Here is a 230,686-nt window from a genome sequence, read left to right as displayed (position 1 = left end):
TGAAGCCATTCGCCAACCCACTGTATTTGAAGATTTACTGTTAAAATTAGCAGTGAAATATAAAACAATGCTGGGGCAATTTAGTTTAAACCAAGTGTGTGAGAAATTTAAAATAGAACCATTTTTACTGCAAAAAGCTTTGTATAGCCTGATTGATAATGAAATGTTGGAACGATGTGACACCGATTTAACTACTACGCAGGTCAAAGATTTAGCAATAACTACACGAGGGCAAGAGTTATATTATAAAAATCAAATGCCAAGTGAAATTAAAAAAACTGAATTAAAAACTACATTTCATCCATTAATAAATCAGTTTATTAGTGATAAAGACTATAAATTGAAACCATATGATACCCAAGCACCTTATGTAATGCCTCAAATGCTTTTTGAAGCGAACATATCGCATATCGATCAAATGATTCGTGACATGCTTAATAAGGCAAGTGAGAAACAATTTGAATGGAAAAAGCCGAATACTAATATCAGTGACGTTAATAGTTTAGTGGCTAAAACAGTAGCACATCGCTTACCAATGCGTATTGCACTTACTATGCAAGGTCATCTTGGATTTGATGCTAAAGGTAATTCGGAAGTACAGCAAATATTTAGTATGTGGCTTGAGCAAACTAAGCATGAAGTGCTGTGGGAGCATCTTTTAGCCCCAACGTTCCAACAGATAGACAATGATTTACCCACTTTTGAATGGTCATCAGTATTAGATGTGACGCTGGCAGAAAATACTTTACTCGATGAGAACGCATTAATTCAGGTTTATGCTGAAAAAAGTCCAAACCAAGTCAGTAATAAACCAGAAATCGTTTTGTCGGAAAAGGCAAAATTAGCGAAATTACAAGGTAAAACACTAACTTTGCCATTCACTACGGCTTTACCACAAGGCTTTCAGGCATTGTACCTATATAAAGATCAAACAGCGACAATAGTATTAAAAGGTAATACCCATATCTTTTATGCCAAACAACCACGTTTAGTGGCTTTGAAAATTAAACTTCGTGATGAGCAAGTGTGGTCGACAATTAAAAATGAAGTGATGCATTGGAATACCACTAACACCTTAGATGTCTTAGCATTTTCACGTTACTTTTTATCAGAACATGAAGTGATTCAACAGGCACCGAATTTAACTATGAAAGAAGCCATGAATTTGCATGAAGCCATGAAAAAATTGAATAATACCGGTTTACGTGCTAGTGCATGGTTAGACAAAATTCAACAGATTGCAAATTTTAATGAATTAAAAGATTTTCGTAGTACCTTTTCACATTTAGAACTTGCACCACAATGGGCAGAACCTCTCTTTTTTGCAAAATTACTTGATGATGCTTTTGACAAAGGTCAAAAAGCTGGAACAACGCTCGATCAAGACTTTGTCAATATTGTACAGACACAAAAGTCATTAAAAAGTCAGATTAATCCAGATGTACTTAATCCAAATCAGCAGATTAATTCCAGCTCTTTAAGCAAGGTAAATATAAAGGCCCTAGCTTTAATCGACGATTGGCTAGATTGTTATGAGGAACTACAACTCAAGCATACTGAAATTTTGAATCTTTGCGAAAGGCTGAAAAAGCAACAACGACATTTAGTTGCATTAAAACAAGGGATAGCACAAAGCTTTGCACCTTTACGCACAGATGCTAAGCCTATTGCAGTATTAGATACTAGCTATTTGATGCGTCATAGTGATGATCTGACTAATTTAGAAAGAGATTATTTTGTAGTGATTCCGCAAGTTGTCTTACATGAACTAGACGGCCTTAAAAAGGGACAAGACGGGGATAACTTTAGCGAGCAAGCACAGCAAGCGAGACGTGCGATTCGTGCTATTGAGCATTTAACATCAGAACATATTGAACCGACTCACGATGAGTTTGTAACTATCATTGCAAAAAGTAAAACAGCACAAGAAATGACTGCAGATGAACAAATCCTTTCAGTGGCTTTATTTTATCGATTTAACAGTAGTGAACTTTTTAGTTTAGATAAAAATATGGGGAATTTGGCAAAAGCAGTCAATATTCGCACTATATCCGAATATCAGCCTAAGTTAATTAAAGAACATCAATAATTTACATTATTAAAAATTTTTAAATAGGATTTTAATATGAGCGCAATTCATGAACGACGCTACCGCCTACAACGTGAGCGTGAAATTGCTCAGGCACGAGTACGTGAAACAACTACACAATATCTTGAGCGTTATCAAAACACTTTAAATCAGCTAGAGGAACAAGGTTTAACTGCCTATGTAGAAGTTGAAGTTACGCAAATAAAAAAACAACTTACTCAAATGCAAAACTTATTGAGAACCGATGCTTTTGCTGCACGTGAGCTTAGTCTAAGTATCGGACAACGTATCTATGGCTTAAGGGCTCTTGCACGTGATAATCAGCAGATTGAAATTGAAAATCAGCGTCTTGAAGCCTTAGAAAAACAACGTCAATTGGTAGAAAAACGTCGACAAGAACATGCTGAATTAGAACAAACATGGCAACACAATTGGCAAAAATGGAGTGATAAACTTGCTCGTAATTTGGCTTTAAATGAGTTAGGTACTTTACGCCAAAAGATTTTTGCTGATGGAAGTCATTATGGTATTGCACAAATCAATCAAGAGATGGATAAAATCCAACAACATTATGAACAACTAGCAAAAAAGCAAAGAGAAAGCCAACAGCAAAAAATTGAACAGGTAGCAACACAAACCTTATTACAGCAACTTGCTGATGATGTTAAAGAAGGGCAACTACCTCTTGCGGAAACCCAGCAGTTGCAAACAGCTTTAGTAAAGCTTATGGATGATCCTGCTGTCAGTTTTGATCAAGTGAAAAGCATGGCGCAAAAAACAGATCAAGCCTTAGAAGATGAAAGTATTCGCCGTGAAATGGTAAAAGCAGTTTATCAGTCCTTACAAAATGCAGGGTTTAGCGTATTAAAACCAAAGCGGGTAAAAGAAAAGGATCAGGACATTGTGATTATCCAGGCACAACGTCCATCTGGTAATCAGGCAAAATTTAAAATTGAGCTAGATGGTAAAGTCCGTTACGAATTTGATAATTATCGTGGACAAACCTGTAAAGAAGATATGCAAAAAGTCTTGCCACGACTCTCGGAAGTCTATGGTGTAGAACTTAGTGATGAACGTGTTATTTGGTCAAACCCTGATGATGAAAGTGCAGAAATGAAACCTTTAGCCCCTCATCAACAGCAACGTGGTTAAGATTGATCACACACTTTAGAAAGATAAATTTATCATCACTTCTGCAAACAACAGGATAAAAATGAATACACAACATATTCAAACATGGTTAGAAAATTTTGAGCGTCAAAGCATGTTGCGCCGTGCACTGGTGGTATCTGGTAATATTATTGATCTCGCCTTCGCTAAAAATGGGCAATTACAGCCGATTAATCAAATCATTAGTGATAGTCTAAAAACAAAGGGCTTTCAGCATGTGGTGTTTTATTCGCGTGTTGGTGGGGTTTCAGGTGTAACACCACAGCAATGGAATGATTTACAAGCGACAGGTTTTCAGTCATCAGTATTTGATGATGCCGATGATTATGACATGGGTGAAGAAGATAACTCTTCAGCTCATGAAACTAATAGCAATGCAGGTCAAACAGAACTCACACCGAAAGACTTTTTTGCCGTTGCACAAAAGGTAATGTTTGAATCTCAGCAACGTGTTGCTTTTGTGGTGGATTGGTCCAACTATATGTTTGGTCAAATTAACAGTTTAAGTGATGCCGAGCGTGCATGGTTACAACAAATTTCTAAAAGTATCCGTGATGCTCAAGTCAATTTAAGTGCAAATGAAATTGATAAACCGCAAAGTTTATTAGTATTTTTATGCTCAGGATTAAGCAACTTGCCGCCAAGCTTATATTTAAATAATCCATTATTTGCGGAAATTAATATCGACTTGCCTAATATGCATGAACGTGAACGTGCTATTTCAGCATTAAAAATGGCGTTTCAAGTACAAGAAGATCTATTGCCACAATCACAAGCCATGACTGATTTTGTGACGCTGACCGATGGTTTTACCGTTCGAGATATCTATCATTTGGCACGCTTATCACGTCAGCAAAAAGAAACATTAAATTTACAAAACTTGGTGTCTTTATATCGTTTTGGCAAGCGTCAATCTCCTTGGGAGCAGTTAAATCATAGCAAGTTAAAAGGTACAAAAGAGACTCTTAAACTGAGGGTGAAAGGTCAGGATCAAGCTATTGAGGCAGTCAATAAAATTCTAATCCGAGCTTATACAGGCTTATCGGGTTTACAGCATTCAGCCAAAGCTCGAACTCCTAAAGGTGCTTTGTTCTTTGTGGGACCAACAGGGGTAGGTAAAACCGAATTGGCAAAGTCTTTAGCACAATTTTTATTTGGTGATGAAGATGCCTGCATCCGTTTTGATATGTCTGAATTTAACCATGAACATGCTGATCAGCGTTTAGTGGGTGCACCTCCAGGTTATGTCGGTTATGAACAAGGCGGACAGCTCACCAATGCCGTAAAAAATCGTCCATTTTCTTTATTGTTATTTGATGAAATTGAAAAGGCGCATCCGCGTATTTTGGATAAATTTTTACAAATTTTGGAAGATGGCCGTTTAACTGATGGTAAAGGTGAAACCATTTCTTTTGCGGATACTTTTATTGTATTTACCTCAAATATTGGCGCAAGCGAAATTGAACCAAGTACTCCTGAACAAGTCTCAGCACAATTTCAAGCTGCTGTACAACATCATTTTAAAACTGAGTTAAAACGACCTGAATTATTGGGTCGTATTGGTGAAGCCAATATTATTCCATTTAATTTTATGGACAATGATGAAATTTTAAAAAATATTGCGCGTTCAAAATTACAACCTCTTGAACAGCGTTTAAAAGACAAATGGCAAATTCAGTCATTTCGTTTTGAGGATGAAGATAAAGCTTTGCAAACCTTGATCAATCAAGTCAATAAACAACATGGCGGGCGTGGTGTCCTTAATGTTCTGACCAAGTATTTATTTGATCCATTGGCAGATTTCTTATTTGCCGAAGTACAGTATCCTGAACAATTGAAAAACCGAAATATTGAGGTAATTCAGGCAGGTAAAGTTTTTGATTTTAATATCGTGTAAGAATAGCAATCAATAAGGATTAGCACATGGCATGGTTGAATATTGCAAAAATAATTGATGTTACCCAAGCCGAAGGACCTGGCCTACGTACTGCCATTTGGGTGCAAGGGTGTTTAAAACGTTGTGTTGGTTGTTGTAATGGACAATTTTTAAAAATTCAACCAGCTGATGTGTGTGATTCAAAGATGATTATTGAACAGATTGCACAAAATCTACAACAGTACGGCATTGAGGGTGTGACTTTACTGGGAGGAGAACCATTTTTGCAGGCAGAAGGTTTGGCTGATGTAGCACAAGCATGCAAAAAAATGGGTTTATCAGTAATGGTGTTTAGTGGTTATCAGCTAGAAGAATTAGATGATGCTCGCTTTAAAGGAGCATCACAATTGCTTAACGCCACAGATGTTTTGGTTGATGGGGAGTATCAACAAGCTTTCACTGAAAATGTGCGTAATTGGGTGGGATCTACTAATCAGCGGTTTCATTATTTTACTAATTTTTATGACCCAAGCATTGAAACACGAACATTAACAGTAACCAATGAATGGCGTATCGATGCACAAGGTCAAATATTGGGTAATGGCTTGCCTTTTATCTTACGAGTTTAATTCGGCTTTGTTGCACAAACCTATCTGTAAAGTCTTTTTCATCGATATAATTTTCAAATGAAGAAGCCTACACACAAAATCTACCGCACAACCAATTGGCCCGCATATAACCGAGCACTCATGAGTCGCGGAAATATTGCCCTTTGGTTTGATACTGCTACGCAATGGTATGCGCCATCAAAAGGCAAACAAGGGCGAAATCAAACCTACTCCGACGCAGCCATCCAATGCTGCTTAATGATTAAATCCTTATTCCGTCTGTCTTTACGTATGGTTACTGGCTTTGTGCAAAGTCTGATTAAACTTTGCGGATTAAATCGGATAGCTCCAGATTACACCACGCTTTGTAGAAGACAAAAGCATATTGATATTGTAATCAGCTACCAAAAAAGTAGCGATGGGCTGCATCTACTCATGGACTCTACAGGCATGAAGTTTCTAGGTGAGGGCGAATGGAAGCGCAAGAAACATGGACCTGAATATCGTCGCCAATGGCGTAAACTTCATATTGGTATAGATGCTAAAACCCTACAAATACGAGCAGTTCAGCTTACAACCAATAATGTCAGTGATTCACAGGTGCTTGGTGATTTACTTAATCAGATTCCACAAGATGAGCGGATTGACTCTGTTTATACTGATGGAGCTTATGACACCAAGCAATGCCGTTAGGTCATTGCAGATCGGCAAGGGCATGCGGTGATTCCACCTAGAAAAAATGCGAAACCATGGAAAGATACAAAGAGTAGCTCACTAGAGCGAAATGAATTACTTCGACCAGTTACACGTTTAGGCAGGACACTATGGAAAAAATGGTCAGGCTATCATCGGCGAAGTTTGGTTGAAACTAAGATGCATTGCATCAAATTATTAGGAGATAAACTCAGTGCAAGGAGTTTTGATAGCCAAGTGAATGAGATCCATGCACGTGTAGCAGTCCTTAACAGATTTACGGAATTAGGTCGACCACTTACCCAAGTTACGCCTTAAATTTGGCTCAATTAGGGGCGCTTTGCATTTCAAATCTTTGTGCAACAAAGCCTTTTAAGAACAAAGTAAAAGGAACCTATAAGTTTTCTGGAAACGTAAGAATGCTAGTCAAATGGGGATATTTCAATTAATGCCATTTCGCACTTGTTGCAAAATCCAGTCCTCATATTCTTGCAGTGTTTCTCGTAGCATATCCATAGGTCGTACGATATAGTGTCTTTCAACTAATGCACTTGGTTTATGACCTGATATCTGGGCTAAAGATCCTTCATTGATTTTTGCCCATATAGCTAATGTTTTATATGACCTTCTCAATCCATGGGGTGTAAGTTCAATATTTAGTTTTTTACATATTTTCTCTAAGCTCTCGTAAGGATTGACAATATGACCACATTCAGCACCCTTACTGCTAAATATAAATTTAGAATCAGAATTTTTCCTTAGTTCTAATAATAGGCTTTCAACATATGCAGTCAGAGGAATTAGGCGACCTTCGTCTTCAATTTTATCTCTGACTTTTGCTGTTTTCCATCGAAAATCGACATCTGTCCATTTTAATGAAAGTAGCTCATTTTTTCTGCAACCAGTTATTAAACTACATATCAAAAAAATCGCAATTTTTCTACTAGTTAATTTATTTACCTCTTCAAACCATGGTTTTAGATGCTGTTTCATCAAACAATCATTTTTGGCTTTGGGAGAAGGGACTTTATCTTTAACTTTTTTTGAGTTATATGATTTTGGAGGCACTAAGTTTTCATAATCCTCGTGTTCATCACACCAATTCAGGAAAGCTCGTGTAAGTCTGTATGCTTTAGCTGATGTTGTAGGACGATAGTCATTTTGATCAAGCCAATCACAAAACACATCTGCAGTTAATTCAGAAAGCTTGTACTCAAACAGTTGATAAATGGGTTGATTAGTATAAATACTATTTTTTTCAGGATCGTAACCACCTCTAGATAATTCGATATGATCCTGATAGCTTCTTGGTCGCCAATTAGGTTGTCTTGCTTTTAAATATTCAAACCATACATCTTTAAATTTAATAGTTTTACGCTTTTCTTGTTTTAGCAGTTCTTTATTATCAGCTAAAGCTTTCTTACGCTCGATTAATGGGTCAATCCCTTTGTGGCACATAATCGCCAATTCTTGTGCATATTTACGAGCTTCATCTAATTTCCATACATCAACGTCACCAATTTTGATACGACGGTTTTGAAGACCAATACGGCCTTGGAAAATGTAACTTTTATTATTTTTAGGTGTAACTTTGACGCCGAATCCTGGTGTTTTCTCATCCCAAAAAAAAGTTGGTTTATTTTTGTCTGAGCAATCAATTTTATCAATAGCAGGTTTTGTTAACTTCATTCTAGTAAGCATCTGGTAAGCAAGTAGTAAGCAAAATCAATATATATTAATCAACAAAAAGAGTTAATAATAAATTATTAAAATTACATAAATACATGATAGTATTGACATTATATTTTTAATTTGTTGATTTTTAATTACTATGTTAACGGACTCATAATCCGTTGGTCGACAGTTCAAGTCTGTCTGGGCCCACCACATTCAACCTCGTAAGCCTTTGGTTTATGGGGTTTTTTGTTGTCTGAAAATTTCAGACCACCGGATTTTCATAGACCATATGTGGTCCATTTGTTCGATAATCCGATGGGCTAAACTCAAATATCAGAAAATACAGCGCCCATTTTCATTTCACTATATTCTCACTTTCGATGTGAGTATCGTAATTGATGAATAAAAAACGATCATAAAGATTGATCATCAAGTTTCGCTATGAGCAGAGAAATGAGTTTTAGTGTAGGGATGGGGAATTTATGCTTACCTGATCTTAGCCCGATGATATAGGGCTAAAACCAGTTTTGGTTGGGGAGTTTGCTTAGATATGTATATTGAGTAAGGGCCAATGGAAACTACAGCCCAGTGTAGAATTTATCGATGAATTGTCTGGTCTTGACCACTAGCGTATTCATGAGCGTTTTACGCTCTGAAATTTTGGGGCGAGTAATAGGTAGATCAGTCACATCTTCACGACTTGGCAGACGTTTGGTGTATTCATATTTACCGATCACTTGTTTGAACACTTCAGGCTTGATTGCTTCTTTTTGACAAAGCTCATCAATCGCTCGTTCCTTTTCTACATCCCAGAATTGTGCAAATGCTTCTTCTACACTTTGACCAGTGATCATGCGTGGAATATTTTCATCCAGAAACTTTTGGATCAGTTCCTGTTTGTCGTACAGCGTATGATTATTTGCTAGTAGATCTTGCACCTGTGCGCGATATTTTTGCTTTTGTTTCTGATCGGTGTTGTTGACTGCAGATTGCAGTAAATTCAGGATATAGCCGACATTGATTGTATCTTTGTGAATGAGTTCCAGTTGGAAGTTCACATCGTTCAGTACAGAAACTTTGTCTTTCGGTTGTACGACACGAGTATTGGTATAGAGGTACTTGTATTGTGAGGTATGCTTCTGAAATTCAGCTTTGTTCAAGTCAGTGTCATCCTGATCGTATTCAACAAAGTTTTCCAGCTGTGCATTGATCCGCATGACTTCACGGAAAGCCTTCACATACTGCAATTGCTGCTCTTCTGTGGGCAGTTCCAGTACCTTGTCTGGATCAGGGGCAATCTTAAGTAATTCAGCAACAGCAACGTTGTACTTTTCCTTGATGCTTTCAAAGCTTGGAATCAATACTATCTTTTCTGCTTCAGCCTTATTGGAAAACAGTGCTAGTGCTTTATCTGTAGCTTGTTTCAGATTGCGGAAGCAGACAATGTTGCCAAATGGCTTGTCTGCATTCAGGATGCGATTGGTGCGTGAAAATGCTTGAATCAAACCATGATATTTGAGGTTTTTATCCACATACAGGGTATTCAGCGTTTTTGAGTCAAAACCTGTCAGGAACATATTCACGACCAAGAGGATATCGATTTCTTTTTTGCGTACCCGATTGGCAATATCTCGGTAATAGGCATAAAACTCATCACCTGAGTTAAAATTCTGTCCAAATTGAGCATTATATTTCGCAATATAGCCATCGAGCTTGTCACGGTTGGACTGACTGATTCTTGTTGGGATATCAGCAGATTCTTCATCAATCAAACCATTACTATCTTCAACTTTGAGTTCTTCATTGGCTGCAAAGGAGAATATAGTTGCCACAGTGAGAGGCTTAAAGATTTGGCCTTGGTTTTCTGCCTCTTGTTGCTTCTGCTGCTGTACTTTTTCAAATAGCGCATAATATTGATTCAGTACATCGACTGAACTTACACAGAACATGGCAGTGAAGTTCTGGTTCTTGGTTTTTATGTGGTGATTGTCGACAATATAGCGAGTGATCATCTCCAGACGTTCTGGATTGTCAAACAGTTCTTTGGTATCTATACCTTCAACATCTTCTTCATAATTGTGACTGGTTTCGATACCGTTTGCAGTGTATTTACCTAGGTAGCTAATCTGGAAGGGTAATACATTGCCATCCCGGATTGCATCGGTAATCACATATTTATGCAGGCATTCATCAAATAGGGCATTGGTGGTCACAGCCTTTGAATCGATTTTAAGTTGGCTATTGGTTTCAAAAATAGGTGTACCGGTAAAGCCAAACATTTGTGCATGGTTGAAAAAGCGTTTGATATTACGATGCGTATCACCAAATTGACTACGATGACACTCATCAAAAATAATCACGACTTTCTTGTCTTTCAGATAGGCAATTTTATCTGCATAGCGATCCGAACTAATCGCAATATTGAGTTTTTGCAAGGTCGTTACAATGAGCTTGTCATGTTTCTGACCCAATTGATTGACCAGAGTATTGGTATTCTTGGTGGTATCAACACTATCCTTTTTGAAAGCATTGAACTCTCGTACTGTTTGCGTGTCCAGATCACTACGATCCACGACAAATAGCACTTTTTCTACTTCAGGCAAGCGCATGATCAATTGACTGGCTTTGAATGAAGTTAATGTTTTACCTGAACCTGTAGTATGCCAAATATAGCCATGAGTTTTGGCTGTTTGTACACGCTGAATAATTTGCTGTACTGCATAAATCTGGTAGGGGCGAAGTACCATTAAGCGCTTTTCTGCTTCCAGAATCACCATATATTCAGTCAGCATCTGAGTAATATGCGAGTGATTCAGAAAGGTATCAGCAAAAGCATCGATTTTGTGGACATGCTTGTTGTCAAAGTTTGCCCAAGGAAAGGTAAATTCGAAGTTATTTGTCCCTGTGGCATAGTAATGCGTATGGTCACGATTACTGATCACAAAAAGCTGAATATAGTTGAATAAACCTGTACCACTGCCATAGGCTGCTTTGGCATAGCGCTGCGTTTGATTGAATGCTTCAGGGAGTTCTACACCGGCACGTTTCAGTTCAATTTGAACCAATGGTAAGCCATTAATCAGCAGGGTAACGTCAAAGCGACTGGTATGCCCATTGATACTGGAATGATCAATCGCAATTTGATTTGTTACTTGGTAAATGTTCTTACTTGAGTCCGAGAACAGGAAGTCAATATGTCGTGTTGAGCCATCATCAAAGGTCACTGGAAAGCGATGACGTAGCACTTTGGCACAATTGAAGCTATTACCAGCTTTCAGATGATTGAGAATCTGTCCCCATTCATTTTCAGAAAGTACAGAAAGCCCATTGGCTTGTTCAATCTGGGTTTTGAGATTGAGCAGGAGTTGCTTTTCATCTTTTACATCAACTTGACGATAGCCTAAGGTCTTTAAGTGCTGAATCAATTCATTTTCAAGTTGTTCTTCGCTTTGTACTGACATTTACCGCTTTACCCTCACAATTTCATTTATTCTTGAATTACATGCTCAACTTGGTTTTGTTGCCATGTTTCATACGTCAGGTGATTAGCTGAATCTTTCCATTCTTTACGACCATTACATGCTCTTCCCAAGATGACTGCGCCTGCTGCTGATGGACTGGAAAATAAATAGTCTTGATTGAACGTATAGGTATTTGGATCAATGATGTTGTTTTCAAACAACTGTGGTCGAAGGTTCTTCATGTAGTTGTGTGTAGGTTGACTGACATCTCTACGTACTTGGGAACCTTTGAGTACATAGAATTCACCATCAATGATTTTTGCTTTGGCTTGAATGTCTCTAGCGGATAGGTAGAAATCTGCTTCAGTGTTGGAAGTATCCACTGAAGTAGGAGCAATACTATGCACTTTTGGCTGTTCACTTGGATATTTCATTTCCTTGAGGAATGTATATCCAAGGGCAGGAAGAACCACTTGTATTTGTTCCAGAAAGTATTCCATATCCGCTGTATCTGATTCAGGTAGGCGGTTGTAGAGGTGTGCTGTGCCATTTTTGAGTAGGCATTGTCCGCTACGCTTGGCAATATCAATCAAGCGACTCTCAAGGTACTTAATATGGGTCTTGGTGATGTTCTGGTCTTTACCTGTGACCAGACATACTTTTTCCCAGAAGTCCTTTCCACCTGCTTCTTCGGTACGGTTATGCTGTTTCAAACGGTTAGCGACATCATCCGATTCACCAATATAGACGCTTGGTAATGAGTCTTCGGGATCTTGACCCACAAGGAAATAGATACCTGTTCTGGCACATTCTTCTCGCTGGATGAGATCCAAGAGTTTAGTGCGTGGTGCTGAAAGAACATGACCAGTCCAGTTGATGATTTCAGCCGTCAGGATGCCATTAATCGAACCATCAACCAGAAACAGCTTGATACTTTTTCCGTGGGTCATTGTTTTCCCCTATACAAACATCTGTTGCAACAAGCCTTTTTTCCATTGTTTGGCCTGTTCAATTTGCTGTGCAGCTATTTCGATTTTTTGGTCAATCGCAGATAAGAAATTAGCGATTTTGGCTTGTTCATCTAAGCTGGGCATTTTTAGATTAACTTCAAAGAACTCTTGTAGGCTTATATTAAGAAGACCATGATTTCTTGCACCTTCTTGAGCAATTTTTTCAAGTTCAGGAACTAAGAGACCACTTTCAACAAACTGCTCAAAATAGTCTGAATTTATATACTCATTAAGTGAAAAACAAATATAAAGTGTTGAAACGACTCCTTTATCATAAAGTTTTAGTCGCTTAATCGCTCCCATTGGATAACCTGCCGAATAACTTTTGTTATAAGCATACTCACCTTTGTGTAATAAGTAGTATTTACTTAAATCGCGTGAAGCAATTTGTTTGCTGAAATATTCTTGTTGGTTTATTAAACCTAACTGGGCAGAAATAGTCAGAGCATTTTGATTCAGCTCTTTATTCTTTCTGGTAATACGATGGGAAATATCTTTGAGTTGTATATCATTCCACTCATCAAATTCACTACCGTCATCAGCTTTGAAGCGAAGCTGCTGACTAAACAGCTTTTGCATCATGCCTTGTTTGTATTGGCTCAGGAGTTGGTGTTTTTGTGTCAATTGAGTGATTTTTTCATCTACGGCAGAAAGAAAAGAGGCAATTTTTGTTTGTTCTACTTTAGAAGGAAAATTTAAATAAATTTCTTTTACTTCAGAAGCCAATACATGTTCAATTGTGTTACCAGTTTTAATTTGAGAAATAATTTTTTTCCCAATTGGAGTATAAAAATAATATTTAACAAAATGAGAATTGGTTTCTTGTTCTTTGTGAGGTGAAAGTACAATTAAAGCATGACAGTTTGCATTGTCATATTCTTTATCAATAACTGCACATTCCCCCACATGGCCGCTTTGAACCATCAAAATGTCGTCTATTGCTAGTTTTGAATTACTTTTTTTAGCGTGAAATTCTTCAGAAATATAGATCAAACCAGTTGGATCAATTCTTCCATCTTTTACATTCTTACCTTGTAAATATTTCACACCGTTAGCTACATAATACGGAGTAGCGATCCCAACAAATCCATTTCTAATTTTTGGAAAAAATTTTTTCAAAGGAGATGAGATCCAATCTCCATCAAATTCTGTGAATCTCAATGCTGGAGTAGTCATTATTTAATCTCCGAAAAAGGAGAGTCGATACCAAGTTCTTTGCAGAAATCAGCAATCACTTGATCTGTTTTCTTACTTGCTTGTTCAAGGTCTTTGAGTTGCTGTGCAATGGTATTCAGATCAATTTCATCTTCCACTTCAAAAGTATCAACATAGCGTGGAATATTCAGGTTGTAGTCATTGTCTTTGACTTCTTGCAGTGTCGCAACTTTGGCATATTTATCAATGTTCTGACGCTGTATAAAGGCATCAATAATCTTATCCAAATGTTCAGGCAGTAACTTATTTTGGTTCTTCTGCTTTTCAAAGTCATTACTAGCATCAATAAACAGAATATCACCTGTATGGGTACGATTTTTTTTGAGCACCAAGATACAGGTTGGAATAGTCGTACCATAGAAGATGTTGGCAGGTAAACCAATAATGGTATCTACCACGTTCATTTTCTCAATCAGGTACTGACGAATCACACCTTCACTTGAGCCACGAAACAATACACCGTGCGGAAGAACAACGGCCATCGTGCCTTGCTCATCCAATTGATGAAGCATGTGCTGAACAAAAGCCATATCAGCTTTTGAACTTGGGGCTAACTTACCATAACGGCTGAAACGCTCATCTTGTAAGTAAATAGGATCTGCTGACCATTTTGCTGAGAATGGAGGATTAGCCACTACAGCATCAAAGCGCATATCAATATGCTGAGGACGTGTCAGTGTATCTTCTTGCTTGATATCAAACTTGGCAAAATGTACATCATGCAAAATCATGTTCATACGTGCCAAGTTATAGGTGGTGCGGTTCATCTCCTGACCAAAGATCATATCTACGTCTTTGACTTCGCGTTTAACACGTAATAGCAAAGAACCTGAACCACAGGTCGGATCATATACAGAACGTAAGCGCTCTTTGCCTTGTGTGACAATTTTTGCAAGCAGGGTAGATACAGTTTGAGGAGTATAGAATTCACCTGCTTTTTTACCTGCACCAGAAGCAAACTCACCAATCAGGTATTCATAAGCATCACCCAAAACATCAGATTCTGAGTTACTCAAGTCAAAATCAATATTGTCCAGATGAGTGAGTACTTTGCTGATTAACTCATTACGGTCATTGGCGTTGTTACCCAACTTGGTTGAGTTGATATCAAGGTCTTCAAACAGGTTAGCAAAGTCATCTTCAGACTCAGCACCTAATGTACTACGTTCAATCGCTCTTAGTGTTTCGGCTAAGTCATCCAGAATAAATTGATTTTGACGGCCACGTTCTGCAAGGGTATGAAAAAGTTGACTAGGAGATAGGGCATAACCCACTTCATCTACCGAGTTTTCTTTGATGCCTTCGATCAATTCTGCATGGTCAGGATTGCTTTCATCCAATTCATTGTACTTTTCCGCCATGCCTTCATCTTTCAGAAGCTCATTGGCAAAGGTAATTGCTTTTTCAGACAGATATTTGAAGAAAATGAAACCGAGGATATAGTCACGAAACTCATCAGCACCCATTTTTCCACGTAAATCATTGGCAATATTCCAAAGCTGTCTTTGTAGTTGTTGCAATTGAACCTGTGACATCTTGAACCTTATTAAAATATGAAGCAAATTGTGGTTAGTTTACCGATAAATACTATTTTTATCATGTAATAAAAAGAGTATTACGACAGACTTTGGCGTATAGGTATAGCCTATTCAGCTTTTTATTCATAGCTGTAAGAAACCGTATTTCTTGAAGATATTATTTATGTGGTCTGAAGCCAAAGGAGTGACCATGAAAAAATATTATCCAGAACTTGAATCAGTGTCAGATGTATTGGAATGTATTCCGCATCATCAAACCCAATCCATAGCGAATGCTATTCGTGTCTGCAATGATATGGATAGTGATAACGTGACCAAAGTCTGTGCTGTATTGAAAGTCATCTTATAAGTAAACCATTTCCATTTTATCTATCCCAATATGCCATTCGGTGTATTGGGTTTTTTTACGTCTACAGGAATCAAAACCATGCAACCACGTATTCATGACAAAATAGGCTATAACCTGATTCATACTTTTACCTGCAATAAACTGTCTGATCGCGCTGAAGGTCAACTGCACTATCAATTATGGCAACACAGTGAAGATCAATCTTTTGGTATTGCATTAAGCAAGAATGAATCTACAGGAGGCTTTAGTGCAGAACTGATCAAAGTCGATGACATTATTCAACTGCTTGGTAAGTTATACCAAGAAGGCAAGCCTTTCCATGCTACCGCATTGAAATCACTGTTCATTGGTAAGTCAGTCAATAACTCAAGTTTTTTAGGGGCTGTACTGGTCGATCAGAACGTGATTCATACCCATCCACAAACTGCGCGTTTGCTGGAAGTCAATGAAGACTATGAACTCTGGTCAATTGGTCTGGAAAGCCATGTGAAAGCAGGGCAAGAAGATATCGATTCATCTCACGCTGATAAAACTACTGGACTGAAATCCACAAAAAAGCGTCAGCATAAAGCTGCTGAAAAAGTTGAATCTACTTCGATGGATGAGGGAAGTGAAGATGCAATTGATCAAGAGTAAATCAGATATCCAGAAAGTGCATGAACAGCCCATAGCTCATGCTATTCTTGAAACGATGCACATCCTTGAGCATCAGTATGAAGAACCTTATCAAGCCACCCTACATGGGTGGTTTGTTGTTTGTGAAGATGAGCAAGACCTGCTTCAGCCTTTTGAAAATCTTAGCTTCAGTCTTTCTGAAAAGCTGAACATGGGAGAGATTGAGTTTGTTGAAAAGAAGAAGGATTGGTTTGAGATCTACATCATGCTTAACGACAATGAAGGCATTTTGGTCTATGTTCCGAAAGCTATTTTTGAACAACATCAACTACAAGTGATGTAGACCTGTAACACCACTCCTGACGTAGCAACCCCACTATTAACTTTAATCTGAGCGAATTTTATGACCAAGCGAAACTTATTTGCTTTAGGCCAAGTCGTGTCTACACCGAATGCACTTCGCTTCGCTGAAGCTGAAAACATTGACTTACTGGCTTTACTTGCACGACATCATCAGGGAGATTGGGGTGATGTGTGTGAAGAAGATCGAGAATCCAATGAAGAGGCTTTGCTGATGCAATTACGCATCCTATCCAGCTACAACTTTTCCAAGGATAAAATCTGGATCATAACCGAAGCTGATCGATCAGTAACCACGATTTTACTGCCCAGTGACTATTGACCGTAGCACGTACCGTAAAATGAACCGTAAAGCTTTTCGGCTTTACGGTAGTTTCTCATTTTTCTTCTGTTGGTAAGGCTTGATAGGTGTACAGGATAAGCAGGTTAAGGGTCTACTAGTCCTTGGGGCTGCCCATTCTAAAAGCTGACAATAGCTATTTTAATCACACTTATTTGCTTCAGTGTAATAACCAGTCTTTGTACTTTTTGCTTTGATAATTTTGTATTTGAACTGAGATAACGATTTTTCATTTTTTCTAAAAAATTCAAGTAGATAACGATTAAATGTATTTCGGCTAATACGCTTCTTTACTTCTATTGAAATAGACTTTTCTATACTTCGATTTTTACTTTTATCCACTGAATATACCGGCTGATTGAAGTTGAAATTATTGATAAAGCGTTGGTATAGCTCACCAGAACTTTTGAATCCATCTGTATTCAAAATGTGACCCATAAAATGATAAAAATCATCCTCACTAGCTTTCCTCGGCTCACGAAAGTTTTGATCCAACGGTTTGATAAAGCCATGTTTATCATAATAGATGCTACGAAATTCATTTAAACGTTCAGCATCTACAGCATATTGAGCAACTCTGATGTAGGCGTAGTGTTTCTTAAATTGATCTAAGTAATAGTAAGCCTGTTTTTGAGTGATAGGAGATCCACAATAGGGATATGAGCATTTATAGAGCAAAGGAAGATCAGCACTATGAGCTGGGCATAGGGTTACGAGTTCGACCAAATGTTTTGGTTTAAATCTCTTACTAAGTACTAGGTCGAAATTGTTATTTAAAATATTGAAGACATTCTTGGGAATTGCCATAAGTCTACACCACAAAATGAACAATTCTAGATTATAGCCGTTATTCGTCAATCATCTACTAAAACGATAAAAATATAAAATAAGTTCTGCAGCCCAGATGCTAGTATTTTTTTATTCATATAAGCTTGTTTTTGTTCCGATCAACTATCAAGGAAATTGCAATGGACACATTAGACGTACAAGTAGCAAATCGAGATGCTGTGGATTTGACTGATGATCAAATAAATGAGCTTTTATATGAGTGCGGTTACTCAATGTCGCAAGACGATGATCCTCTAGCAAATGAACCTATTCTTATTTTTATGGATATAGGAGATTTTTCCCTCGAGGATGAGGATGAGGATATTGTTCTCAAATAGATTTATTGGCTGTAGGTAAATGGTGACTATCGCCTAGGCGATTCAAGTATGGCAGGTGGTTCTAAGGCTAAAAGCAGTAGTTCTACCATTTGAAGTAAGCAGTCAGCATATAACTGCTTATTTCTTTGTAAAACCACTCTATGGTAAATCTCACATTGTGAGAATGACAGGGTGGAATATTTATCAATTTAAGGTGTTTAAAATGCAAAAAGTTCAAATGAATTCAAATAAATATTCTCATATAGGGAAATCTATGGGGTGTATTTTTTTAACGAATTCTATTAAAGAAGTAGGTTTTATCCGTGTAATCGATCTGCTTGAGTACGTCGATAGATTACCGGAGGGGAAAGCTATTCCGTTAAACCTAGCTAAAACACTATCTAAACGGACTTTTATGTTAGATGATCAGATGTATAACCTCATAATGTTTTTACTCGCACAGCTTGAGGTGGTCAGATATGACATGGACGCTAGTATTAAGACTATAGAAAAGTTACCAGAAAGTAATGCATTGCCATATTACTTAAAATTTTTATTGGGGCCTCGTCGAACTATGAATTTAGTTTGGCTATTTTCTTCACCTAGTTCATCTAGCTATCCTTTGTATTTGAAATAGCTATGTAAAATTCGCGTTCATTGGCGCCAGAACACGAATTTTCTGTACTAGGCCTTAACATGATTTTGCACTTGATCAGGCAAGAGCATGTAACTGTTTAATCCATTCTATGTCGGTACTTTCACTTTATCGTGATTTATACCGTCAGCACTTTGACACAAATCTATTGGTTTTTTGATGAATAACGTTAACCCGTTAGGGGTTCGTATGTCTTGAAAAAAGTAGGTTGTACATTCTTATTTTTGTATGTAATTGATTAACTTGAATATATTATTTTTTTGATATGAGGAGTATGTTATATGTCACTTAAAAATATCGATTGGTCCCAATTTGAAAAGGGCAAAGAATATGATGTCAGCCAATTAACTTCTGGCTTCAAAGGTTTGAAGTTTATCAGTAATGCTGAAGGTGTTCGGTTCATTATTCGCTTGACTTACGAAGGTAAGAAAATATCCCGAAGCTTGGGTTCATGTTCTCATAGTAATATTATTATGAAACTTAAAGCTTTAAAGCCACAGGTAGAGAAATACCACCGCTTAATCAGTCAGAAATGTCATCCATTTGCGCAGCAACTGAAGCCACAGGTAGTTACCTTTGGTCAGTTTGCACAAACTGTTTATTTGGTTGAGGCCAAGAGTCGTAAGAAATCTTATGGTGATGATGAATCACGCCTAAGAATGCATATTGCGCCTGTACTGGGGAACTATACCTTTAAGGATATTACATCGGGACAATTAAGCCAGTTAATTGCGGATTTACGCCATCAGAAGAAGCTGAGTAATGCAACCATTAATCGTGTAAGAGCATTATTATCGTCAATCTTCAATATGGCAATCGATCATGAGCTAATTGAAACTAATCCAGTACTACGAGTGAAAAAATATAAGGAGAATAACCAAAAAGAACGTTATCTCAATGATGATGAGCTGAAAAAGTTGATGAATGTTCTCAGCCAGCCAACACGGTTTGGTATCAGTAATCTGGTCATTGTTGCTGTAATTAAATTCTTACTGCTGACTGGTGTGCGTAAGCGAGAAGCACTGGATATGCAATGGACTGACGTTGATCTTAAAACAGGCGTATGGCTGCTATCTGAAAACAAGTCAGGTAAGGCCAGACGCATACATTTGAATCAAGATGCTCTGTCTATTATTCATCAGATGTCTAAACAGCATCGTCATATATTCGCCAATCCACAAACAGGCTTGGCATTCAATGATATCCGTAAAACCTTTGACAAAGTAATGGCTATTGCAGGGATCGACAATATGCGTATTCATGACCTACGTCATAACTTTGCCAGCTTAGCCGTAAACAGTGGGCAAAGCTTATACGTGGTACAGCATTTACTTGGACATGCTTCACCACAAACGACTCAGCGATATGCCCATTTGCAATCTGACACTTTACTGGCTGCATCAGAACATGTAGCAAGCAAAATCCGTGAAGCGAAAGTCGCTTAACTCACCTTAATTCAAATCACTTTTTATCTGGGGTGCCATCAAAGGCACCTCATAGGAGAACTCGTGTCTAAATTACCTAAAAAACAGGTTATCCAATTGAATGCAGATGAAACCATTCAAGATAGAATTCAACTGCATTATGGCAATACGTTGATCCGAGCCAATACAGGGGCGGGCAAAACTACTTTTGTGCTTAAATCTTTAATGCGTGATCACAATGTGGTGTTATGTTGTCCAACCATTGCTCAAGTCAAGCAATGTGAAGAAGACTATGGGCATCAGGCAAATATCCATTTTATACATGGAGAAAAGTCAATTCCCAAAGAAAGGCTAAAGAACTTATGCAAATCCAGTGTAGTCATTACATATGACCAATATGACAAAATAAAAAATTATTTGGATCAAAAAACTGTAGTTGTGATTGATGAGTGCCAGAAGCTTTATTCTGCAGGAAATTATCGTGACAAAGCGATTTATCCCTTATTGTCATCTGTAAAAAATGATAAATATGACCAGACTGTCTTGTTGACAGCTACTTTAACTGAGCCGTTATTCGAACAGCTTGGCATTAATATCAGCCACTATTTTGATATTCACAAACCGGTAGACCTAAACCGCAGTATTCATATTCTAAGATACAAAGAGGCACACAAGTTAAATGGTTTGCGCCATATCTGTACTCGTCTTTCAGAAGCAAAGAAAGAAGGTAAGAAAAAAATTGTACTGGTTCGACTGAATGACATTGCACAATCTAAGCTCATTCAGAAATACCTAGAGAAACAAGGTTACTCAGTAATGCTTATCAATCGGGATGAAATGTCCCGTAAAAAATGTACTGAGATGTTGAGTGTTTCTAAACTAGATTCAAAATACCAAGTAGTTCTCTGCACTTCTATTATGGATGAAGCCATTAACTTGAATAATGTCGATGATGAAGTCGATAGCGTGCATATCATGGGTCAATACGCTCATCCTGAAGAAATTACCCAATTTATTGGGCGAATGCGTAAAGCAAACCCACCTATATTTATTCATCTTTCACAAGACATCGAGGTGAAAAAGATTGACTGTAACAAGGAACACCAAATACATGTGTCTACGATGGACGAACAATTTAAAAAGATGGAATATTATCTGGAATATGAAGTCCTGAAGCTAATAAACAAAGATAAGTTCGAGGGCTTTGAGGACTTGATTAACGACAAAATGGACAGGGTTAAGGCCTTCAATGCACTGACTGATGAAGTATTACAGTGTAAGGGGTTTATGCTGGATAATAAAAAAATATGTCTAAATACACCAAGTTTGGCAGGGAGACGATACCAACTCGACTTGCATAAATGTTACTTCAATAGTAGTTACCTAAAGTTTCGCCTATTAGGGTTGATGCCTCATGCTCAAGTGAAAGTAAATTTATCGCAGGATGTACTTGATAGTGAATTGCTTGCTAACCTAGAGCTATGTGCGGAAGAAATGAAGCAAATGAAGCAAAAGGTCATTCCTGAAGTGATTGCTGATGTCATCGATAGAGTTCATACGAATTCGTACACTGTCATTAGCTATTTACAAGAAAATGTAAAAAATGGAATTAACCTCTATGATAAAAGTGAGGAACCAGTTCATTATGAAATTTTTGAACAGATGGGGAAACTGAGTGATCGTCTGGGTAATATTGTAGATATAGCTGACGCCATCCAGAAGAATCGGATTAATAGTGTAATGGCTATTGGTTTTCAATATAAAATGCATCCCCTTGTAAAATCTGTCATGAAGGGGCTAGAGCAATGGTTACCCAAAAATGAATGGGGGAAAAATTGGTATGGGTATGCTGAGATTACGAAGTTAATGAACAGTTGGCTTAAGTTGCTTGCAAAAAACAGGTCTGTTGTTGCTCTCCTTGAAGAGCACCCCTTGAACGATGTATATGTAAATAATCAGAAACAGTTAGTTTTCACGGATGGCGGTTCAATTCGGTTTTTAAAAAGATATGCCAATGTCGAAGTGAGAAATGATAAAAAACCATATGCGATGAAGAAGGTTGCGTTCAACAGTTTATGCGCATATGGCTATGTGTTCAGTGATTTGGAAGGATCCTTTAGAACTAAGTACGTATCTGTAAACGATGTTGAATATGATGCAAAAACTGGTCGTAAAAAGCCAAAAAGAAAAAATTTAACTGAGATCTACGATGAAGTCTGATTGAGGGGTAAATTTGATCGTAGAAGAAGGTGGGCTTTGCTCACCTTTTTTAATATCAGAATAAAACTCATAGTACTGAATGCGGTGAAGTCCATGTGTTATTTGGATTTTATGATCGAGAGAAATTCTATGCTTCTTAGATAGTCTCATCGAGAGAAAAAAATCCAAATAAAGGGGAGTAAATATCCCATATTGCAAAACTGGCTAGGCCCTTATAAATAAGGACAAATACCAATTTGAAGGGGGAGGTTCGGTATTAAATAAAAAAAATAAAAATAGGCTACCCCCCCATCATAGGTCTACTGCAAAAAAAACTATACCCTGTACAGGGTGATTCAAGTTCAATTAGGATAGATTAAGGTCTTAGATGCTGCTGGAAAAAGAGTCATGGTCTTGTAGGGTCAATCAAATAATCATTATATTTCTGGAATCTATCTACTAGGGCCTAGCAGATTATTGCGGTCTTTTTAGGGTCTATTGCAAACCTATGTCAGAAAAATCAGCTTATTTACCTTATATTTACATCAGGTATAGAAATAGCTTAGAGAAGCTATTTTGAAGTCTGAAAACCTGTAACTTCTTACAAATCAAGAAGTTGTTTTTATTAGGTGAAGTCTCCTTGTTTTTATTGTATTTTGCATCAGGATTATTGGTTAACTTGTTGTATTTATTGTCTATTTTATGAATTATTGTTCTGACTCATAATCCGTTGGTCGACAGTTCAAGTCTGTCTGGGCCCACCAAATTTATCAAGCACTTAAGGGTAACTCTCTTAAGTGCTTTTTAATTCCAGATTCCATATAAGCACTATGTAATTAATTAAATAAAGTATAGAAGCAGAGCCAAGTTTATTATCAGTATATTTAGAAAATAGAATAACCCCATAAAAGGTAGGATTTTGGTAGGTAGGTTTCTCTACAGATTTATTCCATACTTCTATTACGGTAAAGGCCTTTGGTAATAAAACAGAAATGATAGAAGGAATCAAACCATAGCTTTTAGGAAATTACAGATTAAAAAAACGGTTTACTTATCCCTTATGTTTATTTTATAAGGCTAGGGATGCACAAGTAGTCAAAATTTTTAAACCGGCGCTGTAAGCCTCTATGTAAGTCAACTCTCCACTCGATGGACTTACATTTTTTTACGACCCTGCTCACGCTTTTTGAAAGCGGGCCAAGAAAACGTATCCCCATACTGTCATTTTGGCTTATCCTAAATCCTTGAGGGGATAAGGAGCAGGCATTGTTCTTTTTTCAAAAATTTAATTAGCTCAAAAACAGAAACTAAATACTTTTATTCTGAAGCAGGATAATAGACTGTAGGTTTGATAAGAATAGAATCATATATCTTGCTATAAGTGATTTCTGTCTGCAGTTTATTAAATGAAAAGCAATCAAAATTATAAATTTTAAAGTATGGAGTGATTTTTTAATTTTTAGCTCAATTGAAAATTTATTATAAGCATAAAAGTTAAAATTAAATAACTGCTAATATTTAAATATCCTGAAATTTAAGTAATGCCTGATGCACTGGCTGACTCTTTGGCATCAATTCAATCAAGCGTTTTACTGTATCAATTGCTTCGGGGAAACGAGCTACATGTTTAAGCAATACATCCGTTTCATTTGCTTTAAAAATGGCATCACTGAGTCTCAATTCCAGACAATTCCTCCAAACACATAAAACTGGACTCTCAGTCTTTGCCAAAAATACACCTGTATATAGTTTCAAAACAGAATCGATATAACCGGCATCCAGAGACTGTTCTGTTTGCAGGAAATCGGCTTCTACATGAGCGAGTAGACGATAAGGCCGTGAACCCAACATGCCACCTAAAAGATCTCTAAGTTGTGACATTTCTGCTTTTAAGGTACCCATACTCACTTTGCGTTCACCATAGAGCGCCTGATGCAGATTATCCAGACTTAAACCTTGCGGACATAAAGCTAAAATCGCAAGAATTTCAGTCTGACGTGGTGTAATTGTTAAAGCTTTACCATTAAAAATGACCTGTGGAACAGAAAAAGCACGAATATATAAACGCTGTCTTTGTGATTCCAGTAAAGCAGATTGAATAATTGAGTCACAGCGTTCTGCTGCCAGTAGAACCAAGCTATTATGCTTTTGCCATTCAGTGGATAAGGCAATTACACCCAGAATGTGTTTGGAATACGGATCAATAATGGGTGCAGCATAACAGGCCATATCTTGGACCGATGGCATGTAATGTTCGCTGGAAAACACGCAGCTAGACTGTTGGGTTTTGATCGACAGCGCGAATGCTCTGTTCTAGCTGTGCAGCATGAGATAGCGATAAACTACTGCTTTGGCGTAGCTGATCAATTTTTTGTCTGTGTAGTATCAGATTTTGCTCTGTTATCATTCCTTATTCTCACAATAATTCATGATTTACACCCATGGTAATTATTATTGTTTTTATGAAGAATCAAAAGAAATGTAAACCTGTCGCATTTCAAACCTTTTTCTAACTTTATGATGATTATATTAATCTAATAATGTGAAGAAGTACCTTATACCAAAACTGTAGATGCGACTTCGTCACATTAAAATAGGCAAAGGAAGTAGATATGCGTGATATCGATTCGAATTTGCTTGGTCTAAAAATTCATTATAAAAATCTTTTAGTAGGTAATAGATCATTCCAGGTAAAGGCGAAGAATATTTTGATCATTTCTTCTTAGTTGCCACTAAAGCAGATTCTGGTTCACTTTTTTATGATCTATTTCAAACTAAAAAGCAGCTTTCAAATTTCAATTTTATAGAGAAAATTTAAGGAATTTAAAAGCATTAAACTCTGGCTAGTAGTTAGCTACACTGTAATGATTCCGACAAAATTATTTGAACGAATTTATAGAAAGCCTGAATCTATCTTCAGTCTTTTTCGAATCTCTCTAAGCCTGATATTGACTGAATCAGGCGTTATATAGCCTATAGAATAGTTTAAAGCTCAATTTCTTGTCTTATAAAAACCTTATTGATGAAAGATAACTTCTATAAATCAGTAACCTATGAAATGATGATGTTTGAATCGAAAGAAAACTTTAAAAGCAGACGAAGTGTATTTAACAGAATGTAAAAATATGTTAATAAATATAATATGATTTTTAAACCAAAATCATGGATGTTTCAGGAAGAAAGATCAGGAAGCTGATAAAAAATAATTACAGGAGTTTTAGCAATGCTTCAATTATTAAAAAAAATATTTTGTCTGCACATTTATGAATACCAGCAAATGGAGGAAATTGGGGCAGATTGGGAATGCCGCAAATGTGGTACCCAAAGAGATTAAAAAAATACTGAAAGAAAAAGTGAGCAATATGCTCACTTTTTTATATCCATTATATTTAATCTAAACTCATATCCGTTAAAATCATTACCAGTACCACATGATGAGAAGGCTTAAATGAGCAAAGATTTCCATGCCAAAACCTATATTGTAGATGAAAATCTGGCTGACACTTTACACTGGTTAAGTCTGCATCAGGACTGTTATGACTCTTTTAGTTTTGATGCACTGACGCAGAAACTGGTCGTACATCATGCCAATGGAACAGACCAGATCCGGATCGGTGATTATCTCAATGCCAGTTATGGCATTTTAATTACTGCGCATAACTTTTCAGCATCTTGAATTATTTCAATTAACTTGCCATTGCATCAGTCGCCAATGCGCGGATGCTTGGCTTAGGTTGTTCTGCTACCAGTCCCAATTTTTCAAAGAGCTGTTGGTCACGACCTTTGGCTGTATTTGGAGTCGTTAGCAATTTTTCGCCTGAGAAAATTGAGTTGGCGCCTGCCATAAATGCCAATGCCTGATCTGAGTCAGTCAGTGATTCACGGCCTGCCGAAAGACGGATATAACTTTTGGGCATCAGAATGCGGGCCACTGCAATAGTTCGAATCCATTCAATCACATCCAGTTTTTCAACATCTGCCATCGGTGTGCCTTCAATTGGCACCAGCATATTGATAGGTACAGATTCTGGGTGAATCGGAAGTGTAGAAAGCTCAAACAATAAACCGATCCGATCATTGCGACTTTCACCTAAGCCGACAATGCCACCACTACACACTTTCAAGCCAGCTTGGCGCACATGATCCAGTGTATCCAATCGGTCATCAAAGCTGCGGGTACTGATAATATGTGAATAGTATTCACGTGACGTATCCAGATTGTGATTGTAATAATCCAGACCAGCATCTTTCAGGCGTTCTGCCTGTGAGGCATTCAGCATGCCTAAAGTCATACAGGTTTCGAGTCCAAGTGCTTTGACTTCACGTACCATGTCCAGCACATAGGGCATATCACGTTCATGCGGATTACGCCACGCTGCTCCCATACAGAAACGCGAACTGCCAGAAGCCAGTGCTTCTTTTGCTTCCTGAATTACTTTTTCTACTGCAATTCGTTTTTCCGCTTCGAGTTTGGAATCATAATGTGCGGACTGAGAACAGTATTTGCAATCTTCCGGGCATTTACCGGTTTTAATAGAAAGCAGGGTACTGACCTGAACGGTATTGGCATCAAAATATTGACGATGAACTTGTTGAGCCTGAAAGAGTAAGTCCATTAAAGGTTGTTGATACAGGGTCTCAATTTCTGTACGAGACCAATCATTACGTATTGGATCAATACTGTTCATCTGTCCATCCTTGTTCATATTTATTTATCAGGCTCCATCTTAAGTAAAAGTATCGCCGTCTTCATTAGCAAAATATGACCTTATAGAAAAAACAAAACCCACACAAGGTGGGCTTTGCTGTTGAACTCTTGATCGGGCTTTATTCACGATGATTTCCGTGAATATTCTGGTTTTGTAAATCACTACGATGTTGCTTGTTTAATACACGTTCATCTTGTTCGTGCTGGTTATTTTTTGGAGAGCCAAGCGGGCCATGTTGTGACTGCTGCTGTTGCTGTTGTTGCTGCTTCTGGTGTTGATGTTGCAACTCTTCAAGCTGTTCCTGATTTTGATGTTGTGTATCAGATGACTTTTGCATATCCACCTCCGGCTTTATTTCCATTCTTTTTCCTTTATGCCATAGCTTGCACAGTAACTGTGTAAGGCTTTGACGAGAAAATGTGAACCGAAGTAAAAATTGAAAATTACCGGGATTTTGCCAGTTGCTCCTGTATAGCCCAGTCAATATGAACTCGTACAATCTCATCATGTTGATTCTGCTGAGCTTGTAATGCCTGCACAATCTGTGGATCAAAAGGTGCATTACCCAAGCCGATCGCGATATTGCGCATAAAGCTTTGATAGCCAGTACGGCGTAATGGACTGCCTTCAGTGGAGCTCAAAAATGTAGCCTCATCCCATTGCCAGAGATCCAGTAAACTCACTTGATCCAATCCATATCGGGGGTGAAAATCTTCAATATTGGTTTTTTGAGCAAAACTGTTCCACGGACAAATCAACTGACAATCATCGCAGCCAAAGACCCGGTTACCAATCCCTCGACGTAACTCCTCTGGAATGATCCCTTTATACTCAATGGTTAAATAAGCAATACAGCGACGTGCATCTAGCATATAAGGTTCAACTATAGCCTGTGTCGGGCAAATATCAATACAGGCTGTGCATGAACCACAATGTTTGCTTGCAGGCTCATCAAAGGGCAGTTCCAGTAAGCTAAAAAGTTCTCCTAAAACAAAAAAAGATCCGGATTTTTTATGGATTAATAAAGTGTGTTTACCGGTCCAGCCCATGCCCGCACTTTCGGCCAGAGATTTTTCAAATACAGGTGCAGAGTCTGCAAAGGGGCGGGATTCAAATTCACCAACCTTTTCCCGAATTTTTGCAGCCAGCATTTTTAGGCGCCCGCGCATGGTTTTATGATAATCACGACCACGGGCATAACGGGCAATAATCGCAGAATTTGGTGCATAGGGCACTAGACGCGGTTCTGGAAGATCGACCAGATAGTCCATTCGTACACAGATCACGGATTTGGTATTGGGAATAAGCAGTGTGGGATTGGCACGTTTTTCCAGATTTTCTTCCAGAAACTTCATATCACCGTGATAACCGCGGTCTAAATATTCCTGCAAACGGACTAATTCTGCTTGAGCATCCGGTTTGGCAATGACACAATCAGAAAAACCCAGCTCTCGTGCCTGCGCTTTGATCCACGCCTTCAGTTCATTAGGATCTTGTTGATAAACTTGAATTTGCGCTTGGGAATCGGGTATTGTCATAAACCAGAAACAGGAAATAAGAAATGCAGCAGCAAGTTTATCATAGCCGCGATATACAAGCATGGGAGCAGCGCTGGTTTGGCAAGCAAAATAGTTCTTATGGTTTGATGCAACAGGTGGCATGGTCGATTGCGCAGCGACTCATCCCTTTATTGGAACAACAGCAATTGACTCAAATCGCTGTCTGTTGCGGTCAGGGTAATAATGCCGGTGATGGTTATCTGGTAGGAAAATATTTAAAACAGGCCGGTTTTGAAATAGATATTTATGCAGCAGAACCCGGTCCATCACAGGATCTGGCTCAAGCAATCGGGGAAGCTCAGCAAATCGGTATACCTACTTATTCAGGTTTTAATTTTCAGAAACAATATGAAGTTTATATTGATGCCTTATTTGGGATCGGTTTGAACCGTGATCTTAATGAAAATTGGCAACAGATTATTCAAAGCTTTAATGCCCAGCAAGGACTCAAAATTGCAGTAGATATTCCAAGTGGATTGCATGCCAATACAGGCCAGCCTTTGCCGGTTGCCATTAAGGCAGATCATAGTCTTACTGTTTTAGGTTTAAAGGCGGGCCTATTTACCGGACGAGGCAAAGAATATACCGGCAAGGTAGAGGTCATCTCGGTTATTCCTTCCGATGCTGAACTTGTGCCGATAGCTCAAATTTCCTCGACTCAAATTCATCTGCCTAAACGTGAAGCTTTTGGACATAAGGGCAGTTATGGGCATGTGCTCGTAATTGGGGGGCATGCCGATATGGGCGGTGCGGTCATTATGGCAGCTGAGGCAGCCTTTGCTGCCGGTGCAGGTAAGGTCACTGTGGCTTGTGATGCCAAACATCATACTGCCATTTTGTCACGTGCTCCGAATATCATGCTGCGTGATATTAATGCGCTAGATGCTGAGCAACGCCAAGCTTTAGTTCGTCATGTGGACGCTGTCTGTTTTGGTATGGGGCTAGGACGAGATACTTGGGCTGAGAAGCAATATAATTACTGGTTTAACCTGATTCAGCAATCAGAACTGGAGACAGTTCTTGATGCAGATGCCTTGTGGTTTCTGGCAAAAGCACCACAAAATTTGAATGCCCATACTTATGCAACACCGCATCCGGGTGAAGCGGCTACTTTGCTAGAAATGAAAGCATCAGGAGTCGAAGCAGATCGCATTCAGACAATTAAACAGCTCCAGCAAAAATATCAGGGACAATGGGTGCTCAAGGGTTCAGGTAGTCTGATTTTAGAGGATGATCTTTATATTTGTACCGCAGGCAATGCCGGTATGGGAACCGGAGGAATGGGAGATGTACTTGCTGGCATGATCGCCAGTTTGAAAGCCCAATTTAAAGATGATATCCATTTACACGAGATCGTAACTTTGCACGCACTTGCAGGTGATGTACTGGCGGAAAAGGGTGAACGCGGCTTACAGGCGCAAGATATGAAACATGCCATTTACCAGGTTGTGAACCACTAAGGAAAATAAAAATGCAGGCCATTCATTTAATCATTCAGGGCAAAGTGCAGGGCGTGGGCTACCGTCGCTGGTTTGAACAACAAGCAATTCAATTAGGTTTAAAGGGTTTTGTACGTAATCTGGAAACAGGCGAAGTTGAGGCTATCATTGTTGAGAAGGAAGCGATTGTTCGGAAAATGATCCAGCTCAGCAGAACTGGACCACAACGTGCAAAAGTCACTGCAATACATCAGCAGAGTTTGAATCTTCAAGACGCTGATTTTCAGGACTTTAAAGTATTAACCGAAGATTAACGGCGGCGAGTGCTGACCCGGCTGCGTCCGCGTGCCATGCCCCCCAATGCATTCAATACGGCCATTTTACTCATACTGCCTGAAGCATGGGCATGACAAATGGCAGCAGCGAGTGCATCAGCAGCATCCTGTTGCGGCTTGATTGTCAGGTTCAGAATACGCATAACCATCATCTGAACCTGTTCTTTGTCTGCAGCGCCATAGCCCACAACAGACTGTTTGATCTGCCGCGCCGTATATTCAGCAACTTTCAGATCCAGATTCACCAAGGCTGCGACTGCGGCACCACGTGCCTGACCCAATTTAAGAGCAGAATCCGGGTTCTGTGCCATAAACACTTGTTCCACCGCAGCCTCGGTCGGGCCGTAAAATTTGACAATCCGCTCTACACCGGCAAAGATTCGTTTTAAACGTTCAGGCATTTCCGCTGTTTCAGTTCTAATCGTTCCCGCATCAACAAAAGTAAGTTTTGAACCTTCTTTCTGGATGATACCGTAACCTGTTAGACGCGAACCGGGATCAATCCCAATAATTAATGACATGCCTGCACTTTAAAAATAAAATAATGCCCATATTGTTACATAAGCGTATCAAAAAAGCTTGATCCTGATGAAGCAGTTGATTACAGCATCCTAATATTTATTTTACTGAGATTAGATTAATTTTCATGAAATTATTTCTTATTATCCTGGCCGGCTTAGTCCTCGAAGTATTTGTATGGATTGGCGTGGGTGACCTTGTCGGGAGCATGTGGTACGTATTTTTCTGGTTCGTGGCGGCCTTCTTTATCGGTATGAACCTAATCCGGAAATATTCGGCCGGCGTTATGCCGCAAATGCAGCAAATGCAGATGGGACAAATGAGTGCAGATCCGGCATTATCGAATAATTTACCTAAGATCTTGGCTGGCTTTTTCCTGCTGATTCCTGGTTTGATTAGTGATGTACTTGCGGTATTAATGCTGATTCCACCTGTACAACGTGCTTTCCAGGCAGCTATGATGAAAATGATGATGAAACGTCAGCAAGCCATGATAGAAAAAATGATGGGTGGCATGATGGGCGATGTCGGTGGCGGTGCAGGTCAAAACCCGTTTGCGGAAATGATGCGTCAAATGCAGGATATGCAGAACCAGCAGGGTGGTCATAGAGATTCAACCATTATTGATGGGGAAGCCCGTGAAGTGACCCCGGAAGCCAAGAAAATTGAAATGAAAGATGTGAACAAGAAATAAAATCAAGCTTCCAATAAAAAAGCCGAATCTCATGATTCGGCTTTTTTATTGGAACTTTCTAATTTCATTAAACAAAAGTTATAATAGTTTTTTACCATTTGATCTTTTTTTAAATGTCTTTGCTTTTTACCATCTGTTTTCTACATTTTGTAGCTCAATTAAGCCCCGGTCCTGACATTTTACTTATCGCAAAAAGTGCAGCCTCTACGACACGTATGAATGCCTTAAAGGTGATTGCTGGAATTTCAGCGGGGATCGTAGTTTGGGTGGTATTGACGCTAGCAGGCTTTACCGTATTGATCGACCAGTTTTCCTGGATTCAGCAGGTATTGATGGTCATCGGTGGGTTATTTTTGGCCAAAATGGGCTGGGCCATGCTAAAAGGCGGATGGCAAAGTTTTCAGAACAGACATCAAACTCAAGATGATTTAAATACGGTAGAAGCACCAAAAAGTTATTTTATGCAGGGTTTATTGACTAATCTGTCGAATCCTAAAACTCTGATCTATTTCAGTAGCGTATTTTCACTTGCACTGAGTTCATCAGCTTCTGATTATTTAAAAGCGCAACTGGCAGTGATTATTCCGCTGCAAACATTTATTACTTTTACTTTACTAATGCTATTAATTTCCCATCCTAAAATTAAAGAGGCTTACCAGCGATCAGGAAGTTATATCGATATGATTTCAGGCGGGTTATTCCTAATTTTTGCAGTCTGGTTATGGTATGACGCGCTGGTTCTAATGAACTAAAAATCTTAATTCGATGGGGTAACAGAGGAGTTTTCGTTAGAAAGCTGCTGTGCAGCGGAAGCATCAGAAACTGGATGATCCTGTTTCTGCACTGGAGACTGATAACGATTCGGTTTAAGGGTGGCCTCAGTATTTTCCGAACCCTGATAACTGCGACTGCGATTGGCACGCTCACGTAAGCCGCCTTTTTTAATTAACTGAACCATTTTCATTTCTCACTGCAAGATGACTTATTGTAATTCAAATTTTCTATTCTGGCAGCGTTTCATATTCAAGTTAAAATTGCATAAAAAAGACCTGATCCAAGTCAGGTCTTGCTGGAGGATAAGAAAATTAGCGCGGACGTTTATTATCTTGTTGTAGCACATCAAATAATGATGACTGAGCTGGCACTTCCTGCTGCTGTGACTGGATATAAACATGCATTACCTTGAAAGCGATTGCAGTAACCAGACAGGCCACCAGACATAAAATCCAAAAACCATAAGGGCTGCGAATATTATGTGAGCCACAAGCATGACATTCTTTTTGGCCAGCTTCCACAACTTTATCGCAGCACGCACAGTGATATTGATAGTACATTGCTAAGCTCCATTACATTTCTGATATTTTTTTTGTTATCTTTCACGGACTTTTATTTTAGGCCTACATGTCATATTAATGATGCAATTAGACGCTGACAAGTCATATAACAAAAAGTTACCCAAGTCTCAGTGAGGAAAATAAATAATAATTGGCTAAGTACATAACATTATTAAGTTATTTCGAGAAATTTCTCTGGAATAATTAACTATGCTATCTATCAATTCATAAGCAATTTTTGAACCAGTTCGAGTGGAGCTTAAGAACAACAAGTATAAAATGGGAAATAGACAGGGCAAGAACTTAGATGAATTGATCTGCTCCACAAAATAGAATGATATGGAATATATTTTACTGAGTTACTTAATGAATATGTATTTAAAAAGTATGAGATGAAAAATAGCTATACCTCGCCTGATCAAGCAGCTAAGCAACTTGTGCCTGCATTTGATGCCCAATGAAAAGAAATCACCACCTGGACATTTGATACCTTTTTCACCCGCGGGCGGTGTACTCTCTACAGCTTCAGATTTAACCAGATTTGCACAAGCTCAGCTCGATGCAAAAAATGCGGCAGTACAATTAACTCAGCAAGCAACTACAGAAAAAGCAGGTAGCTACTAATTGGGATTGGGCTGGTTTGTGCGAGAACAGGACAATGACACCAAAATCATTTGGCATGGGGGAAATACCGCAGGGCATTCTGCTATTTTGATGATTGATTTAAACAAGAGAAAGGCAGTTACGATTTTAGCTAATGTTGCTGCTGTACATCCTGAAATGGGAAATATTGAAAAACTGGCTGCTCAATTACTACAGGAATAAATCAGCTTTAAGATAGTAAAAAGCCCGCACAATGCGGGCTTTTTTTAATTCATGAATTTTAAGGATTACTGACCAGAACGGATGATGTAGTCGAAGGCAGATAATGATGCTTTGGCACCTTCACCAGTGGCGATGATGATCTGTTTGTAAGGAACAGTGGTACAGTCACCTGCAGCAAACACACCTTTGACATTGGTTTCATTGCGCTCGTTAATCATGATCTCACCACGGTTAGTTAGCTCAACATCGGTTCCTTTCAGGAAGTCGGTGTTTGGCAACAAACCGATCTGAACGAAGATCCCTGCCAGTTCAACTGTATGCTCTTCATCAGTTGCACGGTCTTTGTATTTCAACGCTGTGACTTGTGAACCATCACCGATCACTTCGGTAGAAAGCGCATTTTTGATTACAGTGGTGTTTGGCAAGCTGTTCAATTTATCTTGAAGTACCTGATCCGCACGCAGTTTTGTATCAAACTCAACTAGCGTTACATGCTCAACAATACCCGCAAGGTCGATCGCAGCTTCTACACCCGAGTTACCACCACCGATGACTGCAACACGTTTACCTTTAAACAATGGACCATCACAGTGTGGGCAGTACGCTACACCACGAGTTTTGTATTCTGCCTCACCTGGAACATTCATTTCTCTCCAGCGTGCACCAGTAGACAGAATCACGGTTTTAGATTCAAGTTTCGCACCATTTTCTAAAGTGACTTCTACCAGACCATTCGCTGTACTATCTGCACCTTTGATATCTGAGACACGTTGCAGATTCATGATGTCAACACCGTATTCACGAACGTGTGCTTCCATTTCAGCGGCAAATTTCGGACCTTGGGTTTTTTGCACTGATGTGTAGTTTTCGATGTCCATGGTATCCATCACCTGACCGCCCATACGTTCAGCCACGATCCCAGTTTTGATGCCTTTACGTGCTGCATAGATCGCTGCAGTATTCCCTGCAGGTCCACCACCAATCACCAACACATCAAATGCATCTTTGGCATTCAGTTTTTCCGCGTCTTTGGCTGCGGCATTGGTATCCAGTTTGGCAATGATTTCTTCCAGTGTCATACGACCCTGACCGATATGTTCATTGTCCTGGAACACCATCGGTACGGCCATGATTTTGCGTTCTTCCACTTCGTCCTGGAAGAAGGTACCATCGATCATGGTTGCAGTCGTACCTGGGTTATAGATGGCAATCAGGTTCAATGCCTGAACGACATCCGGACAGTTATGACAGCTGAGTGATACGAATACATCAAAGTCAGATTTGATCCCCAAACCTTTGATGGATTCCAGAACTTCGGCAGAGACTTTTGGTGCATAGCCTGAAGTTTGCAGCAATGCCAGAATCAGCGACGTAAACTCATGGCCCATCGGCAAGCCTGCGAAGAACACACGAGGCTGTTCACCGGCTTTTGCCACACCAAAGCTTGGTGCACGTTTGTTGGTACCGTCAAAACGGGCAGTGACTAGATCAGAAAGCTGAGCGATTTCCTCAACCAGTTCTTTGATTTTGGCTGACTTGTCAGAGCCATCCAGAGTTGCCACTAATTCAATCGGGCCTTCCAAACGTTCAAGTAGTGTTTTTAATTGAGCTGAAGTATTTTGATCTAACATTGCTAACGTCTCCAAAGGAGTAAGAATTCATTCGATAAGTAGATACTAAGCCAAATCGATAAATAGATAAAACAGTTTGTTCTTATAAATTTGATCGGTTTTGCAAATGTATTGAAAAATTCATGATTAATTTCAAGCTTATATATGGGTGCTTAGCATGAATTTTCAAGTAGTTTAAAGTGTGATTGGTCTTTTTCAGTTAAGATTGGAATTCTGCATTTGAGAGTTGAACGATGGAATTACAACGCGGTATTTATCAACATTATAAGGGTAAACTTTATCAGGTCCTGCATGTGGCAACACATAGTGAAACGGAGGAAAAGCTGGTGGTTTATCAATGTCTTTATGGTGACTATTCGATTTGGGTTCGACCGCTATCCATGTTTACAGAAAGTATTAATACCAGTGATGATCGTGAAGTAGAACGCTTTAAATTGGTTCAGGCACTTTAATCAATCCATAAAAAATTTATTTAGATAACCTCAGGGAAGAGCAATGAATCAATTACAACATTTTGAAAGTTTCATGCAGGAACTGTATAAGACCTTTCATGCGCATGATCTTCAGCAAACTGAACGTCTGCAACGCTATCGAAATATTGAGCCTGAATCAGGCCGATTTTTATCATTACTCATTCGTGCCCAGCAGTCCAAACGTATTCTGGAAATTGGGACTTCTACAGGCTATTCCACTTTATGGCTGGCCGAAGCTGCCCGGCAGACTCAAGCGATGATTACAACATTAGAAATAGATGCAGAAAGAGTTACGCAGGCCGAGCAGTATGCAAATCAGCTAGACTTAAAGGATTTGATTGATTTTAAAGTGACAGATGCCTTGTATTATCTGCAAGCTGAGCAGGACGTATTTGATTTTATATTGTTAGATGCGGAACGTGATGCTTATGTGGATTATTGGACCCATTTGGCCCGATTGCTCAAGCCAAAAGGTGGAGTATTGCTGGTGGATAATGTGATTTCACATGCTGCGGAAGTAGAAGAATTTATTCAGCTGATCCAGCAGGATTCACGTTTCATCATGAGTACATTGCCGATTGGAGCTGGCTTACTCATGGTGACTTATCGTTAAGTAGAAATTAGTTAAATTAAAATAGGCAAACCCGGTCAAAATGTAAGTTGTATTCAAGATACTTCTGTACAAAGGCCATTTTATCTTGTCGTCTTAACAGGTTGTCATAAACAAATTCGGGAACAGGATGGTAGAGCTCTATATCGCCATTGCTATAAATGATTTTCAGGTGGCGGCTAGAAGGACTATAAGCCCATGAGATCACGGTTAGCAGTTTTTGCATACGTTTTCCTCCACTGAATATTATTATCTTATGTCTTGAACTTATGCCAACTGACATTGAAGATGTATAACTGAATTGTAAGCATAAGTAGGGGATTGTTATTAAGAGGATGCAATATGCATGCCTGATTTTTATATGATCTTTAAAGTGAAAAATAAAGATTTGGCAGGATGGCTTTAGATAGAAGGAAAAGGAAAATAAAACGGTTGGCCAATAGAGCAATCAAATAAATGTTCAAATAAAAAACCACGCTAAAAGCGTGGTTTTTTTGAATCAGTTCAATCTAATACAGATTAGATTTTACCAACTAGGTCGATTGAAGGAGCAAGAGTTGCGTCGCCTTCTTTCCATTTAGCTGGGCAAACTTCGCCTGGGTGAGCGTGTACGTATTGAGCTGCTTTAACTTTACGAAGAAGTTCTTGAGCATCACGACCGATACCGCCAGCGTTGATTTCAACGATTTGGATTTTACCTTCTGGATCGATCACGAAAGTACCACGGTCAGCAAGGCCGTCAGCTTCGATTAGTACGTCGAAGTTTTTAGCAAGAGTCCAAGTAGGATCGCCAACCATTACGTATTGGATTTTTTTGATTTCTTCAGAAGAATCGTGCCAAGCTTTGTGAGTGAAGTGAGTGTCAGTAGAAACTGAGTAGATTTCAACGCCTAATTTTTTGAATTCTTCGTAGTTGTCAGCAAGGTCGCCAAGTTCAGTTGGGCAAACGAAAGTGAAGTCAGCTGGGTAGAAGAATACTACAGACCATTTACCTTTAAGGTCAGCTTCTGTTACTTCGATAAATTTACCATTTTGGAACGCAGTTGTTTTGAACGGTTTAACTTCAGTATTAATTAAGCTCATCATTGTCTCCATGATTGAGGTTTGTATTTAATTTCCAATAGGGTACAGAAATTATTTTTCTTGCTGAAACAGTATTTTTACATAACATACATCGGAAAAACCGAATTAAGCTAAAAATAAAACACCATCAGCGCAAACAGCATTGCTCATGATATAAATGATTCAACCGTAGAATGGTGAATACATCATGACAAGACTCACCCCGGTTTAATGCCTCTTCAGACATGATGCCGCAAGCAGTAAAATTCAAGGGCAAAAATTAAAAAATTATAAAAATATTCAAAATGGCCGTTCTTTCGCTTAGGGGCAATACAGCGTAAAATAGCTGCCTATTGTCTTTTTTTATATCAGGTGTTTTCTCAGTGCAGAGTCCTTTAAATGTAGATCAGCTCGTTATGGCGCGTGACCGTCATCGTTTAAATCGACTCCAAAAAGGTAAAGATGCCAACCAAAAGCAATATCAAGAATTATTTGAAAAATCGCATGCCAAAGTCATGCAGCGTATCGAACGCATTCCCAATATCAAGCTGAATCAGGATCTGCCTGTTACCCAGTATGCAGACAAGCTGATTGAAGCGATTCAGCAGCATCAGGTTATTATTGTGGCTGGTGAAACCGGTTCCGGTAAAACCACGCAATTACCACAAATCGCCATGCTGGCAGGTCGCGGCCTGACTGGTCTGATTGGCCATACCCAGCCACGTCGTCTGGCTGCGCGTAGCGTATCACAGCGTATTGCGGAAGAAGTTGGCGAGAAACTGGGTGAATCAATTTCCTTTAAGGTTCGTTTTAATGAACAGGGCTCGCAGGATTCGATTGTCCGTTTGATGACGGATGGTATTTTATTGGCAGAGCTGGCCAATGACCGGTTCCTGACCAAATACGACACCATTATTATCGATGAAGCGCATGAACGCTCGCTGAATATCGATTTCATCATGGGTTATCTCAAGCAGCTGTTGCCGCGTCGTAAAGATCTAAAAGTCATCATTACTTCGGCAACGCTGGACGTAAACCGTTTCAGTAACTACTTTAATGGCGCGCCGATCTATGAAGTGGAAGGGCGTAGCTATCCGGTAGAAGTGCGTTATCGTCCAATTTCTGAAATGAGCATTGTCGGCAGTGATGACGACGAATTTGATGATTTTGAAGAAAATCTGCCACGTGCAGTGGTTGCAGCTGTAGAAGAATGTTTTCAGGATGCACAGGAAAAAGGTCATCCAGAACATGCCGATATCCTGATTTTTGCCAGTACCGAACAGGAGATTCGTGAACTGCAGGAAACTCTGATCAAGCATGGTCCACGTCATACTGAGGTACTTCCTTTATATGCGCGTCTAGCGCTGGCTGAACAGCAAAAGATCTTTAATCCATCGGGCGGCGGCCGACGCATTATTATCGCCACGAACGTAGCAGAAACTGCACTGACTGTACCTAATATCCGTTATGTGATTGATAGCGGTTTTGCCCGTATTTCCCGTTATAACTATCGTTCACGGGTGCAGCGCTTACCGATCGAAGCGGTTTCTCAAGCTGCTGCCAATCAGCGTAAAGGCCGTTGTGGTCGTATTGCGCCAGGCGTCTGTATTCGTCTGTATAGTGAAGAGGACTTTTTAAGTCGTCCTGAATTTACCGAACCAGAGATTAAACGGACCAATCTGGCATCCGTTATTTTACAGATGCAAAGTCTGGGCCTAGGTTCACTGGAAGATTTCGATTTCATTGAGCCGCCAGATCATCGTCTGGTCAATGATGGTCGCAAGCTCTTGATTGAGCTTGGGGCGATGGTGGAGAAAAGTAAAGCCCCTCTTTCTGAAAGAGGGGTGGGGGGAGATTCTACTAATCCTCCTAAATCCTCCTTTACGAGAGGAGGACTTCAAGGCAAGGGAGATTCTCTAACCAAAATCGGTCAGCAAATGGCAAAAATGCCAATTGATCCACGTCTGGCGCGAATGATTCTTGGCGGTGCTCATTTTGGTGCGCTGAATGAAGCTTTGGTGATTGTTGCAGCTCTGGCAGTACAAGACCCACGTGAACGTCCTGCGGATAAGCAGATGCAGGCTGATCAGAAACATGCCTTGTTCCGTGAAGCAGATTCAGATTTCCTGTTTTATATCAAGCTCTGGGATACCTTGCATAACAACAGTGAAAGTATGAGCGAAAACAAACGTCGTACTTTTGCACGTAATCATTTCCTGAGCTGGTTACGTCTGCGTGAATGGAAGAAAACTCATGAGCAGCTGGTGGATCTGGCTAAAGGCTTAAAGCTGTCCTTTAATGAAAAGAAAGCCAGTTATGAAAATCTGCATCGCGCTTTATTGACCGGCTTACTGTCTTTTATTGGCAACAAGACTGATGAACGTAATGTATTTATGGCAGTCCGTCAGCAGAAAGCACGAATTTTCCCGGCATCAACGCTGCACAAAACCAATACCCCATGGGTAATGGCTTTTGAAATGGTTGAAACCTCGCAGGTGTATTTACGAACTCTAGCGAAAATTGAGCCGGAATGGATTTTGCTGGCTGCGCGTGACTTACTGAAACATCATTATTTCGAACCACACTGGTCGAAAAAGGCGGGTGTGGTCAATGCGTATGATCAGATTTCTCTGTTTGGTCTAATCATCGAGCCGAAACGTCCGGTCAATTATGAGAAAGTGGATCAGCCGGCTGCGCATGAAATCTTCCTGCGTGATGCACTGACTACTGGTAATCTCGGCATTAATCCACCCTTCTTGAAGCATAATTTGCTGAAACTGGAAGAAGTGGAGCGGGTAGAAGACAAGCTACGCCGTCGTGACTTGGTCGTGGATGAAGAAACCATTTACCAGTTTTATGCCTCCAAAGTGCCACCAGAAGTAGCCAGTCGCCGCAGTTTTGAGGACTGGCGTGCGACAGTAGAGCCACATGATCCACGTTATCTGTTTATTGATGATGATGCGCTTTGGCTGAATGATCGTCCGACCACACAGCAGTTTCCGGATTATTTACGTAATGGTGAATTGCGTCTGGCGACCAGTTACCGTTTTGACCCAAGTCATGATGAAGATGGTGCAACGGTTAAAATCCCGCTGCAGGCTTTGCCGCAGGTCGATGAAAATATTTGGTCATGGGGGATTCCGGGCTGGCGTCTGGAGCTGATCGAAGCTTTATTAAAGAGTTTACCTAAAGATAAACGCCGTAGTCTGGTGCCGATTCCAGATACTGCGAAAAAGCTGGCAGCCCGTATTGATGCAGTCAATCTACGTGAGCATATTTTCAGTTTTCTAGCTTTCCAATTGCGTGGCGAGCAGATTACAGAAAAAGATTTTAGCCTGGATCGGGTTGAGCAATATCTCTTGCCTTTGATCAAGGTGATTGATGAAAAAGGTCGTGTGATTGAACAAGGCCGTGATCTTGCCGAACTGAAAGCCCGTTGCCGTACTGAAACTCATAGTCCGGTGAAACAGTTAAAAGGTGAATTTAAAACTTTCCCAGAAAACTTTGTCTTTGAAGCGTCGCAAAAAGTGACGGGTGTAGTGGTCAAGCAATATCAGGCACTGGTTCCGACCAAAGACTTCGCTGCACTGGAACAGAAAGATGAATCTGGTGTCGTGATTCAGACCTTTAATGATCAGGCTGAAGCGGTCAAACAGCACCGTGAAGGGATTATTCGACTGGTGCATATGCAGCTCGGAGATCTGGTGCGTCAGCTGAAAAAACAGATTTCCAAACCGCTGGCACTGGCATATTCACCGCTTGGCGATAAGGCCCAACTGGAGCAAATGTTAGTTTATGCCACACTGCACCTGTCAATTAATGAGCTGCCTGTCAATATGCAAGAGTTCCAAAAGTTGGTGGAGGATGTAAAAAAATCTTTCCTGACTCATGGCCAGACTGCACTGAAAGAAATCACGGATATTTATATCCAGTGGCAGGAAATCCGTCGTAAATTACTGGTTTTAGACCCATCTATATTTGGAAAAAATATTGATGATATTGAGGATCAGCTTGATTTGATGAGTCTTTCTGACTTCGTTTATCGGAAACCTTCCGACGTATGGTCAGAATTTCCACGTTATTTGAAAGCCCTGATCTTGCGTTTAGAGCGCTTGCCAAATAACCTACAGAGGGATGATTCCGCCATTGACCAAATTGATCCGTGGATGGAAAAATTATTTCAGTTTAAAAATGACGCTCGCCTTAAAGAATTGTATTTTATGGTTGAGGAGTTAAGGATCTCATTGTTTTCTCAACCGATGAAAACGAAAACACCCGTTTCTCCAACTCGCCTGCAAAAAGTATGGGAACGTCTTGGAATCAGTTAAGATATAGGTCATTTTGAGAAGGAGTTTTACATGGGCATCCGTATTACGGGTACTGGCTTGTTCCATCCGGAAGATGTCATTACCAATGAAGAGTTAGTTGAAAGTTTAAATGCTTATGTGGAACTGTATAATCACGAAAATGCAGATAAAATCGCTGCAGGCGAATTAGATGCGCGTCGTGGTTCTAGCGCAGAATTTATTGAAAAAGCGTCAGGCGTACAACGCCGTTATGTGTCAGAAAAAACTGGCATCCTCGATCCAAAACGTTTACGTCCAAATCTACGTGAACGTTCAGATGATGAAATTTCCCTTCAGGCAGAATGGGGCGTGATCGCAGCAAAACAGGCGATGGAAAATGCCGGTGTCACTGCTGAAGATATCGATGTCGTGATCCTGTCATGTTCAAACCTGCAACGTGCTTATCCTGCGGTTGCGATTGAAATCCAGACTGCTCTGGGTATTCAAGGTTATGCTTATGACATGAACGTTGCATGTTCAGCAGCCACTTTCGGTTTAAAACAGGCTGCTGATGCCATCAAGGCAGGTGCACGTCGCGTATTGCTGGTGAATGTTGAAATCACCTCTGCACATACCGATTTCCGTTCACGTGACTGTCACTTTATTTTCGGTGATGTCGCAACTGCATCGATCATTGAAGATACTGAAACTAAAACCGGTTTCGAGATTCTTGATACTTCATTATTTACCCAGTTCTCAAACAATATCCGCAATAACTTCGGTTTCCTGAATACGTCAGAAAATGCGGATATCGACGACAAACGTTTCCGTCAGGATGGTCGTAAGGTATTTAAAGAAGTGTGTCCACTGGTTGCCAAGATGATTACTGCTCAACTTGAGAAAAATCATATTGCCCCTACAGATGTGAAACGCTTCTGGTTGCACCAAGCTAATGCCAGCATGAATGAATTAATTCTGAAACTGGTAGTGGGTAAAGAAAATGCCAAACCAGGTCTGGTACCTATCATTCTGAATGAGTTTGCCAATACTTCTTCCGCAGGTGTCATCATTGCCTTACACCGTACTGCAAATGAAGTTGAAGACGGCGAATATGGCGTACTGTGTTCATTTGGTGCAGGCTACTCAGTGGGTTCAATCCTGGTACAAAAACGCGTGGCATAAGCCGGGAGCATATTTTGCAGGTCAAGCATGACGGAGCATGGATCAGGCGCTTAAGTGCCTTATCCAAACTGTATTTCACGCCTACTTTTTTAGGGGCTGAAAATATTGATGCCAGTCGACCTGCAATGTATGTGGGTAATCATTCCATGTATGGCATCTTTGATGCGCCAATGCTGATTGATTACCTGTACAACGAACATCAAGTGGCTGTAGTCAGTATTGCTGATCATAGCCATTTTTATGTGCCGCTATGGCGTGAAGCAGTGAAGAAATTTGGTGCTATTGATGGTGTACAGGACTATGTCCGCTCGGCCATGCAGCAAGGCTACTCGATTCTGGTCTTTCCGGGTGGTGACCGTGAAGTGCTGAAACGGGAAGGTGAGCAGTATCAGCTGATCTGGAAAGAGCGTTACGGTTTTCTGAAATTAGCTCAAGAGTTTCAATATGATATTGTCCCTTTTGCTGCACTTGGCGGTGATGAAATCTATGAGATTGGATTTGATGCAAATAAAATCATTCAACATAAGTATTTTCAAAAATTATTAAAAATCCCCCAACTCAATAAATTATTACGTCATGGTGATGTAATTCCTTCTTTGCCTAAAAACCTTTTTCCCAAACGCTTACCTTTTTACTTTCAGTTTATGCCGCGGCAGCCGATTCATCATGTGCAGCACGAGAATGATCTGATTGATTTTCGTGAGTATTTACAAAACAAGATCTATCAGGGGCTAGAACTGTTGGCTGACAGACGTCGGCAAGATGAAGTCTAGGTCTTTTCATCATTCCTGCTTTGCTTTACATTGAGATCGAATTGTCTAAAAAATCACCATGTATCAATTTCTGTAATAGAAAGGAAAAAGCGATTTTAAAGGATTGAAATTCAGTAGGTCTGTAACTCAATAGGGTTAAAACGAAGGGGGAAATATGGAACAGGAGGGTTTGCTACTGCCATTCAGACAGCTCGCTCAACAATGCCTCAGTATTTTTCCTGAGTTAAATCAGCTGTATCTGGATCAAATGGCTTTTGTTGGTCATATGAATGCCCAGAATTTGTTCAAGATACATCAAGATGAGCATCGAATTGATCTGCTTAATGGCTTATTAAATATCCAGCTATATACACCTCAAGATTTAAATCCGGAAAGTCCTCATGCCTTAGCAGAAATGCACATTGATTCCAGTCTGGCTAAAGCAGAGGCTTTGGAAGAGTTTTTCTTTCAGGATATTTACTTTCTGACTGGCGATTTAAAGCCCCAGCATTCCCTGTTTTTACGTGATAAAGCCAAACAGCTCCGTCAGCTCATTATTGATCAAGTCTATATATGGGTTAATGCGCCTGACCGAGTTGCTAATTGCTTAAAACAGATGTCGCTTGTGCAGGCTGAAATCATTGACTCCTTTATGATTAAAGCCGAAGTTTATACTCAGCCTTGTATCAGTAATTGGATTCAAAGTGGGCATGAGATTCCTGCGAATGTCTTAAAACAGCTACAGTCAATCTTTTCCTTGCAATATTTGCAGCCAGATGAGTTTCTATCGATTCAGTCAGTTATGGATAGTCTGGATGCATTTTGTTTTAGTGCACCTGAGTTTCTGCACCCAGCAACCTTCCGGATTATTTCTTTATCCTTTGAAAACCGGTTCAATCTGCACGAACTGAATGACCATATTGACGATATTCGTTTGTTGTATCGGCATGCAGAAGAGCAAAGTCATCTACTGGGCTTTGTCCGGTTGATGAATCGTGATAGCTGGCATCGGAGTGATCTGCTATCCAAACGCAATTTTCTGGAAAATAATCCTTATTTATGGCAAAAAAAAGTCGCCAAACTTCCTTTATTTGACTGTCATCGCGTAGTGAACTGGCTATTTAAACAGCCTGCGGAAATCTTGGATTGGCTGAGCAGCAATATTCAACATAGCAGTCTGCGGGTAGCAGCAACAGCTTTAAGCTTTATCGATACGCATCATATTCATCCGCAGATTGTTTTAGCTACCTTGCAATATTTTCAATATATCGCAGCACGTCTGTTTATTGATGATGTTCATCAATATGCCATTCAGCATCACTGGTTTGAGCATGAGCTAAATCGAACAGTTGTTCTCAAAGGGACGCGTCAGGCTATTGAGGATCATCGTATTGCCATTAGTCCATCGATTCTATATCTGGATGAATGGATCGGATTATTGCGGGATGTAGTGGCAATGGGTGATCAGATGACTAAAAGAGTTTACGCCAACTTAAGTCGGGTGATGCAGGCTTATATGCAGCATCTGTATAAGGTCACCCGTGATTTGCCTGAGGATGTGCTGGCTTATATTCGGCCCCAAACTCAGCAAGACCGTGATTTTTATAACGTGCTACAACGTAACCAGATTCCATTTGTAGAGTTCAGGAAGCGCTTTTATTTACATGCAAGGCATGTGCGGGAATCCTGTTTTGATGGTTATATTCGTGATTATCTGCCGGAGTATTTTTCTACTCAAACAGAAGTGCCTAAAAATTTAAGCTGGACCAGTTTATTTACGCAGGCAGTTGTCTGGCATGAGCAAATTCAGAAGCAAGAGATTATTGCCAAGCTCAAAAAAGACTTTGCTCTAGCCAGCTGGAGGCCGCTCACACAAGCACATTTTCTACTGTATTTTAATTGGCGGTTTGAGGAATTGAAAACACTAGAGCGGATTATTGAAGAGGCTAGAATATTCCGGAACTGTCTGGCTGCAAGTTATGCACAGCGTATAGTCGAAGGTGAATATGTGGCCTTTCGCATGTCACATCCTGCCATTAAATTACCTTTGATTTTAGGCTGTCAGTTGCAGAATGACCAAGTCATTTTTGACCAGCTTGAGTATCCAAATAATCAAAAAGCGGAAGTTGAATATATCAATATTGCCCAGCATTTTATTAACTGGTTAAACCTGCAGGCTTGACCTGATTCAGTGCTTTTCTGTCCGTGAAGCTTAACTTTTCCGGCAAAAATCGTTAGGCTATAGCCGTTCTTTTACGGTATCTCTTTTATGAAACAGGAAACTGCACTTAAGCTCTTAAAAGCAGGGGAAAATGTCTTTTTAACCGGTTCTGCAGGTGCAGGGAAAACTTATACGCTTAATCAATATATCAATTATCTGAAAGCCCGTAAGGTGTCGGTTGCCATTACTGCATCGACTGGTATTGCGGCAACGCATATGAATGGCATGACCATTCATACCTGGGCAGGAATCGGGATCAAAGACTTTTTGTCTGAAGAAGACCTGAAGCGGATGAAAGAGCGTAAATACCTGAAAGAACACTTGGAAAATGCGCAAGTCCTGATCATTGATGAAATTTCCATGCTGCATGCCAAGCAGCTCAATCTGGTCAATCAGGTGCTGAAATATTTCAAGGAAAGTGATGAAGCTTTTGGTGGGATTCAGGTCATTGTAGCAGGGGACTTTTTCCAGTTGCCGCCCGTTGGGAAAAATGATGAGCGTAACCGCGATAAATTCTGCTTTATGTCGGATGCCTGGGTTGAAGCCAAGTTTCGTGTTTGTTACTTGACTGAACAGCACCGTCAGGGCAATGACTATCTGAATGATATTCTGAATGCCATTCGTGCACAGGCCATTTCACCTGAACATCGTTTAGCGCTACAGGGTACACGTCAGCAGGACATTGGCGATACCTATACACGTCTCTATACCCACAATATGGATGTCGACAGCATTAACTTTAAGCATCTTAATGAAATTGATCAGGATCCCCGCCAGTTTGATGCGCAATGTGATGGTAATGAAAAACTGATAGAAACCTTAAAGTCTTCAGTCCGAGCACCAGAAGCTTTAACTCTGAAAAAACATGCCAAGGTCATGTTCGTGAAAAATAACTTTGATATGGGTTATATCAACGGCAGCTTGGGTGAAGTGATCGGCTTTGAAGATGATGATGAGCATGGCATTCTGCCAAAAGTTAAACTGACAGATGGAACTACATTAATTGTAGAGCCTGAAACCTGGTCGGTAGATAATGAAGCAGGTAAAACCATTGCCAGTTTCCAGCAGATTCCACTACGTTTGGCTTGGGCGATTACCATTCATAAGTCTCAAGGCATGACGCTAGAAGCTGCTGAGATTGACTTGAGCCATACCTTTGAAAAAGGTCAGGGCTATGTAGCATTATCCCGTTTAAAAAGCTTAAATGGTCTACGCTTGAAAGGCTTTAATGAACAGGCTCTGGAACTTGATAGTCTTGCTATTAAGGCTGATCGCCGTTTTCAGGAACTGTCAGATGAAGCAGAAGCGAATTTTGAAAACGTGGATTTGACTGTACAGCATAAGGCCTTTATCCGCCATTGTGGTGGCACTTTGAACGAAGTTGAGATCCAGCGTAATGAGAAGAAAATTGCCAAAAATGGTGGTAAGCAAAACTACGCGACTGCAACCTTGGATGAAACCCGTGAACTGTTTGAAGAAGGGTATGAGATTTCCGATATTGCAACTGAACGTGGCTTGACACCAGCAACCATCATTAACCATCTCGGACGTTTGCATAAAGAGCAAGGTCTTGATATCTCAGTAGCTCATCCGGGTGAGGAAGTTGTTGAACAAGTCCGTAAGATTTATAAACGTCTAACCAAACGTCAAAATTCAGATCATTTTAATGATGATGGCAGTATTAAATTACGTCCGATCGTGGAACTGACCAGTCTGCGTATGGGTTATGATCAGGTGCGTTTGGCTTTGCTGTTTGTGGAATAAAATTTGGGTTTTTAAATTTTAGTATTTAACCTGAGCTTTTACTTTTGAAAGATCAAAAGTAACAAAAATCTTTTGTTGGATTGAAGGTACATCCTGTACCTCAATCCAACGAGCGACATCCATGTCGCTGATCATGTGATTTAATACTATGCAGTTTTTAATTTTAGAATGTTAATTTTTAAGAATATTGCACAATCATGGTTAAAGGCTTATTGCGTTCCAATCAATAACGATAAAATCCCAGCCGCAATTAATGGCCCGACTGGGACACCACGAAGTACCGCGACGCCTGCCACCGTACCAATTAATAGACCTGCAACGACATCAGGCTGACTTGACATCAGTTTCACCCCGCGTCCACCAAGCCAGGCAACAAATAGACCGATTGCAATTGCCAGTAAAGATTTCCAGCTAAGAAAAGATTTCAGAATACTGTCACCGGGAATTTTTCCGCTAGCAATCGGAGCCAATACACCAATGGTTAAAATAATAATCCCGATATTTAGGCCATGTTGCTGTACATAAGGTAAGAGTTCATTGAGAGGCGTGATTTTTAATACGATCAACACGGCCGCAGCAATGGTCACAGCAGTATTATGACTAAAAATACCGCAAGCCAGTAGAACCAGAAGAACAAGCAGATTCAGATCAAATTGGGACATAAGGAGATAGGAAAAATGAAAAGTCACAGGATTATAGGCTTTTTAGCCATTTAAAGGGAGAAAGCCTTATAAGAACTGAATCTAGTTAGTTTTCGGTATAGAATGCGCCTATTGTTCGTTTAAACAGGTTCAGACAGATGCTATTGGAAAAAATGTTGCAATCACAAGGTTTCGGCTCACGAAAACATTGTCAGCAACTGATTAAAAATGGTGCTGTTTCGATTCAAGGCGAACTCATCGATAACCCCAAGCATAAGCTGAATCTGCAAGATCTGACTTTTAGCGTCTATGGTCATGAGTATCGCTATCGGGAAAAAGTATATATTGCGCTCAACAAGCCACAAGATTATGAGTGCTCACATCAGGCCACACATCATTTCAGTGTATTTGATCTGTTTGATGACATCCTGTTAAACCGTGGAATTCAATGTGTAGGTCGTCTCGATCAGGACACCACCGGACTGTTATTGCTGACGGATGATGGTCAGTTTTTACAAGCGTTGACCCATCCTAAGAAACATGTAGCGAAAGTCTATCAGATGACTACTGCCGATCCCGTGACAGATGAGCAGATTCAACAGCTTGAACAGGGTGTGGAATTGAGAAATGAAAAAGGCACCTTTGCTGCTACAGATATTGTTCGTCTGGATGACAATCGTCTGCAAATGACTATTCATCAAGGGGTTTATCATCAGGTGAAACGTATGCTGGCAGCTGTGGGCAATAAAGTAGAACAGCTGCATCGTGCTCAAATTGGTGCATTGGCCTTGAATGAACTGGCAATAGGGGAATGGACCTATCTGGACGCAGAACAAGTGGCACAGGCAAAATTCCGTACCGAATAAAGCTTAGGATTTATTTCAGGAAACAATGGAAAGTCACGAATTCATTATCCTGAATAAATCCAAGTGACTCATAAAGTTTATGCGATTGATAATTGGTTTTTTGCGTTTCCAGGCTGATTCGAAGCGCATTTTCATGTCGGGCAAATAAAATAGCAGTATCAATCAGTTGTTTGGCTGCACCATGCCGACGATAAGGCGGGCTAATATAGACATCGTCTAGCACATAATAAGTAGAACATGCGACTGAGGAAAATCTTAAATACAACAGAATAAATCCGGTAAAAATCTCATCCTTGGTATTGATGAAAATGACAGTTTGACCATCCTCAAAACGCTGTTTCAGAAACTCGTAAGATAAATCCAGATTGGAAGAAGTACCATAAAATTGACGGTACTCATCAAATAAAACGGCCAGGTTAGGTAGATCTTCTGACTGGGCACGTCGCACGATCATCGGCTTACTCCATGTTAATTTTATTATTTATCATTAACATCAAGCATAGCGAAGTTTGAAAGGAGAGAAACTTAAGAATTGTTCGTAAATGCAACAATGTTAAATTTTGTCGCTCTCACCTAAAATGGCATTCAGTTCTTCAAATAAATCAAAATGATCATCATCCAGATTCATCTCCTGATGATCTGCTGGAAACGCTGTAGTACTTGGACTTGAGGTTTGTTCTGCCTTAAGTTCATTCTGTTTCTGCTTGCGTAACTTGATCAGCTGTTCCAGATTAATATTCTGATTTTCAATCGAGAAGGGGATTGATTTGGTCAGAACCACCTGTTTAAAAAAAAGACGAACTGCCTGAGCCGGCGTAATCCCCAATTGTTTAAATACTGCAAATGCCTGTTTCTTTTCTTGGGAATCCAGGCGAATTTGATAAACTTCAGTTTTTCTCATAATATTTTCAAAGCTTTAAATTACTTAACTTTTCGCCTTATTCTAATAGATAACTTCGGGATTTCAATCCTCAAGTTGCCGTTTTTAGAAAATAATCTGTAATGACAAGAGATTTACAGTGTCAATTCAAGTTCAGAGCTAAATTGCATCTGCTTTTGGGTAACTGGGTCCGTAAACTGAATGTGTTTGGCCAGTAGCTGTAACGGTGTAGAAAAATCATCCCCCGCCTTATGGCAAACCTGCGGATAAAAAGGGTCATTCTGGATCGGAATTCCCAAATGACTTAAATGTACCCTTAACTGATGTTGCTTTCCTGTATGCGGTTTTAGCTCATATTTGCCCCATTGTTGATCATGTTGTAGCAGTTGAATTTCGGTTTCGCTATTAGGTTCTCCTTCTACCACCTGCATGGTATAAAAGGGCTGGCCTTTTTCCATTTTCAGCTTTGTGATGAGAGGAAAACTTAAATCATCACGATAAGCCGCAATCGCATGATAAGTTTTCTGTACTTGCCGAGTCGCAAACATTTGCTGATAAACCCCACGCGATTGCACACATTTTGAAATCAGCACCACACCTGCCGTTTCACGATCCAATCGATGAATCGGAGTAAGATGTTCATTTCCAGTTTGCTGTTTTAGGCGTACCAGCAAGGTTTCCTGTACATATTGTCCAGTAGGACTCATGGTCAGAAAATGAGGTTTATCTACGACCAGCAGATGCTCATTCTCAAACAGAATCTGATGCTGAAAAGGAACATGCACTTCGTGTGCCAAAAAACGATAATAAAAACAATGAGTATTCGCTTGAAAAGAACTTTCGATGCTTAAGGTATTACCCTGAGCATCATAAACCAGACCATTATTGAAACGGGATTGCCATTCGCTTGACTCAATATGTGGAAATTGTGCACAGAGATAGGCATAGAGTGTCTTGGATGAATCTGAGGTCGCTTGCAGGAATACTTTACTTGCCGTAACCCCATTTAGCATGGGTGGGTTAAATTCAACAGTCGAAGTCATCACAACGTGGATCTATCTCTGGTCTGGAACGGATGCTGTGAAAAAATACAGTTTCTCACAGAGGTGAATAGGCTTTTAAAGCGTTGCGATGCTATCATAATTATTCTTTTTCATCATGTCGTGAGTAATATGCCTTATTCATTTAATGTCACTTTAAAGCATGAAGATGACACCCAAAATCTGGCCAAAGTTCTGGCAAATAATTTTTCTGCGGGCGTTATATATCTGATTGGTGACTTGGGTGCGGGGAAAACCACGCTGACGCGTTATTACTTACAACAACTCGGTCATAAAGGCTCAGTAAAAAGTCCGACTTATACACTGGTGGAGCCCTATCGGGTGAATGATCAGGATATCTTTCATTTTGATTTATATCGTCTCAATGATCCTTATGAACTTGAATTGATGGGAATCCGGGACTATTTAGAAACTCCCAATGCGCTATTTTTATTTGAATGGCCTTCTAAGGGTGGCGATGAAATCCCGCAAGCCGATTTAATTATTGAAATTTTAAAATCAGAAGATGAGCTGACTCGTACCGCAAGTTTGATTTCTTCTAATCTGGGCTTACAGCAAGCTTTGGAGCGTGAATTCCCAAATGGTTGATGATCTAAGCATACGCCGTATCCGTGCACTTGATCCTGCGCTGGCGAACCAGATTGCCGCAGGTGAGGTGATTGAACGTCCTGCATCTGTGGTCAAGGAGTTACTGGAAAACTCGATTGATGCAGGTGCGACCGAGCTGATCATCCGGGTGGAACAGGGCGGCAGTACGCTGATTGAAATCATTGATAATGGCCGAGGCATTCATTATGAGGATTTGCCATTGGCCGTAATGCGTCATGCGACCAGTAAGATTCAAACGGCTGAAGAGCTGCATGCGATTACCAGCTTGGGCTTTCGTGGTGAAGCATTGGCCTCAATTGCTGCAGTGTCTCGTTTGACTCTAACGAGTAGCCAGAATGAAGATGGTATTGGCTATCAGGTCGAAGTGAACGGTACGGCTTTTGATCATCAGGACATTCAACCGGTCGCAGCATCCAAAGGTACCCAGATCCGGGTGCAGGATTTATTCTTCAATGTTCCGGCGCGGCGCAAATTTCTAAAAAAGCCCGGCACTGAATTTGGACATATCGAAGAAATTGTCCGCCGTATGGCTTTAACGCATTTCGATATTCGCTTTGTATTGGAACATAACCAAACCATCAAGCTGAATTTGCCGGTCGCAGATAGTGGTGCTTTGCGTTTTCAACGTGTGCAACAATTACTTGGCCGTCAGTTTACTGAAAATGCTTACTGGATTGATGCAGACAGTATCAATATGCGTTTATCAGGCTGGCTCGGACATCCTTCAGATGCACGGGCTCAAGCCGATCTGCAATATGTCTATGTGAATGGCCGGATCGTTAAAGACAAGACCATTTCTCATGCCTTGCGCATGGCCTATGATGGTATCCTGCATGGCCATCAGCATGCCGCTTATTTACTGTTTCTGGAAATCGATCCAGAAAGTATTGATGTCAATGTGCATCCAACCAAACATGAAATTCGTTTTCTGAATCAGCGTGAAGTACATGAATTTGTACGTCACTATGCCAAGGAAACCCTGGCACAATTCCAGACTGCGACCGCTGATCTGGCTGAGGCCATGAAAACTGAGTCTGAAGCTGTTGCGATTACACCTCAGCCACGCTATCAGGAGCAGTTTAGCCTGCATCAGTCCGTAGCCACTCAACCAGTTATTCCCGCCACATATCCATATCATCAGCGTGAAGAAGAAGCTTCTGATGTGTTAACGGATTTTGAATCATCTGGTCCACAAACTGTGCATTATGCGCAGGATTACAATAAGTCATATTCGGGTTCACAGCAGCTGAATAATGCCTTGAAAAGTTATCTCGCGCCTTTGAGAGAAACTGAACCGGAAACCAATACTTCAGCATCGGATGCATTTCAGTCACATTTACAAAGTAAAGTGGATGAGCATCCTTTGGGGATTGCGATCGCCCAGCTGCATGGGATTTATATTCTGGCGCAAAATACCGAAGGCTTAATCATCGTAGATATGCATGCGGCGCATGAGCGTATTCTGCTGCAACAGATGAAAATGGCTTGGGATAAACCGGAATTCTGGATATCCCAGCAATTGCTGATTCCTAAAGTGGTGAGCATTAGTCGAATGCAAGCTATGCGTGTTGACGAACTCAAAGATCAACTTGCTCGTTTAGGTCTGGAAATTGACCAGTATGGTCATGAACAGGTCATTGTACGAGGCGTACCGGCCATTTTACATAAGGCTGATTTTGATGCCTTGATCCCTGAATTATTGAATGATCTGGATCCTAATGATCAGGGACAGGGGTTAATGCAAAAACGTGACCAGATTCTTGCAGGTATGGCCTGTCATGGTGCGGTACGTGCGCATCGAATGTTAAGTCTATCTGAAATGAATGCTTTGCTGCGTCAGATGGAACAAACTGAATTTGCGAGCCAATGTAATCATGGTCGTCCAACCTGGCGAGCATTTCCATTGTCTCAACTTGATAAACTTTTTGCTCGGGGAGAGTAACCTTACATGTCCAATCAACTGCCGGTCATCAATTTAATGGGACCAACTGCAAGCGGTAAAACTGCTTTGGCATGTGAACTATACGAGCAAGGTCATTTTGAGCTGATTTCTGTCGATTCTGCGCTGGTCTATCGGGAAATGGACATTGGTACAGCGAAACCTTCTAAAGACGAGTTAGAGCGCTATCCGCATCATTTAATCGATATTATTAGCCCGCTCGAAGTCTATTCTGCAGCAAACTTTGTCGAAGATGCTTGCCGTCTGATTTATGATATTCATGCACGTGGTAAAACTCCAATTCTGGTGGGTGGCACCATGCTGTATTTTAAGGCCTTACTTGAAGGCTTGTCTGATAATTTACCAAGCGCAGATTACGCGGTGCGTGCCCAGATTGAAGAGGAAGCAGCTCGTGAAGGGTGGGAAGCGGTGTATGCTAAATTATGTCAGGTAGATCCCTTGGCGGGTCAGAAATTTAAAGTGAGTGATAAACAGAGAATTATCCGCGCATTAGAGGTTTTTAAGCTAACAGGTGAGCCGATTACAAAACTACAAGCAGAACAACCAAAAAATTTACCATATCGTTACAGTTTCCATAATTATGCCTTAATGCCTGATCGGTTAGAATTGCATAAACGTATTGAAAAACGTCTTGAAATTATGTGGAAAAACGGATTTTTAAATGAAGTTAAAGGATTAATGGGAAAATACGATTTTGACGAAAATTTACCCTCAATGCGTTCAGTAGGTTACCGCCAAGCCATAGAATTCTTAAAAAAAGGTGACCTAAGTCATGAAAAACAACGGGAAATGGAGGATAAGGCTTTATTTGCGACACGACAACTTGCCAAACGTCAATATACCTGGTTGAGATCTTTGCAAGAAAAGCATAAATTTACAACATATTTTACGCTCGAGCAGGCCCAAGAAGACTTGCGAAACTGTCACGGATAAAGCAAAATTTGAGTACTATCTTTTTTATAATTTTTAATTGAAAAATAGAGATAGTTTTTTGCGCTGATTTTTAAATTTTTGGAGTTATAACATGTCTAAAGGTCAAACTTTACAAGATCCATTCTTGAATTCTCTCCGTAAGGAACGTATTCCAGTTTCTATCTTCCTGGTAAACGGTATCAAATTACAAGGTCACATCGAGTCTTTTGACCAATACGTTGTATTATTAAAAAATACAGTAAGCCAAATGGTTTACAAACACGCGATTTCTACAGTAGTACCTGCACGTAATCCTCGTCCAGCTGGTGCTCCTGCTGGTCCACAAGGTGCTGGCTTCGGTGGTCAAGGTGGCGCGGGTGGCTTCGGTAGTCAAGGCGCTGCTGGTGGCTTTGGCGGTCAAGGTGGCTTCGGCGGTCAAGGTGGCTTCGGTGGTCAAGGTGGCTTCGGTGGTCAAGGCGGCTTCGGTGGTCAAGGCGCTGCTGGCGGCTTCGGTGGTCAAGGTGGCTTCGGTGGTCAAGGTGCTGGCTTTGGTGGTCAAGGCGCTGGTTTCGGTGGTCAAGGCGCTGGTTTTGACAACGATTCAAAATTTGAAGATTCTTCTGACGACGAAAACAATCGTTAATCGGATCTGAAATAAAAAGCCTCTTAATAAGAGGCTTTTTATTATTTAAAGAATTAAGTCATTAAAAAAGCCAGTATAATGCTGGCTTTTCTTCTCTTAAATTAACGAGCGCGTTTAGGATCTAGCTGTGGATCTTTAATTTCTACATAGGCATTGCTACGGGTTTCACGTAACCAGCTATCTAGCTCAGCATCAAACTGGCGTTCACCCAGAATCTGGCGGGCCATACGTTCCTGATATTCCTGAGTCATATCCTGTTGACGTGTATCGGTCACTTGCAGGATATGCCAGCCAAATTGTGACTGGAACGGTTCACTAATCTGACCTACTGCCGTACTTTTCATACGCTGTTCAAATTCAGGTACCATGACACCTGGGCTGACCCAGCCTAAACTGCCGCCATCACGCGCTGAACCTGTGTCATTAGAGAAAGTAGACGCCAATACTGCAAAATCTTCACCTTGCTTAAGACGCGCATACAAGCTATCGATCATCTGTTTGGCATTTTCTGGGCTAACCACTTCTGATGTTTGAATCAGAATATGACGGGTCTGGTACTGAGGAACCAGTGCTTTCTGCTCACCACCTTTACGCTCTAAAAGTTTCAGGACATGCACGCCATCTGCCGCAGGAATCAGTTCAGATGTTTGACCCGCTTGCAAAGTAGAAACACGTGCAGCGAGTTCGCCTGGGATCTCTGATAAATTTCGCACGCCCATATCAGACGCATCTACTTTAATATCGCCAGTTGAATATTTTTTGCTGATCGCCTGAATATCATTGCTGCTGCTTAAATCATTTCTTACTTGCGCAGCAATCTGTTGAGCATTTTCTCCGGTTATACGTAAATGCAGAACATGTACCTGGCTACCTAACAAAGCTTGACCTTGTGGTGTATTCAGGAAGTTTTTAACATCTTGATCACTGATTTGAATACGTGAATTTACGGCTTGCTGACGTAAACGGCTAAGTGCTAGATCTTCTGCAATACGGTTACGTAAAGAGGCATACGTATTCGGCGCGATAGCATCCAATTTTTGCTGGAAAGCTTCCAAGCTAGGGGAGCCTGAATCACGTGCTACTTTAAGCACTGCTTCATTTAAAGATTTTTCATCTGGACGAAGATTGTAGCGTTTAACCTGTTCCAGTTGAGCCTGACGTACAATTAGCTGTTCAAGTGCTTGTTGTTCAAGATAAGGTTGCGGTGGAACAGGCTTGTTTTGCTTTTGCAACTGGTGAGAAATTTCAGCAACGCTTTGTGCCAGATCACTACGCAGAATAGCGCTATTGTCGACAACAGCTACAACTTCATCTTTAGGTTGGGCAACAGCAAAAGTCGTCATCGCTGAAGAAAGACATAGCGCAAGTGCGGTCGCTTTAAAAATTTGTTTTAACTGTTTTGTCTTCATTAACGTTCTGTCCAAGTTTGATTGATATTGTTAAAACCTAGAATACGATTTTCTAGTAATGAGGTTAGCTTGTTGCTTAACCCGCCAAGACCTTTAAGCGTTACTTCAGCCATCACTGCACGTTTCGCTTTCACATCCGGGTCATTGATATCGTCTAGGTCATTGTAGTATGAGCGGCCATAGACAGATACTCCCCAACAGCATGACTCATAGTTTACGCCAAGTAAATATTCACGTGCGACACTATTGTCCAGGTCAAATTGTGCATGGCCGACCAGACGCCAGTTATTGGCAATTGGCTGGATAAATGAGCCAACCACCTGATCATAACTTTCCTGGCGGTTTGGAATATCTTTACGATAGAAATAGCCTACGTTATATAGATTGCCCTGATCGCCCGTATAATAAACCTGTACATCACGCTGGGCATTGGAGCCATTCGACATCCAGCTAGAATTTAGGTTGACATGCACGTTTTTGTTTAACTGACTTCTAAGCTGAATAACTGGACCAGTATGGCTTTCACGATCAAATTTATCTGCTTCACGATCTAATGTGACACGGCGATCTTCAAAGAAGAAACTTTGTCCCACACTGGCGCGTAATCGCTCTAAACCTTCTTCATTAAATAAACTGTAACTAAGACCTAAAGAAGCAAAGTTATTGTCTTCTAAGCGGTCATTACCATAGAAGCGGCGTGCACTAAATAATTGATCATAATTAATTGAGGCTACGACAGAGTCAAAGTTTGGCTGATTGCGCTGATTTTCATATGGTGAATAAGCGTAAAACAGGCGAGGCGTCAAGGTCTGTAAATAGCGACCATCTTTTTCAAAAATTAAACCGGTGTCCAGCGTAAATTGTGGCACTACGATAGAATGATTTTCACTTGATGAGCTGGTTTGATTATTATTAATACGATCAATAGTATCTTGATCATAGAAAGTATTGATATTGCGTAATGTCGCCTGAGGAATGAAGAATGACCAAGGGGTAAAGTGATTATAGCGTACCGAGAAATCATTATAGATGCGTGTACCACTTGGTTGATAGATGGCTTCATCACCGGTATCAATATTTTCAGTATTTCTGATGTCTTTCTGGAAATAAGCCGTATCGTTATTAAATTCGTATTGTAAACCCAGTGGGTTACCGGTCTTATAATTCACCAAAAGCTGCGGCAAACGCGCATAAGGGCGGTCCTCATCCAGAACGGCAGGATCAAGCGTCTGGAAATCTTCAACTTTAAATTGAGCTTTTAAGCCGGGGATACCATTTTTATAATTAACTTCCCAAGCACGGCGCAAGTTCAGGTCTGTTTTTGAATCTGGGTTATTATCCAGATCGGCAAAAAAGTCCTTGTCTGATGCGTAATTATATTCAAGATTTGTTGAGAACTGATCGTTGATTTGCCAGTTATGCAGGAAGTGCAGGTCTTTACGGTCTTTATTGCTATAACTTTCATCAGATGGCAGGTAGCCACCCCAAATCCGGCCTTCACCATAGTTTTCTGTTAGATAACGAAACTCGCCATCCAGCATCGCACCACGGTCACTAATATAACGTGGCGTAATGGTCGCATCATATTGTGGTGCCAAATTGAGATAAACCGGTACACCCAATTCCAGGCCGCCATCATTGGTAAATCCGAAAGTTGGCGTCAGAATCCCAGTGGTACGGCGATCATCGATTGGGAAGTTAAAATAAGGAACAGCCAGTACCGGAACATCTTTCACATAGAGCTTGGTATTTCGGGTTTCACCACGACCGGTTTCCTGATTCAGCTTGATTTGATCTGCCTGAATTTTCCAGGCCGGTTTCTGTTCAGGTGGACAGGTAGAATAGGTGGCATTTTCTAGTTCAAGCGTATCGTCAGAAGTTTTGGCAATCTTTTCAGCACGGCCATGCGCATGTTGTTCTTCGGCAATGAAGAAACTGTTGTTTAAGTCACCTTGCTGGGTTTTCAGGTTGTAATTGATATCATCGCTTTGCGAAATCAAGCCACCTTGGGCCAATTGGACTTGACCTTCTGCCTTAGCATAGGTTTGAGTCTGATCAATCGTCACGCGTTCCGCACGAATCTGGCGACCTTCCTGATCAATGACCACATTGCCTTCTAAGTAGGAATCACCGGCCGGATTATAATGACCATAGTCTGCAGTAATGGTTGAAGTTGCCTGTTCAGGGTCAATCGTCGGTGCATCAGGTGCAATTGGAGTGACCCAGGCGCCTTCACAATAGGCTGAACTGAGGTATTTACCTTGACGCTGCTGTGCTTCCGGTGAAGATTTATCTACATAATATTGTGAGAAGAATGCTTCACCGGGATAGGTCTCATTAATGCGCTGTTTAAGTTGTTCCGCATTTACATTGGATGAGTCATTTGATGCAGCATAGCTTGAGACCGAGCTACTACATAAAAGGGTTAAGATCGCAGTCGCTAGAGGGTTTATTTTAAAGTGATGCTTCATTTGTCTCATTAACCAATCATGCTTTTATCGCAATTAATTATTGTCGCATCATAGAGAAAAAGTTGATAAGTAGCTACACTTAGCACTTTAAAAACTCAGCCTGTACTAGAATTTATTGCAAATGAATACTCAACGCGAACAATTGATACAATCTTGGATTGCTTCTGTACTCGGTTCAGATCAATTTGAAACACATTTTTTAGCAGGCGATGCAAGTTTTCGTCGTTATGCACGAATCAAACTGAATAATAAAACATTTATGCTCATGGATGCACCACCAGAAAAAGAAGATTGTGTGCCTTTTGTGACGATTGATGAATTTTTTGATGCCCATGGCGTACGTATTCCACACATCGTGGCCAAAGACCTGGAAAATGGTTTTTTGCTGCTCGAAGATTTTGGTGATGTGCTGTTGTCAAATCTGCTGAATGATCAGACGGTTGATGCCTATTATCAGCAAAGTTTTAAACAGCTGATTCAGCTGCAGTCCATTCCTGGAGAAGGTCAGTTTCCTGCTTATTCTTATGAGAAGCTTATTTCTGAAATGGAGTTGCTGACTGACTGGATGCTACCTGCTCTAAAAATCCAGCCTACTGAAGCGGAATCTGCTTTGATCAAGCGCACATTTGCGATACTGGCGAATGCTGCTTTGGCACAACCTCAAGTCATTGTGCATCGTGATTTTCATAGCCGTAACCTGATGAAAATCGAAAATGAAACCGAACTGGGTGTGATTGATTTTCAGGATGCAGTGATTGGTGCTGATACCTATGACCTGATCTCTATTACCCGTGATGCTTATGTACAGTGGAATGCAGATCGCGTGTATCGCTGGTTTAAAGTGTTCTATGACCTGTTACCAGCAGCGGCAAAACAGGACCGTGATTTCGAACAGTTTAAAAAAGATGCGGATATGATGGCGATTCAGCGTCATATCAAGATTTTAGGTATTTTCGTACGTCTATTTGAGCGAGATGGGAAATCTGGCTATCTAAAAGACCTGCCACGTGTGATGTGGTATCTGCTCGAAGAAACCAAAGACTATCCAGAATTACAGCCATTTATGCAGTTTATTCATGAAAAAGTGATGCCAGCTTTTGAAGCAAAATATGGTTCATACGAGGTAGCGGCCTAAATGAAAGCGATGATTCTCGCGGCTGGCTTGGGCAACCGCATGCGTCCTTTAACTTTGTATACGCCAAAACCTTTGCTGGAAGTGGGTGGTAAGCCGCTAATTGTCTGGCATATTGAAAAACTGGCTGCGATGGGCGTGAATGAAATTGTCATCAATACGGCTTGGTTGGGTGAAAAACTAGCTCAGGCCTTGGGTGACGGTTCACAGTTCGGTATCAAGATTTTATGGTCACATGAAGGTGAAGGGCTGGAAACAGCCGGTGGCATTATTAATGCTTTACCACTCCTGGGTGATGAGCCTTTTATTCTGGTCAATGGTGATGTCTGGACAACCATGGACTTTGCACCTTTATTGAATGTTGAGCTGGGTGAAAATCTGGCACATCTGGTTTTGGTACAAAACCCGGAGCAGCACCCTAACGGTGATTTTACACTTGCAGACGGCAAGGCTTATACCTTTGATCAGCAGGTGGCGGGTGAAAACCTGACTTTTAGTGGTGTATCGGTGATTCATCCGAAAATGTTTGCAGGCTTAGAGGCTGGAAAACGTCCTTTAGCACCACTATTAAAAGCAGCAATGCTGGAAAACAAGATTGCTTCTTCTAAATTGACAGGTATTTGGGTGGATGTGGGAACACCTGAGCGTTTGAATGCATTGGATTTAATGATCCGAGAAGGGAAGTCTGCTTAAGTGAATATTCACTAAGCACTCCCTACTGTGCCAATATAGAGAAAACGGTATACTTCCACTTAACTTTTTCGAGCGTTGATTGTTTATGCACACGTTTTTTCAAGAACTAAAGCAGGGTAGCCAGGCTTTAGGTTTAGAGCTGTCTGATGAAGCTTTAAATTTATTACTCAAGTACCAGGACGCTTTGGTGCTGTGGAATAAAGCATACAATTTGACTGCAATTCGTGATCCTAAGGAAATGCTAGTTAAGCATCTGCTTGACAGTTTGAGTATTCTAAAGGATTTGCCTGCAGGTCGTTTGCTCGACATCGGGACTGGTGGTGGTATGCCGGGCATGATCATTGCTTTATGTCAGCCTGAGCGTGAATGTGTACTACTGGATTCAAACGGTAAAAAAATTCGTTTCCTGAAGCAGTTTATTGCAGACCTAAAATTAAAAAATGTCATTGCAGTACAAACCCGTGTGGAAAATGAAGACAGTATCAATGAGCTGGGTCAGTTTGATGTGATTACCAGTCGTGCATTTGCTTCATTGACAGATTTTGTGAATGCATCTAAACCGTATATACATGAGCAGAGTATTATTGCTTCCATGAAAGGTTTGATTCCTGAAGAGGAAGTGGCAGCGTTAAAAGATGAATTTAGCTGTCAGATTATTGAACTGAAGGTTCCGCGCTTGGACGAACAACGTCATTTACTTCTATTAAAACGTATTTAAAATTTTTGAAGGATCGGGGTCAACATGGCACAAATTATTGCGATTGCCAACCAGAAAGGTGGTGTCGGTAAAACCACAACCGCAGTAAATTTGGCGGCATCTCTCGCTGTGTTAAAAAAACGCGTTTTGCTTGTGGATATGGATTCTCAAGGTAACGCGACCATGGGATCGGGGATTCAGAAAAATGACCTGCTGTATTCAGTGACTGATGTATTGCTAGGTGAAGTGCCGATTGAAACTGCGATTACTAAAGCTGAAGTCGGATATAAGGTTTTAGGGGCAAACCGTGATCTGGCTGGTGTGGAGCTGGCGATTGCCGAGCAAAAAGGCCGTGAATTCATTTTGCGTGAAGCTTTGCAGGAAATTGAATCCTCATTCGACTATATCATTGTTGATTGTGCACCAAGCTTAAGCCTGATCACCGTGAATGCATTGGCAGCGGTGGATGGTGTCATCATCCCGATGCAATGCGAATATTATGCATTGGAAGGTCTGGCTGATCTGACACAAACCATTGACCGCATTCAGCAGGCACTTAATCCAGACCTACAGATCGTGGGTGTATTGCGTACCATGTATGATGCTCGAAATGCCTTGACCCGTGATGTCTCGGAAGAGTTGGAACAATATTTTGGTAAAAAACTTTATGAAACCGTGATTCCACGTAATATCCGTCTGGCTGAAGCGCCGGCACATGGTCTACCAGTGATTTATTTTGAAAAAAGTTCAAAGGGTGCAGTTGCTTACTTAAATCTGGCAGCTGAAGTATTAAAGAAAAGTAAAGTGAAAAAAGGAAGTAAAGCATGACCGTCAAGAAACGTGGACTCGCCAAAGGTCGTGGTTTAGATGCCTTGCTGGGATCAATTCAAAAAGAAAAATTACAACTCGAAGCACAAGGTCTTGATCATGGTCAGTTGAAACAGATTGATGTCAATCTGCTGAAACGTGGTGAATATCAGCCACGTCGCTATATCAATGAGCAGGATCTGCAGGAATTGGCAGCATCGATTGAAAAGCATGGCATCATGCAACCGATCGTGATCCGTCCGGTCGATGATGAACGCTATCCATACGAGATTATTGCGGGTGAGCGTCGCTGGCGTGCGGCACAACTGGCAGGCCTGACTGAAGTTCCTGCGATTGTGCGTGAGCTGAATGATCAGGTCGCAATTGCATTAGCTTTAATCGAAAACATTCAGCGCCAGGACCTGAACCCGATTGATCAGGCGATGGCTTTGCAGCGTTTCCATGACGAGTTTGGTTTAAGCCATCAGGAAATTGCCGATACTGTCGGTAAGGCGCGTACCACAGTGAGCAATCTGCTGCGTCTGCTAACTCTGGCTGAAGAAGTAAAAGACTTTATGCAGCAGGGCTTGCTGGATATGGGACATGCACGTGCCATCCTGACTTTGAAGGCTAAAGATCAGCTTAGAGTTGCTGAGATGGTCATTGAAAAAAGCCTATCAGTACGCCAAACCGAACAGTTGGTACGCGACTACAATGCACCGAAAACAGAAAAACCAAAAGCAGCGATTGCGCCAGACATTCAGCAGCTGACTCAGCGTCTGTCTGAGCGCTTTAGTGCGGATGTTAAAATTGACTACAACAAGCAAGGAAAAGGCAAGCTGGTCATTAGCTATCATTCTTTAGAAGAGCTGGACGGGATTCTTTCGATCCTGGGCGAAGAATAATTAATTTAAAATTTGTTTTTATTGGGGAATAAATCAGATGTGGGAATTGGTTAAAGCAGGCGGCTGGTTGATGCTGCCGCTAGTATTGTGTTCGATATTTATGCTGGCGATTTCAGTTGAGCGCTTCATTCGTTTAAAAAAGAGTCTGGTACTGCCCAACTCACTTCTGATAGGTCCTGCACAAAATGCAGACCAAGCCATGCAAAAGCTGCAACAGAGTTCAGCTTTGAAAAACAGTACTTTGGGTCGTGTATTTACTGCTGGTTTTGAAGCGCGTCACCATTCTGAGCAATATGCTCGTGCCCAGATGGAAGTGATAGCTTCACAGGAAATTGGCTATCTGGAAAAAAATATTAATTTTCTGGGTACTTTGAGCGCAGTAGCGCCTTTACTCGGTTTGCTGGGTACAGTCATTGGGATTATCGAATCATTTTTAATGATTGATGTCGGTACTAATAGTGACCCGGTGTTAATGATGCCCGGTATTTCCAAAGCACTGATCACAACAGCAGCGGGTATGTTGATTGCTATTCCTGCTTTATTTGCACATCGTTATTTCCAGCGGCTGGTTCAGGAATATGTGGCGGAACTTGAACAGCAGGCAACCTTATTTCATGCCAATCTGTTCTATTTGAATGCTTCAGATGATGTAGAAGAACGCATCAAGAAAGCAAGCTAGGAGCAGGGGCATGAAATTTAAACGTAACCAGGTGGAAGATGTACATATCAATCTGACGCCCATGATTGATTGCCTGCTATTTATTTTGGTCTTTCTGCTGCTTTCAACCACATTTAACCAGATGAGCCGGATGAACCTGACGCTTCCAGATGCGCAAGGTGTGCCGCCCAAGAATTTTGACCAGAAAATTGAAGTGATTGTGGATGCCAATGGCCACTATGCCGTGAATGGTCAATCTATTGCCAGTAAAGATGCAGCAGATTTAAATACGGCAATTAAACAGATTTCGAATGAACGTCGTGATTTAATGTTTGTCATTGCCGCTGATGCAAAAGCGACACATCAGGATGTTATTCGTGTCATGGACGTTGCAGGGCAACTTGGCTTTGTTAATGTCAACATCAGTACGAAAGTACCAACTCGAGGTTATTAGTGAAGCACGATTTTAAGGTCTATCTTCGCCTTTTAAACTATTTAAAACCATTTTGGGGCACAGCCTTAATTGTCCTGCTTGGTTTCTCTATGAATGCGGCGACAGAAGTTTCTGTAGCCAAATTACTGGAATATATCATTGAGGCGATACAAAACAGAGACCAGGGTTTCACCTTACTTTTCCCATTCTTAGTGGTAGTACTGATGTTCTTCCGGGGCTTAGGCCTATTCCTCGGTGGGTATTATACGGCGGTCATCTCCCGTAATCTGGTATTTAATATTCGTCAGGAAGTCTTTGCCAAAATATTGCGTTTGCCTGCGCAATATTTTCTGGACAATACCAGTGGTCATATTACGGCCAAAATTATGTATAACGTTGAGCAGCTCACCGCAGCCTCAACTGAAGCACTTAGAACGATCATTCAGCAAGGTCTGATCACAATTGCCTTATTGGGATATCTTTTATATACCAACTGGCGTTTAACCATGTGTATTCTGATCTTTGGACCTGTGATTGGTTTTGTGATCAGTAAAGCCTCAAAAAGGATGCGCAAGCTATCACAACAGGTTCAGGACACCATGGGTGATGTGAACCATGTGGTTCAGGAAACGGTAAATGCCAATCTGATTGTCAAGGGTTTTGGTGGTCAGATTTATGAGCAGGAACGTTTTAAACAGAATTCTTTGGAAAACCTGCGCCGTGGCTTAAAGATGGTGGCAGTACAGCAGCTGAACAGTCCAGTGGTGCAGCTGATCATGTCAGTTTCACTTAGTATCGTGATGTATATTGCATTGCGCCCACAAATTCTGGGAGATACTACTGCGGGTGAATTTGTTGCTTATATTACAGCTGCAGGCATGTTGGCGCGACCAATCAAGACATTAACTGATGTGAATGAAAAAATTCAGCGTGGTATGGCGGCCGCACATTCTGTGTTTGAATTGCTAGATATGCCTGAAGAGCATAATACTGGCAAACTCAATGATACCTTAAAAGGCAATATTCAATTTAAAGATGTCAATCTGGTTTATGGCGATGGTCACCATGCGATTCATGACTTTAACCTGGAAGTGAGAGCGGGCGAGACTGTCGCATTGGTTGGACGTTCAGGAGCAGGCAAAACCTCTCTAGTGAATCTATTGGTACGTTATCAGGAAGCTACATCCGGGCAAATTTTACTGGATCAAAAACCGATTACTGATTATGAGTTGACTGCTTTACGTACCCAGATCGCGATGGTAAACCAGCAGGTAGTGCTGTTTAACCGTACTGTCCGTGAAAATATTGCTTATGGCCAGCTAGAAAGTGCGAGTGATGAAGAAATCATTGTAGCAGCAAAAGCCGCCTATGCGCATGATTTCATTATGGCCTTGCCACAAGGTTATGATACGCCACTAGGTGCTCAAGGTCTGAATCTGTCAGGTGGTCAGCGTCAGCGTATTGCGATCGCCCGTGCTATTCTGAAAAATGCACCGATCCTGATTCTGGATGAAGCGACTAGTGCGCTGGATAACGAATCTGAATACTTTATTCAGCGTGCCTTTGATCAGGCGATGCAAGATCGGACTACGATTGTGATTGCGCATCGTCTATCAACAATTGAAAATGCCGATCGCATTGTCGTGATGGATCAAGGTCGTATTATTGAGCAGGGTAATCATGCTGAGCTGATTGCACGCCAAGGTGCTTATTATCAGCTGCACCAACGTAATTTCGAGGAACATTAAGTCATGGCTTTGGCACAGATCATTCAGGATGCTTGGAATACACAGGCAAAGTGGCTGGTTGTGCTGCGTCCTTTGTCCTGGCTTTACCGCTTGGGTTTTGTCAGCAATCACTGGCTTTACCGTAAAGGGATCAAGAAAAGTTATACCGCACCTATTCCAGTAATGGTGATTGGGAATATTACCGTAGGTGGGAGTGGTAAAACACCTTTGCTGATTCATCTGGTGGATTACCTTAATGAAAAAGGCTTACGGATTGGTGTGATCAGCCGAGGTTATGGTGGTAAAGGTCCTTTTCCTGCTTATGTCGATTTAAATACCTTGCCTGAAGTGGTAGGGGATGAACCAGCCTTAATTGTCCAAGCGACTGGTGTGCCGATGGCTGTGGGGCCAAATCGCCAGAAGAGCATTGAGCTTTTGCTAGAAAAGCATGCACTGGATTTAATTATTTGTGATGACGGTTTGCAGCACTGGGCTTTAAATCGGCAGATTGAATGGATTGTGCTGGATAATAACCGAGGCTTGGGTAACCAGAAACTTTTACCTGAAGGTTATCTGCGTGAACCCGTTACCCGCTTAGAAGAGGGTACCGTAATTGAACATGCAGTAAATCCAGTTTTGCCTTTGCATATGCATCTTGCAGCCTCTCAGCCCTATCTATTAAATCAGGATGTCATCAAAAGCTTTGATCCAACTGCGGCTTTTTATGCAGTAGTCGGCATCGGTTTTCCGCAGCGTTTTTATCAAACGCTAGAACATCTGGGGCTGCAGCAATTTCAGTGTCACGAATTTCCAGACCATCATGATTATGAAATTGAAGACCTGCAATTCGATGACAATAGTCCGATTATTACTACTGAAAAAGATGCAGTTAAAATTATGGCATTACTCAAACAGTATCCAGATTATCAGCGGGATATCTGGGTGGTGCCGGTCGATGCAGTCTTGTCACCTGCCTGTTATACAATATTGCAGCAGCAATTAGAGCAACAGGGTATTTCTATTTCTTAAGGTTTATTTACGATGAAACATATAGTTATTCCTGCACGCTTCTCCAGTTCACGTTTGCCGGGTAAACCTTTGCTGGAAATCCATGGTCGTCGAATGATTCTGCGTGTCGTGGATCAGGCTAAAAAAGTGCAGGGCTTTGATGACCTGTGTGTGGCGACAGATGATGAACGTATTGCAGAAGTTTGCCGTGTTGAAGGCGTTGATGTGGTCCTGACTTCAGCAGATCATCCATCAGGTACAGATCGTCTAAGCGAGGTAGCTCGAATCAAGGGGTGGGCGAGTGATGACATTATCGTAAATGTGCAGGGTGATGAACCTTTATTGCCAGCCCAGTTAGTTAAACAGGTCGCGCAACTCTTAGAAGATCAACCAGCTTGCTCAATGTCGACTCTGTGTGAGCCAATTCATCATTTAGAGGAATTTAAGCGTGACAGCATTGTTAAGGTTGTGATGTCTAAGCACAATCAGGCCCTGTATTTTAGTCGTGCTACGATTCCTTATGACCGTGATGGTGCCAAACTGGCTAAACAAAAACTGCATGATTGGGCTTATCGTCATTTGGGTTTATATGCTTACCGAGTAAAACTGCTACAGGAATATGTAACCTGGGAAATAGGTGTGCTGGAAAAACTGGAATCTTTAGAACAGTTACGTGTACTGGAAAATGGTCACCGTATTGCCATTGCTGTGGCAGAAGCCAATTTACCGCCAGGTGTCGATACGCAGGAAGATCTGGACCGCCTGAACCAGATGGATCCATCTTCTTTTGCTTAATTTGAGAATTCTCCATGCCGCTTGATGTCAATGCACAGATTTATCCATGGCAGCAACAGGTTTGGGAAACGCTAACCGGGCGTTTTCCTAAGCTTGGACATGGTTTGTTATTCTATGGAAAAAAAGGCTGTGGTAAAGAAGCCTTTGCCCAGCAGTTTCTGGCCTGGGTTTTATGCCTGAACCGTCAGCCTGATGGGCCATGCGGTGAGTGTGGTAGCTGTCAGTGGTTAAAAGCGGATACCCATCCGAATTACGTCTATATCAGTACTGATGAAGACAATAAAAAACAGAATGCCAAAATTAAAATTGAAAAAATCCGTGATCTTCTGCCTTTTGTACAGCAGACCGTGGATGGCTGGCGCGTCGTTGTCATTGAACCCGCTGAAGCATTAAATATTGCCTCTTCTAATGCCTTGCTGAAAACTCTGGAAGAACCGGGTGAAAATATTGTCATCATTTTACTTGCGGATCATTATCTGAAATTGCCTGCAACTATTCGCAGCCGTTTACAGCATTTTGCTTTGGACCGGATTTCATCAGTGCAATTCGGTGAATATGTAGAAGTGCAATTACCTGAAGCAGGTTCGAGCCAGCAGCAGTTATTGATGAATTTATCCAATCAGATGCCTTTGCAAGCGGTTGAGGTTGCACAAAGTTCATGGCTGCCACTACGTCAGGAATTCATAGAAGACTGGAAAAAACTGGCTATTCAAAAAAATATGCCCATGGCAATTGCGACCAAATGGAATAAAAGCCTGAGTTTTGGTGAATTTGGTCAAATGTTTGAATACTTGTTGTCCGATTTAATTTGTGTCAAGCTAAATCAGGCCGTAAAAAACATTGATCTGGACTTTAATGTATTGGCCGAACAATATTCATTGGAAACACTTTTTGAAATTTATGAGGATTTTCAGCGAGCCAAACAATATCTTGAGCAGAATGTACAAAGTAATCTGGTGCTCGATGAATTGTGTATCAAGCTGATGAATCTTTAGCTTAAGGGGAAAACAAGATGCAACCACGTATGGGCGGTATTATTCAGGCCAATATTCCGGATATTGAAACGTTATTTGCCAGTTATATGCCATATGTTGTAGGTGGTGGACTTTTTATTCCTTCCAAGCAACCAGTCAAGCTGGGTGAAGAAGTATTTGTTTTGACGACTTTACCTGAACAGACGCAGAAAATTCCATTAACCGGAAAAGTAATCTGGATATCTCAAAAGCAGAATGGCATCAAGCCACAAGGTTTTGGGATTCAGCTCACCGGTGAAAAAGGCGTTTTCTTCAAAAATGAAGCAGATCGTCTGGTTGCAGGTCTTAAATCTGATGGACGTAAAAGTTACACTATGTAGTTAATTTACCTTCGGTAGGAACTCATTGTGTTTGTAGATACTCATTGTCATTTAACACTGCTCGATTTAACACCTTATAATGGTGATCTGGATCAGGCGCTTGTTCAGGCCCGTGAAGCAGGCGTATCCAAGTTTATGAGTATCTCGGTGGATCTGGATGATCATATCGAGCTGGCTAAAATCGCTGCCCGTCATCCTGATGTCGGTTATACCGTCGGTGTACATCCTTGCGAAGATGCGGCAACGATGGCGCGTGCGACTACTGAATATCTGGTTGAACTGGCACAGCCAGAAAAAGTCTGGGCGTTGGGTGAAACGGGGCTCGATTATTATCACAGCACCGATTTTATTGCCGAGCAAAAAGACTGTTTTGCCCGTCATATTCATGCCTCACAAATTGTGAAAAAACCTGTCGTTGTGCATACCCGTTCTGCCAAGCATGACACGGTTGATATTATTCGTGCAGAGAAATCTACCCATGGCATTTTGCACTGTTTTACCGAAGACTGGGAAACCGCTAAAGCTGTTTTAGACTGCGGTTACTATGTGTCTTTCTCCGGTATTGTTTCTTTTAAAAATGCCCAGGATTTGCGTGACGTTGCCAAACAGGTTCCACTTGATCGTGTTTTAATCGAAACGGATAGTCCTTACCTTGCTCCAATGCCATATCGTGGCAAATCTAATGAACCAAAATACGTTCCTTATGTAGCCAAAGCCCTTTGCGATGTATATGATAAGTCGCTAGAAGAAATGGCTTATATCACAAAGCAGAACTTTGAGAATCTTCTGAATTCGAAGTAAATAAAGTTAGATAAGAGTACAAGAGAGTTATAGGGTGAAGATGGATCGTCAGGCTCAGTTTCGAGCAAGAGAAACCTTGATTTTTCAAGTCGCAGAACAGTTACTGCTAGAAAATGGTGAAGCCGGGATGACCCTGGATGCACTGGCAGCAGAACTGGATCTGGCCAAAGGCACTCTTTACAAGCATTTTCAGAGTAAAGATGAATTGTACATACTGCTGATTATCCGTAATGAGCGCATGTTGCTGGAAATGATTCAGGATAGTGACAAGGCTTTTCCTGAACATCTGGCTTTCTTTATGTTGCACCATCTGCATCACCCTGAACGTACTGTCCTTTTTCATCAGATTGAAGAACGTCTTTCTACAACAGGTGTTGGAATTCAGCATCTGTTTAGCGAACTTTATCAGGTGCGCAAACAGCGCTTACGTCTGATTATCCGTATGACTGAAAGCTATCTGGCTTCAATCAATAGCAGCATGTCGGTGCGTGATTATCTGGCCTCAATCTGGTCATTGACCCATGGTGCAGCTGCTATTCTTAACTCCAGTTTCTACCAGCGCTATCTTGGTTCACGCGATACCTTGCGCGTTGCCCTTATTGATCAAGCTTTAGCTTTACCGAAACAGGTTCATCCTGCCGAGTAGTTCGCCTAAGAGTTGCCTATGATCAGATCACATCACGCCTCCATTCGTGGATTCACTCTAATCGAAGTGATGGTGGTGATTGTGATTATGAGTATTATGGCATCACTAGTTGTATTGAATATTGGTGGGGTAGATCAGCGCAAGGCAATGCAGACGCGGGAAGTCCTGTTACTGGATTTGCAGCGGATCTTGCGGGAAGCTAATGATCAATCCCGTATTCTTGCGCTTGATGTTCAGGCTGCCACTGATATTTCACCATTTCGCTACGGGGTCGTGGAATATCGTTCACCTAATCAGGCAGAACCGACTTTAAATCAGCAGAAATGGCAAAGTTATGCGGAGTTTAATCTGCGCAATTTACCAGAACAGGTCTCTTTCCGGATTCAGCCTTTAGAGCAACGTTATAATAATGCCCAAAATCGGGATCTTACTGAAGCCAATGCACCCAAGCTGATCTGGTTAGGCAATGGTGAAGTTAAACCGGTCAGAATCCAGTTTTATCTGGAAGATCGTGAAGTAGGCAATCCGATTGAAATTGATCACTTGGGTAAAGTCCATGAAAGCTAGGGTTTTCAAGCAGAGTGCCGGAGCTGATGTAATCAAGCCATTTAAGTCAAATGCTGATCGTGCGCACTCCGGGCATAGCTCTTCGTCTTGCGCAGCGGTGAAACAGCATTTCACTCATCGCGGCTCCTCAAGCACAGCTTTTGGACTTTCTTGCGCGACAATGCCGCTCAGGTCGAGTATTACTCGACTTAATCGTGCCTCAGGATTTACCTTGCTGGAAGTGATGGTTGCGCTGGCGATTTTTGCCACAGCAGCCATGACCCTGACTAAAGTTGCCATGCAATATACCCAATCGACTTCGAATGCCATTTTGAGAACCCAAGCCCAGTTTGTTGCCTTGAATGAAGCGGCACTGATGGAAATCAATCAGCAGTGGCTCACTGGTACTGAATCTAAACAACTCACCCAGCAGGGCGAAACCTGGCAAATTGATAAGCGCAGTGAGCCTACTGTAAGTCCTAATGTACAACGTATTGAATTACAGGTGAGTCTGGTCAACACTGAAACCGGTCAGGCAGAAAATGGAATTAGCAGCTTGATGTTCTTTAATCACCGGATGAATGAAGCGCCATGAAGTCAAAGGGATTTACGCTGGTCGAACTACTGGTTGCTATTGCTATTTTCGCCGTACTGTCTGCTCTAAGCTGGAAAGTATTTGATTATATTATACAAACCAAAGACCGTAATGCGGTGCATGAACAGCGCTTAAGTCAGTTGCAAGATACTTATCAGCAGATCTTGCGTGATACGGTACAGGCGGTGCCTTTAACGGCCAATATTAATGGTGATATTCAGCCGGCACTGGTTTTGCAAAACGGGCGTTTTAACTTTAGTAAGACTGGAGTTACCGATCCTCTGGAAGAGGGGATTTCTCCAGATGAACGGGTTGAATATCAGTACCGGGCAGATGAACAAAAACTATATCGCTTGAAATACCGGAATTTAAACCAGACCGGTCGTGATCAACCTGAATCCAGTGTGTTGTTGTCCGATGTTGAGCAGTTTCAGATCGTAGTGCTTAATCCGAATGAAATGACCCAATGGCCAGACTCATCATTTGATTTAAATCAGGTTGAGCAAAAACAGCGCTTGCCCAAAGGCATTAAAATCAACTTAATGGTTAATGGGGTCAGTTATGAGTGGATTTTCAGTTTATTGAATACAGATTTCCTGCTTGAAACCCAAAAGTTAACCTGACAAAGAATAATAAAATGCAGATGAACAAAGCAATGATGATCAAACAGCAGAAGGGGATTGCTCTGATTACCATTCTAGTGATGGTGGCTCTTGCAACTATTTTGGCTGCGACTATTGCTAAACGTCAGGCTGCAACTGCTGAAAGTACCGCTTATTTAATGCGACAAAACCAGTCTTTGATGTATGCCAAAAGTGCTGAAGCGTTTTTTTCTGAATTACTTGTGGATGACGCAGAGAATGCTGCTGAAGTTGATCATTTAAATGAAACCTGGGCGCAGCCGATGCCAGCTTTTCCGGTTGAAGATGGTTATGTTTCGGGAATACTGCAAGATGAATCAGGTAAGTTTAATTTAAATAGCCTGATTACAGCTGAAGGTACGGTAAATGAAAATGCTAAAGCTTGGTTCGAGCTGATATTAAAACGTGCTGGATTGCCAGAGCAGTTGAGTGAAGCTGTGATCGACTGGCAGGATGAAGATGAAATGCCAAGTGGCCCAATGGGTGCAGAATCTAATTATTATCAGGGCTTGCCGAATGGTTCTCTGCCTCCAAATACCAAATTTCATAGCGTTGAAGAGCTGAAACTGGTACGAGGCTTTGAAGAAAACAAGTACAAACTAATCGCACCTTATCTCAGTGCTGCGCCTGTAGAAGACAGTACAGTCAATATTAATACCGCATCTGCATTTCTTTTGGCGAGCATGGATGAAAAGCTGGATGTGAATGCTGTGCAGCAATTGCTGGATCACCGTCAGGCGAATCTGGAATATTTTTCCAATGTGGCTGATCTCTGGACACTAGAACCCTTTGCTCAGGTGGATGCAGCCAAACATAACCTGTTTAATAACCTGCTTGGAGTGCAATCCAATCACTTTAAAGCACGTATCGAAGTGATGCTGAGTGAACGTAAACGTCAGTTTAGTAGTGATCTGGTGCGGCAGGACAAGAAGGTTTATGTTGCCTATCGAAGCATGGCGCCTTTTTAAAATATCATCATTTTAGAATGCTCTCATTTCTTGAATTTGATTCGCGTAGCCTTAATCCCTTTTCCCTATCATGATGAACTGCAAAATTAATCCTCATAGGTTTACTTTTGCTTTATAATTGAAATTAATTCACCTATTTTTTGACGACATTACGGCATATGTTAATTCGTAAGTTATTTAAGTTTGAAAATGCTCATATTGTGCGTAACTGCACCTCGGATCGCTGTAAACGTTCGATCCACGGTCACAGTTATAAAGTTGAGTTATTGCTGAAAGCGTCGAAGTTGGATCATGGCCAGATGGTATATGATTTTGGTCTGCTCAAAGGGGTGATTAAGGATTTCTTTGATTCTTTTGACCATGCGATCTGCTTCTGGCAAAAAGATGATCCTGAATATATTCAGGCATGTAAAAACTTTAGTGCACGCTGGGTATCTTTGCCAGTTTCACCGTCTGCAGAACAGTTTTCACGTATTTTCTTCTTCTTGGCTCAGCAGGTATTGACATCCACCATTACTCAGAATGGTGAAGGGGATGTTGAAGTTTACTCTGTGATTGTCCATGAAACTGATACAGGCTATGCGCAAAGCTTCCTGGAAGATATCCAGAATGAACAGATGGGTCCACTTAGCCTGGAACAGATTGAATTCTCGGAGCAGGTCCGGGCAGAATGGACAGATTCAGAGATGTTTGCGAAACTGAAACAGGGTCTTCCATTTCATAATCCGGCTGTGGATTTGCAAGTCCAGCCTTAAAAATTCGAATATAAACGCAGACTGACATAGATTTAGGATTGAAGCATGTCTTTAAATGAACAGCAAATTGCCAAACTGAATAAAGTTCAGTTAGATGACAGCTGGAAATATGGACTCAGTGATTTTTTACTGAGCCCGAAAATGGATGCGTTAAAAACGTTTTTAATTGAAGAAAAAAAAGCAGACAAGGTAATTTACCCACCAAATCACCTGATTTTTAATGCTTTGAATACAACGCCATTAGACCGGGTCAAAGTGGTCATCATTGGTCAGGACCCTTATCATGGCCCGAATCAGGCGCATGGTTTAAGCTTCTCGGTGCAAAAAGGGGTTGCATTACCTCCATCTTTACGTAATATTTTTCATGAGTTACATAATGATTTAGGCGTAAAAATCCCTAAACATGGTGATTTAACTCATTGGGCGGAACAGGGTGTACTTCTGCTCAACGCTGTACTGACTGTAGAGGCAGCACAGCCAACTTCACATCAGAAACGTGGCTGGGAGGAATTCACAGATCACGTCATTGATGTATTGAATGAACAACGTGAACATATCGTTTTTATTCTTTGGGGCGCATACGCACAGCGTAAAGGACAGCGCATTGATCAAAATAAACACCTGGTCTTAAAGGCAGCACATCCTTCGCCTTTGTCAGCAAACCGGGGTGGTTTTTTTGGTTGTAAAGTTTTTTCGAAAACAAATAATTATCTCAAACAACATGGCATTGAGCCTATAGATTGGCAGCTGGACGCATGACTTATTCTCCTGTAACTACACCTTACCATCCGGACCTGATTGTTGAACAAGCCAATAATGGCTGGCGCATTGTTCGTCTGAATCGTCCAAAATCATTACACGCTTTAGATGAATCTCTGGTTTCAGCATTGCTAGAAGTCTTTCAGGACTTTCATACAGATGACAGCGTAAAAGCGATCTGGCTGGATTCAACTACCCCGAAAGCATTTTGTGCCGGTGGCGATGTACGTAAGCTGCGTCAGTTAGTAATTAATGATGAAGTGGCAACCGCCAATAAGTTTTTTGAACAGGAATATGCGCTAGATTTATTACTGCATAACTATGCCAAGCCGGTATTGGTGTGGGGTGAAGGTTATGTTATGGGTGGTGGTTTAGGCCTGTTTATGGCGGCTCCATTCCGTTTGGTGACGCCGTATTCACGTCTGGCCATGCCTGAGATTAATATTGGTTTATATCCAGATGTGGGTGCGACCCGCTTCCTAGCAGACCGTGGAGCGATTGGCCTGTTTACAGGTTTAACAGGTTCCATTATGACTGCTGCGGGTGCTTACGGTATTGGCTGGGCGACTCATATCTGTGATGCACAACGTGATTCAGTGTTAGATAAGGTCGTGAATATAGACTGGGAACATTATCCAGCTGGGGATTTCCGTGCGATTGATGACACCTTGAATAGCATGCACCGTCCGGTAGGCCCGGGTCCTTTGCAAAACTCACTGGATGTAATCCACAGTGTATGTCGTGGCGTAAACTTCGAGCACGATTATGAATCGATTATTGGTTTAAGTGATGCGCGCAGTGACTGGTTGCGTCAGGCCAGCGAAAACCTGCAAAAAGGTTCACCTGCAACCGCTGCTCTAAGCTGGTTATTATGGCAATGGGGTAAACAGGTTCATTCCTGGAATGAAATTTTCGAACTGGAAACCCAGATTTCAGACTGGAAAATCCGTCATCCTGACTTTGTTGAAGGCGTGCGTGCACGTCTGGTCGATAAAGATCTGTCTCCAGAATGGCAAAAGGGTAGTGATTTAAGCCTGAAAGGCATTTTGTCTCAGAATCCACCAGTAACCACCATTGAAAGCTGGAATGAGTTACTCAAACACTATGGTGTGATTTAAGTCTGAATGTCCGAAACACAATTTACCGATGAATACTGGATGCAGCTTGCTTATGAGCAGGCTGCACTTGCTGCTGAGCAGGGTGAAATTCCTGTAGGTGCTGTGATTGTCAGCCAAAATCAGGTCATTGGCCGTGGCTACAATGCGCCAATTTCTTTAAATGATCCGACTGCCCATGCTGAAATCGTAGCATTACGTGAAGCCTGTCAGAACCTGAAAAACTACCGCCTGCCTGAAGATGCTGTCCTCTATGTAACTCTGGAACCGTGCACCATGTGTGTAGGTGCATTGGTGCATTCGCGTATTTCAAGGGTCGTTTTTGGTACAAATGAGCCCAAAGCAGGTTCTTTGGTGAGTGCACGCAAGCTTTTTGAAACTGGCTACTATAATCATGTATTTCTATTTGACTCGGGCTGTATGCAGCAGCAGTGTGCTGAGCAGTTGAGTGCATTTTTCAAGTTGCGTCGTGAACAAAAACGCCAGCTGAAATTGCAAGAAAAATTACTGAATGCTCATAAATAAATCGAATCTAATTCGTTAAACTTTGCTCACTTTAAAATCATTTATTTTCAGGAAAAAGAAAAATGAAAAATGCGATTCAGGTAAAAAAAGAATTCCCAGCAGCGATTGATAAGGTTTTTGAATTGCTGTCTAAACACGATGCTTATAACGTGGCTTTTGCACCAATGCAGGTGGAACGGATTAAGGATTCAGCAGACCCTGAGCGCCCAGATGGTGTGGGTTCTGTGCGTAGCATGGGTTTAGGTCCAGTCAAGCCGCTAAAAGAGCAAATTACCTTGCTAGAGCCGAACTCCCGTATTGAATACAAGATCGTAAAGAATCCTTTGATTAAACATCATTTGGGTATTATTGAGTTTGAAGCATTGGACGATAACAAAAGTCTGGTGACTTATACGATAGAATTGCAGGCACGTCTTCCATTTGTCAGTAAATTAATTCTTGCACAGCTCAAGACAGGGATTAAACTAGGCCTCGCAAAACTTGCAAAATCTGTATAAATAACGGGAAAGTAATGACAGTTCAAATTATTACCATTGATGGTCCAAGTGGATCTGGCAAAGGCACACTGGCTGCAAAACTTGCAGCACATTACCATTTTCATTTATTGGATTCAGGGGCTTTGTATCGTTTATTAGGACTGTCATTGCATCACCATAATTTACTCGATGAACTGGATACTCAACTGGCTGAATGCGTACAAATTGCAACAAATTTGGATATCCAATTTGTCAGCACTGAATCAGGTGTTCAGATATGGCTGAATGGTGAAGATGTCTCCCAAACTATCCGTACCGAACGGGTGGGTGAGTATGCTTCAAAAGTTGCTGCAATTCCTGAACTTAGAACTGCTATGGTGGCCCGTCAACATGCTTTTGCTCAAGCTCCTGGTCTAGTGGCAGATGGCCGCGATATGGCGACCAGTATTTTCCCAGACGCACAAGCCAAGATTTATTTGACAGCTTCGGCTGAATCCCGTGCGCAAAGACGTGTAAAGCAGTTGCAGGGTATGGGGCTGGATGTTAAAATAAACGACATTTTAGCTAATATCGAAGCGCGGGATAAACGAGATATGGAACGCACTGTCGCTCCGCTCAAACCTGCTGCTGATGCGTACATCATCGACAGTTCAGATTTGAATATCGATGAAGTATTTAAGCTGATGACCACGTATGTGGATCAGCAATTAGCTCAATAACCCTATTATTTCAGCAGATGCATAGCTTGATCAGTTTTATATGGACTATGTAGACGCTTAATTAAACCGGCCTTGTCTGATCCAAGACCGCTGACTTTATCGGATATATCATGACCGAATCTTTTGCAGCCCTCTTTGAAGAAAGCGAATTAAACCTCAACGTTGAAAAGGGTGCAGTCATCCAAGGCGTTGTAGTAAGCATCGACTCTGATTGGGTAACTGTTGACACTGGCCTTAAATCTGAAGGCGTTGTTGACCGTGCTGAGTTCTTAAATGAACAGCGCGAACTTGAAGTTCAAGTTGGCGACACTGTAGACGTAGTTGTTGAAGCACTTGACAATGGTATGGGTCAAACAGTTCTTTCTCGCGAAAAAGCTAAACGCGCTGAGACTTGGACTAAACTTGAAAAAATCTTTGAAGACGGCGAAATCGTTACTGGTGTTATCTCTGGTAAAGTTAAAGGCGGTTTCACTGTTGACATCGGTCCAGTTCGTGCGTTCCTTCCAGGTTCTTTAGTTGATACTCGTCCTATTCGTGATACTACTCACTTGGAAGGCAAAGAGTTAGAATTTAAAGTAATCAAACTTGACGCTAAACGTAACAACGTTGTTGTTTCACGTCGTGCTGTTATGGAAGCTGAATCTTCAGCTGACCGTGAAGCTCTTCTTGCTCAGCTTGAAGAAGGTCAAACAGTTACTGGTACTATTAAGAACCTTACTGATTACGGCGCGTTCGTTGACCTTGGCGGTATCGACGGTCTTCTTCACATCACTGACATGGCTTGGAAACGTATCAAGCACCCATCAGAAGTTGTTGAAGTGGGTCAAGAAGTTACTGTTAAAGTACTTAAATTCGACCGCGAACGTAACCGCGTATCTTTAGGCCTTAAACAATTAGGTGAAGATCCATGGTTAGCGATCATGAGCCGTTATCCTAAAGGTTCTATCGTTAAAGCTCGCGTAACTAACCTGACTGACTACGGCTGTTTCGCAGAAATCGCTGAAGGCGTTGAAGGTCTAGTACATGTTTCAGAAATGGACCACACTAACAAAAACATCCACCCATCTAAAGTTGTTCAGATCGGTGACGAAGTTGACGTTATGGTTCTTGAAGTGGACGAAGAACGTCGTCGTATTTCTCTTGGTATCAAACAAACTCGTGCTAACCCATGGGAAGAGTTTGCTAAGAACCACGATAAAGGTGAAAAAGTATCTGGTACTATCAAGTCAATCACTGACTTCGGTATCTTCATCGGATTACCAGGTGGTATCGATGGTCTAGTTCACTTGTCTGACATCTCTTGGAACGAACAAGGCGAAGAAGCTATCCGTCGTTACAAGAAAGGTGACACTGTTGAAGCAGTTATCCTGTCTGTAGATGCTGAAGGCAACCGTATCAGCCTTGGCATCAAACAATTGAACAGCGATCCGTTCAACGATTTCTTAGCTGCTAACGAACGCGGTGCGCTTGTTAAAGGTACTGTAACTGCAGTTGACGCTAAAGGCGCTACTGTTAAGTTAGCTGATGAAGTTGAAGCAACTCTTAAAGCATCTGAAATCAACCGCGACCGCGTTGAAGATGCGACTAAATTCCTTGAAGTTGGTCAAGAAGTTGAAGCTAAGATCATTAATGTAGATCGTAAATCTCGCTCTATCAACTTGTCTATCAAAGCGAAAGACGAAGCTGAAGAGAAAGAAGCTGTTGCAAATCTGAAAACAGCTGCTGCTGGTCAAGACAATGGTCCTAAAACTATTGGTGACTTGATCAAAGCGCAAATGAATCACTAAGAGTAGATGGTGAATTGTATTGTTAATGTAAATTAAGTAATACTTTTTACACAAATACTGTAAACGGTAGCGTAGTATTTAATTATTGCGCTACCGTTTTGTATTTAAACAGGTTATTATCGGAAAATAGATCCCGAGTAGCTTGATAATTAAAGAGGTCGCAGATGACTACTGAAGCACTTAATAAGTCTGACTTAATAGAGCGCATCGCGCTAAAGAATCCGCATTTGGCTGAACCTTTAGTGGAAGAAGCAGTTAAAATTATGATTGATCAAATGATTGAAGCTTTATCATCTGATAACCGTATTGAGATTCGCGGGTTTGGCAGCTTTGCATTACATCATCGTGAGCCTCGCGTGGGTCGTAATCCTAAAACTGGTAAATCTGTTGAAGTTGCAGCAAAAGCTGTTCCACACTTTAAGCCAGGTAAAGCACTTCGTGATGCAGTAAACGAATCTGCAAACAAATAAACAAGATATTTACGGGGTGTTCATGCGTTACGTTCTGGTCATTCTTTTATTGCTCGTCTTTGGCTATTCATTAGCTTTGGTGTTGCAAAACGGGACTGAGGTCTCAGTGGACTTGTTATTTACTCAAGTTCCTGCAATGCGTTTAGGGTTATTGCTCCTTTTGACTCTTTCCTTAGGAATAGTGGTTGGCTTGTTACTCGGTGTGCAGGTTTTCCGCGTTTTTCAGAGCAATTGGGAAATTAAACGACTACGTAAAGATATTGAGCATCTACGTAAGGAACAGTTGAATACTGCCAAGATGATGGCAGCAGAAGCGGCGGCTCATACACGACATGAGAAAACAGTATTAGATATTAATTCTAATGACAGGCCATCGGCACCGCTTTAAACGAAAATGACAAGTAGAAGTAATCTACCGAATCTTTACTTCGCCTGTTTTGATCGAACGCCTTTTAGCTTAGCTTCTAAGGCGTTTTTTATTGTTTAATGGTATTTAGAAAAATATATAAAAATTATATAAATAAATGACTTAATTTGAATTAAAAAATCATTTTTGCGAAAATATTCTTGGTTGTTATGGGGCTAATCCGTATAATGGTTTAATTTTGTCAATTTGAAGGGTCTTCTCATGAGTATCATCGTTGCACTGGATGCTAAAAGTCAATTTGATGCCTTAAGGATTGCAGAGCAGCTCGATCCTGCCTTATGCCGAGTAAAAGTGGGCAAAGAGTTATTTACTCATGAAGGTCCTATCATTGTAAAAGCACTTCAGGATAAAGGTTTTGATGTATTTCTAGATCTGAAGTTCCATGATATTCCAAATACCACTGCACAAGCGGTATGTGCCGCGGCAGACTTGGGTGTGTGGATGGTCAACGTCCACGCTTCAGGTGGTCGTAAAATGATGGAGACCTGTGTTGAGCGTTTAAAAGCAGGTAACTATAAGACTCAACTTATTGCAGTAACTGTATTAACGTCTATGGGACGTGAAGACCTGAAAGACATTGGCTTGGATATTGAACCTAATGAACATGTAAAACGTCTGGCTCAACTGACTAAAGACAGTGGCTTAGATGGAGTGGTATGTTCCGCACAAGAAGCGAAAATGCTGCGTGAAAGCATTGGACAAGACTTTGCACTGGTCACTCCTGGGATTCGTCCTGAAGGTTCAAATGCAGACGATCAAAAACGTATTGTGACACCAAAACAGGCAATGCTGGATGGCTCAACACATCTGGTCATTGGTCGACCAATTACCAAGTCGGAAAATCCTCGTCAGACTCTAAAAGATATTTTGGCAACATTGTAATTCCGGTTACCCGATGAAAAGCCTTTCATATGAAAGGCTTTTTTTATACATTGAGAAAAGCTGTATAAAAATAAAAAGGAATTTCAAATGAGAATAATAAAGACACCAGAACAAAAAATGCTAGAACAAAGGCTGGAGATGGAAAAAATAGCAGATCAGTTCGAACAGCAGGAAAAATATAAACAACAGGCACAGTCGGGTTCATGGGACTGGATGTCAGGCCTTGATAGCATAGATATTGTAGAACTCGCTTCAGAGATGATGGAGACAGTAGGAGATTCATTGAGTAGGGTTGATTTGAATTTTTAATATTCCGTAGTTTATTTTATTTCTAATTGAATCCCCCTAAATCTCCCTTTATGAAAGGGAGGTCGGGAGGGATTTTTAAATTACCGCCAACACACTTACCGCTACTGGCGCCAATACAGATAAAATAAAACCGCTCACCATGGCATGTGGAATAAAATCATTGCCACAGGCCTGTTTGACCATGGGTAAAGTCACATCCATCGCAGTCGCACCTGCAGCAGAAATTGCTGATCTTGGGTAACGCCAGCCGGCACAATACATCAGTAAAATCGCAAAAATTTCCCGAAACAGGTCATTCATCAGGGCAATACTGCCCAGTTCCGCATTTCTTAGTTCTGTAACGACAACACCTGACATTGAATAAAAACCATAACCTTGTGACAGCATAATCAGGTCTTTTAAATGAATATCCGGATTCCAGAAAGAATAGATAATTGCAGCCACGCATGAACCAGCAATACAACCTGTTGGGACCAGCAGGATTTTCCAGTTCAACCATGAGCGATCAAGTGGTGAGTAGGCAAGATCCAGTCCAATCAGAAACATAAAGACCAGTAATAAATGCCAAGTGCTGATTTGAACAGAAAGCCCCATTTGAGTGAAACTATAATGCAGCAAGTACCCAGCAGCTAAGGCGAAGAATGCATAACTGATATTAATCAGTGATTTAATCACTAGCTCAGTGGAGACTCGTCCAGAAGAAGGTTGAAAATCTGCCCATTTAAATAGCAGATAACAACAGCTAAATGCCCCAATAGAGGTGAGAAAAGCAATTGTAATAGAGGTATTTAGAATCTGGTCAGGGTGAGGTAATTCCGTCAGAAGCCCAGAAAACTCAAAAGCAATAGCGACCAGTAAGATATAACTAAAATATGGTAGAACCTTAAAGCATATTTTCGTGAGTGAAGCAGGAAGCTGTTTTGCAAAAACAAAACCAAGCGCTAAACAGACCAGAAGCTGGGAGACTAACCAAAGCGATTGCATAATAAAAAAGTATGATAAATCAGTCTTTATTATGCCATCGCTAGCACTATGAATGTGAAGGACTTTTAACTGGCTTTATTTAAAAAATAATAATCTGCTGCATTAAGGGTTTTGGTTTTGAGCCAGTATTTCCAGGTATAGGTGGGCCATAAGGCAAAATTTTTCCCACCTTCTTGTTGATACCAGCTGACACAGCCAGATTGCCAGACCGTATTGTCCAGCATATGTTGGACATCCTGATTGAATTTTTCCTGTACCTGATCTTTGACCACAATCGCATCACTATGTGATTGATCTACTAGGGCGATCATTTGCAGGATATAACTTACTTGCGCTTCAATCATAAAAAGCACTGAGTTATGTGCCAGCACAGTATTCGGTCCTAATAGCTGAAACAGATTCGGAAAACCTTTCACACAGATCCCATAATAGCTTTCGGCACCATCTTTCCAGACATCATTCAAGTGAATGTCATTCAGGCCAGTGCAATCGAAATTTTTCAGATAAATTCTTGGATCGGTAATAAATCCGGTACCGTAGATCAGGCACTCAATCGGACGTACTTTACCATCTACAGTAATAGTACTGTTTTCGGTCACTTCACGAATACCTTCAGTCACTAGTTCCACATTTTTACGGTTAAAGGTAGGGAAGTATTGGTTAGACACCAGAATCCGTTTGCAGCCCATGATGTAATCTAGGGTCAATTTCTTGGCAGTTTCCTTGTCCTTGACCTGATAGCGAATATAAGCTTCTGCGAGTTTCTGAGCATATTTCATGACAGTTGGTTTAACGATAGGCACTACACGCGACTCATTAGACCAGTACAGACGAATCCGGTGTAACTTGCGGAACCATTCATATTTGGAAAACAGCTTTTTTTCCAGGTCATGATATAGGCGCTCATCCCGTGGAATAACCCAAGCCGCAGTACGTTGAAAGACATAGAGCTGTTTGCATTTGGGTGCAATTTTAGGGATATATTGAATTGCACTGCCAACAGCCCCAATCGATGCAACATTTTTTCCCTTGAGATCATAATGATGATCCCAGTGAGAAGAGTGAAAGATTTTACCCTTAAATTTTTCAATGCCCGTAATATGGGGAATTTGAGGAACATGTAAAGGACCAGAGGCAAATACTACAAACTGAGCTTCCAGAATGCTTTGATCCTGCAGATGGATTTGCCATAAGCATCGGTCTTACTGGTAATGAACCCCAAGTACTTCGGTATTCAGCCGAGCAAAAGCCCGAAGATTATAATGACTGACTAAATCTTGAATATAGCTGAAAATTTCCGGTGCTTCGGCATAGCGTTTTGACCAGTCAGTTTTGGGTGCAAAGGAAAGGGAATACATATGTGATTGCACATCACAGGCCGCTCCCAGATACTGATTATCGCGCCAGGTTCCCCCAAAATCGCTATCTTTTTCTAAAATAATAAAATCATGGATGCCTTACTGTTGTAAACGTATTGCCATCGCTATCCCGCCAAAACCGGCACCGATAATGGCCACTTTGGTATAAGGATGAGTGTGGGTAAGGCGTGTATTGTCCAGCATCTTCGCATTCCTTGCTTATTTTAATAATGGATAATTATCTTGATTTATTAACTGGCTATTAGATATAAAATTGATCTAAACGGCAATAGCCGACGGTTTATTTTTATAGTACAACTAGAGCTATCACATTGTATTCGTATGGTTATGAAACGTTCTGTTCTCAGTCTGATGTATCTGATCCAGGGCATGCGCAAGGCTGGTATAGAGGTCGATCAAAAACTGCAAAATATCGGCTTGCGTGTTGATGCGCTTGATCCGACTTCAATCATTCACCCAAGCGTGGAATATGATGTGCTCAAAGTGGTGGGTCAGGATATCCAACCAGAACAGGGTTTATCGATCGGCCAGCATTATGCATTGGCAGGTTATGGGCCTTTGCTGATGTTGCTGGTGACCAGTCCAACCGTACGGGATGCGATGCATCAGGTAATTCGTTTTCAGCAATTGACGCATCTTACCGGCCAGTTGGGACTGGAGCAAAGTGAGTACCGCAGTGCGCTTTGCTATTATCCCAAGAAAACGGAAGACCATCTGGGAATGCTGGTCGCGCAAGCTGAGATTTCAGGTACATTCAAGTTCATTCGCGATATTTACAAGATGATGGGCCTGTCCAAACCTGACTTGCAGATTGAACTGCCTTTCGCCGCACCGGAACAATCTGCTACCCAGAAAATCTATCATGATTATTATGGAACACAGGTACAGTTTGGTGCTGCAAGAGCTGCATTCTGGTTTGATGAGGCCATTTTGGATATCCGGATTCCTTCAGCAGATGCGGAGACTTTTGCAATCTATGAAGCAAAGTGTTTGGCTGAACTGGAACGTCTGACGGAAGATGTGGATGTCCCGACTGTGGTACAGCGAGTACAGGATTATCTGGAGTTGCAAACCGGTTTGATGCCGAGTATGGCTGAAACGGCTCAGGCTCTGAATATTCCAGAACGTACTTTACGCCATCAATTACAGCAGTTCGATACCAGTTATAAACAGATTCGCGAAGAGATTATTAAAGATAAAGCTTTGCGACTCATTGAATATAAACAGTATTCGATTGAAATGATTGCAGAGTTATTGGGTTATTCCGAACCGGCTGCTTTTAACCATGCCTTTAAGCGCTGGTTTGGGCAAAGTCCTCGGCAATATATAAAATAGCCTAAGTTAGTTAATGCCAAAGTGTTATAGTGTGCGTTCTAAACTCCGCTATAATTAAACAGATCCTGAATAGTACGAAACCTATGTCCGATTTTAATTCACAGCACAGCACCGCTTTTAGTCCGATCTCTCCTGCAGAACGTTATGCACAGGCTTTGTCTTCAGGACAGTTTATGCCCGATGATGCACAGGCCATGGCCGTACATGAGCTGAATCGTACCTGGCTGGAATTAATTCAGCGTTTTAAAGCTTCTAAGAAGGCCTTTCGCCGTTTCCGTCGTCAGACTTCGCCAAAAGGTGTATACATGTGGGGTGGAGTAGGTCGTGGAAAGACCTGGCTCATGGATCAGTTCTATGAGTCGATTCCATTTCGCCGTAAAACCCGTATGCACTTTCACCATTTCATGCAGCATGTGCATCGTGAGTTAAACAAGCTTTCAGGTCAGCGCAATCCGCTAGATCTGGTAGCGGATCAGATTTATAAAGATGCTGTGGTGATCTGCTTTGATGAATTTTTTGTATCTAATGTGACAGATGCCATGATCCTGAGTGATCTGTTCCAGAAGCTGTTTGAGCGTGGCATTACGCTGGTGGCGACTTCGAATATTGCGCCAGATGGTTTATATAAAAATGGGATTCACCGTGACCGTTTTCTGCCAACCATTGAAATGGTCAAGAAAAACTGTGTCATTCTGAATGTAGATGCCGGTGTAGATTACCGTTTACGTGTCTTAAAACAGGCACAATTATTCAAATATCCACTAACGCATGACAATAAAAACTGGTTGGCGCATCGCTATACCGCACTGACTCAAACCCAAACCTCTTCTCAAGACCCAATCATCATCAATAACCGTATCGTGGAAACTGTGGCACATACTGAAGATGTCTTGTGGTGTGAGTTCTCTGAACTGTGTCTAAAACCGCGTAGCCCAGCTGACTTCATTGAAATTGCGAATATTTACAATACGGTATTAGTCAGCAATGTGCCGCATTTAACCGATTTCCTGAATGATGCCACACGCCGTTTCATTTATCTGGTCGATGAATTTTATGATCGTGGAGTCAAATTACTATTGACCTCAGAAGATAATATCGTTGATCTTTATAAAGGTGAGCGACTGGCTTTTGAAATTGAACGGACCCGTTCACGTTTGCTAGAGATGCAATCAGATGAATATCTGCATTCTGAACATCGCCAGATTGAGAAAATAGCTTCGAGCGAGCCTGAATAAATACAACAAGCGCTGGTCATGACCGGCGCTTTTTTATGCATTTCATTGCATCAAAGATCGACAAGTTCAGCCAAACATGGCTTAATCTTGATCTAAATATGACCTTGTATAAAAAGAACGGACAACTTTTATTCAAAATTCTGAACTTAAGTCTAATTTCTACATTTCAAAAACTTTATACACTGTCATGAGGGTATTTAGCAGGATGATATTGCATCGTGTGAGACATCATTTAATAAGGATATGAGGGTATTCTTATTGGAAAAATGCTCATTATTTTGCGGTGTGATAGTACTATTCAGCTAGATTTTAATCGGTATACTAGAATCTCTTGTATAAAAAGTAGCAATATCAGGAAAGACAATGACTGCACGTATTCAAAAAGGCAAGTTAGCGATTGCTAAAGAACTTTACGATTTTATCGAAAATGAAGCACTACCAGGTTCTGGTTTGGACAGCGAAACATACTGGAAAAACTTTGAACAAGTCGTTGTTGATCTTAGCCCTAAAAACAAAGCACTTTTGGCTAAGCGTGATGATATTCAAGCTAAAATTGATGAATGGCATCGCAATAACACATTTGAATTACAAGCTTACAAAGCTTTCTTGACTGAAATTGGCTACTTATTACCAGAAGTAGAAGATTTCCAGATCAGCACTGAAAATGTAGACGAAGAGATTGCACTATTGGCTGGCCCACAGTTGGTAGTTCCAGTACGTAATGCGCGTTACTGCCTGAACGCAGCGAATGCACGCTGGGGTTCTTTATACGACGCTTTATACGGCTTCGACGTGATCTCTGAAGAAGATGGTGCTGAAAAAGGTAAAGGCTATAACCCGAAACGTGGTGAGAAAGTTATCGCATTCGCAAAAAACTTCTTAGATGAAACATTCCCGCTGGCACAAGGTTCACATGCTGATGCAACCAAATATGCAGTTGAAGGTAATGCACTGGTTGTAACGCTGAAAGACGGTTCTACCACAACTGTTGCGGATGGCTCTAAATTCGTTGGTTATAATGGCGAAGCTTCTGCACCAACTGAAATCGTATTGAAAAATAACGGCCTGCACGCAATCATCCAGATTGATGCAAACAGCCCAATTGGCCAAACAGATGCAGCAGGCGTAAAAGACGTTGTGCTTGAAGCAGCTGTGACAACAATCCAAGACTTGGAAGACTCTGTTGCAGCAGTTGATGCTGAAGAAAAAGTTGAAGGCTACCGTAACTGGTTAGGCTTGATGAAAGGTACGCTTGAAGAGTCTATCGAAAAAAATGGCAAGACCATTACCCGTAAACTCAATGCTGACCGTACTTTCAAAAATGTTGAAGGCGGTGAGACCAAGGTTCATGGTCGTTCATTGATGCTGCTTCGTAACGTTGGTCACTTGATGACAAACCCGGCGATCCTTGTAGATGGCGAAGAAATTTATGAAGGCATCATGGATGCATTGGTAACTCCATTGCTTTCTGTGGCTGATATCCGTGGTGAGAACACGATCAAGAACTCACGTACCGGTTCTATGTATATCGTTAAGCCAAAAATGCACGGTCCAGAAGAAGTTGCATTTGCGGTTGAGCTGTTTGAACGTGCTGAACAGGCGCTTGGCTTACCTGCGAAAACCCTGAAAATCGGTATTATGGATGAAGAACGCCGTACTTCGGTTAACCTGAAAAACTGTATTGCTCAGGCGAAAGACCGTACCATCTTTATTAACACCGGTTTCATGGATCGTACAGGTGATGAAATCCATACCTTCATGGAAGCAGGTCCATTTGTTCGTAAAGGCGAAATTAAAGGCCAAAAATGGTTCCCAGCTTACGAAAACCGTAACGTCATGGTAGGTCTACAAACAGGTCTACGTGGTAAAGCACAGATTGGTAAAGGCATGTGGCCAAAACCAGACATGCTGTTAGACATGTACAAAACGAAGACTGAACATCCTGAAGCAGGCGCAAGCTGTGCATGGGTTCCGTCTCCAACAGGTGCAGTGATTCACGCGATTCACTACCATCAAATTAATGTAGCAAACCGTCAGCAAGAATTGCTTGCAACTGAAGCATTGCCTTTAGATGATTTGTTAACTCCACCTCTTGCAACTGATACCAACTGGTCTGAAGAAGAGAAACTAAAAGAACTGGAAAATAACTGCCAAGGTATCTTGGGTTATGTCGTTCGTTGGGTTGATCTGGGTGTAGGTTGTTCTAAAGTTCCAGACATCAATGATGTGGGCTTGATGGAAGACCGTGCAACTTTACGTATTTCTTCTCAGCACGTTGCTAACTGGTTACGTCATGGAATTGTAACGCGTGAACAGGTTGAAGAAGTAATGCAACGCATGGCGAAAATTGTGGATGAGCAAAATGCGAATGATCCACTGTATAAGCCAATGGCTGCTGACTTTGACAACAGCATTGCATTCCAGGCTGCTTCTGACCTGATTTTCAAAGGTGGTGAACAGCCATCAGGTTATACAGAGCCGCTTCTACACGCAGCGCGTTTAAAACTTAAAGGTTATACAGGTGACTAATCCTGTAACTTGAAAAAGCCTCTTCGGAGGCTTTTTTATTGCTCTTAAAAAAGATCTAAGGATAAAAATGTATTTCTGGAATGTAAATTAACTGACGGAACACCTAAAACAGAACAATGTCATAGAACAAAATTTTAATAATAATTATTTGTTAAACAGTAGCTTTATATTTGCCAATCGCTATTCGTATGAGCGTTTACAGCTCCTCATGCTGGATAGCTGTAGAGCTTTGGATAATGACGTTGAAGACTCAATTTAATTCTCAATTTTTAACTTCTAAGAATCGTATTTGGGCTGACGTACTGGAAGATTTATACAGCAAAGAATGAGATTCATGGATCAATAATTTTCATTCACTTAGAAAGCTCAAGATAAAAGCGTAACAATTCGTCGCTGTCACTTCCATCCTGAAATGGCTCTGCTAAAGTAAAAGCAAATCAATAAATTGCAGGGAAGAACAGCATGGCATATCAAAATTTGGATCAGCAGTTTATTGCGGGTCAGTGGCAACCCGGCCGTTCTCAGAAAATGATTCAGAATTTGAATCCCTACACCCAAGATACGATCTTTACTTTACAGGCGGCTAGTACTGCAGATGTTGATGCGGCTTATGCGGCAGCTGATAAAGCTTTCCAGCAGGGTATCATTAAATCAGTTGAGTTAAGACAGCAAATCTTGCAAAAACTACAACAGGTAATTCAGGCACGTCAGGATAAAATTATTGAATGGTTGATTCTTGAGTCTGGAAGTACCCGTTTTAAAGCTGGTCTGGAAGTTGGCGCTGCTCTATCTATTATTCAGGAAAGCCAGAAATTTCCAGAGCAGATCAAGACTGAACAGCTGGAGAGCAAAGATCCACAACGTAAAAGTCTGGTACTACGAAAACCCTTGGGTGTGATTGGCATCATTAGTCCATGGAATTTTCCATTTCATTTATCCATGCGTTCTGTAGCAACAGCGATTGCCTGTGGAAATAGTGTGGTACTCAAGCCAGCAAGTGATACGCCGGTAACAGGTGGAACCCTATTAGGAAAGCTGTTTGAAGAAGCTGGCTTACCTGCAGGTGTGCTCAATGTGGTTTCAGGGGCAGGCAGTGAAATTGGTGATTATTTTGTCGAGCACCCAATTCCAAAAATGATCTCATTCACGGGTTCTACAGAAGTCGGACAGAAAGTAGGAAGCAAAGCCTTAGCCAGCCCTCGAATTAAACGTCTGGCGCTGGAACTGGGCGGAAATGCGCCACTGGTGATTCTGGATGATGCAGACCTTGATCTGGCAGTAGAGTTGACAATTATGGGACGCTTTATGCATCAGGGGCAAATCTGTATGAGCACTAATCGCGTCATTGTCGATGCGTCCATCCATGATGCCTATGTGGAAAAGCTTTTAGAACGGGTGAAAACTGTTGCTGTGGGTGATCCAAATCTGGAAGAGACCATTATTGGTCCGATCATCAATCAGAGTCAGGTCAAAAAACATCAGCAGATTATTCAAAGTGCAAAAGAGCAGGGTGCAGAGCTAGTATATGAAGGGGGTATAGAAGGTAATCTGGTCTATCCACATATCTTTACTGGGGTAGCACCTGAATCTCCACTGGCTCAGGAAGAAAGTTTTGGACCGATTCTACCAATACTGAAAGCTCGTGATGAAACACATGCCTTAAAGCTGGCCAATGATACCCGTTTTGGCTTATCCAGTGCGGTTTGTACCTCGAATATTGAACGTGGTATTAATTTTACGGAACAGCTTGATATCGGTATGACCCATATCAATAGTATTAGTGTGGCAGATCAGGCTAATGCACCGTTTGGGGGCGAGAAAAACTCTGGACTTGGACGTTTTAATGGACGCTGGATTTTTGAGGAATTCACCCGTACTCACTGGCTGACTGTACCCAATGAATAATATTAAATGATAGAAACTTATCCATAATACATACAGGTTTAAGCTTGGCATCAAGCTATAATCAGAATATCAAGTGATCTGTCTGATTAAGCATGTGTGCCAACTTTAAGCCTTTAACTTCGCAGCAAATACATGATCTGGGCTTGCCGGAAATTCCCTTTGAATATCCGGAAGAAGTCTATCCGAATTATGCTACACCCTTGTTATTTCAATCTGATCAAGGTCTGGAATGGCGCTCGGTTAACTTTGGCTTTATTCCCAAATGGGCAGAGGATAAAACGATTGGGACAAAAACCTACAATGCCAGAAATGAAACTTTGCTGCAAAAACCAACCTTTGCAGAGGCGACAGCCAAATGCAAGTTTGGGGTGATTCCCGTCTCGGAATTTTATGAGTCAAAGTATTTTGATAATAAACCACAGCGCTGGGGCGTCAGACGTAAAGATGGAAAGGCGACCTTTATTGCGGCACTGTATGAAATTGCACGGGTGCAGGATGAAATCGTACGTTCAGCCAGTATGATTACGATGGATGCAATAGACCATCTCATGATGAAAGAGTTTCATGAGCCGGGAAATATTAAACGTTCAGTCATTGTGATTCCACATGAACGTTTACATGAATGGCTGAATCTCACGCAACCGGATATTCGCAGCTTTGTACAGGGATTTCCAGTAGAGGAGTTCGAATGTTCACATGTACCAAAAGAAAGAATCAAAAAAGCCAGTCCACAGCTGAACTTTTTTGATTCCTAAAACCTAGAAAGCAATGGCGGATCGTTAATTATTATAAAAGGTGTTATTGATCTCGCCAGCTAAATTCAAAATTGAAAAATACTTAACGAGCCAAATTTTTAAAGATATGGCGTAAGCTTTCCATAGTTTTTTCAATTTGTAATGGGGTTAGCCCTTCAAATGACTGTTCCAGTACAACATTGGTCAGGTCATTAATTTTATGTGTCATTTCCATTCCTTTTTCAGTCAGCACGACACGGGTAATACGAGCATCGTCTTCACAGGAATAGGTTTCAACCAGACCTTCATCTTTTAAGCGATAAACGATCTTGGTGGTTGTCGACATTTTAGATACGACCATTTCTGACAGGTCAGAAACGCTGGCATGTGGTTTGGCTTTAAGAGCAAGCAAAATACGGCGACGTGAATTATCGACACCATACTTTTTAAGTGCATGATCTACATTTAGGACATATTGGGCATGAACTTGAGTCACCCAGTAGTATGGAAAGTTTTCTAAATTAAAGTGTTCTGCACAAGGTAAAAATTTTGCATATTTTTTAGTCATGAAATGTTCCTTTTATTTATTTTTCTAGGGCACTGACATTTTATGTAAAAGTTTATACATGTTTCAACCTTTATTTTTAAAATGTTAACGAGATTGCATTTGTTAGATCTTCTTAACATCAAAAAAATCAGGTGATTTATGTGTTGTAGATCAATCGGGGCAAATTGTAACTGTCTTTATCCAGATGAATGGCATTGATATGACATGCAAATCTTAAGACTCCAGGTTAAATTTAGAGTCTGAATAAGAACTAGATTGGCAAACCATATGGATAAATGGCCGACCTGCGCATATCTTACTTTTGGTGAGTATGCGGAAATAAAATTCAAAATCGATGCTGTTTAAATGAATGTTCTGATACATTTTTTAATCTGTAGCACGATGCAGATCCAGATTTTTCAGATCTGATCGAAAGCTAGAGCGAGTACATTTAAGTTGGTCACTCATCGAATAAAACCGTTTTGGATGAGAAACTTATGCATCTTTTTGATCCTACGACTAACTATTCATAACGTGTATGAACTATTTTAATAAAAAAATCCATATTTAAAATATGTCTTTAGATAAGTGGATTTAAGGGACGTAGCAGGATAGTGGATCATTCAATATTTTATGATGTATGAAGAGATATGAATATTAAGAGAAACAGTAATTTATATCTCAGGCTTCTATCAGATAGATTTAATGGGCTTAGGGTCAAAAAGAAGCCTAAATTTTCTTTAATTTGTAATGAGTTATGTAGAACATAACAGATTCAGGCCAATGATTTGAAAATTAAAAGATTTTAGAATGAGGAGAGGCAAAGCGGTGTAACAGTTTTTCATAAATTTTATTGTTCAAAAATCATAAGTTTATGCATAATAGATACATCTTAAGTCGAAAAGGTTAAATTAAATGGATCCCTCGCCGTGCGTTGATCTTCCATATTCGTTGCTTACATACTCAAACGGGATGGTGTTCTAATGGAATTTTTATTAGATCCCGGAATTTGGGTTGGTTTAATTACTCTTATTATTCTCGAAATCGTTTTAGGTATTGATAACCTAGTCTTTATTGCCATTCTGGCTGAGAAACTTCCCCCTGAACAGCGTGATAAGGCCCGTGTGATTGGTCTATCCTTAGCCTTGTTGATGCGTTTAGGTCTACTGTTCGCAATCTCTTGGTTAGTCACCTTGACTCAACCGCTTATTCAATTATTTAACTGGACCTTCTCCGGACGGGATTTGATTCTGCTCTTTGGTGGTTTATTCCTGCTCTATAAAGCCGTTACCGAACTTCATGAAAAAATTGAAGGCAAGCCTGAAATACAGGTCACGACCAAGGTGGCATATGCGGGCTTTACAGCCGTTGTGGTTCAGATTGTCATTTTGGATGCTGTATTCTCATTAGACTCAGTGATTACCGCCGTAGGTATGGTCGATAATATCTATGTCATGATGGCAGCCATGATTATCGCGATGGCCGTGATGTTACTGGCGTCTAAACCATTGACCAACTTTGTGAATCGTCATCCGACAGTTGTGATTCTATGTTTGAGCTTCCTGTTACTGATCGGGATCAGCCTGATGGCAGAAGGTTTCGGTTTCCATATTCCGAAAGGCTATATCTACTCTGGTATTGGTGTTGCAATTGCAGTTGAAGCCTTTAACCAGTTTAGTCAGCGCAATGCTGCGAAACATGAAGCCAAGATTCCGCTGCGTCATCGTACCGCTAACAGTATTCTTCAACTGATGGGTGCTAAGCTTGAAACCACCAGTACCACTCAGCATGAAGCACAGGAAACCTTTGCGGATGAAGAACGCTATATGATTGGCGGAGTATTGACCCTGGCAGAGCGTTCTGTAGCATCGATCATGACCCCACGAAGCCAGATTTCCTGGGTCGATCTGGAGGATGGTGCGGAACAGATCCGTGAAAAAATCCTTTCTGTACCCCACAGCCTGTTTCCGGTTTGCCGGGGCAGTTTGGATAAGGTGATTACCATCGTTCGTGCCAAAGAACTGTTAGATGTACTGGATGAACCGCAAGAATTAAAAGCTTTAATCAAGCATCACCGCCCTATCTATATCTTTGAAAGAATGAAGGTGATTGACGCGATTAATACCTTGCGCACATCAAAAGGCTCTCTGGTACTGGTCAGTGATGAATTTGGTCATGTACAAGGTCTGATTTCACCGCTAGACGTGTTTGAGGCAATTGCCGGTGAATTCCCAGATGCCGATGAGCAGCTGGATCTGGTCAAAGTTGATGATACACACTGGATTGCGTCCGGTATGCTGGATCTGTACCAGTTAGAACTTGAGCTCGGTATGCTGGATCTGATTGATGAAGATGCAGGCTATATCAGTGTTGCTGGTCTGATTCTGGATAAAACCAATAGTGTGGTCGAGGTAGGTACTGAACTGAACTACCAAGGTGTTCAATTCAAGGTGATGGAAATCGAAAATAACCGGATTAAATCGGTGAGTATCCATTATCAGGGTTAATCGCCTGTCTTTATTATTTTTTTGAGTCAGTTGCTTAAGGGCAACTGACTTTTTTATTGAATATTCTTTATGACTTAGATATTAATGCTCACCTAAGCTTATTCTTGAGGCTAAATGGAGTATTGAATATTTTGAAAGCCAAGAATGAGTAATAGGTTTTACTGGCTTAGAAGTAAGAAATCTTAATGAAGTATTAAATTGCAGACATGCTTTATTTAGAATTATTAAATAAATTTAAATAAAGTTTAAAAATAAGTGTGAATTTGACTAGGGTCTGTTGACATTTACTGTTCATAATTAAACCTATAAAGGTAGCCATAAAAATATACAGGCTAAGGCAACAGCACTTTGATGATTTCTTTTGAGCTTGTCATATCGAGTAGCTATTCCTCTAAATTGCTTTAATCTACAAAACATATTTTCAACTAAATGCCTGATTTTATATAAATACCAGTCCATATGATCATTGTTCGATTGGCTATTTATTTTCTTTGGTATATTCGCTTTTGTCCCTGTTTTTCTGATCTGTTCACGCAGTGGTTCTGAATCATAGCCTTTATCTGCGCATACCACTTTTGTCTCTTTTAAGTCTAATGTTGATATTAAATCAGGTGCAACTTTGACATCATGTGTGGTTCCATCGGTAATCATGAAATCAACAGGATTGCCATTTGCATCAACAATCAAATGTATTTTTGAGGAGTTTCCTCCTACACTTTTAGAAATGGATTGATTCGCTATACCGGCAGAATGTTGATGAGCACGTACGTGAGAGCCATCAATAAAAATCCACTCCATATCGGGGCATGATGCTAATAATTTGAATAATCTAAGCAACTTACCACTGCTTGACCAACGATTAAAACGTTTGAAAATAGAGTTTGATTGACCGAAATAGGAAGGAATATCTCGCCACGGACAGCCTGTTCTAATTCTATAGAGAATAGCTTCAATAAAATTACGTAAGTTTGAGTTGTGATGAATAGATAAATTACGCAAAATAGTTTTCAACTTTTGCCAGTGTTGATCTGTCAGCATGGTACGAGGCATAGCGAATAGTAAAATTGGGTTTGGCGATTTGATTTTACTACTTCGCTATTTTTTAAGCTAAAAGTGTCAACACACCCTAATTGGTAAAATATGTATTTCACGTAATCTTGAAAGATATTAGTCAAGTTCGAGATACAAAAGCTCATCCAAAGCTTACACAATACTGAGCTTGAGCGCTTGAAAAATTATTTTTGCCAGATTAAGGCTGAATTTAATTATCTAAAAAATAAGTTGAATAGTGTAATAGGGTGTTCCATGTGTTCATTATAAAACACCCGACTGATGCTTAATCTGCCAAAATCCGAAAGTCTGCATATTGACGGATCGTTTCTATGTTCAATTGATGAATCTCATCGATAAATGCAGCATTAAAATGACCTAAGGTTGCTGCTTTGGCAAAAGCCAATTGACCGGCGATTGCAAAATGTACATGAGCAGAGAGTGCTGCGATCGCAGAAGAACTGACTGCACTATAAGCTGCAATCAGTGCGCCTAGGGCACATCCAGTTGCTGTGACGCGCGGCTGTAAATATGAACCGCCTAAAACCTGAATCACCGGATAATCTCTGGAAATGATGTAATCAGACTCACCTGAAATAGCAATACATTCACATTGTTCAAGTAAGGACTGCGCCTGTAGATAAACTTCTGAGCTATCAACAGTGCTATTGACGCCTTTAGACTCGATATTCTTTCCAGCCAAAGCACCAATTTCTGAAGCATTCCCCCGTAAAATTGTGGGTTGATAGGTCATGAGCTGATCAACAACACCTGAACGCCAATGCAGTACATTTCCATAACCAACAGGATCTAGTACCCATGACTTTTGGATACTGTGTGCTGTTTTAGCAGCGATCTGCATCGCCTCGACCTGTTCGGTAGTCGGCGTTCCCAAATTTAAACTGAGTGCTCCAGCAATTTTGACAAAGCTCTCTGCTTCAAAAGGATTATCAATCATAGCGGGCGAAGCATTCGCAGCCAGCAAGATATTGGCCACATAGTTGCTGGCCACCGCATTGGTCATCACATGCACCAATGGTTGCTGCTCTTGAAGCAATGACCAGGCTTCACAGATCTGATCGAGAAGAGTATTTTGTAATTGTTGCACGGAAGTATTCATCATCCTGATCTTTCAAATATGAATAGAGCTGCTAAATTCTTAGCGGGTAAAATAATGGTCTTGATGTTTGCAGTTACGGCATAACAGGCTGACATAATCGCTGGCATCATATTCAACAGTAAGCTCTTGTGAGCCGCAATGCATACAGCGTTTTTGTGAATAAAATTTCAGGCGTGGTTCAATCTTCTGCCATGAACGCCAGATCGGCTGGAAGAAAATATTTTCATCATAACCAAGAAAGCGGAAAAACAGAATGCTGCTCATTTTGCTCAAAGGCAATTGTGGTGGACGAGGCAGAATTGAGGTTTCCCATTTTTCATTCACTGAACGTTCCCGATATTGCTGTAGGGTCTTTTTCAGTAAATTGGTATTAATGAAATTTTCATTTCGTGGTTTTAAAGCTTTCTGCTGATACAGATATTCGAGGGCCGATTGCACGAGATAATAAATCTGTCCCACAGCCAAAACATCGAGCAGGCGATAGCAGAAAGCCTGAAAACTTTGATTGCCCGCAATCTGGATACCCCAGCTACGGCAATAGAACTGTGCGAATTGAATGACTTCCTGATACAGTAGACAATACAATGCATCTTTGACTTCATCCGCACTTTTAAAAGGCACGCCTTTACTCAGATTTTCATAGAACCAGAAACGCAACTGCTGGGTAATACTGAACAGGCTTGGCTCAGAATAGCCATCCAGACGTACATTAATATAGTACTGCTGATTCTCTTGTTGAATATCTCTAGGAATTAGAATCTGATCTTTCAGCAGATTTTTGACCAGACCATGCTGATACAGGTAATTCGGGCTGATGGAATAATATTTAATGGCATGCCAGTCAATATATTCCTGATGCTGGCTATGTTCCTGAACCTGTTCATCCAGAATCGAGAGCAGAAACAGTTTGCTAATAAAGCTGAGCTGATTAAGCTCATATTCATGCCGATCCTGCTTTTTATAAATTTTCCGGTTTTCCTGTAAACGGACTTCTTTCAGCATACGTTTACGCTGAGCCAGACACTGATCGCAATAACAGTTATGTTTCTGGTCGGTATAGAGCTGATGCTGGCAGTGGCTGCATTCATGATAAGTAATGTCCTGATCATACTGTTCTGCCTCGATCCAGTACATGGAGGCCTTACATAGCGGGCACTGCGTACTTTCATCAAGCTGTTTTTGCAGAACGTTGAATACCATGATTGCGCACAACTCCAGAATAAAGAGAAACTGCGATTATACACAGCTCATCAAAGTCACGCGTCATTTGAGAATATTTTAATGCAGCAGATTTCAGGAGGAGAGAGCCTTTCAACAAACAGAGCTACCGAAGTAGCCCTGTATTCAAGAAAACTGGATCATCGTTTTTTAAACGGGGCAGGGTAATGTTTCGTCTTCCTCTCCTTGATGTTTCGCTTGAATCAACGCCTGCACTTTTTTGGATGGAACCTTTTTGCCACCGAGTGCATCATAAGTATTCAGAATCGCACTGACCTCATGCGCTTGTAGCTGAACGCCTTCAGAACTCATAAACAGGGCAATGACTTTATGATCAATATTGGCCTGATCCAGAACCTGAAGTGTTTTAAGATTTTCAATCCGTACCACATGCTGTTTTAAATACATAGCTCACCTCAATTTCTTTGTTGTCGTTATTCTTGGAGTCTTTGCGCTTGGAGAAAACACACTTAAACTGTAGCAAAAACCATGCTCATTTTTTAATCAGTATTTCGGAATTGCTATTAATCCTAAATTATATATTTTTAAATCAAATAGATAAGAAAATGTGAAAAAATATGATATTGGCTGAAAACTTGGCATATATCTTTCTTTAAATCCTGCCGTTGCTGTTGGGTGAGACAAAATGCATTCAAACTGGTGCATGTCATTTGTGCATTTAAAGTGAAATTCGGAACGCAGATTAACCAGAACCTAATCTTTTAGAAGCCAGATTTTGCAGTGCCCAGCATCTAAATTGGATAAGGTTGTTCTTAACTCAGGCAGTAAATTTTAATATTGGAATAATACTTTGCATATGCAGGAAACATGCATAGAGGAATCATATAGTGCAGATGAGGGCTTTTTTTATTCTATCTTTAAGTTGTTTTAGAGAGGGGGATTTTAGATATCGGGCAAATATAAGGCGATTGTCGTATATTTTGATGTAGCTCAATTGAAAAGATTAGTAATTATTCCCATATACAATACAAATGAAACGCACAGACAGGTTCAAGATCAAGGCGTATGATCAATACATTGACAATCTTTTGCCTTAGAAGCTGTGCAATAAAGGATCAGGACATTATATGAATATCGCGGCGAATCCGGTGATCGAAGCAGATCAAACCATTTATTTAAAAGACTATCAAAAACCTTCTTTTGTTGTAGATTCAATCGACCTGAATATTCAAGTCTATGACGATCATACGCTGGTCAGCAGCAAACTGGAGATGCAGCGTCAAACAGCAGGTGATCTGGTATTGCTTGGTCGTGACCTCGAACTGCAATCGATCCAGTTAAATGGTCAGCCACTAAATGCATCAGATTATATTCTGGATACTGAGCAACTGGTGATTAGCAATGCTCCAGATCAGGCGACCATTGAAACAGTCGTCAAGATTCATCCAGAAAGCAATACCATGCTGGAAGGTCTGTATCAGGCCAGTTCAGATCTGTTCGTAACTCAGAACGAACCGGAAGGTTTCCGTAAAATTACGTTCTATCCAGACCGCCCAGATGTATTGTCTGTATTTACCACTCGTGTCGAAGCTGACAAAAAGTATCCAGTTCTACTGGCTAACGGTAACCTGATTGAGACGGGTGAAGTGGATGAAAACCGTCACTATGCACTTTGGCAAGATCCAACCAAAAAGCCGAGCTATTTATTTGCCTGCGTCATTGGGGATCTGGCAGTAATGAAAGATCGCTATACCACATCAGAGGGTCGTGATGTGGCACTGGAAATCTATGCCGAGGAAAAAGATATTCCAAAATGCAAAATTGCGATGGAAGCGTTGAAACATTCCATGCGTTGGGATGAAGAGCATTATGGTCTGCCATACGACCTCGATAATTACATGATCGTAGCAACTAGCGCATTTAACATGGGTGCGATGGAAAACAAAGGTCTGAATATCTTCAATACCTCATGCGTATTGGCTGATGAAGAATATACAACAGATGCTGCCATCATGCGTGTACAGTCCGTAATTGCCCATGAATATTTCCATAACTGGACGGGTAACCGGATTACTTGTCGTGACTGGTTCCAGCTGTGTCTGAAAGAAGGTTTGACTGTATTCCGTGATCAGTCTTTCTCGGAAGATCTACAGTCTGCTGCGGTACAGCGTATTGATGATGTTGCAGTCCTGAAAGCGCATCAGTTCCCGGAAGATTCTGGCCCTTTATCGCATCCACCGCGTCCGGATCATTTTGTAGAAATTAATAACTTCTATACTGCGACCGTGTATGAAAAAGGTGCGGAAATTAACCGTATGATGGCGACTTTACTCGGTAAAGAAAAATTCCGTCAAGGTACAGATGAGTATTTCCGCCGTCATGATGGTCAGGCCGTAACCGTTGAAGACTGGGTAGCTGCATTGACCGCCGGTTCTGGTGTGGATCTATCAAACTTCCTGACTTGGTATAACCAGCCAGGTACACCGAAACTGGTCGCAAAAGGTGAGTATGATGCAGATGCACAAACTTATCGTCTTAGCTTTAAGCAAAGCCTGAAAGCTCATCCGAAATATCCGAATCTGAAAGCTGTTTCGATTCCAGTGGCTTTGGCCTTGTTTGATGCGAATACCGGTGAGCAGCTGAGCCTGAACTCTGACGCCTTATTTGAAAATGGCGTCAAAGATGGGGTGTATCTGTTTGATCAGGATGAAGCGACCATCGAGTTTAGCGGTGTAACCAGCAAGCCGGTGGTTTCTTTATTGCGTAACTTCTCTGCACCCGTTGATCTTCATTTTGATTACTCTGAACAAGAACTGGCGTTCCTGTTGCAATATGAAACCAATGGTTTTAACCAGTGGCAGGCGACCCAGACTTTATTAGAACGCATTCTGCTGGATGATCAACCTTCTGAAATTTATATCGAGGCAATGCTAAATACCTTGCCTGATCTGATTCAGAAAGATCCGCTATTGGCTTCCCGTCTGTTTGATGTACCGGCTGAAGGTTACCTGGGTAGCCGTATTGATACAGACTACAATCCGGCCATGATCCAGGAAAAACGTGATGCCTTGCTGCATAAATTGGCACGTGCCTTTGGAGCAACAGCTAAAGAAATCTATCTGAGTCTGGATCCTGAGCTACAGTCAGATTTCTCTCAGGCGATGGGTGTGCGTGCACTGAAAAATATCATGTTGATGCTGATTGCACGTCAAGGTGATGAAAGTGCATTTGCTCTGGCAGAGCAGCAATACCAAAACACAGGCAATATGTCTGAACGTTTAGGTGCCTTGCGTGTATTGGTATGGAATGATGCACCTCAAGCCAAAGCATTCCTGGATGATTTCTATAACCGCTTTAAAGATGAAGCACTGGCACTGGATCAATGGTTCATGCTGCAAGCAGCTCATCCAAAAGCGACTGCAGAAACAATTAAAGCACTCACTGAGCATGCGGATTATGACTTGAAAGTGCCAAACCGTATCCGTGCGGTGAGTGGCGGTTTGAATGCCAATCCGGTCAATACCTGGAGCTTTGGTGTACAGCATTATATCGAGCTGGCGAAATATCTGGATCAGAAAAACCCGATTGTCGGTTCACGTCTGCTTCAGGTGCTTTCACGCTGGTATACACTGATTGAACCACAACGCAGTGAAGTTAAAGCACAACTTGAAGCTTTAAAACCACAGGTGAAATCGAAAAATGTCTCTGAGACATTGAACAGCATGTTAAGCGTATAAGATCATTATGTAAAAAGCCGGATCATCTGATCCGGCTTTTTATTATTTACTTATTTTAAATGGTGAATTTAAACACATTTAAAATCCTATAATGCGAAATCAGCCACATAAAAGGTTTACAGTAAGAGGCTAGACAGGAAAGTAAAACTATACTTTTCTATTAAACATGAAGAAATCTTCAAATTGATATACTAGAGGTCTTATTCAAGATGTTGGTGAAAATCGAAGATGGTTTTTATTTAAATACTCGGCATATTATTGCGGTCCATGTCAGCAGAAATGCTGCGACTGGTCTGTTTGAAATTTCCCTTCAATATACACCGTATTCTATTCAGCAAGCTGGAGAATACAAAAAAGTATTTAATAGCCAGCTGGATGCTGAACTCTTCCTGAACGAACTGAATCAAAAAGTTCGCTAAAAAAAGCCTGCATAGCAGGCTTTTTTGTTGTCTGTCTTACGATCTCACAATCAATACCGGAATCTCGGACTGGGAAAGGACATTCTGTGCCACGCTGCCCAGCATCAGTTTTTGCAAACCTTTGCGGCCATGTGATCCCATGATAATCAGATCGGTCGGAACTTCCTGCGCTGCCTGAAGAATTCCTTCAGAAGGTGCCATACCATGAATGATTTTGGTCGTGACTTGTGTACCATCATGCACAAAATTTTCCTTGATCTCATTTAAAAGATCCAGTGCATGTTGTTCTGCCTGCATGAAATAGTCAGTGACTGCGGGAGCAACCTTATAAAAGTCCACGCCTTTAAATGGATCTACGGCAATAATACTGACCAATGTCACCTTACTACTAAAAGCTTTGGCCAGCTCACGGGCATGTTCAGCTGCAGCATAGGACATCGAGGATTCATCGAGTGCGACAAGAATATGTTCATAGTTTTGCATGGTGCCTCCTCATTTTTAGAATATGCAGTGAAATGGTCATTTAGAAAATGGAGGTTCACTGTAGAAGGGTTCAGACAGAAACACTGCCTGAAAAAATTGCGCACCTTGAAGATGCGCAAATCAGGTTATTTTTTAACGATTAACACCGGAATTTGACTGGCGCCCAAAACATCTTGTGCAAAGCTGCCCAGAATCATTTTCTGGAAGCCTTTACGACCGTGTGAACCCATGACGATCAGATCGGCTTGGGTTTCCTCTGCAGTCTCAGCAATATGTTCGGCATTCACCAGACCAGTCACAATGCGGGAATCTGCTTCTATACCTTCACTGTCTGCAATTGCAGTGGCTTCTTTTAGGGCATTTTTTGCATTGGCATGAGCCTGAGCAAAATACTCTTTCATGATGGTTGAACTGTAGTAGAAGTCAGCTTCGGTAAAAGGGTCTTCTGCAATCAGGCTGATTAGGGAAAGTTTACTGCCAAATGCCTTGGCAATTTTGGCTGCATGTCGAACTGCAGAAAAGGAAATATCTGAACCGTCTACTGGGACTAAAATATGTTGGTAAGCCATGATTTTTCTCCGCATGTTGTGTGTCTTTTACGCTCTGATTTATTGATAGCACAGTGCAACCAAGGGTGCAATTGCAAAAAGCTGAAAAATGGAAAAAATCTTTAAATTACAGATATTTTTCACATGAAAGCAGAGATTTGATTAAAGAAAAAACAGAGCGAAAAACTAGGAATTCAGGTTTTATTGATCAAAAATAACAGAATAAATGACGCTGTTTTTCTGGGGATGGTTTAAACTGCCTAGGCTTATTTTTGGGCTGATCTATGGGGAAGGTTTTGAGGTTTTTTGCCATTCATTTATTGCTGCTCTGTTCAATCATTTTGGCAGGCTGTCAAAATACTGTACAGAATAGCCGGGTCATTGCGAGTGCTTTTAATTTGACCACAGGGATGCAGCAAAAGGTGATGGATCGCTATTCACCAGGTTCGGTCATCGTGCATCAGAATATTGTCTATGAACCGCAGCAAAAACTATCTCTGGATCTGTATCAACCACAAAATATCGAAAATATCGGCCCTCAACCAACTATTGTGTGGATTCATGGTGGTGGCTGGATTTCCGGTTCCAAAGAACATGCTCGGGGTTATTTTAAACTTCTGGCTGCGCAAGGTTATAACGTGGTATCGGTTCAATATCAGTTTGCACCTCAAGCGATTTATCCAAGTCAGTTACATCAGATTGATCAGGCTTTAGAGTTTATTACTCAACATGCAGCCGAATACCAGATTGATGCCCAGAATTTATATCTGGCCGGAGATTCTGCCGGGGCGAATATGGCCAGCCATTATGCTGCGCTTCTAACAAATCCTGACTTCGCCAAACAATCTGATTTTCAGCCTTATCTGCAACCCTCTCAGCTTAAAGGTCTGATTCTGCACTGTGGTATTTATGACCTGGAGTCATTTGCCAGTACTGCACCTGATGAAATGAAGATCGTAGAGTGGGGGGTATATAGCCTGATTCAGGCCTATACAGGGGATCGTAAAAATGATGCCGAGTTTCTCAAACGTATTTCTCCAATCCAGTATATTACGCCGTCGTATCCGCCAGTATTCATTAGCGGGGGCAACAAGGACTTTCTGACTGATACCCAATCCTTGCCTTTTATCAAAGCTCTAAAAGCGCAGCAGGTTCCAGTAACAGAAGTTTTTTATCCCGAATCTAAAGCCTGGCTGATTCATGAATATCAGTTCTTTATGGGTAAGAAAGAAAGTCAGCAGACTTTTATCAAGACGCTGGATTTTTTACATCAGCTTTCGCCCCTCAATATATAGTTATAAATAATTTATTTCTTAAGACTATAACTAGGGTGTGTTGACACTTTTAGCTTAAAAAATAGCAAAGTAGTAAAATCAAATCGCCAAACCCAATTTTACTATTCGCTATGCCTCGTACCATGCTGACAGATCAACACTGGCAAAAGTTGAAAACTATTTTGCGTAATTTATCCATTCATCACAACTCAAATTTACGTAATTTTATTGAAGCTATTCTCTATAGAATTAGAACAGGCTGTCCGGGGCGAGATATTCCTTCCTATTTCGGTCAATCAAACTCTATTTTCAAACGTTTTAATCGTTGGTCAAGCAGTGGTAAGTTGCTTAGATTATTCAAATTATTAGCATCATGCCCCGATATGGAGTGGATTTTTATTGATGGCTCTCACGTACGTGCTCATCAACATTCTGCCGGTATAGCGAATCAATCCATTTCTAAAAGTGTAGGAGGAAACTCCTCAAAAATACATTTGATTGTTGATGCAAATGGCAATCCTGTTGATTTCATGATTACCGATGGAACCACACATGACGTCAAAGTTGCACCTGATTTAATATCAACATTAGACTTAAAAGAGACAAAAGTGGTCTGCGCAGATAAAGACTATGATTCAGAACCACTGCGTGAACAGATCAGAAAAACAGGGACAAAAGCGAATATACCAAAAAAAATAAATAGCCAATCGAACAATGATCATATGGACTGGTATTTATATAAAATCAGGCATTTAGTTGAAAATATGTTTTGTAGATTAAAGCAATTTAGAGGAATAGCTACCCGATATGACAAGCTCAAAAGAAATTATCAAAGTGCTGTTGCCTTAGCCTGTATATTTTTATGGCTACCTTTATAGGTTTAATTATGAACAGTAAATGTCAACAAACCCTAAGCTTTGGTTTAGGAAAGACAGATTTGGAGGATGAATAAATGAACCCTGCAACTTGGGCATATCTTTTGTTGGGTTTGGCTATAATTGCCGAAGTCACTGGCTCTACATTTCTGGTGAAATCTGAAGGCTTTACCCGTTTGTGGCCTTCTTTAGCGGTGGTCGTTTTATTTTGTATCGCCTTTTATTTGCTGTCTCAGGTGATCAAGGTGATTCCTTTAGGCATTGCTTATGCGATCTGGGCCGGAGTCGGGATCATTCTCACGGCCATTGTCGGTTATATTGTATTTAAGCAGGCGTTGGATCTTCCTGCTTTTATTGGTATTGCCCTGATTATTTCCGGTGTGGTGGTCATTAATCTGTTTTCTCAAGCAGCGGGGCATTAAAACCGATAGCTATAAGTTATCTCTATTTTCATGAATTTAAGCCAGCTGAGGTTTAAGCTTAAATAGTAAATAAACCATCAAGCCAAGCAGTAGGCCCCAGAAAGCAGAACCAATGCCGAAAAACTGGATATTGGATGCACTGAACAGAAAGGTCATCAGTGCGGCTTCCCGGTCATGAGTGTCCTGAAAAGCCACTGCAATGTTGTGGCTAATGGTGCCAAACAGGGCAATGCCGGCCAGAACCGTAATGAGAATACCCGGAAAAGCCATCAATAAGCTGGTCAGGGTCGCAGCGAAGAAACCCATCAGAATATAAAACAGACCACAGCTCATACCTGCGATATAACGCTTAGCTGGATCAGGATGTGCCTGTGCATCCAGACTGACTGCTGCACTAATTGCAGCAAGATTAACACTGAAACAGCCAAAGGGAGCGAGTAGTGCCTGAGTGAGGCCCGTCCAGCCTAAAATCGAATTTACCTTGGGTGGATAGTCATAACTTTTAATTACAGCCAGGCCTGGTAAATATTGCGATGCCAGATTAATCACCATCAGCGGAAGAGCCAGTCCTAAAATAGCTTGCAGGCTAAATTCTGGTGTGGTCCATACAGGCTGGGCGATGCTCCAGTTCAAATGTGGAAGCGTAAAATCGATAAAGAACGGACAGAGCGTAATTGCCATTAAGACGGTAATGACAATGCTATAACGGGTACTGAGCTTTTTGGAAATGAGATAGATGGCCAGTACTGTAAGCACAAAGCCCCAAGATTGTTGCAGGCTGCCAAATACCGAAATACCAAATTTCAGCAAGACACCAGCCAGCATGGCGCTGGTCAGACTTTGCGGAATAAACTGAAAAATCCGGTCAAATATTCCGAAAAATCCCAGACAGGCAATCAGGATGCCACAAATCAGAAAAGCGCCAATCGCTTCGGCCAGACTGTAATGGCCTGCGGAGGCAATAATTAATGCCAGACCGGCTGTCGACCAGGCGGTGGAAATCGGATAACGATATTTCCAGGAAAGCAGCAAGCCGGAAACTCCAATACCTATACCGAGTGCCCATAACCAGGAACTGATTTGCGCTGCATTTGCACCCAGGCTTTGCGCTGCTTCAATGACCAGTACGGCGGATACGCTGATCCCAATCATGCAGGTAATAAAACCCGCCATGATGGCAGGAAAGGAGAGATCTTGTAAAAGTTTATGCATCATCCATGACACTATTTTTAAATGCGTTTAAATCATACGCTTTTCATATATAAACACAATGTTTTTAACAATTTTAGAAAGAGCTGCTCTTGCCAGAAAGCTACTAATTTTTAGAAGGTTGAAGTCGCCAGTTTGATTCCGAACCCGCAGAATAGAATTCCTACTGAAGCAACTCCGCCAGCGGTCAATTTATAATTCTGGTTGAAATAGCTCGCGAGTTTGACCCCGGAAAAGATCAGGATTGAAAGGTAGGTCATGCTGATCAGTTGCAGGATTAAAGCCAAGAGTGCAAAAGTCAGTGCCGGATAAGGGTAAACAGGATCGACAAACTGCACAAAAAAAGACAAGTAAAATAGAATTGCTAGGATTTATAACACTGATCGTCAATGCTGTGCGAAAGGGCTGAATCGACTCGACAGTTTCAGAAGTAGCCTTTTTAATCTGAACACGTTGTGACGACTGTTTCGGAAAAAAAGTCTGATAGGCGGCAATAATCAGTTTGATCCCAAGATAACTGAGATAGACAGCACCAATAATTTTCAGGGCAATAAATAGCACGGGAAATGCATGAAGTAGAGAGGCTGCGCCTAACGCCGTACATAGAATCAGAATCAGGTCACCGGTATAAACCCCTAAGGCGCCCATATAACCGGTCTTGACACCAAAGCGGGAGGCAATCGACATGACATAGAGGGAATTCGGCCCTGGCAGTAACACAATTAACGTTGTCCCAATGATAAAGGTCGTTAGATCTGTGATACCAAACACGAAGAACTCGCAAAAATGAAAAAAGCCGATGCGGCATTATAGCAACATCGGCCTGCAGAAATTCTATAAATTCGCTGTGAAATTAGGTGGTGCTCAAAAAACTTTCCTTTAATAAAGCCGCCAGTTGCTCACGGGCTTTGATAAAGCCATCGATACCACCTTGCAGTAGTTCACTGGCCATCTGGTCCTGTTTCAGTTGTGCATCAAAATCGGCATGACTGATTGGACTCAGTTCACCTTGAGATTGAATATCTTTGGCTGAAAGTTGAGCCTGTACTTCACGCTGATCATTTTCCAGTTGTTCCAGCAAGTTTGGTGCGACAGTGAGCAGATCACAACCGCTGAGGCCCAGAACCTGCTCAATACTACGGAAGCTTGCACCCATGATTTCAGTTTTAATCCCATGCGTTTTATAGAACTCATAAATGCGCTTCACTGAGAGTACGCCCGGATCTTTTTCGATCGGATACGACTCAACACCTTCCGCTTTTTTGTACCAGTCTAGAATGCGGCCGACAAAAGGTGAGATTAAAGTCACTTTGGCATCAGCGCAGGCATGGGCCTGATGCTGGCCAAACAATAAGGTCAGGTTGGTATGGAGACCTTCTTCTTCCAATGCTTTTGCTGCCTGAATGCCTTCCCAAGTCGATGCGATCTTAATCAGGATGCGGTCAGAATTAATCCCATATTGATCATACAGCGCGAGTAATTCTTTAGCCTTGGCGATGGTCGCTTCAGTATCAAAAGACAGGGAGGCATCCACCTCAGTCGAAACACGACCTTCAATCAGTTTTAAAATTTCAACACCGAATTTGACGGTCAAAATATCAATGGTGCGTTCTATCAGAGCATTATTAACATAGCCTTCTTGCTGGGCTTGTTGAAAAGCAGCTTCAATCAATGCCTGATTTTCAGGCTGTTTCGCTGCAGCAGTAATCAGAGATGGATTTGTGGTTGCATCCAGAGGGCGAAATTTCTCAATTGCGCTTAAATCACTGCTATCTGCCACAATAGTCGTCAAGTTTTTTAATTGGTTTAATGCAGTTAATGTCATTACGATCTAGTTCTATGGTTATTACTTATGCATTCTTATATATCATAAATCATCCTCTTACCAAGTAGACTGTCGTTGAATTTCTGTGATTAATGGTCGGTTTTTCGCTGCTGACGCAAGTGATTAATCAAAAAATGAGCAGCTGTACCCAGTCGAGTTTCCCGACTCCAGACCAGATCGACAAAATATTCAAATTTTGGGGTGAAATCGAGCAGCTGCAAGATCTGTAGTTGCTCCTGCAAGTGTGGCTGTTCATTGATCATTTCCAGAGGAAGTACCCCCCAGCCTAAACCTTGCAGGATCATGTTACAGGCAGATTGATGATTGTCAGTGCGCCAGTAATTTCGGGAAAAGAGCAGTTCTGGCTTAATGCTACGATCACGACTGGCAACAACAATCTGTCGACTTTGTAAAATCTGCTCATAACTGACCTGTTGAAATTGACTTAATGGATGCTGTTTGGCCGCAACGGCGACCAGTACCTCACGCTTTAATTCTATAAACTGTTCACGGGTTTCCAACTGTTCTCGTTCAAACATCAGCGCTAACTGCGCTGAACCTTCAAACAGCATGCGATGAGCATCCTCTTGGGGTGCGCTAAATACATTAACTTGCAGCGCTGGAAATTCCCGTTCCAGCAAAACGATATAATCGGTCCAGCGGGTATGGAGTAATTCAGACACCACCACAATATTTAATTCAGATTCCAGGCCTGAACTGAGCGCAAGCGCATGTTGCTTCCATTGATTGATTTCAACCAAAAGCTGTTCAGTTTTTTCATATAGCACTTTCGCCTGCGCGGTGGGTTTCGGTTCACGGCCAATGCGTTCAAATAGCACCAGATTAAGATCAATTTCCAGATTGGCAATGGACATGCTCACTGCAGAAGGAACTTTACCAAGTTTACGTGCAGCAGCAGAGAAGGAGCCGGTTTCCATGACCAGTTTAAACATCAGCAGCTGTTCTTGATTAGTATTCATGAATTCTATCTTTCATTTTTATTGATAGATTCTAACTCGAATAATCAAATTTAAAGAAATAAAATTCTTTTATCTCCTGACTTGATGAACTGAAATGTTAATTTCGAAAAGAAGACTGATTCATGCCACCTTATATGAAGGTATTTTATTGGTGGTGATTGCCATTTTACTGAGTACGCTCATGCATATGCCGCTTGAGGTCACAGGCGCTCTCGGAATTGCGATGGCTGTGACTTCAATGTTCTGGAATATGTTGTTTAATCATTATTTTGAAAAGTTTGAAGCCAAACATCGTTTGAAAAGAACCATCAAAGTGCGGATTGCTCATGCGATTGGATTTGAGGGTGGTTTGATGCTGGCGACGATTCCGATGGTGGCTTATGCATTACAGATCAGTCTGGCGCAGGCTTTTCTTTTGGATCTGGCGATGACATTATGTATTCTGGTGTATACTTTTATTTTCCAGTGGTGCTATGACCAGCTTGAGGCCAAAATGGGTCTGGAACCAGACTACCGAAAAGCTTAACTTGAGTCTTTACTAGAGTAATCTTCAGTGCTCTATTAAAATTACTGCAATAAAAAACCGCTCTTTATGAGCGGTTTTTTATATGAGGCTTGGATTATTTTTCAATAATTGCTGTTACGCCTTGACCACCAGCTGCACAGATCGAAACAAGCACACGACCTGAACCTTTCTGGTTAATCAGTTTTGCCGCAGTCGCGATAATACGACCGCCAGTCGCTGCAAATGGGTGACCTGCAGCAAGAGAAGAACCTTTTACGTTCAGTTTGGCACGGTCAATTGAACCTAGTGGAGCATCCAGACCTAAACGCTCTTTACAGAATTTTGGATCTTCCCAAGCTTTCAATGTTGAAAGTACTTGCGATGCAAATGCTTCGTGAATTTCATAGTAGTCAAAATCTTGCAGTTTCAGACCAGCACGTTCCAGCATACGAGGGACTGCATAAGCAGGTGCCATCAACAGGCCTTCTTTCTTCTCTACAAAATCAACGGCAGCAGTTTCCTGGAAAGTCAGGTAAGCCAGTACTTCATGACCATTTGCTTTAGCCCATTCTTCAGAAGCCAGTAGCACACAAGAAGCACCATCGGTCAGTGGAGTAGAGTTACCCGCAGTCATGGTACGTGCATCACCTTTACCAAAAGCAGGTTTTAGTTTCGCCAGTTTTTCAACTGAAGAATCAGGACGCAAGTTGTTGTCACGTTCAAGACCCAGGAATGGAGTCACCAGGTCATCAAAGAAACCTTCTTCATAGGCTGCTGCCATTTTCTGGTGTGAAGAAGCGGCTAATTCATCTTGCGCTTCACGAGAAATACCCCATTCCAGTGTAGTAATTGCTTGATGGTCACCCATAGACAGGCCAGTACGTGGCTCACCATTTTTTGGTGCATCCATCAGGTCTTTCACATTGATTTTAGTCAGTGCTTTTAAACGGTCTTTCGCCGTTTTCGCAATATTCAGCTCAAGTAATGCTTTACGTAAGCCATCACCAAAAGCGATTGGTGCATCAGAAGTCGTATCTACACCACCTGCAATTCCCACTTCTATCTGACCTAGAGCAATCTTGTTTGCGACTAGGAATGCCGCTTGAAGGCCAGTACCACATGCTTGCTGGATGTCATAAGCAGGGGTTTCCGGTGCAAGAGCAGTATTCAGTACACATTCGCGAGTCATGTTGAAGTCGCGGCTATGTTTCAGTACAGCACCTGCAACCACTTCACCTAAGCGTTGACCTTGAAGATTAAAACGTTCAACCAGACCATTCAGGGCTGCTGTGAACATATCAGTATTGGATGCCGTAAAGTAAGCACCGTTAGAACGTGCAAATGGAATGCGGTTACCACCGATAATAGCAACGCGGCGAACTGTATTTTGGCTCATGTTTGGTTCCTGTTGAACAGAAGTCTGTGTTATAGATGTTGAATCTTGTTGGCTTGAAGTCGTTTTTTTGGTACGTGCAGATGTACTGCGTGTACGTGTGGTTTTAGCCGGACTTTTTTCTGCGGCATTGGCTGTATCAGGATTTTTAGTGCTACGCTTGCTACGCGTTGATGGTTTTGACACAGTTTCTGTCGCAGAGTTCTCGACTGCTGGATTATCTTGAGTTGTTTTGCTCATAAGGCTTTACCAGGCAAATAGATCGTCTTCTTGGTGGTTACATTAGCATAGAAGAAGATAGGCTGTATTGACTACAATGACATTACAGACTGCGCTTAGGTCAAGTCATCTGCCTGTTATCTCAAGTATGATTGGGCGGAATCTGGTAGATCTATTGAAATATAAGTGTCTGGCATCATACTGAAGTTTAAGGATAACTTTAGATCAACCAAAAATTAATTTGTATGAGAGATAATAAACATGACTGATCAGTACCAAACTTTCGCAAAATCTCCTATTGGTAAATTTGTCATTAAAAATTTGGGTCTGCCATCCCCAACTTCTTTAGACCGTTTTGAGTCTGCTACACCTGTAGTTAAAGGCGCGGTATTGTTTGGAGCAGCACCGGCAAGTACATTGACCGGTGCTATTGCTCAGGTTCTGGCAAATATTCATGCTAATAGCTATGCAGGTAACAATGCTGAACTGCAACAGGCTGCTGCATCAGCTGGACTGAATCTGGGTGCGTTTAATCCGGGCGATAAAGAATCAAAATTCAAAGTTGTCATTTTTGATGCTTCAGGAATCGAAAATTCAGAACAATTAAAATCACTTTATGATTTCTTTAACCCGATTGCACGTCAAATTCAAAGTTCTGGCCGTATCGTGATTGTGGGGACTACGCCTGAAACTGCTAAATCAGTCAGTCAGTCAATTGCTCAACGCGCACTGGAAGGTTTTGTAAAATCTGTGGGTAAAGAGTTTAAAAAGGGTATTGCAGCGAACCTGATCTATGTAGATGCCGGTGCTGAAGCAAATCTTGAGTCTGCTTTACGTTTTGCAGTTTCTCCACGTTCTGCCTATGTTTCTGGTCAGGTGATCCGTGTTTCACCTGCTGAAAAAGTGGATGTGGACTGGACTAAACCATTAGCAGGAAAAACCGCTGTAGTGACTGGTGCGAGCCGTGGTATTGGTGAAGCGATTGCTCATGTATTGGCACGTGATGGCGCACATGTCATCTGTCTGGATGTTCCACAGCAGCAAGCGGACCTTGACCGTGTAGCTGGTGAAATTGGGGGTTCAACTTTAGCCATCGATATTACTGCTGCAGATGCAGGCGAAAAAATCAAAGCAGCAGCAGCTGAGCAGGGTGGTCTGGACATTATTGTGCATAATGCTGGTATTACCCGTGACAAGACTTTGGCTAATATGAAACCTGAGCTATGGGATCTGGTGATTAACATCAACCTGTCTGCCATTGAACGTGTAAATGACTATTTAATCTCCAACGATGGTCTAAATGCTAATGGCCGTATTATCTGTGTATCCTCAATTTCAGGCATTGCAGGTAACCTGGGTCAAACCAACTATGCAGCGTCTAAAGCGGGTGTGATTGGTGTGGTAAAATTCACAGCACCAACCTTAAAAAATGGTATAACGATTAATGCTGTTGCACCGGGCTTTATCGAAACACAAATGACGGCTGCGATTCCATTTGCAATCCGTGAAGCAGGCCGCCGTATGAACTCAATGAGCCAAGGTGGTCTACCTGTAGATGTTGCAGAAACAATTGCCATGTTTGCTTCTACGACTTCAACAGGTTTAAATGGCAACGTGGTTCGTGTCTGTGGTCAAAGCCTGTTAGGGGCTTAATAGATCCCTCCCGATCTCTCTTTATAAAAGAGAGGAGAAGTCCCCCTTTGATAAAGGGGGTTCAGGGGGATTAAAATTCTAAAGAGAAAATTCCAAGAACTCTCAAAACCTCTCTAGTGCTTCACTTTCATACAATGATTGAAGTATGCTCAGGAGAGGTCACTTTATAAAGATAATATTTCCAAAGGTTCAGTATGAATACGCGCCATTTTAGTCAACTTCCAAAACCTTATTTAGCCTATCCAAAAGTGATTCAAGGCTTGATTTTTAAAAAGCCGAAAGCTGAAAAAGTTCTACCGCAAGTTGAATATGTGGTGGATTCATTCAAGGTCGATCAGAAACATTTAAAAGCTTATAATGAAGTATGTGGCTTTAAAAATAATGGTTATATTCCAGCTATTTATTTGACCGTGCTGTCTCAAAGCCTGCAAATGCACATGATGACCTCGGAAGCATTTCCGTTCCCGATTTTAGGACTGGTACATATCCGTAATCAGGTCAAGCAATACCGTAAAGTCGGTGTAAATGAGACTTTAACCTTGTCATGCAAGTTTGGTGAATTACATCCACATGACAAAGGAGTTCAGTTTGATTTTATTACCACAGTCAAAGTAGGCAATGAAGTCGTCGTTGAGGCATTAACGACTTATCTTTCACGTCAAAAGACTGATGCTAAAGCTGCTGCAAAATCGGCAGAAAGTAAAGCGCCGGACTATAAGCTGAATACTGAATGGAAAATTTCAGAAAATACCGGCCGCCGTTATGCCATGACCTCAGGGGATTTTAACCTGATTCATATTCATGCTGTTACAGCGAAGGCTTTTGGTTTTAAACAGGCGATTGCACATGGTATGTGGAGCAAAGCCAAAGCACTGGCTAATCTATCCTTGCCGGATGCCTATGAAGCCGATGTCTGGTTCAAGTTGCCGATGTATTTACCCTCTAAAGTTGAGTTCCTGACTGCTCAAGCAGCGAATGATACAGATTTCCTGATCCGAAACAGCAAGAACCAGAAGCCGCATGTGACCGGCCATGTAAAAGCAATTTAAATCTGAATTAAAAGCCTAAACTCGATTTAGGCTTTTTCATTTTAAGGGATCAAAATTCTATGGATAGAATGATGCAGCCAATTAAAGATTATCTGTTTGCTGATCAGCATAATTATCAGGGCAATGTAGATGCGCGTTTTCGCGACCTTGCTCGTCAGTTTAGCCGCCTACAGGATGCACGTACTGAACAGGGTGGTGCAGCACTTGTCGTATATTTTCAGCGACAAAAAGTTGTCGATATTTATACCGGAAAGAAGTCTGCCACAGAAAACTGGCAGCCCGATACCATGTCACTATGCTATTCCACTGGCAAAGGTGTACTAGCAACCCTAGCGCATATTCTGGTCAGTAAAGGTTATCTGGACTATGACAGATCAGTTGCAGAATACTGGCCTGAATTTGCCCAGAAAGGTAAACGGTCGATTACTTTGGCACATATGCTGAGCCATCAAAGTGGCTTGTTTGATATCCGTAATATCATTGATGATGCCACTGAAATGGCTGACTGGTCACACATGCTGGAGCGGATCGCGGCAGCTGAACCACGTTTTCAGACCACGACAGATGCCGCTTATCAACCTTTGACTTTTGGATGGCAAGTGGGTGGAGTATTGGAAAAGGCAACCGGTAAATCATTAAACCAATTAATGCAGGAATATCTGGTTCAGCCTCTGCAATTAAATGGTGCCTATTTTAGTGTGCCGCTGGATGAACTGCCTCGAGTTGCACGACCGATCTTTAAAGCAAAGTCTGCATCTCAATCTTCTAAAGGCAAAAAAGTAGCCGCACGCAAACCCGGTTTAATAGAGCGCGCCCTGATCTGGAGTGGTCAGAGTCCACAAGATTTTCAAGATGGCATGATTCCTAAAGGCATGAAGAATTTTAACTTCTTTAGTGATGAAGGTTTACAGGCAATTATTCCTTCGGCTAATGGCGTCTTTACTGCAGAGAGTCTGGCAAAAATCTATGTGATGTTGGCCAATCACGGTGCCTGGCAAGGCCAGCAGTTGATTTCACCTCCAGTATTGCAGCGACTAAACCAGGTGCAATATACCCATCGTGATCGGGTGATGCCTGTACCCATGCACTGGCGTCTGGGTTATCACCGTATTTTGACCTTGGGTAAAGCCTCTACAGGTTTCGGTCATATGGGCTTTAACGGTTCTGGTGCCTGGTGCGATCCGGAACGCAGTTTAAGTTTTGCCTATACCCATAACTTCCCCACAGGTTCATTAACTGGAGATTACCGTCTTTGGGGGCTGACGCAGGAAACTTTGCGCTGTGCTGATGCGGTATTGACAGGAAGAAAAGGCTGGCGCTAACTGAATATCCTTGATTTGGGAGTTTAGTCAGTCATTTAAAATATGCTATTTTGTGGCAAATTCCAGCGCTGCGAAATGAAATCATGAAAAAAGTAATACTGATTCCCTTAGTGGCAACCGGTGCTTTATTCGGTTGTCAGGATCAATCCCAGTCAGCTAAAAATACTATTGTTGAAGCCAAGGCGCAGATTCCAGCATGGGCGGGAGAGTATCAGGGTACAACTCCTTGTATGGGCTGCTTGTCGCGTTGTGATGATTGCCCAGGTATGGCTGTCATGCTAACTCTGTATGAAGATCAGACTTATACTTTGCAGCGTGAAAGCCTGAGTGGTCATAATGGGGTGGAAACCTTTAGTGGTCCAATTCGTTTTCAGGATGATTCTTATCAGAAAATTGAGCTGGTGAATGTAGCAACTCGTAATTTACTGTATGTTGATCTGGAAGAGCATGTGCTGGAAATCCGTGAAGACAAAAGCGGTAAACGTTACCAGATGCAGAGTGATTTTATTTTAGGGCGATTCGCTTAAGCAGATTCAACTCAATTCTTTACCTTCGATCAGAAATTTTTATTTTTAAGATTGTATTCATCTACTCAAATAGATGGAAGATCAATAGATATTTTATCTTTCAAATATACAAAAACTATTCTGATATTTCACTCAGGCATAAAAATGGAGCAAACAGCTTCGAGATAGTTGATTTAAATCAGTTTGATAGGCCTATCTCTCCAGATCATAACTGATTAATTCATTCACTATTTTATAAAAAAACAGTATGCTTAGACCTGTAAAAAGGAGCATACATGTATCAAGTACTTGCGCGAAAATACCGTCCCCGCAATTTCAACGAATTGGTCGGTCAAAACCATGTTTCACGTGCTTTAACTAGTGCACTGGAGCGTGGCCGTTTGCACCATGCCTATTTGTTTACGGGAACGCGTGGTGTTGGTAAAACCACGATTGCACGTATTTTGGCGAAGTGCTTGAACTGTGAAACCGGTATTACATCAACTCCTTGTGAGGTATGTCCGACCTGTACCGCCGTCAATGAAGGCCGTTTTATTGACCTGATCGAGATCGATGCGGCATCACGTACCAAAGTCGAAGATACCCGTGAGCTGCTGGACAATGTCCCTTATGCGCCAACTCAGGGTCGTTTCAAGGTTTATCTGATCGATGAAGTACATATGCTGTCCACGCATTCTTTCAATGCTCTATTAAAGACACTGGAAGAACCACCGGAGCATGTCAAATTCCTGTTCGCTACCACAGATCCACAAAAGCTGCCGATTACCGTTATTTCTCGCTGCCTGCAATTTACTTTGCGTCCATTGGCTGTTGATGAAATTACCGAACATCTGGGCAATATCCTGACGAAAGAAAGCATTCAGGCTGATCAGGATGCGATCTGGCAGATTGCTGAATCTGCTCAGGGCTCGCTTCGTGATGCCTTATCCTTAACCGATCAGGCGATTGCCTATGGTCAGGGGGCGATCCAGCATCAGGATGTCAAAGACATGCTGGGCTTGATCGACCGAACAATTATTTATGATCTGATTCTGGCGATTCATCAAAACCAGAAAGCACGTGTCAGCGAATTGTTATTGCAGTTCCGTCAGCAGGCGCTGGATGTATCACTGGTTTTAGATCAGCTGATTTCTACCTTGCATGAACTGGCTTTATTACAATATCTGCCAGATTTAAGCCTGAAATACAGTGCCGAGATCAATCAAAAGATCATGCAGTTATCGGCTTTAATTTCAGCACAAGATTTGCAGCTGTATTATCAGATTGCCTGTAAAGGCCGGGCTGACCTACAGCTTGCGGTTACGCAGGAGCAAGGCTTTGAGATGACGGTGCTGCGTTTGCTAGCCTTCCGTCCGCTACAGCCCAATGAAATTCCAACTAATACAGCTCAGATACAACAAGCTGTACCTGCTGCTTCAGCTTCACAACAAAATCAGATAACGCAGCAGGAAAGTGCTCCGGTTGCTCAAGCTGTAGAAGATTTTTCCTTAGATGATGACTATGAAGACGATCAGGATGATAATCCAGTCACTGCACAGTCTGAACTATCTTCGGATGACTTTCTGGATGAAGACGAGCCAGAAACCAATTCTGAGCCTCAAGTTATACAAGCTGAATCAACTAGAGTAGAACAATCTGAGTCTGAACAAATTGTATTTGATCCAAACCTGGAAGATGGTCTGTTTGGTTTTGACGATGTTCCTGCAGAACCTGTTCCATCCAGCCCTGAAGCCAGCAGTGATGATTTCCTCTTAGAAGAATTCATTCCTGAAAATGATACTGCTGCACTAGTAGAACAAGAACCGGAGTTTAATCTGGATGCCTCGACTCCTGGATCAGAACAAGTGATTCATAAAGCAGATGAAAGCCGGCCAGAAATTTCTACTCAGACAGAGGCTGCATCAACTCAAATCGCAAATACAAATATTTCTACAGACCGTAATCTGATGCCTCAGGATATTCTGCAAATTCCGGTACAGAATATGCAAGGTGAATGGACGGTAGAAAAATGGGAATTCTGGTTTCGTAACAGCCAGTTATCTCCAGCAGTTCAGGAACTGGCTCAGTATGGCATCATGACCGGCCAGATTAATGCAGCATCGGTATTTCATATTCCAGAGCGTTATCAGCCGCTTTTGTCGCAGCTACAACATCATCTGGAAGCAGCTTTGCGGGAACAATGGCCGCAGACCATTTTCCAGGTGAAGTTTGAAGATGTAGAGCAGTTAACGCCATATACCATGCAGCAAGAACGTAAAGTACGTGCTTTTAAACGTGCAGAAGAGCTGTTGCAGGCTGAACCGGCTGTACGTGACTTGCTAGAACAGTTTGATGGTGAATTGCACAATATTCAGCTGAAATAAAATAATCTTATACTGAGACAAAACGCGCTAAAGCATCCCGCATTTCAGCTGGAATCGGGGTGCTTTTTCGTGTGTAGCGATCGACAAACACATGCACGAAACTGCCTTGAGCTGCTGCCGTATCAGAGTTCATTTTGAAGATTGCCAGATCATAGCTGAGAGAACTATTACCCATTTTTTCTATGGCGACACCTACCTCTATAATTTCCGGATAAGACAGCTCCTGATTGAACTGGCATTGCGAGCTGACCACCAGTCCAATTATTGGAGAATATTTGGGATCAAATGCGGCTTCCTGAATCAAGAGGGCATTCGCGACCGTATCAAAATAGCTGTAATAAGTGACATTATTGACATGGCCATACAGATCATTGTCTGCCCAACGAGTCTGTATCGGCAGAAAAAATGAATAATGTTCACGTTGTTTAAGAGCTGCTTTCATATTTTAAAATAACTTGTAGTGACTAGGTCTGCTGAGTTAAAAAATAAACCTAAATTTAATAAATCGACTGATAGATGTTGTAAGCATCTTCCAGAGTAAGTTCACGTGGATTGTTCTGTAACAGGCGGCCCTGTTTCATGGCATCTTCGGCCATGATCATCAGCATATGTTCAGGAATTCCTAACTGTTTGAGTTTCAGGGTTAAGCCACTTTTCACCAGATGGTTATTAAAATGATCAATAAACAGGTCAGTCAGGCCATCATGGCAGCCTTTGCTTTGCGGATCTAACCAGCACATCAGTTCGGCATAGAGGGCTTTGGCATCCGGTGTATTAAATTTCATCACTTCAGTTAATACCAGTGCATTACTATGTCCATGCGAAATATGGAAATGTCCACCTAGCGGATAAGCCAACGCATGTACAGCACCCACTGGTGCATTGGCAAAGGCTTGACCTGCCAACATCGAGCCAACCAGCATGTTTTGACGTGCTTCCAGATCCTGACCATCGTCCAGCACACGTTGAAGATTGGCATTTAACAGTTTCAAAGCATGCTTGGCCAGCATATCGGAATAAGGATTTTTTTTGATTTTAGAAGTATAAGCTTCAATAGCATGAACCATGGCATCAATGCCGGTCGCAGCAGTAATTAAAGGTGGCAGATTTTGGGTAAATGTTGCATCCAGAATGGCAGTATCCGCAAACAGGATCGGTGCCACAATGCCGGTTTTTGTGGTTTCACCGGTAGTGACAATTGAAATTGGGGTGACTTCAGATCCTGTACCTGCAGTGGTAGGAACTAAAATCAAGGGCAAACGAGGGCCAGTGGCCTGATTTACGCCATACAAATCGGATAAAGATTGGTGCTGTGCTGGATGACTCAAGATTGCAATCAGCTTGGCGACATCCATAGAGCTGCCACCACCAAAGCCAATTACGATATCGACATTTTCCTGTTTGGCAAAATCTGCGGCTTCAAGCACTACATGCTCAGGTGGATCGACCTGTACATCGGAATAAATTGCATAATCTAGTCCCGCATCTTCAATAATTTCCAGAATAGGCAGGTGTAATTGATGCTGTAGCATACCTGGGTCAGTGACCAGTAAAACACGCTGATAACGGCCCTGTTTGAGAATAGAGGATAATTCCTGAATCGTACCGAGGCCGGCGATGATGTTGGGAACGGTTTGAAACTGAAATCGATTCATGTCTTTATCCTTTAATTTTTATCGCAAATACAAAATTATTATGGGGCGGTGATATAGGATTCATCAGTTAAATAACTTAACATAAGTATCTTGAAAATGATTAACTCTGAGGTTGTTTATGTCATCCAGAACGCCATATAAGGTGTTATGTGTTTGTTTGGGAAATATTTGTCGTTCTCCCACGGCAGAAGTGGTACTCAGACATTATTGTGATGAACAGAAACTCGATATTGTGGTCGACTCAGCAGGAACCAGTAATTACCATCCGGGGAAAGCACCTGATTTGCGTAGCCAGCAGCATGCCTTAAAGCGAGGTTATGATCTTTCCGGTCTGCGTGCACGTCAACTTAAAACCCATGATTTTATTGACTATGATCTGATTCTGGCGATGGATCTGGAAAATCTGGCGGATATTCACGCGCTTCAGCATCAGGCAGAGGCAGAATTCGGACACCTGCGTGCCCAGGTTGCTTTAATGAGTGAACATGATCAGCACTATCCAAAACAGGCTTTGCCAGACCCATATTATGGCGGGGCAGATGGTTTTGAGCGTGTCCTGAACCAATGTGAGTCCAGCAGTCGGGCTTGGGTAGAAATTTTTAAACAACATCAAACAGAAAAGGTTTAAGTCATGCAGATTCAGACTCAGGTTCAACTTAAACCTTTTAACACGCTAAATCTTGAAGCGATTGCCGCTTATTACAGCCAGATCCAATCAACTGATGATCTGATTGCCGCACTGGAGTTTGCTGAGCAGCAACAACTGAATGTGTTAATTCTTTCTGGCGGTAGCAATATGTTATTGCCGGAACAGATTGATGCACTCGTCCTGCATATGGATATTCAGGGCATTGAAATGCTGGAAGGAAATGAGCAGCATCAATGTCTGCGGGTAGGCGGGGGCCAAGTTTGGCATGACTTCGTACTCTGGACGACAGAACAGAAATTCTATGGTTTGCAGAATCTGGCCCTGATTCCCGGGCTAGTCGGCGCATCTCCAGTGCAGAATATTGGGGCATACGGTGTCGAGGTCGGCGAATTTATTCATGCGGTAGAGGTCTATGACCGTAAGCTGAAAAAATTTGATTCCATTCCTGCCGCAGACTGTCATTTTTCCTATCGTCATAGTATTTTTAAAGATGATCCAACACGTTATGTGATTACACACGTTACTTTTAAATTACTAAAACAGGTAAATCTGAAACTGAATTATGGTGATCTTAAAGCAGCGGTGGGTGATAATCTCACAGCAGAAAACTTGCAGCGGCAGGTGATCCGGATTCGTCAGAGCAAACTGCCTGATCCTAAAGAATTTCCAAACGTGGGAAGTTTCTTTAAAAATCCTATCGTAAATCAACAGGTTTTTTACCAAATTGCTGTGCATTTTCCTGATTTGCCCCATTATCCGCAGGCCAATGATCAGGTTAAAATGGCGGCAGGCTGGCTGATTGATCAGGCAGGCTGGAAGGGGAAACAGCTTGGGCCAGTAGGCATGTTCCATAAACAGGCACTGGTTCTGGTGAACTATGGTCATGCTTCTCTGAAGGATGTCCGTCAAACCTATGGCGCAGTACAGCAGGCTGTCTGGGACAAATTCAAGATTATGCTCGAACCTGAACCGGTATTATTTGATTGTAAAGGCTTAATTCGATCTCATCAGGATAAATAACGTATATGAAAAACACCCATTGGATGGTCCGTTTAGTACAAATCGTCGCAGGACTGTTTGTATTTTTCGGCTGTCTGGTGATGTTAATCTATTCGCCATTTTATTCGCAGCTTGTGGTTAAGGGACTCAATCGATTTGTGTCCTTTGAAATTAACGAAGTTGCAGCACAAAGCCAGAAAATGGCTTCCCTGAGTGAAGATGATACGCTCGAACCAGGTTCTGATCAGTGGATTGCCCGTCAGGCTTATTTACATGTGATGGAACAGGATATCCAGAAAAATCATTCTGCCAATCTGATGCTGATTCAGGCACGCTACAAGATACTGCAACAGATGATTGAAGAACATCAGCGTGAACAGCAGGAAGAAAAAGCAGAACAGAATCAGCCTGCACAAGTGCCTTTATTGTCCCAGCAAGAACCTGTTGAAGCCGTTGACCCAACTCAGAAGGTCCGCGAACTGCTGGAGTGGGACAGTAATGAAAACAAAGAACGCGTTGAGCAATATATTGAATTCTTGACAACTCATCCTTTAGAAGATGAAGAAGCGAGTGCCGTTCAGGTCACAGCGAAAGAGGAAATCAAGGAAGATCTGGCTTTACTGCAAGAACAACAGCAACAAAAACCGGTCAATCAATCTAAGCCTTATGCCATTGTGGTCTTAGGTGGTGGTCTAACCTTGCATGAAAATGGTAAGGATATTGTGGTCAATGACTATACCCGTTTGCGTCTGGAAACCACACTCGCAGTTGAAAAACAGTATCAGTTACCGATCGTATTGAGTGGTGTGGAAGCGCCGTATATGCAGCGCTGGTTACAAAATTACAATGTCGATGCCAAATTGCTTGAAGACCGTAGCATGAATACCTGTGAAAATACCCGTTTCAGCTCATTATTATTGCAAAAAAAAGGTGGAGCACCGACTGTGATTCTGATTACCGACCGTTATCATATGCCACGTACCCGTCGTCTGTTTGCATTAAATGGCATTCAAACTATTCCAGTGGAAGCACCGATGCCGAAGTCCTTGACCCGTTGGCGTCCAAGTCGACAAAATTATGATCATAGTCGCCGTGCCAATTATGAAATGCTGGCCACTATCCGCGATATGTGGTTTGGCTCCAGTGACTGTCGGGAGGTGCCTTAATGTCTGATATTCCGTTTTTAAACCCGACCATCCTGAAACAGCTGGATTTACCTGTTCCAAGCAGGGAAACAACGCCACAGCTTTTACAGCCCTTAAACCTGAACAGGGATGACCAGCCCACTATTGATCTGCTGTCTTATCGCAGACTGTATGGTTTCGATTTGCTGGATTGCAAGCATTGGCAGGGTTATGTACAGATGCCGCTGTTTAAACTGCATGTGCAGGTATTTACACCCAATCTGGAAAATACCCGTTTTGACAAGATTCAGGGAACGGCCTTTCTATTACATGGATATCTGGAACATAGCGGAATTTATCAGCCGATTGTACGTGAGTTGCTGGAACAGGGCTTTAGCGTCCTGACCTATGACCTGCCGGGGCATGGTCTCAGCGATGGTTCATCTGCCAGTATCCAGAATTTTGATCATTACCAGCAGGTTTTGCATGCGGTATATCGTTATGTGAAGCATGCCGAGCAGTTACCTAAACCTTGGGTTGGCATTGGACAAAGTACCGGTGGTGCGATCTGGATGCATCATTTGCTCGAATTTGCAGAACGACGCGAAAATCCGTTTGTAGATCGCGTGCTGTTATTGTCACCATTGATTCGTCCAGCTAAAACTGCCTGGTGGCACAATCCGCTCGGTCTCGGCATTATCAGCCGGATCAAGCGTGAAGTACCACGTCATTTCCGCCGTAATAACCATAATCCTGAATTTCTGCGCTTTATCCGACTTAAAGATCCTTTGCAACCCCGCATGATGGGCATGGATTGGATTCTGGCGATGTCACGCTGGATGCTGGAAATGGAAGCACGTCCAGCCTGCCGAATCCCTGTCTGGTTAGCTCAAGGTGCTCAGGATCAGACAGTGGACTGGCGTTATAACATTGAATTTATCCGTCGCAAGTTCCGCCTGCAAACTTTGTTAATGCTGGAAGAAGGTTCACATCAATTGATTAATGAACGCGCGGATATCCGTGCAGCACTCACAGGTTTAATTCCAGCCTTTTTACATGCGCATGGCAGTAAGACCTATTATTAGACTGTGACACTCTCAATTAAAAAAAGGCGTTTTAGTAAACGCCCTTTTTTTGTCTAATTTGACTAATTTTTGATTCTTATAGGCTCAAAAACTTTCCAGTTTGGCCATATTCCACATACGGAAATAAAAGTTTTCCTCATCTTTATTTTCGCAATGTAATAATTCGCCTTCTTTAAGCCAGAAATGAATCTGGGCAAAGTTCTTGATTTCATGATTGCTGATTCGCTGTGCCAAATGATGCGGCTTAATGGCAGAAGGATGTTTTAAACCTGCTGAAGCGATGAGCTCAGACAGGGCATGCATTGTATTTTTATGGAAATAAAACACTCGCTCTGCCTTAGTCGGGACATGTAGTGCTTTTTGACGCTCTTTATCCTGAGTAGTCACTCCTACTGGGCATTGATTGGTATGACAACTTTGTGCCTGAATACATCCGACTGCAAACATGAATCCGCGCGCTGAATTGACCCAATCTGCGCCAAGCGCCATGGTACTGGCAATATCAAAAGCACTGATAATTTTCCCGCTTGCACCAATTTTAATCTTGTCTCTCAATCCTGCACCGACCAAGGTATTGTGCACAAACAAAAGGCCTTCTCTTAAAGGAGTACCCATATAGTCAATCAATTCAATTGGTGCAGCACCGGTACCGCCCTCAGATCCATCTACCACAATAAAATCAGGATAAATTTTGGTATGTAGCATGGCTTTCACCATACTCATAAATTGCCAAGGTTGACCCAGACAAAGTTTGAATCCGACTGGCTTACCTTCAGAAAGCTCGCGCAGTTGTTGAATGAAATTCATCATTTCAATGGGAGTTTTAAACGCTGGATGACCAGAAGGTGAGACACAATCATGTTCACGGCTAATCCCGCGAATCTGAGCAATTTCTTCTGAAATCTTGGCTTTAGGTAAAATCCCGCCATGTCCAGGCTTTGCGCCTTGTGAAAGCTTGATTTCAATCATCTTTACTTGAGGTAGCTTGGCTTTTTCTGCAAATTTCACCGGATCAAACTGACCCTCTAAGGTCCGACAACCAAAATATCCGCTACCAATTTCCCAGACAATGTCACCGCCATGTTCCAGATGATAAGGGCTGATACTACCTTCCCCGGTATCATGAAAGAATTTGCCTTTTTGCGCACCAAGATTCAAAGCCCGAACCGCATTGGCACTTAAACTTCCGAAACTCATAGCCGAGATATTCAAAATGGAAGCAGAATAAGGCTGGGTACATTGCTCATTGCCGATTAGAATACGAAAGGTTTCTGGATCGGCAGGTCTGCAAGGGGTAAGGGAATGGCTAATAAACTTATAATTTTCTTCATAGACATTTATGATCGAGCCGAAGGGCTTATCTGAATTTTCATTTTTAGCCCGTTGATACACCAGACTGCGCTGCATACGTGAAAATGGCAGGGCATCCCGATCCGCTTCAATAAAATACTGACGAATTTCAGGACGGAATTCTTCAAAGATAAAGCGGAAATGACCCATAATCGGGTAATTTTTTAAGATTGAATGTCTGTTCTGCAAGACATCATATAGGCCTAGCAGGCTCAGCAGAATACTGACGATCCATAAGGTATTCACCAAAGTTGCCGGCATAAAATAATAGATATAGCGCGGTTCATAACCGATATGAAAAATCGTAAAAATAACGGCGATGGTGATGCAGGCAAACCAGACCGAGTGCCGTGAAAAGAAAGTATTAAGTAATTTGTGTCGTACTAATTGCGCAGGGTTAGCCATTATGAAATTAAATTCCTATTTCCACTACGATAGCGTTTAATAATGTGCAGAGCTGCCTGGCTTATACAAGCATAGAATTGTTTTTTAATTTTATAAACTTGCTGAAAGTCTTTTAATGGCCGCCATACTTATCTTCTAGATAGATAATAAATTTTCCAAATAATCTTCTATGAAAAAATTGTGCAAAAGGCATGCATTCTTTTTATTTCAAAAACAGGCTTAAGCGCTCTATAGTGATTTTTATCCCCACAGCAGGAGTGTAAATTATGACAAAAAAATCGATCCGTTTTAATAATGCAGAGCTGGCTTGCTCATGTTATCAGACTCTTTAATTTCTAATGTGACACATCCGGTCTGTTTTCTGGGGCAAGAGGAAAGCAGACCGGCTCAGTAACAGATCACCAGAGCAATAATAAAAATAAAATAATAAATTGATCAGGTCCCCAAAATGGGGACTTTTTTATTCTTTGGAAGAGACTGAATCAGTTTCATTCACTTGGTAAACAGCATCTGCCACTATTTTTGGTTCGATGTTTTTGATTTTATTACCAAAACTGCGTAACCACCAGACCAGTTGCGAGGTAAAAGGCACAGTCGCACTAATCAGAGCCATGCCATTTTCAATTTTTTCAATGTTTTGATCTTTGCTGAGCTGACTTTCCTCAAAATAGTGTGCATCAGATTCAGGCATGCTCAGTTGAAGTAATACATTTTCTGTTGGCTGGTTAAAATCGACCCGGAATCCTAAAGCGCCAGATTCGATGTATTCATCAATATCAAAATTTACCGGATGCAGGGCACGAGAATTCAGCACCACCGCTGATTTAAAACGGTGCAGGGCAAAGGTTTGAATATCCGATTTATCATGACGGGTACAGACCAGATAGATAATTGAACCTTTTTGTACTAATGCCAGCGGATTTAAAATATAGGTTTTCTCTTCGCCATTATGACCACGACCCTGATAAACACATTCCAGCTGTTTGTCCTGTAACAGGCCTTCGTAAATCGCCTGTTGGGCCGTTTTATCGACTACAGGCGGAATAAGTGGCTGAGTGGCAGGCACGATTCTGACCCGGTTAATCCATTGCCGTACATTATTTTGTGATGACAGGCTGCGTCGAGCCAGATCAAACCAGGGGTTCATTTCTTCAATCAGACTAGGTGGCAGTAGGTGTTTGAGATGTTCTTCCACCATCATAAAAGTCACCGCCTGTGAACTGGTCATATGCGGCAAGCTTTGAATGGGCGCATCTGAACGCCAGCGCCAGCCTTGTGGCGTGGTTTTACTGCTCTCAATCGGAAAACGCTGGGCAATCTGGTTCAGGTCACGCTGAATAGTACGCAAACTGATCTCGATCCCTTCACGATTCAAGATTTCCTGGAGTTCACGGGTTCCCATCCATTTTCCGGTAGAAAGACGCGACAAGATTTGCCATTGGCGGTAAAGGCTATTGGAGGTTTCTTTTTCTTGTGCTGACATAATGTATTTTTACTGGCAATCAATGGAAACAAATTAAATATGAGCTTACCACAATAAAAAATCTGGCTTTTTTTCGCAAGTTATTCTGCGCAACAATTGACCTACAATCCGTAAACATCTTGGCGAAAAATGATATTGAGTGAATAGGCACTTTACTGGGTTAATGCATACTTCGAAACGGATGTCATGGCATGGATATTGCTCTGATTTTATTATAATAGATTACAATGAAGAGGTTTGTATGCTAAAAGAAAGCCAGGATACAAATACTATTACAACAGTAGAAAATCATACTGCAGCAGATTTAAGCAAAAATTTTACAGATACTACAGCACTCAATATTTCAATCAAACATAGTCCGCATTTTTTATACCAAGAGATTTCTTCGAAATTTTTCAATGAAATGCGTGATCATCAGGTGATGAACAGTCAGGCAGGTCAACGACTTGAAGAATGGCTGTCACAGCATACACTGGATGAACTGAATCAGCTAAATGAAGTAGCAAAAGAACATTTTCTTTCTGATGGTATTACGTTTACCGTATACGGCGATGAGCAAGGCACTGAGCGGACTATTCCGTTTGATGTAATCCCACGGGTGATTGCCCGTAAACAGTGGAATATGGTGGCACTCGGTTCAGCACAGCGTGTTCGTGCCTTAAACCTGTTTCTGCATGATATTTATCATCAGCAGGATATTCTCAAAGCCAATATTGTTCCTGAACTTCAGGTACTGACCCATGAAGCGTATCAGCCGCATATGTATCAGCATCATTTGAAAGGCAGTATCTATAGCCAGATTAGCGGGATTGATATTATCCGGGATTCCAAAGGCGAATTTTATGTACTGGAAGATAACCTGAGAACGCCGTCTGGTGTGTCCTATATGCTGGAATGCCGCAAGATCAGCCAGAAGTTAATGCCAAAAGTGTTTGAGCAATCCAATATTGCCGGTATTGAGCAATATCCAAAACTCTTAAGAGAAATTCTGGCGGAAAATGCCTATACCGATAATCCATTCATTGTGGTTTTGACTCCGGGTCGTTTCAATAGTGCTTACTATGAACATGCTTGCCTTGCAAGGGACATGGATGTACCTTTAGTGACATCACGTGATCTTTTTGTTGAGAACTCTAAGGTTTATGTAAAAACGATACGTGGGCGTCAACAGGTTGATGTTATTTATAGAAGGGTCGACGACGCCTATCTTGATCCACTGTGCTTTAAACCAGATAGTACTTTGGGTGTTCCGGGCTTAATGTCCGCATATTTACAACATAATGTTGTAATTACAAATGCACCGGGTACAGGTGTGGCAGATGATAAATCGATTTATCCTTATGTCGATAAAATGATTCATTTTTATTTAGGTGAAAAACCAATTTTAAATAATGTTCCAACCTACCAATGCCGTAATCCGGAAGATCTGGACTATGTGTTGGCAAATTTGGATCAGCTGGTCGTCAAGGAAGCACAAGGTTCTGGCGGTTACGGCATGCTGATTGGGCCACAAGCCTCTCAACAGCATATTGATATTTTCAGAGATAAGATTTTAGCTGCGCCGCATTTATATATTGCGCAGCCAACTTTGGATTTGTCGGTCAGTCCGACTTTAAGCAATTTTGGTATTGCTGAACGACATATTGATCTACGTCCTTTTGTCTTGAGCTCACCTTACCGCACTGAAATTGTGCCAGGTGGTCTGACCCGGGTAGCCATGCAGGCAGGCTCACTGGTGGTCAACTCATCGCAAGGTGGCGGGATCAAAGATACCTGGGTAGTCGACAACTTACATTCATAACATTCCAAAGAAGGATAACGTCATGGTTTTGTTAAATACCAATGCGCAACATATTTTTTGGTTAGGCCGTTATTTATCTCGTACCCAGTTTTTATGTTCGCATTTTCCATTTTTAGATGATGAAGCCGCTGTGGCTTATGCACATGCTTTCTGTTTGCCTGCGTTTGATGCCAGTTCCTTAAATGAGCTGGTTCTAGATAGCACCCAGCCGACTTCATTTACCCAACAGTTTCAAGTGGCAAAAGACAATATTCAGGAATTGCGCGGTGTATTGTCAGGCAAAGCCTATTCCGAACTACTGAAACTGATTAAAACTGCGGATCAGAATGCCGGTTATATCTGCGATGTCGTGACAGATTGTGCCGAAATTCTGGAAGCAGAATCATCAGATGTATTTCTGTTTTTCAGTCTGGGCCAATGTCTAGAACAGCTAGATCAGCAATTACGTCTCGGTGAAGATACGACCCGTACCTTATGTAAAATCGATTATATCGTGGATACACTCTGTGAAATTGGCTGGGGCAGTGTAAAGCAATACTGGACACAGTTACGTGCCGCACCTGATCTGAAGCAGTTTTACCAGTTTAGTGATCATATTCATCGCTTGTTCGAGGCTGATGTATGAAATTGATGGTGAATCACCAAACGCAATATACGTACACAGCTGAGGTGAGGAACAGTATTCAGTACATCAAAATGATGCCTTCCACCAATGAACACCAGAAAGTGCACTATTGGGATGTCAGTGTACCGGGTCAGAAAGTAATCCGGCATGATGCCTTTCAGAATCTCTGGATGACCAGTACACAGCGTGAATCCTATCATAGCCTGATGATCATGGCACAAGGCATCGTTGAGTTAAAACTCGCGCATGAGCAGGGCTTAAATGATTCATTAAATCCCTATCTGTTTTTACAACCGACTGAAGCCACAAAATGCAATGCAGAGATGAAGGATTTTGCAGAGCGGCATGTTCCAGCATTAACTCGTAAACATTTAATCGGCTTGGCCCAAGCCGTACTCGAACACGTTCCTTATATATCAAATAGTACTACGGTACAAGGTTCTGCGATTGATGCCTTTGAAGTACGTCAGGGTGTCTGTCAGGATCACAGTCATATTTTTATCGCCATGTGTAAACATTTAGGTTTACCATCACGTTATATATCAGGTTATCTTTATGCACAGAATGCCTCACATTTGGCAAGCCACGCTTGGGCTGAGGTATTTGTTGAACAAGCATGGTACTGTTTTGATGTGAGTAATCTGTTATTTACGCCAAGTGCGCATGTCTATGTTGCGGTGGGACGCGACTATTGGGATGTTGCACCAGTACGTGGTGTAAGAGAAGAAGGCGGTGTGGAATCCATGTATTCCATCGTCCAGGTACTAGGATGTTAATTCATTAATAAGGACAAAAAATGACGTATTGTTGTGCCCTTCGTTTAGAGCAAGGTATGCTATTTATCAGTGATACACGCACCAATGCTGGTGTGGATCACATTTCGGTATTCCGAAAATTATATACCTTTGGGGCAGATGGGGAGCGCGTTATCGTACTCCAGGCCTCCGGAAACCTGGCAACAACACAGGCGGTGATCGGACATATCAGAAATCAGCTGGAACTCAGGCAGGAACCGAATATCCTGAGTTTACCCACCATGTTTGATGTTGCGGAACTGGTGGGCAATACGCTCAAAAAAGTAATTGCCAATGTGACTGATGATAGTTTAGAACAAAGTACTTACTATTGTAATTTCCTGGTCGGCGGCCAGATTAAAAATCAGGAAATGCAGCTCTATCATATTTATCCGCAAGGCAATTTTATTTGCGCGACACGGGATACGCCATATTTCCAGATTGGTGAAAGTAAATATGGTAAGCCGATTCTGGATCGTGCTCTGACCTATGATATGCCACTCGATGAGGCATTACGCTGTTCTCTAATTTCTTTTGCTTCTACCTTACGTTCAAATGTATCTGTCGGTATGCCGCTGGATGTACTTGTCTATAAAAAAGACAGCTTGATGATGCCGAAAGGTAAACGTATTGCTGAAGACGATGAATATTTTACGGATATCAGTCGGCAATGGTCAGAAACTTTAAAGAAAGGTTTGGCAGAGCTGCCTACACCATCGAATGATTATTTCTTATAATATTTATAGAAATAAAAATAAGTTTTTCTTATAAGAATTAGTAAAAATTGACTGCTTAGTGTACAGTGCTAACTTCTATACGATATTGCATAGATAAGAATAGAGGTTAGCCGCATGTACCAATTTTGTTATGCCAGTGAAAGTACCTCGTCCAAAGCCGACTTACTTCAAGATTTAACGGATATCCTTAAAAAAGCACGTGATTTTAATCATCCTAATCAAATAACAGGGGTGCTTTATTTTGCTGATGGACATTTTTTCCAGTGCTTGGAAGGTGAATGTCTGGTTTTAAAAGCTTTACTGACAGAGAGACTATCTAAAGATTCACGCCATAAAAATATTAAACTATTTGAAACTAAAGAGATTGAGCAGCGTACTTTTGGCGACTGGTCGATGAAATACATTTCTAAACGCAGTTCCATTCAACAATTCTGCCAAGAGATGGGGCTTGAAGTTTTTACGCCTAATGATTTTAACCAGGAACAAGTAGATGCTTTATTACTTGAACTGTCATTAATCGAAAATGAAGAGCAAAAATTAGCTTAAATACTGACCGTATAAAAAAGCCCAATTTATATTGGGCTTCATTATTTTTGGCTAGTTTTTCTTTAAACCAGTTTGCGTACCGGGCGGGCAGACATACGGCAAAGTAATTCATAACCAATCGTACCATTGGCTTCAGCTACATCATCAACCAGACGGGATTTGCCCCATAGTTCGACTTCAGTACCTAATTCCAGATTGAGACCAGTTGCATCAATGGCAATCATGTCCATTGCCACACGGCCAATCACACGGGTTTGCTGATCATTAATCGCTACATAGTTCTGTTTCGGGAAAGCACGTGGATAACCATCACCATAACCGATAGAAACAATGGCTAAAGTCATATCTTGATCAGCAGTGAAAGTAGAACCATAGCCGACATGTTCACCCGCTTTGATATTGTTTAGTGCAATCACTTCCGCAGTAAAAGTCATGACTGGTTTTAGATCCAGATCATGTACAGTTTTGTCTGCAAATGGAGTCGCGCCGTAAAGCATGATACCTGGACGCACAAAGTCAAAATGCAATTCTGGATATTTATAGATCGCAGCTGAATTACAACAAGAACCCATTAAAGGTGCGCAGTCATTTTTCACTTCAAGGAACTGCTGGATTTGCTGTTCATTGAGTGGATGTTCCGCATCAGCATTGGCAAAGTGCATCGCCAGCACGCAGGTAAAACCTTCTGCTTTTAGTTGATTGATCACATCTTTAATCACATCAATTTTAAAACCAAGACGGTTCATACCGCTGTTGAGTTTCACCCAGACTTTCAAGCCTTTCGCAATATAGGCTTCTTTATTTGCCAGTAACCAGTCCAGTTGTGGCTGATGATGCACAATGACTTCAATATTCTGATCGATCACAACCTGCATTTCATCTGCAGAGAAAATGCCTTCGATCAGGGTAATGGGTTGCTGGTAGCCGAGTTCACGAATTTCCAGGGCTTCTTCCAGACAGGCGACCCCAAAGGTATCACTATCTTTTAAGGCTGCTAAGCAGTCTTTAACTCCATGTCCGTAAGCATTGGCTTTGACCATGCTGACGATTTTAGCGGTTGGGGCAAGTTGTTTGACACGGTTTAAATTATATTGCAGTGCTTCACTGTCAATATAAACTGTAGCTTGGCGCACCCTAGATACTCCTGCGGGATGACAAAAATAATATCGTGTGGAACACACAAAAGAGGGAGAGAAATAACAGGATTGTGAAAACAAAAGCGGTCATTTCAAAATTGCAAATATTGTAGACCTATCTGCCATAAATGGACATGCTCATTTATATAATTTCATGCACAGCAGGCATTCTAAATAAAAAAGAGACCATTTCGGCCTCTTTTTTGGAATCAAATTAACCTTGAGTGCTTATTCTTCATCATCATATTGGGCATAGAATTCAGGAGAGAGGTTACTGAAACGGGTATATTGACCTTCAAATGCCAGACGAACTGTACCAATTGGACCATTACGCTGTTTTCCAATAATAATCTCGGCAGTACCAGCTTCTTTGGATTCCTTGTTATAAACCTCGTCACGGTAAATAAACATGATCAAATCGGCATCCTGCTCGATCGCACCAGATTCACGAAGGTCAGACATTACCGGGCGTTTGTTTGGACGGTTCTCCAGAGAACGGTTCAACTGTGATAAGGCAATCACAGGACATTGCATTTCTTTAGCCAAGGCTTTTAAGCTGCGAGAAATCTCCGAGATCTCGCCTACACGGTTATCACCCATACCCGGCACTTTCATCAACTGAAGATAATCGACCATGATACAACCGAGTTTACCACCATGCATTTTGGCAATACGACGCGCACGCGCACGAACCTCAGTCGGTGGTAGTGCAGAGGAGTCATCGATATAAAGATGCTTTTCCTGTAAATGTACAATGGTACTGGTCACCTTAGACCATTCATCACTGTCCATTTTACCGGCACGTAAATGCCCTTGATGCACGCGGCCGAAAGATGAAATCAAACGCATCGCAATCGAATCCGCTGGCATTTCCATCGAATAGACCAGCGCAGGGAGGTTGTTGTTAAACAGCACACTTTCGACCAAATTCATGGCAAAGGTGGTTTTACCCATAGAAGGACGAGCTGCGACAATAATCAAGTCACCGGCCTGCATACCAGAAGTTTTATTGTCCAGTTCTACGAATCCCGTAGTTAAACCGGTAATTGAACCTTCTAATTGGGACAGTTCATTCAACTTGTCGAATACGTCAGCTACAACAGTATTGATGGCTTTGGGGCCTTGAGCCTTGGCATTGTTATTATGTTGTTCGGCAATCGAGAAAATATTGGTTTCAGCCAGATCCAGAATTTCACTCACTGGACGGCCTTTAGTGTCATAGGCATTCTGTAAAATTTCAGAGCTGACTTTGATCATGCTACGTAAAGTAGAGAACTCTTTAATTTTACCCGCATAGGTTTCCAGGTTATAGAAACTTGAAGGGGAGTCAGCCATCAGCTGCATTAAATATTCTTCACCACCGACAGCATCGAGTAAGTTCTGTTTGATCAGCCAGTCATGTACCAGTACTGCATCATAAGGCGAGTTTTCCTTAGAAAGCTGTTCAATGGCACGGAAAATATATTTATGCCGGGTCGCATAAAAATCATTTTCAGTCAGCACATCGCCGACTTGTTCAAAAGATTCAGCCACAGTCATAAGGGCAGCAAGTACAGCCTGTTCAATCGCTAAATTGTGCGGGGGAGTACGGAACTCCTTAAGTTGGGTATCAGCAACAATTTCTGGTTTAGCGGTAGGTGCCTTTTTGCTGGCATTCGCCTGTGACATATAAATCCCTGATTTTAAATACAATGGTTAAATATTGTCGGAGATGAATAAGGTTTATTCACTACGAGATGAAATGATACGCGGTCTAATCCAAAATGCGAAGTGCAATTTTTTGTGAACGCGAAGAATAAATTGAATTTTTTACTGTTGAGCAGATTATATTTTTTACAGATAAAAAAAGAGCATGCCAAAGCATGCCCTTTTTTCGGTGAGAAATTACTCAGCTACGATAGTAACCAGAACTTCTGCAGCAACATCATGGTGCAATTGAATTGCGATGTTGAATTCACCAGTGTTGCGAAGCGCGCCATTTGGAAGACGAACTTCAGCACGGTCAACTGTAAGACCAGCATTTGTCAACGCGTCAGCGATGTCACGAGTACCGATTGAACCGAACAGTTTACCTTCATCACCAGCTTTCGCAGTGATTACGATGTTAACTTCGTTCAATTGGTCAGCACGTGCTTGAGCAGCAGCTAATACTTCAGCTTCTTGTTTCTCAAGTTCAGCACGACGAGCTTCAAAAGCAGCAGTGTTAGCTTCAGTAGCTGCAACTGCTTTACCTTGAGGGATCAAGTAGTTACGACCGTAACCAGCTTTAACTGAAACTTTATCACCAAGTTTACCAAGGTTTTTAATGCGTTGTAATAAGATAATATCCACAGCTCAACCTCACTTATGATTGTCAGTGTAAGGGATCAAAGACAAGTAGCGAGCTTGTTTGATAGCAAGTGCTAGCTGACGTTGGTAACGAGCTTTAGTACCTGTAATACGGCTAGGAACAATCTTGCCGTTTTCAGTGATGTACTGTTTTAAAGTGTCGATATCTTTGTAGTCGATGTACGTAACGTTCTCAGCTGTAAAGCGGCAGAACTTGCGACGACGGTAAAAACGTGCCATGTTAGGTTCTCCTTATGCTTCAGCAGAGTCTTGAGCTTGTTGTGCTTCTTCACGTTGAGCTTTACGCGCACGTTTTTCTTCAGCACTCTTAGCCAATAGTGACTCTTCAGTGATAGCGTTTTCACGACGGATGATAAGGCTACGAATGATTGCATCGTTATAACGGAACAATTCTTCTAGCTCATCAAGAGTAGTTTGACCACACTCAACATTCATAAGAATGTAGTGAGCTTTGTGGATCTTGTTGATTGGGTAAGCCAATTGACGACGGCCCCAGTCTTCAAGACGGTGGATTTGACCTTCAGCTTCTTTGATGTGAGTCAGGTAACGTTCTACCATACCCACAACTTGATCGCTTTGGTCTGGATGTACCAATAGTACGATTTCGTAGTGACGCATTGTCAGCTCCTTACGGTTTAAACAGCCCCAATTTAAGTGAAATTGAAGCAAGGAGTCACAACCTTGGTTGTGTCGCATAATATGCGAAGCGTGAAGTTTAGTGGTTTTGGGGCTGAAATACAAGCAAATCTTGCCAGATGATGAATGTTTAAGCAGATAAGGAAGTTAATGAAAAAATTTACAAGAAGGAAATTTCTGGAAGAAACACAGTTACTTTAAATTGGCTTTAAGGGAATTATTTATTTAGCAGAAGAAATAAAAAAGATAGAGTAAAACTCTATCTTTTTAAAAAAATATGATTGGATTCTGCGGGGCAGTAGAAGTAAAACTGAAAATAATACTGATCACGGTAATCAGTTTGACCGAGAACATGAAATACTGTTTTGCCCATGCCTGATCATCTTCAGCTTTAAAGCCCTGAATACTGAGATAGATCCAGTAAAGCGTCATCAGATTCAATACCACCAGATAAATCCAGTTTGCATAACCATAAACAAATAGAGCATTCATGGTGATTCCGAACAATATCACGTAGATCAAAGATTCGATCTTGGTACGTCGAATTGAACGGGCGACAGGCAGAATTGGAATGCCTGCATTTTTGTAATCTTCAAAACGGTAAACTGCAATTCCCCATGAATGAGGCATTTGCCAGAGTGCATACCCTAGAAAAATTAAAAGGGCACCTAAGTCAAACTGACTTGCAACTGCGGTATAACCGATCACAGGCGGTGCTGCGCCAGAAATACTGCCTACCAGTGTTTGGTGAATAGTTGTTCGTTTTGTCCATAAGCTGTAAAAACCAACGTATACGACAAAACCAATAACTGCGAATAGGAAAGCGTATGCATTTACCCAGAACCATAAAATGCCAAAACCGATTACACCCAGTACAAAAGCAAAGGCGAGAGCAACAGGTACAGAAATGGTTTTTTTGACAAGTGCGCGATTTTGCGTGCGCTGCATTTTTTGGTCGATGTCCTGATCAATAACGTTATTGACCACGCATCCTGATGCTACTACGAGAGTAGTACCAATAAGAGTAAGAAGCAGGAGAAGGAAATCTACAGAACCTTGAGTGGCTACGAAGTAGCCACCCAAAGTGGTAACAAAGTTACCGAAGAGAATTCCTGGCTTAGTCAGGAATAAATACTTTTTCAGCATGACAACCAGTTTAGATCATCATATTGTAGTGTAGGTAGTTCATGATCCATACAGAACCCACTAAAAGAATAGCGATGGTTAAGATGGTATACACAAATGCAATTACGTTCCAGCGTTGCTCTGAAGAAGAGTTCATGTGCAAGAAGTAAATTAATTGCACAAGAATCTGAGCGACTGCAGTAATTGCAATAGCAGTAATCAAGATACCGCGGCTAAAACCACCTGTCATGACCATACCGAATGGAATTACAGTAAGGACAACAGACAGGATGAAGCCAACAGTATATTGCTTCATGTTACCGTGTGATTCGCCAGCAGCGTTATGATCATGACTCATTATAGAACTCCCATCAAGTAAACTACGCTGAATACACAGATCCATACGATGTCAAGGAAGTGCCAGAACAAGCTTAGGCACGCAAGACGACGAGTGTTAGGTAGAGTCAAACCATATTTCTTGATTTGAATCATTAACACGATCATCCATACCAAACCTGAAGTCACGTGGATACCGTGCGTACCTACCAACGTAAAGAACGAAGACAGGAACGCAGAAGTGCTAGGGCCATGACCAGCATGAACTAAATGATTGAACTCATAAAGTTCCATACCGATAAAGGCAGCACCGAATAACCAAGTGATCGCTAACCAGGTAAGAACCTGACCAACGTTTTTCTTGTAGGCAGCTAGAACGGCAAAACCAAAAGTTACGGAAGAGATCAAGAGGGCAAACGTTTCAGTTAAAACGAAGCCTAATGAATCACCAAACAGATCACGCGCGCTTGGAGTGCCTAATGGAACGTGGCTACTTAAAACAGCGAATGCAATGAAGAGTGTACCGAAAAGGATAAGGTCACTCATCAAGTAAGTCCAGAAACCAAAGACAGTGATGTCAGTATCATCGTGATGATGATGCTCATCGTGCCCGTGGTTATCGTGATGAAGTACTTCAGCCATGGTCTTAGTCCTTCTTCAAGTGTTTTTCAAGGATCGCATAACGTTCACCTTCAATACGCTCAACTTCAGCAGCAGGAACATAGTAATCCACTTTCTTGGTGAAAGAAGACACGATGAAGCTGATGATAGCTGCTACGAAAGTAACCGCTACTAGCCACCAGATGTGCCAGATTAACGCGAAGCCCATAACAGTGATGAACATTGCGATAATGAAACCAGCAGCACGGTTAGTCGGCATATGGATATCTTCGTACTTCGTAGGTTTTGCATAAGCAACACCGTTTTCTTTCTCGATCCAGAAAGTATCAATACCATTGATCTTTGGAAGATGAGCAAAGTTATAGAACGGAGCAGGAGAAGATGTAGCCCATTCAAGCGTACGACCATCCCATGGATCGCCAGTCAAATCTAGACGTTGATCGCGTTGTAGGAAACCAACAACGATTTGCATGATGAAACATACAATACCAAGTGCAACAAGAACTGCACCGAACATTGCGATGTTTACATACGGATCCCAGTCTGGGTTATCAAATGTATTCAGACGACGAGTCATACCCATGAAACCAAGGATATAAAGTGGCATGAATGCAAAGTAGAAACCGAAGAACCAGAACCAGAATGCTGCTTTACCCCAAGTCTCATTCAGTCTCCAACCGAACATTTTCGGCCAGTAGAAAATGATACCCGCGAACATAGCGAATACTACACCACCAATAATTACGTTATGGAAGTGAGCGATCAGGAATAAAGAGTTGTGTACCAGGAAGTCCGCTGGTGGAACCGCCATCAATACACCTGTTAAACCACCGATACCAAAGGTCACAAGGAAGCCAAGTGTCCATAGCATTGGGGTAGTGTAAACGATACGACCCTTGTACATGGTGAACAACCAAGAGAAGATTTTCACACCAGTAGGAATCGCAATAATCATGGTCATGATACCGAAGAACGCGTTAACGTTGGCACCTGCACCCATGGTAAAGAAGTGGTGAACCCATACAACGAATGACAATACTGTAATTGCAACTGTTGCATACACCATTGATTTGTAACCGAACAATGCTTTACGAGCGAAAGTCGATACAACTTCAGAGTAAATACCAAATGCTGGCAATACCAGAATGTATACTTCTGGGTGACCCCAAGTCCAAATCAAGTTCACATAAAGCATTGGGCTACCGCCTAGCTCATTTGTGAAGAAGTGGAAGCCGAAGTAACGGTCAAGAGACAGCATTGCAATAGTAGCAGTCAACACTGGGAATGCTGCGATAATCAATACTGCTGTACATAAAGATGTCCAGGTAAAGATTGGCATTTCCATCAGTTTCATGCCAGGCGCACGCATTTTGATGATGGTAACGAAGAAGTTAACACCCGTTAATAGCGTACCCAGACCTGAAATCTGCAGTGCCCAGATATAGTAATCCACACCGACGCCAGGAGAGTATTCAATGCCTGATAGTGGAGGATAAGCCATCCAACCAGTCGCAGCGAATTCACCTAGAGCAAGTGAAGCCATCATCAAACCTGCAGCACCAGCAAACAACCAGAAGCTTAGAGAGTTCAATAATGGGAATGCAACGTCACGTGCACCGATTTGAAGCGGTACAGAGATGTTCATTAAACCAACAACAAGACCCATTGCCACGAAGAAGATCATGATCACACCGTGTGCGGTGAAGATCTGGTCATAGTGTTCTGGGTGCAAGTAGCCTTCGCCGCCACCTTTTGCAAGGAACTGCTGAAGACGCATCATGATCGCATCGGCGAAACCACGTACCAGCATGACCACTGATACAAAGATATACATGATACCAATTTTTTTATGGTCTACAGATGTGAACCATTCGTTCCACAGGTAGCCCCATTTTTTGAAGTAGGTAATACCCGCAACAACTGCGATACCACCTAAGATCATCATTGCAACAGTTACCAGTACGATTGGATCGTACGGAATTGCATCTGGACCTAACTTACCTAAGAAGCTCATGAATTATTCTCCTTGAGAAGCAGTCGCATGTTCAACATCTACATGTGCTTCAGAAGCAGCTGCTTCCTGGTGAGCAACAGAAGACGCTGAGTGATCAGCACCGTGATAGTTACTCATGTAGTTATTGATCACAGATTCAAACAAACCTTGCTCAACAGAAGAGTAGTAAGTCACTGGATGTGGCTTAGTTGGGTAAGGCTTCATTGCTTCAGCAGCAGCCTTCTCTTCAGGAGTTGTAGCTTTTGCAATAATCGCTTCGATTTGGTGTTTACCACGGTTACCGTCACGCAAGCTTGCAAATTCAGCTTGGTCTAAAACAGTTTTTTGAACTGCTTCTGGATTTACTGAAGTACCGTTACCTGCTTTAACTGCAGCTACCCATTCAGCAAACTGAGCATCAGTCACAGCATGTGCACGGAAGCGCATTTGTGAGAAGCCATAGCCTGAATAGTTAGAAGAAAAACCGCGGTAGCCTTCAGCTGGGCTAGTTTCGTCTGCCATTAAGTTCAGGTGAGTTTGCATACCCGCCATTGCATAGATCTGACCACTTAACGCAGGGATGAAGAATGAGTTCATCGTGAAGTTAGAAGTCAAACGAAGACTTACCGGAGTTTTCTCTGGGAAGCGAATTTCGTTTACAGTCGCAATGTTTTGTTCTGGGTAGATGAAGATCCATTTGAACTGTTCAGCAATAACCTGAACGGTTAATGGTGCTTTATCTGCCTCAAGTGGGCGGTATGGGTCGTACTTGTGGGAACCCCACCAAGTTAACCAAGCTAAAATACCAATAATAATGACAGGGATACCCCAAACTACAATTTCAATCGCAGTAGAGTGTGCCCATGTAGGTTTATAGTCTGCGTCTTTATTCGATGCGCGATATTTCCAACCGAACCATAATGCCATGATAATTGATGGAATTACCACCAACAGCATTAAGTAAATCGCAGTCATCATCAGGCTACTTTGGCCTTCAGCAACTGGACCCTTAGAGTTCAGAAGTACTAGATCACCACCACACCCTGTTAAAAGTGCAGCCATCGTTGATAAAGACAATACAGCTAAAATCGTTTGTCTCATTTTACAACCTCGGTGAAGAGTCCCATTCCCTAATTTAATATGGGATAGCGATTAAAGTGTCGCATGATAAAAAAGGCCGTTTTTTTACAAAACACCCTTCTAATCATAATACACCGCTACGTTGTAGGGCATTATGCCTGATATTGCCAAACTAAGCTATATATAAAGGTGCTTTAAATGACTGTAATAAAAACCGATTTTGTCGGTCGGATTTCAAGAATATTTATAGGAATTTTATTGTAATTTCAAAGTTATGTAGGAAAATGGGATGCCAAAACATCCCATTTTATGGCAGGACTAATTATTGTTTAACGACTTGGGTTTTTGCCAGTTTATCGTGCACGGTTTGACGTTTTTTCCCTAAACCGAACGCCCAGTCAATGATTGTGCTGAGTGGCATGAAGATAATATTCAGGAAAATAAAGAACACACTGCGAATAGTGAAAGCACGCATCAAGCTGGTTTTTTCACCAGTCTCTGCATCTACAATCTTAATTTTAGTCAGTTTTTTACCGATACTTTGACCCGATTTGGCAATCAGAAAAGCCTGAATAGCGAGCATGATCACCAGGTAAATTGCAGTCGCAATCCATGCCTGCTGTGAAAACATGTCAAACATCTGAGTCTGTAGCTGCTGTGCCAAAGCAGGGTCAGCATCACTACTTAACATCACATTCATGAACTCCTGATTCAGTTGTGCGAACTGAGTTTCCTGTTCAGGAGTAAAAAATGCGGTCAAAATAAACGTCGCAGGCAGCCATAAAAGCAGGTCAACGATCTTGGCTAAAATACGGCTTGGAATACTCGCCAGTTCTTTTTTTGCTACAACATTTTGAGAACTGCGGGCACGAAGATTGTCTGTACTTGACTCATTTGCGTTCTGTGGAACCTGATAGGTCGGTGTTGCTGGCGTTTCTGGTGCTACATAGCCTTCAGGTTGATAAATCAGTTTCCCTTGGGTGAGTTCACCTAAAGCCTTCCATTCGGTCATACCTTGATGCCAAGCCAAATCAGTCAGAAGTACTTGTTGGTTGGCAAGCATCTGATTTAATTGCTCGAGCGTATATGGGCCAGCTTGTTGATTATTTCGTGCCAAGTAAATCTGCATATAAACTGAATCTCAAAAATATAAATTTAGACAAAAATTGAACTCGGAGTTTAAGTATTTTCAGGCTGAAAACAAATAAAAGAATATAAGTGTAATATATGGATAAGTTTAGGATTTTCAAGAATGTTCATCACCAAATTCCTCCATAATTGAGACAGTGTAGCAAGGATTGATGATTTTGCTATCAAGATGTGAAAATTCACTTAAATTTAATTATGCAATTTTTTATCATGCTGTTTGTTGGTATTTGTTTGTCATTGCACTAAGAAGCTTATACTTATATAAATAATTTGATTTCTGTTAAATCAAAAAACATATGATTAATCACTTAACTATAAATATAATTAAGATAATAGACCTCTTGCGTTGGTCAAAATTTAATCAGTGATAAACGTTGATTTTTAAATAAATATCAAAGTCTAAAATAGTCGAAAATAATACTTTCGCAAGAGGTTTAATATCTAGGTAATATTGAGAACATAAAAAAAAGACCCTATGAAAGGGTCTTTTTTTAAAGAGTTAATTAAGCTTTTTGAGCTTTCTCTTCAGACAGGAAGAACCAGGTATCCAATACTGAGTCTGGGTTAAGAGATACAGATTCAATACCTTGTTCCATCAGCCATTGTGCAAGATCTGGGTGGTCAGAAGGACCTTGGCCACAGATACCTACATATTTACCGGCTTTACGGCAAGCATGGATGGCCATAGAAAGAAGCGCTTTTACTGCTGGATCACGTTCATCAAATAGGTGAGAAACGATACCTGAGTCACGGTCCAGACCAAGCGTTAACTGAGTTAAGTCATTTGAACCGATAGAGAAACCATCGAAGTGTTCAAGGAACTGTTCAGCTAACAAAGCGTTAGTTGGCAATTCACACATCATGATCACTTTAAGACCATTTTCACCACGTTTCAGACCGTTTTGACCTAATAGCTCAATAACACGTTTAGCTTCAGCAACAGTACGTACAAACGGGATCATGATTTGAACGTTAGTTAGACCCATTTCGTCACGAACTTTTTTTAGTGCGCGGCATTCAAGTTCGAAGCAGTCACGGAAGTTGTCAGATACATAACGGCTTGCACCACGGAAGCCCAACATTGGGTTTTCTTCTTCAGGTTCGTACAGTTTACCGCCGATCAGGTTAGCGTATTCGTTTGACTTGAAGTCAGACATACGTACGATCACTGGTTTGTCAGCGAACGCAGCAGCAAGAGTAGAGATACCTTCAACCAGTTTTTCTATATAGAATTCGATTGGAGATGCATAACCTGCAGTACGAGCAAGTACAGCAGCACGAGTTTCACGTGGCAGACTGTCGATGTTCAATAATGCTTTAGGATGCACACCGATCATACGGTTGATGATGAACTCTAGACGAGCAAGACCAATACCTTCGTTCGGAATTTGCGCGAAGTCAAATGCACGATCCGGGTTACCTACGTTCATCATGATTTTGAACGGAAGTTTTGGCATAGATTCGATAGAATTGGTTTGGATTTCGAAATCAAGCGCACCTTCGTAGATGAAACCAGTATCACCTTCAGCACAAGATACAGTTACTTCCTGACCGTCAACCAGGACTTCGGTTGCATTACCACAACCTACGATAGCTGGAACCCCAAGTTCACGTGCGATGATCGCAGCGTGACAAGTACGACCACCACGGTTAGTTACAATCGCAGCAGCACGTTTCATCACTGGTTCCCAATCCGGGTCAGTCATGTCAGATACAAGTACATCACCGTCTTGTACTTTGTCCATTTCTTTAATTGAAGTTACGATGCGGACTTTACCAGAACCGATACGTTGACCGATGGAACGGCCTTCACAGATTACAGTACCACGTTGTTTTAGCAGGTAGCGTTCCATCGTGCCAACATTTTCACGGCTCTTCACAGTTTCAGGGCGCGCCTGAACGATGTAGATTTTACCGTCATCACCGTCTTTAGCCCACTCGATGTCCATTGGAGAACCGTAGTGGTTTTCAATGATCAGTGCTTGTTTAGCCAATTCTTGCAGTTCGTGATCGTTCAATGCAAATTGTTGACGATCTGCTTTCTCTACATCCACCACAACAACTGATTTACCTGCAGCTGCTTCTTCACCATAAATCATTTTCTGGTGTTTAGAACCTAAGTTGCGGCGCAGTACAGCATGTTTGCCTGCGTTTAGAAGCGGTTTTGAAATATAGAATTCATCCGGGTTTACTGCACCTTGAACCACCATTTCACCCAAGCCATAAGAAGCTGTAATGAATACTGCATCACGGAAGCCTGATTCAGTATCTAAAGTGAACATTACACCAGCAGCACCAGTTTCTGAGCGAACCATACGTTGTATGCCAGCAGAAAGAGCAACCACGTCATGCGCAAAGTTTTGGTGTACACGGTAAGAGATCGCGCGGTCGTTGTACAAAGATGCAAACACTTCTTTGATCGCGATCAGAACGTTGTCGATACCACGAATATTCAGGAAGGTTTCTTGCTGACCTGCGAAAGAAGCATCAGGTAAGTCTTCTGCAGTCGCAGATGAACGAACGGCAACCGCGATATCAGGGTTGCCGTTTGAAAGTTCTGCAAAAGCTGCACGAATTTCCTTTTCCAGTTCAGCAGTAAGTGGAGTTTCCACAATCCATTGACGAATCTTTGCACCAGTTTCAGCAAGTGCATTGACGTCATCAACGTTAAGTGCAGCAAGCTCTGCATTGATTTTAGCGTTTAGGCCACTTTGCTCGAGAAATTCACGATAAGCAGCAGCTGTTGTTGCGAAGCCACCTGGTACTGATACACCAGCATTAGATAAGTGGCTGATCATTTCGCCCAGAGATGAGTTTTTCCCACCTACAAGCTCAACATCGTGCTTCCCTAATTTTTCTAGACCAATTACGCGCGCTTCCAAAGTTGTTACTCCACTTTTGCAGTATTAATCACTATCTTGGCATGAGAGTATAGCAAATCTTCTAGGTTTTTGATTTTACTAAGCGACAGTCATGTAAGATCGGTTTACTATAAAGATTATATAGTACTAAGACAAATGTTTGAGGAGAATTTTAATGTCAGAAGGTAAACAAATTCAGCGGAGTGTGTTTTTTATTTCCGATGGTACTGCCATTACTGCTGAAACCCTTGGCCACTCGCTGTTAGCACAGTTTCCGCATGTGGATTTTGACATTCATATTATCCCTTATATTAGCTCTGAAGAAGCGGCCATGAATGTGGTCACAGAGATCAATGAACGTGCCCAAAAAGATGGTCAAAAACCTTTGGTTTTCGATACGTTGGTGGATCCCTATGTAAGAGACATTATTAATACTGCAAATGCAGTAAATCTTGATGTTTTTGAAGGGCTTATAAGCAAATTATCAGAAGAGCTTGGTACTGAACCTACGACTTTAGTCGGTCAGACCCATGCGGTGACCGATTCCGAGTCCTATAAGGCACGTATTGATGCCGTACATTTTGCGCTCGACAATGATGATGGTGCGCGTACGCGTCACTATGATAAGGCTGATCTGATCCTGATTGGCGTATCGCGTTCCGGTAAAACTCCGACCTCAATTTATTTATCTTTGCAATTTGGAATTCGTGTAGCGAACTATCCGCTAACTGAAGAAGATCTGGACGATAACCGCCTGCCAGCAGTGCTAAGACCGCATAAAAACAAGCTTTTTGGTCTGATGATTGATGCAGAGCGTCTGGTTGCAATCCGTACGGAACGTAAGGCCAACAGCCGTTATGCCAGCTTTAGCCAGTGCCAGATGGAACTGCGTGCAATTGAAGGCATCTATATTTCGGAAGGGATTAAGTATCTAAATGTCTCGGAAATGTCGATTGAAGAAATCTCAACTCGTGTCTTACAGATGACAGGACTAAAACGTCGAATTGGCTAAAAACAATTCAGAGCCAGACTTCGTTTGGCTCTGATTTATAGATAAAAATTAATAAAAATATTACTTTCATAGAAATAAAATATGAATAGTATAAGTGATTGAAATATTCATTATTTTAATAAAAAATGCAGTAGTTGGTTTTTAAGCTTATTTGCTCTTCAATGAGCTAAACAATTCAATCTTTCAGCGTCAAATTTTCCCAAATACACTCCGAATTTCTAATCTCATGAGCTAAAAACACATTAACTTGCTGATTAAAAAGTATACACAATTAGCTCAACCTGATGTTCATCTCCATTAATACAATGAATACTATTTTCGGAAATTTTTGCAATAGGCCAGGTAATCAGCTGGCAATTTTCACGTTGCAGAGCAGCATAATAGTGGTCTGATTTAAGATAAACTTTGGATGTGGTCGCAAGATTTGGCATAAGCTGGCGTCTGAGCCATAAATTCTGTACCTGATTTTCCAGATAACGTAATGACAAAATGCTTTTAATCCGGTTATTAAACAGGCGTCGATTTTTAATGATTAAGGGGTGATTTAATAACCGCTGCAAACCACGTTCAGTACCTGGCAATACAAATTGCGGATTAATCTGAAAAACTTTTACTGAGTGAGCTTGCTGGCTAATCTTGTTGAGCTGGCTTACGGTAAATTGATCCGTACCAATAATCGCAATATCTTTTCCAGTACAGTCAAGTTCAGCGAGCTGGGAAGAGGGCACTTTAATGCCAGTAAAATGCTGGAAATTCTCGGGACGATTCTCAAATATACCCGCGTGTGCATCCTGCTTGGTGGACATTGTTTTTCCTTAAAATTATTTAATAATTGGTCTTATTTGCTTTGTTATAGATATTAACAAAAGCCCTAGAGCGGTAAAGTTCAAAATTTAACTTAGACAGTCATTCTTTTTTCTATTGTATTTTTAATGGGAGATAGATGTAGTAAAGAGCAGGAGATCTATCTTAGATATGAATTTATCCAGTTAGAAAGTTAAAATCTTCAAACACAATTTAAAAAAATATACCCATTCCGAAGAATAGGTATATAGATAAGAATAAATTAGGCAAAGTAAGACAGCATTATTGCCCGTTTTTGATCTGCATCAGCAATTCAAAATTATGCAGACGTTTCTCTGTGTCATAGATATCACAGGTGAAGATAAACTCATCTACATCATATTTTGCTAGGAGTGCTTCCAGACCGGCTTTAACAGTTTCTTTAGAACCCACCTGTGCCATGGCAAAGAAATTATCGACAGACATTTTTTCAGGTGGTGACCAGAGTCCTTCCATAGAATCGATCGGTGCTTTCAATTTCAGGCTTTGACCGCGAATCAGGGCAAGGACACGTTGGTAAGCACTTGTTGCCAGATATTCAGCTTCTTCATCTGTATCTGCCACACAAGTTGGTACGCCCATAGAAACATAAGGACGATCCAGATATTCAGACGGTTCGAAATTGTCCCGATACAGCTGAATCGCTTGACCAAGCATACGCGGAGCAAAGTGAGAGGCAAAAGAATAAGGTAGACCAAGTTTTGCTGCCAGTTGTGCGCTAAACAGGCTCGAACCTAATAACCACACAGGTACATGTGTGCTTTGGCCTGGAGTTGCCACAATGCGTTGGCCTAGAATCGGATCTTTAAAGTATTGCAGAATTTCTAAAACATCCTGCGGGAACTGATCTTCAGTTTCCTGGCGGCCACGACGCAAAGCACGCATGGTCATTTGATCGGTACCCGGAGCACGACCCAGCCCCAGTTCAATACGATCTGGATATAGAGTTGCTAATGTGCCGAACTGTTCTGCTACTACTAGTGGAGCGTGGTTTGGCAGCATAATGCCACCAGAGCCAAGTTTGATGCTATTGGTATTTGCCAGTAAATAGCCTAAGAGCACGGCGGTCGCTGAGCTGGCAATACCATCCATATTATGATGCTCGGCCAGCCACATCCGGCTATAACCTAGACGTTCTGCGGTCTGAGCCAGTTCCAGCGCATGTTGCAGGGAGAATTGAATGGTCTTATCGTCACGAACTGGAACCAGTTCGAGAATAGAGAACTGGGTATCGGTAAGCGTACGCATAATATTACTCTTGAATAAACATGACTAAGAGCATACGACTTTGCATTGTATTTGTATATCGAAAAAAATCGATATATATGTAAATCGAAATAACAGGCAAAAAAATAAGCATCCGAAGATGCTTATTCAAGGAGGAAAAGTAATTAGAGGAAATCTTAGCGACGGTGGTTATAACGGTAATTGCTAGTACGATAGTTTTTTGAACTATAGCGACGGTCATAACGGTCATCATAACGACGGTCTTCGCTGACTTTTTTACCAAGGGCAGAACCACCTGCAGAACCTAATGCAGCACCAATTAAGCCGCCATTAGAACCCGCCATATTTTTACCTACGGCATAACCGGCACCACCACCTAAAGCACCACCGATAATCGCGCCATTACGGTCACGTTTATTCGCTGCTACTGCGGCACCAGCACCACCGCCAATCGCAGAACCGATTGTTGCGCCAGTTGTACCACCCATTTTATTGCCCACTGCGGCACCAACGACACCACCCAAAGCAGAAGCTAAAGCCGTATTCGTTGTATTTCCGGCATTGGCGGCTGTCATACCCATGGCTGAGGTTGCTACAACAGCGATCATTAGAGATTTGTAATTCATGAGTACACCTTTTATATATCTAGCTGTATTTGTTGATGAGATAAATTTAATCTAGCAACCGTCAAATAGCATGGAGGCAGTGTTGGCGAATTGTGATTTTTATCTCCTTAATTTATTCATGATCTTGTTCGAATAAGTTGATGTATTACATGAATTTGGATGTGTTGAATGTACAATAAAAAAAGCACCCAAACAGGTGCTTTTAATGTTAAATGTAGCGTCGAATTTAAAGAGCCTGAGGGCAGGAAATTAACGGTGACGTTTTTTCCAGTGTTTAGCACGATTCGCTTTGGCACGATCGGCTGCTTTATCTTTAGAAACTTTATTACCTAATGCTGCACCACCCGCAGCACCAAGTGCTGAACCGATATAGCCGCCATTAGAACCGCCCATGTTTTTACCTACGGTATAACCAGCACCGCCACCTAAAGCACCACCAATGGCAGATTCAGTACGGTTTTTCTTGTTACTTGCAACAGCAGCACCACCTAAAGCGGCACCAATTGTTGCGCCGGTGTTGCCCCCCATGTTTTTGCCCAGTGCAGTACCAGCAACGCTACCTAAAGCACTTGCTGCTGCCACACGTGCAGTACTGTCTGCATGCGCACTCACTGTCATCATTGAGCCTGCAGCCATTGCAGCGCTCAGTAAAATTGCATTGAGTTTCATGTTGTAACTCCGTGTCCCTGATAGGACTTTCATATGTTAGTGTATTTCGACGCAGAAAATGTAACAAATTATGCCCAAAAGAATGTGAAGATCTACCTCCATATTTAATGTGTTTATTTGCCAATTTGTAAAATGAGAAATAAATAAGGATCAAATTGAGCAGAAAAAATCCAAAACTGAAGATTTTATTTATATTTATTAACAAACAGCGGTGACATCGCTGCATCTAAGCACTGACTTACTGAATAATGATGTTCATTGACCCAGAGAATCGTTAAACTAGGCGCAATTTTTTGATTTCGCTGTGCTAAATCACTGTTTAGTCACAGCCTTATGTTTGAGATTTTTTAGAAAATGAAAGAATCGTTACGTTTACGATTAGACCAACTCTCTGACCGTCATGAAGAATTGACTGCGTTATTGGCAGATGTTGAAGTGATTTCGGACAACAAGCGTTTTCGCCAGTTATCACGTGAGCATAATGATTTAACCGAGATTACCAGCGTTTGGACCAAGTACAAACAGGCTGAAGAAGATATTGAAACTGCGCAAGCCATGCTGTCTGATCCTGACTTTAAGGAAATGGCGCAGGAAGAGATCAAGGAAAATAAAGCTCTGATCGAACAGCTTGAAGCTGAACTAAATATCCTGATGATCCCAAAAGATCCGAATGATGCTAACTCTGCTTATTTGGAAATCCGTGCCGGAACTGGTGGTGATGAAGCGGCAATCTTCTCAGGTGATTTATTCCGTATGTATAGCAAGTATGCGGAATCTCAAGGCTGGCGTATTGAAATCCTGTCTGAAAATGAAGGTGAGCATGGTGGCTATAAAGAAGTCATCTGCCTGGTGAATGGTGAAGGCGTTTATGGTCGCCTGAAATTTGAAAGTGGGGTGCATCGTGTACAACGTGTACCTGCGACAGAGTCGCAAGGTCGTGTACATACCTCAGCGTGTACGGTAGCGATTCTTCCAGAAGTGGATGTAGATACATCAGTCGACATTAATCCGGCTGACTTGCGTATCGACACTTACCGCGCATCAGGTGCCGGTGGTCAGCACATTAACAAAACTGACTCTGCGGTGCGTATTACGCACATTCCAACCGGTACGGTGGTGGAATGTCAGGATGAACGTTCACAGCATAAAAACAAAGCCAAAGCGATGGCCTTGTTGGTTTCACGTCTGGAAAATGCCAAACGTGCCGCAGCAGATGCAGCGACTTCTGAAATGCGCCGTGACCTAGTCGGTTCGGGTGACCGTTCAGAACGTATTCGCACTTATAACTATCCACAAGGCCGTATGACTGATCACCGTATTAACCTGACTTTATATAAGCTGGATGCTGTGATGGAAGGTGATCTGACTGAGCTATTAGACAGTCTGCATCGTGAATATCAGGCTGATCAGCTGGCCATGCTTGCACAGCAGAATGGTGGCTAATGAACATTCAAGAAGCACTGGCTTTACGTGGTGAACCTGAAAGTTATGAACGTCAGGAAAATGCCTGGCTGTTGGAACACATTACCAAGATCGATGCTTTTGATCTGGTAATGAAAAAAGACCAGCAGTTAACGCCTGAACAGGAACAGGCCTATGTCGAAAGCCTGGCAAGGATTGCTGCCGGTGAGCCATTGGCCTATGTCACAGGCTCACAACCATTCTGGACACTGGATCTTAAAGTCACCAAAGATACTTTAGTGCCACGCCCGGATACCGAAGTGCTGGTCGAAACAGTCCTGAAATTAGACTTGCCGGAAGATGCGCGAATTGTTGACTTGGGGACTGGTACAGGCGCCATTGCCTTGTCACTGGCGTCTGAGCGCCCGAACTGGTCTGTAACAGCTTCGGATATTTATGAACCTACACTGGAAGTTGCCAAATATAATGCAGAACAGCATGATTTGGATCAGGTGCAATTTATCCTTGGTTCATGGCTTAAACCATTTGGTCGGCAGTTCTTTGATGCGATTGTATCTAATCCACCGTATATTGATGCAGACGATGAGCATATGCCAGATCTGGCAACTGAGCCGGAACGTGCGCTGGTTTCAGACAAAAATGGTCTGGCTGATATTGAGATGATTATTCAGCAAGCCAAAAAACATCTGACCGTAAATGGCTGGGTTGTGCTTGAGCACGGCTATGATCAGGGCGATGCGGTTCGTCATCTGTTTACTCAAGCTGGTTATAAACAGGTCCGTACAGTGAAAGACTATGGCGGCAATGATCGGGTAACTTTAGGTCAGTGGCCGCATTAATTTCTAAAGCTTGATTTAATAAAAAAGCGGCCTAGATAGGTCGCTTTTCTAATACTTTTATTAAATAAATTATGACTTTTTAATCACATCCCGCCAACGCAGTAAGCGATTTTCAAACAACTTCATAATGCTATCGGTGATTTTGCCTAGGACTGCTAACAGGATAATCGCAATAATCACAATATCCGGACGTGAAGTTTCACGACCATCACTGAGCAGATAGCCAATCCCTTGAGTGGCAGCAATCAATTCAGCCGCAATCATAAACATCCAGGACAAACTCAGACTATTCCTTAAGCCAGTCAATATTCCTGGTGAGGCAGCAGGCAATACAATCTGCTGAACCTGTTGCCAGTATTTCAGGCGATAGACTTTTGCGACTTCAATCAGTTTACGATCCACACCCTGAATTGCAGCCACAGTATTGGTATAGGTCGGGAAGAAGCCACCAATTGCGATCAAGGTGATTTTTGAAGATTCATCAATCCCTAACCAAAGCAGGAGTAAAGGAATCCAGGCTAGACTTGGAATAGATTTAATCGCAGAAAACGTTGGTTCCAGAAAATCTTCTGCATGTCTATTTAGCCCCACTAGGATTGCAAAAATCAGCCCTAATCCACTACCAATCCCAAAGCCAAGAAAAACTCGCCAGCTACTGGTCCAAATGTGTTGCCATAAATTGCCCTCAGCCAGTTCAGTAAAGGACTGAAACAGGCTACTCGGTGCAGGCAATAAATAAGGTTCGATCACGCCATTACGGACCAGTATTTCTACCAATACAATAAAAATTACAGGCAGGGTGAGGGCCTTGATTAGCGAAATACTGCGTGGTAGCACAGTGGATTTTGGCTGTTCTTCCACGCTAAACTGGTCCGAGATGCTTTTCCGTATAGCCATTACTTAGTTACAACCTTTTTTGCATAGCGGGCATCAAATAATTGAGTCACGACCTGATTGACATTGGTTCCTTTACGAACCAGTTCTTCTTCCGTCAGGATACGACCGGCTTTTTGTAATGCACCCGTATGTTTGGTGGTTGGAATATTCTGATCTAGATTGGTACGGCTGAGTTGAAGTTTAGCGACTTCAATCGGAAGCTTGGCTTCACGTGCCAGAAGTTCAGCCAGTTTGTCGGGATTGGCTTTAGCCCATTTACGTGCCTGTTCATAAGCTCTAATCACAGCTTCAATCGCTTCCGGACTGGATTTGGCAAACTGGTCTTTTACGCTGAGTACACTATAAGAATTAAAACTGACATTGCGATACAGCAATTTGGCACCTGACTGCGCCTGCGCAGATGCCATTAAAGGATCAAGACCTGCCCAGGCATCGACCTGTTTACGCTCCAACGCAGTCTTACCATCCGGATGCTGTAAATGAACGAGCTCTACATCGCGCTTGCCCAAACCAATCGTATCTAAGGCTTGTAGGATAAATAAGAAAGGATCTGTACCTTTTGTGGCAGCAATCTTTTTACCTTTCAGATCTTTCAGTGATTTGATATTCGAATCTTTATTAACCACCAGTGCTGTCCATTCAGGCTGGCTCTGGATATAAACTGTTTTAATCGGGCTACGATTGGCACGGCTAAGCACTGCTGCTAAACCTGCAGTAGAAGCAAAATCTGTGCTACCGCTATTGAGATATTCGAGTGAACGGTTACTGCCTTGGCTAAATACCCATTTAATCTTGGTTTTTGGTAAAGCTTTTTCTAGCAGTTTCTGTTCTTTGACCACCAGACTGGTCGGTGCGTAATAGGCATAGTCCAATTTTAATTCAGATGGAATCGCTGCGTTAGCCAAGCCAGTAAAAAGAGAAATAGAAAGACCGAGTAAGGTCAGACCTGAAGTTTTTAATGTTTTTTTCATGAAAATCTCAATCTTGAATTAAATTTTTGACATTCATAGCGGTAAATTGATAAGCACACAAAAAAGAAAAAAAGATAATCAAATCAAAAAATGAAATAATTAACAGTTTTAAATATAGGTATTTGTTTTTATTTAACTTTATTAAATAAAGAATAGAAAGGTTTTGCTTAGATAAAATTTTAAAAATGGTATGGCGTAAATTGATAAGCTGTTTTTCTAATTACTCATCTTTGCAGTAGGAGGTTTTATAAATAACGAGTGCTATAAAAAAGCGATGCATCAGCATCGCTTTTTGAGTCACTATTTTATCAATCTGGATAGCTTACATTGGGTAGTCTTGCAAGCAGTCATAAACTTCGACTTGATCCAGGCTACCAGTTTCCATTGCCAGGCAAAGAGCCACGACTTTGGCGGTATCAGCAAGATATTGTTCATCTTTCAGTGCAATACCTTGTTGTAATGCAACGATGCGCTCAGCCGGAATTTCAAGCGATTTCGCAGCTTCAATGGCATCAATCTGGTTAAAGAAGTGCACAATAGCATCTTTGAGGGCAGAATCAGACGCATTCAAGATGCCTTGATTCAATTGCTCTGCATTAAGATCGGTCGAAGAAACTAAAGCCTGGGCGAAGTTTTGAACAAGATTTTGTCTAAGAACATCAGTCATCTTTAACATGGGAATACCTTCAACAAGGAAAGAGGGAAAGGGAATACAGCCAAAAGTGAAACACTAAAGATTGATTGAAAAATAAACTATATTAATAGGAAATGCAAAGCATTATGGATGACCGTTCAGTCCTCTATTTTTGGGCTGTAAGCCTTGAAAAATATAACTGTTGGGAAAATATGGATTTAAATTTATACGCTGAATTTTAATCGTTTTTAAGTCTTATTAAATATAAATTATCTAGTAGTATTTTGTCTATAGGCACCTGGACTAACCCCTGTCCATTTTTTAAAGGCGCGATGAAAAGCACTGACTTCCTGAAAGTTAAGCTGATCACTGATGTCCTGCAAACTTTGATCCGTACGGGTTAACAGTTCAATGGCTGTATCACGACGAATTTCATTTTTGAGCTGTTGATAAGTTACACCTTCATTTTTAAGACGCCGTTGCATGGTGGCTTCAGACATATTCATTTTCAAAGCAAGCTCATTTAGTTCCAGCCATTCAACCGGAGGTACTTTTAAAAGCTGTTTGCGGATCTGTGTACTTAGCGCATAAGGATTTTTAAAGCGAACTAGCAGGTTATGTGGAGTCTGCTGAATAAACTGATACCAGGAGGTCTGATCCTGTTTTACCGGGAGCTGCAAATAAGCGGCATCAAACTGGATATAGTTTTCACTGGCCTGATATTCAATCTGTTCACAAAAACGGACTTTATAATCAAAATCATCGAGTGGCGCGGCACATTTCAGTTGGATCTGATTGAGTAAAATCCGCTGTCCGCTTAACCAGCATAGCAGGGTATGAGTCAGCATTAGATAGGTTGCATAACTAAACATGCGCTTGGTCTGTTTCTGGTCATAGATCACGATATAGGCAAAGTTTTCCTCGACCATCAGTGTGCTGTGCAGATCATCCAGAATCAGATTAAAAAATTGCAGGATTTGCTGCAGAGCTTTTTCCAGCGTATCGGTCTGTAACAGCATTTTAGATAGTAATTTGAAACTGCCAAGGCGCATTGGATGGCTGTCCATGCCAAAAAATTCGTCATTCATATTATCGGCAAGTGCAGTCCATAGCGCGGCATATTGCGCCACTGACACCCGTGCTTTAGAGGAGTGAAGAATTTCTAAAGGAATGGCAGCCTTAGTTAGAATCGCAGCAATATCATAATGCTGTGCTTTGGCATTCAGCAGTGCTTCATGAACCAGATCAATTGAAATGGTTCCCTTACTATATTCCAAGGCTGGTAATTGCATAGCCAGTCAGATATCCCTTTTTTATTGTCCAAATGCATCAATCAAGATGCAACATTTGGAAATTGTACAGAATAAAATCTCTGTTTACTCTGCCTATTAAGTCGTAGCTTGTCATAAAAATAGGAACAGGACATTAACATGAAAATTCAGGGAAAAGTGATTGTGGTAACTGGTGGTGCATCAGGTCTGGGTGCAGCCACAGCGACTCATCTGGTAGAACAGGGTGTAAAAGTGATTCTGGTCGATATGAACCAGGAACAGGGCAATGCTTTACAACAGCAACTAGGTGAGCAGGCTGAATTTGTTCAACTGGATGTAACGGATGAGCAGGCGGTTGAAGCTTTCTTTAATCATGTTGAAAACAAGTATGGCCAACTCAATGGCTTGGTGAACTGTGCTGGTATTGCACCTTCTGCCAAGGTATTGGGCCGTAATGGAATTCATGAACTGGCAATGTTCCAGAAAGTGTTGAATATCAATGTAAGTGGCACATTCAATATGCTGCGTTTTGCGGCGGCTTTAATCGCTAAGTATGAGCTGCAAACCGATGAAGAAGAGCGTGGCGTGATTGTGAATACGGCTTCAGTTGCAGCCTTTGATGGTCAGATTGGTCAGACAGCTTATTCTGCGTCTAAAGGTGCGGTCGTTGCGATGACGCTGCCATTAGCACGTGAGCTGGCGCGTGAAGCGATTCGTGTCATGACCATTGCACCGGGCATTATGGAAACCCCCATGCTGAAAGGCATGCCGCAAAATGTACAAGATGCTCTGGGGCAGATGGTTCCATTTCCGCCGCGTCTGGCCAAACCTCAGGAATTTGCCCAGTTAGTGGGTCATATCTTCGAAAATAGCTATTTAAATGGTGAAGTGATTCGTCTGGATGGTGCCATCCGTATGGCTCCAAAATAAGTTCGAGTCAACGAAGCAAAATACAAAAGTCAGAGTGGGTATATTTATTCACTCTATATGGAAAATTAAAAGATAAGTAAGGGATATACGCAGTGCTTTTAAATGACGAACAGAAAATGATTCAGGAGATGATGCGGAACTATTCGCAACAAAAACTGAAACCCACTGCTGGTTTAAGGGATAAAACGGCACAATTTCCAGCACAGGAATTGAAAGAACTCGGTGAACTCGGTGCACTTGGCATGACCGTGTCTGAACAATGGGGTGGAGCAGGTCTGGACTATGTGTCGTTGGTACTGGCCCTTGAGGAAATCGCGGCTGGAGATGGAGCCATCTCGACCATTGTCAGTGTGCAGAATTCACTACCTTGCGGGATTACCCAGCGTTATGGTACAGAGGAACAAAAGCAGAAATACCTGACTAAACTGGCGACCGGTGAATGGTTAGGGTGTTTCTGCCTGACTGAACCTCAAGCCGGTTCCGATGCCAGCGCACTGGAATGTAAGGCAGAACGAGATAGTGATGAATGGGTATTAAATGGCACCAAGCAGTTTATCACCACCGGTAAGCATGCCCAGATTGCACTGGTATTTGCAGTGACAGATAAATCTGCAGGCAAAAAAGGAATCTCATGTTTCTTGGTACCTACCGATAGTCCAGGATATCGTCTCGAATCTGGAAGAAAAAATGGGGCAGCATTGTTCCGATACCGCGACCATTATTTTTGATCAATGCCGGATTCCGGCTGAGAACCTGTTAGGTCAAGAAGGTGAAGGCTACAAGATTGCCTTGTCTAATCTGGAATCTGGCCGGATCGGGATTGCGGCACAATCTGTAGGTATGGCACGAGCTGCACTGGATGCTGCCGTTGAATATGCCAATGAACGTAAATCCTTTGGTGTAGAGCTGGTACAGCATCAGGCGGTAGCGTTCCGTCTCGCAGATATGGCCACCCAGATTGAGGCTGCAAGACAACTGGTCTTACATGCAGCAACGCTTAAAGATGCAGGATTACCATGCTTAAAAGAGGCGTCCATGGCTAAACTGTTTGCTTCGACGATTGCAGAGCGAGTCTGCTCGGATGCGATTCAGATTCATGGCGGTTATGGTTATGTCTCAGATTTCCCGGTCGAACGTATTTACCGTGATGTCAGAGTGAGCCAGATTTATGAAGGTGCATCTGATATTCAGCGTTTGGTCATTGCCCGGGAAGTGAGCAAAGTTTAAAAGTCATGAAATAGCCGACTGTTCAAATCTTGCAGCTCATTTGAGGGATATGGGAATTGTGATGGTCTATAAAACATGGTCAATTATTGATTAAGCGAAAAGTGACTCAGCAGAGTGACACCTAACATGTCCTAGCAATAGGGCATGTTATATAAAACCGGCATTGCAATGGAATTCGCAGGCAGTAGACAGAACAACAAATACAACGGACACAGACATAAAGTCTGTTTATAAACGGAATAGAGGTTGTCGTGATGAAGACACTAGAACAAGCGTATCGTGAATTTAATTTTGACACTATGGTTCAACAACATCTGGCAGGAACGCCAGATGCACTCAATGCCTATACAGAATGCTGTGGACGTTTTCTGGGACAAAACCGGATCGCGTTAATCTGGGAAGGTAAAAATGGCAAGACCCAATATTGGACTTTTGAACAATTGGCCGAGGCTTCAGGACAACTGGCTCATTATATGACCTCACTGGGTTTAGAAGCAGGTGACTGTATCGCTGGTTTGCTCCCACGAACCCCAGAATTATTAATTACCATTCTAGCTACCTGGCGTATTGGTGCAATTTATCAGCCTTTATTTACCGCTTTTGAAAGCAAGGCAATCGAGCATCGTATTAATACCGCACATACCCGACTGATTATTACCAACCAGGAACAGCGTGCAAAACTAGATAATCTCGATATTCCACATATTTTAACCGTACATCAAACTCCTGAAAGTACCAATCAGGATGCTGATTTCTGGACAGAGCTCAAGAAATGTTCAACTGAATTTGAGCCGGTTCAAGGTCGTTTTAGTGACATTTTCCTGATGATGTTTACTTCAGGTACAACAGGACTGGCAAAATCAGTGCCTGTTCCGCTTAAAGCTTTACTGGCATTTAAAGGCTATATGCTGCACGCCGTAGATTTACGTGACGAAGATACTTTCTGGAATCTGGCAGATCCGGGTTGGGCTTATGGTCTGTATTATGGGATTGCAGGTCCATTAGGTTTGGGACATAGCATCATTATGGATGAACGTGCTTTTAGCGTAGACAATGCTGTTGAAATCATTAAAAAATATCGGGTAAATAACCTGACCGGTTCTCCAACCGCATTCCGGATGTTCTATGGCTTTAAGGAAAAATTTGATGCTGAGATTAGCTCGTGTTTACGTGTGGTCAGTAGTGCAGGTGAGCCATTAACGCCTGAAGTCATTCAATGGTTTAATCATGAAATGGACGTCAATATCTACGACCAGTATGGACAGACGGAACTGGGAATGGTGATTGCCAATCATCATGCGCTGGAGCATCACAAGAAAATCGGTTCCGCTGGCTTTGCCATTCCAGGACATCGTTTTGCAGTTTTAAATAAAGAGCATGAGGAAGTCGAAAAAGGCGGCATTGGGACCTTGGCTATGGACTGCTCAGCCTCACCTTTGATGTGGTTCGAAGGCTATGGCGGCAATAATCGTAAAGCCTTTGTGGGACAGTACTATTTAACGGGTGATACCGTAAAACTGAATGAGCATGGTGGAATAGATTTCATTGGTCGTGCGGATGATGTCATTACGACTTCGGGTTATCGAGTTGGACCTTTTGATGTAGAAAGTACCTTGCTGGAGTGTGAAGAGGTGTTGGAGTCCGCTGTGGTTGGAAAGCCAGATCCGGAACGTACCGAAATTGTGAAAGCCTTTGTAGTGCTTAAAGCACAATATGCCGCTAGTGAAGAACTGATGCTGAAATTGCAAAACTATGTGCGTTCCCGTTTATCTAAACATGCCTATCCGAAAGAGATCGAGTTTGTAAGTGATTTGCCTAAAACCTCTAGCGGTAAAATTCAGCGTAATCTGCTTAAACAGCAGGAAATTGTCAAGATTCAGGGTATTAAACAGGTCAGTTAATATATTCATTTAAATATAGTGAAAAGGTCGCAATTGTGGCTTTTTTATACGATTAATTTGTTTATGTTTGAATTTATCAGAGAGAATGACTGTCATTACAATGTAATACCATTCATCTTTTAAATAGAATAAATCAAAAATTTAGCCTCTTATTAAGAGGCTAAATTGAAAGTGGAATTCTTATTTACTTATAGATCAACTTTTTTGTGCTCAGCATCCGGTTCCCCAGCTTCGCCAGTTACGCCACCTTTTAGTGCCTTAAATAGCTGAGTTACTTTATTATCAGTGACATTCCAGTATTCTGCACTTTCAGCTTCAGCAATCAGTACACGTACGCTAGGATCATCTTTACCTTCAAACCAGTTTTCTGCCCATGGATTCCATAATTTTTCAATCAAAATACGGTCAGTACTGATCTGTGCATTTGCGCTGATCGATACATAAATACCATCAGAAGGTTTAGCGAAAGACAGGCCAATCTGAGTGCGACCAGTAGTGGCAGCTTTCACCAGATCATTGGTATCACGCATGATGAAATACAAGTTTTGATCTTCATTCATTTGCTCAGAATTGAGCATGGTCATCGGCTGAGAATGAATTTCCTGACTTTAGGTTACATGGCTGATCATGGTGTAACGCACATCTTTGATTAGTTCCCATAATTTTTCACGATTATTATGCTGATTTTGTTCGTTCATCTATATGCTCCATACTATTTATTGAAAGCGAGGATAATTGCTATTCCTTAAGCAGCTTAATCATATTTGATAATGGATACAGAGGGTCTCACTGAACTGATACATTTTCCTACTGAATTGCAGGCAGCAGCTACAGAAGTGCTAAACAAGCGGAAGACAGTTACAGGGTGATAAAGGAATAGAAGAACGAGATTAGCCAGAAGATGTAATACGTGAATAAATTAAGTGGCATATAGATCAAGTTAAGTGCATTCATAATATGACCATTACATATTTATCAGGACATTATCAGCTTGATACGGAGCATTTAACTGATATGCTATTTGGCGCTAGTATTGCCAAGCCATTTATTGATTTGCTGTTTATGCGCAGAGAAGTTAATTTGCTTGAGATTTATCAACATATTGAAATTTCGGTAAATGCACTTTTTGTGGCACATGCTTCTTAAAAATCTTCGAAACAAGGAACGACGTTGTCTATATCGACTATGGATGCCATATCCCCAGAGTTTGAACTCACCGATGCTGAATTGCATTTATATAGCCGCCAGATTCTCTTAGACGGTTGGGATATTGAAGCCCAGGAAAAATTGAAATTTTCCAATGTCTGTATCGTGGGATGTGGCGGGATTGGTTGTGCCTTGGCAGAACTTCTGGCTAGAGCAGGTGTAGGCAAAATTACTCTGATTGATCCTGATACCATCGAGATGAGTAATCTGCAACGACAACTGGCATTTACGCCAAATGATTTAGGCTTTTATAAGGCAGAAATACTCGCAAAAAGGCTGGCTCAGATTAATCCGAATATTCAGATTGAATATATTAATCAAGCTTTAATGACTGAAAATGCAGAAAGTATTATTGAACATCAAGATCTGGTGCTGGATGGATGTGATCAGTTCGAGACACGTTATCTGGTCAATCAGAGCTGTGTAAAACTGAATATACCTTTAATCAGTGCTTCTGCGATTGGTTTGCAAGGACAACTGTTCATGATGGATGGGGATTCAGCTTGCTATGCCTGCCTGTTTCCACCTGAACATCAGGCTGATACCAGTTTGCGTTGCGCAGACTCAGGTGTCTTGGCGACTACGCCAAATGTGATGGCGAGTTTGCAAGCTCATCATGCTTTGCTTTATTTAGGCCTAGGTAAAATGCCACTTAGACAGAAACTTCTACTTTGGGATGGTCTGAGTTTTAAACAGCGCATTTTAAGTTTCGAAAAAGATACAGATTGCCCGGTCTGTCAGGCAAGATAGGCCTGCAAAATTTAATTTTTTTGCTACACTGCATGTAATTAATTTTTCCTAAGACATTATGAAAAAAAATATCTGGTTAGATGGAATACGTTCGGTTGCCCGTATGGGTGAAACCGCGGTAGTTGCGGCGAAGGCCGGCATTAAATATGCCACTGAAAAGCCAAGTAATGCCAAACTCATGCGTGAAACATTTGAGTCTTTAGGCTCAACCTATATCAAGCTCGGTCAGTTTATTGCCAGTACGCCGTCGCTGTTTCCACGTGAATATGTGGAAGAGTTTCAGGGTTGTCTGGATCAAACACCGACCTTGCCATTCAGCTATATTCAGGAAGTATTGGCATCAGAGTTTTCTGGTCGCAATCTGGATGAAATCTTTGCCTCAATTGAAGAAGCACCACTGGCTTCTGCTTCCATTGCACAGGTACATGCGGCTAAGCTGGTTTCTGGTGAAGATGTAGTTATTAAAGTACAAAAGCCGGGTGTGGAAACAATTCTATATACCGATTTAAATGTATTGCATTGGGCGACCAAACTGCTGGAAAAAGCAGTGCCGAAAGTAAAATTTGCCTCATTGGCCGATATTGTCGAAGAAATCAAAACCCGAATGGTGCGTGAAGTCGATTTCATCGAGGAAGCACAAAATCTGGATGATTTCGTCAATTATCTGAATATCACCAATAATAAAGCAGCAACTGCTCCTAAGGTTTATCATCAATATTCAACACGTCGTGTACTGACCATGCAACGTTTATATGGCGTGCCACTGACTGATTTTGAAGTTGTGAAAAAGGTCGCTAAAGACCCATCACAGGTTCTCATCACTGCAATGAACACCTGGTTTGGCAGTCTAATGATGTGTAACAGTTTCCATGCTGATTTACACGCGGGTAATCTGATGCTGCTTGAAGATGGTCGTGTGGGCTTTATTGATTTTGGTATTGTCGGCCAGCTTAAACCAGAAGTCTGGACAGCGTGTATGGCCTTTATGGATGCCTTGCAGCATACCAATTATACCCTGATGGCAGAAAACATGCTGAAAATGGGTATGACTGCAGTTGAGATTGATACCAAAGTGCTTGCGGCTGATCTTGAACGTTTATTTAGTGGTGTGATGTTAGCTGATCCTCAGGAATTGCTGACTTCAAGCCCAGCCGATCTTAACGATATCATGATGGATATGGTAGCAGTCGGTGAACGTCATGGCATTCGCTTCCCACGTGACTTTGCTTTATTGTTCAAGCAAATGCTGTATTTTGACCGTTTTATGCGAATTCTGGCGCCGTATACAGACATCTATGCAGATCAGCGTTTGCAGATGGTCCAGACCATGGACCCAAATTTACTGTTAAAGCATTAATTTAATCCCTCCCGACCTCCCTTTAATAAAGGGAGGCTTTCATTACAAAATAATTAGAAGTGATGAAAGTCCCTCTTTATTAAGAGGGATTTAGGGAGATTATTGGTAAATATTAAATTCCGAGTTTTAAAATGGACGCAATTATTATTGAAGGCTTAAAGGTCGATACAGTAGTCGGCTGCTTTACTTGGGAGCGTCAAATCATTCAGCCTTTAATGCTGGATCTCACTATTCGTACCAAATTAGAACAAGCGGCACAGTCAGATGAACTGGAAGATACTTTGAATTATGCCGAAATCTGTGAGATTTCAGCGCGGGTGATTCAGGTCGCCCAGCCAAAATTGATCGAACATGCAGCAAAACTGGTACTAGACGCGCTTTTTGCTACCTTTGAAAGTGTAGAATCGATTATGATTACGATCCGTAAGCCTGCCATTATCGCGCAAGCTAATTCTGTAGGGATACGTCTTGAACGCCACCGCAACGATATTCGCCCTAGCACTGGCGAGTAATTGTCATCCACAGCAACATTTTCAGGCTGCCCAGCAGCGGATCAGCGAGTTGGGGAAAGTTTGGTTTTCTCCAATTTACCTCATTCCATGTCGGGATAGTATCGGGGCAGATTACTGGAATGCGGCCTGTCTCCTATACAGTGAAGTTCCTGTTCAAGATATGACAGATTTATTAAAGCAAATGGAAACGGATTCGGGGCGGGTTCGGCCATCTCATCAGATTAGCCTGGATGTCGACCTGATTGCATGGGGAAATGATTTAAGTCAGATGGAATTTAATCCCAAAAAATTACCGCTTGCACTAGACGTAAAAATCCCGATGCATGACATCTGGTCTCATTCTGCATTTGAATATGATCGCCGTCTTCAATATCCACAAGTTAAAATTTAATCTGTATCTGAAATTAATCTAATGAATTTTTCAGTTTTATGTAAGTAGGGGATCTGTATTTGCCAAAAAACTGTTATTTACTTTTTCTTTTTATAAAAAATAACTAACAACACAATAATTGCGAATAGAATGCCAAGAATAATACCTGTTTCCATAAATTACCTCTAAATAATCATTTTTACTGCTAATTTTAAAAAAATAAAGAACAATAAATATATTTTAAATTTTAATTAATTTCCCATGAAGGTAATTATATTTTAACTTGGTTTTAAATAAAATTGGCTTTGTTGCACAAAGATTTGAAATGCAAAGCGCCCCTAATTGAGCCAAATTTAAGGCGTAACTTGGGTAAGTGGTCGACCTAATTCCGTAAATCTGTTAAGGACTGCTACACGTGCATGGATCTCATTCACTTGGCTATCAAAACTCCTTGCACTGAGTTTATCTCCTAATAATTTGATGCAATGCATCTTAGTTTCAACCAAACTTCGCCGATGATAGCCTGACCATTTTTTCCATAGTGTCCTGCCTAAACGTTTAATTGTTCGAAGTAATTCATTTCGCTCTAGCGAGCTACTCTTTGTATCTTTCCATGGTTTCGCATTTTTTCTAGGTGGAATCACCGCATGCGCTTGCCGATCTGCAATGACCTGACGGCATTGCTTGGTGTCATAAGCTCCATCGGTATAAACAGAGTCAATCCGCTCATCTTGTGGAATCTGATTAAGTAAATCACCAAGCACCTGTGAATCACTGACATTATTGGTTGTAAGCTGAACTGCTCGTATTTGTAGGGTTTTAGCATCTATACCAATATGAAGTTTACGCCATTGGCGACGATATTCAGGTCCATGTTTCTTGCGTTTCCATTCGCCCTCACCTAGAAACTTCATGCCTGTAGAGTCCATGAGTAGATGCAGCCCATCGCTACTTTTTTGGTAGCTGATTACAATATCAATATGCTTTTGTCTTCTACAAAGCGTGGTGTAATCTGGAGCTATCCAATTTAATCCGCAAAGTTTAATCAGACTTTGCACAAAGCCAGTAACCATACGTAAAGACAGACGGAATAAGGATTTAATCATTAAGCAGCATTGGATGGCTGCGTCGGAGTAGGTTTGATTTCGCCCTTGTTTGCCTTTTGATGGCGCATACCATTGCGTAGCAGGATCAAACCAAATGGCAATATTTCCGCGACTCATGAGTGCTCGGTTATATGCGGGCCAATTGGTTGTGCGGTAGATTTTGTGTGCAGGCTTCTTCATTTGAAAATTATATCGCTGAAAAAGCCTTTACAGATAGGTTTGTGCAACAAAGCCCAGATAAAATAATGATAAATAAAAAATTTAAAAAAAGAGTTCTTAAAATATTTTTTCCTTAATTATTTTGATCACAATAAAGCCCTCAAAAATGAGGGCTTTATTTGATACTTAAATATAATAACTGGTTTTGGTCATTAACTTGGAAATGCCGGTCATGGCAATCTTGACGGGAAGCGGTAAATCTACGCCGCCCGCAGCCAAAGCTGTATCACGGTGATGCAGTTCATCTTCATTCATCTGTTCTAGAATGCGACGTGAGCGTTCATCCTGTGCTGGCAGCTGATTAATATGATGCTGTAAATGCATACTCACTTGGCGTTCGGTTTCTGCAACAAATCCAAGACTGTATCTGTCACCCGCAATGCCGGCAATTGCACCCATCCCAAAGGAAAGGCCGTACCAGACCGGATTGAGTAAACTGGTATGGCTATCCAGTTCTTGTAAGCGGTCTTCACACCAGGCCAGATGATCTTGCTCCTCAATTGCCGCCTGTTCCATTTCCCGACGTACATTTGGTAATTTCGCGGTTAATGCCTGTCCATGATAAAGCGCCTGTGCACAAACCTCACCACTATGATTCACACGCATTAAACCAGCCACATGACGGGCATCACTCACGGTAAGCTGGGTTTCAACCGGTTTGGCTGGATTTTCCCGTTGTGAGGAAGTCGTTCCTGGAACAAGACTGCGTAATGCCTGGTCAAAAGAATGAATAAGCTTATCGACACCTGTATATTGACGCATGAATTAATCCTCCAAAGGGGCTTTTGCGGTTTTGATCATCGGTTTCAATCTATAAAGCAGCCATAAAGTAAACAGGCCACTCAACACTGCAGTAATACAGAAAAGTATTTTAAGATCAAACTCTAGAACGCTTAAAATAATAATCGAGAATATAGCAGAAGATACCATGAAAACGGCATTCAGGATGTTATTTGCTGCAACTACACGTGCACGATGTGAGCGGGGAGAATGCGCTTGCATCATGGCATACAGCGGCACGATATAAAAACCGCCACTGATGCCCAGTAAAGTTACCGCCAGCATCACATGATAATAGCTCCAGCCTTGCTGGAATACATCTGCCAAGCCGAGTAACGTACCGGTACGTTCCGGAACAAAGGCAAGACTTGCTGCTAGATATAAGGCAAAAACCACGAGACCAATAGCACCAATCGGTACCATTTTAATATTGACCTCAGTACCGCCTAATCTGCGGCATAAATAAGAACCTAAACCGATCCCGACAGAGAAAAAGGTCAGTAGCAAACTGGCGACATTTTCAGAAGCATGTAGGTTTTGTAAGGTAAGCTGTGGAATCTGAGTAAGATAGGTTGCCCCATAAAACCAGTACCAGGAGTTACCCAGCAGAATTAAAAAAACCAGCGGTAAACTTTTGGCATATTTAATGGTCTGAAAGCTGGTCCGGAAAAAATTCCAGTCAATGTTGATTTCAGGCGCTGGAATGCTCTGCTTCAGAATATAACGACTGGAGAGATAGCCAATCACGGCGATACTTAACACCGTCAGGCTGATCCAGATCAGATTGCCTGTAGAAGCAGCAATGACTGCACCACCCAGAATCATACCGAATAAAATTGCTAATGAAGTGCCTGACTGGAACAGCGCGTTACCTGACATCAGTTCATCTGGTTTTAATACTTCAGGCAAAATGGCATATTTAATCGGGCCGAAAAAAGTGGATTGAGTGCCCATTAAAAACAGGGCGAACAATAGCATCCATAAATGACCGAGCAGGAAGCCAATGGTGCCCAGAATCATGATCACAATTTCAAAAATCTTTAAATAGCGAATCAGCTGGGAACGTTCATATTTATCTGCAATCTGGCCTGCCGTCGCAGAGAAAATAAAATAAGGCAAAATGAACAATAGTGCAGCAAGGTTATTTAAGGTGCTAATACTGGCTGATTGTTGCTGAATCCAGCCATAGGTAATCACCAATAATAATGCCTGTTTAAAAACATTATCATTCAGTGCACCAAAAAACTGGGTTAGGAACATGGGTAAAAAGCGGCGGCTCGCTAACAAATGTTCATTGTTGTTCATATAAGACGTGCTACATTAAGATTTATTAAGAAATGTGAGATATACGTAAACATTGAGAAAAATCATGTAAGATACTTTCGTCCATGTAAAGGCAAAACCCAATAATTTAAGTTCTTTAGCTTATCTTTTTCGGTCAAATAATCAATTAAAGAATGTATTCGTTTAGAGTTTGCTATGCCCGCAAAGAGAAAATTTAAACAAACGATGCTAAATCGTAGTATGGGGTCTCTCGTACCGTATCATGGCCGAGCCAGGCTATGTATGAGTATATTTTTCATGATGTTATCGCATCAGGGCATGGCACAAACCGAGCAGACGGAAACTCCGGTAGCACTATCTCAGGCAGAAATGATCGAAGAGTTATCCCAGGAAGCCGTACGACAAGGGGTAGCTACGACCGAAGCTGAAGCAACAGAAAAAGTTGAAGAAGCTTTAGAACTTGAAACTTCGACTGTAGATAGTATGCAAATGCTGAAAGAACAGCAGACTATGGGAACGTCTCTGGGTGAATTTCAGCCAATTGAGTTTGATGATTTAGAAAGTCTGCCGGTGCAAACGATTGACCAGAGTATGGCCAATGAGATTTATCAGGTTGCGGAAGAAGCGAAACGCGAGGCGCAAGCCTATCGCCAGACCGCGCAAACTGAAACAGTAGTCAATGATATGAGTCAGCAGGAACTAGTTGAAATCAATCAGGCACCTGTGAATGTTGATCAGCTTATGCAGTCCATTCAGGCCGATAGCCAGATTATTGTCCAAAGAAATGAGTCGGGTGCGACCTTATCCGAGTTGCCTGCACCAACGACGCCTGAAAATGATAAACGCCCTAATATTTTCAAGCGACTGTTTTATAAAATACGTCCACCTCGCCAGATTATGACCGCCAGTTTGCCTCGGATCAGTGCAGATGTGGTCATTGTGAATGGAAATGGCACTGCACAAAGCAATGGCGGATTGAATCGTAAAGCTCAGTCAGAAGGTTATACGAATCTCAGAAATAATGTAAAAGCTAAACTTTCTAGCTTTACCCAGGAATCCTTTGAAGATTTTTCATCTGCATTACCGCAACTCCGTAATCTGTCCAATCAGGCTGCCCAAGCTGTAGGTTATTACAATGCCCAGTTCAGATTTGAAAAATTATCAGATAGCCGGGTCAGAGTTTATGTAACCCCGAATGAGCCGGTCATTATCAATACCCATAATATTGAGTTTAGTGGGCCAGGTGGTGAACAGCCGCAGTTCCAGGTTATTAGTCTTCTACCTGAACAGGAAGAAGGTGATATCTTTAACCATGGGGATTATGAAAAAAACAAGGACCGGATTAATACCGCAGCCAGCAACAATGGTTATTTTGATGCTTACTGGCGCTTGCATGATGTGCGCATTGCCCAACCCGAAAATACAGCCGATGTGAATCTGCGCTTTGAAACAGGTGAGCGTTATAAACTGGGTAATGTAGAGTTCAGGATGAGTGATCCTGAAAAAGAATTTCCACTGAATCGTGATGTACTGGAAAGTCTGGTCACCTGGGAAGATGGTGCTGACTACACCTTCTGGCGTGTGAATAGCTTGGCCAACAACCTGACGAACTCACGTTATTTTAACTATACGCTGGTGGATACAATTCGTCCTGATCCTATTGATCGAGAGCTGGAACTGGCACCGGATATTCAGAGTCTGATAGAAGAACAGAAGTTTTCAGAAGATGAAATAGGTGTGGCCAAGAAAGCTGCACCGGCATCCAATCAGGAAGTTACACAGGATGTGGTGGATGAAGATCAGTTCGCCGGTAGTCGTGATGCAGAAAATCCAAACTTAAGAACTTTGCGGGTTCAGCAGCAGACCAAAGAAGACGAAGAAGAACGTTTAAAGGCTCAGGCTCGTGAAGAGAAAAAAATTCCGGTGATTGTGACACTGAATGCAGACCGTCTTAACAGTGCCGAAGTCGGTCTGGGTTATGGTACGGATACCGGAACACGCTTACGTGGACAATATCGCCGTGCGATCGTAAACAAACGTGGTCACTCATTTGATGCCAACCTTGAATTGTCACAAATCCGTCAGTCAATTGATGGCCGTTATAATATTCCATACAACCATCCACTTAATGACTATATCAGTATCGTGGGTGGTTATGAACGTGAAGAACGTGATGGTGTGGCCCAAGGTGATGGCCTGTTAATTGAATCCGCGGTACTTGGTGCTGACCGGATTATTAAAAATCCGCGTGCTAATTGGCAACAAACTTACGGTCTACGTTACCGTCTGGATCGTCTGACGCAGGATGGTTCGGTTGATTTTAGCCAGATTCCGGAAGCATTCAGATTCAATACTGAAGATGAACAGCAGTCTTTACTGGTGGGTTATGAAGTTTCCCGTACTGATAGTGATCGCCGCGTGAACCCGACCAAGGGCTTTAAGCAAACCTATAAAGTCGAATTGGGCAGTGAAGCTCTATTGTCTGATGCCGATATGGCGATTGTGAATGCAGGCTGGCGTTTTATCTATTCACTGGGTGAAAATGCCGATCATCAGTTTGTTGGACGCGCGGATCTGGGTTATATCTTTACTGAAGATTTTGCCAAAGTACCTTATAACCTGCGCTATTTTAGTGGCGGTGATCAAAGTATCCGTGGTTTTGACTATAAGAGTCTTTCTCCAGAAATTGAAGGCTTTAAAGTGGGCGGACAGGCTTTGGGTGTGGCTTCACTGGAGTATAATTATCAGTTCAGGGAGGGCTGGCGCGCTGCAGTATTTGCGGATGCCGGAAATGCCTATAATGAGGATTTTAGTAATCCGACAGAATATGGTGCGGGGTTGGGGATTCGTTGGGCTTCACCGATTGGCCCAATTCGTTTAGATGTGGCGACCGGACTGTCGGATGACAATTATCCGATTCGTTTGCACTTCTTTATTGGCTCGCAGTTATAAAACATTTATTAATTAAAAAATAGTTATTTGGGTAGATCATGGTCGAAAACCAACCACAGCCAGAACAAGAGCAACAACCTGAAGTTGTGCCGAAAAAGCGCCGTATATTTAGAAGTATTCTATTGTCGGCCCTTTTTTCTCTTATTTTTCTGCTGTCTGTACTGGCGATCCTGTTTTCTACCGATAAAGGCAGTAAATTCCTGCTCGATCAGGTGATGCAGCGCCAGGAAATCATTCATTATGAATATGAAGGTGGGAACCTGTGGCGCGGGATTATCCTGAAAAATGTTCTGGTTACCCTGAAACCGGTCGATGTCAAAATTGACCGTGCTGATGTCAAGCTGGGTTGGCGGGCGATTATCAAAAAAGAAATTCATCTGACTGAAGCAGATGTACTGAATTTACAGATTATTAATAAAAATCCGCCAAGTGATGAGCCATTCAAGTTCAATGCAATTCGTTTACCGTTTGTATTGCGGGTTGATCATTTACTTCTCGATCACTTGGTGATTAAGACTCAGACCAATGCAGTTGATTTTTATAATATTGAACTGAATGAAGCATTATGGTCAGGTACCGAGCTGAATTTCGAAGATTCCCGCATGGACATGGGCTATCTGTCGGTACGTGAAGCTACTGGGAAAATGCAGTTTGAAGGTAAATATCCACTAGATGCACGCGGTATTCTAAATCTGCCTTCACTCAGAGAAAGCTTGAATATTCATGATATTCAAGTACGTGCTAGAGGCACACTGGATACCATTCAGGCCGGGGTCGCGACCAACACGCCAGATTTGCTGACAGGCTGGGCAGTTCTGCACCCGATGCGTCCTAATGTACCCATGCGTGGTGAACTCCAGTTCAAGCAATATCACTGGCCAATCCTGACAGAGCAAAAACTGTTTACGAAAGATGGTGTGGCTGAGTTTAATGGGAATACCAAGCGCCTGGATCTGAATGTCCGCACTGATATTGAAGGTGAAAATATCCCGGATGGGCAATATACCGCAGTGATGTACACCGATCTGGTCAATCAGCTCAATATTACTGATCTAAATGGTCAGCTGATGAAAGGTTCGGTAAGCCTGGCAGGTACTGTAGGCTGGGCTGATCAGGTGGATTGGGATCTGACAGGTCGCATGAATGGGATTGATCCGAAACATCAGCGAATTCCACAGGTGGTGCAGGACTTTCTGCCACCAAGTCTGGACGGTAATATTGCCTCTACCGGTAATCTGGAAAATGGCCTACATTTAACAGGACTGGTGGATTTTGACCGCTATGAAACCTGGAATATCAAGCTGGATCAGAAGCCGGTTAAAGACAATAAAGCTCAACCGATGTTACTGGATGTAGCCTGGAAAAATATTGACCGTGCTGTGCCTTATATCGGCTGGTTAAAAAGTGAATCAGGAGATGTCGATCTGGTACTGGTCGAAGGCCAGCAAAATATCCATGTCGCTACCCAGGTTGCTCAGCATGAAGAAGGACTGTTACCTACAGGAATGTATCAGGCACAACTAAACCTGAAAAATAATATTCTGAATGTTCCAAGTTTTAAATATAGTGGAAATGGACAGGCCGGCAGTCTAACAGGTAATGCACGGGTTGAACTGCCAGAAGAAAAACGTCAGCTCAAATGGTCCGCAGTATTAAATGCCCAGAACCTGAATACTCAAACTCTGGCTGCAGCTTCACCAATTGACCGCTTGAATGGTCGGGTAAAAGCCAGTGGTTATGCACGCCCGAATCAGCAAATTATTAATCTTAGCGGTGTAGATCTGACCGGACGACTGGCTGCGCAAAATGAAACCGTTCATCTGACAGGTAATAGTAATATTGCCTTGTTGTTCCATGATGAAAAAGTAGGTGGCGGATTCAAAAGTTATGCGGTCAATTATGATGGTGCATTAAGTGCCAGCCAGATTAAGGCCAGTCAGGGATTGTTGAAACTGCGCTTGTCAGGTACGCCTGATATGCTCAATATCAAGGAACTGCGTCATGATGGAGTCGCTGGAAAAATTAATGCCAATGGTCAGGTGAACTTGGCAAATGGTATTGGCTGGAATGTAAATGCCTCTCTGGTGCGTTTCAAACCTCAGTATTTTAATGCCAAGCTTAAAGGTGAATTGTCTGGCAATCTGCAAACCCAAGGTGTCTGGTCGGATGCAGTGAAGCGTGTCCAGATTCAACGCTTAAATCTGGCCGGTATATTGAATAATAAACCGGTACGCGGTAAGGGTAATCTGGCTGTATTGATTGACTCCAAGCAGCGTGGTTTTGTACCGCAGCAGTTTGAAGCCAATAACCTGTTCCTGTCTTATGCCAGCAACCAGATACAGGCCACAGGTAATGCACAAAATCTGCAACTTAAAGTGAATGCGCCGGCATTATATGAGCTTTATCCGGGATTAAGAGGCCGGGTACAAGGCTATATTAATATGCAGGCACAACCGCGTTTACAAGCGACTGCGAATCTGGCAGTGGACAATTTTGCCTTCAAGAACCTGTTTAGCGTAGACAAGATTCGGGTACGTGGCCAGTTACCGACTTCACAAACCACACCGACTTTATTGACTGCGACCATGGATCAGTTGCGTAGTGGCAATAGACAGATTGTACGCGGTGAAGTGTCACTTGCTGGAACGCGCGCCGCGCATGTGCTACAAGTTCAGGCTGAAAATAAGCTGTCTAAATTCTTTGTTCAGCTCGCAGGTGGTTTTAATGCACAAAATAACTGGTTAGGCCAGATCCAGCGCGGTGATTTCGACTCACTGCGTACTCATCTGGTGCAGCGTCAAAATGCAGCTGTAATTTATAACACTGCACAGTCGGATCTGTTTGTTGGCGCTCATTGCTGGATGAGTCAGCAAAGTCAACTTTGCTTTGACCAGCCAATTCGAGTCAATAAAACTCGAGGTAGTGCTTCATTTATTACCCGTAACCTGGATTTGGCTGACTTTAGTGCCTTCCTGCCAGAAGGCATAGCATTAACCGGTAAAGTGAATGGTTATGCCAAGGCAGCTTGGGCACAAGGTGCTAAACCGAAAATTGATGCTCGTCTGGTAACCCGCAATGGGGTGATCGGCTTATCTTCTGATGATCCGGAATATTTAGGCTCGACTTTAAAATATGATGAAGTGGGGCTAGTCGCAAAAAGCGTGGCCGCTGGATTACAGATTCGTCTGGATGTGAAAACGCCGGATATTGGTACAGGCTATGCCAATGTAATTATTGATCCATATCGTGACAATAAACCAATGCGTGGCGAGATTGCCTTTAACCAGGTTCAGCTGAAGGTCTTTAAGCCATTCATTCAGGATGTGCGTAATCTGGATGGTACCCTGTCGTATGCAGGTAAAATTAGCGGAACGTTAACCGATCCATTACTTGAAGGTGAAATTCGGGTTAAGGACGGGGCGATCAGCATGATTTCATTACCAGTCAATCTAACCAATGTGCAGCTCTATTCATCAGTCCGTCAAAATACCGCGACTATTAATGGTGCATTTAATAGTGGTCGTGGTGCTGGTAAATTAACTGGTTCTGTAGACTGGAAAGGTGATCCTCGCGTACAGCTTAAACTTCAGGGCGAAAATCTGCTGATTCGCCAGGCACCGCTGATTACTGCGGTGGTTACGCCTGATCTGACCCTGGATATGTATCCGTTCAATAAAAAATTGAGCTTGAGTGGTAAGGTCGATGTTCCTCGTGCATTGATTTCTATGCCTGAAGCGTCTGAACCTGTTGTGGGCTTGTCTTCTGACGTACGCGTAGTACGTGAGGGAGATGACCAGCTCGCCATTCTGAAAGCGGCACGTCCATGGGATATTCGCGCAGATGTTGCAGTGTCGTTAGGAAATCAGGTGATCTTCCAGGGCTTTGACAGCCGTATTCCACTCTTAGGTCGTGTCAATCTGACACAACGTGGTCTGGAATCTGCGATGCGTGCCAATGGTGCGATCGGGGTATCACAACGGGTGAAAATTGAAGCTTATGGACAAAGTCTGGATCTGAACCGTGCAATTGCACGTTTCAATGGCCCGTTGTCGAATCCAACCCTGGATATTGATGCCAATAAATCCATTCAAGGTAGCACGGTGGGTGTACGTGTCACTGGTACAGCCTCAAGTCCTGCCATTCAAATTTATAATGATGCTGGCCTGTCTGAACAAGAAGCGTTGAATGCTCTGATTACTGGTCGTATTAATGAAGGGGCTTCAGGCTTGAGTCAGGCAGAAGGTTTCAGATCTGATGTAAATAACACCATTGCAGCCGCAGGGATCAGTCTGGGCTTAGGCGGTACGCGTGCCTTGACCAACCAGATTGGCCGCAGCTTTGGCTTGAGCGGTCTGGCACTGGATGCACAGGGAACCGGGGATGATACTCAGGTGTCTGTAACCGGTTATATTACGCCAGACTTATATATCCGTTATGGGGTTGGCGTATTTACCCCAGTAAACAAGTTGACTTTACGTTATCAAATGAATCAGCGTTTATATCTGGAAGCCAGTCAGTCTTTAGAACGTGCAATTGACTTATTCTATAACTGGCGGTTCTAAGCTAATAAAAAGCCCTCTAAATGAGGGCTTTTTTATAGGCAAGAGATTTTAAAATAGCCTAAGCATTTAAATCATCAAGCTATACTGATTTAAGGTATTCAATAAAATTAATCCTTAAAGGTCTCGTTCAGTGCATTCTGAACGGCTTCCACTCGGGATTTACAGGCTTTATACGCCTGCATAGACTCTTCGACGATTTTCATCAAATTATCAATATCTGGTTCTTGCTGAGATTCAAGTAATTCAGCATTCTTTTTCAAGATGTCATAGCCTTCCTGAAAGCTCAAAGTATCATGACTCATGGGGAGTTACCTGCGTAAGTTGTGCTGAAAATAGGCCATCGTGTAATTCAACTTGAACGGGTTGTTGCACATCAATTTGATGAATTGAACGAACTACGTGTTCTTGCTGGCGCACAATGGCATAGCCTTTGGACAAAACATGTTTGGGATTTTGCAGTAGTGTTTCCCGCATCAGGGCATCTAGCTGCTGATTAATTAGTTGGGTCTGTTGCTGGGCAAGGTTAGAAGTATTGGACTTGAGCTGCTCTAAACGTTGCAAGGCATTCACAATCTGGTGATTGGCCAGATTTTGGATTAGTTTTAAATATTGCTCATTCTGGTTTTGATAAGCCTGAATTTGCTGTTGAGAAAGTCGCTGGATGCTTTGCAGGTTATTTATAACTTCTTGCGTCAGCTCGACGACATGACTGCGAATTCCAGCAATCACCTTGCTCGGTGTGTCGAAAGAACGATGAGCGATTTCATCCAGAATCGTCCGATCTTTTTCATGACCAATACCAACCCAAACGGGAACTGAACGTTTGCAGAGCAGGGCAGCCAGCGCATAGTCATTCAAATACGCCAGATCATTGACTGCACCACCGCCACGAATGATCACGATCAGATCAGGCGCGTGATGATACGCTTGTGCCCACTGCTTTAAAGCTTGTGCCAAGCTTTGCATGATGCTTTGCGGTGCCGTATTTCCCTGAAAGGTCGCACTGTGATAGATAAATTCGCATACCTGAGCTTTTTGTAAAGCATCAGCATCTTTCTTGAAATCGCCCAGACCGGCAGCCTTTTCTGGAGCAATCACCAGAATCCGGTTTAGGTCAAAAGGTGTAGGGAGATTTTTATTGCGATTAATCAGACCTTCGGTTGTCAGTCTTTCTACAATCTGCTGATAACGTCGGGCTATATCTCCCAAGGTATATCCAGAATCAATCTCTACAATATTTAGGGAAAACCCATATTGCGGATCAAAGCTGGCTTTGACTTTGATTAAAACTTTAAGATCCCGGCTTAGTTCAATACCACTTTCACGTTCAAATTGCGTCACAATTTTCTGCGCAGCAAACTTCCAGATTGTGGCCCGGCAACTGGCAATGACCTGATCATTGTCAGGATCTTTTTCTGCCAGTTCTAGATAATAATGGCCAGCTTTAATATTTAAATTACGAATCTCGGCTTTGACCCACACCGGTGTATCGAAAGTGATTTTTACCACTTCATGAACCGTAGAAAGGTATTCTTTTAAAGAAAGCTGGAGATCGTCTTGCATGCTGAGATAAAGTTTAAAATTCAATCAAATATTAAAGCAATATGGCCGCTAGTACAAACATCAAGCTTCGTGCATAAAAAAGGCAAGGACAAAGAAGCTGGGCAATAATTAATTTAATAATCTAAAAACAAAATATTAGAATAATACTTGGTTGATAAAGGGTAATAAACACTTTGTATAACAATGTAATGACATTGTCATCTTTAAGCCATTCCAATAGTTAACTAAAACTAAATTTTGGCTATTCGAAAAAAGAAACCACTTTTGAAGGTTGATTATTGGTTAAAGTAAATCATAGGAAATAGTGAGAACTTAAATGGGATTAAACCTAATGATATTAAGAAATGATCCTGCCGCTTTTTACAGAATTACAAACACTCAAGCCTTTTCAGATCTGACGCTATAAGTGGAATATGCTACATTAAAGGTGAATTCCTTTAGAAGAATACCGCTCATGAAAAAAATAATTTTATCTGGTTTGTCCGGATTATTTGCATCCATCCTCCTTGCTGGCTGTAGTACGACCCAGTCGACTGACTCAAACTCAGCGTCATTAGGAACAGCGAATCCAGCGAGTGTTTATTGTATTAATCAGGGTGGAAAGCTGGAAATCCGTAATGAAACTAATGGGCAAGTGGGCTATTGTCATTTAAAAAATGGGCAAGTGGTCGAAGAATGGGAATATTTCCGAGCAAACCAGCCTAAATGTATCGCTGATCAGGCAGCTGCGCTGGTTGGCCAATCCAATTTAACTGAAGCAAAAATCAAAGAGAAAACCAAAGCTCAAATGGTACGCATGGTTGCACCTGGCCAGCCTGTCACTATGGATTATCGTGAAGAGCGCGTGACGGTCACTGTAGATCCAGCCACTAAGAAAGTAGTTCAGGCCAGCTGTGGTTAAGATATGAAATGCTACTTTCGAGCAGGCAGTATCAATAAGAATAGAGAGAAATTTCATTTTAAATGACAAATCTGTGCTGATCTCTTATAGTGCCTCTCGGAAGGAGAAATTCATGAAAAAGTTATTTGCTTTATCCCTGATGGTTGCTCTGGTCGGCTGTGCAGAGAAAAAACCTTTAACCCCTGAAGAGCAGTGGCATGGCTATTGTCGTAGTGTGGGGAATGCTGCACGGACCATTATGCTGGATCGTCAGAATGCGATCGAGAAAGAAAAGGCTGTTGAGCATGCCAACAAGATCGATGATGACATCACTCGCAGTTTTATCCTGAATATTATCGATGAAGTCTATGCACTTCCGGAACAGGAAATTAAGACCGATGTAGATGCAGCCCGTGAGAAAGTCCGCGCTGAATTTACTGAAAAATGTATCGCCACACCGCATGATAAAATGCCAGATTACAAACCGTTCTAAGGAACGGTTTTTTTATATTTGAATGAAGCAAACTAAGGAATCTTCATTCAAATTAAATAGTGGTTTATAGATATAAGAATATTCTTCTAATAATAAAAATAGCCTAAGCAATATTAAATATAATTTGTGACAATTGCTAAATCTAAAATATAGAAATGCTTATCTTTATATTGAATAATGAATTTAACTCCAAAGCCTTTAGGAGAACAATAATATGGACGTCGTGAAATATTTATATCACTCAGATCTGCTGTTAGAAGATGAAAAAGGATTGGCGATTATCGGTAGCGGACGCTATGTTCTGAGTGTAGGAGACAAGGTCGTGATTAAGCAGATCTTGGTGCAGGACAAAAAACGCTGTTTGGTCGAGATTTCCTTTGCCAGCAACAATCACAGTCAGACCTATGAAGATCAATGTGAATTAAAATTTGAGGGTTGTCGGGACGCTTTTCAGCAATATTTGAACTCGACGACAGTCCACTAAGGTGGAGTATCTTTTTCTAAGTAAATTAGGCAACATCGATGTTGCCTTTTTTATGCGTCGAATTTGGTTAAAAGTTGCCATATCTGTACTTAAATTATGCAAGGCGATGATGATTTGATTATTGAATGATCTTTATAAGCATCATTTAGTTATAAAATAATGAGCATCACAAAGAAACACTGTACTTGCATTAACTTTTAACTGGAATTTTAGTAAAATTTTAGAGTCCATATTATTTGTGAAGCTTTTATAAAGCAGGAATTCACAGGTAATTTTTTAAAAAAGAGGAATAACACCGTGCTAGAAGCTTACCGCCAACACGTTGAAGAACGTGCCGCACTCGGAGTCCCACCGAAGCCACTTGATGATGCTCAAACTGCTGCATTAGTTGAATTATTAAAAAATCCCCCAGCTGGTGAAGAAGCATACTTAGTTGACTTGCTCGAAAACCGTGTTCCAGCGGGTGTTGACCAAGCTGCATACGTAAAAGCTGCGTTCTTAGCTGCATTGGCAAAAGGCGAAGCGACTTCTCCACTAGTTTCTAAAGAACGTGCGGTTTACTTACTGGGCACTATGCTTGGTGGTTATAACGTTGCTCCTTTAGTTGAACTTCTAGAAGACGCAGAGCTTGGTGGTCTTGCTGCTGAAGCTTTGAAAAAGACGCTTCTTGTATTTGATGCGTTCCATGACGTAGCTGATAAAGCACGTGCAGGTAATGCAAATGCAAAAGCTGTTCTTCAATCATGGGCTGATGCTGAATGGTTCACAAACCGTGCAGATGTTCCAGAAGAAATCAAACTGACAGTTTTCAAAGTAACTGGCGAAACTAACACTGATGACTTGTCTCCAGCACAAGACGCTTGGAGCCGTCCAGACATTCCATTGCATGCAAATGCAATGCTGAAAAACGAACGTGATGGCATCAACCCAGAAGTTCCTGGTGAAGTTGGTCCATTAAACCAAATTAAAGACCTCATCGCGAAAGGCAACAAAGTTGCTTACGTAGGTGACGTTGTTGGTACAGGTTCTTCTCGTAAGTCTGCAACTAACTCTGTACTTTGGTTCTTCGGTGACGAAATCGCTCACATTCCTAACAAGAAAGAAGGCGGTTACTGTTTAGGTTCTAAAATTGCTCCGATTTTCTTCAACACTATGGAAGACGCTGGTGCGTTACCAGTTGAAATTGACGTAGCAAACATGAACATGGGTGATGAAATCACTCTTAAAATCGACAAAGCTGCTGCTAAAGTAACTGCGTTCAAAGACGGCGCTCAAATCGCTGAAGCTGACCTTAAAACTCCAGTGCTTCTAGACGAAGTTCGTGCGGGTGGTCGTATTAACCTGATCATCGGTCGTGGTTTGACAACTAAAGCACGTGAAGAGCTTGGTCTTGAGCCTTCAACTCTGTTCCGTACTCCAGTACAACCTGCTGACACTGGCAAAGGCTTCACCCTTGCTCAGAAGATGGTTGGTCGCGCTTGTGGTCTTCCTGAAGGTCAAGGTATCCGTCCAGGTACTTACTGTGAACCACGCATGACTACAGTTGGTTCTCAAGATACAACTGGTCCTATGACTCGTGACGAATTGAAAGACTTGGCTTGCCTAGGCTTCTCTGCTGACCTGGTAATGCAATCTTTCTGTCACACAGCTGCGTATCCAAAACCAGTTGACGTTCAAATGCAGCACACGCTTCCTGATTTCATCATGAACCGTGGTGGTGTTTCTCTACGTCCAGGTGACGGTATTATCCACTCTTGGTTAAACCGTATGCTTCTTCCAGATACTGTTGGTACTGGTGGTGACTCCCATACTCGTTTCCCAATCGGTATTTCATTCCCAGCGGGTTCTGGTCTTGTAGCATTCGCTGCAGCAACTGGTGTTATGCCACTTGATATGCCAGAGTCTGTTCTTGTGAAGTTCAAAGGTAAAATGCAGCCTGGTATCACTTTACGTGACCTAGTACATGCAATTCCTTACGTAGCAATCCAAGAAGGTGACCTGACTGTTGAGAAGAAAGGTAAGAAAAACATCTTCTCTGGTCGTATCCTTGAGATCGACCTGACAGAAATGGAAACTGACCTGACTGTTGAGCAAGCATTCGAACTTTCTGATGCTTCTGCTGAACGTTCTGCGGCTGGTTGTGCGATCACGCTTTCTGAAGAGAAAGTTGCTGAATACCTGCGTTCTAATATCACTATGCTGAAGTGGATGATTTCACAAGGCTATGGCGATGCTCGTACTATGGCGCGCCGTGTTGAGAACATGGAAAAATGGTTGGCTAACCCATCACTTCTTAAAGCTGATGCTGACGCTGAATACACTAAAGTGTATGAAATCGACCTTTCTACAATCACAGAACCAGTTCTTTGCTGCCCGAACGACCCAGATGATGCAAAACTTCTTTCTGACGTTCAAGGCGTTAAAATTGATGAAGTATTCATCGGTTCTTGTATGACTAACATCGGTCACTTCCGTGCAGCTGGTAAACTTCTAGACAAAGTACCTGGTGGTTCTTTATCTACTCGTCTATGGTTGGCTCCTCCAACTCGTATGGACGAACACCAATTGATGGAAGAAGGTTTCTACAATACTTATGGTAAAGCTGGCGCTCGTACTGAAATGCCAGGCTGTTCATTATGTATGGGTAACCAGGCACGTGTAGCACCGAACACAACTTGTGTATCGACTTCTACTCGTAACTTCCCGAACCGTCTAGGTCAAGGTGCGAACGTTTACTTGGCGTCTGCTGAACTTGCATCTGTTGCTGCTGTATTGGGTAAATTACCTTCTCCAGAAGAATACCAACAGTACGCTGCTCAAATCGACAGCATGTCTGCTGACATCTACCAATACTTGAACTTCGACAAGATGAGCGAGTATACAGATGCTGCTAAAGACATCGATACCAAAAAAATTGCTGCTGCTCAATTAGCTTAATAGTTGATTAGAAAGTAGTTTAAAATAAGGGCTGATCTATCAGCCCTTATTTTTTGTAGTTGAATTAGGGGGATATATGTTTGATAAAAAGAAAGCTATTAATCTTATTAGTAGAGAACAAGCAATTGAGGTATGTGAAAGACAAGAAGATGATTTTTTCGATTTAAAAAGTAAAAGAGCAAAGATAAACGTAATTGAAGAAATCGTAGTTGCTTTTGCAAATAGTGAAGGTGGTGAGGTTGCAATTGGTATAGAAGACAAAAAAACTAATCCTGATGATCACTATAAGAGATGGAGTGGTTATGAATCTATAGAACACTATAATGATATTATTCATGCTCTTAGTCGGTTGGACCCTGTTGTTGATTTCGATTACTGGTATTTGAGCGTTGAAGGCTCATATGGTAATTATGTGTTGTATATAAAAGTACACACAGATCATCAAGTTCATCAAACAGCAGCTAATGAAGTTTTTACTAGAAAAAATGCAGGTAATATAAAGGTAAAGAATAAAGCTCTACAGGCTTTATATTTCGAAAAAGGGGTTCATTCTTTTGAGGATCAAGTTTTAAATTCAGTAAATCCTGAAGAGGTTGTGGATAGTGATGTTCTTTCAAATTATATAAATGATTTAAAACTCACAAACAAAGATAATTTAAATTTTCTCATAAAAGAGCGTCTAATTAGTGAAAGAGATTGGTTTCCAATAGTTGCTTCAATTTTATTATTTTCCCAGTCCTGTTCATCAATATTACCACAGGCTGCTCTAAGGGTTACTAGATATGAGTCTATAGATGGTGATGAGTTAAGAGATATCATGCAAAATGAAGATAGTAAATTATTTGAAGGTAATATATTAGAAATTTTACAACAAAGTTTTGAATTTATTAAAAGTGTTTTAGATAAAATATATTTATGGGGATTAGAAGGTAGAAAAACTCCTAAATATCCAGATGAAGCTATTTGGGAAATTCTTGTCAATTGTTTAATTCATAGAGATTATTCGATCCAGGATTCTGTTCATGTCAAAATTTTTGATAATCAAATTTCATTCGAAAGTCCTGGTAAATTACCAGGTATGATTAAAGTTGATAACATTTTAGATAATAGGTTTTCTAGAAACCCTAAAATTGTGAGATTGTTATCTAAGTCTAAACAAGCACCGAATAAGGAATTAGGGGAAGGTTTAAACACTGCTACAGTAAAAATGTCTGAATTAGGCCTAAGAAAACCTGAGTTTAAAGAGGAAAATAATAAGTTTATTGCATGTTTATATCATGTATATGATATGGAACCTGAGATACTTATACGGAAATTTAAGGATATAGTACCTGATGGTTTTACACGGTTGCATGCACGTCATCTGTTTGGATTGAATCCAGACCAAACTAGTAATGAATTGCAAAAATTAAAAGAGAAAAAAATAATTAATTTCGATACAGAGCAAAGGGTATGGCATTGTATATAAATTAATTTTATTTTAAAAAGTTTAAATTTTGTTATTCGTCATCTTATCGTTCATGATGACGAATAATATCTAAACGATGATATTTTTATCTAAAATATATTTGGTAATTGAGTAGTGAAAACACAATCCCGCTTCCTCTGTATTGGCGGTTTCCTGAACGGAACTCAAGTCAAAGACCAAGGTGACAGCTTTGTCTGTGTCGAAAATGGTAAACAGGTGACATACACCAAAAAAGAAATTTTCCATCAAGGAGCATGGGATCATGATTACTATGTGTGTGAAACCACCACTGACCAACAAACCAAAAACTGGGTCTATGATATTCCATTGTATTAATTGCACCTGTTCGAGCTATAAATTAAACAATTACTAGAAACAATAACTTGCATAACATTTCTAAAATTGATTTTTCATACTATTTTCCTAAAACTGTATAAAAATAAAGCCAATAGGGAATGTTATGAATTATGAGATCGATGCCTTTGGCACTTTGGTAATTGCGGTATTTTTTCTTTTTATTGGGCGGTATCTGGTTAGTAAAATTGGCTTCTTTAGAAACTATAATTTACCTGAACCCGTAATCGGCGGTTTAGTCGCAGCGATTGCGGCTTTTATTCTCTATAAATTTTTTAATATCAGTGCCACATTTGACTCAGAAATCCAAACTATTCTGATGCTGATGTTCTTTACCTCTGTTGGTTTAGGTGCAGACTTTACCAAGCTCAAAGAAGGCGGAAAATCACTGCTGATCTTTCTAGTCTGCGTCATTCTATTTGTAGTCGTGCAAAATGCGGTTGGCATGAGTTTAGCCACAGCACTTGGGCTTGATCCATTGATTGGCTTGATTGTTGGTTCTGTTACCTTAACGGGTGGACATGGTACTGCCGGTGCTTGGGGTGAAGTACTTGAAACTCAACATGGGATTCAAGGAGCAATTGTCCTCGGTATGGCCAGTGCTACTTTTGGTTTGATTATTGGTGGGCTTGTAGGTGGCCCGGTTGCCAAATTCTTGATTAAACGCAATCAATTGGCAGAGACAGTAGCGCAAGAGACCAATGAACAACAACTCGATACTAGCATCAACACCGCACCCTTCGAATATCCAAAGAAAACCCGGTTGATTACAGCCAGTAATGCAGTGTCAACTTTGGGGATGTTTGCACTATGTATTTTTGTTGCGAATGAAATGACAGAGATTAGTCAGGGAAGATGGTTTGAACTGCCGACCTTTGTCTGGGCCTTAGGGACAGGAGTGATTGTACGTAACTTCCTGGAGCATGTGCTAAAAGTCGATATTTTCGACCGTGCTATTGATGTATTCGGAAATGCGTCATTGTCTCTGTATTTATCAATGGCTTTACTGTCGCTGCAACTCTGGTTGCTGGCCGATTTGGCAGGCCCGCTCATTACCATTTTGTTTGCGCAGACAGCGGTACTGATTTTATTTACCGCAATTGTGACCTTTAGAATCATGGGAAAAAATTACGATGCAGCCGTATTGGTGGCGGGGCATTGTGGTTTTGGTATGGGAGCAACTCCAACTGCGATTGCAAATATTCAGGCGGTCACCAATAGCTATGGTCCATCACATAAAGCATTTTTGATCGTACCGCTATGTGGTGCATTTTTTATTGATATTGTGAATGCTGTGGTGATTCAGAGCATCATTGCATTTTTCGGTTAAATTTTAATACGACTTCAAAATCATATAGACATTAAAAAGCCCCATGGTTAGGGGCTAGTCGTATGCACATCTGAGGCACATACTGTAAGAGGCTCATCTCATACTGAGCGTATTAAAGCACATTAACCTATCAATAGCCATTTAAATCATCTTTAGGCAGATAACTGCTGCTCAATGACTGGCCATAAGTTTTGATGTGACTTCTTGAACATCAGCATGTGGCCAATCCCTTTATGACCATATTCTTGGGGTTTTAGCTCAATCATTTCTGTGGCTGCTTTTGGATATAAGCGCAGCAAGTCTTTGACATTCGCTTGAGTGGCGATTTCATCATCCGAAGCCCAGATTGATGTGATCGGGCAGGTGATCTGGGCATGATAGTCATGTGCTGGTGCGATCTTTTTACCAATCGCATTAATTATATAACCTGGTTTACTACAAAATTCTGCCCATTCACGCGCCACATCTTTTGGCAGGTTTTCACCCATACCAATCGCTTGAGTTGGACCATAGCCTTTGGTGATACGTGCCAATGGGAAAATGATATTGAACATCACTGGTGCTAGTAATTTGGTACGACCCTTTAAACCTTTAACATGACCCGTCGATCCAGCAATTGCCACGACTTTTTCCACTTTGGCATAGTTTGGGACAATACCCAGCAGCTGTCCACCAGCACTATGCCCAAGTAAGATGACCTTTTCTGTCTGAGTCTTAGCTAATAGCGCATCAATTGCAGCCGGAATGTCCAGTTGTCCCCATTGCACAATACTGGCTTTAGAATGCTTAACCGGACCTTTTAAGGATTCGCCAATACCCCGAAAATCAAATACCAGCACTGCATAACTCTGAGCTTGCAGCCAACAGCTAAAACTATGATAAAACTGTTTGGTAATGCCAGTCGCAGGGCAGATTAATATAGGAGATTTCTTGCATTCAGCATCAGTAGCTGGATAAAAACGTGCACTTAATTGATAGCCATCCTGGCACTTTAGAGTCAATGTTTCGAATTCAGACATGGGCTACACTATATTTTTGAATCAGAATGAATACTTAAATTTACCTGACTTCTTCAAAGAAACTTATTAAAACAATGACTAAAAAGTCATTACGATGATAAAAACGGAATGAAAATATGCAGGGAATCGAACTTGATCTGGCAGTAAAGATCGCGATTATTTTTAGTGGAATATTCTTATGGATGGGGATGTTAACCGGGGTATGGAAATATTGGCAAATCCGTCAGTCTGTCAATTCACGGGCGCATTATTATGTGGATATTGCTCATCGCAGCAGTCTGCTTTATGCCCCTGCGACATTGATTCTGGCAGTATTGGCTTATTATTCAGCATTATCTTCGCAGATTAATTTGATCTGTATATTGATCAATGTTCTCTTTTTCAGTTTCTCGATTAGTGCGTATATCTTGCATGGGTTTTTGAAAGATACGACGAATCAGTTTAAGCGACCGCATCAACTGGGTAAATTTCAGTTGCCGGGCGTGCTTATGACTTTGGCAATGGTCAGTTTGATTATTGCAGAATTGGGAGGGACGGGCGTGCTTCTTTATGGGGCGGCGATCGGATTATTCTAATTTTTAATGGTTGATTTTATTTTTCGAGCTTTAAGCTTAATTTATTTCTTTTCTGCCAGATGGATGACTGGCCAGATCATCCACTGGGGTATAAATTTATTAATAAATTATCGGTATTTCTGGTCAATCACAGCCCATAAGAAAAAGGCTGCCGAAACAATCAAGGCATAACCTACGTACTCAAATTTTAAATTGCCTTGAATTAAACAATGCACAATCAAGGTCAGCATAAGCGCAACCGTGGTGCTTAGGAAAGTCACCAGATTGGTATTTGCCTTAAGAGCGTCAATGAAGACTTGCTTTTTGAAATGTACTGATAACATCTCCATCCCTCCTGTTTATTTGTATAATTGAAGAGTAAATCTTATTGATTTAGTCTGAATTGAATATACAGTTGTACTTCTTAATTTCAACCTTTGCAACTATTTAAGTGAACTTTAACAGTTAAAAAGGCCTCCTTTAGTCGTATTACCGCACTAATCAATGATTGCATCTGAATCATCATCTTAAACATTTCAGCGAGTGCAGTCCGACTGAAGTTTCAAGCAATCATTCATTGCTACCATTGGGAAAAGCAAATTCTACGCCAAAGATTTGTAGAGATAATCCAGAGAATGTAAGTCTATGTAGAATGATGAAGGTGAGTTGGTTTAATCAGGAAACAATATGTTTAAAAAACAGTAAAATACAGAGTAGGGTTGATCTTCTGCTAAAGAATGAAAATAGAAGTAAGAAAGAAGCTAATTAAAATAATTGATTAAAAGTGTATAACGCTTTCTAAAATACAATTTGGTTATGATGAGAAGGTGAGGGTGTAAACAATAAATGCCGGTTTGGGTAAAACCTGACAGATATTGATCACGCTAAAACCGGATTTTGGGTAAAAATACGATTTTTATGACCTCTTAGAAAGATTAATTCCTGATACGGTCAATCACAGCGGCAATGACAAGAACAATAAGAGATGGAATCAACCATGCCATATTTTGTTCAGAAAGCGGTAAGTTCTGTAGTAATTCAGGTAATTCAAGGCCAGCAACTTTAAGGCCATCGAAAATACCGAAAATAAATGCAACCAGTGTGGCCGGTGCAACAACTTGAGCAGGCTTTTTAAAGAAATGACCGCAGAAGCTTAGCAGGATCACTGCAATCGCAGGCGGATAAATCGCGCTCAATACAGGCACAGACACGGCAATCAGTTTGGTCAAACCAAGATTTGAAATCACTAGCGAGAAGCCGACCAGTACAAAGACAAAGGCTTTATAAGGCAGTTTGGTAATAGACGAGAAATATTCAGCACATGCGCAGGTCAAACCAATCGCAGTCACCATGCAGGCAACAAAGATCATGGTGGCAAGGAAATAAGCACCCATATCACCAAAAGCATGTTGTACATAGGCATGCAGAATAATCGCACCATTGGCAGCATTAGGGGCAACATCGTGACTACCTAGGCCTAGTTTAAACAGGCTGAGATACACCAGCGTCAAACCGATACCAGAAATAATCGCTGCATTGACTGCATATTTGGTAATCAGCTTGCGATCCGTTACGCCACGAGAAGTAATCGCACGCACGATCACAATACCAAAGACCAATGCGCCTAAGGTATCCATGGTCAGATAACCATTAACGATGCCTTCAGTTACCGGACTTGTAACATAGTTACCCACTGCAGCAGGTGGTTTGCCGGCAGGAATCAACACTGCAGCACCGCCTAAAATGATCAATGCGATAATTTTTACTGGGGACAGGAAGTATCCAACCGTATCCAGAATCTTATTTGGATAAAGGGAAACCAGAGTCACTACAGCGAAATAGATCACACTATAGATCAGCAGATTGCTAGGTGCATTGCCAAAGTATGAAGAAAAGCCGATTTCATAAGAAACGGTTGCAGTACGTGGTGTCGCAAATAAAGGTCCAACCGTCAGATAACAGACCACAGTCAGTAAAAGACTGGCTGCTTTACCTAAAGGAGAACTTAAGATCTGGATTGAACCTTCAACACGTGACAATGCCACGATGGTGATGACAGGTAGGCCAACTGCCGTAATCAGGAAACCTAGGGCAGCTAACCATACATGCTCACCGGCTTGTTGAGCCACAATCGGTGGAAAGATAATGTTGCCCGCACCAATGAACAGTGCAAAGGTCATAAAACCTAAGGCCACAATATCTCTTGTACGGAGACTTGTCATAGAAGGAGAACAAATAAATAAAAGAAAGCGATTTTAGTGTATATATGATGATTTTTGGAGTTTAATTTAATGCCGAAAGCCTTGATTTTACTGATCTTGACGATCGGATAAAGTGAACTTTAAAAGCTCGGTAGAAATATATCTTTGATATTCAGTTGAAAAAAATATAATTTATTTTTAAATAAATAAATCATTTAGACTTCATTTCATTATATTCGGCTTATTGTTTGTATAAATAAGCAGCATTGAGATTCTCTATAGCAAGTTTTAAGAATTGTCATGCAGACCGAACAAATGCGCATCTTGGCTGAAAAAGGACTATAATTTCCCGATTCACCTTGAGGATAGATCCATGCGAGCTCCAGCGATTACTCTGAAAACCGAACAAGATATCGAAAAATTACGTATATCTGGGCGTTTGGCTGCACAGGTCTTGGAAATGATCGGAGAGCATGTCAAGCCGGGTGTCACGACTGAATATCTGGATGACATCTGTCATGATTTTATCGTCAATACGCTAAAAGTGACGCCTGCCAATATTGGCTATTATGGTTATACCAAAACCACCTGTATTTCACCGAATGAAGTAGTTTGTCATGGTATTCCATCTCCGAATACTGTCTTGCAAGACGGCGATATTATTAATATTGACGTTGCAATTATTAAAGACGGTTATTTTGGCGATACCAGCCGGATGTATTATGTTGGTACACCATCTCCTGAAGCCAAACGCCTGGTCGAAACCACTTATGAAGCTATGGTTGCCGGGATTCATGCCGTTAAACCGGGCGCAACCCTAGGCGATATTGGTTATGCAATCCAGTCTGTTGCACAGCGTGAAGGCTACACCATTGTGCGTGAATATTGTGGTCATGGGATTGGTAAAATTTATCACGAACAGCCAAACATTCTGCATTACGGGCAACCAGGTCAGGGCATCAAACTGGTACCCGGTATGGTCTTTACTATTGAACCTATGGTCAATATGGGCAAAGCACGTGTTAAAGAGTTAAAGGACGGCTGGACAGTCGTGACTGCGGATAAATCCTGGTCAGCTCAATGGGAGCACATGGTAGTCGTGACCGACACAGGTTTTGAGCTGTTATCGCCGTGGCCAGAAGGTACAGGCGAGTATCCAGAAATTTAAATTATTTTTCACGTTATGCATTGAAATACAGTAGCTTACATAAATTACAGCTTGCTTGCTATTGGTGACGAAAGCCTACAAAACACTACATGAAGAAGTGGTTTAACCAGCCAAATTCTCTTAATCTATTTATACCTAGTTCATGATTGTTCTATTAGATGTCTGATTACTGTGTATTAGATTTGGCTTAGCGGTAGTAGTTTCCTTTCGTTCACTTCATGCTGTAGTGAATTGTTTTTATTAGCTCATTTTTCCCCAAGAATGAGCTATTTTTTTTGCCTGAAATATTTCTATTTATACAAGATGCAGGTGCTCAACCAGATAATCAATAAATACCCGCACAGCCGGTAACAGGCCACGACGGGAAGGATAAACCAGATGAAAAATGCCATGTGCGGTTTTCCAGTCTGAAAGTACCCGAACCAGTTCGCCACGTTCTACATATTGCTGCACGACATTATCGGGCAATAAGGTAATGCCGCAGCTTGAAGCCGCCAGTTGTGCCAGCATATTCAGGTCTGATCCCATTACGGTCGGGTTGATCCGGATTTTTTTCTGTTGCTGCTGCTCATTCTGCAATATCAGGAACTGTTCAGTATGTTCCTCAGCCATGCTTAAAATTTTATGTTCAGAGAGCTGTTCAGGCGTTTTCAGATCGCCAAATTCATTCAGATAGCCCTGACTGGCAAACAGATGCTGTTCGATTTTTTCAAACTGACGAATTACCAGATTCGGATCATCATCCAGGCTGGTCCGTACCCGTAGGGCCAGATCAAAGCCTTCGTTAATGATGTCCACGCGTCGATTGGTGATCATCATCTGGACTTTAATTTTAGGATATTTTTTCAGGAAATCCGGCAGGATTTTTGCCATTTCATTCTGGGCAATGGAGACGGGCAGGCTGACTTTAATAGTGCCACGCGGTTCAGTACTGAGATGATCTACCAGGTCGTGTGCAGCCTGTGCTGCACTGAGCATCACTTGTGCATGGCGATAGATATTCATGCCAATATCAGTGACTGCAAAATGACGGGAACTACGCTGAATCAGACGGACGCCAAGACGTTCTTCCAGATTATAAACGCGGCGGCTGAGCTTGGATTTGGGAATATCGGTAGCACGTTCGGCTGCACTAAAGCCACCATGTTCGACGACCTGCGCAAAACAGTAAAAATCATCCAGATCAGTCAGCATCGTTTAATTCCATTCCTGCAACAATAGGCTGATTAAAAAATGATTGTTGCATACTGTCAACTATAGAATACGAATTTTGAATGATGACTAGATCTCGGACTCAAGTAATTTAAGTAAGGTTTTCATGCCTTCTGTGGCCGTCTGGGAAATCTTGTGAAACTGAACGGGTAAATGCTGTTGATCTGCTTTGGGATCAATATAATAAGCTGTGCAGTGAGCTGGAATCTCATGGATTAAACCAGCAACAGGATATACTTGCAGGCTAGTTCCAATAACCACAAAAATATCAGCATCCCGTACACAATCTTGTGCTTCTTCATAAGCTGGTACAGCTTCGCCAAACCAGACCACATGTGGACGTAGTGGATAGCCTTCCTTACAGAAGTGTTTAGTCAAATCTAAATCAGTGCCTTCGATTGGATAAAACTCGGTGGTGTACTGGCAATTCGGGCCTGAGGTTTTGGCTAGGCGGATATTGCCATGCAGGTGAATAACCTTAGAACTTCCGGCGCGTTCATGCAGATCATCAATATTTTGGGTAATCACATGGACATCAAAATCATCTTCAAGTTCAGCAATGAGTTGATGAGCTGCATTTGGCTGTGCTTCCAGAATATTTTTACGTCGGGCATTATAAAAGCGTTGCACCAGTTCCGTATTTTTAGCCCAAGCTTCCGGTGTGGCAACTTCTTCTATACGATAGTGTTCCCAAAGCCCATCACTGTCACGAAAGGTGTTAATCCCACTTTCAGCACTCATGCCAGCACCTGAAAACACCACCAGTTTTTTCATGATTTCTTCTCCTTAATCTTTAAGCCGCTGAAGAGCTGGACTGTAAATTTTCTTTCAGAAAGATGCCGAGCTCCTTGGCAAATTTGAGTGGTTCGGTCAGTAAAGGAGTATGACCAGATTTGTTGAAAAGCACATGTTTAGCCTGAGGCAGGCTTTGGGCAATCAGGCGCTGGCCTTCCACAGGATAAAGTTTGGACTGTACACCGCTAAAGAAAGTTACCGGACAAGTAAGCTTCGCCAGAGCTTCACGATAATCTTCATGATGATATAAATAATTATTGATGTACCACGTCATATAATCTACCCGACTGGAAGGCAGGAGCAGGCTTTGCAGACGAGATCTGTTCAGGATGAACTTAAACACTTTTAAACTGGCTGGACTATCATTTTGTAGCTGGATGAAGCGCAGCCATAATGCTGTAATTTGCTGACGTACTGCAGTATCCAGATTCCGAATGAGTTCAATCTGCTGATGTTCTGCAAGTAATGTTGAAAGCTGCTGCAAAATTTCAATAAATTCCTGATGGCGTGAACCAAAAAGTCCAAATGCCCAAGCATCATCAACCGGAATCTTAGGTGTTTGGTCAATATGCAAATAAGCTGCTATATGTTTGGCAAAATCCCTATAGCACAAGCCATGCATGGTGGTTGTCGCACCCATAGAGTAAGCGATCACAATGAATTGATCTAAATTAAGCTGCTGGATCACTGATTGAACATCAAGCCAGTGACTGGAAATCACATCCAGGTCTTGCGGAATTTTGCAGTGACTAGATGCCCCAAACCCACGCCATTCGGGAATAATAAAGCGGAAATTTTTCTGATGTGGATAGAGAAAAGCTGCCCATTGCCAGCTCAACATGCCCAGACCTGATAGGACCAGGACCGGTTGACCCTGACCGTATTCACGTACAAATAACTGTTCGCCATCTGGCATGCTATAGAAGGGCATGCATATCTCCGTATTTATAATTTTTCTACATCGAATTGTTTAAGTTTAGGAATAACCTGTTCCAGCCAGGCAATCCAGCCCAGTTCCTGGTCAATACCCAGTTGCAGAATCATTTTATGAATATACAGGGTTCGGTCATTTTCGTCAGCTTGAGCAAAGTCTTTGGCGAAAATCTGCTGATAGGTTTTAAGCTTCTCTTTATGTATTTCTAGATGGCGTTCCAGTTCAGGTAAGGTGCTGTTGCCGCCCAGCTGGGCTTCTGCACGCAGACGAACCATCAGTTCTTCCCGAAGCTGTGCTGGGGAACTGTGCTCCAGCATCCAGTTAGCCAGTTCTTCCCGGCCGAGTCGCTCTACCTGATAGGTTTTTTTACGGCTATGAGAATCTTCCTCTTCTATCGTCGAAATCCAGCCTTTTTGCAGCATGGCATTCAGTTCACGATAGATCTGCTGATGGGTGGCATTCCAGAAGAAGCCCATGGAGCGGTCAAAACGGCGTGCCAGTTCAATGCCAGTGCTCGGTTTCTCAATCAGGCTGGTGAGTAAAACATGTGATAAAGACATAAACGTCTCAAAAAAATGACTCGGGATTATTATGCAACATGTTGCATAAAAATCAATTCTGCACTATAAATTAGTGCAACAAGTTGCATAAGACTGCTGCTTGATGGGAGTAAATCAGTCAGCCTGAATAAAAATAGCCAGCACATCTGCACGCTAAGGAGTTGAAATGTCTAAATATCCGAATTTACTTGCCCCACTGGATCTGGGTTTTACCACGCTTAAAAACCGTGTCTTGATGGGCTCCATGCATGTGGGCTTAGAAGAAGCACCGGGCGGTTATAATCGGATGGCTGCCTTTTATGCAGAACGTGCCAAGGGTGGTGTAGCCTTAATTGTCACAGGTGGTATTTCGCCGAATGATCATGGCGTCACTTTTCAGGGTGGTTCCAAGCTCGATACGATTGAAGAAGCTGAAAAGCATAAAGTGATTACCCAAGCTGTACATGAAGCTGGCGGGAAAATTGCCATGCAGATCCTGCATACCGGCCGTTATTCTTATCAGGCGGAAAATGTTGCGCCGTCTTCAATTCAGGCACCGATTAATCCAGTCAAACCGCATGCCTTAAGCTCGGCTGAAGTGCAGCAGACCATCGATGATTTTGCCAACTGTGCCAGACTGGCTCAGTATGCAGGTTATGACGGTGTCGAAATCATGGGCTCAGAAGGTTACCTGATCAATGAGTTCATCGCAGCACGTACCAATCATCGTGATGATGAATGGGGTGGCAGCTATGAAAACCGTATCCGTTTCCCGATTGAAATTGTACGCCGTACCCGTGAAATGGTCGGTGAGAACTTTATTATTATTTATCGTCTTTCGATGCTGGATCTGGTTGAAGGCGGTTCAACTCTAGAAGAAGTAATCCAACTCGCCAAAGCCATTGAGAAAGCGGGCGCGACGATTATTAATACCGGTATTGGCTGGCATGAAGCGCGTATCCCGACCATTGCTACCAAAGTGCCACGTGCGGCCTTTACCTGGGTTACGCGTAAGCTAAAAGGTCAGGTGAATATTCCTCTTATTACCTCTAACCGTATTAATACCCCGGAAATGGCAGAATATGTCCTGGCTACAGGTGATGCCGATATGGTGTCAATGGCACGTCCAATGCTGGCAGACTCTGAGTTTGTCTTAAAAGCAGAACAGGGCCGTAGTGATGAAATCAATACCTGTATCGGTTGTAACCAAGCCTGTCTGGATCATATTTTCTCGATGAAAATTGCCACCTGTCTGGTGAATCCACGTGCTTGTTATGAAACCGAAATGATCTTTAAAGAAACCAATGTAGCGAAAAATATTGCAGTGATTGGTGCGGGGCCGGCAGGTTTAAGCTTTGCCATCTATGCAGCAGGTCGTGGCCATCATGTCACTGTATTTGAAGCTTCAGCACAGATTGGTGGGCAATTTAATATTGCGAAGACCATTCCAGGTAAGGAAGAGTTTTATGAAACCTTGCGCTATTTTAAACGTCAGATTGAATTGCAACCACGTATTCAATTGAAATTAAATTGCACCGCGACCTTTGATCAGCTGATTTCAGCCGAATTTGATGACATTGTGGTTGCCACTGGGGTGACACCGCGTCAGCTTGATATTCCTGGAATTGATCATCCTAAAGTATTGTCTTATCTGGATGTACTTAGAGAGCGTAAACCAGTCGGCCAGCGTGTAGCGATTATTGGTGCAGGTGGTATTGGCTTTGATACAGCCGAGCTGCTCAGTCATGGGACCGAAAGTGGCAGTGTCAATCCGGAAAAATTCTATGATGAATGGGGGATCGACACTAACTATGAAAATGTTGGTGGACTTAAGACAGCCAATGTAGAACAACCTGAACGTGAAATTTATTTATTGCAGCGTAAAGCAGCTTCTGTCGGTTCAAGTCTGGGTAAAACCACAGGCTGGATTCACCGTACTGGCTTAAAACATCGCAATATCAAAATGATTGCCGGTGCAAGCTATGAAAAAATCGATGATCAGGGCTTGCACGTTATAGTGAATGATCAACCTGCAGTATTAGACGTAGATAATGTCATTATCTGTGCTGGTCAGGAATCTTATACCGCCATGTTTGATGAACTGAAAGCTGCCGGTAAAAACGTGCATCTCATTGGCGGTGCGAAAGAAGCAGGTGAGCTGGATGCGAAACGTGCGATCCGTCAGGGTGCTGAATTGGCTGCGGTGATTTAATAGCCTTCAAGTCCTCTCCCTCTGGGAGAGAGGGCTGGGATCAGGGTAATAAATTACCTCTCGCTCAGCTTTTCCTTCTAAGAAGGAACTTTTGTTTAAAGACAAAAGCTGTCCAAAAAAGAATACTCCTCCCTTTATAAAAGGTAGGTTGGGAGGGATTTAAATATAAAGAGAATCCCCCTAACCCCCTTTACTAAAGGGGGAAATTTCATTATTAAAACGAAGAAAGCGTATAGATAGAACTCTAAAAATAAAAGGAATCTAAAATGACACTTGAAATAACAAAACAGGCTATTACACGCTGGCATGAAATGTTGGAAACACGTGATATGTCCATATTGAATGAACTCCTCGCGGATAATGTCGTATTCCGCTCGCCCGTGGCTTTTCAGCCTTATCCCGGGAAACAGGTTGTATTTTTTATCCTGACCAATGTGATTCAGGTCTTTGAAAACTTTACTTATCACCGTGAATTTCTTAGTGAAGATGGTAACAATGTTGTACTTGAGTTCTCAGCCAATGTCGGCGATAAGAAAATTAAGGGAATCGACATGATTCAGTTCAATGATGAAGGTCAGATCATTGATTTTGAAGTAATGATCCGACCAAAATCTGGACTTGAAGCCTTAGCTATAGAAATGGGCCAGCGGATTCAGGCTTATCAGGCTAATACTTAATTTCCTACAATTGATTCAAGTCGGCATGAAGTTTGTACATCACTGATAGAAAACTATAGGGGAATACAGATGAAAATGTGGCTTAAAAAAATGAGTCAACTTTCAAGTGAATATCTGGACCGCTTTAGCGGAGCAGATCTTCCAACACTTTATTATAATCCGAATGGTTTATTTTCTGGTGTGATTGAACGTTTACCACTTTTAAAACAGAAATATCGTCCAACACCGTGGTTATCGAATGCGCATGCGCACATTTTATATCTGGACTTGATAAAAAAACGCACGATTAAGCTGCAATATGATGTGCTTGAGCAGCTGAATATGTCCGATGGCGGCATTACTGGCATTGCCTGGTATGGTTTAGATTTACCGCCAAGTACACCTACTATTGTGTTATTACATACCATTACCGGTTCTCCGGAATCCATGCGGGAGCTGGTACGTGACCTGCATAAATATACAGGCTGGCGTGTTGCCCTGTGTTTGCGCCGTGGTCATGCTGACCTGCCAATGCCTGTGCCAAAAATGAACCTGTTTGGCTCCACTCAGGACTTGCGTGAACAGCTGCTCTATATTCAGGACAAATTTCCTCAATCCGATCTCTATGGTGTGGGTTCTTCTGCGGGTACAGGACTGTTAGTTCGCTACTTGGGTGAGGAGGGCGAGCAAACCCCGCTCAAAGCAGCCTTTGCCTTATGCCCAGGTTATAATACCGAAACCGGTTTTGCTTATGTGCATCCGTTTTATAGCAAAGTCATGGCTAAAAAACTGATCAAACGTTTTATCCACCCTTATCAGGAAACCTGGCAGATTTATCCTTCATGGAAGCAATTGCTTGAGGTGAAAGACTTGTCTGAATTTGAACAGCACTACTATGAGCTGGCAGGCTTTTCAGACTATGAAAGCTATACCAAGGCCACCAACCCGATTTATGTCTTTGAAAATGTCAAAATTCCATTGATGATTTTGAACTCGGAAGATGACCCGGTCTGTCATATCAAGAATCTGGAACCGTATAAGGATGCCATTCGAGCTATGCCGAATATTGTAGTCGTCACCACTAAAAAAGGCAGCCACTGTGGCTTTTATCAGGGTTTAATGCAGACAGAATCATGGGCCACTCGTCTGATGGCAGAGTATTTACTGCAACTTTCCGATACTCCAACGGCAGCTTGAAAGAGATTTTTAAACCATAAAAAACCCAGCATAAGCTGGGTTTTTTTGATGAAGGATTATATTAGTTTTCAAGTGCTGGCATAGCAGCAGCAATCGCATCTGCAACTGCATCATCTTCAGACTTGTTTGCAGAAGATGAATTGTTTTTAGGAGCGGCTGGTGTTGCTGCAGGTTTTGCAGGCTGCTCAGTACTTGAATTTGTTTCAGCTGCAGGCGCAGGCTCTGATTGAGCAGGTTCTGGTTTTTTAACTTCACGGCGAATTTCAGTTGTAGTATTCGCAGTTTGTTCGCGCTGGATTTCAACAGTCGGTGTTGCTGGTGCTTCTTCAACCGGTTCAACTGGTGTTGATTCTAATGGTTCAACAGGCTCAAGTTGTACAGGTTCCGGAGCAACCAATTCAGATGCTGGAGTAACTTCGGTTTGTTCTTCTTCTTTTGGAGCTTCTTTTTTTACACAACCAGTCAGTGTAAGGCCAGTCAGGATCAGGGTACAGATTAAAAGTTTCTTCATCATCATTGCATCAAACAGAATAGTGTAGGGTGTGAATGTTCCTATTATAGCAGCAAAATGCAATATATAAATCATATGAACTTACTGTAATTTTTTTAAGGAATTGCTGTTAGAATAGTCAATTGTTTATTGTTCTTTGATTTGATGCGGATTGACTTTGCTTTATTGGTGCAAGGTAAAGTAAAATTGCGCAACATTGCAGGCCGATTTAGGCTCGATTGTACGAGAAACCCAATGACCCATTTTATTTTCGTGACTGGTGGTGTTGTTTCATCACTAGGTAAAGGTATTTCAGCTGCTTCTGTTGCTGCACTTTTAGAAGCCCGTGGTTTAAAAGTGACCATGGTAAAAATGGATCCATACATTAATGTCGATCCAGGGACTATGAGCCCATTCCAGCACGGTGAAGTTTTTGTTACAGAAGACGGTGCTGAAACAGACTTAGACTTGGGTTACTACGAACGTTTCTTGCGTCGTGCGAAAATGACCAAATTGAATAACTTTACATCAGGCCGTGTTTACCAGGATGTTCTGAATAAAGAACGCCGTGGTGATTACCTAGGTGGTACTGTACAAGTTATTCCACACATTACTGACAACATCAAAGAACGTGTACTTCGCGCTGGCGAAGGTTATGACGTTGCGATCGTTGAGATCGGCGGTACTGTAGGTGATATTGAATCTCTCCCATTCATGGAATCTGTACGTCAGTTAATGGTTGAACTTGGTCATAAACGTACGATGCTGATGCACTTAACGTTACTCCCATACATTAAGTCTGCAGCAGAATTAAAAACTAAACCAACTCAACACTCAGTAAAAGAACTTCTGTCTATTGGTATTCAACCAGACATTTTGATCTGCCGTACTGAACATGATGTTGATGCAGATACGACGCGTAAAATTGCCTTGTTCACTAACGTAGAAGCGCGTGCAGTAGTCGTGTGTAAAGATGCACGTACGATCTACCAGATTCCACGTACTTTCTATGAACAGAACGTTGATGATCTCATCTGTGAATGTTTTGGCTATGACAATCTTCCAGAAGCAGACCTGTCTGACTGGGATAATGTGGTAGAAGCTTTACTGAACCCTGAATACACTGTACGTGTTGCAATGGTGGGTAAATATGTTGAACTTCCAGATGCCTACAAGTCTGTGAACGAAGCACTTTTACATGCGGGCATTCAAAACCGAGTGAAAGTTCAGATCGACTATGTCAATGCTGAAGAACTTGAAAGCCAAGATGTCAATGAAGTATTGAAAGATGCGGATGCGATTCTGGTTCCGGGTGGTTTCGGTGAGCGCGGTACTGAAGGCAAAATGAAAGCGATTCGTTTTGCACGTGAAAACGGTGTGCCATTCCTGGGCATCTGCTTGGGTATGCAGCTTGCAGTGATCGAATATGCACGTAACGTGGTGGGTATCACTGATGCGACTTCAACAGAATTCAACCGCTCAACCAAATCTCCATTGATTGGGCTGATCACTGAATGGTTAGATGAGCGCGGTGAAGTTCAACAGCGTTCAGTAGATTCAGACCTTGGCGGTACCATGCGTCTAGGTGCACAGAAGTCTGAACTGGTACCGGGTACCAAGACTGCTGAAGTGTATGGTTCGGATGAAATTATCGAACGTCACCGTCACCGTTACGAGATGAACAATCGTTATATCCCAGTGCTGGAAGAAAAAGGCATGAAGATTTCTGGTTATTCTCCGGTACAACATCTGGTAGAAACTGTTGAAATTCCTGCACATCCTTGGTTTATTGCAGTACAATTCCACCCGGAATTTACCAGCTCGCCACGTGATGGACATCCATTATTTGCCGGTTTCATTGATGCTGCAAAAAAACAGTACCAAAAAACCAAATAATGCGAGTTTAAGACACAACTAGGAAGTTTAAATGTCACAATTAAAACCACAAGAAATTGTACGTTTAGGCGATATACAAATGGCAAACCACTTGCCATTTGTACTATTCGGCGGCATGAACGTACTTGAGTCGAAAGACTTAGCTTTTGAAATTGCAGAGACTTATGTTGATATCTGCAAGCGTTTAGATATTCCATATGTCTTTAAAGCAAGTTTTGACAAAGCCAACCGTTCAAGCCTGAACTCATTCCGTGGGCCTGGCCTCGAAAAAGGAATCGAGTGGTTAGCCGACATTAAAAAACATTTTAATGTACCAATTATCACTGATGTACATGAGCCGTATCAGGCTGCTCCTGTGGCAGAAGTTGCTGACATTATTCAGCTACCTGCATTCTTAAGTCGTCAGACTGACCTGGTTGAAGCGATGGCAAAAACTGATGCCATCATCAACATCAAAAAAGCCCAGTTCCTTGCTCCGCATGAAATGCGCCACATTTTGCATAAATGTCTGGAAGCAGGGAATGACAAGCTGATTCTTTGTGAGCGTGGTTCAGCCTTTGGTTACAACAATCTGGTTGTAGACATGCTGGGCTTCGACATCATGAAAGAAATGAACGTGCCAGTATTCTTTGATGTAACGCATGCATTACAAACTCCGGGCGGTCGTGCTGACTCTGCCGGTGGTCGTCGTGCGCAGATTACTACACTGGCGCGTGCCGGTATGGCAACAGGTCTTGCAGGTTTATTCCTGGAAGCTCATCCAAATCCAGATGTGGCAAAATGTGATGGTCCTTGTGCCTTGCGTTTATCTCAACTAGAACCATTCCTGGCTCAATTAAAAGAGCTGGATACTCTAGTGAAAGGATTTGAAAAATTAGATACACATTAATTCAATATACATTGATGCGTCTTTTTTGACGCATCATTTTTATTAATCAACTGAGGAATAGTTCATGAGTCAAATCGTTGACATTCGTGCACGTGAAATTTTGGACTCTCGTGGTAATCCAACCATCGAAGCAGACGTTATCTTAGCATCTGGCGTAGTTGGCCGTGCATGTGCACCATCTGGTGCTTCAACTGGTTCTCGTGAAGCTCTAGAACTTCGTGATGGCGATAAAGCACGTTACCTAGGTAAAGGTGTTAAAACTGCGGTTAACAACGTAAACACTCTGATTCGTGATGCGTTAGTGGGTAAATCAGTATTCGAACAAAAAGACATCGATAATACGATGATCGCTTTAGATGGTACTGAAAACAAAGAAAAATTAGGTGCAAACGCAACTTTGGCAGTATCTCTTGCTGCTGCGCGTGCTGCTGCTGAAGAAAAGAAAACTCCGCTTTACCAATATATCGCAGATCTTCGTGATCAAAAGATTTTGACCATGCCTGTTCCAATGATGAACATCCTGAACGGTGGTGCTCACGCAGACAACACTGTTGATATTCAGGAATTCATGATTGAGCCTGTAGGTTTCACTTCATTTTCTGAAGCGTTACGTGCGGGTGCTGAAATCTTCCATTCTTTAAAATCAGTTTTGAAGAAACAAGGTTTGAACACTGCAGTTGGTGATGAAGGTGGTTTTGCGCCAAACCTTCGTTCTAACGAAGAAGCTATTACTGTGATCCTGTCTGCAATCGAGCAAACTGGTTACAAGGCTGGTTCTGACATTATGCTTGCGCTTGACTGTGCATCTTCAGAATTCTACAAAGATGGTCAATATATCCTGGCTGGTGAAGGCAACAAATCGTTCACAAGCAACCAGTTTGCTGACTACCTTGCAGGTCTAGTAAACCAATACCCAATTATCTCCATTGAAGATGGTCTGGACGAATCTGACTGGGAAGGCTGGTCTTACCTGACTTCGATTCTGGGCGACAAGATCCAGTTGGTTGGTGATGACCTGTTTGTTACGAATCCTAAGATTCTTCAACGTGGTATCAACGAGAAAGTAGGCAACTCAATCCTGATCAAGTACAACCAGATCGGTACATTGACTGAAACTCTGGATGCCATCTACCTTGCGAAAGCAAACGGTTACTCTACTGTAATCTCTCACCGTTCAGGTGAAACTGAAGATTCTACTATTGCAGATCTTGCAGTGGGTACAGCAGCAGGTCAAATTAAGACTGGTTCACTTTGCCGTTCTGACCGTGTGGCGAAATATAACCAATTACTTCGTATCGAAGAATTGACTCAAGCTGCATATCGCGGTAAAGCTGAGTTCAAAGGTTTGAACTAAGCGACTTATGTCAATGTTAAATGTATTCGACTCCTTGATGAGTAAAGTACTGTTGGGCCTTGCGATCGTTCTGATCGCAGGGTTTCAATATTTATACTGGTTTGGTGAGGGTGGTTATAATGACCATCAGGCATTGACCCAGAAAATCCAGCAACAAGTAGAATTGAATGAAGAGCTAAAAGAACGTAATCGCGTTCTGGCTGCAGAAGTTTATGATTTGAAGAATGGTATTGAAGCCATCGAAGAACATGCTCGTCTCGATTTAGGTTTGATCAAGCCGCATGAAACCTTTGTACAAATGAGCACTATTAGTACTCAATATAAACCGATTTATCTTAATCCGAATAAAGTAGACCTGAGAACCAATGAATCAGCTGATGTTCCAACAACACCATAAATTGTGGGTCATTTTACCAGCTGCAGGTTCCGGTAGCCGATTTTCCAAAACCGAACTTAAACAATATCAGATGATTCAGGAACAGACCGTTCTTGAACATACCGTTTCGCGCCTGAATCAATTGCCATTAGCAGGTTATGTCCTTGCAATCGGTGCACAGGATGATGTTGCCAAGACTCTGCCACTTTCTCGTCTGGATAAAGCGCATTTTTGCTTGGGCGGTGCAGAACGCGTCAACTCTGTACTAAATGCCTTGGAATATTTATCTGAGATAGCTTCAGAAGAAGACTGGGTTTTAGTGCATGATGTAGCCCGTCCTTGTGTGAGTCAAAGCTCCTTGATTGATCTGGTCAATACAGCAATTCAAACCGATCAGGCGGCGATTCTGGGTATTCCGGTACGAGATACCTTAAAGCGTGTCGTAAAGAGTCATGATATTGAAACGACGGTAGATCGTTCAACTTTGTGGCAGGCGCAAACACCACAAATGGCGAAACTTGGAACCTTAAAACGTGCAATTCAGCAGGCACTCGCAGATGGTGTTACCATTACCGATGAAGCCAGTGCACTGGAACATATAGACGAACCAGTTCAAGTAGTACAAGGCCGCTCTGACAATATTAAAATTACCTATCCAGATGATCTGGAACTGGCCAAACTGATACTGGCTGCCCAGCGCTAAATATATTGCAATAAAAATGGAATAAATCAGTCAATGGCGATTTATTCCGGAGCACTTTAACTTATAATTTTGCCATCATGAATTTTCTACCCGTGGGCCAATGATCCCTTCTCAGCAGTATCGTTTTTTGCGGCAGTCCGCACGCGATGGACGTAGTATTAATCCCCAAAATGCCTCCCGATGGGCCAAGTTGCACCTTGATCCATGGCTGCTTTGCTTCCTGATTTTAAATGCGATCTTGGGTCTGATGGTGGTCTACAGTGCCACCTCGGAAGATTCCGGGATGGTGATCCGTCAGGCGATCAGTTTTGGTGTGGGCTTTGTGGTGATGTTTATTTGTGCCCAAGTACCACCTAAGGTTTATCAAGCTGCCAGTCCATATTTTTATATGTTCGGTATCTTTATGCTACTGCTGGTCTTTGTGATTGGTGAGAAGCGTCTTGGGGCAACCCGCTGGATTACGTTGCCGGGTGTGGGGAGTATGCAGCCGAGTGAGGTAATGAAGTTTGCCATGCCACTGATGATGGCCTGGTACTTTGCCCGTAAACCTTTCCCGCCGAAGTTTCTGGACATTGTCGGTGCTTTGGTGATTTTAGGCGTGCCATTTGTATTGGTAGCACTGCAACCCGATCTAAATATCGGTCTGGTGATTCCCGGGATTTTTGTACTATTCCTGAGCGGCATGTCATGGCGCCTAATTGCTGGAGCCTTTGCTGCTTTAGCTATTGCAGTGCCATTGCTGTGGATGTTCTTGTTGCAGGAATATCAAAAGAAACGGATTCTGACTTTATTCGATCCAGAATCGGATGCCTTGGGCGCAGGCTGGAACATTATCCAGTCCAAAATTGCCATCGGTTCGGGCGGGATTATGGGGAAAGGCTATTCGCAAGGTACTCAGTCTCATCTAGGTTATCTGCCTGAACATCATACCGACTTTATTATGTCGACTTATGCGGAAGAATTTGGTTTTATCGGGGTGTTTCTTCTATTCAGCCTGTTTACGGCCATTATTATTCGCTGTCTGATTATTGGCATGAATAGCTTTCATAACTTTGGCCGTTTATACGCCGGTGCGATCGGACTAACTTTTTTCTTCTTTGTATTTTTAAACTCAGGCATGGTCAGTGGGATCTTACCTGTGACGGGTGACCCTTTGCCATTGATGAGTTACGGTGGTACAGCCGTGATTTCCATGTTGGCAGGGATGGGTATTGTGATGTCAATCCATACTCATCGTTAGAAAATTCAATGAAGTAAGTTTTCAAAGCCAGACCAGTTCTGGCTTTTTTATTACTCGTATTTGTTAAAAGTAGCTTTATGCTATAAATATTCAATAACTTAGATAAATCATATGCAATTTTTATTGTTGAGGGGAAAATGAATAAATTAATGATAACCATTGGAATTTTCGAGTTATCTGTTTCAGCTTGGGCCAAACCACTGAGTTAGGCTGAATTTAAGGCAAAAACCAAACAAAAATATGATGAGTTGGAGTTAAAACTTGCTGTATTGAACTCATCGGTAGACCAACGTGAGCATCCTGCACTTATGATTGCTAAAGCCTGTGAATATGCAACCGGTTTAAAGCAGTTAAAATATCTATCAGAACAGAATCTGCATCTTGCGGCAGCGCAAGATGAATTCCAGTTTGTGAGTAAACTAGATAATCAGTTTACTCAATCTCTTCAGGATTTGGGAACTACCTATGAAACAGGCTGTGTTTCACAAAAAAAATAAAGAACAAAAAGCCCTCAAATGAGGGCTTTTTGTGGTTGTTTCATACTTAGCTAAGAAACCAGGTGTAATAACCCCAAAGCATTAAAGGCCAAGCCAGAAACGGACTAAATAGCCATTTCCAGAACCAGTACTGAGGGATAAAGCCAACTCCGTGAATAAAACCGCCTGAAATCCCGATCATGATAAACATCATGGCGCGGTGGCTATATTCCCCGTTGGCATCCAGCATCGCAGCAGGATGAACCAGCAACACCGCTGCGAGTGGAAAAGCCAATAGGCAAGAAATCACCATTGCAAAAGGGTTAGATTTTTTTTCTATCTTTACTTGTTCAACTGCAGCGTCTGTCATCTCTTATTTCTCATCCAGGTCTTGATGATTTTCAATATATAGTGCACTAAGTACACCGGCGAAACAGGCCATCAAAATGCCGAGAATCCATGCGAAATACCACATAATTTTATCTCCTAAGACACAGCCTTAGTACAGGCTGTGTGAATTCTCTTGAATATGTTTTTTGGTAATCACGCCCCACATCTTGTAGTAACACCAAGTGGTGTAGCACAGGATCAGTGGAACGAAGATGCATGCAGCTACAGTCATCACAGTTAAGGTATTTTGGCTGGATACCGCATCCCACATGGTTAAGCTTGCAACTGGGTTGATGCTAGATGGCATCAGGAATGGGAACAGGGCAAAACCGGCAGTCAAAATCGCACCGATCACCGCTAAAGATGAACCCAGGAAGCTCAAACCTGCTTTGGCTTTAGATGCAGCCAATACCACAATGATGCCACCTAAAATACCTGCAACTGGTGCCAGTATCGTAATTGGATAATTGCTGTAGTTGTTCATCCAGCCTGGGTTGGCATTGGTCAGTACTTCTTTTGCTAGTGGATTAGCGATACCGTTAGTTTCGTAAGGAGTCACTAGGGTATAACCCTGGATACCACCGAAATATAACCATGCACCGACTGCCAGGAAAGCTACCAGATAAACAATCCCCATGATTTTGGTTGCTTTGGCAGAACGTTCACGTAAATCGCCATCTGTACGTAGCATCAACCATGCACCACCGTGTGCACACAGCATAGATAAGCTGACAACACCACATACCAGTGCAAATGGATTGAGCAGGGCAAAGAAGCTGCCAGAATAAGTCGAACGAACTGTTTCGTCTAATGTAAATGGAACACCCAGGAACATATTGCCGAATGCAACACCGAAAACCAGTGCAGGCACAGCACCACCAACTGCTAGGCCCCAATCCCAGGCATTACGCCATTTGGTATTTTCCAGTTTGGAGCGATAGTCGAATCCTACTGGACGCAGGAATAAGGCAAACAGAACAAGCAGAAGTGCCCAGTACATACCAGAAAAGGCAGTTGCATAAACCATTGGCCAAGCAGCAAACAGGGCACCACCCGCAGTAATAAACCAGACTTGGTTACCATCCCAATGCGGGGCAATCGTATTGATTGCTGCACGACGTTCTTCATCATTCTGACCCACGAATGGCATGATCGCCATGGAGCCCATATCAAAGCCATCAGTCAGGGCGAAACCAATCAGCAAGACGCCAACCAGTACCCACCAGATTATTTTGAGGAGTTCGTATTCAATCATGATTGAACCTCGCCAGTTACGCCTTTTGGAAGAGCTGCATCTTCTTGATCGGCTGCTGCTTGAGAATTAGGTTTTTCGAAGTGGTATTTACCGGTATGTAATGAACTTGGACCCAGACGTGAGAATTTAATCATCAGGTACATTTCAATAATCAGCAAGACAGTGTAGAACGCTGCTAATGCAATGATTGAACCCCATACATCGCCTGTGCTTAAGCTTGAAGTCGACAGATGTGTAGGCAGAACCTCACCAATAGTCCAAGGTTGACGACCTACTTCAGCAACAAACCAGCCAGTTTGTGCCGCAATCCATGGAAGTGGTAGTGCAAATAATGCAAATTTTAATAACCAAGGTTTGTTTTCTGCATTGCGTTTAGCCACCGCAAAAGTTGCTAATACAAACAGAACCAGCATCAGGAAGCCAGAAGCGACCATGGCACGAAATGCCCAGAACAGGCTTGGTACATGTGGAATAGTATCTTTTGCTGCTGCCTTAATTTGCTCGTCAGAAGCATCTACAACATTTGCAGTATATTTTTTCAGAAGCAGACCGTAGCCTAAATCTTTTTGAGTTTCTGCAAATGCAGCTTTCAGCTCAGGAGACTGATCGCCAGCACGTAGTTTTTCCAGTTGTTCATAAGCTACCATACCGTTTCGGATACGACCTTCATGTTCTACTAGCAGGTCTTTAATACCGGTAACAGGAGTATCTACAGAACGTGTGGCGATGATCCCCATAACATAAGGAATTTTCACAGCATAATCGGTAGACATGGTTTCTTTATTTGGGAAGCCAAATAAAGTAAATGCTGCAGGCGCTGGTTCAGTTTCCCATTCTGCTTCAATCGCAGCCAGTTTGGTTTTCTGTACATCACCAATTTCATAACCAGACTCATCGCCCAGCAGGATCACTGAAAGTGTAGACGCTAAACCGAAAATGGCAGCAATCGCAAATGAACGGCGTGCAAATGGCAGGTCACGTTTTTTCAGCATGTAGTAACTTGAAATTGCCAGTACGAAGATGGCACCAGTCACATAACCTGCAGAAACAGTATGTACGAATTTAACCTGTGCAACCGGGTTAAAGATCAGTGCTGCAAAGTCCACCATTTCCATACGCATGGTTTCATAGTTAAATGCTGAACCGACCGGGTTTTGCATCCAGCCATTGGCAACCAGAATCCACAGTGCAGACATGTTAGATCCCAATGCTACTAACCAGGTCACGCCCAGATGCTGTACTTTGGATAAACGGTCCCAACCGAAGAAAAATAAACCAATGAAAGTAGATTCAAGGAAGAAGGCCATCAAACCTTCAATAGCCAATGGTGCACCGAAAATATCACCCACATAATGCGAATAATATGCCCAGTTGGTTCCGAACTGGAACTCCATGGTTAAGCCTGTGGTTACCCCTAAGGCAAAGTTAATCCCGAACAGTTTTCCCCAAAACTTAGTCATGTCCTTGTAAATTTCTTTGCCGGAAATCACATAGGTGGTTTCCATGATGGCAAGCAGAAATGCCAGGCCTAAGGTCAGTGGAACAAAAATAAAGTGATACATCGCGGTCATAGCGAACTGGAACCGCGAAAGATCGACCACGCTTTCAGAAATCATCAACGTGTCTCCTTGATTTGGGAAGGATTGCCGGCGATACGCTCGGCGACTTGAGTGTCAAAATCTTTTGGAATAGTAGGCGCATCAAACCAAATATTTTTAATTACCAGAAGTAGAATGATCTTGATAATTAAAATCGCAGTAATCTCTCTTACTGTTTTTTGGTTTAAGTTTTTAGAAACTAAGCTCATGTGAACAAGCCTATTATGTGGTTTGTTATATATTATTAATCGATTGTAACTAAAAAATAAATAGACTAAATAGTTTAAATAAATATATATTTATAAGTTATTGAAAATATTAATAATATACTATTAAAAGTTTGATAATTATTCTAAATATTTGTGATTATTTTGTGTAAAAACAGATTATTTAAATCTGACTAAAATGCTTATATTTATATTTTTAAAGTGGATTAATTTGCTTGGTTTAATTATTAAATAGATAAAATTAATCTGATTAAAATGGTTGGGATTTATTTTTTAATCTTATTAAATCTGATTATTTTGCTGGGGTTTTTATTCTAATTAAAATAGTCAGGATTAATTAAAAAATAAAAAAGAACCCGCATCAGGCAGGCTCTCTTCTAATATGAAATTGGGGAGGTTTTAGAAGTCGTAACGCATACCTAGAGAAAGACCTAAGCTGTCTTCACCGCGTGCGCCACCTACAGCATTGGTACGAGCTTGTGCCCAAGGGGTAAGGTTTGAGTTTTCATCATTTAGTACAGTTGCTATGTTGCCATAAACGCGAACTGTTGGATCTAAACGATGCTCAAGTCCGATTGCCAGTAAAGTTGCATTCGCATCGTCCGCATCGACATCGCGGTGGAATACTTCACCACGGAATGAGGTTTTTGGTGCAAATTTATACTCACCGGCTATACCAAATACTTGTGCATCTGGGTTTGCTTCAGAATTATCGTGTTGAAGGAATTGGTATAAACCACCCAAGTTGAACTCAGGCGTGATTTTGTAAGCACCTGCGATACGGAAACCATCACGTTCGCCACGACCTGCATCTTCTTCATAATGTTCATAGGCAGCAGCAAAATCAACTTTACCTTCTTTATAGGTTAAAGCGAGATCGTATGCTTTATCATCGCGATTATCTTTATTGGTAGTAGTTGTAGTTCCCGGTACGACTACTGTTACTGGACCATTCACAGTTTCAATTACAGTAGTTTTTGGTGAAGATGTTGACACGCTATCAGGACTATTACCTTCGTGTAAAGAAAGTGCTGCTAAAACATTAAAACCGCCACCAAATTTTGGTGATTTATATTCAATCGTATTGGCATTACGTTCATCAAAACGCAGGTTGCCTACACGCGTGACGTTACGAACGTCACCAACCATATCACCAAAGAAGTTGACCGGGCCACGTGCTACTTTGAATGGGCTGTCAAAACGGCCGATACGCGCTTGACCGAAATCACCTTTTAAACCAACAAAAGTATCACGAGTTGCAAATTCAACATCATCGTTTGCAGAACCACTTGCAAAGTTAATTTCTTGTTCGATTTGACCAAATACGGTCATACCATTTTCTAGTTTTTGTTCAGCTTTAAAGCCTAGGCGTGAAGAGTTTGAAGAAAGACCTACTTCGTTATAATCCTGGCCATCATCCAGATAATCTAAAGAAACGTGTGCACGACCATACACTTTAACATCAGCAGCAGCTGCCATTACTGGTGTTAAAATTGTTGCCCCGATTGCTAATGCAGATAACGTTTTTTTCATGTGTTGCTCCAATAAAGACTTTTTTATTCATCGTCTTAAAAACAAGTTTCAGTATTGTTTTGAAACATCTACTGCTCTATTGGTGCCAAGTATTCATTACAAATAAGTCAATATGATTAAGGAAATATTTCAGAAATATTAAAGACAATCATTGTCTTATTTTTTATAGAATTGTGAGTGGGATAAGCAGGATTGATACAAATACAACTAGGCTCGGTGTTTGCTGTAAAACCTAAAAATAGGCTAGGTGACTTTTATTAATATTTTAGTGACTTAATTCAAGGTGAAATACATCAAACATAAAAAATGGAGCCAAAGCTCCATTTTTAAATATTAAGAATAGCTTACAGGGCAGCTTTAATTTTCTCTGCCAGTTGCTTGATTTTTTCCTGATCGCCCATTTGTGCAGCATGTTTGCCAAGGTTGTGCAAAGAAGTAGGTACCAGATGGAAATGGACATGCGGAACAGTCTGACCCGCCGTAGCGCCGGAGAGCTGCATCAGTACAATGCCATCTACACCTAAACCTTTTTCAATCGCTTTGGCAATTTTTTGCACCACCTGAATGGTATAGGCTGCAATTTCAGGATCCAGGTCAAGCAAGGTAATTGCGGGTGTTTTAGGAATGACCAGAGTATGACCATCGGCCTGTGGCATGATGTCCATAAATGCAAGAACTTGGTCATCTTCATACACTTTAATTGCTGGAAGTTCACCACGCAGAATTCGTGCAAAAATATTTTGGTCATCGTAAGTCATAAGTGCATTCCTTGAGCAGAATTGAATTGTATTATTTACAATTCAATTCTTTCTGACGTTCTTTGATCGCGTCAAGACGTTGCTGCTCTTTTTCTGAAAATTTTGGCTTGGTTGTGTAGCAATTGTCATTAAACTTTGCTTTTGCTTCAGGATCCTTGAAACAGAAACCTTTTGATGCATAAATGACATCATGGTCATTTTTCAATTTTTTGCATTCCTGTTCAGATGCAAGAACCGATGTTGAAGCCCCAAACAAAGTTGCAGAACCGACGAGTGCTACAACAAATAACTTATTCATAAGAGTTTCCTCAGGTATCACTGCATGTGGCTAGTCTATAGTCACAATATTAGGTTTGTTTATTATTATTCAATGGCGAGATATTACTCAATGGTAATATTACTCCATGATTCATACATTTTTACAGCACTGGAAAAGTCACTATTTTTATCCGACAGATTGCTAGCAGCTTGCATCAGACTTTGACCCAAAGCAAGAAGTGGCACTGCCAGTTTAGCATCGCGCGCAAGATCAAGTGCAATGCCGGTATCTTTGGCCAAGAGAGGCAGGGCAAAGGTAACAGGAAAGCTACGGTTCAAAATACGCTGTCGTAAAACGGTTTCAGTCACATTGCTTTTGCCGCTTGATGCATTGATACAATCCAGTGCTTCATTCAGATCAACCCCGTGTGCTTTCAGCGTGGTAAAGCCTTCTGCTGCCGCACACAGGTTTACAGCCAGTAACATATTATTTACCGCTTTTACCGCAAAGCCAGCACCTGATGTACCCACATGCTTAATTAATTTGCCAAAAGCCTGCATCGCTGGCAGGGCTTTTTCAAAGCCTTCTGCATTACCACCGACCATCACAGTCAATGTGCCATTTTCCGCACCAATGGTCTGGCCACTCACAGGTGCATCCAGGAAAATCACACCCTGTTCAGTCAGTGCTTCTTCTAGGTGTCGGGCAGCGTCAGGAACACCACTGGTACAGTCTACCCAGATACTGCCAGCTTTAAGGCTGAGGCCTTGGACTAATGCTTCAACATCGGCACTGGTCGGCAGGCAGGAAAAAATAATATCTGCCTGAACTGCCTGTTCTAAAGCGACAGCTTGGGTGCCATATTCAACAGCATGTTCTTCAGCTTTGGCGAAAGTACGGTTCCAGACATAGACTGTCTCAAAATGCTTGGGTAAATGCGCTGCCATGCGATAACCCATTGCGCCTAAACCAATAAATGCCACTGACTGAATCATGTCATACCCTCTGAATAAAATAATAAATACCTGAAAAATGCCGGCTCTTCCGGAATTAAGCATCTATCCGGGTTGAGCGTTGTGCTAGCCAGGTGGTCAATTTCGGCCAGAATGTATTGGCTGTTTTCTGATTGGACATCAGCCCAAGATGACCACCCGGGATAAGAGTAAACGTCTTATCGGTACTACTTGTCAATTCCATCAAAGGTTTAGCTGACTGTTCCGTAACAATCTGATCAGTTTGCCCAGCCCCGACCAGTAAGGAACAGTTAATATTTTTTAGGTTAATTGTCCGGCCATTTAAAGTCATCGAGCCATTTTTTAAAGGGTTTTGCAGCCATAAATGCAGCACCATGTCCTGATTGATTCCACCCGGATAATCAATCATCTTGTTCAGGAAATTACCCATAGTGGCATGTTCATAGACATCTTCAACATTTTCCAAGTTCATCAAAAACTGCTTCTGGCTTTTAAACCAGCCAATCGGATCAAGCAGCTTAAATCCCAGTGCATTGATGATACCGGGCGAATGAATATATTCCTTGGGAATCAATCCTTGGTGAATCGCCTGTTGCAGGTTTTTATTTTTGGAAATGAGCTTATTGGTGGTGCTAAACAGCTTGCCAACCCGACCAGAGGCATAACTGTCAATCGGGCTGCCCAGCACGATCAGGTTTTTAACATGTTCAGGGGAATGCAGCGCTGTATAAAGCGTGACAAAAATTCCGGCCATACTCCAGCCATGCAGGGAAATAAACTGACTGCCTGAATGCGAGCAGATCCGTTCAATAGCCTGAGGAATCGCGCCATCAATAAAAGACAGAAAATTCAAGTGACGGTGTTTATAGCGGAAACGTTTCCATTCCATTAAATAGACATCAAAACCGCTATGCTGAAAATGCTTGACCAGTGAACGGTAAGGATACAGATCATAAATATCCATATTGATCGCAAGAGGGGCAACAAAGACTAAGGGCTCATGGTACTTCTTTTCAGGCGCTGCATAATAGCGAATTTTGCAGAACTCAGTCGCAGCAATATATTCAAATGGCGTTTTTTGCGAAAGAATCAGAGAAGACGAGTTAAATAACCGGGCATTCAGGTGTTTTAATTTTTTCTTTTGGCGTTGAATATTTTGTTTTAACTGAATCATGTAAATAATTTATCCGTATATAAAGGAGAATTGGTCGAAGTCTAAGCAATAATTGCTTATTATGCCTTGACCTGAAATAGCTTAGACGCTCAAAATGATGGCAATTTTTTACAAAAGGCAGCCTTTGGGCTGAAGTAAAGTGATGAGCCAGCAAGACGATTTTAACTATCAATTAGAAACTTTAGCCATCCGTACTGGTCACACCCGTAGCTTTGAGGGTGAGCATGGTGAACCGATTTTTCTAACATCGTCATTTGTTTATGAAAATGCGGCTGAAGCTGCAGCAAAATTTTCAGGCCAAGAGCCGGGTAATATTTACTCTCGCTTTACCAATCCAACTGTTGCCATGTTTGAAAAGCGTCTGGCTGCTTTAGAAGGCGCAGAACGCGCTGTTGCGACCAGCTCTGGTATGGCTGCGATTATGGCGGTGGCGATGGCTTACCTGAAAGCAGGTGATCATGTCATTTGTTCACGCGCCGTATTTGGTTCAACAGTCTCTTTATTTGAAAAATACGTGGCTAAATTTGGTGTCGCAGTTGAGTTTGTCGATCTGACTGATCTGGATGCATGGAAAAATGCCATCAAGCCAGAAACCAAATTACTCTTTGTTGAATCTCCGTCAAACCCACTGGCTGAAGTCGCGGATATTCAGGCTCTGGCAGATATTGCACATGCCAATGATGCATTGCTCGCGATTGACAATAGCTTCTGTACACCAGTGTTACAACAACCACTCAAATTTGGTGCAGACTTAGTCGTATATTCTGCGACTAAATATCTGGATGGCCAAGGCCGTGCACTCGGTGGCGCTGTGGTAGGTAACCACAAACTGCTTGAAGAAATCTTCGGTTATGTACGTACCACTGGTCCTTCTATGAGCCCGTTCAATGCTTGGGTATTCCTGAAAGGTCTAGAAACTTTACGTTTACGTATGCGTGAGCATTCTGCCAATGCACAAAAACTGGCAGAATTCTTAAATGCACATCCGAAAGTAGAAAAAGTTTACTATGCAGGTTTACCTGAACATGTTGGTCATGAACTGGCAGCAAAACAACAAACCGGTTTCGGTGGTATCGTATCTTTCGAAGTTAAAGGCGGTCGTGAAGGTGCCTGGAAAGTAATTGACAATACCCAGTTCATTTCAATCACCGGTAACCTGGGTGATGTGAAATCAACGATTACTCATCCGGCAACAACCACGCATGGTAAATTGTCTCCAGAAGCCAAAGCAGCAGCGGGTATTCGTGAAGGTTTAATTCGCGTTTCTGTTGGTTTGGAAGAGATTGATGATATTATTCGCGACATTACACGCGGTTTAGATCTAATCTAATTTTATAAATATATGTTCGGAGATCTTTATGAACATTAATATGTTGATGCAGCAAGCACAGCGCATGCAAAAAGAAGTCGAAAACAACATGAAAAAAGCCAAAGAAGAGCTTGCGCAAACTGAAGTGCATGCTGAGGCTGGTGGCGGTCTGGTGAAAGTCACCATGACTTGCCGCAATGTGGTGAAACGTATCGAAATTAATCCTGAACTGTTACAGGACGATCCAGATATGATCGAAGATCTGATTGCAGCAGCGATGAATGATGCAGCGCGTCAAGCAGAAGTGATCTCTGAAGAGAAAATGAAATCTGCAAACTCAGGTATGGGCTTACCACCTGGTCTGGCTGGTTTATTCTAAGGAAGTATGCGCAATGTTTAGTGATCGTTTTGATCAACTGGTTCAAGCATTACGCATTTTGCCAAGCGTTGGGCCGAAATCGGCCCAGCGTATGGCTTTGCATTTAATCATGAAAAATCGTGAAGGGGCGATTGGTCTGGCACATGCCTTGACTGAAGCAACCGATCACATTCATGAATGCTCGATCTGCCATTCATTGACGGAAGATGAAGTCTGTAATATCTGTACCTCAGTTGAGCGTGATGATGAACTGCTTTGTGTAGTGGAGTCACCGGCAGATGTCATGGCAATTGAGCAAAGCGGCAGTTTCCGTGGTAAATATCATGTTCTGGGTGGTCATCTGTCACCTCTAGATGGAATCGGGCCTGAAGAAATCGGTATTCCGTATTTACTGCAACGCTTAAGTCAGGGACAGATCAAGGAAGTAATTCTGGCCACCAATGCGACTGTCGAAGGACAGGCAACCGCACATTATCTGGTTGAAGCCAGTAAGCATTTACCAGTGCAAATGACGCGTATCGCTCAAGGGGTGCCTCAAGGTGGAGAACTGGAGTATGTCGATAGTCATACTTTGAGTCAGGCAGTGCATAACCGGATGCGAATTAAGTGAAATATTAATTATATTCTCTTAACATATAATATAAAAAATATATTAGTAAAAATATAAAATGTTTACTAGATAAGCTATATTCGAAAAAAATATGGAACAAAAAGTATGATTTGGTTGTCACATTTTTATATAAAAATTCTATATATCGGGTAATATAGCTTCATCGAGCATCTAATTTTAGACTCAGTCTTTATGTTTCAATTTATTCAACATCAGCACGACTTAAATCATGTCCTGAACCTTATGGATCAAAATCCGGTCTATGGCCTGGATACAGAATTCATTAAGGTAGACACCTTGTGGCCAAAACTTGGTGTTTTTCAAATCAATGTCAATAACAATGTCTATTTGCTGGATGGAACAACACTGGATCTGAGTGAATTTCTGAACAAGATTTTTAATGCTCAACAGAATATTTTCCATGCCTGCAGTGAAGACATTGACCTGATTTACCATTACACCCAGAAAAAAGCTCTGAGCAATGTCTTTGATACACAGGTCGGTATGTCTTTCCTCGGACATGGTTTGCAGGTCAGCTATCAGAATGCCTTGAAACAGATGCTGGATGTCGATATTGAAAAAGATCAGACTCGCTCTAACTGGCTGGCACGTCCTTTAAGCTCTGAGCAGTTGCTGTATGCAGCCAATGATGTGCATTATCTGGTGCAACTGTCGGATAAAGTCAAACAGGATCTGGAAAGCAAGTATCTGCTCGATTTCGCTCTTGAAGATTGCCGTTTTTTGACCCATGAAATTGGTGAAGAAACACCGACTGCCTTGCTTTATCAGGATGTCGGTAATTATCGTCATTCACGCCGTCAATTAATGCAGTTACAACAACTGGCTGTATGGCGTGAGCAGATTGCCAAGGCGCTGAATCAGCCACGCAGCTTCATTCTGAAAAACTCGACCATGATTGATCTGGTAGAGAAATTCCCGCGCAATAATTTCCAGCTCAGTCAGATGAAAGACATCCGGGCCAATATTGTCCGTGAACATGGCAAGACTATTCTTGATCTGTTGAAATTCCTGCCTGATCAGGCCGACTGGCCACTGCGTCTGGCACGCCCAATCCGCCATTCATCCAGAGAGATTGGCGAGAAGGTCGAAACAATGATCCAGAATATATCCAATGAAATCTCTGTACCTAAAGAAGTGCTGATGCGCAAGAAATGGCTGAATGCCTTATATCAGCATGTAGTATGTCATAAGGATGAACAGGATCTGCCAAACTACTTGCTCGGCTGGCGCTATGAGTTATTAACTCTGCCACTAATTAAGGTATTGCATCAGGATGAGTCTTATCTGTCGACCCAGATGAAAGTAGTTGAGTGATTTTTACTGGATTGATTAAAGATAAAGCAATTATACAAAATCACGACTGATGCATTTGAAGCGGCTAATGTTTCTGTCGTTTTTTTGATGTATCCTTGCGATTGTTTTTTCAGAAAAGTCGTTTGAAACATGCAAGTGTCTATCTACAAATCTAGCAAAAAAGATGAAATGTATCTTTATGTGGCGCGTCCTGCAGATGAGAACGAAGCCGAAACATTTGAACCACTAGAGGTATTGGCTGAACCGGTACGTGTTGCGTTTGGTCGTGCGACTTTTGTCATGCATCTTGAACTGAGTGAATCGCGTAAACTAGCACGTGCTAATGTTTTACATGTGATGGATTCAATTTCTACCCGTGGTTTCTTCCTGCAAATGCCTCCAGAAGGTTTAATTAACCCGAATGCGCCAGCACCAGAAGGTCTTCGTGGAGCTTAAGCTCAGTTCAGGAGTTGTGAAATGAATGGTTTTGTAGCTGTATTGGACTCAATTCCTGACCAGAGTATTGCGTTTGCAGTGTATCTGCTGGGCAGTCTGATTGCGTTAGGCTGCTGGTATGGCGTGACCAAGCGCATACCAAAGGCAATGGGCGGTTTTTTATGGCTATTGGCCTTTGCCGTGCTGTTGACTCCAACCGTTTCTGAAGGCAGTAATGCTTCAGTTGCACCTGCTATTTTCGGGCTGCTATTTGGTATTCTGACCAAGGAATATGAACTCGTTTGGATTAATGCGTCACTTATTTTATTTGTCATTGGTATCGGGTCTGTGATTGGCTATTGCTGGTCGACCTATGCATCCAGTAAAACGGGTCTTGGGTCAAACAAGAAAAGTTCACCGCTGTAAATAGAAAAATAAGGTTCAATCATGTCTGCTGATATTCAACAATTCTCAGGTACGGATCAGTACATTGCCACTGACAGTTTAAAACTGGCTGTGAAAGCTGCGCGTAGTTTGCAAAAACCCTTGCTGGTCAAAGGTGAGCCGGGTACAGGTAAAACCCTGTTGGCTGAACAGGTGGCACAAAGTCTGGGACTGAAGCTGATTACCTGGCATATCAAGTCAACGACCAAGGCACAGCAGGGCCTGTATGAATATGATGCGGTATCACGCTTGCGTGACAGCCAGTTAGGTGATGATCGTGTCTATGACATCAAGAACTACATCAAGCCGGGTAAACTCTGGGAAGCGTTTACCAGTGAAGAACGCTGTGTATTGCTGATTGATGAGATTGATAAAGCAGACATCGAGTTCCCAAATGACTTGTTGCATGAACTCGACAAGATGTCTTTCTTCGTTTATGAAACGGGTGAAACCATTACTGCGACCCAGCGTCCGATTGTCATCATCACTTCAAATAACGAGAAAGAACTTCCAGATGCATTCTTGCGCCGTTGTTTCTTCCACTATATCGAGTTTCCGGATGAAGCGACCATGCGTGAAATTATCGATGTACATTTTGAGAATATTTCGGCAACACTGGTGAATGAAGCTTTGCAAGTTTTCTTCAAGTTACGCCAGATTCCAGGCTTGAAAAAACCACCTTCAACTTCAGAACTGATCGACTGGCTAAGCCTACTCATGGCAGATGATATGCCGGAAGACATTTTAAGAAATAACGACAAGTCCAAAGCGATCCCGCCTTTGTACGGCGCGCTGATCAAAAATGAGCAGGATGTACAGCTGCTTGAACGTCTAGCCTTTATGTCGCGTCGCTAAGGGAGAAACACGCATGTTTGTGCGATTGTTTTATACCCTCAGAAAATATGGCGTACCAGTTTCCACCCGTGAGCTGATTGATCTGAATCAGGCGGTGGCGGCAGGCGTGGTTTTTGCTGATCAGGACGAGTTCTATCAGCTTGCTAAAACTGTGATGGTCAAAGACGAGCGCTACTTCGACAAATTCGATCTTGCCATGAAAGACTACTTTGATGGTATCGCGACCTTTGATCTGGATGAATTGCTGAATCAGGTACATAAACTGCCCAAAGACTGGTTTGATCTGGAACTTATCGAGAAGCACTTGACTCCTGAACAGCGTGAAGAACTGAAAAAAGCCGGGTCGCTGGAAGAACTGATGAAAATGCTGGAAGAGCGCTTGCGTGAACAGCATAAAAAACATCAGGGCGGGAATAAGATGATTGGTACTGGTGGCACATCGCCATTTGGTGCCTATGGTGATCATCCTGAAGGTGTGCGCATTGGCGGGCCGGGGCGTAAACGTTCCGCCGTCAAAGTCTGGGAACAGCGTCAATACCGTAATCTGGATGATGATCAGATTCTTGGTAGTCGTCAGATGCAGATGGCACTGCGCCGTTTGCGTAAGTTCGCCCGTCAGGGTGCGGCTGAAGAGCTGGATATTGATAGCACTATTCGTGAAACCGCCAAACAGGGGATTCTGGATGTTCAGCTGGTACCAGAGCGACGTAACCGCATTAAAGTTTTAATGCTGTTTGATATCGGCGGATCGATGGATGCGCATATCGCTCAGTGTGAAAAACTGTTTAGCGCAGCCAAGACCGAATTTAAGACTCTGGAATATTTCTATTTCCATAACTGTCTGTACGACTATGTCTGGAAAGATAATGTCCGTCGTTCCAGCTCGCGCATGAATACCTGGGATCTGTTCAATACCTATGGACGGGATTACCGGGTGATTGTAGTGGGTGATGCCAGCATGGCACCCTATGAGTTGAACTCCGTCGGTGGTTCGGTCGAATATATGAATGATGAGGCAGGACAGGTCTGGTTACAGCGTCTACGTCAACATTTTGATAAAACCGCCTGGCTCAATCCTGAAGACGAAAAATACTGGCATTACACGCATACTATTGGCCTGATTAAGCAAATCTTTGAAGATCATATGTTTCCAATGACCTTAAAAGGTATTGAGGATATGACCAAATATCTGGCGCGTTGATTCCATTTATCTATAAGTGACTTTATCTATAGTTATTAGTGCTTTAAAACGAATTATTCTAGTATAAAGTCACTTGTTATACCTTATTCCAATATTCAGGAATTATTATGGCTCATCAAATTAATGGTATTGCGTTGCCCAACGAAGAGGGTTTCTTTGGTCAATATGGTGGTCAGTTCATTCCACCAGAGCTAAAACAGGCCATGGATGACATCAATGTTGCCTATCAGGAAATCCGTCAAACTGAAGAATTCCAGAATGAATTAAAAGACCTGTTTGCCAATTATGTCGGCCGTCCTAGTCCTTTGTTTCATGCTAAACGCCTTTCTGACCAGTTAGGTGGGGCACAGATTTATCTGAAGCGTGAAGACCTGAATCATACCGGTGCACATAAAATCAATCACTGCCTGGGTGAAGCACTGCTGGCGAAATATATGGGTAAAACCAAAGTCATTGCAGAAACCGGTGCAGGTCAGCATGGTGTGGCATTAGCCACTGCATGTGCCTTGGTGGGTAGTCCATGTGAAATTCATATGGGCCAAGTGGATATCGAAAAAGAACATCCAAATGTCGTTAAGATGAAAATCTTGGGTGCTAAGCTGATTTCTGTGACTCGTGGTACAGCAACCCTTAAAGATGCAGTCGACAGTGCTTTTGAAGAATACTTGAAAGATCCGAAAAACTATATCTATGCGATTGGTTCGGTGGTAGGACCGCATCCATTCCCAATGATGGTGCGTGATTTCCAGTCCATTATTGGCGATGAAATCAAGGTTCAAACCAATGAACGCTTCGGTGCAAACCCAGACTATGTGGTGGCATGTGTGGGTGGTGGTTCAAATGCCATGGGTGCATTCACGGCATTCCTGAATGATCCAGAAGTGAAACTGGTAGGGGTAGAACCTGCTGGTCATGGCCTAAATACTGATAAGCATTCCGCAACGCTGACTTTGGGTAAACCAAGCCAGTTGCATGGTATGGCCTGCTATGTGCTTGAAGATGAGCAGGGTGAACCTTTACCTGTGCATTCGATTGCTTCTGGCCTGGATTATCCAGGCGTAGGGCCACAGCACAGCCTGCTTAAAGATCTGGGTCGTGTGGAATACACTACGGCAACAGATCAGGAGTGTCTGGATGCCTTTATGACCCTGTCACGCGTTGAGGGAATTGTGCCAGCATTAGAAAGTTCACATGCAGTGGCTTGGGCAATTCGTGAAGCGGGTAAACTGCCTAAAGAGACTAAGATTGTAGTGAATCTTTCAGGTCGTGGTGATAAAGACTCTGATTATGTCGCAGAGAAACTCGGTCTTTAATTTGATTTATAGTCATAATCAAAAAAAATCCCAGTCTTAAGACTGGGATTTTTTATATCTGATCTGGTTTTGATATTGCATTGTTATTTGTTTGTAATGACATTTTGGAATTTAATTCACGTATTGAAATAAGAAAGAATTTTAGCCTGAAATATATTGTTGTAACTGATCAATCAGTTTACGTTGATCTTCCATTGCAGCTTTGACCAAGTCACCAATCGAAATCAGACCAATCAGTTTGTCATTTTCAACTACAGGTAAGTGACGTAAATGGCGGTCAGTCATTAATGCTAAGCAGTCTTCAACAGAAGTTGCAGAAGTCACGGTTATGACTTTAGGTGTCATAATTTCATTGACTGTGGTATCAAAAGAGGTTCTTTGCATCAATGCGATTTTACGGGTGTAATCACGCTCTGACAAAATGCCGACCACACTGTCTTCGTGGGTAACGACCAGCGCCCCAATTCCTTTTTCTGCCATCAGGGTAATTGCTTCTAAAACTGTAGAGTCTGGACGGATGGTATAAACTGCCTGATGTACTTTATCACCGAGCACTTGTGCTACGTTGGTCATTCTATTGAGTCCTTTTTATCTAATTGTTATTAGTCCTAGAGTATGTATCCAACTGAACATCTCTAGGTGTCTATTTTATGTCTTTATAAATAACATGTTTTTAGGCGAAGTGCAGTCTTTGTTGTGAAAAAAACAGGTGGCGCATCTGTGGAATTGATAATTTTAGTTTAGTGCCATTACCGCTACATAAAGTAGGTGTCACGGCTAATCGGGACAGTGTAGGTAATAAGTTGTTTTCAAAATCTTCGGGGTTGATTCTACGTGGTACATAACCTGGCCAATGTTCCTTGGCATAATTTTTGGCATCCAGAGAATTAAGCCAGAATGGAAAAATATAATCTTCCTGATCGCGCATCATCGCCCAACCCTGATGATAGACGCCCCACAAAACGCCACAATACATCATGGATTTGAGGATGGTGAGCCTCAAAAGAAAGTTTTTACATATCGGGTCGTATTGAATAATTTTTCGCATTGTCGTTAAAATAAAGTGCTATTAGAGTTCAGCTCTATTCTAGAAAGTTCCAGTGAAATTACTGTTTCAGCTTTGCAAGCAATCGTAATAAATTATGTCTTAATTGCAGTATTTCGAAAGAATGGCATAAAAAAACGTCACCGAGGTGACGTTTCTTCAAGCTTGCATGGTGGCCATGTTCTGCCAGTATTGTGCTTTGAGTGAATCTCGTTCTACACGAAAACCCTGATAATACAGTTCAGCTAAAAAGAGTGCTGCTTTACCGTGACCGGCGCGCGCTGCATCTTCTAATTGTTTTACTGCATCGACAAAGTTCATTTGCGATTGAATGGTATTCACTGCATCTGCATACAGATGTTCCAAATCATGTTGAGAGATATTCTGCATAATATAAAAACTCCTTAATTTTAATTATGATTTCGGATAGACTTTTAAGTCTAAATACAAATATAACTTAGTATTATTAAACTAATATTACAAAATAATGGAAAAGTCAACTATATCAGCTTTCCTGTTTACTTAATTTATAGTTTGTACGATCAAACTATACACAATTGGAAGTTTGGTTGGTATAGATTTTAACAATAGAACAAAAGAAAAGGAGAACAATATGATGCAAAGAACTCTTGAAGGGCTCAGTTTTGATATACCCCCAACAGCCAGTCAGATTACAGAATTGGCGCATGTACACCGTAAAAAACTAGATGAGGCAATTTATGACAAATATACCCATCTAGGTGATTACAGTCTGGCTCAACGTAAAGAAGTTTATGATTTTACCCGCGCTCTGGACGAAACCCAGCGTGCAGAGTTTTATAGTCACTATAATGATGAATTGGTCCGAATTGCAGATGAGGATCGACTGCATCCACCTGAAGCCGAAGCCGGCTTAAGCAAGTTTGCAATTTTGCTGGTTTTAGGTCTGGTGGCAATGGTCATTGCCTGGAGTGTGTACGAATTGTTGAAATCCTAACCGATTTATAGTCATATCAAAATGTATATTTATACTGGTCATTCAATCTTTGACTTGAACTTCATGGGACCCAGCCATACACTAGCTTCAACTTGAGGTAGTGTATGGCTATAGATAGCAAAAAATTAAGCGATTTTCTGAATAAAATTAAGCTTGAACAAATTTATAATGCGGTTGTTATTTTTATTGTGGCATTAATTTTATGTCTGGCTACATTTGCCATTTATCGTCCACTGACGACTTCCCAATTTAATTTACTTCAGGAACTTGCAGAACAGCAGAGCTTACCTCAAACCCAGGATATGGCTCAGACTTTGCTGCAACAGCAACGCATCCATCGCGGTCAATATCTTAAATTGATGCAGGCGTATCAGCAGGAATCTCTACGGACTCGTCAGCTTCCGCCGGTTTCTGTGGATATGCCTTAGGTATTGAAATCATATTAGGTAGTGGTGTAGAAGGATCTAACAGGTTCTGTTCCAATCGTAGTTTTAATGCTTCTTTATCCAATTCTTGACTCACCACGACCAGTGTTAAACGTTCTGGATGCAGATGTTTGCGTACGGCATTTTGCACATCTGCAGCGGTAATTTTGGCTAAACGTTCTGGATAGCGTGAAAGATAGTCGGCTTGCTCTGCATAAAAGCCCATTGTGCCTAACTGGGCATTGATTGTGGCATTGCTGCTGTAATTATTTGGAAATGCTCTTAACATCCCGGCCTTGGTTTCTTCCAGGCGCTTAGTATCAATCGGCTGATTTACAAAGTTGATAAAAGCCTGATGTGCGACCTGAATGCTATCCAGTAACTGATCTTGTCTAGTCGAATAACGGAAGCTAAATATACCAAGTGCCTGACTAAAGCTAAATGTACTATAAGCACCATAGGTATAGCCGCGTTTTATTCTTAATTCCTGCATCAATACTGCATTAAATCCGCCACCACCAAACATGCGATTGGCCACTTCCAGAGCAAGCCGATCTTCAGTAAAACGGTTTGGTCCTAAGTGGCCGAAGGTCACATGCGCTTGGGATGAGTTATAAGGCAAATGCACGATATCAAAACCCGATTTTTCTTCAGGTTCAGCTAATGCAACAGCTTTCTGTCCTTGAGGCAAATTGCCTGCAATTCGTTCAGAAAGTTCCAGTGCCTGTTTAGAACTGAGTTTGCCGGTAATGGCAATATTCATGTTTTGTGCTACCAGAAACTGGTCGCGGAATTTTTTCAGTAAATCAGCCGTAATTTTTTTGGTACTGCCAATGGTACCGGTAATGGGTTCGGCATAAGGATGCTGGCCATACAATGCCCGATAAAACCGGATATCCATCAGTTTACTTGGATTTTCCTGAAGCTGTTTTTGTCCTACTTGAGTATTACTGAGTGCTAACTGAATACTCGAAGGCTTGAATGTGGCATTTTTGAGAACATCCATCATCATGGCCAAAGCAGGTTCCATTTTTTTGGGATCTGATAAAGTTCTAAGGCGAACGACAAACATATCGCGATAAGCCTGCACGCTAAATTGTGCGCCTGTGGCATCAAAGACTGAAGCCACCTGTGCAGCCGTATATTTATCTGTTCCTTCGCGCATCAGTTTGGCTGCTGTGCTGGATAAACCAAATAGACCTTTAGCAATTTCCTGATCTCGTGCTGATCCGGCATTAAAGGTCAGTTGAATATCGACCATCGGCAGATCTCGGGTTTCAACAAATAGAGTGCGAACTTTGTAACGATTATTCAGGTCATGGATAAAAGGTGCCTGAAATGTCTGCTTTTGATTAATGTTTTTTAAGCTTTGCAGGAGAGGGATCGCTTGTAACTGACTGGGATTATCATTCAAATCAGGTTGGGTATCTAAATAATTTTCTGCCCAAAGGTTTGAACTGAGGCTTAAGCTGGTTAAAAGGATAAGAGAGCGAACTTTAGACATTGTAATAACCATTATTGATCTTTCTGTTCAGGCAAAAGGTAGAGCGTACTTAAATTTTCACGGACAAAATAGGCATTAGCAACCCGCTGAATGTCCTCTGCACGGACACTGTCATAATGCTGAGGCAGTTCATCCATCAGGCGGTAACTCAATCCGTTTACTTCAAGGTTTCCAATCATTTTGGCCTGTCCGCTTAGACTGTCCTGACTATAAATCAGATTTGAAATAAAGCGTGTGCTGATCCGTGCCAGTTCATACTCAGAAATAGTTTCAGTTTTTAGTAAATCAATTTCTTTCTGGATGGCTGTTTGTGCTTCTGTCAGATTTACACCTGGAGCCGGAAGTGCGGAAATACCAAACAGGCTATCTCCACGGTTATAAGGATCATAAGACACACTTACAGAAGTAAGCACTTTGCGGTCGCGGACCAGACGATCCTGCAAACGAGAAGAAATTCCGCTATCTAGCAGGCTGCGGATAATGGTTAGGGCGTAGGCATCTTGAGGATTCTTGGCGGTAGCTAGAGATTTCACATTCCAGGTCATATACAGATTAGGCACCTGAACATTGCTCTCAATTTCCATATGACGATAGCCTAAGCGCTCAAACTCGAGTACATCATTACGTGAGGGTGTGGGACGCGCCGGAATATCACCGAAATATTTCTGTACCTGAACGAGAGCTTCTTGCACAGCTAAATCACCGACAATCACCAGAATGGCATTATTCGGGCTATACCAGTCTCGATACCATTTTTTAACATCACTCAGCTGAATATTATTAAGCGTTTTCATGTGACCAATCACGGGCTGACGATAGTGACTGGTGGGATAACTGATCCATCTAAATCGTTCAAATGCCTGGGCACGCGGATTATCATCAGTACGCTGACGCCGTTCTTCCATTACCACTTTAATTTCCGGATCAAAATCTTGCTGGCGTAACAAGAGGTTGTTCATGCGGTCAGATTCGAGTTCAAGCGCCATCGGAAAATAGGCTTTAGGATAGAGCTGATAATAGTTCGTATAATTGGTAAATGTTGCGGCATTAATACTGCCGCCATAAATCCGGCTCAGGCGGGTAAATTCATCATTGGGAACTTTGTTCGTGCCTTTAAACATCATATGTTCCAAAGCATGAGAGACACCGAGAATATTGCCGGACTCATCACTACTGCCGACTTTATACCAGATCTGTGTCATCACCATCGGAGAGCGATGATCTTCCCGGATAATGACTTTTAAGCCATTACCTAAATAGGTTTCGATGGTGGTGCGGGATAATTCACTCTGGGTTGCGGCATGTACGGGGCTAAAACCAAAACTCAGGATGAGTGCTGCGACTGGAGAAATCCGCTGTTTGATGATTCTGGATAAGGAGGAGATAGCAAAAAAAGATATGGACACAAAGTCTTCCAATGAATAGATATTTGTATTTAGGATTATTTTTCAGAAATCTTGTATTGAAAGCAACCAAACACTGTTATTTTTTGGTTGTTTATTCATGGATTGGATTTCCCGCTCAAAACACTGCAAGTTATGCTAGAATTCAATTTTTTAACGCAATGCTTTTCAAGGATTCGGTATGCAACAGCAATCTAATGGGCAAAACAAATTTTTGATTGATGCTGATATCGGAGATGATGATGTCACATTACCGAGTTTACCTGCGGTTAATGTGCCGATTTTAGAAACACCAAGCGCAACTGCTGAAGTTTCTGCACCTGTGGCGACGGAAGCTCAGGAAGAAGAACCTGCTACAAAAGGCGGTTTCTTTAGCCGTATGAAAGAGGGTTTAACCAAAACCCGTAAAAATCTTGCCGATGGGATGGTCAATATCCTGATTGGTGGCAAAGAAATTGACGATGAATTATTAGAAGAAGTTGAAGAACAGCTTTTGGTTGCAGACATCGGTGTTGATGCGACTAAAACGATTATTGCCAATTTGACTGAACGTACCGCACGTGGTGACCTAATTTATTCTCACTCGCTGTATAAAGCGCTTCAGGAAGAACTGGTGGCTCTGCTGGCTCCGCGTGTAAAACCACTGCAGATCGATCCAAACAAAAATCCGTATGTGATTCTGGTGGTGGGTGTAAATGGTGTAGGTAAAACCACGACCATTGGTAAACTGGCAAAACGTCTGCAAGGCGAAGGTAAAAAAGTCATGCTGGCTGCGGGTGATACTTTCCGTGCTGCTGCAACTGAGCAGTTACAGATCTGGGGTGAACGCAACAATATCGCCGTAGTAGCACAAGGTCATGGTGCTGACTCCGCTTCAGTCATTTTTGATGCTTTCGAAAGTGCGCGTGCCAAAGGTGTGGATGTTTTAATTGCGGATACTGCAGGCCGTTTGCATAACAAAGGTCACCTGATGCAGGAATTGACCAAAGTTAAACGTGTCATGCAGAAGATTGATGCGACTGCGCCACATGAAGTGATGCTGGTGGTGGATGCCGGTACAGGGCAGAATGCCATTAATCAAGTTGAAATGTTTGATGAAGCAGTAGGTTTAACGGGTTTAACCATTACCAAGCTGGATGGTACCGCCAAAGGTGGCGTGCTGTTTAATATTGCCAGCCGTACGCATGTACCGATTCGCTTTATCGGTGTAGGTGAGAAAATTGATGACTTACGTCCATTCTCAGCAAAATCATTCGTTGCGGCATTGTTTGAAACTGAAAAATAATTAATGCGACTTGCATCACATACACTCCGCTAAATGCGGAGTTTGTTGTTTTAAAGGGCTTAAATGTTCTAAAAAGCAGCATGAAAAAAACAGCAAATCCTGCCTACCTGAATAAACCCATTATAATTGTATGGGATTTGCCTGGTGATTGAAGTTCAGGCTATATGTAGAGGGTAGAAAATGGCATTACTCAATAAAATTGGGTAGGTATTAACAACTGACCTGACTAAGGATTTTAAATTTCCTAAAAACAGTAAAGCAATTGAACATTTAGAATTCACTTTTGTTGAGAAATTAAAAAAGTTCCGTGGGACTTATCAGCTAGGTAAGCGTGTGCATTATAGTCAGGCTTATCTGACCGAGCTGATTCAGGAAGCAGTGCATAGCTGTTCTTCAGCCTATAATTCACAAAGTGCACGCATTATCGTGTTATTTGCCGATTCACATCATCAATTCTGGAGCATTGTGAAAGATGTTCAACGCCAGCATGTGCCGGCATCGGTCTATGAAGGGATTAGAATCAAACTGGATCAATGTGAAAATGCCTATGGCACGATTTTATTCTATGAAGATCAGAATGCTATTCAGCAATTACAGAAAAAGATTCCATTTAGTGCCGATGATTTTCCACTGTGGTCAGAGCAGACTTCCGGCATGGTACAGTTTGCTGCGTGGACTGCGCTGGCTGATTCCGGTCTGAGGGGCTTCTTTGCAACATTATAATGCATAGATCAATCACCCTGTAGCTAAGCATTTTAAAATTGATGAAAGCTGGTTGCTACGTGCTCAGCTCTGTTTCGGTTCAATTGAAGAAGCAATAGAAGATAAAATTGAGTTTGTAAATTCAGACAGCTTCCAGGTATTTAGCTAAGACCGGCGATTTTTGAAATTAGCATGCGCTAAGGTGATTGATACAAAGGATCAACCTTAACATCTCTGAGAATGTTCTATAAATAAAACACATTGTTATCAAAATAAGACTGTTTTAGGCAGTGAAAATGCTTAGGATGATCTTATCGGTTTTTAATAATCAGAATAGAACGAGGTGAGATCATGGCATTTCTAGATCATATTAAAAAACGCCGTAGTATTTATGCCATTGGGAAAAATGTCAGCCTGGATCAGGCAGAAATTGAGCACATCATTAAAGAGGCGGTGAAACATAGTCCATCATCTTTTAACTCGCAATCTTCACGCGTAGTGATTTTGTTTGGTCAATCACATGATACTTTCTGGCATATTGTGCGTGAAACTTTACGCGACCTGGTGTCAGCAGATGCTTTTGAGGCTACCAATAGCAAAATAGATGGTTTTGCGGCAGGTTATGGAACTGCACTGTTTTATGAAGACCAGAATGTCATTAAAGGAATGCAAGAAAAATTTGCGCTATATGCAGATAATTTCCCGATCTGGTCAGAGCATGCCAGCGGTATCGCTCAGTTTGCAACCTGGACAGCTTTGGCTGAACATAATATTGGTGCATCACTACAGCACTACAATCCGATCATTGATGAAGAAGTGGCGCAAACTTTCAGTATTCCATCGAACTGGAAGCTTCGTGCTCAATTGGTATTTGGTTCAATCGAAGCCCCTCCAGGTGAAAAAACCTTTATGGATGATGCAGAACGATTTAAGACCTTTGCATAATCGATTTAGAGATGAGAAAGAAGTACTGTTAAGTACTTCTTTTTTATGTGTGATATAGCAGAAATCAGAAGATAGATAGTCTGATAAATGCTGAGTAAAGTGCTGTAGAGGCAAAGCATTTGTCATAGAATTGTCATTTGTACACGGCATATTGCAATGAAAATTTTATATATTAACCAGAATGAGTGAGTGACATGGATTTACGTATTACAGCAGCTGTAGTTGCATTATTGGGCAGCACATCAGCTTTTTCAGCCGTGACATTAACCGTACCTGAAGAAATCAAGATGATTGCAGTGAATGATCAGGAAGTACGTTCAGGTCTATTACGCTCAGATCAAACTTATAAACTGGATGCGGGTACGAATGCGATTAGTGTCCGTTATACTGAATTTTTCCAGCACAATGATAATTCTCATGACATTTTAAAATCTGGCGTAATAACTGTAAAAACTCCAGAACTTAAAGATGGTGAAGCTTATAAATTGGGTTTAATTAACGCGCCTAAAAATTTTGATGAAGCGAAAAAATATAAAGATCAGCCAATTATTGGTTTATATGATGCAAAAAATCAGCTTCTGGTTCAGCAGGCAGGAGCAAAAGATGCAGCGAAACCATTACTAGGGCAAAGTATTTTAGGAAAATCTGTGGATTTGACAACGAATAAAGTTGTAACTCCAACAAATCAGCCGGCAGCGGTCTACACTCAAACTGCAAGCACATCGAATGTGGCTACTGCAAACGTTCGGGAAAATGCATCAGTTGGTCAGCTTGATCAGCAATTAATTCAGTTGTGGAAACAGGCATCTAAAGCTGAACGACAAAAATTTATGAATTGGCTTGGCGAGCAGGCAAATTAAAATTTATTGTTCAATATTAAAAGGGATCGTACTCATACCATCCCTTTTAATAAAAACTAAACCAGTAGAAATTCACATTTGCTTAAACTTTTAGGCCAAAAATGACTGGAAAAAAGCATTAAAACTCCTAAAAATAGCAATTCAGATTAAAAAATAAACGTACGATGCGCTTTTTTGAATATTTTTAAGAAAAGCTCTTGCACTGGTTCTGAAACTGTATAGAATACGCAGCACACCAACGCAATGCATGAAACAAAACGTTAAGTGGTTGGGTTGGAGCTTAAAACTGACGAGGTTTTAAGTAAGATCATTAAGAGATTATGAAGAACAACTTGTGTGGATTTTTACTGGTTGATTGATCGAAATTATTTTCATTGATTGATTGGTTTGAATTACTCGAAGTTTATTTGAGCGAAATTTAAGTCAGGAAATTGATGAGCCAGATTTAGAAGTTTAGATTAAAACTTCAAAATGATTTTAACTGAAGAGTTTGATCATGGCTCAGATTGAACGCTGGCGGCAGGCTTAACACATGCAAGTCGAGCGGGCGAGGTTGCTTCGGTAACTGAGCTAGCGGCGGACGGGTGAGTAATGCTTAGGAATCTGCCTATTAGTGGGGGACAACGTTCCGAAAGGGACGCTAATACCGCATACGTCCTACGGGAGAAAGCAGGGGATCTTTATGACCTTGCGCTAATAGATGAGCCTAAGTCGGATTAGCTAGTTGGTGGGGTAAAGGCCTACCAAGGCGACGATCTGTAGCGGGTCTGAGAGGATGA

The 230,686-nt window shown here is 41.7% G+C and carries 215 protein-coding genes and 7 pseudogenes (1 of these 222 only partly in view); 133 read left to right on the top strand and 89 right to left on the bottom strand.

Going from position 1 to position 230,686, the window contains the following annotated elements; genetic code table 11:
• From F897_RS12180 to F897_RS12160, 5 genes and pseudogenes are all read left to right on the top strand, one after another.
• Positions 1 to 2,089: the 3' portion of a PIN domain-containing protein gene (locus F897_RS12180; protein WP_005236252.1), read on the top strand. Its footprint begins 68 nt before the window's first position; only the last 2,089 of its 2,157 coding nucleotides appear in the window; its start codon lies off the left edge, out of view; it ends in the stop codon at positions 2,087 to 2,089.
• A 36-nt stretch (positions 2,090 to 2,125) separates the two neighbouring features.
• Positions 2,126 to 3,241, top strand: coding sequence for a coiled-coil domain-containing protein (locus F897_RS12175; RefSeq protein ID WP_001273066.1), 1,116 nt, complete (start codon positions 2,126 to 2,128; stop codon positions 3,239 to 3,241).
• A 61-nt stretch (positions 3,242 to 3,302) separates the two neighbouring features.
• The gene (locus F897_RS12170) at positions 3,303 to 5,156 is read left to right on the top strand and encodes an AAA family ATPase (RefSeq protein WP_005236251.1); all 1,854 of its coding nucleotides are present in this window, start codon (positions 3,303 to 3,305) and stop codon (positions 5,154 to 5,156) included.
• Positions 5,157 to 5,182: 26 nt separating this feature from the next.
• Positions 5,183 to 5,764, top strand: a complete 582-nt coding sequence (locus F897_RS12165) for a 4Fe-4S single cluster domain-containing protein (RefSeq protein WP_000312397.1) — start codon at positions 5,183 to 5,185, stop codon at positions 5,762 to 5,764.
• A gap of 57 nt (positions 5,765 to 5,821) precedes the next feature.
• Positions 5,822 to 6,754, top strand: a pseudogene (locus F897_RS12160) (IS5 family transposase).
• Between the two features lie 123 nt (positions 6,755 to 6,877).
• On the opposite strand, the gene F897_RS12155 reads toward F897_RS12160, so the two are convergent.
• From F897_RS12155 to F897_RS12135, 5 genes are all read right to left on the bottom strand, one after another.
• Positions 6,878 to 8,125, bottom strand: coding sequence for a tyrosine-type recombinase/integrase (locus F897_RS12155; RefSeq protein WP_005236247.1), 1,248 nt, complete (start codon positions 8,123 to 8,125; stop codon positions 6,878 to 6,880).
• Between the two features lie 566 nt (positions 8,126 to 8,691).
• A complete protein-coding gene (locus F897_RS12150; protein ID WP_005236245.1) occupies positions 8,692 to 11,574 on the bottom strand; it encodes a type I restriction endonuclease subunit R in 2,883 nt (960 codons plus the stop codon).
• A 26-nt stretch (positions 11,575 to 11,600) separates the two neighbouring features.
• Entirely contained in the window at positions 11,601 to 12,524 is a 924-nt protein-coding gene (locus tag F897_RS12145; RefSeq protein ID WP_005236244.1) for a GIY-YIG nuclease family protein, read from the bottom strand.
• A 9-nt stretch (positions 12,525 to 12,533) separates the two neighbouring features.
• Positions 12,534 to 13,760 (bottom strand): restriction endonuclease subunit S, encoded by a 1,227-nt coding sequence (locus tag F897_RS17750; protein WP_005236242.1) that lies wholly within the window; start codon positions 13,758 to 13,760, stop codon positions 12,534 to 12,536.
• Positions 13,760 to 15,334 carry a type I restriction-modification system subunit M gene (locus tag F897_RS12135; protein ID WP_005236240.1) on the bottom strand — a complete coding sequence of 525 codons (1,575 nt, stop codon included), beginning with the start codon at positions 15,332 to 15,334 and terminating at the stop codon, positions 13,760 to 13,762. Before F897_RS12135 ends, F897_RS17750 begins: the two co-directional genes overlap by 1 nt.
• Before the next feature lie 193 nt (positions 15,335 to 15,527).
• On the opposite strand from F897_RS12135, the gene F897_RS12130 reads away from it, so the two are divergent.
• From F897_RS12130 to F897_RS12115, 4 genes are all read left to right on the top strand, one after another.
• Positions 15,528 to 15,686, top strand: coding sequence for a hypothetical protein (locus tag F897_RS12130; RefSeq protein ID WP_005236238.1), 159 nt, complete (start codon positions 15,528 to 15,530; stop codon positions 15,684 to 15,686).
• 78 nt (positions 15,687 to 15,764) lie between these two features.
• A complete protein-coding gene (locus F897_RS12125; protein WP_005236236.1) occupies positions 15,765 to 16,322 on the top strand; it encodes a hypothetical protein in 558 nt (185 codons plus the stop codon).
• The gene (locus tag F897_RS12120; RefSeq protein WP_005236234.1) at positions 16,303 to 16,644 is read left to right on the top strand and encodes a hypothetical protein; all 342 of its coding nucleotides are present in this window, start codon (positions 16,303 to 16,305) and stop codon (positions 16,642 to 16,644) included. Before F897_RS12125 ends, F897_RS12120 begins: the two co-directional genes overlap by 20 nt.
• Before the next feature lie 60 nt (positions 16,645 to 16,704).
• Complete coding sequence (locus F897_RS12115) at positions 16,705 to 16,983, top strand: hypothetical protein (RefSeq protein WP_005236233.1); 279 nt, start codon at positions 16,705 to 16,707, stop codon at positions 16,981 to 16,983.
• Positions 16,984 to 17,142: 159 nt separating this feature from the next.
• On the opposite strand, the gene F897_RS12110 is transcribed toward F897_RS12115, so the two are convergent.
• Entirely contained in the window at positions 17,143 to 17,808 is a 666-nt protein-coding gene (locus tag F897_RS12110) for a hypothetical protein (protein ID WP_005236232.1), read from the bottom strand.
• Between the two features lie 161 nt (positions 17,809 to 17,969).
• Here F897_RS12110 and F897_RS12105 point away from each other — a divergent pair, with 161 nt between their 5' ends.
• The 4 genes from F897_RS12105 (at position 17,970) to F897_RS12090 (ending at position 22,445) form a co-directional block, all read left to right on the top strand.
• Positions 17,970 to 18,167 (top strand): hypothetical protein, encoded by a 198-nt coding sequence (locus tag F897_RS12105; RefSeq protein WP_005236231.1) that lies wholly within the window; start codon positions 17,970 to 17,972, stop codon positions 18,165 to 18,167.
• 202 nt (positions 18,168 to 18,369) lie between these two features.
• Positions 18,370 to 18,783 carry a hypothetical protein gene (locus F897_RS12100; protein WP_005236229.1) on the top strand — a complete coding sequence of 138 codons (414 nt, stop codon included), beginning with the start codon at positions 18,370 to 18,372 and terminating at the stop codon, positions 18,781 to 18,783.
• A gap of 299 nt (positions 18,784 to 19,082) precedes the next feature.
• A complete protein-coding gene (locus tag F897_RS12095) occupies positions 19,083 to 20,246 on the top strand; it encodes a tyrosine-type recombinase/integrase (RefSeq protein WP_005236227.1) in 1,164 nt (387 codons plus the stop codon).
• Positions 20,247 to 20,309: 63 nt separating this feature from the next.
• Complete coding sequence (locus F897_RS12090) at positions 20,310 to 22,445, top strand: DEAD/DEAH box helicase (RefSeq protein ID WP_005236224.1); 2,136 nt, start codon at positions 20,310 to 20,312, stop codon at positions 22,443 to 22,445.
• Positions 22,446 to 23,942: 1,497 nt separating this feature from the next.
• Here F897_RS12090 and F897_RS12085 read toward each other — a convergent pair.
• Positions 23,943 to 24,731 (bottom strand): annotated as a pseudogene (locus F897_RS12085) (transcriptional regulator); the annotation flags it as partial.
• Between the two features lie 1,141 nt (positions 24,732 to 25,872).
• On the opposite strand from F897_RS12085, the gene F897_RS12080 reads away from it, so the two are divergent.
• Entirely contained in the window at positions 25,873 to 26,100 is a 228-nt protein-coding gene (locus F897_RS12080; RefSeq protein ID WP_005236215.1) for a hypothetical protein, read from the top strand.
• 10 nt (positions 26,101 to 26,110) lie between these two features.
• Here the strand turns inward: F897_RS12080 and bioB are convergent, their stop codons facing one another.
• The 3 genes from bioB to queG form a co-directional block, all read right to left on the bottom strand.
• Positions 26,111 to 27,112, bottom strand: a complete 1,002-nt coding sequence (bioB, locus tag F897_RS12075; RefSeq protein ID WP_005236213.1) for a biotin synthase BioB — start codon at positions 27,110 to 27,112, stop codon at positions 26,111 to 26,113.
• Positions 27,113 to 27,251: 139 nt separating this feature from the next.
• Positions 27,252 to 27,494, bottom strand: a complete 243-nt coding sequence (locus tag F897_RS12070) for a hypothetical protein (protein ID WP_122959122.1) — start codon at positions 27,492 to 27,494, stop codon at positions 27,252 to 27,254.
• 82 nt (positions 27,495 to 27,576) lie between these two features.
• A complete protein-coding gene (gene queG, locus F897_RS12065) occupies positions 27,577 to 28,671 on the bottom strand; it encodes a tRNA epoxyqueuosine(34) reductase QueG (RefSeq protein WP_005236209.1) in 1,095 nt (364 codons plus the stop codon).
• A 23-nt stretch (positions 28,672 to 28,694) separates the two neighbouring features.
• Between queG and F897_RS12060 the strand changes: the two genes are divergently transcribed.
• Entirely contained in the window at positions 28,695 to 30,152 is a 1,458-nt protein-coding gene (locus tag F897_RS12060) for a bifunctional ADP-dependent NAD(P)H-hydrate dehydratase/NAD(P)H-hydrate epimerase (RefSeq protein WP_005236207.1), read from the top strand.
• 11 nt (positions 30,153 to 30,163) lie between these two features.
• The gene (locus F897_RS12055) at positions 30,164 to 30,445 is read left to right on the top strand and encodes an acylphosphatase (RefSeq protein WP_005236206.1); all 282 of its coding nucleotides are present in this window, start codon (positions 30,164 to 30,166) and stop codon (positions 30,443 to 30,445) included.
• On the opposite strand, the gene ruvC is transcribed toward F897_RS12055, so the two are convergent.
• On the bottom strand, positions 30,442 to 30,987 hold the full coding sequence (gene ruvC / locus F897_RS12050; protein WP_004784062.1) for a crossover junction endodeoxyribonuclease RuvC: 546 nt from the start codon (positions 30,985 to 30,987) through the stop codon (positions 30,442 to 30,444). The two genes, F897_RS12055 and ruvC, sit on opposite strands and share 4 nt — an antisense overlap.
• Before the next feature lie 125 nt (positions 30,988 to 31,112).
• Between ruvC and F897_RS12045 the strand changes: the two genes are divergently transcribed.
• On the top strand, positions 31,113 to 31,679 hold the full coding sequence (locus F897_RS12045; RefSeq protein ID WP_005236203.1) for an FxsA family protein: 567 nt from the start codon (positions 31,113 to 31,115) through the stop codon (positions 31,677 to 31,679).
• 113 nt (positions 31,680 to 31,792) lie between these two features.
• A complete protein-coding gene (locus F897_RS12040) occupies positions 31,793 to 32,431 on the top strand; it encodes a LysE family transporter (RefSeq protein ID WP_005236202.1) in 639 nt (212 codons plus the stop codon).
• Positions 32,432 to 32,436: 5 nt separating this feature from the next.
• On the opposite strand, the gene F897_RS12035 is transcribed toward F897_RS12040, so the two are convergent.
• Positions 32,437 to 32,637, bottom strand: coding sequence for a hypothetical protein (locus F897_RS12035; RefSeq protein WP_005236199.1), 201 nt, complete (start codon positions 32,635 to 32,637; stop codon positions 32,437 to 32,439).
• Between the two features lie 127 nt (positions 32,638 to 32,764).
• Entirely contained in the window at positions 32,765 to 33,013 is a 249-nt protein-coding gene (locus F897_RS12030) for a hypothetical protein (protein ID WP_004784054.1), read from the bottom strand.
• Positions 33,014 to 33,655: 642 nt separating this feature from the next.
• Here F897_RS12030 and F897_RS17960 point away from each other — a divergent pair.
• On the top strand, positions 33,656 to 33,838 hold the full coding sequence (locus F897_RS17960) for a hypothetical protein (protein ID WP_224213993.1): 183 nt from the start codon (positions 33,656 to 33,658) through the stop codon (positions 33,836 to 33,838).
• Between the two features lie 65 nt (positions 33,839 to 33,903).
• On the opposite strand, the gene ahpF is transcribed toward F897_RS17960, so the two are convergent.
• Positions 33,904 to 35,469: an alkyl hydroperoxide reductase subunit F gene (ahpF, locus tag F897_RS12020; protein ID WP_005236196.1), complete on the bottom strand. Its 1,566-nt coding sequence runs from the start codon at positions 35,467 to 35,469 to the stop codon at positions 33,904 to 33,906.
• Between the two features lie 233 nt (positions 35,470 to 35,702).
• Here ahpF and F897_RS12015 point away from each other — a divergent pair, with 233 nt between their 5' ends.
• Both F897_RS12015 and F897_RS12010 read left to right on the top strand, forming a co-directional pair.
• Positions 35,703 to 35,921, top strand: coding sequence for a DUF1653 domain-containing protein (locus F897_RS12015; RefSeq protein WP_004784046.1), 219 nt, complete (start codon positions 35,703 to 35,705; stop codon positions 35,919 to 35,921).
• A 43-nt stretch (positions 35,922 to 35,964) separates the two neighbouring features.
• Entirely contained in the window at positions 35,965 to 36,555 is a 591-nt protein-coding gene (locus tag F897_RS12010; protein WP_005236193.1) for an O-methyltransferase, read from the top strand.
• Between the two features lie 16 nt (positions 36,556 to 36,571).
• Here F897_RS12010 and F897_RS12005 read toward each other — a convergent pair whose 3' ends face one another.
• Positions 36,572 to 36,778 carry a KTSC domain-containing protein gene (locus F897_RS12005; RefSeq protein ID WP_004784043.1) on the bottom strand — a complete coding sequence of 69 codons (207 nt, stop codon included), beginning with the start codon at positions 36,776 to 36,778 and terminating at the stop codon, positions 36,572 to 36,574.
• A 293-nt stretch (positions 36,779 to 37,071) separates the two neighbouring features.
• Positions 37,072 to 37,635, bottom strand: a complete 564-nt coding sequence (gene ahpC / locus F897_RS12000) for an alkyl hydroperoxide reductase subunit C (protein ID WP_004784041.1) — start codon at positions 37,633 to 37,635, stop codon at positions 37,072 to 37,074.
• Between the two features lie 362 nt (positions 37,636 to 37,997).
• Between ahpC and hrpA the strand changes: the two genes are divergently transcribed.
• The 5 genes from hrpA to F897_RS11975 all read left to right on the top strand — a co-directional run bounded on the left by hrpA (position 37,998) and on the right by F897_RS11975 (position 47,819).
• On the top strand, positions 37,998 to 41,942 hold the full coding sequence (hrpA, locus tag F897_RS11995; RefSeq protein ID WP_005236190.1) for an ATP-dependent RNA helicase HrpA: 3,945 nt from the start codon (positions 37,998 to 38,000) through the stop codon (positions 41,940 to 41,942).
• Positions 41,943 to 41,972: 30 nt separating this feature from the next.
• Positions 41,973 to 43,082 carry a beta-ketoacyl-ACP synthase III gene (locus F897_RS11990; RefSeq protein WP_004784039.1) on the top strand — a complete coding sequence of 370 codons (1,110 nt, stop codon included), beginning with the start codon at positions 41,973 to 41,975 and terminating at the stop codon, positions 43,080 to 43,082.
• A gap of 14 nt (positions 43,083 to 43,096) precedes the next feature.
• On the top strand, positions 43,097 to 43,855 hold the full coding sequence (locus F897_RS11985) for a 1-acyl-sn-glycerol-3-phosphate acyltransferase (protein ID WP_005236188.1): 759 nt from the start codon (positions 43,097 to 43,099) through the stop codon (positions 43,853 to 43,855).
• Positions 43,856 to 44,009: 154 nt separating this feature from the next.
• Positions 44,010 to 46,016, top strand: coding sequence for a hypothetical protein (locus F897_RS11980; RefSeq protein WP_005236182.1), 2,007 nt, complete (start codon positions 44,010 to 44,012; stop codon positions 46,014 to 46,016).
• A gap of 87 nt (positions 46,017 to 46,103) precedes the next feature.
• Entirely contained in the window at positions 46,104 to 47,819 is a 1,716-nt protein-coding gene (locus tag F897_RS11975; RefSeq protein ID WP_005236180.1) for an AAA family ATPase, read from the top strand.
• Positions 47,820 to 48,028: 209 nt separating this feature from the next.
• Here F897_RS11975 and F897_RS11970 read toward each other — a convergent pair whose 3' ends face one another.
• On the bottom strand, positions 48,029 to 48,481 hold the full coding sequence (locus F897_RS11970; protein ID WP_005236178.1) for a DUF441 domain-containing protein: 453 nt from the start codon (positions 48,479 to 48,481) through the stop codon (positions 48,029 to 48,031).
• A 137-nt stretch (positions 48,482 to 48,618) separates the two neighbouring features.
• On the opposite strand from F897_RS11970, the gene F897_RS11965 reads away from it, so the two are divergent.
• On the top strand, positions 48,619 to 49,326 hold the full coding sequence (locus tag F897_RS11965; protein ID WP_005236177.1) for a pseudouridine synthase: 708 nt from the start codon (positions 48,619 to 48,621) through the stop codon (positions 49,324 to 49,326).
• A 10-nt stretch (positions 49,327 to 49,336) separates the two neighbouring features.
• Here F897_RS11965 and F897_RS11960 read toward each other — a convergent pair whose 3' ends face one another.
• The 3 genes from F897_RS11960 to F897_RS11950 all read right to left on the bottom strand — a co-directional run bounded on the left by F897_RS11960 (position 49,337) and on the right by F897_RS11950 (position 51,249).
• Positions 49,337 to 49,780 (bottom strand): GNAT family N-acetyltransferase, encoded by a 444-nt coding sequence (locus F897_RS11960; RefSeq protein WP_005236176.1) that lies wholly within the window; start codon positions 49,778 to 49,780, stop codon positions 49,337 to 49,339.
• Positions 49,781 to 49,879: 99 nt separating this feature from the next.
• On the bottom strand, positions 49,880 to 50,227 hold the full coding sequence (locus tag F897_RS11955; protein WP_005236175.1) for a type II toxin-antitoxin system RelB/DinJ family antitoxin: 348 nt from the start codon (positions 50,225 to 50,227) through the stop codon (positions 49,880 to 49,882).
• A gap of 113 nt (positions 50,228 to 50,340) precedes the next feature.
• Positions 50,341 to 51,249, bottom strand: coding sequence for an RluA family pseudouridine synthase (locus F897_RS11950; protein ID WP_005236174.1), 909 nt, complete (start codon positions 51,247 to 51,249; stop codon positions 50,341 to 50,343).
• Between the two features lie 129 nt (positions 51,250 to 51,378).
• On the opposite strand from F897_RS11950, the gene tsaE reads away from it, so the two are divergent.
• From tsaE to hfq, 4 genes are all read left to right on the top strand, one after another.
• On the top strand, positions 51,379 to 51,855 hold the full coding sequence (gene tsaE / locus F897_RS11945; protein ID WP_005236173.1) for a tRNA (adenosine(37)-N6)-threonylcarbamoyltransferase complex ATPase subunit type 1 TsaE: 477 nt from the start codon (positions 51,379 to 51,381) through the stop codon (positions 51,853 to 51,855).
• Positions 51,848 to 53,818: a DNA mismatch repair endonuclease MutL gene (gene mutL / locus F897_RS11940; protein ID WP_005236171.1), complete on the top strand. Its 1,971-nt coding sequence runs from the start codon at positions 51,848 to 51,850 to the stop codon at positions 53,816 to 53,818. Before tsaE ends, mutL begins: the two co-directional genes overlap by 8 nt.
• A gap of 6 nt (positions 53,819 to 53,824) precedes the next feature.
• Complete coding sequence (gene miaA / locus F897_RS11935) at positions 53,825 to 54,769, top strand: tRNA (adenosine(37)-N6)-dimethylallyltransferase MiaA (protein WP_005236170.1); 945 nt, start codon at positions 53,825 to 53,827, stop codon at positions 54,767 to 54,769.
• A 91-nt stretch (positions 54,770 to 54,860) separates the two neighbouring features.
• A complete protein-coding gene (hfq, locus tag F897_RS11930) occupies positions 54,861 to 55,391 on the top strand; it encodes an RNA chaperone Hfq (RefSeq protein ID WP_005236168.1) in 531 nt (176 codons plus the stop codon).
• 101 nt (positions 55,392 to 55,492) lie between these two features.
• Here hfq and F897_RS11925 read toward each other — a convergent pair whose 3' ends face one another.
• Both F897_RS11925 and lptC read right to left on the bottom strand, forming a co-directional pair.
• Entirely contained in the window at positions 55,493 to 56,800 is a 1,308-nt protein-coding gene (locus tag F897_RS11925; protein WP_005236166.1) for a peptidylprolyl isomerase, read from the bottom strand.
• Complete coding sequence (gene lptC / locus F897_RS11920; protein ID WP_034581013.1) at positions 56,800 to 59,271, bottom strand: LPS export ABC transporter periplasmic protein LptC; 2,472 nt, start codon at positions 59,269 to 59,271, stop codon at positions 56,800 to 56,802. Before lptC ends, F897_RS11925 begins: the two co-directional genes overlap by 1 nt.
• A 121-nt stretch (positions 59,272 to 59,392) precedes the next feature.
• On the opposite strand from lptC, the gene F897_RS11915 reads away from it, so the two are divergent.
• The 29 genes from F897_RS11915 to F897_RS11775 all read left to right on the top strand — a co-directional run bounded on the left by F897_RS11915 (position 59,393) and on the right by F897_RS11775 (position 81,901).
• The gene (locus F897_RS11915) at positions 59,393 to 60,406 is read left to right on the top strand and encodes an aminoglycoside phosphotransferase family protein (protein ID WP_005236162.1); all 1,014 of its coding nucleotides are present in this window, start codon (positions 59,393 to 59,395) and stop codon (positions 60,404 to 60,406) included.
• Positions 60,407 to 61,096: an N-acetylmuramate alpha-1-phosphate uridylyltransferase MurU gene (gene murU, locus F897_RS11910; protein WP_005236160.1), complete on the top strand. Its 690-nt coding sequence runs from the start codon at positions 60,407 to 60,409 to the stop codon at positions 61,094 to 61,096.
• Positions 61,097 to 61,181: 85 nt separating this feature from the next.
• Positions 61,182 to 61,814, top strand: coding sequence for a 16S rRNA (guanine(527)-N(7))-methyltransferase RsmG (gene rsmG / locus F897_RS11905; RefSeq protein WP_005236158.1), 633 nt, complete (start codon positions 61,182 to 61,184; stop codon positions 61,812 to 61,814).
• A gap of 24 nt (positions 61,815 to 61,838) precedes the next feature.
• Positions 61,839 to 62,621 (top strand): ParA family protein, encoded by a 783-nt coding sequence (locus F897_RS11900; protein WP_004784019.1) that lies wholly within the window; start codon positions 61,839 to 61,841, stop codon positions 62,619 to 62,621.
• Positions 62,618 to 63,505 (top strand): ParB/RepB/Spo0J family partition protein, encoded by an 888-nt coding sequence (locus F897_RS11895; RefSeq protein ID WP_005236155.1) that lies wholly within the window; start codon positions 62,618 to 62,620, stop codon positions 63,503 to 63,505. Before F897_RS11900 ends, F897_RS11895 begins: the two co-directional genes overlap by 4 nt.
• Positions 63,506 to 63,542: 37 nt before the next feature.
• Positions 63,543 to 64,184 (top strand): MotA/TolQ/ExbB proton channel family protein, encoded by a 642-nt coding sequence (locus F897_RS11890; RefSeq protein WP_005236153.1) that lies wholly within the window; start codon positions 63,543 to 63,545, stop codon positions 64,182 to 64,184.
• 10 nt (positions 64,185 to 64,194) lie between these two features.
• On the top strand, positions 64,195 to 64,617 hold the full coding sequence (locus F897_RS11885; RefSeq protein WP_004784014.1) for an ExbD/TolR family protein: 423 nt from the start codon (positions 64,195 to 64,197) through the stop codon (positions 64,615 to 64,617).
• Positions 64,617 to 66,344 (top strand): lipid A export permease/ATP-binding protein MsbA, encoded by a 1,728-nt coding sequence (gene msbA / locus F897_RS11880; protein ID WP_005236151.1) that lies wholly within the window; start codon positions 64,617 to 64,619, stop codon positions 66,342 to 66,344. The genes F897_RS11885 and msbA overlap by 1 nt, the downstream gene beginning before the upstream one ends.
• Positions 66,345 to 66,347: 3 nt before the next feature.
• Positions 66,348 to 67,352, top strand: a complete 1,005-nt coding sequence (gene lpxK / locus F897_RS11875; protein WP_005236148.1) for a tetraacyldisaccharide 4'-kinase — start codon at positions 66,348 to 66,350, stop codon at positions 67,350 to 67,352.
• Positions 67,353 to 67,364: 12 nt separating this feature from the next.
• Positions 67,365 to 68,126, top strand: coding sequence for a 3-deoxy-manno-octulosonate cytidylyltransferase (gene kdsB / locus F897_RS11870; RefSeq protein ID WP_005236146.1), 762 nt, complete (start codon positions 67,365 to 67,367; stop codon positions 68,124 to 68,126).
• A gap of 14 nt (positions 68,127 to 68,140) precedes the next feature.
• The gene (locus F897_RS11865) at positions 68,141 to 69,121 is read left to right on the top strand and encodes a DNA polymerase III subunit delta' C-terminal domain-containing protein (protein WP_005236144.1); all 981 of its coding nucleotides are present in this window, start codon (positions 68,141 to 68,143) and stop codon (positions 69,119 to 69,121) included.
• Between the two features lie 17 nt (positions 69,122 to 69,138).
• Complete coding sequence (locus tag F897_RS11860; RefSeq protein WP_005236142.1) at positions 69,139 to 69,480, top strand: PilZ domain-containing protein; 342 nt, start codon at positions 69,139 to 69,141, stop codon at positions 69,478 to 69,480.
• A 27-nt stretch (positions 69,481 to 69,507) separates the two neighbouring features.
• Complete coding sequence (locus tag F897_RS11855; RefSeq protein WP_005236141.1) at positions 69,508 to 70,281, top strand: TatD family hydrolase; 774 nt, start codon at positions 69,508 to 69,510, stop codon at positions 70,279 to 70,281.
• A 40-nt stretch (positions 70,282 to 70,321) separates the two neighbouring features.
• A complete protein-coding gene (locus F897_RS11850; protein WP_005236135.1) occupies positions 70,322 to 70,927 on the top strand; it encodes a TetR/AcrR family transcriptional regulator in 606 nt (201 codons plus the stop codon).
• 18 nt (positions 70,928 to 70,945) lie between these two features.
• Positions 70,946 to 71,494, top strand: coding sequence for a pilus assembly FimT family protein (locus tag F897_RS11845; RefSeq protein WP_005236134.1), 549 nt, complete (start codon positions 70,946 to 70,948; stop codon positions 71,492 to 71,494).
• Complete coding sequence (gspI, locus tag F897_RS11840; protein ID WP_171065451.1) at positions 71,484 to 72,068, top strand: type II secretion system minor pseudopilin GspI; 585 nt, start codon at positions 71,484 to 71,486, stop codon at positions 72,066 to 72,068. The genes F897_RS11845 and gspI overlap by 11 nt, the downstream gene beginning before the upstream one ends.
• A complete protein-coding gene (gene gspJ, locus F897_RS11835; protein WP_005236133.1) occupies positions 72,065 to 72,691 on the top strand; it encodes a type II secretion system minor pseudopilin GspJ in 627 nt (208 codons plus the stop codon). Before gspI ends, gspJ begins: the two co-directional genes overlap by 4 nt.
• Positions 72,692 to 72,705: 14 nt before the next feature.
• Positions 72,706 to 73,677: a type II secretion system minor pseudopilin GspK gene (gspK, locus tag F897_RS11830; RefSeq protein WP_005236132.1), complete on the top strand. Its 972-nt coding sequence runs from the start codon at positions 72,706 to 72,708 to the stop codon at positions 73,675 to 73,677.
• A 158-nt stretch (positions 73,678 to 73,835) separates the two neighbouring features.
• The gene (locus F897_RS11825; protein WP_005236131.1) at positions 73,836 to 74,432 is read left to right on the top strand and encodes a 6-pyruvoyl trahydropterin synthase family protein; all 597 of its coding nucleotides are present in this window, start codon (positions 73,836 to 73,838) and stop codon (positions 74,430 to 74,432) included.
• 45 nt (positions 74,433 to 74,477) lie between these two features.
• Positions 74,478 to 75,191 (top strand): uracil-DNA glycosylase, encoded by a 714-nt coding sequence (gene ung / locus F897_RS11820; RefSeq protein ID WP_005236130.1) that lies wholly within the window; start codon positions 74,478 to 74,480, stop codon positions 75,189 to 75,191.
• Complete coding sequence (locus tag F897_RS11815; protein WP_004783991.1) at positions 75,188 to 76,309, top strand: enoyl-CoA hydratase/isomerase family protein; 1,122 nt, start codon at positions 75,188 to 75,190, stop codon at positions 76,307 to 76,309. The genes ung and F897_RS11815 overlap by 4 nt, the downstream gene beginning before the upstream one ends.
• 6 nt (positions 76,310 to 76,315) lie before the next feature.
• Positions 76,316 to 76,831: a tRNA adenosine(34) deaminase TadA gene (tadA, locus tag F897_RS11810; RefSeq protein ID WP_005236129.1), complete on the top strand. Its 516-nt coding sequence runs from the start codon at positions 76,316 to 76,318 to the stop codon at positions 76,829 to 76,831.
• A 62-nt stretch (positions 76,832 to 76,893) separates the two neighbouring features.
• Positions 76,894 to 77,328: an SRPBCC family protein gene (locus F897_RS11805; RefSeq protein WP_004783989.1), complete on the top strand. Its 435-nt coding sequence runs from the start codon at positions 76,894 to 76,896 to the stop codon at positions 77,326 to 77,328.
• Positions 77,329 to 77,342: 14 nt separating this feature from the next.
• A complete protein-coding gene (gene cmk, locus F897_RS11800; RefSeq protein ID WP_005236126.1) occupies positions 77,343 to 78,026 on the top strand; it encodes a (d)CMP kinase in 684 nt (227 codons plus the stop codon).
• A 110-nt stretch (positions 78,027 to 78,136) separates the two neighbouring features.
• Complete coding sequence (gene rpsA / locus F897_RS11795) at positions 78,137 to 79,813, top strand: 30S ribosomal protein S1 (protein ID WP_004783987.1); 1,677 nt, start codon at positions 78,137 to 78,139, stop codon at positions 79,811 to 79,813.
• 164 nt (positions 79,814 to 79,977) lie between these two features.
• Positions 79,978 to 80,283, top strand: a complete 306-nt coding sequence (locus F897_RS11790; RefSeq protein WP_005097312.1) for an integration host factor subunit beta — start codon at positions 79,978 to 79,980, stop codon at positions 80,281 to 80,283.
• Between the two features lie 22 nt (positions 80,284 to 80,305).
• Entirely contained in the window at positions 80,306 to 80,671 is a 366-nt protein-coding gene (locus F897_RS11785) for a lipopolysaccharide assembly protein LapA domain-containing protein (RefSeq protein ID WP_005236124.1), read from the top strand.
• 240 nt (positions 80,672 to 80,911) lie between these two features.
• Positions 80,912 to 81,592, top strand: a complete 681-nt coding sequence (gene pyrF, locus F897_RS11780; protein WP_004783982.1) for an orotidine-5'-phosphate decarboxylase — start codon at positions 80,912 to 80,914, stop codon at positions 81,590 to 81,592.
• An 87-nt stretch (positions 81,593 to 81,679) separates the two neighbouring features.
• Positions 81,680 to 81,901, top strand: coding sequence for a hypothetical protein (locus F897_RS11775; protein WP_005236122.1), 222 nt, complete (start codon positions 81,680 to 81,682; stop codon positions 81,899 to 81,901).
• 75 nt (positions 81,902 to 81,976) lie between these two features.
• Here F897_RS11775 and F897_RS11770 read toward each other — a convergent pair whose 3' ends face one another.
• Positions 81,977 to 82,885: a LysO family transporter gene (locus F897_RS11770; RefSeq protein ID WP_005236120.1), complete on the bottom strand. Its 909-nt coding sequence runs from the start codon at positions 82,883 to 82,885 to the stop codon at positions 81,977 to 81,979.
• Positions 82,886 to 82,950: 65 nt separating this feature from the next.
• Positions 82,951 to 84,447, bottom strand: a pseudogene (locus F897_RS11765) (flavin-containing monooxygenase).
• Positions 84,448 to 84,591: 144 nt separating this feature from the next.
• Here F897_RS11765 and F897_RS11760 point away from each other — a divergent pair.
• From F897_RS11760 to F897_RS11740, 5 genes are all read left to right on the top strand, one after another.
• The gene (locus F897_RS11760; protein WP_005236114.1) at positions 84,592 to 85,599 is read left to right on the top strand and encodes an AraC family transcriptional regulator; all 1,008 of its coding nucleotides are present in this window, start codon (positions 84,592 to 84,594) and stop codon (positions 85,597 to 85,599) included.
• Between the two features lie 83 nt (positions 85,600 to 85,682).
• Positions 85,683 to 86,834, top strand: coding sequence for a cell division protein ZapE (zapE, locus tag F897_RS11755; protein ID WP_005236113.1), 1,152 nt, complete (start codon positions 85,683 to 85,685; stop codon positions 86,832 to 86,834).
• 363 nt (positions 86,835 to 87,197) lie between these two features.
• Positions 87,198 to 89,363 carry a malate synthase G gene (locus tag F897_RS11750; RefSeq protein ID WP_005236111.1) on the top strand — a complete coding sequence of 722 codons (2,166 nt, stop codon included), beginning with the start codon at positions 87,198 to 87,200 and terminating at the stop codon, positions 89,361 to 89,363.
• Positions 89,364 to 89,825: 462 nt separating this feature from the next.
• On the top strand, positions 89,826 to 91,268 hold the full coding sequence (locus tag F897_RS11745; protein WP_005236108.1) for an aldehyde dehydrogenase family protein: 1,443 nt from the start codon (positions 89,826 to 89,828) through the stop codon (positions 91,266 to 91,268).
• A gap of 92 nt (positions 91,269 to 91,360) precedes the next feature.
• Positions 91,361 to 92,023 (top strand): SOS response-associated peptidase family protein, encoded by a 663-nt coding sequence (locus F897_RS11740; RefSeq protein WP_005236106.1) that lies wholly within the window; start codon positions 91,361 to 91,363, stop codon positions 92,021 to 92,023.
• An 82-nt stretch (positions 92,024 to 92,105) separates the two neighbouring features.
• Here the strand turns inward: F897_RS11740 and F897_RS11735 are convergent, their stop codons facing one another.
• On the bottom strand, positions 92,106 to 92,570 hold the full coding sequence (locus tag F897_RS11735) for a MarR family winged helix-turn-helix transcriptional regulator (RefSeq protein WP_005236095.1): 465 nt from the start codon (positions 92,568 to 92,570) through the stop codon (positions 92,106 to 92,108).
• Between the two features lie 962 nt (positions 92,571 to 93,532).
• Here F897_RS11735 and F897_RS11730 point away from each other — a divergent pair.
• The gene (locus F897_RS11730) at positions 93,533 to 95,056 is read left to right on the top strand and encodes a TerC family protein (RefSeq protein ID WP_005236093.1); all 1,524 of its coding nucleotides are present in this window, start codon (positions 93,533 to 93,535) and stop codon (positions 95,054 to 95,056) included.
• 303 nt (positions 95,057 to 95,359) lie between these two features.
• On the opposite strand, the gene F897_RS11725 is transcribed toward F897_RS11730, so the two are convergent.
• The 4 genes from F897_RS11725 to F897_RS11710 form a co-directional block, all read right to left on the bottom strand.
• Complete coding sequence (locus F897_RS11725; protein WP_005236091.1) at positions 95,360 to 96,106, bottom strand: IS5 family transposase; 747 nt, start codon at positions 96,104 to 96,106, stop codon at positions 95,360 to 95,362.
• A 286-nt stretch (positions 96,107 to 96,392) separates the two neighbouring features.
• Positions 96,393 to 97,226 (bottom strand): hydroxyethylthiazole kinase, encoded by an 834-nt coding sequence (thiM, locus tag F897_RS11720; RefSeq protein WP_005236088.1) that lies wholly within the window; start codon positions 97,224 to 97,226, stop codon positions 96,393 to 96,395.
• A gap of 39 nt (positions 97,227 to 97,265) precedes the next feature.
• Complete coding sequence (locus F897_RS11715) at positions 97,266 to 98,426, bottom strand: hypothetical protein (RefSeq protein ID WP_005236086.1); 1,161 nt, start codon at positions 98,424 to 98,426, stop codon at positions 97,266 to 97,268.
• Positions 98,427 to 98,594: 168 nt separating this feature from the next.
• Positions 98,595 to 98,852 carry a hypothetical protein gene (locus F897_RS11710; RefSeq protein ID WP_005236083.1) on the bottom strand — a complete coding sequence of 86 codons (258 nt, stop codon included), beginning with the start codon at positions 98,850 to 98,852 and terminating at the stop codon, positions 98,595 to 98,597.
• A gap of 680 nt (positions 98,853 to 99,532) precedes the next feature.
• Between F897_RS11710 and pepN the strand changes: the two genes are divergently transcribed.
• Together pepN and F897_RS11700 are read left to right on the top strand one after the other, a co-directional pair.
• Positions 99,533 to 102,142 (top strand): aminopeptidase N, encoded by a 2,610-nt coding sequence (gene pepN, locus F897_RS11705; RefSeq protein WP_005236081.1) that lies wholly within the window; start codon positions 99,533 to 99,535, stop codon positions 102,140 to 102,142.
• 209 nt (positions 102,143 to 102,351) lie between these two features.
• Positions 102,352 to 102,561, top strand: coding sequence for a hypothetical protein (locus F897_RS11700; protein ID WP_005236079.1), 210 nt, complete (start codon positions 102,352 to 102,354; stop codon positions 102,559 to 102,561).
• A 36-nt stretch (positions 102,562 to 102,597) separates the two neighbouring features.
• On the opposite strand, the gene F897_RS11695 is transcribed toward F897_RS11700, so the two are convergent.
• Both F897_RS11695 and F897_RS11690 read right to left on the bottom strand, forming a co-directional pair.
• A complete protein-coding gene (locus tag F897_RS11695; RefSeq protein ID WP_005236077.1) occupies positions 102,598 to 103,044 on the bottom strand; it encodes a universal stress protein in 447 nt (148 codons plus the stop codon).
• A 125-nt stretch (positions 103,045 to 103,169) separates the two neighbouring features.
• A complete protein-coding gene (locus F897_RS11690) occupies positions 103,170 to 103,613 on the bottom strand; it encodes a universal stress protein (RefSeq protein ID WP_005236076.1) in 444 nt (147 codons plus the stop codon).
• A 275-nt stretch (positions 103,614 to 103,888) separates the two neighbouring features.
• Between F897_RS11690 and F897_RS11685 the strand changes: the two genes are divergently transcribed.
• The 3 genes from F897_RS11685 (at position 103,889) to F897_RS11675 (ending at position 106,163) form a co-directional block, all read left to right on the top strand.
• Positions 103,889 to 104,887, top strand: a complete 999-nt coding sequence (locus tag F897_RS11685) for an alpha/beta hydrolase (RefSeq protein ID WP_034581187.1) — start codon at positions 103,889 to 103,891, stop codon at positions 104,885 to 104,887.
• Positions 104,888 to 104,997: 110 nt separating this feature from the next.
• Positions 104,998 to 105,744, top strand: a complete 747-nt coding sequence (locus F897_RS11680) for an IS5 family transposase (RefSeq protein WP_005236074.1) — start codon at positions 104,998 to 105,000, stop codon at positions 105,742 to 105,744.
• Positions 105,745 to 105,818: 74 nt separating this feature from the next.
• Positions 105,819 to 106,163 carry an SMR family transporter gene (locus F897_RS11675; protein ID WP_005236073.1) on the top strand — a complete coding sequence of 115 codons (345 nt, stop codon included), beginning with the start codon at positions 105,819 to 105,821 and terminating at the stop codon, positions 106,161 to 106,163.
• A gap of 36 nt (positions 106,164 to 106,199) precedes the next feature.
• Here the strand turns inward: F897_RS11675 and F897_RS11670 are convergent, their stop codons facing one another.
• The 4 genes and pseudogenes from F897_RS11670 to aceR all read right to left on the bottom strand — a co-directional run bounded on the left by F897_RS11670 (position 106,200) and on the right by aceR (position 110,177).
• Positions 106,200 to 107,375, bottom strand: a complete 1,176-nt coding sequence (locus F897_RS11670) for a benzoate/H(+) symporter BenE family transporter (RefSeq protein ID WP_005236072.1) — start codon at positions 107,373 to 107,375, stop codon at positions 106,200 to 106,202.
• 110 nt (positions 107,376 to 107,485) lie between these two features.
• Positions 107,486 to 108,143 (bottom strand): annotated as a pseudogene (gene leuE, locus F897_RS11665) (leucine efflux protein LeuE).
• A gap of 82 nt (positions 108,144 to 108,225) precedes the next feature.
• On the bottom strand, positions 108,226 to 109,197 hold the full coding sequence (gene tal / locus F897_RS11660; RefSeq protein ID WP_004783929.1) for a transaldolase: 972 nt from the start codon (positions 109,195 to 109,197) through the stop codon (positions 108,226 to 108,228).
• Positions 109,198 to 109,286: 89 nt separating this feature from the next.
• Complete coding sequence (aceR, locus tag F897_RS11655) at positions 109,287 to 110,177, bottom strand: HTH-type transcriptional regulator AceR (protein WP_005236069.1); 891 nt, start codon at positions 110,175 to 110,177, stop codon at positions 109,287 to 109,289.
• Between the two features lie 94 nt (positions 110,178 to 110,271).
• Here aceR and aceI point away from each other — a divergent pair, with 94 nt between their 5' ends.
• The gene (gene aceI / locus F897_RS11650) at positions 110,272 to 110,703 is read left to right on the top strand and encodes a chlorhexidine efflux PACE transporter AceI (protein WP_005236068.1); all 432 of its coding nucleotides are present in this window, start codon (positions 110,272 to 110,274) and stop codon (positions 110,701 to 110,703) included.
• A 94-nt stretch (positions 110,704 to 110,797) separates the two neighbouring features.
• Here the strand turns inward: aceI and F897_RS11645 are convergent, their stop codons facing one another.
• Positions 110,798 to 112,315: an acetyl-CoA C-acetyltransferase gene (locus tag F897_RS11645; RefSeq protein WP_004783924.1), complete on the bottom strand. Its 1,518-nt coding sequence runs from the start codon at positions 112,313 to 112,315 to the stop codon at positions 110,798 to 110,800.
• Between the two features lie 240 nt (positions 112,316 to 112,555).
• Between F897_RS11645 and F897_RS11640 the strand changes: the two genes are divergently transcribed.
• The 5 genes from F897_RS11640 to dnaX all read left to right on the top strand — a co-directional run bounded on the left by F897_RS11640 (position 112,556) and on the right by dnaX (position 119,208).
• Positions 112,556 to 113,947 (top strand): 3-oxoacyl-ACP reductase, encoded by a 1,392-nt coding sequence (locus F897_RS11640; protein ID WP_005236066.1) that lies wholly within the window; start codon positions 112,556 to 112,558, stop codon positions 113,945 to 113,947.
• A gap of 194 nt (positions 113,948 to 114,141) precedes the next feature.
• Positions 114,142 to 114,996, top strand: a complete 855-nt coding sequence (locus F897_RS11635; RefSeq protein WP_005236063.1) for a MaoC family dehydratase — start codon at positions 114,142 to 114,144, stop codon at positions 114,994 to 114,996.
• Positions 114,997 to 115,055: 59 nt separating this feature from the next.
• On the top strand, positions 115,056 to 116,318 hold the full coding sequence (locus tag F897_RS11630; protein WP_005236061.1) for a serine hydrolase domain-containing protein: 1,263 nt from the start codon (positions 115,056 to 115,058) through the stop codon (positions 116,316 to 116,318).
• Positions 116,319 to 116,401: 83 nt separating this feature from the next.
• The gene (locus F897_RS11625; RefSeq protein WP_005236059.1) at positions 116,402 to 116,845 is read left to right on the top strand and encodes a copper resistance protein NlpE N-terminal domain-containing protein; all 444 of its coding nucleotides are present in this window, start codon (positions 116,402 to 116,404) and stop codon (positions 116,843 to 116,845) included.
• Positions 116,846 to 117,120: 275 nt separating this feature from the next.
• Positions 117,121 to 119,208 (top strand): DNA polymerase III subunit gamma/tau, encoded by a 2,088-nt coding sequence (dnaX, locus tag F897_RS11620; protein WP_005236058.1) that lies wholly within the window; start codon positions 117,121 to 117,123, stop codon positions 119,206 to 119,208.
• A 7-nt stretch (positions 119,209 to 119,215) separates the two neighbouring features.
• Here the strand turns inward: dnaX and F897_RS11615 are convergent, their stop codons facing one another.
• Both F897_RS11615 and F897_RS11610 read right to left on the bottom strand, forming a co-directional pair.
• Complete coding sequence (locus tag F897_RS11615; protein WP_005236056.1) at positions 119,216 to 119,650, bottom strand: acyl-CoA thioesterase; 435 nt, start codon at positions 119,648 to 119,650, stop codon at positions 119,216 to 119,218.
• A gap of 55 nt (positions 119,651 to 119,705) precedes the next feature.
• Positions 119,706 to 120,863 carry an iron-containing alcohol dehydrogenase gene (locus F897_RS11610; RefSeq protein ID WP_005236054.1) on the bottom strand — a complete coding sequence of 386 codons (1,158 nt, stop codon included), beginning with the start codon at positions 120,861 to 120,863 and terminating at the stop codon, positions 119,706 to 119,708.
• 118 nt (positions 120,864 to 120,981) lie between these two features.
• Here F897_RS11610 and F897_RS11605 point away from each other — a divergent pair, with 118 nt between their 5' ends.
• Genes F897_RS11605 through F897_RS11590 form a run of 4 tightly spaced genes read left to right on the top strand, consistent with a single transcriptional unit; the run spans position 120,982 to position 124,720 of the window.
• Positions 120,982 to 121,491: a low molecular weight protein-tyrosine-phosphatase gene (locus tag F897_RS11605; protein ID WP_005236052.1), complete on the top strand. Its 510-nt coding sequence runs from the start codon at positions 120,982 to 120,984 to the stop codon at positions 121,489 to 121,491.
• A gap of 3 nt (positions 121,492 to 121,494) precedes the next feature.
• A complete protein-coding gene (gene murB / locus F897_RS11600) occupies positions 121,495 to 122,532 on the top strand; it encodes a UDP-N-acetylmuramate dehydrogenase (RefSeq protein WP_005236046.1) in 1,038 nt (345 codons plus the stop codon).
• Between the two features lie 5 nt (positions 122,533 to 122,537).
• The gene (locus F897_RS11595; protein ID WP_005236039.1) at positions 122,538 to 123,677 is read left to right on the top strand and encodes a YdcF family protein; all 1,140 of its coding nucleotides are present in this window, start codon (positions 122,538 to 122,540) and stop codon (positions 123,675 to 123,677) included.
• A complete protein-coding gene (locus F897_RS11590; protein ID WP_005236036.1) occupies positions 123,677 to 124,720 on the top strand; it encodes an alpha/beta hydrolase in 1,044 nt (347 codons plus the stop codon). Before F897_RS11595 ends, F897_RS11590 begins: the two co-directional genes overlap by 1 nt.
• Before the next feature lie 84 nt (positions 124,721 to 124,804).
• Here the strand turns inward: F897_RS11590 and F897_RS11585 are convergent, their stop codons facing one another.
• Together F897_RS11585 and F897_RS11580 are read right to left on the bottom strand one after the other, a co-directional pair.
• Positions 124,805 to 126,475, bottom strand: coding sequence for an FMN-binding glutamate synthase family protein (locus F897_RS11585; protein ID WP_005236035.1), 1,671 nt, complete (start codon positions 126,473 to 126,475; stop codon positions 124,805 to 124,807).
• A 460-nt stretch (positions 126,476 to 126,935) separates the two neighbouring features.
• A complete protein-coding gene (locus tag F897_RS11580) occupies positions 126,936 to 127,958 on the bottom strand; it encodes a helix-turn-helix transcriptional regulator (RefSeq protein WP_005236034.1) in 1,023 nt (340 codons plus the stop codon).
• Positions 127,959 to 128,199: 241 nt separating this feature from the next.
• Between F897_RS11580 and F897_RS11575 the strand changes: the two genes are divergently transcribed.
• The 5 genes from F897_RS11575 to F897_RS11555 all read left to right on the top strand — a co-directional run bounded on the left by F897_RS11575 (position 128,200) and on the right by F897_RS11555 (position 132,461).
• Positions 128,200 to 129,759, top strand: a complete 1,560-nt coding sequence (locus tag F897_RS11575) for a circularly permuted type 2 ATP-grasp protein (protein ID WP_005236033.1) — start codon at positions 128,200 to 128,202, stop codon at positions 129,757 to 129,759.
• A 22-nt stretch (positions 129,760 to 129,781) separates the two neighbouring features.
• Entirely contained in the window at positions 129,782 to 130,384 is a 603-nt protein-coding gene (locus F897_RS11570) for an alpha-E domain-containing protein (RefSeq protein ID WP_004783892.1), read from the top strand.
• Positions 130,381 to 131,160 carry a transglutaminase family protein gene (locus tag F897_RS11565; RefSeq protein ID WP_005236032.1) on the top strand — a complete coding sequence of 260 codons (780 nt, stop codon included), beginning with the start codon at positions 130,381 to 130,383 and terminating at the stop codon, positions 131,158 to 131,160. The genes F897_RS11570 and F897_RS11565 overlap by 4 nt, the downstream gene beginning before the upstream one ends.
• A gap of 20 nt (positions 131,161 to 131,180) precedes the next feature.
• Positions 131,181 to 131,915 (top strand): proteasome-type protease, encoded by a 735-nt coding sequence (locus F897_RS11560; protein ID WP_005236031.1) that lies wholly within the window; start codon positions 131,181 to 131,183, stop codon positions 131,913 to 131,915.
• 114 nt (positions 131,916 to 132,029) lie between these two features.
• The gene (locus F897_RS11555) at positions 132,030 to 132,461 is read left to right on the top strand and encodes a BLUF domain-containing protein (RefSeq protein ID WP_005236029.1); all 432 of its coding nucleotides are present in this window, start codon (positions 132,030 to 132,032) and stop codon (positions 132,459 to 132,461) included.
• A 62-nt stretch (positions 132,462 to 132,523) separates the two neighbouring features.
• Here F897_RS11555 and alr read toward each other — a convergent pair whose 3' ends face one another.
• The 12 genes from alr to ppsA all read right to left on the bottom strand — a co-directional run bounded on the left by alr (position 132,524) and on the right by ppsA (position 145,768).
• A complete protein-coding gene (gene alr / locus F897_RS11550; RefSeq protein ID WP_005236027.1) occupies positions 132,524 to 133,594 on the bottom strand; it encodes an alanine racemase in 1,071 nt (356 codons plus the stop codon).
• A gap of 231 nt (positions 133,595 to 133,825) precedes the next feature.
• Entirely contained in the window at positions 133,826 to 135,265 is a 1,440-nt protein-coding gene (dnaB, locus tag F897_RS11545) for a replicative DNA helicase (RefSeq protein WP_004783882.1), read from the bottom strand.
• A gap of 216 nt (positions 135,266 to 135,481) precedes the next feature.
• On the bottom strand, positions 135,482 to 135,928 hold the full coding sequence (rplI, locus tag F897_RS11540) for a 50S ribosomal protein L9 (protein ID WP_004783880.1): 447 nt from the start codon (positions 135,926 to 135,928) through the stop codon (positions 135,482 to 135,484).
• 9 nt (positions 135,929 to 135,937) lie between these two features.
• Positions 135,938 to 136,165 carry a 30S ribosomal protein S18 gene (gene rpsR / locus F897_RS11535; protein ID WP_004278792.1) on the bottom strand — a complete coding sequence of 76 codons (228 nt, stop codon included), beginning with the start codon at positions 136,163 to 136,165 and terminating at the stop codon, positions 135,938 to 135,940.
• A 12-nt stretch (positions 136,166 to 136,177) separates the two neighbouring features.
• Complete coding sequence (rpsF, locus tag F897_RS11530) at positions 136,178 to 136,564, bottom strand: 30S ribosomal protein S6 (RefSeq protein ID WP_004696436.1); 387 nt, start codon at positions 136,562 to 136,564, stop codon at positions 136,178 to 136,180.
• A 285-nt stretch (positions 136,565 to 136,849) separates the two neighbouring features.
• Complete coding sequence (gene cyoE, locus F897_RS11525; RefSeq protein WP_005236026.1) at positions 136,850 to 137,728, bottom strand: heme o synthase; 879 nt, start codon at positions 137,726 to 137,728, stop codon at positions 136,850 to 136,852.
• Positions 137,729 to 137,738: 10 nt separating this feature from the next.
• Positions 137,739 to 138,068, bottom strand: a complete 330-nt coding sequence (locus F897_RS11520) for a cytochrome o ubiquinol oxidase subunit IV (RefSeq protein ID WP_171065470.1) — start codon at positions 138,066 to 138,068, stop codon at positions 137,739 to 137,741.
• Positions 138,065 to 138,685, bottom strand: a complete 621-nt coding sequence (gene cyoC, locus F897_RS11515) for a cytochrome o ubiquinol oxidase subunit III (RefSeq protein ID WP_004783873.1) — start codon at positions 138,683 to 138,685, stop codon at positions 138,065 to 138,067. Before cyoC ends, F897_RS11520 begins: the two co-directional genes overlap by 4 nt.
• A 4-nt stretch (positions 138,686 to 138,689) precedes the next feature.
• Positions 138,690 to 140,678, bottom strand: a complete 1,989-nt coding sequence (gene cyoB / locus F897_RS11510) for a cytochrome o ubiquinol oxidase subunit I (protein WP_005236022.1) — start codon at positions 140,676 to 140,678, stop codon at positions 138,690 to 138,692.
• A gap of 3 nt (positions 140,679 to 140,681) precedes the next feature.
• Positions 140,682 to 141,758: a ubiquinol oxidase subunit II gene (gene cyoA, locus F897_RS11505; RefSeq protein ID WP_005236020.1), complete on the bottom strand. Its 1,077-nt coding sequence runs from the start codon at positions 141,756 to 141,758 to the stop codon at positions 140,682 to 140,684.
• 301 nt (positions 141,759 to 142,059) lie between these two features.
• Positions 142,060 to 142,866, bottom strand: a complete 807-nt coding sequence (locus tag F897_RS11500; protein ID WP_005236018.1) for an RDD family protein — start codon at positions 142,864 to 142,866, stop codon at positions 142,060 to 142,062.
• 523 nt (positions 142,867 to 143,389) lie between these two features.
• Entirely contained in the window at positions 143,390 to 145,768 is a 2,379-nt protein-coding gene (gene ppsA / locus F897_RS11495) for a phosphoenolpyruvate synthase (RefSeq protein WP_005236015.1), read from the bottom strand.
• A gap of 154 nt (positions 145,769 to 145,922) precedes the next feature.
• On the opposite strand from ppsA, the gene ppsR reads away from it, so the two are divergent.
• The gene (ppsR, locus tag F897_RS11490; RefSeq protein WP_004783863.1) at positions 145,923 to 146,759 is read left to right on the top strand and encodes a posphoenolpyruvate synthetase regulatory kinase/phosphorylase PpsR; all 837 of its coding nucleotides are present in this window, start codon (positions 145,923 to 145,925) and stop codon (positions 146,757 to 146,759) included.
• A gap of 254 nt (positions 146,760 to 147,013) precedes the next feature.
• On the opposite strand, the gene F897_RS11485 is transcribed toward ppsR, so the two are convergent.
• The 4 genes from F897_RS11485 to F897_RS11470 all read right to left on the bottom strand — a co-directional run bounded on the left by F897_RS11485 (position 147,014) and on the right by F897_RS11470 (position 150,124).
• Positions 147,014 to 147,565, bottom strand: a complete 552-nt coding sequence (locus F897_RS11485) for an NAD(P)/FAD-dependent oxidoreductase (protein ID WP_005236013.1) — start codon at positions 147,563 to 147,565, stop codon at positions 147,014 to 147,016.
• A gap of 280 nt (positions 147,566 to 147,845) precedes the next feature.
• Positions 147,846 to 148,850, bottom strand: a complete 1,005-nt coding sequence (locus F897_RS11480; RefSeq protein WP_005236011.1) for an LLM class flavin-dependent oxidoreductase — start codon at positions 148,848 to 148,850, stop codon at positions 147,846 to 147,848.
• A gap of 155 nt (positions 148,851 to 149,005) precedes the next feature.
• Positions 149,006 to 149,455 (bottom strand): hypothetical protein, encoded by a 450-nt coding sequence (locus F897_RS11475; protein ID WP_004783858.1) that lies wholly within the window; start codon positions 149,453 to 149,455, stop codon positions 149,006 to 149,008.
• Between the two features lie 249 nt (positions 149,456 to 149,704).
• The gene (locus tag F897_RS11470; RefSeq protein ID WP_005236008.1) at positions 149,705 to 150,124 is read right to left on the bottom strand and encodes a glycine zipper 2TM domain-containing protein; all 420 of its coding nucleotides are present in this window, start codon (positions 150,122 to 150,124) and stop codon (positions 149,705 to 149,707) included.
• A gap of 354 nt (positions 150,125 to 150,478) precedes the next feature.
• Between F897_RS11470 and prfA the strand changes: the two genes are divergently transcribed.
• Together prfA and prmC are read left to right on the top strand one after the other, a co-directional pair.
• Positions 150,479 to 151,567: a peptide chain release factor 1 gene (prfA, locus tag F897_RS11465; RefSeq protein WP_005236006.1), complete on the top strand. Its 1,089-nt coding sequence runs from the start codon at positions 150,479 to 150,481 to the stop codon at positions 151,565 to 151,567.
• Complete coding sequence (gene prmC / locus F897_RS11460; protein WP_005236005.1) at positions 151,567 to 152,385, top strand: peptide chain release factor N(5)-glutamine methyltransferase; 819 nt, start codon at positions 151,567 to 151,569, stop codon at positions 152,383 to 152,385. Before prfA ends, prmC begins: the two co-directional genes overlap by 1 nt.
• Before the next feature lie 69 nt (positions 152,386 to 152,454).
• Here prmC and F897_RS11455 read toward each other — a convergent pair whose 3' ends face one another.
• The 4 genes from F897_RS11455 to F897_RS11440 form a co-directional block, all read right to left on the bottom strand.
• Positions 152,455 to 153,282: an ABC transporter permease gene (locus F897_RS11455; protein WP_005236003.1), complete on the bottom strand. Its 828-nt coding sequence runs from the start codon at positions 153,280 to 153,282 to the stop codon at positions 152,455 to 152,457.
• On the bottom strand, positions 153,282 to 154,253 hold the full coding sequence (locus F897_RS11450) for an aliphatic sulfonate ABC transporter substrate-binding protein (RefSeq protein WP_005236001.1): 972 nt from the start codon (positions 154,251 to 154,253) through the stop codon (positions 153,282 to 153,284). Before F897_RS11450 ends, F897_RS11455 begins: the two co-directional genes overlap by 1 nt.
• A gap of 322 nt (positions 154,254 to 154,575) precedes the next feature.
• On the bottom strand, positions 154,576 to 154,929 hold the full coding sequence (locus F897_RS11445) for a hypothetical protein (RefSeq protein WP_005235999.1): 354 nt from the start codon (positions 154,927 to 154,929) through the stop codon (positions 154,576 to 154,578).
• 227 nt (positions 154,930 to 155,156) lie between these two features.
• Positions 155,157 to 156,179 carry an AraC family transcriptional regulator gene (locus F897_RS11440; protein WP_005235997.1) on the bottom strand — a complete coding sequence of 341 codons (1,023 nt, stop codon included), beginning with the start codon at positions 156,177 to 156,179 and terminating at the stop codon, positions 155,157 to 155,159.
• 138 nt (positions 156,180 to 156,317) lie between these two features.
• On the opposite strand from F897_RS11440, the gene F897_RS11435 reads away from it, so the two are divergent.
• The 3 genes and pseudogenes from F897_RS11435 to F897_RS11425 all read left to right on the top strand — a co-directional run bounded on the left by F897_RS11435 (position 156,318) and on the right by F897_RS11425 (position 160,216).
• Positions 156,318 to 157,088 carry a 3-hydroxyacyl-CoA dehydrogenase gene (locus F897_RS11435; RefSeq protein ID WP_005235995.1) on the top strand — a complete coding sequence of 257 codons (771 nt, stop codon included), beginning with the start codon at positions 156,318 to 156,320 and terminating at the stop codon, positions 157,086 to 157,088.
• 92 nt (positions 157,089 to 157,180) lie between these two features.
• A pseudogene (locus F897_RS11430) lies at positions 157,181 to 158,315 on the top strand (acyl-CoA dehydrogenase family protein).
• Positions 158,316 to 158,569: 254 nt separating this feature from the next.
• Complete coding sequence (locus tag F897_RS11425) at positions 158,570 to 160,216, top strand: AMP-binding protein (protein ID WP_005235989.1); 1,647 nt, start codon at positions 158,570 to 158,572, stop codon at positions 160,214 to 160,216.
• Between the two features lie 188 nt (positions 160,217 to 160,404).
• On the opposite strand, the pseudogene F897_RS11420 reads toward F897_RS11425, so the two are convergent.
• A pseudogene (locus F897_RS11420) lies at positions 160,405 to 160,914 on the bottom strand (pyridoxamine 5'-phosphate oxidase family protein).
• A gap of 259 nt (positions 160,915 to 161,173) precedes the next feature.
• Between F897_RS11420 and F897_RS11415 the strand changes: the two are divergent.
• The 5 genes from F897_RS11415 to F897_RS11395 all read left to right on the top strand — a co-directional run bounded on the left by F897_RS11415 (position 161,174) and on the right by F897_RS11395 (position 164,432).
• Positions 161,174 to 161,362: a hypothetical protein gene (locus F897_RS11415; RefSeq protein ID WP_005235980.1), complete on the top strand. Its 189-nt coding sequence runs from the start codon at positions 161,174 to 161,176 to the stop codon at positions 161,360 to 161,362.
• A 39-nt stretch (positions 161,363 to 161,401) separates the two neighbouring features.
• The gene (locus F897_RS11410; protein WP_034580997.1) at positions 161,402 to 162,172 is read left to right on the top strand and encodes a HesA/MoeB/ThiF family protein; all 771 of its coding nucleotides are present in this window, start codon (positions 161,402 to 161,404) and stop codon (positions 162,170 to 162,172) included.
• 58 nt (positions 162,173 to 162,230) lie between these two features.
• On the top strand, positions 162,231 to 163,529 hold the full coding sequence (locus tag F897_RS11405; protein WP_005235976.1) for an ABC1 kinase family protein: 1,299 nt from the start codon (positions 162,231 to 162,233) through the stop codon (positions 163,527 to 163,529).
• A 131-nt stretch (positions 163,530 to 163,660) separates the two neighbouring features.
• Positions 163,661 to 164,041, top strand: coding sequence for a dihydroneopterin aldolase (folB, locus tag F897_RS11400; RefSeq protein WP_005235974.1), 381 nt, complete (start codon positions 163,661 to 163,663; stop codon positions 164,039 to 164,041).
• On the top strand, positions 163,998 to 164,432 hold the full coding sequence (locus F897_RS11395; protein ID WP_005235972.1) for a 2-amino-4-hydroxy-6-hydroxymethyldihydropteridine diphosphokinase: 435 nt from the start codon (positions 163,998 to 164,000) through the stop codon (positions 164,430 to 164,432). Before folB ends, F897_RS11395 begins: the two co-directional genes overlap by 44 nt.
• A gap of 332 nt (positions 164,433 to 164,764) precedes the next feature.
• Here the strand turns inward: F897_RS11395 and F897_RS11390 are convergent, their stop codons facing one another.
• From F897_RS11390 to F897_RS11380, 3 genes are all read right to left on the bottom strand, one after another.
• Complete coding sequence (locus F897_RS11390) at positions 164,765 to 165,697, bottom strand: IS5-like element ISAba12 family transposase (RefSeq protein WP_034580993.1); 933 nt, start codon at positions 165,695 to 165,697, stop codon at positions 164,765 to 164,767.
• 165 nt (positions 165,698 to 165,862) lie between these two features.
• Entirely contained in the window at positions 165,863 to 166,498 is a 636-nt protein-coding gene (coq7, locus tag F897_RS11385) for a 2-polyprenyl-3-methyl-6-methoxy-1,4-benzoquinone monooxygenase (RefSeq protein WP_005235962.1), read from the bottom strand.
• A gap of 3 nt (positions 166,499 to 166,501) precedes the next feature.
• Complete coding sequence (locus F897_RS11380; protein ID WP_005235961.1) at positions 166,502 to 167,821, bottom strand: MFS transporter; 1,320 nt, start codon at positions 167,819 to 167,821, stop codon at positions 166,502 to 166,504.
• Between the two features lie 174 nt (positions 167,822 to 167,995).
• Between F897_RS11380 and F897_RS11375 the strand changes: the two genes are divergently transcribed.
• Positions 167,996 to 170,752, top strand: a complete 2,757-nt coding sequence (locus F897_RS11375) for an autotransporter assembly complex protein TamA (protein WP_005235959.1) — start codon at positions 167,996 to 167,998, stop codon at positions 170,750 to 170,752.
• A gap of 38 nt (positions 170,753 to 170,790) precedes the next feature.
• Positions 170,791 to 175,314, top strand: a complete 4,524-nt coding sequence (locus tag F897_RS11370) for a translocation/assembly module TamB domain-containing protein (protein ID WP_005235958.1) — start codon at positions 170,791 to 170,793, stop codon at positions 175,312 to 175,314.
• Between the two features lie 107 nt (positions 175,315 to 175,421).
• Here F897_RS11370 and xseB read toward each other — a convergent pair whose 3' ends face one another.
• Both xseB and xseA read right to left on the bottom strand, forming a co-directional pair.
• Positions 175,422 to 175,616, bottom strand: a complete 195-nt coding sequence (gene xseB / locus F897_RS11365) for an exodeoxyribonuclease VII small subunit (protein ID WP_005235956.1) — start codon at positions 175,614 to 175,616, stop codon at positions 175,422 to 175,424.
• The gene (gene xseA / locus F897_RS11360) at positions 175,606 to 176,877 is read right to left on the bottom strand and encodes an exodeoxyribonuclease VII large subunit (protein ID WP_005235954.1); all 1,272 of its coding nucleotides are present in this window, start codon (positions 176,875 to 176,877) and stop codon (positions 175,606 to 175,608) included. Before xseA ends, xseB begins: the two co-directional genes overlap by 11 nt.
• Before the next feature lie 454 nt (positions 176,878 to 177,331).
• Between xseA and F897_RS11355 the strand changes: the two genes are divergently transcribed.
• From F897_RS11355 to gltS, 7 genes are all read left to right on the top strand, one after another.
• Positions 177,332 to 177,778 carry an I78 family peptidase inhibitor gene (locus F897_RS11355; RefSeq protein ID WP_005235951.1) on the top strand — a complete coding sequence of 149 codons (447 nt, stop codon included), beginning with the start codon at positions 177,332 to 177,334 and terminating at the stop codon, positions 177,776 to 177,778.
• Positions 177,779 to 177,890: 112 nt separating this feature from the next.
• Positions 177,891 to 178,250 carry a hypothetical protein gene (locus F897_RS11350; RefSeq protein ID WP_005235949.1) on the top strand — a complete coding sequence of 120 codons (360 nt, stop codon included), beginning with the start codon at positions 177,891 to 177,893 and terminating at the stop codon, positions 178,248 to 178,250.
• A gap of 214 nt (positions 178,251 to 178,464) precedes the next feature.
• Positions 178,465 to 178,734, top strand: a complete 270-nt coding sequence (locus tag F897_RS11345; protein WP_005235947.1) for a hypothetical protein — start codon at positions 178,465 to 178,467, stop codon at positions 178,732 to 178,734.
• A 297-nt stretch (positions 178,735 to 179,031) separates the two neighbouring features.
• The gene (locus F897_RS11340; RefSeq protein WP_004783803.1) at positions 179,032 to 181,671 is read left to right on the top strand and encodes a bifunctional aconitate hydratase 2/2-methylisocitrate dehydratase; all 2,640 of its coding nucleotides are present in this window, start codon (positions 179,032 to 179,034) and stop codon (positions 181,669 to 181,671) included.
• A gap of 76 nt (positions 181,672 to 181,747) precedes the next feature.
• Entirely contained in the window at positions 181,748 to 183,139 is a 1,392-nt protein-coding gene (locus F897_RS11335) for an ATP-binding protein (RefSeq protein WP_005235944.1), read from the top strand.
• A 114-nt stretch (positions 183,140 to 183,253) separates the two neighbouring features.
• Entirely contained in the window at positions 183,254 to 183,475 is a 222-nt protein-coding gene (locus F897_RS11330; protein ID WP_005235942.1) for a hypothetical protein, read from the top strand.
• 124 nt (positions 183,476 to 183,599) lie between these two features.
• Positions 183,600 to 184,823 carry a sodium/glutamate symporter gene (gene gltS / locus F897_RS11325; RefSeq protein WP_004783788.1) on the top strand — a complete coding sequence of 408 codons (1,224 nt, stop codon included), beginning with the start codon at positions 183,600 to 183,602 and terminating at the stop codon, positions 184,821 to 184,823.
• A 152-nt stretch (positions 184,824 to 184,975) separates the two neighbouring features.
• Here the strand turns inward: gltS and F897_RS11320 are convergent, their stop codons facing one another.
• Positions 184,976 to 185,842, bottom strand: coding sequence for an alpha/beta hydrolase family protein (locus tag F897_RS11320; protein ID WP_004783786.1), 867 nt, complete (start codon positions 185,840 to 185,842; stop codon positions 184,976 to 184,978).
• A 116-nt stretch (positions 185,843 to 185,958) separates the two neighbouring features.
• Here F897_RS11320 and F897_RS11315 point away from each other — a divergent pair, with 116 nt between their 5' ends.
• Positions 185,959 to 186,417, top strand: coding sequence for a hypothetical protein (locus tag F897_RS11315; protein ID WP_004783784.1), 459 nt, complete (start codon positions 185,959 to 185,961; stop codon positions 186,415 to 186,417).
• A 107-nt stretch (positions 186,418 to 186,524) separates the two neighbouring features.
• Here F897_RS11315 and F897_RS11310 read toward each other — a convergent pair whose 3' ends face one another.
• Positions 186,525 to 186,740: a hypothetical protein gene (locus F897_RS11310; RefSeq protein ID WP_004783783.1), complete on the bottom strand. Its 216-nt coding sequence runs from the start codon at positions 186,738 to 186,740 to the stop codon at positions 186,525 to 186,527.
• Between the two features lie 591 nt (positions 186,741 to 187,331).
• Entirely contained in the window at positions 187,332 to 188,618 is a 1,287-nt protein-coding gene (gene brnQ, locus F897_RS11305) for a branched-chain amino acid transport system II carrier protein (protein ID WP_004783780.1), read from the bottom strand.
• Between the two features lie 352 nt (positions 188,619 to 188,970).
• On the opposite strand from brnQ, the gene map reads away from it, so the two are divergent.
• Positions 188,971 to 189,765: a type I methionyl aminopeptidase gene (map, locus tag F897_RS11300; RefSeq protein WP_004783779.1), complete on the top strand. Its 795-nt coding sequence runs from the start codon at positions 188,971 to 188,973 to the stop codon at positions 189,763 to 189,765.
• A 294-nt stretch (positions 189,766 to 190,059) separates the two neighbouring features.
• Here map and F897_RS11295 read toward each other — a convergent pair whose 3' ends face one another.
• The 4 genes from F897_RS11295 to F897_RS11280 form a co-directional block, all read right to left on the bottom strand.
• A complete protein-coding gene (locus tag F897_RS11295; RefSeq protein WP_004783776.1) occupies positions 190,060 to 190,959 on the bottom strand; it encodes a LysR substrate-binding domain-containing protein in 900 nt (299 codons plus the stop codon).
• 87 nt (positions 190,960 to 191,046) lie between these two features.
• Complete coding sequence (locus tag F897_RS11290; protein WP_004783774.1) at positions 191,047 to 191,751, bottom strand: SIR2 family NAD-dependent protein deacylase; 705 nt, start codon at positions 191,749 to 191,751, stop codon at positions 191,047 to 191,049.
• Between the two features lie 19 nt (positions 191,752 to 191,770).
• Entirely contained in the window at positions 191,771 to 192,703 is a 933-nt protein-coding gene (locus F897_RS11285; RefSeq protein WP_004783772.1) for an alpha/beta fold hydrolase, read from the bottom strand.
• A 14-nt stretch (positions 192,704 to 192,717) separates the two neighbouring features.
• Entirely contained in the window at positions 192,718 to 193,266 is a 549-nt protein-coding gene (locus tag F897_RS11280; RefSeq protein WP_004783769.1) for a PadR family transcriptional regulator, read from the bottom strand.
• A gap of 166 nt (positions 193,267 to 193,432) precedes the next feature.
• On the opposite strand from F897_RS11280, the gene F897_RS11275 reads away from it, so the two are divergent.
• The 3 genes from F897_RS11275 to F897_RS11265 all read left to right on the top strand — a co-directional run bounded on the left by F897_RS11275 (position 193,433) and on the right by F897_RS11265 (position 197,310).
• The gene (locus tag F897_RS11275; RefSeq protein WP_005235937.1) at positions 193,433 to 195,457 is read left to right on the top strand and encodes an NADPH-dependent 2,4-dienoyl-CoA reductase; all 2,025 of its coding nucleotides are present in this window, start codon (positions 193,433 to 193,435) and stop codon (positions 195,455 to 195,457) included.
• A gap of 266 nt (positions 195,458 to 195,723) precedes the next feature.
• Positions 195,724 to 196,134 (top strand): nuclear transport factor 2 family protein, encoded by a 411-nt coding sequence (locus F897_RS11270; protein WP_004783765.1) that lies wholly within the window; start codon positions 195,724 to 195,726, stop codon positions 196,132 to 196,134.
• A gap of 69 nt (positions 196,135 to 196,203) precedes the next feature.
• The gene (locus tag F897_RS11265) at positions 196,204 to 197,310 is read left to right on the top strand and encodes a YheT family hydrolase (RefSeq protein ID WP_004783762.1); all 1,107 of its coding nucleotides are present in this window, start codon (positions 196,204 to 196,206) and stop codon (positions 197,308 to 197,310) included.
• A 61-nt stretch (positions 197,311 to 197,371) separates the two neighbouring features.
• On the opposite strand, the gene F897_RS11260 is transcribed toward F897_RS11265, so the two are convergent.
• Entirely contained in the window at positions 197,372 to 197,827 is a 456-nt protein-coding gene (locus tag F897_RS11260) for a hypothetical protein (protein WP_376745103.1), read from the bottom strand.
• 228 nt (positions 197,828 to 198,055) lie between these two features.
• On the opposite strand from F897_RS11260, the gene F897_RS11255 reads away from it, so the two are divergent.
• From F897_RS11255 to F897_RS11225, 7 genes are all read left to right on the top strand, one after another.
• Positions 198,056 to 199,696 carry a CTP synthase gene (locus F897_RS11255; RefSeq protein WP_004783758.1) on the top strand — a complete coding sequence of 547 codons (1,641 nt, stop codon included), beginning with the start codon at positions 198,056 to 198,058 and terminating at the stop codon, positions 199,694 to 199,696.
• 31 nt (positions 199,697 to 199,727) lie between these two features.
• Complete coding sequence (gene kdsA, locus F897_RS11250; protein WP_004783756.1) at positions 199,728 to 200,585, top strand: 3-deoxy-8-phosphooctulonate synthase; 858 nt, start codon at positions 199,728 to 199,730, stop codon at positions 200,583 to 200,585.
• Between the two features lie 64 nt (positions 200,586 to 200,649).
• Positions 200,650 to 201,939, top strand: a complete 1,290-nt coding sequence (eno, locus tag F897_RS11245) for a phosphopyruvate hydratase (protein ID WP_004783754.1) — start codon at positions 200,650 to 200,652, stop codon at positions 201,937 to 201,939.
• Positions 201,940 to 201,946: 7 nt separating this feature from the next.
• Positions 201,947 to 202,336: a septum formation initiator family protein gene (locus F897_RS11240; RefSeq protein ID WP_004783752.1), complete on the top strand. Its 390-nt coding sequence runs from the start codon at positions 201,947 to 201,949 to the stop codon at positions 202,334 to 202,336.
• Entirely contained in the window at positions 202,305 to 203,018 is a 714-nt protein-coding gene (gene ispD / locus F897_RS11235) for a 2-C-methyl-D-erythritol 4-phosphate cytidylyltransferase (protein ID WP_004783750.1), read from the top strand. The genes F897_RS11240 and ispD overlap by 32 nt, the downstream gene beginning before the upstream one ends.
• 100 nt (positions 203,019 to 203,118) lie before the next feature.
• Entirely contained in the window at positions 203,119 to 204,258 is a 1,140-nt protein-coding gene (gene rodA, locus F897_RS11230; protein WP_004783749.1) for a rod shape-determining protein RodA, read from the top strand.
• 269 nt (positions 204,259 to 204,527) lie between these two features.
• On the top strand, positions 204,528 to 204,755 hold the full coding sequence (locus F897_RS11225; RefSeq protein ID WP_224213991.1) for a hypothetical protein: 228 nt from the start codon (positions 204,528 to 204,530) through the stop codon (positions 204,753 to 204,755).
• 46 nt (positions 204,756 to 204,801) lie between these two features.
• Here F897_RS11225 and F897_RS11220 read toward each other — a convergent pair whose 3' ends face one another.
• The 10 genes from F897_RS11220 to F897_RS11175 all read right to left on the bottom strand — a co-directional run bounded on the left by F897_RS11220 (position 204,802) and on the right by F897_RS11175 (position 212,902).
• Positions 204,802 to 205,104, bottom strand: a complete 303-nt coding sequence (locus tag F897_RS11220; protein WP_004783744.1) for a cyd operon YbgE family protein — start codon at positions 205,102 to 205,104, stop codon at positions 204,802 to 204,804.
• A 3-nt stretch (positions 205,105 to 205,107) separates the two neighbouring features.
• On the bottom strand, positions 205,108 to 205,209 hold the full coding sequence (gene cydX / locus F897_RS17125) for a cytochrome bd-I oxidase subunit CydX (RefSeq protein WP_004783742.1): 102 nt from the start codon (positions 205,207 to 205,209) through the stop codon (positions 205,108 to 205,110).
• Between the two features lie 24 nt (positions 205,210 to 205,233).
• The gene (cydB, locus tag F897_RS11210; protein WP_004783741.1) at positions 205,234 to 206,379 is read right to left on the bottom strand and encodes a cytochrome d ubiquinol oxidase subunit II; all 1,146 of its coding nucleotides are present in this window, start codon (positions 206,377 to 206,379) and stop codon (positions 205,234 to 205,236) included.
• Positions 206,376 to 207,995 carry a cytochrome ubiquinol oxidase subunit I gene (locus tag F897_RS11205; RefSeq protein ID WP_004783739.1) on the bottom strand — a complete coding sequence of 540 codons (1,620 nt, stop codon included), beginning with the start codon at positions 207,993 to 207,995 and terminating at the stop codon, positions 206,376 to 206,378. Before F897_RS11205 ends, cydB begins: the two co-directional genes overlap by 4 nt.
• A complete protein-coding gene (cydP, locus tag F897_RS11200; protein ID WP_004783737.1) occupies positions 207,995 to 208,186 on the bottom strand; it encodes a cytochrome oxidase putative small subunit CydP in 192 nt (63 codons plus the stop codon). Before cydP ends, F897_RS11205 begins: the two co-directional genes overlap by 1 nt.
• A 417-nt stretch (positions 208,187 to 208,603) precedes the next feature.
• Complete coding sequence (locus F897_RS11195; RefSeq protein WP_004783735.1) at positions 208,604 to 209,737, bottom strand: porin; 1,134 nt, start codon at positions 209,735 to 209,737, stop codon at positions 208,604 to 208,606.
• A gap of 344 nt (positions 209,738 to 210,081) precedes the next feature.
• The gene (locus F897_RS11190; RefSeq protein WP_004783733.1) at positions 210,082 to 210,495 is read right to left on the bottom strand and encodes an HIT family protein; all 414 of its coding nucleotides are present in this window, start codon (positions 210,493 to 210,495) and stop codon (positions 210,082 to 210,084) included.
• A gap of 31 nt (positions 210,496 to 210,526) precedes the next feature.
• Positions 210,527 to 210,793 carry a YARHG domain-containing protein gene (locus F897_RS11185; protein ID WP_004783731.1) on the bottom strand — a complete coding sequence of 89 codons (267 nt, stop codon included), beginning with the start codon at positions 210,791 to 210,793 and terminating at the stop codon, positions 210,527 to 210,529.
• An 83-nt stretch (positions 210,794 to 210,876) separates the two neighbouring features.
• On the bottom strand, positions 210,877 to 211,749 hold the full coding sequence (locus F897_RS11180; RefSeq protein ID WP_004783729.1) for an NAD(P)-dependent oxidoreductase: 873 nt from the start codon (positions 211,747 to 211,749) through the stop codon (positions 210,877 to 210,879).
• A 55-nt stretch (positions 211,750 to 211,804) separates the two neighbouring features.
• Positions 211,805 to 212,902 (bottom strand): alpha/beta fold hydrolase, encoded by a 1,098-nt coding sequence (locus F897_RS11175; protein WP_004783728.1) that lies wholly within the window; start codon positions 212,900 to 212,902, stop codon positions 211,805 to 211,807.
• A 142-nt stretch (positions 212,903 to 213,044) separates the two neighbouring features.
• Here F897_RS11175 and F897_RS11170 point away from each other — a divergent pair, with 142 nt between their 5' ends.
• The 9 genes from F897_RS11170 (at position 213,045) to trpB (ending at position 220,762) form a co-directional block, all read left to right on the top strand.
• Positions 213,045 to 214,232, top strand: a complete 1,188-nt coding sequence (locus F897_RS11170; RefSeq protein ID WP_005235924.1) for an O-succinylhomoserine sulfhydrylase — start codon at positions 213,045 to 213,047, stop codon at positions 214,230 to 214,232.
• Positions 214,233 to 214,260: 28 nt separating this feature from the next.
• A complete protein-coding gene (locus tag F897_RS11165; RefSeq protein ID WP_004783723.1) occupies positions 214,261 to 214,590 on the top strand; it encodes a YbaB/EbfC family nucleoid-associated protein in 330 nt (109 codons plus the stop codon).
• Positions 214,591 to 214,603: 13 nt separating this feature from the next.
• Complete coding sequence (recR, locus tag F897_RS11160; protein WP_004783720.1) at positions 214,604 to 215,200, top strand: recombination mediator RecR; 597 nt, start codon at positions 214,604 to 214,606, stop codon at positions 215,198 to 215,200.
• 192 nt (positions 215,201 to 215,392) lie between these two features.
• Positions 215,393 to 216,535, top strand: a complete 1,143-nt coding sequence (locus F897_RS11155) for a ribonuclease D (protein WP_005235921.1) — start codon at positions 215,393 to 215,395, stop codon at positions 216,533 to 216,535.
• A 129-nt stretch (positions 216,536 to 216,664) separates the two neighbouring features.
• Positions 216,665 to 216,970 (top strand): YcgL domain-containing protein, encoded by a 306-nt coding sequence (locus F897_RS11150; RefSeq protein WP_004783715.1) that lies wholly within the window; start codon positions 216,665 to 216,667, stop codon positions 216,968 to 216,970.
• A 21-nt stretch (positions 216,971 to 216,991) separates the two neighbouring features.
• A complete protein-coding gene (locus tag F897_RS11145) occupies positions 216,992 to 217,375 on the top strand; it encodes a hypothetical protein (RefSeq protein WP_004783714.1) in 384 nt (127 codons plus the stop codon).
• A 21-nt stretch (positions 217,376 to 217,396) separates the two neighbouring features.
• On the top strand, positions 217,397 to 218,248 hold the full coding sequence (locus F897_RS11140) for an AAA family ATPase (RefSeq protein WP_004783712.1): 852 nt from the start codon (positions 217,397 to 217,399) through the stop codon (positions 218,246 to 218,248).
• Between the two features lie 13 nt (positions 218,249 to 218,261).
• Positions 218,262 to 219,449 (top strand): vWA domain-containing protein, encoded by a 1,188-nt coding sequence (locus F897_RS11135; protein ID WP_005235918.1) that lies wholly within the window; start codon positions 218,262 to 218,264, stop codon positions 219,447 to 219,449.
• Positions 219,450 to 219,556: 107 nt separating this feature from the next.
• Positions 219,557 to 220,762, top strand: a complete 1,206-nt coding sequence (gene trpB, locus F897_RS11130; protein ID WP_005235916.1) for a tryptophan synthase subunit beta — start codon at positions 219,557 to 219,559, stop codon at positions 220,760 to 220,762.
• 141 nt (positions 220,763 to 220,903) lie between these two features.
• On the opposite strand, the gene F897_RS11125 is transcribed toward trpB, so the two are convergent.
• The 3 genes from F897_RS11125 to F897_RS11115 all read right to left on the bottom strand — a co-directional run bounded on the left by F897_RS11125 (position 220,904) and on the right by F897_RS11115 (position 222,200).
• Positions 220,904 to 221,335, bottom strand: a complete 432-nt coding sequence (locus tag F897_RS11125) for a CBS domain-containing protein (protein WP_004783708.1) — start codon at positions 221,333 to 221,335, stop codon at positions 220,904 to 220,906.
• A gap of 100 nt (positions 221,336 to 221,435) precedes the next feature.
• Positions 221,436 to 221,810, bottom strand: a complete 375-nt coding sequence (locus tag F897_RS11120; protein ID WP_034171083.1) for a DUF2750 domain-containing protein — start codon at positions 221,808 to 221,810, stop codon at positions 221,436 to 221,438.
• A 156-nt stretch (positions 221,811 to 221,966) separates the two neighbouring features.
• Positions 221,967 to 222,200 (bottom strand): SEL1-like repeat protein, encoded by a 234-nt coding sequence (locus F897_RS11115; protein ID WP_034171084.1) that lies wholly within the window; start codon positions 222,198 to 222,200, stop codon positions 221,967 to 221,969.
• Positions 222,201 to 222,420: 220 nt separating this feature from the next.
• Here F897_RS11115 and F897_RS11110 point away from each other — a divergent pair, with 220 nt between their 5' ends.
• Both F897_RS11110 and F897_RS17120 read left to right on the top strand, forming a co-directional pair.
• Complete coding sequence (locus F897_RS11110; protein WP_004783702.1) at positions 222,421 to 222,783, top strand: hypothetical protein; 363 nt, start codon at positions 222,421 to 222,423, stop codon at positions 222,781 to 222,783.
• A gap of 104 nt (positions 222,784 to 222,887) precedes the next feature.
• Complete coding sequence (locus tag F897_RS17120; protein WP_004783701.1) at positions 222,888 to 223,211, top strand: hypothetical protein; 324 nt, start codon at positions 222,888 to 222,890, stop codon at positions 223,209 to 223,211.
• Here the strand turns inward: F897_RS17120 and F897_RS11105 are convergent.
• Together F897_RS11105 and F897_RS11100 are read right to left on the bottom strand one after the other, a co-directional pair.
• A complete protein-coding gene (locus F897_RS11105; RefSeq protein WP_171065450.1) occupies positions 223,135 to 224,712 on the bottom strand; it encodes a M16 family metallopeptidase in 1,578 nt (525 codons plus the stop codon). The genes F897_RS17120 and F897_RS11105 overlap by 77 nt on opposite strands.
• 11 nt (positions 224,713 to 224,723) lie before the next feature.
• A complete protein-coding gene (locus tag F897_RS11100) occupies positions 224,724 to 226,064 on the bottom strand; it encodes a M16 family metallopeptidase (protein WP_376745102.1) in 1,341 nt (446 codons plus the stop codon).
• Between the two features lie 232 nt (positions 226,065 to 226,296).
• On the opposite strand from F897_RS11100, the gene ftsY reads away from it, so the two are divergent.
• The 4 genes and pseudogenes from ftsY to F897_RS11080 all read left to right on the top strand — a co-directional run bounded on the left by ftsY (position 226,297) and on the right by F897_RS11080 (position 229,907).
• Positions 226,297 to 227,400: a signal recognition particle-docking protein FtsY gene (gene ftsY / locus F897_RS11095; protein WP_004783696.1), complete on the top strand. Its 1,104-nt coding sequence runs from the start codon at positions 226,297 to 226,299 to the stop codon at positions 227,398 to 227,400.
• Between the two features lie 222 nt (positions 227,401 to 227,622).
• Positions 227,623 to 228,271 (top strand): annotated as a pseudogene (locus F897_RS11090) (nitroreductase family protein).
• Between the two features lie 182 nt (positions 228,272 to 228,453).
• Entirely contained in the window at positions 228,454 to 229,047 is a 594-nt protein-coding gene (locus tag F897_RS11085; protein WP_004783692.1) for a nitroreductase family protein, read from the top strand.
• Positions 229,048 to 229,241: 194 nt separating this feature from the next.
• Complete coding sequence (locus F897_RS11080; protein WP_004783689.1) at positions 229,242 to 229,907, top strand: DUF2057 domain-containing protein; 666 nt, start codon at positions 229,242 to 229,244, stop codon at positions 229,905 to 229,907.
• The last annotated feature ends 779 nt before the right edge of the window (positions 229,908 to 230,686 follow it).

Origin of the sequence: Acinetobacter variabilis, assembly GCF_000369625.1 — a bacterium.
Classification (GTDB): domain Bacteria; phylum Pseudomonadota; class Gammaproteobacteria; order Pseudomonadales; family Moraxellaceae; genus Acinetobacter; species Acinetobacter variabilis.
This window is presented reverse-complemented; position numbering and strand designations above follow the sequence as displayed.

Excerpts from the sequence above, each read along its gene's own strand:
- F897_RS11080 (WP_004783689.1), top strand. The coding sequence starts at position 229,242 with ATGGATTTACGTATTACAGCAGCTGTAGTTGCATTATTGGGCAGCACA.
- F897_RS12165 (WP_000312397.1), top strand. The coding sequence starts at position 5,183 with ATGGCATGGTTGAATATTGCAAAAATAATTGATGTTACCCAAGCCGAA.
- F897_RS12010 (WP_005236193.1), top strand. The coding sequence starts at position 35,965 with ATGAATCAATTACAACATTTTGAAAGTTTCATGCAGGAACTGTATAAG.
- murB (WP_005236046.1), top strand. The coding sequence starts at position 121,495 with ATGCAGATTCAGACTCAGGTTCAACTTAAACCTTTTAACACGCTAAAT.
- F897_RS12005 (WP_004784043.1), bottom strand. The coding sequence starts at position 36,778 with ATGCAAAAACTGCTAACCGTGATCTCATGGGCTTATAGTCCTTCTAGC.
- F897_RS11915 (WP_005236162.1), top strand. The coding sequence starts at position 59,393 with ATGAATACTCAACGCGAACAATTGATACAATCTTGGATTGCTTCTGTA.
- F897_RS11980 (WP_005236182.1), top strand. The coding sequence starts at position 44,010 with ATGGAACAGGAGGGTTTGCTACTGCCATTCAGACAGCTCGCTCAACAA.
- F897_RS11125 (WP_004783708.1), bottom strand. The coding sequence starts at position 221,335 with ATGACCAACGTAGCACAAGTGCTCGGTGATAAAGTACATCAGGCAGTT.
- F897_RS11890 (WP_005236153.1), top strand. The coding sequence starts at position 63,543 with ATGTGGGAATTGGTTAAAGCAGGCGGCTGGTTGATGCTGCCGCTAGTA.
- F897_RS12080 (WP_005236215.1), top strand. The coding sequence starts at position 25,873 with ATGAGCAAAGATTTCCATGCCAAAACCTATATTGTAGATGAAAATCTG.
- F897_RS11475 (WP_004783858.1), bottom strand. The coding sequence starts at position 149,455 with ATGAATTACAAATCTCTAATGATCGCTGTTGTAGCAACCTCAGCCATG.
- F897_RS11315 (WP_004783784.1), top strand. The coding sequence starts at position 185,959 with ATGCAGGGAATCGAACTTGATCTGGCAGTAAAGATCGCGATTATTTTT.
- F897_RS11895 (WP_005236155.1), top strand. The coding sequence starts at position 62,618 with ATGACCGTCAAGAAACGTGGACTCGCCAAAGGTCGTGGTTTAGATGCC.
- F897_RS11500 (WP_005236018.1), bottom strand. The coding sequence starts at position 142,866 with ATGCAGATTTACTTGGCACGAAATAATCAACAAGCTGGCCCATATACG.
- F897_RS11270 (WP_004783765.1), top strand. The coding sequence starts at position 195,724 with ATGACACTTGAAATAACAAAACAGGCTATTACACGCTGGCATGAAATG.
- F897_RS11625 (WP_005236059.1), top strand. The coding sequence starts at position 116,402 with ATGAAAAAAGTAATACTGATTCCCTTAGTGGCAACCGGTGCTTTATTC.
- F897_RS11410 (WP_034580997.1), top strand. The coding sequence starts at position 161,402 with ATGGATGCCATATCCCCAGAGTTTGAACTCACCGATGCTGAATTGCAT.
- F897_RS11950 (WP_005236174.1), bottom strand. The coding sequence starts at position 51,249 with ATGACTTCGACTGTTGAATTTAACCCACCCATGCTAAATGGGGTTACG.
- F897_RS11260 (WP_376745103.1), bottom strand. The coding sequence starts at position 197,827 with ATGATGATGAAGAAACTTTTAATCTGTACCCTGATCCTGACTGGCCTT.
- queG (WP_005236209.1), bottom strand. The coding sequence starts at position 28,671 with ATGACAATACCCGATTCCCAAGCGCAAATTCAAGTTTATCAACAAGAT.
- F897_RS12095 (WP_005236227.1), top strand. The coding sequence starts at position 19,083 with ATGTCACTTAAAAATATCGATTGGTCCCAATTTGAAAAGGGCAAAGAA.
- pepN (WP_005236081.1), top strand. The coding sequence starts at position 99,533 with ATGAATATCGCGGCGAATCCGGTGATCGAAGCAGATCAAACCATTTAT.
- dnaX (WP_005236058.1), top strand. The coding sequence starts at position 117,121 with ATGTATCAAGTACTTGCGCGAAAATACCGTCCCCGCAATTTCAACGAA.
- gspJ (WP_005236133.1), top strand. The coding sequence starts at position 72,065 with ATGAAGTCAAAGGGATTTACGCTGGTCGAACTACTGGTTGCTATTGCT.
- F897_RS11355 (WP_005235951.1), top strand. The coding sequence starts at position 177,332 with ATGAAAAAAATAATTTTATCTGGTTTGTCCGGATTATTTGCATCCATC.
- F897_RS11775 (WP_005236122.1), top strand. The coding sequence starts at position 81,680 with ATGAGAATAATAAAGACACCAGAACAAAAAATGCTAGAACAAAGGCTG.
- hfq (WP_005236168.1), top strand. The coding sequence starts at position 54,861 with ATGTCTAAAGGTCAAACTTTACAAGATCCATTCTTGAATTCTCTCCGT.
- F897_RS11285 (WP_004783772.1), bottom strand. The coding sequence starts at position 192,703 with ATGCCCTTCTATAGCATGCCAGATGGCGAACAGTTATTTGTACGTGAA.
- F897_RS11390 (WP_034580993.1), bottom strand. The coding sequence starts at position 165,697 with ATGAAGAAGCCTGCACACAAAATCTACCGCACAACCAATTGGCCCGCA.
- F897_RS11680 (WP_005236074.1), top strand. The coding sequence starts at position 104,998 with ATGCCTCGTACCATGCTGACAGATCAACACTGGCAAAAGTTGAAAACT.
- F897_RS11480 (WP_005236011.1), bottom strand. The coding sequence starts at position 148,850 with ATGCGTACGCTTACCGATACCCAGTTCTCTATTCTCGAACTGGTTCCA.
- tal (WP_004783929.1), bottom strand. The coding sequence starts at position 109,197 with ATGACATTAACTGCATTAAACCAATTAAAAAACTTGACGACTATTGTG.
- bioB (WP_005236213.1), bottom strand. The coding sequence starts at position 27,112 with ATGAACAGTATTGATCCAATACGTAATGATTGGTCTCGTACAGAAATT.
- F897_RS11700 (WP_005236079.1), top strand. The coding sequence starts at position 102,352 with ATGTTGGTGAAAATCGAAGATGGTTTTTATTTAAATACTCGGCATATT.
- F897_RS11740 (WP_005236106.1), top strand. The coding sequence starts at position 91,361 with ATGTGTGCCAACTTTAAGCCTTTAACTTCGCAGCAAATACATGATCTG.
- F897_RS11670 (WP_005236072.1), bottom strand. The coding sequence starts at position 107,375 with ATGCATAAACTTTTACAAGATCTCTCCTTTCCTGCCATCATGGCGGGT.
- F897_RS12145 (WP_005236244.1), bottom strand. The coding sequence starts at position 12,524 with ATGACCCACGGAAAAAGTATCAAGCTGTTTCTGGTTGATGGTTCGATT.
- F897_RS11205 (WP_004783739.1), bottom strand. The coding sequence starts at position 207,995 with ATGATTTCTGAAAGCGTGGTCGATCTTTCGCGGTTCCAGTTCGCTATG.
- mutL (WP_005236171.1), top strand. The coding sequence starts at position 51,848 with ATGGTTGATGATCTAAGCATACGCCGTATCCGTGCACTTGATCCTGCG.
- coq7 (WP_005235962.1), bottom strand. The coding sequence starts at position 166,498 with ATGCGTCAATATACAGGTGTCGATAAGCTTATTCATTCTTTTGACCAG.
- F897_RS11415 (WP_005235980.1), top strand. The coding sequence starts at position 161,174 with ATGACCATTACATATTTATCAGGACATTATCAGCTTGATACGGAGCAT.
- F897_RS12125 (WP_005236236.1), top strand. The coding sequence starts at position 15,765 with ATGCAACCACGTATTCATGACAAAATAGGCTATAACCTGATTCATACT.
- F897_RS11335 (WP_005235944.1), top strand. The coding sequence starts at position 181,748 with ATGTTTGATAAAAAGAAAGCTATTAATCTTATTAGTAGAGAACAAGCA.
- F897_RS11190 (WP_004783733.1), bottom strand. The coding sequence starts at position 210,495 with ATGACTTACGATGACCAAAATATTTTTGCACGAATTCTGCGTGGTGAA.
- F897_RS11850 (WP_005236135.1), top strand. The coding sequence starts at position 70,322 with ATGGATCGTCAGGCTCAGTTTCGAGCAAGAGAAACCTTGATTTTTCAA.
- F897_RS11295 (WP_004783776.1), bottom strand. The coding sequence starts at position 190,959 with ATGCTGACTGATCTGGATGATTTTTACTGTTTTGCGCAGGTCGTCGAA.
- kdsA (WP_004783756.1), top strand. The coding sequence starts at position 199,728 with ATGTCACAATTAAAACCACAAGAAATTGTACGTTTAGGCGATATACAA.
- xseA (WP_005235954.1), bottom strand. The coding sequence starts at position 176,877 with ATGCAAGACGATCTCCAGCTTTCTTTAAAAGAATACCTTTCTACGGTT.
- cyoA (WP_005236020.1), bottom strand. The coding sequence starts at position 141,758 with ATGAGACAAACGATTTTAGCTGTATTGTCTTTATCAACGATGGCTGCA.
- F897_RS11610 (WP_005236054.1), bottom strand. The coding sequence starts at position 120,863 with ATGAATCGATTTCAGTTTCAAACCGTTCCCAACATCATCGCCGGCCTC.
- F897_RS11585 (WP_005236035.1), bottom strand. The coding sequence starts at position 126,475 with ATGGCTAACCCTGCGCAATTAGTACGACACAAATTACTTAATACTTTC.
- F897_RS12015 (WP_004784046.1), top strand. The coding sequence starts at position 35,703 with ATGGAATTACAACGCGGTATTTATCAACATTATAAGGGTAAACTTTAT.
- F897_RS11605 (WP_005236052.1), top strand. The coding sequence starts at position 120,982 with ATGTCATCCAGAACGCCATATAAGGTGTTATGTGTTTGTTTGGGAAAT.
- F897_RS11970 (WP_005236178.1), bottom strand. The coding sequence starts at position 48,481 with ATGTCCCAATTTGATCTGAATCTGCTTGTTCTTCTGGTTCTACTGGCT.
- F897_RS11630 (WP_005236061.1), top strand. The coding sequence starts at position 115,056 with ATGGATAGAATGATGCAGCCAATTAAAGATTATCTGTTTGCTGATCAG.
- rpsR (WP_004278792.1), bottom strand. The coding sequence starts at position 136,165 with ATGGCACGTTTTTACCGTCGTCGCAAGTTCTGCCGCTTTACAGCTGAG.
- thiM (WP_005236088.1), bottom strand. The coding sequence starts at position 97,226 with ATGAATACTTCCGTGCAACAATTACAAAATACTCTTCTCGATCAGATC.
- F897_RS11815 (WP_004783991.1), top strand. The coding sequence starts at position 75,188 with ATGACTTATTCTCCTGTAACTACACCTTACCATCCGGACCTGATTGTT.
- rsmG (WP_005236158.1), top strand. The coding sequence starts at position 61,182 with ATGCACACGTTTTTTCAAGAACTAAAGCAGGGTAGCCAGGCTTTAGGT.
- eno (WP_004783754.1), top strand. The coding sequence starts at position 200,650 with ATGAGTCAAATCGTTGACATTCGTGCACGTGAAATTTTGGACTCTCGT.
- trpB (WP_005235916.1), top strand. The coding sequence starts at position 219,557 with ATGGCTCATCAAATTAATGGTATTGCGTTGCCCAACGAAGAGGGTTTC.
- F897_RS11220 (WP_004783744.1), bottom strand. The coding sequence starts at position 205,104 with ATGACAGACGCTGCAGTTGAACAAGTAAAGATAGAAAAAAAATCTAAC.
- F897_RS11180 (WP_004783729.1), bottom strand. The coding sequence starts at position 211,749 with ATGATTCAGTCAGTGGCATTTATTGGTTTAGGCGCAATGGGTTATCGC.
- F897_RS12130 (WP_005236238.1), top strand. The coding sequence starts at position 15,528 with ATGAAAAAATATTATCCAGAACTTGAATCAGTGTCAGATGTATTGGAA.
- F897_RS12135 (WP_005236240.1), bottom strand. The coding sequence starts at position 15,334 with ATGTCACAGGTTCAATTGCAACAACTACAAAGACAGCTTTGGAATATT.
- rpsF (WP_004696436.1), bottom strand. The coding sequence starts at position 136,564 with ATGCGTCACTACGAAATCGTACTATTGGTACATCCAGACCAAAGCGAT.
- F897_RS11185 (WP_004783731.1), bottom strand. The coding sequence starts at position 210,793 with ATGAATAAGTTATTTGTTGTAGCACTCGTCGGTTCTGCAACTTTGTTT.
- prmC (WP_005236005.1), top strand. The coding sequence starts at position 151,567 with ATGAACATTCAAGAAGCACTGGCTTTACGTGGTGAACCTGAAAGTTAT.
- F897_RS11140 (WP_004783712.1), top strand. The coding sequence starts at position 217,397 with ATGTCTGCTGATATTCAACAATTCTCAGGTACGGATCAGTACATTGCC.
- ahpF (WP_005236196.1), bottom strand. The coding sequence starts at position 35,469 with ATGTTAGATCAAAATACTTCAGCTCAATTAAAAACACTACTTGAACGT.
- F897_RS11135 (WP_005235918.1), top strand. The coding sequence starts at position 218,262 with ATGTTTGTGCGATTGTTTTATACCCTCAGAAAATATGGCGTACCAGTT.
- F897_RS11290 (WP_004783774.1), bottom strand. The coding sequence starts at position 191,751 with ATGAAAAAACTGGTGGTGTTTTCAGGTGCTGGCATGAGTGCTGAAAGT.
- F897_RS11990 (WP_004784039.1), top strand. The coding sequence starts at position 41,973 with ATGGGCATCCGTATTACGGGTACTGGCTTGTTCCATCCGGAAGATGTC.
- ung (WP_005236130.1), top strand. The coding sequence starts at position 74,478 with ATGTCTTTAAATGAACAGCAAATTGCCAAACTGAATAAAGTTCAGTTA.
- F897_RS11265 (WP_004783762.1), top strand. The coding sequence starts at position 196,204 with ATGAAAATGTGGCTTAAAAAAATGAGTCAACTTTCAAGTGAATATCTG.
- F897_RS11865 (WP_005236144.1), top strand. The coding sequence starts at position 68,141 with ATGCCGCTTGATGTCAATGCACAGATTTATCCATGGCAGCAACAGGTT.
- F897_RS12055 (WP_005236206.1), top strand. The coding sequence starts at position 30,164 with ATGCAGGCCATTCATTTAATCATTCAGGGCAAAGTGCAGGGCGTGGGC.
- F897_RS11760 (WP_005236114.1), top strand. The coding sequence starts at position 84,592 with ATGAAACGTTCTGTTCTCAGTCTGATGTATCTGATCCAGGGCATGCGC.
- cydP (WP_004783737.1), bottom strand. The coding sequence starts at position 208,186 with ATGAGCTTAGTTTCTAAAAACTTAAACCAAAAAACAGTAAGAGAGATT.
- F897_RS11485 (WP_005236013.1), bottom strand. The coding sequence starts at position 147,565 with ATGTCCACCAAGCAGGATGCACACGCGGGTATATTTGAGAATCGTCCC.
- dnaB (WP_004783882.1), bottom strand. The coding sequence starts at position 135,265 with ATGTCACAGGCGAATGCCAGCAAAAAGGCACCTACCGCTAAACCAGAA.
- F897_RS11595 (WP_005236039.1), top strand. The coding sequence starts at position 122,538 with ATGAAAAACACCCATTGGATGGTCCGTTTAGTACAAATCGTCGCAGGA.
- F897_RS11380 (WP_005235961.1), bottom strand. The coding sequence starts at position 167,821 with ATGAACAACAATGAACATTTGTTAGCGAGCCGCCGCTTTTTACCCATG.
- F897_RS11280 (WP_004783769.1), bottom strand. The coding sequence starts at position 193,266 with ATGTCTTTATCACATGTTTTACTCACCAGCCTGATTGAGAAACCGAGC.
- F897_RS11120 (WP_034171083.1), bottom strand. The coding sequence starts at position 221,810 with ATGCGAAAAATTATTCAATACGACCCGATATGTAAAAACTTTCTTTTG.
- F897_RS11900 (WP_004784019.1), top strand. The coding sequence starts at position 61,839 with ATGGCACAAATTATTGCGATTGCCAACCAGAAAGGTGGTGTCGGTAAA.
- F897_RS11455 (WP_005236003.1), bottom strand. The coding sequence starts at position 153,282 with ATGGCTATACGGAAAAGCATCTCGGACCAGTTTAGCGTGGAAGAACAG.
- kdsB (WP_005236146.1), top strand. The coding sequence starts at position 67,365 with ATGAAACATATAGTTATTCCTGCACGCTTCTCCAGTTCACGTTTGCCG.
- F897_RS12110 (WP_005236232.1), bottom strand. The coding sequence starts at position 17,808 with ATGGCAATTCCCAAGAATGTCTTCAATATTTTAAATAACAATTTCGAC.
- F897_RS11440 (WP_005235997.1), bottom strand. The coding sequence starts at position 156,179 with ATGCAATTACCAGCCTTGGAATATAGTAAGGGAACCATTTCAATTGAT.
- F897_RS12150 (WP_005236245.1), bottom strand. The coding sequence starts at position 11,574 with ATGTCAGTACAAAGCGAAGAACAACTTGAAAATGAATTGATTCAGCAC.
- ppsR (WP_004783863.1), top strand. The coding sequence starts at position 145,923 with ATGTCAGAAGGTAAACAAATTCAGCGGAGTGTGTTTTTTATTTCCGAT.
- prfA (WP_005236006.1), top strand. The coding sequence starts at position 150,479 with ATGAAAGAATCGTTACGTTTACGATTAGACCAACTCTCTGACCGTCAT.
- F897_RS11110 (WP_004783702.1), top strand. The coding sequence starts at position 222,421 with ATGATGCAAAGAACTCTTGAAGGGCTCAGTTTTGATATACCCCCAACA.
- ispD (WP_004783750.1), top strand. The coding sequence starts at position 202,305 with ATGAATCAGCTGATGTTCCAACAACACCATAAATTGTGGGTCATTTTA.
- F897_RS11735 (WP_005236095.1), bottom strand. The coding sequence starts at position 92,570 with ATGACTAAAAAATATGCAAAATTTTTACCTTGTGCAGAACACTTTAAT.
- F897_RS12120 (WP_005236234.1), top strand. The coding sequence starts at position 16,303 with ATGCAATTGATCAAGAGTAAATCAGATATCCAGAAAGTGCATGAACAG.
- F897_RS11450 (WP_005236001.1), bottom strand. The coding sequence starts at position 154,253 with ATGAAAAAAACATTAAAAACTTCAGGTCTGACCTTACTCGGTCTTTCT.
- map (WP_004783779.1), top strand. The coding sequence starts at position 188,971 with ATGCGAGCTCCAGCGATTACTCTGAAAACCGAACAAGATATCGAAAAA.
- F897_RS11695 (WP_005236077.1), bottom strand. The coding sequence starts at position 103,044 with ATGCAAAACTATGAACATATTCTTGTCGCACTCGATGAATCCTCGATG.
- F897_RS11715 (WP_005236086.1), bottom strand. The coding sequence starts at position 98,426 with ATGGTATTCAACGTTCTGCAAAAACAGCTTGATGAAAGTACGCAGTGC.
- ahpC (WP_004784041.1), bottom strand. The coding sequence starts at position 37,635 with ATGAGCTTAATTAATACTGAAGTTAAACCGTTCAAAACAACTGCGTTC.
- F897_RS11470 (WP_005236008.1), bottom strand. The coding sequence starts at position 150,124 with ATGAAACTCAATGCAATTTTACTGAGCGCTGCAATGGCTGCAGGCTCA.
- F897_RS12115 (WP_005236233.1), top strand. The coding sequence starts at position 16,705 with ATGACCAAGCGAAACTTATTTGCTTTAGGCCAAGTCGTGTCTACACCG.
- F897_RS12040 (WP_005236202.1), top strand. The coding sequence starts at position 31,793 with ATGTCTTTGCTTTTTACCATCTGTTTTCTACATTTTGTAGCTCAATTA.
- cyoB (WP_005236022.1), bottom strand. The coding sequence starts at position 140,678 with ATGAGCTTCTTAGGTAAGTTAGGTCCAGATGCAATTCCGTACGATCCA.
- F897_RS12060 (WP_005236207.1), top strand. The coding sequence starts at position 28,695 with ATGCAGCAGCAAGTTTATCATAGCCGCGATATACAAGCATGGGAGCAG.
- F897_RS11710 (WP_005236083.1), bottom strand. The coding sequence starts at position 98,852 with ATGTATTTAAAACAGCATGTGGTACGGATTGAAAATCTTAAAACACTT.
- F897_RS12045 (WP_005236203.1), top strand. The coding sequence starts at position 31,113 with ATGAAATTATTTCTTATTATCCTGGCCGGCTTAGTCCTCGAAGTATTT.
- F897_RS11155 (WP_005235921.1), top strand. The coding sequence starts at position 215,393 with ATGTTTCAATTTATTCAACATCAGCACGACTTAAATCATGTCCTGAAC.
- F897_RS11145 (WP_004783714.1), top strand. The coding sequence starts at position 216,992 with ATGAATGGTTTTGTAGCTGTATTGGACTCAATTCCTGACCAGAGTATT.
- F897_RS11275 (WP_005235937.1), top strand. The coding sequence starts at position 193,433 with ATGTCTAAATATCCGAATTTACTTGCCCCACTGGATCTGGGTTTTACC.
- F897_RS11150 (WP_004783715.1), top strand. The coding sequence starts at position 216,665 with ATGCAAGTGTCTATCTACAAATCTAGCAAAAAAGATGAAATGTATCTT.
- cydX (WP_004783742.1), bottom strand. The coding sequence starts at position 205,209 with ATGTGGTATTTCGCATGGATTCTCGGCATTTTGATGGCCTGTTTCGCC.
- F897_RS11195 (WP_004783735.1), bottom strand. The coding sequence starts at position 209,737 with ATGAAAAAAACGTTATCTGCATTAGCAATCGGGGCAACAATTTTAACA.
- F897_RS11105 (WP_171065450.1), bottom strand. The coding sequence starts at position 224,712 with ATGTCTAAAGTTCGCTCTCTTATCCTTTTAACCAGCTTAAGCCTCAGT.
- F897_RS11445 (WP_005235999.1), bottom strand. The coding sequence starts at position 154,929 with ATGTTAAAGATGACTGATGTTCTTAGACAAAATCTTGTTCAAAACTTC.
- aceR (WP_005236069.1), bottom strand. The coding sequence starts at position 110,177 with ATGAATACTAATCAAGAACAGCTGCTGATGTTTAAACTGGTCATGGAA.
- F897_RS11370 (WP_005235958.1), top strand. The coding sequence starts at position 170,791 with ATGGTCGAAAACCAACCACAGCCAGAACAAGAGCAACAACCTGAAGTT.
- F897_RS12175 (WP_001273066.1), top strand. The coding sequence starts at position 2,126 with ATGAGCGCAATTCATGAACGACGCTACCGCCTACAACGTGAGCGTGAA.
- F897_RS11965 (WP_005236177.1), top strand. The coding sequence starts at position 48,619 with ATGCTATTGGAAAAAATGTTGCAATCACAAGGTTTCGGCTCACGAAAA.
- F897_RS11785 (WP_005236124.1), top strand. The coding sequence starts at position 80,306 with ATGCGTTACGTTCTGGTCATTCTTTTATTGCTCGTCTTTGGCTATTCA.
- F897_RS11580 (WP_005236034.1), bottom strand. The coding sequence starts at position 127,958 with ATGTCAGCACAAGAAAAAGAAACCTCCAATAGCCTTTACCGCCAATGG.
- cyoE (WP_005236026.1), bottom strand. The coding sequence starts at position 137,728 with ATGCTGAAAAAGTATTTATTCCTGACTAAGCCAGGAATTCTCTTCGGT.
- cydB (WP_004783741.1), bottom strand. The coding sequence starts at position 206,379 with ATGATTGAATACGAACTCCTCAAAATAATCTGGTGGGTACTGGTTGGC.
- lpxK (WP_005236148.1), top strand. The coding sequence starts at position 66,348 with ATGGCTTTGGCACAGATCATTCAGGATGCTTGGAATACACAGGCAAAG.
- ftsY (WP_004783696.1), top strand. The coding sequence starts at position 226,297 with ATGCAACAGCAATCTAATGGGCAAAACAAATTTTTGATTGATGCTGAT.
- F897_RS11615 (WP_005236056.1), bottom strand. The coding sequence starts at position 119,650 with ATGAAAGCAGCTCTTAAACAACGTGAACATTATTCATTTTTTCTGCCG.
- F897_RS11590 (WP_005236036.1), top strand. The coding sequence starts at position 123,677 with ATGTCTGATATTCCGTTTTTAAACCCGACCATCCTGAAACAGCTGGAT.
- recR (WP_004783720.1), top strand. The coding sequence starts at position 214,604 with ATGTTTAGTGATCGTTTTGATCAACTGGTTCAAGCATTACGCATTTTG.
- F897_RS11085 (WP_004783692.1), top strand. The coding sequence starts at position 228,454 with ATGGCATTTCTAGATCATATTAAAAAACGCCGTAGTATTTATGCCATT.
- lptC (WP_034581013.1), bottom strand. The coding sequence starts at position 59,271 with ATGAAGCATCACTTTAAAATAAACCCTCTAGCGACTGCGATCTTAACC.
- F897_RS17120 (WP_004783701.1), top strand. The coding sequence starts at position 222,888 with ATGGCTATAGATAGCAAAAAATTAAGCGATTTTCTGAATAAAATTAAG.
- F897_RS11860 (WP_005236142.1), top strand. The coding sequence starts at position 69,139 with ATGCAACCACGTATGGGCGGTATTATTCAGGCCAATATTCCGGATATT.
- brnQ (WP_004783780.1), bottom strand. The coding sequence starts at position 188,618 with ATGACAAGTCTCCGTACAAGAGATATTGTGGCCTTAGGTTTTATGACC.
- F897_RS11405 (WP_005235976.1), top strand. The coding sequence starts at position 162,231 with ATGAAAAAAAATATCTGGTTAGATGGAATACGTTCGGTTGCCCGTATG.
- tsaE (WP_005236173.1), top strand. The coding sequence starts at position 51,379 with ATGCCTTATTCATTTAATGTCACTTTAAAGCATGAAGATGACACCCAA.
- F897_RS11165 (WP_004783723.1), top strand. The coding sequence starts at position 214,261 with ATGAACATTAATATGTTGATGCAGCAAGCACAGCGCATGCAAAAAGAA.
- F897_RS11375 (WP_005235959.1), top strand. The coding sequence starts at position 167,996 with ATGCCCGCAAAGAGAAAATTTAAACAAACGATGCTAAATCGTAGTATG.
- F897_RS11975 (WP_005236180.1), top strand. The coding sequence starts at position 46,104 with ATGAAACAGGAAACTGCACTTAAGCTCTTAAAAGCAGGGGAAAATGTC.
- pyrF (WP_004783982.1), top strand. The coding sequence starts at position 80,912 with ATGAGTATCATCGTTGCACTGGATGCTAAAAGTCAATTTGATGCCTTA.
- F897_RS17750 (WP_005236242.1), bottom strand. The coding sequence starts at position 13,760 with ATGACTACTCCAGCATTGAGATTCACAGAATTTGATGGAGATTGGATC.
- miaA (WP_005236170.1), top strand. The coding sequence starts at position 53,825 with ATGTCCAATCAACTGCCGGTCATCAATTTAATGGGACCAACTGCAAGC.
- F897_RS11805 (WP_004783989.1), top strand. The coding sequence starts at position 76,894 with ATGAAAAATGCGATTCAGGTAAAAAAAGAATTCCCAGCAGCGATTGAT.
- F897_RS12105 (WP_005236231.1), top strand. The coding sequence starts at position 17,970 with ATGGACACATTAGACGTACAAGTAGCAAATCGAGATGCTGTGGATTTG.
- F897_RS11565 (WP_005236032.1), top strand. The coding sequence starts at position 130,381 with ATGAAATTGATGGTGAATCACCAAACGCAATATACGTACACAGCTGAG.
- F897_RS11960 (WP_005236176.1), bottom strand. The coding sequence starts at position 49,780 with ATGATCGTGCGACGTGCCCAGTCAGAAGATCTACCTAACCTGGCCGTT.
- rpsA (WP_004783987.1), top strand. The coding sequence starts at position 78,137 with ATGACCGAATCTTTTGCAGCCCTCTTTGAAGAAAGCGAATTAAACCTC.
- F897_RS11310 (WP_004783783.1), bottom strand. The coding sequence starts at position 186,740 with ATGTTATCAGTACATTTCAAAAAGCAAGTCTTCATTGACGCTCTTAAG.
- F897_RS11320 (WP_004783786.1), bottom strand. The coding sequence starts at position 185,842 with ATGTCTGAATTCGAAACATTGACTCTAAAGTGCCAGGATGGCTATCAA.
- F897_RS11770 (WP_005236120.1), bottom strand. The coding sequence starts at position 82,885 with ATGCAATCGCTTTGGTTAGTCTCCCAGCTTCTGGTCTGTTTAGCGCTT.
- ruvC (WP_004784062.1), bottom strand. The coding sequence starts at position 30,987 with ATGTCATTAATTATTGGGATTGATCCCGGTTCGCGTCTAACAGGTTAC.
- F897_RS12070 (WP_122959122.1), bottom strand. The coding sequence starts at position 27,494 with ATGGAAATAAAGCCGGAGGTGGATATGCAAAAGTCATCTGATACACAA.
- F897_RS11645 (WP_004783924.1), bottom strand. The coding sequence starts at position 112,315 with ATGAGCAAAACAACTCAAGATAATCCAGCAGTCGAGAACTCTGCGACA.
- F897_RS11570 (WP_004783892.1), top strand. The coding sequence starts at position 129,782 with ATGGTTTTGTTAAATACCAATGCGCAACATATTTTTTGGTTAGGCCGT.
- xseB (WP_005235956.1), bottom strand. The coding sequence starts at position 175,616 with ATGAGTCATGATACTTTGAGCTTTCAGGAAGGCTATGACATCTTGAAA.
- cyoC (WP_004783873.1), bottom strand. The coding sequence starts at position 138,685 with ATGGCTGAAGTACTTCATCACGATAACCACGGGCACGATGAGCATCAT.
- F897_RS11560 (WP_005236031.1), top strand. The coding sequence starts at position 131,181 with ATGACGTATTGTTGTGCCCTTCGTTTAGAGCAAGGTATGCTATTTATC.
- gspK (WP_005236132.1), top strand. The coding sequence starts at position 72,706 with ATGCAGATGAACAAAGCAATGATGATCAAACAGCAGAAGGGGATTGCT.
- F897_RS11955 (WP_005236175.1), bottom strand. The coding sequence starts at position 50,227 with ATGAGAAAAACTGAAGTTTATCAAATTCGCCTGGATTCCCAAGAAAAG.
- F897_RS11730 (WP_005236093.1), top strand. The coding sequence starts at position 93,533 with ATGGAATTTTTATTAGATCCCGGAATTTGGGTTGGTTTAATTACTCTT.
- F897_RS12100 (WP_005236229.1), top strand. The coding sequence starts at position 18,370 with ATGCAAAAAGTTCAAATGAATTCAAATAAATATTCTCATATAGGGAAA.
- zapE (WP_005236113.1), top strand. The coding sequence starts at position 85,683 with ATGTCCGATTTTAATTCACAGCACAGCACCGCTTTTAGTCCGATCTCT.
- F897_RS12030 (WP_004784054.1), bottom strand. The coding sequence starts at position 33,013 with ATGTACTATCAATATCACTGTGCGTGCTGCGATAAAGTTGTGGAAGCT.
- F897_RS11925 (WP_005236166.1), bottom strand. The coding sequence starts at position 56,800 with ATGAAGACAAAACAGTTAAAACAAATTTTTAAAGCGACCGCACTTGCG.
- rodA (WP_004783749.1), top strand. The coding sequence starts at position 203,119 with ATGATCCCTTCTCAGCAGTATCGTTTTTTGCGGCAGTCCGCACGCGAT.
- F897_RS11885 (WP_004784014.1), top strand. The coding sequence starts at position 64,195 with ATGAAATTTAAACGTAACCAGGTGGAAGATGTACATATCAATCTGACG.
- F897_RS11635 (WP_005236063.1), top strand. The coding sequence starts at position 114,142 with ATGAATACGCGCCATTTTAGTCAACTTCCAAAACCTTATTTAGCCTAT.
- gltS (WP_004783788.1), top strand. The coding sequence starts at position 183,600 with ATGAATTATGAGATCGATGCCTTTGGCACTTTGGTAATTGCGGTATTT.
- F897_RS11555 (WP_005236029.1), top strand. The coding sequence starts at position 132,030 with ATGTACCAATTTTGTTATGCCAGTGAAAGTACCTCGTCCAAAGCCGAC.
- murU (WP_005236160.1), top strand. The coding sequence starts at position 60,407 with ATGAAAGCGATGATTCTCGCGGCTGGCTTGGGCAACCGCATGCGTCCT.
- F897_RS11790 (WP_005097312.1), top strand. The coding sequence starts at position 79,978 with ATGACTACTGAAGCACTTAATAAGTCTGACTTAATAGAGCGCATCGCG.
- F897_RS11845 (WP_005236134.1), top strand. The coding sequence starts at position 70,946 with ATGATCAGATCACATCACGCCTCCATTCGTGGATTCACTCTAATCGAA.
- F897_RS11175 (WP_004783728.1), bottom strand. The coding sequence starts at position 212,902 with ATGATTCAGTTAAAACAAAATATTCAACGCCAAAAGAAAAAATTAAAA.
- F897_RS12170 (WP_005236251.1), top strand. The coding sequence starts at position 3,303 with ATGAATACACAACATATTCAAACATGGTTAGAAAATTTTGAGCGTCAA.
- F897_RS11575 (WP_005236033.1), top strand. The coding sequence starts at position 128,200 with ATGCTAAAAGAAAGCCAGGATACAAATACTATTACAACAGTAGAAAAT.
- F897_RS11675 (WP_005236073.1), top strand. The coding sequence starts at position 105,819 with ATGAACCCTGCAACTTGGGCATATCTTTTGTTGGGTTTGGCTATAATT.
- F897_RS11750 (WP_005236111.1), top strand. The coding sequence starts at position 87,198 with ATGACTGCACGTATTCAAAAAGGCAAGTTAGCGATTGCTAAAGAACTT.
- tadA (WP_005236129.1), top strand. The coding sequence starts at position 76,316 with ATGTCCGAAACACAATTTACCGATGAATACTGGATGCAGCTTGCTTAT.
- F897_RS11255 (WP_004783758.1), top strand. The coding sequence starts at position 198,056 with ATGACCCATTTTATTTTCGTGACTGGTGGTGTTGTTTCATCACTAGGT.
- aceI (WP_005236068.1), top strand. The coding sequence starts at position 110,272 with ATGTTAATTTCGAAAAGAAGACTGATTCATGCCACCTTATATGAAGGT.
- F897_RS11435 (WP_005235995.1), top strand. The coding sequence starts at position 156,318 with ATGAAAATTCAGGGAAAAGTGATTGTGGTAACTGGTGGTGCATCAGGT.
- F897_RS11640 (WP_005236066.1), top strand. The coding sequence starts at position 112,556 with ATGACTGATCAGTACCAAACTTTCGCAAAATCTCCTATTGGTAAATTT.
- F897_RS11825 (WP_005236131.1), top strand. The coding sequence starts at position 73,836 with ATGTTAATTCGTAAGTTATTTAAGTTTGAAAATGCTCATATTGTGCGT.
- F897_RS12155 (WP_005236247.1), bottom strand. The coding sequence starts at position 8,125 with ATGAAGTTAACAAAACCTGCTATTGATAAAATTGATTGCTCAGACAAA.
- cmk (WP_005236126.1), top strand. The coding sequence starts at position 77,343 with ATGACAGTTCAAATTATTACCATTGATGGTCCAAGTGGATCTGGCAAA.
- gspI (WP_171065451.1), top strand. The coding sequence starts at position 71,484 with ATGAAAGCTAGGGTTTTCAAGCAGAGTGCCGGAGCTGATGTAATCAAG.
- F897_RS11350 (WP_005235949.1), top strand. The coding sequence starts at position 177,891 with ATGAAAAAGTTATTTGCTTTATCCCTGATGGTTGCTCTGGTCGGCTGT.
- F897_RS12035 (WP_005236199.1), bottom strand. The coding sequence starts at position 32,637 with ATGGTTCAGTTAATTAAAAAAGGCGGCTTACGTGAGCGTGCCAATCGC.
- F897_RS11745 (WP_005236108.1), top strand. The coding sequence starts at position 89,826 with ATGGCATATCAAAATTTGGATCAGCAGTTTATTGCGGGTCAGTGGCAA.
- F897_RS11690 (WP_005236076.1), bottom strand. The coding sequence starts at position 103,613 with ATGGCTTACCAACATATTTTAGTCCCAGTAGACGGTTCAGATATTTCC.
- F897_RS11240 (WP_004783752.1), top strand. The coding sequence starts at position 201,947 with ATGTCAATGTTAAATGTATTCGACTCCTTGATGAGTAAAGTACTGTTG.
- F897_RS11725 (WP_005236091.1), bottom strand. The coding sequence starts at position 96,106 with ATGCCTCGTACCATGCTGACAGATCAACACTGGCAAAAGTTGAAAACT.
- F897_RS11425 (WP_005235989.1), top strand. The coding sequence starts at position 158,570 with ATGAAGACACTAGAACAAGCGTATCGTGAATTTAATTTTGACACTATG.
- folB (WP_005235974.1), top strand. The coding sequence starts at position 163,661 with ATGGACGCAATTATTATTGAAGGCTTAAAGGTCGATACAGTAGTCGGC.
- F897_RS11170 (WP_005235924.1), top strand. The coding sequence starts at position 213,045 with ATGAGCCAGCAAGACGATTTTAACTATCAATTAGAAACTTTAGCCATC.
- F897_RS11345 (WP_005235947.1), top strand. The coding sequence starts at position 178,465 with ATGGACGTCGTGAAATATTTATATCACTCAGATCTGCTGTTAGAAGAT.